This is a genomic window from Paenibacillus thiaminolyticus (genome assembly GCF_007066085.1).
In the GTDB taxonomy this organism is placed as follows: domain Bacteria; phylum Bacillota; class Bacilli; order Paenibacillales; family Paenibacillaceae; genus Paenibacillus_B; species Paenibacillus_B thiaminolyticus.
Genome location: NZ_CP041405.1, coordinates 4,619,386 through 4,850,071 on the forward strand (window position 1 = coordinate 4,619,386; position 230,686 = coordinate 4,850,071).

A 230,686-nucleotide genomic window follows, 5' to 3' on the forward strand; every position below is an offset into this window, starting at 1 on the left:
GCCAAAGCAGGCATCTGATCGCTAGAAAGAAAATTATCTTTTGCCCAAACTTGGCCGTTACGAGATTTACTAAAAAGCTCATTGCCATAATTCACAGTAAATGAATCCCTATTATAGGGTCCCCACCCTTGGTTCATAGCAGAAACAAACGGAACCGTCCATTCCACTTTTTTATTGGTATCGGTTCTTAAATTCGTCTTGTAGTCTGCTTGTTCATAAGAAACGGAGGTTGACCAATTGTTACTGCTGTTCGGGATACTGCCTATTGTACCGCCAATGGTATATCCAATGGTAGAGGATACCGTTTTTTTATCAATTGTATTCGTAGGAGATACCTTGAAAAAATCCCCGCTTCCGTTTAATTCCATTGCTATCCGATAAGAAGATGCCCAATGCAATGTCGCTCTATAATACCCTGGATACGTATCCTGCTCAGGAAAAGAGATTTTTCTGTCCGCATCAATGTTGCTTCCTTCTGTCGTAATGACTGCAATTTGCTTATTACTATGGGGATCGTCAATGAAGGAAACAGAAAGAGAGGTTTTTATTTTTTCATTGCCAAACCTTGTAGATAAGTTATTGTATACCTTGGCGCCTTGTCCAATATCGATTGGAGAATTTTTCGCTACTTGTGCAGAGACAGATGCTCCATTCAATGTTAGGGATCCTAGTAGAATAGCAACTGCGGTTATACTTTTCAAAAATACTTGCGGCCTTTTTTTCTTTTTTATCATATGTTCCACTCCATTCATTTACTTTGGGTTACGATTGATCGTAGCATAGCTGCTGTCACCTCATTGCATAAGGATTGTTATATTTTGTATCAATCATGTTAATGGTTCGGGGAATATTGCCAGATACCGAGTTTGAGCGGATCAACGTTCACGCCACTAGGCGCTTTTGGAACTATCGTCTGATGCGGGTGTGTCCCGTTTTGTACTGACAAGCACGACAGCACTTTACGGGGGCGCTGCCGCCCCGGAAGATTGGGCGGGATAGGTTGATGAGGAAATGGTCCCAAGTACAAGAACCATTTATCACCGGCCAAAGTTAGGCGCGGAAGAGGAAGTCGGGAAGGCGGCGCATGTGGGAGACTTTCGTCCACAGTGCTGCGCATGTCGCGTTGTTTTCCTGAGAGAGCATCATTGATGGGCGTATACAGGCTGCATCGAGGCATTGATGCCAGAGATGTGGCCAGCGCTCACGAACTGGCCCTCAATTTGAGCGAGCCTGGTTATCGCATTTGTCAGCTTCGTTGGTCGTATTCCCCCTATAACACGGTAAAAGGGGGTGTCTCAAAAGTAGTATTTAACTACAGTGAGACAGCCCCCCTGATTCTATATGCTCGACTCGCCGAAAAACTGCAAAAATGCACCTTTCCTTTAAGATGTGTACTCCGTTACAGGGAATCCTGCAAAACGGCATCAATTTCACCCGTTTCTCTTCGACTTAGCTCAAAAGGGCCTAAAATGATGTAGCTGTGCAGCAATTCCTCGAAATGTGGACTCATTGAGCCGAAATTCCTGTAAAATAGCAGTAATTCCCTCCACATGTGAAAACCCCAGGAGATTATGATGTCTCCAGAAGGCGATGACGCTCTGAATGCCAAGGATTCACTGCCTCGTCCATCCTCCAATGCCGTTCCAGCCACCGCTTTTGAAGCGGCTGCCGGTGCTTCCCTTTTTCATGTCTCGGAATCAGAGCTTCATGCGGCGGAACGATTCATGCGCTGCCTCCACGGTGCGCTCGATGTCTTCGCCGGTATGCGCCGTCGTCAGGAACCAGGCCTCATACTTCGAAGGCGCGAGGCAGATGCCCTGGTCGAGCATATGGCGGAAGAAGGCGGCGAAGGCCTCGCTGTCCGTGTCTTGCGCTTCGTCGTAGTTCGTCACCGGATGATCGCAGAAATGCGTCGAGAACGATCCGCGAATCCGGTTGATCGTGAGCGGAATGCCGTAACGATCGGCTCCTTCCTGAATGCCTTCCGTCAAGCGGACGGTCAGCTCCTCCATGCGCTCGTAGACGCCGGGCTCGGAGAGCACCTCCAGGCAAGCGATGCCTGCCGAGATCGAGGCAGGGTTGCCTGCCATCGTGCCTGCCTGATAGGCCGGACCGAGCGGAGCGACCTGCTCCATGACATGCTTCCGTCCGCCGTAGGCGCCGATCGGCAGCCCGCCGCCGATAATCTTGCCCATCGCGGTCAGATCCGGCTCGATGGCCGCATGATCCGGGAAGGCGGCGTACGTCTGCGTGGAGCCGTAATGGAAGCGGAACGCGCTGATGACCTCGTCGTAGATGACGAGGGAGCCGTTGGCGCGCGCGAGCCGGCAGAGCCCTTCCAGGAAGCCGGGCTTCGGCATGACCATGCCGAAGTTGCCCACGATGGGCTCGACCATGACGGCGGCCACCTCGTCGCCCCAGCGCTCAAGCGCCGCCTGCAAGCTGTCCAGGTCATTGAACGGCACGGTGATAACCTCTTGGGCGATGCTGGCCGGAATGCCGGCGCTGTCCGGCACGCCGAGCGTGGACGGGCCTGAGCCGGCGGCCACGAGCACGAGGTCGGAGTGGCCGTGGTAGCAGCCGGCGAACTTGATGACCTTCTCGCGCTTCGTGTAGGCGCGGGCGACCCGGATCGTCGTCATGACGGCCTCGGTGCCGGAGTTGACGAAGCGGACCTTGTCCATGGAAGGGACCGCTTCCTTCAGCATGAGGGCCAGCTTGATCTCCAGCTCGGTCGGCGTGCCGTAGAGCGTGCCGTTCTGGGCGGCCCGCACGATTGCTTCCGTCACGTGAGGGTGGGCATGCCCCGTAATAATCGGGCCGTAAGCGGCCAAATAATCGATGTACCGGTTCCCGTCCACATCCCAGAAATGAGCGCCCTGCGCGCGATCCATGAAGACGGGAGCGCCGCCGCCTACTGCCTTGAAGGAGCGGGACGGACTGTTCACGCCTCCGACGATATGCTGCAGCGCTTCTTCATACAATTGGGCGGAACGTTGTCGGTTCGTAGTCATGGGGATGTATCTCCTTTATTGTCGTTGTTTTCTCCCGATGCGGAGTCCTCGAGCTTATCGTTCAGAGCATCTTGAATGTACTGCTTCAGCCGGTCCTGGTCCAGGACTTGAAGCACGGCGGACTGATTGACCATCAGGTCCGCCACATTGTCCATCGGCGGAAGCTGATGGCTCTGGCCGATCGTACTGTCATATCCGAGCGCGGCCAGCTTGATGAGATCATCGGCGGTCAGATTGGTCTCCACATAAGGGGAGACCTTATTGATGAGCGCCGGAAGCTGAATGATCGACCAGGCGGACTTGAGCTTGTCGGCCACCGCCGTCAGCAGCTCGCGCTGGCGCTTCGTCCGGGCGAAGTCGGACATGGCATCATACCGGAATCGTACATACATGAGTGCAGTTTTGCCGTTCAACATCTGTTTTCCTTTTTTCAGATCAATATCGAATTCGTGGTTGTCCGCCTTGCTCGTATACTTCATATCCTTCTCGACATCGAATTCCACCCCGCCAATCGCATCGATTAACTGGATAAAGCCTTGAAAATCGGTATACACGTAATACTGGATGTCCAATCCGGTCAGATTGCCGACCGTCTTCATCGCCAGCTCCGGTCCGCCGTAGGCGAGAGCGGCATTGATGCGATCCTGGCCGAACCCGGGAATATCGACGTACGTATCCCGGAGAATGGAGAACAGATGCGCTTTGTCCGTGGCGGGATCGAATGAAGCGAGCAGCAGCGAATCCGAACGAGGGACCTCATTCGGATTCATCCCCCGCGAGTCGCCGCCCAGCAGCAAAATATTGACGCGCTCCGAGCCTTCCCATCTCGGCGGCTCGACCTCCTTCGGTTCGGGGAGGTTGTTCACGACTGGCGCGAAGCGGGACTGATCCGGCGGCTTCTGGAGGCTGTTCAGACTATTGTACATCGCCCAGATGTAGTAACCGACGCTGCCAATGAGCAGTACGAGCAATACAACGAGTGCGTGCTTCCAATACTTTTTGATCATCGATAGGTCCTTTCCGCATCCGGCGGAGCAGTAAAATGATGGAGTCGTCTCCGGCGCATTCATTCAAGTCGATATACATGCTATATTAAAAGGTATGGATGTTAGCCCCGCATCTTGTCTATTCATTATAAAATCTTTACGTTCCCAAAATCAATTCGGACCCCGGGCTTGTCCGTCCGGGGAGACTCGAGCATAGAGGCATGTTCCGCTCCGCGGCGGACAACCAACCGGACAACCAATTAGAAAGGGTGAGGCTGACAACGATGAATGCGATTGAAGTACGGGATCTGCGCAAGACCTTCCGCGTGCAGAAAAATCGGGAAGGACTGAGCGGCGCCTTACTCGACTTGTTCAAGCGCGAATATAATGAAGTGATGGCCGTGAAGGACATCTCCTTCACGATACCGCAGGGGGAAATATGCGGGTATATCGGCGAGAACGGCGCCGGCAAATCCACCACGATCAAAATGCTGACTGGCATCCTCGTGCCGACGGCCGGCGACATCCGGGTGAGCGGCTTCATCCCGCACGCCGAGCGGGAGCGGTTCGTCCAGGGCATCGGCGTCGTGTTCGGACAGCGGAGCCAGCTCTGGTGGGATATCGGGGTCATCGAATCGTTCCGTCTGCTGCGCAAGGTGTACCGGGTGCCGGAGGCAGACTTCAAGCGGCGGCTGGACGAGCTGATCGAGCGGCTGCAGCTTCAAGATCTGCTGAACCGGCCGGTAAGGAAGCTGAGCTTGGGCCAGCGCATGCGCTGCGAGCTGGTAGCGTCCCTGCTGCATCAGCCGTCGGTCCTGTTCCTCGACGAGCCGACCATCGGACTCGATATCGTCGTGAAGACGGAGATTCGCGACTTCCTCCTGACGCTGAACCGCGAGCATGGCACGACGATTCTGCTGACGACGCATGATCTGCAGGACATCGAAGCGCTCTGCACCCGCGTCATTATGCTGGATGACGGACGCATTATCTATGACGGAAGCCTGGACATGCTCAAGTCCACCTGGGGCCAAGGGCGAGAGGTCCGCTTCCAGTTCGCCAAGCCGATGCGCGCGGGCGATGCCGAGGCGCTTACTTCCGGTCTCGAAGGAACCTGGACGGTACACTCGCCATACGAAGCGAGCATTCATGTGCCGCTGGAGACGAATATTTCCGATGTCATCGGGCGCGTCGTCGGGGGAGCTTCTATCTCCGACCTGAAGATTGTAGAGACGAACACGGATGACATCGTCCGCGAGATTTACAAGACCGGCAATGCGGAGCTGCCGGAGCAATCCGGCGGGGCAGCCCCCGAAGGGAACGGCACGGCCGAAACCAACGGCACGGCTGGAACCGGCGCTGACGAAACCGATGCGGACGCCGAGCGGGAGAAGGATGCGGTGCTTCATGGCTAGCGCATATCTTGACTTAATCCGGATCCGGTTTTTGACGATGCTGGCTTACCGGGTCAATTATTATTCCGGTATTCTCATTTATACGCTCAGCATCGGCGTCTATTATTTCACTTGGCAGGCGATCTATGGGGGCCAAGGCTCCTTGGCGGGCTTCACCGCCGGGCAGATGACCACCTACATCGCGGTATCGTGGATGGCGCGCGCCTTCTATTTCAACAATATGGACCGCGAGATTGCGAACGAGATTCGGGACGGCAGCGTCGCGATCCAGTTCATCCGTCCTTATAACTATTTAATTGTGAAAATGATGCAGGCCTTCGGCGAAGGCATCTTCCGCCTGCTCTTGTTCATGACGCCGGGCATGATCATTGCCTGCCTGCTGTTCCCGGTAGAGCTGCCGACGGATCCGAAGCGCTGGCTCGTCTTCGCCTTGATGCTCTTTTTCAGCTTCCTGATCAATTCGCAGCTGAACATTCTTACGGGCCTGACTGCCTTTTTCGTCGAAAATAATGAGGGCATGATCCGGATGAAGCGGGTGGTCGTCGATCTGTTCTCTGGCGTGATCGTGCCGATCTCGTTCTTCCCGGGCTGGCTCATTACGCTGAACGAATGGCTGCCGTTCCAGGCGATTACGTTCTTGCCGAGCTCGGTGTTCACCGGCCGTATCGAGGACGCCCAGATTCTGTCGGTGATCGGGATACAGATCGTCTGGTTCGCCGTGCTGATCGTTCCTATTCTGTTGATGTGGCGGGCCGCCCGGCATCGCCTGTTCGTGCAAGGAGGGTAGGGCGCATGTACTATTTCGGTCTCGTAGGAGAATATTTGAAAAATTACTTGAAAACCCGCCTCACGTACCGTGCGGACTTCTGGGTCGAAATGCTGTCAGACCTGTTCTTCCAGGCGACGAACCTCATCTTCATCTTCGTCATCTTCATGCATACGCCGACGCTGGCGGGCTGGACGCGGGACGAGATGATTTTCGTCTACGGCTACTTCATGATTCCGTACGGCGTGTTCAGCTGCTTTTTCAATCTGTGGAACTTCAGCGAGCGCTATATTGTCAAAGGCGAGATGGACCGCATTCTGACCCGGCCAGCCCATAATCTGTTCCAGATTCTGCTGGAAAATGTCGACCCGCCGGCACTTATCGGTTCTGTCGTCGGGGCCGTCATGATGGGCGTCTGCTGGGCCCGGCTCGGACTCGGCTTCGGCTTAATCGAGCTGCTGATGCTGCTCGTCATGCTGGCTGGCTCGGTCATGGTCTACTTCGGCGTCTATGCGGCACTGACGTCGCTGTCGTTCTACACGGATGCCCCAACCGGCATCCTGCCGCTCGTCTTCAACATTCAGAGCTACGGGCGCTATCCGCTCACGATCTACAACCGCTTCCTTCAGGTGCTGTTGACCTGGGTGCTTCCGTTCGCCTTCGTCGGCATCGTCCCGGCCTCCTACTTCGTGGAGGGCAAGGGCATGGAGCAGATGGCCTTGCTGACGCCGCTGATGGGCATCGCCTTCTTCGCGCTCGGCCTGACGCTGTGGAACGTCGGCGTTAAGCGGTATCGCGGGGCGGGCTCGTAGCTTTCGGCCAGACACGTTCTATGGAGCGTAACAATGCCGTCGATTCTGGTTTCCATGCCGGGATCGACGGCATTGCTATTTTTTTGGGGGGGTGATATAGATGCTTAAAATAACCGAATTCAATGAAAAGAAGGACTCCATGTATATTGTTACCCCCTGGGGCATTCCCTGGGGGATTTATATTTCCAGTGAGATGCAGTTGGATTCAGAAAAGTCATTTATCAACAATGCAAAGAACATATCATCTAAAAGCTTGTACCAATTAAAGTTAAAAAAGTAAAATAATTAAGAATGAAATATTAATTGGAATATTGGCGTGGTGTTTTAAGTAATCATGTAATGGCTGGCCAGCCGCAAATGAAAGAGCACAGAGGAGGACGAAATGAAAAAAATTAAAGTCGTTACTCTCTTTTTATTTGCGTTCATTATGTTTTTTTCAACATTCCCAGTATACTCGTTTGCGGCGACGAATTATCCAGGGACGAGGGAAGCGGTTAAGGCCGGGGATGTTATTTTTTCGCCAAAAGGCAAGTCTACTTTTTTTGTGGGGCATGTCGCTATTGTAGGCACTGACGGATATATTTATCACGCCTATCCTAACAAAGATGGCAAGAGGCGGGATAGCGTAAAGAATTATTTTAATCTCTTTGATTCCGGAGATGAATTTAAAGTACTTCGTCCCAAAAAACCAAAATCATTAGATCCGGATAAAGCGGCCGAAATGGCAGAAGCCATCTACAAGGTAATCGAAAATTATAATGTAATGGATATCAATCTAAATAATTTCGCAGATAACTATTGCTCCAAATTGATTTGGCAAGCCTACTTTTTTACTTCCTGGACCGATATCACGGATCAAGATCTAGAGTATCTTTCACAAGCATGGATATATCCTAACGACATAAGGGATTCCGCCCATTTTAATACGGCAGTATCTTTTAAAAAGTAAATGATTCTCAGGCAGCCGGGAATGAACTCCCGGTTGCCTGGGCTAGGCTTTGGAATCGTCCCATCTGTCGGTGCATTGGGTATTCTCGTAAAAACTTTTGCAAAAACAGAAGAAAAATAGATATTGTTGGGGAATATATATAATGGTAACCATATCATGAAATAATGTACGAGAGAAAGGAGCCGCCCCCTTGAGAAAAGCAGCCAAGGTATATGGAATTTTCGCCACAGTGATTGTTCTTATCCCTATCCTGATGTTCGCCTACATTCAATATCAACTCGCTTCCCTCGAAAAAGCAACCTATGAGCATCTGATTGGCCGGCAAGGCTATGCCGAAAGCGATATTCTCCACCTTGATACGAAACTCAAATTCCTCTCCTTATATACAGCGGAGGTGGTCTTTACCGATGAGCCCGATATCACCTATGACTACAAAAGAAACGAAAAAGGAGATATCATTCAAGTAGGCATGTCCGATCCGGAAGGAGCGGATTGGAAGAATTATAAGTATAAGCATGAAGAAGCATCGCCATAGAAAAAGCGACTGCATTCGCTACTGGGGAGGGACGATATGTTAACGAAGGCGAAGGAATTATTGCCTCTGATGAAGCGGATTATCGAGTATAGCGGCAGCATCCATAGGCAGGAGGACGGCTCCGAGGGGAAGCCGGAGGAGATGGCGCGGTTGAAGCAGGAATATGCGGCGCTGCTGGAAGGAATGAGCCGGGAAGATCTTTTGCTCATCCGAACGGTGGCTAATATCGGAGATTCAGAGAGAGGCCATCGTTTTTCTAGAGAAAAGGGGAAGGGAGAAATACAGGAAACGATTTTCGAAATAGAAATACGTTCCACGCCGGAGGAACTGCTGGCGACCTACCATCAATATTTGGTGTATCATACGAAGGAGCAAGAGATTCAAAATTTTAGGTACCGTGTGGATGTACCTTGTAATTTGACCGAAGGGATTCAAATTCTCGGACTGTAACGCTGCCCGATGATGTCCCTGAGTAAACCAAGGCAGGCTAAGGAGTGGAGTGCTATCATTATCGAAATTATCGTGTACCATGATCAATTCACTTATATCGATTGCCCGGACGAGGTCGGAGCCAATATCCGAGCCCTTCAAGGCGAATTTGATGAATTCTTGCGTAATCTGGAGGGCAACCATCCGTTCCGGCAGTACCACGAATTTATCGAGAACGGCCAAGTGGTCTTACAAGGATATGTCAACGTGTTTGGGGCGGAAGAGTTCATCGACTGGCTGAACGTGGTGAGGTTCAAGCGGGAAGTCGCGAAGGTGATTCCGAAGCCGTACGAGCCGCCTGCTGCTACGATTTACTTTTAATAGATGCCTTTGGGCGGGGTCCGCGTTATCGGGGATTGGTTGTTTTTTGAAAAAGACAGCGTTCAATGGTAAGCTAGAGGCATCATGCAACGGCAGTCTTGACTGCCGGGAAGGAGTGCTGCAAATGGCATCATCCGATCAAGTCCAGCTCGGACAAGCCGTGCCGGACTTTACGCTTCCGTCCTCAACGGGCGACAATATATCGCTGCGCGATTATGCGGGCAAGAAGGTCGTGCTCTATTTCTATCCGAAAGATATGACACCAGGCTGCACACAGGAGGCATGCGACTTCCGCGATTACCACGGCGACTTCGAGAAATACAATGCGGTCGTCTTGGGCATTAGCCCCGACACCTTGAAGTCCCACGAGAAGTTCATTGAGAAGCACGGCCTGCCTTTCCCGCTGCTTGCCGACACGGAGCATGCAGTGGCCGACCTGTTCGGCGTCTGGCAGCTGAAGAAGATGTACGGCAAGGAGTATTACGGCATCGTTCGTTCGACCTTTCTGATTGACGGGGAGGGCAAGCTGGCGAAGGAATGGCGCAAGGTGAAGGTGAAAGGGCACACGGAAGAGGTGCTTGAGGCCGTGCGCGAGCTGGGTTAAATGAATGTTATGCACAAAAGGCGGCCCAAGGTCCGGGAGGACATGACATGGAGCCGCTTTTTGCATGGGAGCCGGTGCAGGCTTCGAATACAGAGCACCCCTTGGCCATTATTGAATGCGTTGCGGCATATCGGTGATGAAACCAAGGGGTGCGTTAGGTTATTCTTTTTTAGCCGATCCTAAGGCTTGGGTTACCGCATCAATAACACCTTGGCTCGATTTGGAGGCGCCGGCCAACACGTCAACGCCTTCTGTTGTTTGCTTCTCGATAATTTCAGGAATCGTATTTTCAATAACGCCATCAAGCAAGCTTTGCGTCTCGGATTGCTTCGTAATGTCGATTTTATCGATTTTGCCGCCCTTGACGAGGACAGATACAACGATTTCGCCCTCGTTCCCTTGCGCGCTGCCTTCATATTCGCCATCCTTATATTGCCCGGAAGAGGAGCATCCGGCGACGAGCAGCAGTGCAAGCACTAATGCGGTGATGGATGCCAATGTTTTTTTCATATCGGGTACCGCCTTTCTTACTTGTTGTTGATTTCTGTGACCGCTTCATCCGCACCAATGCGGCCGAATGTCGTAATATCCGCCAGCGCGTTGCCGCCGAGACGGTTGGCGCCATGGACGCCCCCGGTCACTTCGCCAGCAGCGAACAGGTTCGGAATCACGTTGCCGTCTTTGTCCAGCACTTGGGATTTCGTATTGATCACAATGCCGCCCATGGTATGGTGAATGCCCGGCGTAACTTCAATGGCATAGTATTTTCCTTGCTCGAAAGACAGCTTCATGCTTTCACGGCCGAATTGATCGTCTTTGTTGTTCTTGACATATCCGTTGTACTGCTTCACGGTCTCGGCCAGATTCGCCGGATCGACATTGATTTGGCCTGCCAGTTCTTCGATGGTGCTGCCTTCCTTCACCAGATTCTGCTTGAAATAAGCTTCGGTCGCATGGTTGTTCTCCACGAGCTTATCCGTAAAAATCAAGTACGCATGCTTGCCGTTTTGCGCCAAAATATTTTGGGATACGACATCGCGAGTCAGCAATTCATTGGTGAAGCGCTGACCGTCTTCATTGACGAGGATCGCCCCGTCGCCGCGCACGCCTTCCGTAATCAAGACGCCTTGACCAGGAATGGTCGTCGGGTGAATCTGAATGTACTCCATATCAACCAGGGCCGCGCCGGCTTGTTCAGCCATGACAATCCCTTCGCCTAACGCGCCAGGCGCATTGGTCGTTTTGAAGTCCGCGAGCTTCGGATCATACTGCTTGATCATGTCGAAGTTGGCGCCGAAGCCGCCGGACGTAATCATGACTTTTTTCGCGTCGATGGTGAATTCCTTGCCTTCTTTGTCCATGGCTTTGACGCCGGTCACTTCGCCCTTGTCATTCTTGATGATTTCCGTAGCGGAAGTATTCAGGCGAAGATCGATGCCCAGGTCGGTAATGCGCTTCTTCAACGCGACGACCATGAAGTTGCCTGCCGCCTCACCGCCTTGCGGGCGGTGAATGCGGTCAACGCTGGCTCCGCCGGCGCGTCCGACTTCAGACAATTCCGCTCCGTTCTCTTTCAGGAAGGTGATGGAGTCTTTCGCCTTTTCCGTTAATGTTTTGACGAGCTCCGGATTGTTCTTTTCTTTGCCGCCTTTCATTGTATCTTCGAAGAAGAGCTCAGCGCTGTCTTCAATGCCGGCTGCCTGTTGGTATTCGGTTCCCGCAGCGTTCAAGCCGCCTTCCGCACGAGCGGTATTGCCTCCGACGAAAGCCAGTTTCTCAAGCAGAACGACTTTGGCTCCTTGATTGTGGGCTTCAATGGCAGCCGTCATACCCGCGCCGCCCGCACCGATAATGACGATGTCAGCCGCCTCTTTTTTCTCGCCGCACGCGGCAAGTGACAGGACCAGAATCAATGCCATGCAAGATAGCAACCATTTCTTCATCAGTCTACCCCCTACTCATCTGTAACGAAGTTATGTATTACATCACACTCATAAGAGTAATGGAAATCTAAGGATATTTATGTGAATAAAATCACAAAGTTAGAGAAAGGAACTGCCGCGAGGATGGCGGAATGCGCCGCCGCAGCAGGGTTTACACATGCGATACATATAAGCTTTCGATATCCTCCGTCGGATTGCCGGCGTACACAATGCGCCCTTTCCGTAAAATAGCGACTTGGTGCGCGATTTTCTCTGCCAGGCCGATGATATGAGTCGATAGCAGAATCAAGGCGCCCTTGGCGCAGTACGTCTGCAACGTATCCCGCACCGTAATGACTTGATCCGGGTCCAGACCGTTGGTAGGCTCGTCCAGGAGGAGAATATCCGGTTCGTGAAGCAGCGTTGACGCCAGCGCCACTCTTTTGGCCGTGCCCTGAGATAGGGAGCCTATCGGATAACCGCTGTACGATTGCAGCCCGAATTGCTTGAGCCAGTGCTGCATCCGCTCTTCTAGCAAATCTTTGGGGACATTGCGCAGTCGGCCGCTTAATCTCATCATTTCAAGGACGGTCAAAAACGGGTACTGGAAAGGAAACTCCATCATATATCCGACGCGCTGTTTGTAGCGCTGATCCTGCCAGTTCAGAACCTGGCCATTCAGCGTAATGCTGCCTTGCTGCGGTTGGTTCATTCCAGCAATGAGATGCAGCAGCGTCGTCTTGCCCGCACCGTTCGGGCCGAGTAGTACCGTTATTTCTCCCGATTGCAGGGTCCAATCTATCTCTTGCAGGATGGGGGTGTTACCGTAGGCATAGCCGATGCGATGTAAGTGCAGCGAGAGAGGCTCTGTCTTGCCCATCGCTTGCATCCCTCCTTAACCATTTGCAGGAATTTTGTCAGGAATGGTGCGGTATAACCGGATAAAACCAATCTGAATGACTGCGGTGAATAAAATAAAGAGAACAAAATGCAATTGATGCAAATACAGGAGCAGAATCATGCTTGGGGTAATCCATAGCTGTCCAACCAAAGTGACGCGGCCGGAAGACGTAAAGCGGTACCCTGCCAACAGACCAAAAGAGGCAAGTGTAGAAGCAAGAAAGGCGCTCTTGAGGAAGAGTATCATTGAATTGGTCCAGGACCGCTCTATTCCGAACTGCCATCCAAGGTAATGAATCGCGGCGATGCTTGCGCCCATTGTCCAATAAAAAAGCCATTTCGCAGACAACATCGTACGCCATGCATCCAAGGTAACCGTATATAAGGACAGCCCTCTGCCTTCATTCGCGAAGCCTCTCACCGTCCAAATCTCATTAGCCAGCCAGATGAGCAGGCCAGCGCCTATTGGGATGACCGCGTGACTGTCAGCGGCAGCATAGAAGCAGAACAGCTCCAAAGCGAAGATGCAGAAGAGAAAGGGAACAACGTCTTTGAAGCGGGTCACCAAGTAAAGCTCCTTGCGGAACAGCGGATAATGGGACAGCATGCGTGTCTTGGCGCCAGTCTCTGCAGGAAGCGTCGAGCGCATCACTTGCGGCCAGGCGTATTCCGCCGCCCGGAACGCGCACAGGAATTGGAGCGCTATGATGATTGCCGCGCCAAGCATCCGTGCCGCAAGAGCAAGGGGAAGAACTGCCCCCGCCAGGTTAACGGCCAGCCACATCACAGCCAGCCATTGGAAGGCAAGGCGTCCCGACCTATAGGAATACCCGCTCACTTCCGCGTAAGAGAATCCAAGCAGCATCAGCATGAGCCAGAGCCACATGTCGGCATGTGACGGGGTCCACATGAGCTGGCCGATAATGATCCACGCGAGGAGGAGCAGGAAGGGCGTTTTTTTCCAAAGGGAATAGGCGGTTAAAAAGGAACCTCCCCGTCCCGATGACCATAGAAAGCGAGCCTCCGCCACATGGGAACTGGCGGCAAACAAGCTGATGCCCGCGATGAAACCGATCAGCCAGCTTCCCAGCCCGATATAGACGGAAGGGAACGGACTGGATGCCAGCATGGCCGTCAGTTGAGACGCCCCGCGGGGGAGCAAAGCCAGGATCACCACCAGCAGTACGATATCGCGCCGTGCCATCTGTTTTACGCGAGATAGATAGACGGTCTTGTATAGTTGAAAGCTTGAGATCATAACATCTGCTCCCGTTAAGAAACAGGCGAGAACACATGGTTCTCATCCTGCGAAGTATATAAATCGTAATATTTCCCCTGAAAGCTCATCAATTCCTGATGGCTCCCCATCTCGGTTATTTTCCCATCATCAAGTACGATGATGCGATCAGCATGCCGAACGGTACTCAACCGGTGCGCGATAATGATTTGCGAGCAGGAGATATGGCGCAAGGAATCGCAAATGAGTTGCTCCGACATCAAATCCAGTGAACTCGTCGCTTCATCCAGCAACAGGATGGTGGGACGATGGAACAAAGCGCGAGCGAGAAGGATCCGTTGCCGTTGTCCTCCGGAAAAATTAAAACCATTCTCAGATACCATCGTCTGATAGCCTAGCGGAAGCCGCATAATATCATCATGAATCGCGGCTTGTTTTGAAGCGTGCACAACCATATCCATTGTAACATTTTTATGGTACATTTGGATATTATCCATAATTGTCGCATTAAATAAACGCGATTCTTGCAGCACGGCGCCGATACGTTTTCGAAGTTCTTGTTTGTTCCATGTATTGATGCTCATGCCGTCAATTTTGATGATGCCCTTCGTTGGTTCGTACAGCCCAAGCAATAACTTAGTGACTGTGCTTTTACCCGATCCGGACGCGCCAACGATAGCGATTCGTTCACCCGGCCGCACAGCCACAGAGATGTTTTTGAGAATCTCACTGCCATATTTATTGTATTTAAAAGAGACGTCGCAAAATTCGATATGACCTTGAAACGACGGAGAGGGTATTTTTTCCCCCATAGGTTCAGGTGTGCTTCCGATTACATCCTGAAGTCTCTGAATATAAGTCCGTACATTCACTAAATCATGATAGGTTTGGCCCAAAGAAACGATTGGAACCATAAAGGAGGCGGCCAATGCTTGGAATCCCAGCAAGCTTCCAAGAGTCATCTTCCCTTCCAGCACATAATAAGCCCCGGCCCATAACAGGAGCAGGGGAAGCATCAATTGTATGCTGATTGAATTGGAGCCGATGATGGATGTCCAGACGCTTCGCTTTTCCGTCGCTTTTAATTGTTTCGTAAAGAACAGCTTCCATTTGGCAATGACATCCTGCTCCGCCCCCATTAATTTCAAATCAGTGATGTTTTGAATATTTTCAGATAAAAATCCGTATAGCTCAGTTTGCGCGGAAACTTCCTGACGGGATAAACGCTGAGAAACGTAAGAACTGAAAAAAATAAGCCCCAGCATAACAAGTCCAATCCCAATGACCATGACGCCAAGCTGTAGCATGCTTATCAGCATGAGTGCTGCGTATGTAATGAATGAGAGACAGTCAATAAAAATGGAGACCACTCGATTGGATAAAATATTTCGGATTATAATATTGGAGTTGGCCCGAAAGACCAGTTCTCCTCCTTTGCGATTATCAAGTGCTCAAACATCCAAGAATTGTGGCTGGGTCTCTCAGGAATCGGATATCAACTGCTTCGGTTGGCTTCGGGTGATACTTGCCCGTCATTTTTGTCACTCCAGGAGCCGCATGTTCACATCAAGGCATTCAGATGAATGGGTGGTTAATTAACAGGATTAGCCAGCAGAATCGTCAAGGTTCTACTGGCTAATCTCAGACTGGCAATCTAACTAATACACCCGATGGATAACATCCTCGAAATCCGGCTCCTCCATATGAACATCCTCCATTTCGCCGAACCGTTCGAGCAGGCGCAGCGCCTCCATCGCGCTTAGTTCCTCGCGGTTGCACTCCACCGTCAACGTGTTGCCGGCAAGCGAGCGGCAGCGCAGCGGGTGAGGAACCTCCTCGGATAAAGCCGCGCCCTGGCGGTATGTTACGCGAATGAGGGTCGGCAAGCCGATTCGCTTGCGCAATTGATCAAGCGAGCCATCGAAGCCGATCTGGCCATGGTTAATGACGATGACGCGCTCGCATAGCTGCTCGATATCATCCATGTCGTGCGTCGTGAGCAGAATCGTTTTGCCCAGCTCTTGGTTGATCGTCCGCAGGAATTGGCGAATGCTCCGCTTCGCGATGACATCGAGCCCGATCGTCGGCTCGTCCAGGAACAGAATATCCGGGTCATGCAGCAGGGCTGCCGCAATATCGGCCCGCATCCGCTGGCCGAGCGACAGCTGCCGGACCGGCGTCTTCAGGAATTCATCGAGCCCGAGCAGCTCGCGGAGCATGCCGAGCCTCCGCTGCGCCGCATCCGTCTCCATGCCATACATCGCGGCCAATATATCGAATGAATCCGCTGTAGGCAAGTCCCACCACAGCTGGGTTCGCTGTCCGAACAGGACGCCCAGCCTGCGGGTCACCCGCCTTCGTTCCCGGTGCGGATTGCGCCCGAATATGGTCACTTCTCCCGAGGTAGGATGGAGAATGCCGGAGAGCATCTTGATGGTCGTCGATTTGCCGGCGCCATTCGGGCCGATATAGCCGACGAACTCGCCGCTCTCAATTTGGAAGCTGATGCCGCGGACGGCTTCCTTCACGACGTAGTCGCGAGAGAGAAGCGTACGGAAGCCTTTGAACCGCCCTTCCTTCGGTGCGGACCGGCGGAATTGTTTGTGCAAATCAGTCACGGTAATCACGGTTGAACCCCCTTATCGTCCTTCAATGCTTGCCTCTGCCTGACGCTAACTTCCCGTGCTCTGGTACCGGGCCAGGCCGATTCTCCATACCCGCAGGGCGAGAACGAACAGGCCGGCCGCGATCAGCACCGACAGTCCGATCAGCCAGATGCCATAGCTGTTCCGCAAAATATACAAGGACGGAACATAGTTGGCGAAGCCGACAGGTATGATGCTAAGCAGCAGCCCCTGAAGCCATGACGGATAAATGCTCATCGGATATTGCGCCGCGGTGCGGGCCGCATCCTCGGTGATGTTTTGCAGCTCCTCAATGCGGGTAATCCAGAACCCGACGGACGCCGTCAGCAGGCCGATGGCAAAGAGCAGCACCGCGCCCGACAGGATGACGATCAGCGTAAGCGGCACCGCCGTCCATGTGATCTGCCCTTGCTGCATCAGCGTTCCGATGCATATAGCGAGGATGGCCGTGCCTTGAACCACTTCGCCCAAGCGGATTGAGAAGTTCTGAGACATTAGCGCCAGCAGGATCGGTATCGGGCGGAGCAGCAAGCCGTCGAGCGTGCCAGTGACCAAATATTTCTCCAGATGGTGCACGTCGGAGGCGAACATCCGGTAGATGGCTTTGGACAAAGAGAGGACGGCATACAAATAGCCGGCTTCCGCCAAAGTCCAGCCCTTGATATGGCCGAATCGGAGCAGAATGACCGCAAGCATAAGAAATTCGACTACACTGATAATGGCAGCCATGAGCGTTGAGAACCAGAAATTGAACTTGTACTGCATCCGGCTGCGGATGCTTGCGCGCACGAGCAGCGCGTACATGCGAATCCATGTCATCCGCCCTGCACCTCCACCTTCCGCCTCATGATCCCGGTAACGGCGAGACATAGAGCGGTAAATAGGGCGCACCAGATGATGGAGCCTGTCAAGGCGGCGGGCGCTTCCATTCCGAGGTAGATTCGCGTCGGCACATAGTGCAGGAACGGATAGAACGACGCTTCACTGATGGCGGCAAGCCAAGAAGGCAGCCATTCAATCGGGATGAGGAAGCCGGACAGCAGCATGCTGAAGGCATAGTTCACCCAATAGAGCCAACGCGATTCGGTCGTCCAGAGCGCCAGAGCTCCGATCAGGTAGTTCAGGCAAATGGAAATGTACGCGGCAAACGTCAAAGCAACAGCGGTCCACAAGTACGTAGTCACGGATGAGGGGACGTGAAGCGGTAATACGAAGAAATAAAGCGCGTAAATCGGAAGAAACTTATACACGAACTGATAGGCGATCTGCCCCCATTCTTTGCTCATCAGATGATAGAACAGATGAACGGGCTTGACGAGATCGAGGGCAATCTGCCCGGTTCGCACGGACTGCTCCATGCCGAGTCCGTTGTTGAGAAAAGCGGCGACCCACAAGCTCGCCTGATTGAACGCGACATAGCTGATGATGCCGTTCAATCCATATTCGCCCAGCGATCGGTCTTCTGCAATCCCGGTCCATACGGACACATAGATCAGACCGAACAGAGCGCTGGCGATGTTGTGCACAAGATGCGCACTCCGGTATTGCAAATTGCTAAGGTACATTTTACGTGCTAGCGTCCAAAAAAGCATTCAACACCTCCGGCATCTTCATGATTAGCGGCGTGCCTGCACAACGATGGGAGCGAAATGCGATTGGAGAGAGCGAGGAATATCATACCAGAGGTTGCGAAAGGTTTGCAAGCGGTTTTTATTTGCCGTTCCTTCCCCTGTCTGTGCAAAGGAATTCAATCTGCTTGTTGAACGTCCATCCTCAAGTGGGAAAAATAAGCATCGCAGCATGGCGATTGACACGAATGCGGGAACGGCATCACCATTCAAGCCGACGTGAGCAGGGCAGACCAGGTGGAAGCCTACGTGAAGCAAGCGATGGACCAATACGGCCGCATCGACGTCTTCTTGGAACAATGCGGGCGTCACCCAGAAGCCGTTCCTGTTCGCGCACATCTCCGGAGAAGGATTTGACCGCGTAGGGGCAGTCAATTTCAAGGGCGTCTTCCTCGGCATGAAAAATGTACTGAAAGTGATGGAGGAGCAGGGCTGGGGCACGATAAACAATACGGCGTCGACCTTAGGCTTGAAGCCGGAGCACAGCGTAGCGGCCTGACCCTGTAAGCCATAGGGATAACATCATGTCTTCGCCTGATGCAGGCGGGGATTTTTTTGAATCCATGCGGCAAAAAAAGAAAGACTCGCTAACGAGAAGAAAATATTGTATAATATAAGCAATTCAGGAATTGATATGAATACGTAGGACATGATGGGAAGAACCCGATGCTAATTCTATTGGCTGAGGGTTTTTTGTGTTTTTTAGGGCTTCAAGCGTCAAAGTTGAAAGATTGAGAAGGAGCGTCAAACATTACTTTATCGTGGGAGTGATCATTCATGAAGTTAACGAAAAGAGTAAGCCTGTTTCTAGTCATGGGGGCTGTTGCGATTACTGCATTGTTCGGTACTGCGCTAAGAGAGGCCAAGGCGATGAATTTCAAGGATGTATCGGCAACTCACTGGGCCAAGGACTCCATTCTTGCTGCCGTAAATGCAGGGTATTTCAAAGGTTATAGTAATGGAACATTCAATAATGGAACATTCAAACCGGACGCGACCATTACAAGGGCAGAATTCGCTTCCTTGCTGTCACGGATATCGAAAGCGGAACCTCCAACGGAAATAGAGAATGTCTTTAACGATTTGAACAATCACTGGAGCAAGAAGCAAGTCGAGAGGGCGGTTGCTTTCGGTTTTATTGATCCGAAGAACTATCCAAATGGCTTTAAACCCAATACGGCCTTAACCCGTGAAGAGATGGCCATCTGGTTAAGCTCAGGCTTGGCCGCCCTCGATGAAGCTTACAAGCAGGCCCTATTGGATACGAAGGAGACACTGATCCCAGTCAAAGAATACTTCAAACCGGGCATACCAGAGTCCAAAGCCGGACATATTGCGGTAGCCATGGGCACCAAACTGATGAGCGGCTACCCGGACGGCTCCTTCGGCATGAAAAACACCACGACCCGCGCCGAGACATCGGCTATTTTGTTACGGTTCGTGAAGGCAGCGGCTAAAAAGGCAGATACCTTCCCCGCTCTGAATGAGCTCCGGGCAGTCGGTACGGAGAAGAATAATTTGGAGGTGGTGACGCCGTTCAAACCGACTCGCAGCATGACAGAAGCAAGCGGAAAGACCAAAACGTTTAGAAATAATGCCGGTCAGCTAGTATTTCATCGAATGATTGCGGTGAATGTGGAGAATTGGAATGAGAAGAGTTTTTATGGCGACTTGTTTGTATCTGAAATAAATAAAGGCTTCTTAACTGAAGAAAAAGGTACATACCCAGTATTTATGGAAATCACGATCTATCCAAAATCAAAGGATTTTGATGTTGACCATTATTATAGCGGAATGCCTAATTTAATGGCAGGTGCTGCTATAAACAATGAGAATTACAAAAAGTATGGTTATAAAACCATGCCAAGAACGGAAACAAAGGAATTTTTTGCTGCACGTTCGTCTGGGGTAAAATTGTGGGTCGTAAGATATTTTGTAAAAGGACAAGGAGCGCTTGGTGAAGTTGAATTTGATGATGGCTCATTTTTGAAACTGGTACAGGCTAAATAGAGGGGATAACATGAAAAAAGCACTTGCAGCCATACTGAGCCTGTTGTTGATGTTATTTTCCTTTAATTTTGCTGCGAATCTTGTCTCTGCTTCTGATCCAGATCCGAAACCACCTAGACTCTGGGCATATGGGTATCCTACGGAAGGAATTGAAATGAAACCTCCGGGGCTAGCTCCCAAAGCTCAGACAGCTATTGTGGAGGTAACAGGTACTGCACTGCCAGAACCGAAAACCGTCTGGACCGAGGGAGATCGGGGACAATGGGTTGCCGTCACTCAAGACAATGAGCGAGTAGAGACAGTTACAATCATTAATCCTAACAATGGGCATAAATATCCTAGATTAGCTGCGGTTAAGGATAAAATAAACATGGCTAATTATGCTCCCGATCTTAGGGATACGAAAGATAACCCTTTCAAGAAGGAATACATCAAGGATCTCGGAATAGCAGATATTGATTATACAAAAGCGAGTACTTATAAACCGGCTGATAACAAACCGCAATTTACTAAAGGAAAAATTTTTGCAACACTTTACACTTATACCGGTTGGTCTCCTGAGTATAAGGACCAGTTTCCTTCACAATATAACAAATATGAAACAGGACATAATGGTCAACCTAAATACCAAGCCCATTATAACACACCTCTCACAATTGATTTCGAGGGCTATGTCATGGAGACGAAAGAACTGCGCATCTCGTCTAATGCGACTATGAAGAGCGGAGAGACGAAGAACTTAAAGGCAGAAGTGAGAACCCAGGAATATGACATGACGGGCTTCACGAATTGGTTGGATATCACCCGTCGGACGGAACAACTGGAATGGAATTCGGATCGATCGGCTGTGGTGACGGTAGGACCTGACGGAAAGGTAACGGCTGTCGGCAAGGGGACTGCTAAAATCACTGCCAAATGGAAGAGTTACCCCTATTATATATACGATTCCGTAACTATTTCTGTTGAGGATGGTCCTCCGGGTAAACCGGATCCCACGGATCCGCCAGAACCTACGGGATCATGCACCGCTCCCGTGCCGGGAACGAAAATCCCAAATCAAGTAATGGATCCAAAGGCGAGCGCAATGATTAAAGCGGATAATCGGGGAAGTGAGCAGTTCGATGTGCTGCTGGGCATTCCTACATCCGAATCCTTATACGCCAATGCCTTTGCCTATAATTACTTATTCAAGAGTTCGTTTGTGCAGATGAGCGGTAAATGTATGTTCGAGGTTCCCGTGGAAAAGACGTTTATGAAGAAATGGAAGGAGCCTGGGACAGACGCGGAGGGGAAACCTGCGCCAGAAGACATGGAGGAAGAGGAAACCGTCAGTGATGTCGTGACCGTTGAGCGTCCATATTCTTTTTGGGTAGTTGATAATTTGGAAATTTACAAACTTCAAGAAGCAAAAATGCAGAATGCAGCATTGCCAAACGGAGGGGTCACCTTGGAGCCCCAAAATTATACGCCGCCAGATTATGATTTCAAGCAGCAGGGCGGAATCGTGAAGGAACCGGACGCACAGGGGGTCGTTCTCCCTTCGCAGACCGTCGGCAAAGATGTACCTGACTATTCAGGCGAATTCGAAGCCGCTGCCGAGAAGGCGATTGGTAAAGTTCGTGTCCAAAATGATTCTCTTACCTTTCAGGGAAAGATCATTATGTCAGGGCAGGCGGGGGATGAGAACGGATCCTCTCCTGGAACCATTCCGCATCCAGCCACGATAGGTCAAAACACCTTATATAAAAATCGACTCTTAATACATAGCGATAAAGTGAACGCGAAAAATGTACCGAGCAGCGGTACGATTTATTATAAGATGCTTCCTAAACATATGAATAGCAGCACGGATCAGGAATATCCGATCCCGGGCATCAACCCGGTTACCATACATACTCCGGTTGTGACGTATGCTTCCGTATCGGATGACCGGGCGCATAACCAGAAGACGAAGCCGAGCCCGAACCGGGCGGCACTTATTCTGGAGCGGCCGTTCACGGTACGCCTGCCGACGAGCGGGCAGCATGTCTCCTATCCGGGATACGGGAACGGGGATTATGCGAAATATGTCCGCACGAAGCAGGTGTGGTTCCCGTTCGATGTGTACTCCGGGGATCGCAGCCGCTTTATTCCGAAGCGGACCTGGATCGACATTCCGGTGAACCAACTAGAAATGACATTCTTCCTGCCGGTATGGGTCGATGAAGGGAATTATTCTGTCCTGTTCCGCACCATTGCCGAGAACGCACCCGCGCAGCTCGACACGCAGCCGAATGCCAATACCGAGCTGAGGAATCATGTCTCCACTGATGTGGTCGAGGTGGAAGTCGTTGGCCGGCTTTATGATTTCCGGCTGACCGATATCGTGGATTATAATTGGGAGAAGGTGTTCCGCAAGCAGGCCGGCAGCCATGAGCCAACCGGCGCGTCTTACTGGGTCGGGGCGAATGGCATCGACGGTGAGCCGCGCGGGAACCGAGCGCCATATACGCTGCCGATTCGGCCTGGCAGTCATCCATTGCAGGGATACCGCAACGTGGCGGTGAAGACGGGGTATCATTTCAAATTCGATTTGAAGACGAAGGGGAATATGTTCAGCCCGAAGGATAGTATCCGGATTGCGCCAAGCTTCTACTACGCGAGCAAGGATGGCAAGACCCGTGTTCCGGCCGTTTTGTATTACCACAGCAATGACCGCTACTTCATCCGCATCGGATCGCAGGAGGATAAGGTCGGGCGCTATGTCATCCTGAATGAGCGGCTGCGCAACGTGCCGACGGAGCAACTGGCCGATACCGCCAGTTACAAGTACGACCGTGAGGGACAAGGATCGTCCTTGAGCCGCCAAGCATATATTGACCAGTACATTGAGAAATGGACGAAGCGGAAATCGCCGGTCGGCGGCTACGGCGGGCTGCTGCTGCCTGAAGCGGTGCGCACATTCATCGGGCCGATGTCGAATCTTCCGGATTCGGTCGATGCCCAGCGGGCGAACGCATCGATCCAGCAGTGGTATGGTGAGTACAGCTTGCCGGCAGGGGTCTATATCGTCAGGAAGGGAACGGATATCGCCGAGTATGGCCGCACGCATGGCGGAGTGCATGACAAGTCGCCGATCTTCCTGCGGGACGGCTACCTGATCGTGAACTTCAATATCGAGTCCATCCGGGATGGACGCACCGCAGCGCCGCATTTGCAATATATTCAGGCGCCGCTGATGAACCAGTGGCGGCTGGAAGGATTCGAGCGAACTATTCGGGATTCGTTCGGCCACGCCTTCGCGCTGCAGGACGGGGATGTGCTGTTCTACCACGCGAACCTGTCGAGCCGGGATGATTTCGGGGCGATGGTGCCGCATTAGCCGATATAGAATTGGATTACATTGGGGTGGAAGCTTTGCTTCCGCCTCTTTTTTATTGCGTCGGAGTCAAGTAGTTCGGGAAGAGTCGGGATGAGGCTCTCTCTCGAGTGGCAGCCCGTAGCCGGGAGCATAACATGTGGGTCTTTGCCTCTTATGAACGATATCCCCATCGTTCAGGGAGAACAAGTATCCTAGCCGCTTATTTTGAATATCCCCTTAGTTCAGGAATGCCGATTATCCCGGTTGCCAAGAGATGATGCGGGAATAAATTGAGATTTTTTGGTCCTGACTGGACGGGATATTCGGCAAAAGAAGCCGTAAGGGAGAGGGCGGAAGCAGGAAGGTGTAACGCGAGACGACAACGGAAAATAACGAACTGCAGAAAGTGCGGCATAAAGAAAGTGTTCCGCTTCTTTAATAATTGAGTAACTGCAATGGAAAAGATAGCAATCCTGCAACCCTGACTGATTGGGAGAGTGCTGATAAAGACAGCCAAGCATAGAAGCTAAGAAACGGCCATCCTGAGTGAGTGGGAGAGCGATCAAAAGGCTCCGAACATGATGCAACTGGAAAGAGAGAGATTGCATTTTCTAATACATAGATATACTATATATGTAGTAAATCTAGGTATATAGTTTTCCGTGGTTATTCACGTTCACTATTTTACGATTTCCGAAGGAGGAAGCGATGGGACCGAAGGTAAGCAAGGAAATGTTGAAGGGCTGCACCGCGCTGCTTGTATTGTCGATGCTGGAGAAGGAAGAACTGTACGGTTACGAGTTGACAAAGCGGCTCGAGACGGCCTCCTCCGGCTTGTTCGCCATGAAGGAAGGCACACTCTATCCGATTCTTCACGGGCTGGAGAGCGGCGGGCAGGTTGAGGCATATTGGAGCGAGGCGGCAGGCCGGGCACGCAAATATTACCGGATTACCGATGCTGGCCGTCGCCTCCTGCAAGAGAAGACGGAGGAATGGCGTTTGTTCAGCGGGACGATAAACCGGGTGTTGGGGGAGGTGTGAGTGAATGATCAATTCAGACAAGGACGGTACGTTCCGTATGCCGGAAGCGGCAGAGCAGTTCGTGCAGGATGTGCTGGGACGCATCAAAGCGAAGGAGATGAAGCCCGAGATCGAGGCGGAGCTGAGGGATCATCTCCTGTCCCGAATGGAAGAGCATACGGACCGTGGAAGGAATGAGGACGAAGCGGCGCATGAAGCCGTCCGCCAAATGGGAGCATCCTCCATTGTGGCGGAGCAAATGAACCGGATTCATCGCCCACGCATCCCGTGGCTGCTGTGGAGCAGCTTGGTGATATGGATCGGGTTCAGCCTCTTCGGCCTGTTCCTGCTGCAGAGCGAACCGGGCGGACAGAATTTGGCTGGACTAGGCACCAAATCTAGCATCTATCTCCTTCTTGGTATTGTCTGCTTCGCAGCAGGGATGTTCATCGACTACCGCCAACTGTGGCGCCTCGCTTCCTGGATGTATGGGGGGATGGCGGTACTGCTTGTTTGGACGGGGTGGACCGGGGTTCACATTAACGGGATGCGTTTTCTGATGATAGGCCCCGTGCCCATTGATATATATTTGCTAAGTCCTTTTCTGTTTCTGATTGCGATCTATGTGATGCTAAGCGATCGTTCGGCCCGAACCAAGAGGTATGCCAAATTCATGCCGTATGCGTTGATCATCCTGCCTGTTCTGCTGTATGTGATCGACGGCCGTTACAAGGAACTGTTCATTTATGGACTTGGCATGATTGTGGTGCTCATGCAGCTTCGCTGCCGCCCGGTTGTATGGTGGAAGCTGGCCGTTTGTGCCGCGGGAGGCGGAGTCCTGTTGTGGATGACATCCGATACGGTCCGCTTCGTGTTCGGGCGCCGCATGCAGGAATGGAGTGCATTTCTTGGAAGCACAGTCGAGCGTGATTCTGATGGCGGCTTTGTCATGCGGGAGATTCGCAGATCGGTGCAGCATGCGGGATGGTTCGGACAGGAGAATGGTCAGACGCTCACCCTGCCTTATCTTCACAGTGATTATTTGAGCGTCTACCTCGTCGATACGGCGGGGTGGTCCTCGGGCCTGCTGCTGTTGGGCTCCATGGGCGTTCTCCTGTACAGCGTGTACAGGGCGGCCGCCGTATTCGCCATACATTTGGCCGGGGGCTAGCTCGCCTCATCGCGGTGCTGGCAGGGGCGCATTTCCTGCTGGCCCTGGGAGGCCTCCTCGGGCTGGTGCCGATGAATGGCCTAGACCTGCCGCTGTTCGGCTACGGAGGCACCCGAATGCTGCTGTGGATGTCACTCTTCGGACTCTTCTCCGGCATCTACCGGCGCAAAGATATGCTTCCGCAAACCTCATAATTCGATACTACGGCTCTTCCGTTCGACGGGAGAGCTTTTTATATGGCAGATTTCTTATTTTTCCAAGGAAAACGTTGTCAACAAAGGCGAGGCGGCGTATGATGATAGACGCGGCGGGGCAAACAGAAGGCGGACGTTCGTATCCGAAGATTGGTCCAGAAGCACAATGGATGCATGAAGCGGGTAAGAAGCCGGTTTAGAAGCAGGGCTGACGGTCTATGGTGTCATTTTTTCTCGCAAGGCTCATATAATCTATCAGACGATGGTGAACGTATATGCTCTCGCGCCGGCAAACGAATCGGGGACAGGGTGGGGCATTCTGGCCAGACAGCAGCTGGATTCGGGGATGCTGCGGGGTAGAAGGGACAGGCTGTCATATCCCTGCTCAGCGCTTGCATGGGGGCTTTCAGGAATAGTAACGAAAAGAGGGGGACGTTCGGATGAAACAGGAAGCAACGGGATTGTGGAAGGAAACCAAAGGCTGGATAGGGCGGCTATCGACGGCCATATGCGCTTTGCTGATGATCGCCGCGCTGTGGACGGCTTGGGGAACGAAGGAAGCCCCGGAGCCGATCGCCTACTCTGCTTCGCCTGCTTCTCATCAAGCGGTACCGATGGCATATAACGCGGAGGAAGCACTGGCGCGTGCGGATTATGGCGAGGCCGTGTCCATACAGATGAACGGAGTGAAGGAAGAGGCGTTCGATGCTCTATCGGCTAGGGGCCATGGCTCCGAGACCAGCAAGGCCTCTTTGCAATTGGCTGCGGTGAAGAAGCCGGATACCGGGAAGCTGTCACCGGGCGTGGAAGAGAAGAAGCCGGATAAGGTCGTTTACTTGACGTTCGATGACGGCCCGAGCATACATACGAAGGATGTGCTTGATATTTTGGCCAAGGAGCAGGTGAAGGCAACCTTCTTCGTGTTGGGTCAACATGCGAAGCGCGATCAGGAGATGGTCCAAACGATTGCGGAAGCGGGACATGCCATCGGCAATCACAGCTATAATCATGAATATAAGGAGCTGTACGGCAGCTTTCGTGAATTTTGGCGCCAGATTCGCGAGACCGGCAAGGTGCTGGAGGACATTCTGGGCTATGAGCCCCGGCTGGTGCGGGCGCCAGGCGGAACGGCAATGAATTTCGATAAGCAGTATTTCGAGCTGATGCAGCAGGCAGGTTACTTGGTTTATGACTGGCATGTCGACAGCGGCGATTCCAAGCGGCGGGGCGTGCCTGCGAAGGAGATCGTGTCGTCGGTGAAGCATGGGGCGCTGCTGAAGGAGACGGTCGTGCTGATGCATGACGGATCCGGGCATGGGGAGACGGTGAAGGCGCTGCCGGAGATTATTCGCTTTTATAAGGACAAAGGCTATACGTTCGACGTGTTGTCGCCGGAGGTGAAGCCCGTTCAATTCCATGTTGCTTCCACGAAGCGCTGGGCTCGGTCCCCGGTGAGCAGCGCTTGGATTGAAGCGAATGTCCAGCCAGTCAACGTATCCGGGCCTGTGAAGCCCGAACCGAAAATGGTGATGGATGTGCACACCGATCAGGGCAGCCTCCATTTGGAGCCGGATCAGTTCCTGAGCCATGAGGACACGACGTATGTGCCGCTGCGGATGCTGGTGCATCAGTTGGGCGGAACGGTACGGTGGAACGCGGAGGCGAACCGGGTGGATGTCGATTGGAACGGGAAGGGCGCAGGCTTCGATCTGACTGGCGCGCAAATTGTATTTGCCGATGAGAACGAAGAGACCGTGCCGTTGAAGGCGGTAACGGAACGTTCGCTCACCTGGGTGCCGTTGCGGGATGTACTGAATGTGTTCGGCGTCAAGTTGACTGCATACGAAGTGACGCCTTTGCAGGAGGACGTGTGATTCTCTTCTATTATCTTGGCAAAGCAGCCTCTCACAGGTTTACAATCTATCAAGCTGGGCGATACTGATTCATAGAACGGCCCGGGACGGTTCATCGAACGTGCATGCACGCGAGGGACTCGTTCCGGGTTTTTGGTGTCTTGTTATCGTTTTGTAGGAAAAAGGATGCTGCTAGGTTAAGAGGGAGGGAATCTACGAATGGAAATGGGTGGACATCAAAACCGCACCGCGGAGCAGGATGTGTGGCTGGCGTCGTTCGCGGAGCGGGGCTGGCCGGCGTTCCTGGACCGGATGGGACAGGTCGTCGCCGGCAAAAGGGAGGTCATTCGCCTGGCCGGCTTGGCGATGTTGTCTGGCGGGCATATTTTGATGGAGGATGTGCCGGGCGTCGGTAAGACGCTGCTGGCCCGGGCGCTTGCGCGGACAGCAGGAGGAAGCTTCCGGCGCATCCAGATGACGCCGGATATGATGCCGGCCGATATTACAGGCAGCATGATATGGGAGCCGGCCTCAGGCGGTCTCCGGTACAGCGAGGGGGCGTTGTTCGGCAACGTCGTGCTGGCCGACGAGCTGAACCGCGCGCCGGCGCGGACTCAATCGGCGCTGCTGGAAGCAATGGAGGAAGGGACGGTGACGGTGGACGGAACGACGCGAGCCTTGCCGCAGCCCTTTTTCGTGATTGCGACGCAGAATCCGTTAGCCTTCGAAGGCACATATCGGATTCCGGAGGCGGAGATGGACCGCTTCGCGATGCGGCTGTCGCTTGGCTATCCAGGGGCGGAGCAGGAATCGGACATGCTCCTCCATCAGCAGGAGGAATCGCCGCTCGCGCGCGTGAAGCCGCTCTGGACGCCGGAGGAATGGCAATTGCTTGTCCGCCGGATTCGACAGGTGCATCTCGATGCGGCGCTTTGCAGGTACATGGCGGACATCGCGCATGCGACCCGGGCGCATCCGGCAGTGAAGCTGGGCATTAGTCCACGGGCGACGCTGTCGCTCATGCGGATGGCCCAGGCTCACGCCTGGACCGAGGGGCGCACCTATGCGCTCCCGGAAGATGTGAAGGCGGTGGCGCATCCGGTGCTGGGGCACCGCCTTCATCTGCAGCGCGAGGCGCTGCTCGCCGGCACGACCGAAGCGGACGCCGTCGCCGATGTGCTGCGCACGACGCCGGTTCCGGTCTTCCCGGCGGCCCTGACCGGGGGCGGCAGAGCCGCAGCGAAGTCTTCCCGCCGGGAAGAGCGGCGGATCCCGGCAGCGGGTGCCGCGCCGATGGTGCAGGTGCCTCTGGCCGGCGATGGATCGGCCCAGCCGGCCGCCGGGCGGTTCCGGCTCGGCGGGTGGTTCCGGTGAAGCGGCCCGCCATCCCGGTCGGCCGCTTCCTGCTCACCGCCGCCGGCTGCGCCGCGCTGGCCGCGGCGGGCTGGGAGCGGAACAGCCCGGCCGAGCTTTTTCTGGCGGCCGTGCTGGGCGCCATGCTGCTGAACGGCGTGCGGCTGCATATCATCGGCCGGCAGCTCGCAGGCGTCCGGCTTGTCCATGAGCTGCGGCAGGCGGAGCGCGTCGTTCCGGGAGCCGCTCCCGGCAGCCTTGCCTTCGGCGTGGCGATCAGCGGCGCGAAGCGCTGGCCCATGCGCTGGCTGACGGTGGAGGAGGCGTGGACGCGCACGGGCGGAGACGGCGGCGTCTGGGTATGCCGCCGTCTGCTGTTCCTGCGCCAGGGCGCGGAGACACGCTACACCGTCTCCTTCGCAGGCGCGCCGCGCGGCGTATACCGCCTCACGCGGACCGAACTCGCCTATGGCGACCTGTTCGGCTGGTTCGGCGGCCGGGTGCGGCTGGATCTCCCGTCGGCGGCGGAAGCGCCGCAGCCGGTGCTGGTCATTCCGCCGCCCCCGGTATGCTCCGCTGTGCTGCCGGACGCTGCCCCGGGAGCCGCGCACGAGGCCGGCCCGCCGCCGCTGGCCGGCGCCGCCGATGCGGCAGACGGAGGCGTACCTGCCCCGTCTGCCGGAGGAGTTCGCGGCGTCGAGCTGCAGGCGTACCAGCCGGGCACGCCCTTGCGCGCCGTCGACTGGCGGACGTACGCCAAGCGGCGCGTGCTGGCGGTTCGCGTGCCGGAAGCGGACGGCTGCGCCCCGGCCGACATCGCCATGGACGACGTTCCATGGCGGTCGGAGGCGCAGCCGGGCAGCACGCGCCTATGGAGGCGGTGCTGTCCGCCGCCGCCGCGGCCGTGCGCGCCGCCGCAGAGGCCGGGCGGCCCGTGCGCCTGCTGCGGCTGAGCGACGGGGCCGTCGCCGCCGGAGCCCGGCAGGCGCTGGCCGCCCTGGCGGCAGAGCGGCCCGGCCCGGTGGCGACGAACGGCTCGGAAGCGCTGCCGCCCGGCGCAGAGCCACACGGCGCGGCATACTGGTCCGCCGCTGACCCGTCGCCGCCGATTCGCGCCGCGGTGACGCTAATCAGCTACCGGGAGGATCCGGCGGCGCTTGATCGGCTGCAAGATGCGGCGGGAGAGGTGCGGATCGGCGCTTGGCTGACCGCCGCGCGCTGGCCGCAGTCAAGCGCCGCGGCAGCGCCGGCTTCATCGGGGGCCTTCCTCTGGAGGGAACATCCCGCCCCCGGCGCCAGAATAGGAAGGAGGGAGAGCGATGCGCTTCCATACTATCGGCCGATCCGCCAAGGGTGACGGCCAAGCGACGTTGCGGCGGCTGAACGGCGGCCACAGCAGCGAGCCGGCCAGAAGGCGGACCGCGGCCGAGTGGGCGAAGCAAGCCTTCTTTACCGGGCTGCTGTTCGCCTTGTTCGCTGAATGGTTCTATCCGTTGAAGCGGCTCGGCCCGCACATCGATATGCACGACATCCGTCCATTCTTGGGGGCGATCGCGATCTTCCTCGCCGTTGGGTTGCTCGTCCGGAGCAGAATTCTGTCAATCGCGCTGCGCAGCGTCACGGCGATCGCGGTAACCGCATGGATGTTCGGAGCGGTCTCCCGGCCCAATGCAGCCACAGCCAGTGGAGGCCTTCTGCACGATATACGCGAGTCGGTTACGGCAGGCCTTTCGATGATCGGCTCCGCCCTGGCCGCCGATGCGGAACGGTGGATGGAGGCCGAATGGCTTCAGACGAGCGGCGAAGTCCGCACCTTGCTGCTGCTGGCCGGTTGGGCAATGCTGACGGCCTCCATTCAGGCCCAAATGTTGACCCGGCGGACGGTGGTGTTTTTCAGCGTGGCTACAATCTGCTATCTATTCGGATTTCAATGGGGCTACGGCCTCGACGTGACCGATGCCATCATTCGCGCGGCAGGCTGGGGGCTGCTGTTGTCCGCCTGCCTCCAGCTTGACCGGCGGCTGGCCGAGGATACGGAACAGTCGAAGGCGTCAGGAATCCGGCCTGTACGATGGCTGGGACAAGCGGCGATCGTGACGCTCCTTATCGTAGGCAGCGGCTTCGGCCTGTCCCGGATGCCCGATTGGACGCCGCCGGAGAGCCTGCCTATGCTTCGTGAGTGGACGCAATCGCTGGCAGCCTCGGCGACCGAATGGGGCGCGGCTCGTTCGTCGGCGGAGAACGCGGCCATGCGGACGGCAAAGATAGGCACGACCGGATACAGCACGGACGATACGGAACTGGGCGGCTCGCTTCGCGACGATGCCCGTATCCAGTTCATGGCGGAATCGGCGGAGCCCACGTATTGGCGGGGAGAGAGCAAATCGCGCTATACCGGCCGGGGCTGGGCGTCAGCGGGCGCCGGACAAGAGGAAACGGTGGACGGATCCGGGCTGCTGCAGAGTCCCGATTCTCCGGTGCCGGGATGGTCCGAGCCGTTGACGCAGACGGTTCGCTGGCAGGCCTATGCGCCGCATCTGCCGTTGGTCCTCGGCGGCCGGCCGGAGCGGCTGACGTCATGGATGGCGGACGGGAAGACGGCGGTTCCGGCCCAAGCAGGGGTGGCCCTGCGCTACGAGCCGCCAGGCGAACGGTATGCCCCCGGCGCGAGTGCCCCTGCCGGATCCCGGCTCGCCTATCAATACGAGACCCGCGTGCTGCGGGCGGATCCGGCGATGCTGGGGGCCGTGCCGAAGCTATCGCCCGAAGAGACGGCGCGATGGAGCGAAGAGCTTCAGCTTCCGGACTCACTCCCGCAGCGGGTTCGGGAGCTCGGCGATCGGCTGGCTGAAGGAGCGGCGGGTCAATACGAGACCGTGCGGCGTGTACAGGCGTTCTTGCGCCAGGAATACGCCTACACCAAGCTTGATACCGAAGTGCCGCCGGCGGGCCGGGACTTCGTGGACTATTTTCTGTTCGAGGCGAGGCAGGGTTACTGCAATCACTTCTCGACCGCGATGGCGATTCTGCTGCGCACCCAGGGCATTCCCGCGCGCTGGGTGAAGGGCTTTGCGCCCGGCGAGTTGACCGGACCCGGACAGTATACGGTCCGGGCATACGATGCGCATGCCTGGGTGGAGGTGTATTTCCCAACGGTCGGCTGGGTGCCGTTCGAGGCAACTCCGCCCGCAGGCATGGCTGCAGCGGCAGAGGTTCCGGCGGACGCGGTGATAGCGTCTGTACCGGGCCAGACGGCCTTTGCGGCCGATGGCGCGGCTGCCCCGGAAGGCGATGCGGCATTCACTCCGTCAGCGCAGGTGCGCGAGCTGCTGGAGCAATCGCTGCAGTCTCCGGCTTCGGGCTGGGAACGGATGCGGCGCTGGGGAGAGACGGCGCTTCATGCCGGGAAGCAGGGGATGAACGCCATCGGGCAGCATCTCGCCGCAGAATGGGAGGCGCTGACCCGAATCGGGACACATCGCAGCGGTGAACAGGCGGAGGCGGGGCTGCCGGGGCTGCTTCGCTATGTGGCTGTCCGCCTGCCGGTCCTGGCGATCGGTGCGTTGTGGCTGGCCCTGCTGGCGGCGTGGCTCATGCGGAAGCAGTGGCAGCGCCTTGCTCCGGAGCGCAAGCTGCGGCGGCTTCTCTGTCTGCAGCAGCGCAGCTTCCAGAGCGAACGGCTGCAGGAGATGGGCCGGATCGCTTGGCAGCTGCTCGAGCGGAAATATGGGTTGCGCCCGATCGGCATGACCTGGAGCGAATATATTTCCGCGAAGCGCGACGATCCCGAGCTGCTGCCGTCGGCGGCCGAACCGGTGCTGCAGCAGTTCATTCGCGATTGCAATGCGCTGCTGTTCGCCGGCCGGCATGCGGAGAGAGCCGTACGGCAGCGGTTCCTGGAAGGCTGCGCATTCGTGCTGCGCCAGTGTACATGAGTCAGGGAGGCGCGGTTCACATAGAGATCGGCGGCAAGAGAGACGGAAGGGGCGGCGAGCAGGATTCGGCCGCCCTGTTCGTCTTCGGGCGTCTTTGTGGACATCTCGGACCATGGCCGCTGCGTTCCCGCCTAGCGAGAGCAGGGGGATGTATGACCAGATCCCTTTTCAACCGCCGAGACGGGCAGTATAATTTACCATATGATCCTATGGCAGTGAACTCGAATTGAGATAGACATGGGGAGGCGGAGCATGGCTACATTAAAAGATATTGCTGAACGGGTCGGCGTCTCCATCTCCACCGTATCACGGGTGGTGAACGGGGATGACAGCCGCCGGATAAGCGACGAGACGAAGCAGAAAATATGGCAGGCTGCCAAGCAGCTGAATTACCGGGCCAAGCCTGCCCAGAAATCAGCCGCCGGGGCGAAGCGGTCGCCGAAGCATTCCGCGCCATTGACGATCGGCTGCATTTTATCCTTGCCGGACAATAAATATAATCATCCTTATTTTTCCCCCATCATCCAGGGAATCGAAGCGAAGCTGATGGAGGAAGGGATCAAGCTGGCGTTCCTTCATACCCAGGCGGAGCTAAAGAGCGGCGCAGTGCGGGAAGCGCTAATGCACGATCGGGCGTTGAGCGGCGTCATCTGCATCGAAGGGATGGAGCCGGACATGTACCGCTGGCTCAAGGAGCGGGTGCCAGTCATTATTGGCATCGATGTGGCGGATCCGGACATTCCGATCATTTCCTATGATCGGTTGGATGCGGCCCGCATCGCCGTGCGCCATCTGCTGGAGCTCGGGCATACCGACATCGGCTTCATCGGGGGCGCGGGCCTGCTCGGGCGCATGGAGCGGGAGAAGCGGTACCGGGGCTACAAAATGGCATTGAATGAAGCGAATTGCCCCTTCCGTTCCGACTGGATCATCGATGCCCAATGGGATGCCGACCGGAGCTATCAGGGCATGAAGCGCCTGCTGGAGCGGCAAGAGCGGCCGACGGCGATGTTCTGCGCCAGCGACATGATGGCGATTGCGGCCATGCGCGCCGCCACGGAGCTTGGGCTGTCGATTCCCCGCGATATCGCCTTCATCGGCATCGACGACATCGAATTTTCGAAATACAGCTCGCCGCCGCTGTCCTCGGTTCACATCCCGAAATACGAGATGGGCTACACGGCCGCCAAAACATTGCTGGACAGTCTGCATCAGCCTTATCCATATCCGTTCCGGATGCTGCTGCCATTCCATCTGCAAATCCGGGAGTCGAGCAAGGCGCCGGAACGAAGAGCGCCTGTGGACGGGTAGACGGGAATGACGTCCTCATCCCCCGTCCAATCGCATTTCCAATCCGAGAACCTTCAATAAAGCCTTCTTTATTCAGGCCGTTGGAAAACCCCTGTTTTTACGAAGGGGTGGAGATGTCCATGTAGACAATCAAAACTTGGCACTCAGAATTTTTTCTGCTGAGAGACGAGCTCCACTCTATAAAAAATGAAGTGGAGAAAATTCCCATGGGCTTTTCAACGGCCTGATTTTACGGGATCCAAGAGACCGCGTCGGATTCTGGGGGCATCATTGCCTTCTGGAAGCATCATCGCCTTCTGGAAGCATCATCGCCTTCTGGAGGCATCATCGCCTTCTGGAGGCATCATCGCCTTCTGGAGGCAGCCTTGCCTCCTGGGGCTTGAACGTGTGGAGGGAATTGCTGCTATTTTACAGGAATTTCGGCTCAATCAGTCCACATCCCGAGGAATTGCTGCAAATCTACATCATTTTAGGCCCTTTTGCTTCAAGCCGAAGCGAAACGGGTGAAATTCCTGCAGTTTTGCAGGATTCCCTTTCTGGGAAAGTCGTCCATATCGAATTGCTGTATTTGCGCAGGATTTCGCTTACCGAATAGGTGTAGAAATCATGCAGTTTTGCAGAGTTCGCTTACCGAATAGGCGTGTCTGGAGCGTGCAGTTTTGCAGATTTCGCCTACCGGACAGACGTGTCTAGGGAAATGGTGCAGTTTTCAGGGCGTTGGAAAACCCCTGTTTTTTACAAAGGGGTGGAGATTGTGCATTTTCCTACTCAAAACTTGGCACCCACAGCGTTTTAAATCGATTTTTTTCTACGGAGAGACGAGATCCACCACACAAAAAATGGAGTGCCACAAAATCCTTCGGACTTTCTCAACAGCCTGTTATTGGAGGTCTTTTTGATGCGTACGATAATGCGGGCTCTTACCTTCCTTTTGACAGGCAGCCTTACAGGCAGTGTACCGAAGACCGCGTCTTCCTTGGTGAGCGCAGCGAATAATGCAGATAATGCAGATAATGCAGATAATGCGGGTGACCTGACCGGACGGGATAATACAGGCCAGGGAGCGCCATGAACCAAGCGAGAGACAGCAGACAGCCGGGAGCTCCCTGACCCAATGGGATATTGCATGAAAGGAAGGGAGAAGGCAGAGGTGTGTGGAAATACCGTTACCAATCAGATGACCAAAAAGATGCGGGGTGATAGCATGGCTGAGTTGCCTGGCAAGCCGAAGGTGATTATTTTAGGGGCGTTCCATAATGAAGGCCAAGGCAGGCCTGTTTATCGCAGAAAGAAGCCTCAAGATCGAGCCCGTCCACAGCTATCTGTCTTGACGCTGAACCGCAGGCAACGCCACGAAGGCGCTCCGGTCACGGGAGCGCCTTCTCTATTGCTCGGAGTACGGACAGTAAGTTCCGTTCCTGGCTATCGTTATCTGTTCGCGGACGGGTAGTGCAGCAGGGTCATGTAGCGTATGGTGCGGTCGGTGCGGTTCGTGTACGTATGAACCTGGTCGGCGGTGAAGCGCATCGTCGTCTTCGGCTCCAGCACGTATTCGTCGCCGCCTAGCGAGACGTGAAGCACGCCGTCGATCACCATGATGAACTCTTCGACGCCGTCGTAGTGGGCTTCCGACACATGGGAGCACCCCGGGTCCACCTCCACGCTGTACACCTCGAACCCCTTGTCCTGTTCAAATGGAAAGATAGGAAACGTACGGTATGCCCCATCTTCCTCCACGAGCGGGGTAATATCCTCCACCTTAACGATCGACACACTCGGCGTGGATTCTTCCATCAGGGTTGCGAAGGAGATGCGCAGGCCATTCACAATTTTCCATAATACTGAAATGGTCGGATTCGATTCCCCTCGCTCGATTTGCCCGAGCATGCCTTTGCTGACGCCGGACATGTCCGACACCTGGTCCAGGCTCAGTCCCCGCGATTTGCGGATCTCTTGCAGGTTTTTCCCGATTTTTTTGTGGATCGGTTCTTGCATGGCGGTTCTCCTCTCCCACTCTATACCGGATATCTCAAAACAATACAAAAGACCATGTACAATATAACGTACATTTGTGTAGTATATTATACAACAGCATGAAGTCTTGGTATCCGTTTTCTTTCTATTGTATGTAAAAAATATGGGAGGAGCAATCCGTAAATGACAGCGACGATGATCGGTTTGGTCAAGGCAGAACGGAAGCCTGGTGCCGTCTTGAAGGAAGTGCCGGTTCCGGCGTACGGCCCGGATGAAGTGTTGGTTCGCGTCAAGGCGTCCTCCATCTGCGGAACGGACGTTCATATTTATAAATGGGATGATTGGGCGGCCCGTACGGTCGTCACTCCGAATGTGTTCGGGCATGAATTTGCCGGCATCGTGGAGGCTGTCGGCGACCGGGTGACGAATGTGAAGGCGGGCGATCATGTATCGGGGGAAGGCCATGTCGTCTGCGGCGTATGCAAAGCGTGCCGCACCGGCAATGCCCATGTCTGCCCGCATACGCGCAGCTTCGGGATTACGCTGCCCGGCTGCTTCGGCGAATATGCCGTGTTGCGGGCCAGTAATGTCATCCGGAACGATCCTAAGCTTCCGTTTGAAATCGCTTGCTTGCAGGATCCGCTCGGCAATGCCGTGCAGACGGTGCTGGCCGGAGACATCGTCGGCAAGAGCGTCGCCGTCGTCGGCGTCGGCCCGATCGGGCTGATGGCGATTGCGGTCGCGAAGGCTTGCGGCAGCGGAACGATTATTGCGGTGGATATCAATCCGTACCGGCTGGAGATGGCGAAGACGATGGGGGCGGATGTCATCGTCAACAGCAAGGAAGTGAATTCGGTGCAGGCGATACGAGCGGCGACGAACGGAGAAGGTGCGGAAGTGGTGCTGGAGATGTCCGGCCATCCCGATGCGATCCGCGACGCGTTGAAGGCGGCGGCTCAAGCCGGCCGCGTCTCGCTTCTGGGCATTCCGAGCAAGGAGGTCTCCTTCGATCTCGCGGAGGATGTCATTTTCAAAGGATTGCAGCTGGCAGGCATTACCGGACGCCGCATGTACGATACATGGTATCAGCTCAAGGGCCTGCTCGAACGGGGACGGATCGATTTGACCCCGCTCATTACGCATCGGCTGACATTGGACCGGTATGAGGAAGCATTCGACTTGATGTCTTCGGGCAATTGCGGCAAAATTGTATTTATACACCAGTAATAACAAATGTAGAGACGGAGGTGCGGCAGCATGGCCGGATTTGATGTGATTGAGCAGCAATTGAAGGAATTGAAGGATTCGGGTCGCTACCGTCCGCTTACCGTATGGGAAGGCGGATCGGATTCTTGGATGACGTTGCAGGGAGGCAAGCGCGTCCTGCAGATGTCGTCGAACAACTATTTGGGGCTGACGCAGCATCCCGCATTGAAGCAGGCGGCAGCGGACGCGATTGCGAAGTACGGCGTCGGCGCCGGTTCCGTGCGGACGATTACGGGCACGCTCGACATCCATGACGAGTTGGAGCGCCGGCTGGCCGAATTCAAGGGCACAGAGGCGACGCTGGTCTTCCAGTCGGGCTTCACGACGAACCAGGGGGTGCTGGCCTCGCTGCTTGGTCCGGACGATGTCGTCATCAGCGATGAATTGAACCATGCCAGCATTATCGACGGGATTCGCCTGACGAAGACGAACAAGCGCATTTATGCGCATAAGGACATGGATCAGCTCGAAGCGGCGCTCAAGGAGAGCGGCGGGTTCCGACAGCGGGTCGTCGTCACCGACGGCGTCTTCAGCATGGACGGCGATATCGCTCCGCTGCCGCATATCGTTGAGCTGGCGGAACGGTATGACGCGATCGTATATGTTGACGATGCTCATGCCAGCGGTGTGCTCGGGAAGCATGGCAAAGGCTCCACCGATCACTTCGGCCTGCATGGCCGGGTGCATATACAGGTTGGCACGCTGTCGAAGGCGATTGGCGCCGTTGGCGGTTATGTGGCCAGCTCGCATTCATTGAAGGACTACTTGACCAATGTGGCGCGCTCGTTCCTGTTCAGCACATCGCTGCCGCCATCGGTAGCGGCCACCTGCCTCGCCGCGATCGAGGTGCTCAAGACGGAGCCCGAATTGACCGAGCGGCTGTGGCGCAACGCGGACTCGTTCCGCAGCATGATGCAGGCGGAAGGCTTCGATACGGGCGTGAGCGAGACGCCGATCATTCCGATTATCGTCGGCGATCCGGCCCGCACGAATCAATTCTCCCGCCGCCTGATGGAGGAAGGGATCTGCGCGCAGGGCATCGTCTATCCGACGGTCGCCATGGACAAAGGCCGCGTCCGCCTCATCGTGACGGCGCAGCATACCGAGCAGGACCTCGCGTTCGCCCGGGAAGTGCTGACGAAGGTCGGCAAAGAGTTCGGACTGATTTAATTTTTCTTTTTTCTTTTATACAAGCGGAGATACTCCATGTCCGCCACTCGCTTTCTATTTTGGAAGCAGAGTGGCTTTTTTTTATGTTGGATGAGAAATAGATTGGATTTGCTCCTTGACAGCACCTCAATCTCTCTTATAATCATTAATATCACTTGTTATCACTTAATAAAACTTAACAATACTTAATATTGCTTAATTTGGCTTAAATGATGGGAGAGAAAAGCATGTTTCAAGAGGAACGGCTTGCCGCTATTATGGAACATCTGCGGCTCAATAAGCGCATCGAAGTCGAGGAAATATGCGATTTGCTGAATGTGTCGCGCGATACGGCCAGGCGAGACATCATCAAGCTGGAAGAGCGGGGCTCGATTATCCGTACGCGCGGCGGCGCCATTCTGCCCACGTTATCGAAGGAGATGCCCACTTACGAACAGCGTCTGCAGAAGGCAACGGCGTCCAAGCAAGGGATCGGACGCTTGGCCGCCTCGCTGCTGCGCGACGAGGATTACTTGTATGTCGACTCTTCCACGACCGTGCGTTATATGGGGGAATATATGACCACGAAGCGGAACGTCGTCGTCACCAACTCCATTGACATGGCCGGCATGCTGGCGGCGAAGGATGAAGCGCGGATTCATCTGCTCGGCGGCCTGTTATACAACGGACAGCGTATGATATACGGCCCGCGCGCCATTGAGATGATGGGGGATTATCATCTTGATAAAGCCTTTATCGGCACCTGCGGTTTATCGCTGGAAGGCTTGACGACCGATTTCGAGGAAGAGAGCTATCTCATCCGTCAAGTTCTGCGCAGGGCCGATCAAGTGATTGTGCTGGCCGATCATTCCAAGTTCGACAAGCAGATGTTCCACCGTGTAGCGGGTCTGGAGGACATCGACATCATCATTACCGATCGGGAGCTGGGGGAAGCGTGGTCACAGCAGCTGCGCGAGGCAGGCGTGGAACTGATCGTGGCGGACGGGGGAGTACAGCGTGATTAACAGGCTCATCTGGATGGGATGTCTCTCGTATGTCGTGACCGGCGTGACGCTGGTCATTATGGGGGCGGTGCTCCCCGAGCTGCTGACTAACTACGGCCTGAACTATACCGATGGCGGACTGCTCATTTTCGTGCAATTTCTTGGTATGCTTACCGGCGTGCTCAGCATGCCGGCGATTTCGCGCCGGTTAAGCCGCAAGCGGGGCGTCATTCTTGGACTGTTATTCATCAGCTCCGAGCTGCTTCTGTTCTTCCTTCCGCCGTGGCCTGTTGTCATCGCGTTGGCCGGGTTGGCCGGCGCTGGCGCAGGGCTGCTGGAATCATGCATAGGCACCATCATCCTTGTTGCCGTCAAGGAGAAGCAGGCGATCGCCATGAGCAAGCTGGAAGTCACCTTCGGCATTGGGGCTCTGGCGATTCCGTTCGCAGCCAGCTTCCTGATCGCGCGCGGCATATGGATGTATTCGTTCTTGCTGCTGGGGATAAGCGCGCTGATCACGGCCCTGGCCTGGCACAAATTATCGTTCGGCAGCACCGATGCGATGCTGACCCGCACAGTGAAGCGGGACGGCCGGACAGCGCCATCGGCTGCTTATTCCGGCAAGGCTCTGCCGTTCCTCGTGCTGTGCGCGTTTTTCTTCATGCTGTACGGGGGCAGCGAAGTATCGGTAGTGCACTTTTTCCCATCGATGTTCATGGAAAAATGGGGCATCACCAGCTCCCAGGCGACCTTGACCGTAACCACCTACTGGACGGCGATGGTGATCGGACGGGCGCTCTGCGGCGTGCTCGCGGAGAAGCTGACCTACTATCGCTTCTTGTGGCTGACCACCTCAGGAAGCGTAATCGTGCTGCTGCTGTTGCCATTCAGTCCGCAGGCATGGGCGGGCTTCGTGATCAGCTTCCTGCTCGGGCTCGGGATGGCGGGCATGTTCGCGATTATGCTCATCTACGCGAATCAGGCGCTGCCCGGCATGACGGAGCGCACGACAAGCATTTTGCTGGCGGCCAACGGACTTGGCGGCTCGCTGATGCCGATTGCTGTGGGCAGGATGATGGACATCTTCCCGGTTCAGGCGGTCATGTGGCTGTTCTTCGGGGTCATGCTGACGATGCTGCTGCTCGTATTCGCATCCCGGTACCGGAAGGGCCTGATGATATCGGAAACCCTGCATACTACAGGCGTTGTTTGTGAGGATTAAGTCTTTTTGCGGATTTCTTGCCGGAGCGAAGGGGATATTCATCGCAAGGGATGAAGGAGATGGGTGGAGAGCATTAAGCTATTGCAGGCGCGACACTGATTAAAAACGAGTCTCGGCATGTCCGATGGCTCGTTTTTTGGATGCAACATTTGCCCCAAATCATACAAGAAATTTTACGTTTTTTTGAACAATACAGGTTGACGTTGGCGAATCACACGATATATAATGTCCACAAGCATAAATGAAAGCCTTTACAATGGACGGGTGCCGGACGATGGCGACCTGTTTGTCCACAATTATTTGCGCAAATTTGCGCACGCTGATTATTGCGCAAACGCAATGAGAACACTGCCTCGAGTTATTGGCCTGTCATCATCAGCTTCATTGCGCTTATGCGCGTAATCGTATGTTCCAGAGGTTGAATACTCCAAGGTGAAAAGGGGACAGAATCATGCAGCAAGTACGCATAGGAATGATCGGAGCCCGCGGGCGGGGCGGGATTGCGAAGTATTGGCATAAGCCGGACGGCCGTTCCGTCGTCGTCGGCGCAGCGGATATTTATCCGGAGAAGCTGGAGGAATTCCAGAAGGAGATTAACCCGGATGCCTTCGTGACGACCGATTACCGCGAGCTGATCACGCGGGAGGATATTGATGCGATTGCGGTTACTTCGCCCGATTATTGCCATGAAGAGCATGCGGTGGCTGCGCTGAAGGCCGGCAAGCATGTCTTTTGCGAGAAGCCGCTCGCGATCACCGTCGACGGCTGCGACAACATCCTCAAGGCGTGGCAGGAATCCGGCAAGAAGCTGATGGTCGGCTTCAATATGCGGTATATGAATATGTACCGGACGATGAAGGAGATTGTCGATTCCGGCGTCATCGGCGAGATTAAGGCCGTATGGGTGCGCCATTTCGTAGGCTGGGGAGGCTACTTCTATTTCCACGACTGGCATGCGAATTCCGCCAATTCGACCGGGCTGCTCCTGCAAAAGGGCTCTCATGATATCGACATCATTCATTGGATTACTGGACGCTACGCGACGAAGGTGTCGGCGTTCGGCGGGCTCGATTTCTACGGCGGCGACAAGCCGAACGACCTGACTTGTCCGGCATGCGATGAGCGGGAGTCGTGCACCGAGGTCAGCCCGGGCAGTCTGATCGAATGCGCCTTCCGCGAGGAAGTGAATGTGGAAGACAATAATATGGTCATTATGGAGCTGGAAGGCGGTATTAAGGCATCGTATTTGCAATGTCATTTCACGCCGGATTATCAGCGCAATTATACATTCATCGGAACCGAAGGACGGATGGAGAACAACGAGCTGGAGAACAAGGTCTATGTATGGACCCGCCGCTCGAACAATCCGCGCGAGCTGTCCAACCGGGTGTACGAGATTAAGGAAGCGAAGGGCTCCCATGGCGGTGCCGATCCGAATATTTGCAAGGACTTCGTAGACATGATTCTCGACGGCAAGATGCCGGTAGCGACGCCGCTGGCGGGCCGCATGAGCGTGGCTGTAGGCTGTGCAGCGACGGAATCGCTGCGCGGCGGCGGCGGTGTGGTGCAGGTCTCCCCGGCGCCGGATGCGGCCGTGCTCCAGGGCAGCGGCAACGGATAGAAGGATGAAGCAGGTTCTCGCGGCTCGTGCAGCGAATTTTCCGCGGCAGAGAAGCGGGAACCAATACCCAATCTTTGATCTTGTTAAAAAATTACAAAAAGTAATGTATTTTAATTGAAAAAACCCGGGTATCGAGCAGAGCTATTTTGTTTTGTCAATGGAGAGAGGAAGGAGAGTGAATGAAGAGTTGAGCAAAGCAGGGGTTACAACCGAGAGTCTCCCGGCGGTCCCGGCGCGCAGATCCTCCTGGGTCTGGCGCTCGATCAAGCGCAACTGGCAGCTGTATGCGCTCATTACGCCGGTCGTTATTTACTATATCATTTTTCATTATTTGCCGATGTACGGCGTGCAGATCGCGTTCAAGGACTTCATCGCTTCCAAAGGAATCTGGGACAGTCCTTGGGTGGGCTTCAAGCATTTCGAACGGTTTTTCAGCAGCTATTTCTTTGAACGGCTTATTGTGAATACGCTTACAATCAGTCTGTACACGCTGCTGGTCAGCTTTCCGATCCCGATATTGCTGGCCTTGATGCTGAATGAAGCGAAGGCGGAATGGTTCAAGAAGACCGTCCAGACGATTACGTACGCGCCGCATTTTCTGTCTGTCGTCGTTGTGGTCGGCATGCTTTTTATTTTCCTGAACCCGAGCACGGGCATCGTTAACCACCTGATTGTCGCCTTCGGCGGGGAGCCGATTGCCTTCATGACGGATGCGAAATGGTTCAAGACGCTGTATGTGCTGTCGGATGTGTGGCAGACGATGGGCTGGAGCTCGATCATTTATTTGGCGGCCTTGTCCGGTGTCGATCATCAGCTGCATGAAGCAGCGACGATTGATGGGGCGAGCAAGCTGCAGCGCATCTGGCATATCAATATTCCGACGATTGCCCCGACGATTATTATTTTGCTGATCCTCAATCTCGGGACGGTCATGGCGGTGGGCTTCGAGAAAATCTTCCTGATGCAGAACAATCTGAATCTCGCCAGCTCGGATGTCATCTCCACCTATGTGTACCGCAGCGGGATACTGGATGCGCAGTACAGCTTCTCCGCCGCGGTAGGATTATTCAATTCGGTTGTGAACTTCGCGCTCTTGATTATCGTGAACTCGATCGCCAGACGCGTAAGCACGACGAGTCTATGGTAAGGAGGGGGTTGCCATGATCGATCGCTCCATCGGAGACCGAATCTTCGATGTCGTCAATTACGTCCTGTTAACGCTGGTCATGCTCATTGTGCTCTATCCGCTTCTCTTCGTCCTGAGCGCCTCTGTCAGCAACCCGGAGACGGTGCTGCGCGGCGAGATGTGGCTGATTCCGAAGCAAATCAACTTCGACGCATACGCCAAAATTTTTCAGAATAAAGACATTCTCCTTGGTTACGGCAACACGATTCTATACACCCTTCTCGGCACGGCCATCAATCTCATCATGACGATATGTGCGGCGTATCCGCTCGCCCGCAAAGACTTCCTCGGCCGAGGGCTGATTACCGGCATGATCGTATTCACCATGTTCTTCGGCGGCGGGCTCATTCCTACGTACTTGCTCATCAAAAACTTGAATATGCTCGACACGCTGTGGGTGATGGTGATTCCGAACGCCGTCGCGGTCTGGAACATCATCATTATGCGCACGTTCTTCCAGCAATCGATACCGGGCGAGATTCAGGAGGCAGCCATGATTGACGGATGCAGCCATATGCAGACGCTGCTGCGCATCGTCCTGCCCCTGTCGATGCCGATTATCGCCGTCATGGTGCTGTTCTATGCGGTAGGCCACTGGAATTCCTATTTCAACGCGCTGATTTACTTGTCCAGCAAGGACAAATTCCCGCTGCAGCTCATTCTGCGCGAGATTCTGATTCAGAGCGATTCGGGCGACATGATCAAGCTGACGTCGGAATCGGCCGTGAAGATGAAGATGAGTGTAGAGGGATTGAAATATGCGGTGCTGGTCGTGGCGAATTTGCCGATGCTCGTCTTGTATCCGTTCCTGCAGCGCTATTTTGTCAAAGGCATCATGATTGGAGCTCTGAAGGGGTAACCGACCACAAGCAAAAGGGGGAAATGTTGTGAGAACAAAAAAATGGCTGATGACGACGATGAGTGTGCTGCTGAGCTTCTCGCTGCTGATTACGGCATGCGGAGGCAGCGGAGGAGGGGGAGGAGCCGCTGCCGGCAGCAGCGAGGAGCGGCTCGCCAAGATGAACAAGGAAGGGATGCCGATCGCCAAGGAAAAGATAACGATATCCGGCTTCGCCGCGAAGTTCTATGCTTCGGCGGACTGGAGCAAGCTGATGCTCTGGGAAGAATACGAGAAGATGACCAATATTCATATCGATTGGGAGACGGTTCAGGTCGACAGCTTGAAGGAGAAGCGCAACATCAAGCTGGCCGGCGGCGACTATCCCGAGATTTTCTTCGCCTCCGCCTTCGCCAAGAGCGATCTGATCAAGTACGGGAGCCAGGGCACCTTCCTGCGGCTGAATGAGCTGATCGACGAGCATGCTCCGAATTTCAAGGCGTTGATGGAGAAATACCCAATCGTGAAGCAGGGCATTACGATGCCGGACGGCAGCATTTACGGCCTGCCGACCGTGTTCGACCCAGACTTCAAATCGCTGTTCTACGGGACGCCGTGGATGAAGAAGGAATGGCTCGACAAGCTGGGGCTGCAGCCGCCGACCAATCTGGAGGAGCTGCATACGGTGCTGAAGGCGATCAAGGACGGCGACCCGAACGGCAACGGGAAGAAGGATGAGATCCCGTGGGGTTCCCGGGGCGTCTGGATCATGATCAACTTCCTGAAGGGCTCGTTCGGGCTGAACAAGAACGGGACGGCCAATCCGAACGTCGACCTCGATCCGGATACCGGCAAGCTCCGGTTCGTGCCAGCGACGAAGCAGTACAAGGAGCTGCTGCAATATGTCGCGAAGCTGCACGCGGACGGGCTGTTCGATCCGGAGACGTTCACGATGAAGGATACCGACATTACGTCCAAGGCGACGGACGGCGTGTACGGCTTCCTGGACGGCGTGAATCCGAAGGCCGTCTACAATCAGGAGGGCTATGTCGGCATGCCGGTGCTCGAAGGACCGTACGGCGACAAGACCGCGACCAACATCGGCTCGCCGCTCGGCAATATCGGCATGTTCGTGCTGACGGACAAGGCGAAGAACCCGGAAGCGGCCATTCGCTGGATGGATCATTTCTACAGCGATGAAGGGGTCAAAATGTTCTTCATGGGCTTCGAAGGCGTGACGTACAAAGTGAATGAGAAGGGCGAATACGAGTATCTGGATACGATCACGAACAATCCGGACGGCTTGAACCTGGATCAGGCGGTCAGCCAATATCTTACCTGGCCGGGCGGATATTATCCGGGCATGGTGATGCAGAAGTACTTCAAGGGGGCGGAAGGGCTGCCTTCGTCGGTCAAGAACGCCGAGGAGGCGGAGCCGCATTCGATCCCGATGAGCGAGGTCTGGCCGGCCTTCAACTTCACCCCGGAGGAGCAGGATGAGTTGACGACGCTTCAGACGGATATTCATACGTATGTCGATGAGATGCGCGACAAGTTCGCTTCGGGCGCGGCCGAATTCGATCAATGGGACAATTATGTGCAGCAGCTGGAAAAGATGAATCTGAAGCGTTACCTGGAGATTTACCAAGCGGCGTATGAGCGCTATCTGAAATCGAAATAATGGCCTCGATTCTAAAATCGAAGCCCCGTGCCGAGCAGTCCGGCACGGGGCTTGCTGTTGCAGGAAGGGAATTATGAAGGCGGCCGCGATTACAGCAACGGCAGAACCTCGTCCCAGACCGCATCGAGGATACTCTGCATATCTCCCTCGTTGCTGTTGATAGCGATCGCCGCATCATGGCCGGGGATTACGATACAGAACTGCCCGTGCGCCCCGTCGGCACGATAGGCGTCATGCGTGCACATCCAGAACTGGCAGCCATAGCCCTGACTCCAGTCGATGCTGCCCTCGTTGCCGATATGCTTGCGTGTGGCGAATGCAATCCACTCCGCTGGAATGAGCTGCTCGCCTTCCCAAGCGCCCTGCTGCAGCAGCAGCTGTCCGAAGCGGCTCAGCTCCTCGTTGCTGATGCGCAGCCCCGCGCATCCGAGCGTGACGCCGAGCGGGGATGTGTCCCACTCGACGCGTTCCATCCCAAGCGGCTCGAACAAGCGCGGCGTCAGATATTGATGGACCGTCTCGCCGACAGCGGCCTGCACCATCGCCGAAATCATGAAGGTGTCGCCGCTGCTGTAGGTGAACTGCTCGCCGGGAGGGCGGTCCAGAGGCAGCGACATATAGTATTTGGCCCAGTCCTTCTCCTGCAGCGACTTTCTCTCGTCGGCCCACAGCGGCGGAGCGTCATGGCCGGAGGACATCCGCAGCAGATCGTACAAGCGGATGCGGCCGGGCTCAAGGGCGGGATCGTCCGCCATTCCTTCCCGCACATGCTGGGGAAACACATCACCGAGCGTCGTATCCAATGCCAGCTTCCCTTCCTCGATCGCCAGTCCGGCCGCCATGCAGGTGAACGATTTGCTAACCGAGTGCTGTACGCGACGGATATCTTCGCTTGCATCCCACTGTCCCGCCAGACGGCCGCCTTGCCGTACACGCGCGGAGAGAACGTTTAGTTTTTTCCCGGTTATCCGCTGAACAAAACCGGTTAATACATTAGACATCATCCAGTCCTTCTTTCCTTATTGGATTTCGAAATGATGCAGAGAGGTACGTAGGCAGGAAGAGCAGCCTCCCCCTTATGTAAATCGCAATAGAAACGTTTCCGTAATAAAGCGCTAAGCTGATATTTATCATATTACAATCGCTTTCATAGCATGTCAACGAACAGGAAGTAAGCGCTTTTCCCGGTCCTATTAAATCAATATAAGGATATTTATAGATAAAATGGGACGATGGAGTTTTTGCTTCAATATTTTTTGCGCTTATTTTCGAAAAAATCATTGACAGGCTCAGGGGGCGAGATCTATGATTTAGTCGAAACGATTCGATAAAACGCTTTCACAGAAAAAACACCGCAAGGGAGCTTACCTTCCCAGGCGCGAACTCGTTGCAAAAGAGATGCAGTCTATGCTTTTCAACTTTTGAAAATGAAAGGGATTACATATGGCGCATGTAACGATAGATACTGGCCCGACGACACTGCGAATGACAACGAACATCCATGTCGTCTATCCCCTGGAGTCTCCGCTTCCGTCAGGCAGCACGCTGTACCTGCTTCACGAGGCGGGGAACAATGCGAGCACATGGCAGCGGCTGACGACGATCGGGCTGTATGCGGCCAAGTACGGCTGCACGGTCATCATGCCGGAGGCGAACCGCAGCTACTGCACAGATATGGAGTACGGGAGAGCGAAGGAGAAGGCAACGCTTCCGTCTCTCCTGTGCTGTTGCGGAACCGGCGACCGGTTCATCGCAATGAACCGCGACTTAGCGGCTTACATGCAGGGCACTCCATGTGACTTCCGGTACGTGGAAGGACCGGGAACGCATGATTGGCTCTTCTGGGAAGAGCATTTGCAGACGGCATTTGACTTCCTGTGTGAGGACAAGAACGAGGGAGAGAGAGGAGATGCAATTTGAAAGCCACTGCTTTAGATCCAGACGTACATGGGAAAGGACATTCGAAATTCGGAAGCCTGCTTGCGCAGCTATGGAAGAACAGAATGGTATATACGCTGCTTCTTCCCGGATTGATATGGCTGCTGCTGTTCGCCTACTTGCCGATGGGCGGCCTCTCGCTCGCCTTCAAGGATTACAAGGCGAATCTCGGAATCTGGGGCAGCCCGTGGGTCGGGTTCGAGAATTTCAAGTACGTGTTCCGCGATCCGGCATTCATCGATGCCTTATGGCGAACGCTGTACATCAATATTATTAAGCTCGTCATCCAGTTCCCGTTCCCGATTCTGCTCGCGTTGATGCTGAACGAGCTGCGGATGCGGCGGACGAAAAAAATCTTCCAGACGGTCTTTACGTTTCCTCATTTCCTGTCCTGGATTATCGTATCCGGCGTCGTCATCAATGTGCTGGCGTATGACGGGCTCGTGAACAGCGCCTTGGCGCTGCTCGGCTTGCCGACGATCAACTTCCTCGGCTCGGAGGAGATGTTCGTTCCGATGCTGCTGCTCACGGATATTTGGAAGTCGACTGGATGGGGCGCGATTATCTATCTGGCCGCGATATCCGGGATCGACCAGGATCAGTACGAGTCGGCTCAGATCGACGGCGCGTCGCGGATGCAGCAGATGTTCCGGATTACGCTGCCGAACATTTTGCCTACCGTCACCATCATGTTCATTTTGTCGGTGGGCGGCCTGATGTCGTCGGGCTTCGACCAGATTTTCAACTTGGCCAATGCGGCGACGAAGAACGTGTCGGAAGTATTGGATGTGTATATTTACCGCATTACGTTCCAGTCTTCGACGGACTTCTCGTTTTCCACGGCGGTCAGCCTGTTCCGTTCTCTCATTAATATGATTCTGCTGCTTCTGGCGGACAGGGTGGCCAAAATGCTGGGCGGAGACGGTCTGTTCCGATAAGAGAGGGGTGCAAGGGATGAGCAAGACAGCTGCCAAGCAGCGTAAGTTCCGCATCGGAAAAATGACGGCGCTCGATTACGTTATTTTCTTCCTGCTGCTTCTATTCGCCTTATTGATTCTGATTCCGTTTTGGAATGTCATCATGATTTCCTTCTCGACGCCGAAGGAATATGCGGATAATCCGCTGATGATGTTCCCGAGAAATCCGACCTTGGCTTCCTATAAAGCGCTGTTCGAGGACGGAAGTATTTTGACGGGCTACTGGAATACGTTCAAGCTGCTGATCGTAGGCTTGCCGCTCAGCCTGTTCTTGACGAGCAGCATGGCTTACGCGCTCAGCAGAAGCAAGTTCCCGGGCAAGAAGATCATCTTCTTCCTCGTACTGTTCACGATGATCTTCAACGGCGGCATCGTGCCGCTCTACCTGATTATGAAATCGCTCCATCTGACAGGCTCGCTGTGGTCCGTCATCCTGGCCGGCAGCTTCAGCGCATTCAACATGATATTGATGATGAACTACTTCCAGAGCCTGCCTGAATCGCTGATGGAATCCGCAAGGCTGGACGGAGCGGGCGAATGGAGAATTCTCTTCTCCGTTGTCCTGCCGCTGGCGGCGCCAATCATGGCTACCATTACACTCTTCTATGGCGTCGCATACTGGAACAGTTGGTACGACGCGATGATTTTCCTGCGCAAGGCGGATCAGCTGCCGCTGCAGAACGTACTGCGAACGATCATTGTCGAGTCGCAGACCAACGTCTCGAACGCCTCCAGCGTCGATGCGGTCGGCAAGCAAGCTTTTTCAACGGGGATGAAAATGGCTGCAGTCTTCGTGACGATGGTGCCGATTATGTGCTTCTTCCCGATGTTGCAAAAGCATTTCGCTAAAGGGGTGTTAACAGGGGCTATTAAGACCTGATAACTACTAGAGGCAGTTCAAAAAGCTCGCTTTTGATCACGAAGTGGTACAGGAAGTGACTACCGAACTTTTTGAACACTCACAAAATTAGATTTTTGCACCAAAAATCTAAAATCACGGGGGAGACATCCAAATGGAAACGAACAAAAGGCTGTCGGTAAAATCGGTTCTGGCTATCGCCTTATGTGTGGTCATGCTGATGGTGACTGCTTGCTCGAAGCAGGAAGCGCAAGGCGGCAATGAGAAGGACGGCGACGGAAGCTACACAGACAAGCTGACCATTTCCGTGGCGAGCACGATTCAGCTCAAAGACGGCCAACTCGACAATGAATTCCACAAGTTCTGGATGGACAAGTTCAACATCGATTGGGACTACAACTTCATCGAATGGGATTCCTGGGGCGAGAAGCTGCGGCTGTGGATCAACTCCGGCGACCTGCCTGACGTTGCGGCCTGGAACTACATTCACGGCGATGCGATGAATTATATCGACCAAGGGCTTCTCTACCAATTCCCGGATGACTGGAAGGAGCGTTGGCCGAACGTGGCGGCGGCTTACAAGCTGACGGGCCTGGGCGAGAAGCTGGAAGAGCTGACGGGCGGCACCTATGTGCTGCCGCGGCCGGTCTACTACGAGAATAAGCCAGCCGATCCGCTGGTGAACCAGATCGGCGTCATCGCGCTGCGCAAAGACTGGGCGGAAGCGGCCGGCTTCGAATTGAAGGACGTCTATACGACAAGCGAGTTGATGGAATACGCCAAGCTGGTGAAGGAGAAGGATCCGGGCAAGGTCGGATCGAACCTGGTGCCGATCTCTTATAACGCCGGCGATGCGCTGACGAATATCATCATGCCGAACAGCGAGCACTCCCGCGTCGAGTCCGCGTTCTACCAAGGCGAGGACGGCAAATATCACTGGGGGCCTGCCGATCCGGCAACCCTGACCGGTCTGAAGCTGATGCAGAAGGCATATAAAGAAGGGCTGCTCCATCCGGAGTTCTATACCTGGAAGAACAGCGAAGGCAGCGACAATTTCCGGGTGAAGGGCACCGCCGCGATTACGAGCCTTGGCGGTCTGGCGTCGTACAGACAAGACGTGGATAAGGCGATGAAGAAAAATATCGGCGTAGAGAGCGATGAAGCCGTTCATACCGCGATCGTGCTTGGCGACGACGGCAAGTACCGCAACCTGGAGCAGGTCAACTTCTGGTCCGCGATTATCTTCTCGCCGGACATTAGCGAGGAGAAATTCGAACGCATCATGGATCTGCTGGATTATTCGACGGCGCAAGAGGGACAAATGCTGCTCAATATGGGCTTCGAGGGCAAGGATTGGAAGTACGGCGACAACCAAGAACTCGTCAGCCTGCTGCCGGAAGGCACGTCCCTGGAAGACAAGTATCCAAGCCGCTTCGAAGGGCTGTACCTCCTGGGCGATGACTTCAGCATGATCAACCCGGCGATTAAAAAGGAATATCGCGACAGAGCGATCCTTCACTATCAGAACAAAGCCAAGCTCGGCAAAGAAGGCGGCAAGCTGGCCGAGTACGATTGGACGGTTCAACTGTACGATTCCAAAGCCAAAAATCAGGCGACCTTCAACTATGAGTCGGAATATACGAACCTGATTCTGCAAAACGGCGATCTGGAAGCCAACTGGAAGAAATGGGTGGACAGTAAAATGCCGCTTGTCCAACCGGTTCTGGATGAACTGAACCAACAATAAGAGAGAAGCATGCAGCTGTAAGTGAAGTTGGCCTGAGGCGTTCGCCAGTGGTCCGAGTCAATGGAACCCGGGATGCAGGATAGTACGGTGCAGCCGGGTTCTTCCCTTCATCGTCCAGCTCTTCTGATTGAGGAATGTGCATAACTGCAGCAGCGGAGGACTCCCTTCGCTGGTGTATGACCTGAGGGTGCCAGGCTCCGATGATTGTGCTTCTGTCATTCCGGTTATGCATGCTCCTGAGAAAGGAGAAGGAATCTGGCAGTGATTCAATTTTGAAAATCGATCTTTTATCCTGCAAAAAACAATGAACACGTCCTAATAAATGAAGCAATGGAGGATCGAAATATGGACAATCCGCAATTAACCGCCCTGTTGCAGCAAATGACGTTGGAAGAGAAAGTCGCGCAATTGCTGCAGCTTACGGCCTATTTTCATGAAGGCGCAGAGAGCGAAGGACAAGTAACCGGTCCAATGGAAGAAATGGGGATCACCGAATTGATGGTGACCGCCAGCGGATCCGTGCTCGGACTGTCGGGCGCGCAGGCTGTCATTGACGTCCAGAGATCCTATGTAAGCAAAAGCCGGCTCGGCATTCCGCTGCTGTTCATGGCGGATGTCGTGCACGGGTTTAAGACAATATTTCCGATTCCGCTCGCAATCGGCTGCTCCTGGGATGTGGATCTTGCCGAGAAAAGCGCCGCCGTGGCCGCCAAGGAATCTGCGGTGTCAGGCATCCATGTTACCTTCGCGCCGATGGTGGATCTGGCTCGCGACCCGCGCTGGGGACGAGTAATGGAGACGACCGGGGAAGATCCGTATCTGAATAGCCTCTTCGCGCGCGCGTTCGTCCGCGGTTATCAGGGCGGCAATCTGAAGGAGGATTCCGAGCGCCTCGCGGCCTGTGTCAAGCATTTCGCCGCCTATGGCGCGCCGGAGGGCGGACGCGACTACAACACGGTCGACATGTCGGAGCGCCAGCTGCGCGAATATTATTTGCCGGCCTACCAAGCGGCGCTGGACGAGGGCTGCGCCATGGTGATGACCTCCTTCAATACCGTTGACGGTATTCCGGCCACCGGCAATGAGAAGCTGACGCGCGGCATCCTGCGCGAGGAATGGGGCTTCGACGGCGTCGTCATCTCGGACTGGGCGTCGATTCGGGAAATGATCGCCCACGGCGCGGCCGAGGATGATCGCGAAGCGGCATACCGGGCGATTCGCGCGGGCGTCGATATCGAGATGATGACCCCGTGCTATGTCGGGCATCTGCCGGAGCTCGTTCAGAGCGGTCTGGTCGACGAAGCGTTCATTGATGAAGCTGTGCTGCGCATTTTGCGGTTGAAGGAGAAGCTGGGTCTGTTCGACAATCCGCTGCGCGGGGCGGATCCGGAGCGTGAACGCGAGGTGCTCTTCTGCGAGGAGCATCGCCAAGTCTCCTATGAGTTGGCAGCCAAATCATGCGTCCTGCTCAAGAACGACGGCGTGCTTCCGCTCCAGCCGGGAGCCAAGGTGGCGCTCATCGGGCCGTTCGCGGACAGCGAAGACATCCTCGGCTGGTGGTCCTGCGCCGGCGTGAAGGAAGACGCCGTCAAGCTGGGGGCCGCGCTGGCCGAGCGAATGCAGGACGGGCTGCTGGAGATCGTTCCCGGCTGTAGCATCGACAGGATTGCGCCGGAGGACTGCGAAGCGGCGCTGGCCGCGGCCCAGGGCGCCGATATCGTCGTGCTCGCTCTCGGCGAGGAAGCGGCGATGAGCGGAGAAGGCGGCTCCCGGACGGACATCCGCCTGCCGGAGGCGCAGCTTGAGCTGGTGAAGCGGGTGAAATCATTGGGCAAGCCGATGGCTGCGGTGCTGTTCAATGGCCGTCCGCTCGATCTGCATGGCATATACGAGGAAGCCGATGCGGTGCTGGAGGCCTGGTTCCCGGGCAGCGAGGGCGGCGCGGCGATTGCCGATATTTTGCTTGGCCGCGTCAATCCGTCCGGCAGGCTGACGATGTCGTTCCCGCAATCGGCAGGGCAGGTGCCTGTCTACTACAACCATTTCAATACCGGCCGGCCTCTCGACCCGGCCAAGACGGAAGAACGCTACGTATCGAAATATATCGACAGCCCGAACGAGCCGCTGCTTCCGTTCGGCTTCGGCTTGTCCTATACGACGTTCGAATACGGCGAGGTAACGCTCTCCAGCAGCGTGATGACGCCGGAGCAGCCGCTCCGTGTCAGCGTCCGGGTGACGAACACGGGCACAAGATCCGGGGTGGAGACGGTGCAGCTCTATATCCGCGATGTCGCCGGCGATGTCGTTCGTCCGGTTCGCGAGCTGAAGGGCTATGCTCAGGTGGAGCTGGCGCCGGGAGAGAGCGAGAGCGTGACGTTTACCGTGACCGAGGAGCAACTGCGGTACCATCATGCCGATCTCCGCTGCGCAAGCGACCCGGGAACGTTCCGCGTCTATGTCGGGCCGAACAGCCGGGATACGGCGGAGCATTCGTTCAAGCTGATCCGGTCCAAGTAACGGAAGCTGCCTCCTTTTTTCTTATTAATATAGGAATTTGACATTCTCTAACATAGATGAATTGATGTTCGATGCTGATGAAAGAGCTGGGAGGAATGACACACACATGACAATCATAGAGACATCCAAGACGTCCAAGCTTGGCGTTCTAGCCGGCGATCTGCGCTTTACCTTTTGGGAGAGCGGGGATTTGTATCAGGCCGTAAGCGGCCGGACGATGATCAATCAACTGATGACCAGCCCGCTTGACGGGTCCTTGAATAATCTGTATCTCCGGATTCATGGAGAATCCGGCATCCGGTTCTATCCGCTGCTCGGCGTTCACTCCGGCAGCACGGTTCGCGCCGGCGAAGGCCGTCTCGTCTGGGAGGGCGCGGCCGAAGGCGTCGCATATCGGGTGACGTTCGCGCCGATGAAGCAGGGCGTCTGGTTCTGGGACGTCGAGGCGCGCGGTGACGGCGTGAAGATCGACGTCGTCTACGGCCAGGATATCGGCGTCGCCGATCCCGGTGCCGTGCGCAGCAATGAAGCGTATCTGTCGCAGTATATCGACCACGCCGTATTCGAGGACGAGACGAAGGGCTATGTCGTCTGCTCGCGCCAGAACCAGCCGCAGGGCGGAGCGTTCCCGTACGTTCAGCAGGGCGCGCTGACTGGCGCGGCCGGTTTTTCGACCGACGGATTCCAATTTTTCGGCCGCTCCTACAAGGAGACGAATGTTCCGGCGGCCTTAAGCGAAGCCAGGCTGGCCAATGAAATCTATCAGTACGAATTCGCTTATACGGCGCTTCAATCACAGCCGGTAGCGCTTAGTGGTGAAGCCCGCTTCGTCTTCTACGGCCTCTTCAAGCCGGATCATGCAGCCGCCGTGACGGAGCTGGAATACGCGGATGAGGTGCAAGCGGCCTGGGAGGCGTATCTGTCCTCAGACGGGGCTGAGCCGCTGCGCGAGCTGCCTCCGGTTCGCCTGAAGCCGGCGATTGGCGAGCCGCTTCGCACCCTTTCCATGAAGGAGGAGGAAGTGAAGGCGCGGTTCTCTCGCATTCATCAGGAGGAGCGCGACGGGCAAGGGCGGCTGCTGGCCTTCTTCACGGATACGTATGAGCATGTCGTACTGAAGGAGAAGGAACTGCTGGTCGAACGCCCGCACGGGCATATTCTGATGAGCGGCCGCAGCGTGAAGCTGGGCGCCGACGTCCTGACGACCACTTCCTATATGTACGGTCTGTTCAATTCTCATGTGGTGGCCGGGAACACGAATTTCAACAAAATGATGAGCAATGCCCGCAACCCGCTCAACGTGCCGAAAACGGCCGGGCAGCGCATTTACGTGGAACGGGAAGGCAAGTACCGCCTGCTCGCGATGCCTTCGCTGTTCGAGATCGGATTTAACTATGTACGGTGGTATTACAAAACGGAAGACGACATGCTGATCATTACGAACTTCACGGCGGCGGATGCGCCGGAGGTACGCTTGCATGTGCGTACGGAGAGCGGCAAGTCTTATCGCTATCTGGTCACGAATCAGGTCACGATGCATGTCAATGAGTATGAACTGCCGGTACAGATGAGCAATGACCAGGGCGCGCTAATCTTCTCCGCGGATCCCGTATCGCTTAGCGCGGGCGTCTACCCGAAGCTGCAGTACCGCATGCGGGTGGAAGGCGCAGACGCCGCTGTTGGCGACGAGACGGCGCTGGCCGACGGCATCCGTTCTGGCGACGCTTCCCTCGTGACGCTGCAGCTGGAAGCGAGCCCGGAGTGGACGCTGACGATGCAAGGGCGGCTTGACGGAGAGGAGTCTGCCCGGCCCTCGCGCAGCATGGAGGAAGAGATTGCGGACTATCGCGAATTTTTCAGAGAGACGATGAACGGATTCCGGCTGTCGAGCGGCGGAGAGAGCGCGGAAGAGCTTTTCAAGGTGAACGCCATCGCTTGGTGGTACACGCATAACATGCTTGTCCACTATTCGGTTCCGCATGGGCTGGAGCAGTATGGCGGCGCAGCGTGGGGAACCCGGGACGTCTGCCAGGGGCCGGTCGAATATTTCATGGCGACGCAGAAATACGAGCAGGTGCGGGATATTTTGAAGATGGTCTATTCCCACCAATATGAAGACGATGGCAACTGGCCGCAATGGTTCATGTTCGACAAGTATTACGCCATCCAGCAGGAGGAGAGCCACGGCGACATTATTGTGTGGCCGCTGAAAGTTTTGGGGGATTATTTGACGGCTACCCGAGATTACAGTATTTTGGAGGAAAAGGTTCCTTATACCATCAAGCACCGGTATGATTTCACGAAGCGCACGGCGACGATACGGGAGCATGCGGCCAAGGAAATCGATTATATCCGCACTCATTTCTTGCATGATACGCACCTGTCCTCGTACGGAGACGGAGACTGGGACGACACGCTCCAGCCGGCGAATGCACAGCTGAAGAAGTATATGGTCAGCAGTTGGACCGTCGCGCTGACGTATCAGGCGTTGAACCAGCTCTCCCGCGCGCTGCTTCCGGCGGATCAAGCGCTTGCGGCCGAGCTGCTGGAGATGGCGTCCGGCATCGCGCGGGACTACAAGCGCTACATGCTGGACACGAAGATCATTCCGGGCTTCCTCTATATGGAGGAGCCGGAGCATGTGAAGCGGATGCTGCATCCGACGGATACGGATACCGGCATCCAATTCCGGCTGCTGCCGATGACGCGGAGCATTATCGCGGAACTGGTCGATCCAGAGCAGGCCGAGGCCAATTACCGCCTCATTAAGGATAAGCTGTTCTTCCCGGACGGCGTCCGGCTGATGGACCGTCCGGCCCAGTACGCCGGCGGCGTCAGCACGCATTTCAAGCGGGCGGAACAGGCGGCTAACTTCGGCCGCGAGGTCGGGCTTCAATATGTGCATGCGCATATCCGCTATGTGGAAGCGATGGCGAAGCTGGGACATGCGGATGACGTATGGAACGGCTTGGAGGTTATTAATCCGGTCGGCATTTACGAGGTTGTGCCGAACGCGGAGCTACGTCAGAGCAATGCCTACTTCAGCAGCTCCGACGGCACATTCAATACCAGATACGAGGCTCAGACTCATATCGACGCGCTGCGCGGCGGGCAGGTCCCGGTGAAGGGAGGCTGGAGAATCTACTCCAGCGGACCGGGGATCTACATGAATCAGCTTATCTCCAACGCGCTTGGCATCCGGCAAGACGGCGGCGATCTCGTGATCGATCCGGTCCTTCCGGCCCGGTTGGACGGGATGCAGTTCGACTTCCGGTTCGCCGGGGCAAAGGTGACCTTCATCTATCGCATTACGGATGGAGCGGTCAGCCGCATCGTGATGAACGGGAAGCCGCTGAATACTGAACTTGTATCCAATCCGTATCGCCATGGCGGCCTGCGCGTGTCGAAGAATATCTTGGAACGCGAGATGAAGCCGGAGGATCGGAACATAGTCGAGATTTTTATGTAGTGGCGCTGCCGGATGTTACAATAGGGTTAACATTACCATTCATAATTAATGTATTGAAGGACTGGTGAACCAACGGAGGAGCGAGGACAAGTGGTTAGTATCAAGGATATCGCTAAAAAAGCCGGAGTTTCGATTTCGACGGTATCTTATGCTCTTAACGGCAGCAGCAAAGTGACGGACGAGACAAGCGCTAAAATTTTGGCGATTGCCAGGGAACTGAACTATGTGCCCAATGCTGCCGCAAGAACATTGAAGAAGAGGGAGTCCAAGATTGTAGGCGTGTTCCTGACGGATTTCAAAGGGGATGTATACGGAGAGCTTCTCGACGGAATGAAGGAAGTCTGCAACGCGCAAGGCTATGATCTGATTGTGTGCAGCGGCAAGCAGTCCCATCGCATGCTCCCCGAGCGGATGATTGATGGCGCCATTATTTTGGACCAGACATTTTCAAGCGAAGAACTGATTCAATTCGCGGACCGCAATCATCGCATCGTCGTGCTGGACCGGGAGCTGGAACATCCGAATATTAATCAGGTGCTGCTGGACAACAAGGCGGGAGCGACGCTGGCGACGGAATATTTGGTCGACCGGGGCCATAAGAAGATTTATGTCGTAACGGGTCCCGAAGGATCGTACGATTCCAATCAGCGGATGAAGGCCGTGAAGCTGGTCGCGAACCGGTCCGAGGATGTGGAATGGATCGAGATTCCGGGCAATTTCAAAAAGAGCGGCGGAGAGCGTGCCGCAGACCGGATTATACAGGAGTATACAGAGCCTGCGGCCGTCTTCTGCCTCAATGACGACATGGCGATCGGACTGTGCGACCGTCTGGCCGACACCGAGTACCGGATCGGCGAGCATATCCATGTGATCGGCTTCGACAACATCGAGATTACCCGTTACATGCAGCCTCGTCTCGCCACGATCGATTATTCCAAGCATAAATGGGGCGCCCTGGCCTCGGAGCAGCTCATCAAAATTATTTCCGGGGAAAAGGTGGAGCATGAACGGATTTACGTGACACTCGTGGAAGGGGAGTCCGTCGGCAGGGGATGATGGGGCTCTGTGAGTGTCAAGTGTTGAACCAATTCAAGTAGGGAGTAACGAGGAAGCACCTCACGATAAGCTCTTGGCTTATCATGGGTGCTTCTTTATGTAGCCACTTTTCATTAGATAAAAGTATTGCCCCGGCGGGGTACATCGGAGGTCTGGCATTCGTGCTAGATCTTTTTCGTATGGGGAAATTAAAAAATGGAATTGGATATTCTACATCCCTCTATATTCTTCATTTTGGTATAATTGTAAATGAGTGCTGCAATTGTCCGGTGAACAGTTCAAATCAGGAGGGGGAGAGGATCTTGCCTGCTGCGCGGACTAGATATGTCATTGCCAAATATCTGACTATGTTCGGGGTTATTCTCTGTGGAGCGGCAGCGATTTTTAGCACAGAGCACAAATCGATGTATATGGGAATCATGCTGCTCTGCATGTCTTTCGGTGTCTTCAATGAGGCCATCGCGTTGCGCATTAAGAAAGAAAATAAAGCAATGGAAGTGACTTCATATATCATTGGTGCACTGGTTTTTGTTGTGGCATGGCTTATATTGCTCGGCCTCTTACACGGGCTTTGACTGTGCCCCAGAGGCAGGCTGCGATTCCGTTCGCGGCCTGCTTTTTTCTTTTTCCCTCCCCCAGATCCGAAAAACCAGCCCCCCAATACGAAATATAAGCCTAATGGACGAAAGTGATTGATGGAGTGTCGTATCCAATATGATTGGCACCGATAGTGATAAGGAATTGCGCGGCCTGCTATATGATCTGTTCAATCAGGATAAGCTGATCGGGTACGGCATCGCCTATCTGGTGGAACTGCGCGGCCTGATTAACGAGCGGGTCATCGACGACGCGTTCGCGTGCACGGGGCTGCCCCGGCGGAATTGCTGGCCAACTGGCGCGATGTCTGCGACATGTTCCGGTTCAGCGACGCGCAGACTTACGTGAATGTCTCGCTCAGCTGCGCGTATTTCAGCGAGGCGCTCAAGCAATATACTGATGACAGCTTCGTGAACGTTGTCAAAAAGGTGCGGCTGGAGGAAGCGGATGCTTGCTGGACAACAAAATTGCGGACAGCAGCCGCCAGGGTTACGAGCATATCAAGCAATTTAACCGCGTTATTTAGGAGTTGGAAGGAATTACTCCGATCGAATATCGCGGGAAACAAAAAAGTGAGCGCTTTCGCGGAAGCATTGCGGATTGACTCGGCTTTTGTCGGTTCGTTATAATTATGAGCAATATGGTTTGGGAGGCTCGGCAATGACACAGCCACATGAAATGATCGTCGTCCTTGATTTCGGAGGACAGTATAACCAGCTTATCGCGCGCCGTATTCGGGACTTGGGGGTATACAGCGAGCTCATTCCTTACAATACCCCCGTGGAGAAGATCAAGGAACTGAACCCGAAAGGGATCGTGTTCTCCGGCGGCCCGGCCAGCGTATATGAGGAGAACTCGCCGTTGGTCGATGAGGGCGTCTATGAATTGGGCGTTCCGATTCTGGGCATTTGCTACGGCATGCAGATGATGTCCCATCAATTGAAAGGCAAGGTCGAACGCGCAGGCAAGCGCGAATACGGGAAGGCCGAAGTCGTCTTCCAGCCGGGATGCGGTCTTGTCGGCAACCTGGATCCGAACCAGACGGTATGGATGAGCCATACGGATCTGGTCGTCGACCTGCCGGAAGGCTTCCGCATCGACGCCGGCACGGAGCATGCGCCGATTGCGGCCATGAGCCACCCGGAGAAGCGCTTCTATGCGGTCCAGTTCCATCCGGAAGTGCGCCATTCCGTACACGGCAACGAGATGATCAAAAACTTCCTGTATGAGGTGTGCGGCTGTCACGGCGACTGGACGATGGAATCGTTCATCGAGGATAAGATTCGCGAGATTCGCGAGATGGTCGGCGACAAGAAGGTGCTGTGCGCCTTGAGCGGCGGGGTCGATTCCTCTGTCGTCGCAGCACTGATTCACCGTGCCATCGGCGATCAACTGACGTGCATGTTCATCGATCACGGCCTGCTCCGCAAGGATGAAGCCGAAGGCGTCATGGAGACGTTCGTCGGCAAGTTCGACATGCATGTGGTCAAGATCGACGCGCGCGAGCGCTTCTTGGGCAAGCTGGCCGGCGTGTCCGATCCGGAACGGAAGCGGAAGATTATCGGCAATGAGTTCATCTATTGCTTCGATGAAGAGTCAGCGAAGCTGGGCGAGTTCGATTTCCTGGCGCAAGGCACACTGTACACCGATATCGTAGAGAGCGGAACCGCAACCGCGCAGACGATCAAGTCTCACCACAACGTGGGCGGCTTGCCGGAAGATATGAAGTTCAAGCTGATTGAGCCATTGAACGCGCTGTTCAAGGACGAAGTGCGCAAGGTCGGCGAAGAGCTGGGCCTGCCGCGCGCTATCGTATGGCGCCAGCCGTTCCCGGGACCAGGGCTCGCGATTCGCGTGCTTGGCGAAGTGACGGAGGATAAGCTGAAGATCGTTCGCGAATCGGATGCGATTCTGCGTGACGAGATTGCCAAGGCGGGACTTGATAACGAGATTTGGCAATATTTCACCGCGCTGCCGGACATGAAGAGCGTTGGCGTCATGGGTGATGCCCGCACATATTCGTACACGGTCGGCATTCGTGCAGTTACATCCATTGACGGGATGACTGCCGATTGGGCGCGTATTCCGTGGGATATTCTTGAGAAGATCTCGGTTCGGATCGTGAACGAGGTCGACAACGTCAACCGGATCGTCTACGACATTACGTCGAAGCCGCCGGCGACGATTGAATGGGAGTAAGAGCTCGGCAAGTCACTGCTGTAAGCCTTCGTTCCATGTGGAACGAAGGCTTTTTTGCCATCTTTGGCGGGAATGAAATATACTTTAGTTCGAGGAAAATGATTCATAGGTCTAATTCATGGATATCTATCACGGATTTTTTGCTCATCTTAATAAGACTTTAGAACTAGATTATTAGCTAAGGATTGAAGGAAATTGCGACCAACGATATACTGTGAAAGGTACATATAGTTATGAAGTTGGGATTAGGAAGAGAATGGACAGAGGAGGCTTCGTGTCATGAAGAAGAAGGCAGTAGTTACGATTACAGCAGCTGCAATGGCATTCGGCATTGTCGCCGGCGCCAGTGCGGCACCGGTATTGGAGAAGATCAGCGCGCAGCTGAACTGGTCCATCAAGTTCCAGGTGAACGGGAAGGAATGGAAGGCGCAGGACAGCGCCGGCAACAAGTTGGCGCCGATTATCTATGGCGGAACGACGTATTTGCCGGTGCGGGCGGTAGCCGATGCGCTTGGCACGGCCGTAGAGTATGATTCCAAGAACGATACGATTTATTTGGGAGAAAAATCAAGCACGACACCGATTACTTCCGAAAAAATCAAGCTTAGCTACTCCTCAATGTCGACGAAAGACAAGCAATATACGGTGCAGGGCGGAGTCGATTATGGCTCTGGCATCGTGTTCGATGAACTGAACTCGGCGGCGAAGTCGTTCGAACTTCAGCCGGAAAACAAATATCAGAAGCTGGACTTGAAAGTATTCGTGCTTGATATCGAAGGCGAGATCGAGGTCAAAGTATATGATGACAGCGATACGGTGCTCAAGCATGTCACGTTGTCGAGCCAGGACAAAATCCAGGATATTTCCGTGGACATTGGCGGAAGCAAGAGCATCCGGATCGAAGGCAAGACCCCTGTATTCGACAAAGGCAAAATTTTTGTAACCGGAAATTATCGGTAAGTTATTTATCGGACAGCGCCCCGCGTCTAATGGCCCAGGGCGGCACCCTAGCGGAAGTAAACGCTCTTGTCGCAGCGGCGGCAAGGGCGTTTTTATTTACAGTCGCTAACATAAAACACGAACGAATCGTAACTTTGGTATATTAATGTTCGGATTTATCGTTGACAAAATTCGAGTGCAAGCTATACAATGGGTACGTAACCTCATACGTGCTCTTTTTCGTATAATCCCGGGAATTGGCCCGGGAGTTTCTACGAGATCACCGTAAATGATCTGGCTACGAAGGATTTTGGCACCGGACTGCGCATACGTCTGTCCGAACGCTTTGCCCTGCCTGCTGCAGCGCGCTTTCCCATTGACAAGGGATGGGGCGCAGCGTTCAGGTGAATGACGGGTGCAGCTTGCCGACCTTATTAGCCGGAACTCGGGAGAATCTCCTGAGTTCTTTTTTTGTCCCTTGTAAGGGAAGGTGCTGCGGAAGCGGGAAGTGCGGCATTAGGTTACTCGGAACAGAGAGATGATTATTGAGTTCATAGGGAGGATGTAAACGCATGGATCGCTTCTTCAAAATTAAGGAGCAAGGGTCGACTGTAAGAACGGAAATAATGGCAGGGATTACGACCTTCATGACGATGGCATATATTTTGGCCGTCAATCCGAACATTTTGACCGCTTTCGGCAAGACGGGCATGGAATGGTATCCAGTCTTTCTCGCGACTGCGATTGCCGCTGGGATTTTCACGATTGCGATGGGGATTTTCGTCAACTTCCCGGTCGCGCTGGCGCCGGGGATGGGACTTAACGCATATTTCGCTACGGTCATCGTATCGACAGCCGGCTCGGATCACCCGATTACATGGCAGATGGCATTGACCGCCGTCTTCATTTCCGGGATTGTGTTCTTCCTGCTGACCATCACGCATATTCGGCAGAAGCTGCTGGAAGCTGTGCCTGACGCGTTGAAGCATGCGATTACCGTCGGTATCGGATTGTTCATTACGATTGTCGGCTTGAAGAACAGCGGCCTGCTGTCGGTATCCGTCGAAGCGGTGAACGACGTGCCGAGTGGCGTATTTACGCCGCTGCAAGGCTTCGAGACCGTATTCGGACTCGGAAGCTTCACCGACCCGAATGTGCTGCTTACCATTATCGGATTGGCGCTCATATCGGTACTGATGATTTTGAACGTGCCGGGTGCGATTTTGTTCGGCATCATCGGAACGGCTCTGATTGCCATTCCGATGGGATTGATTGATTTCAGCTCGCTGCAGGGCGCTCAATGGGTGCCTGACTTGACGCAAATGACGGTGTTCGAATTCGACTTCGCCGGCATTATGGGCGTCGGCATTGTATCGATTATTTTGACCTTCACCTTCGTTGAATTGTTCGATACCTTCGGAACGCTGGTCGGCACGGCGAACCGCGCCGGCTTCATGAAGAACCGCGAAGAAGGCAACAAGCGCGTCGGCAAAGCCATGTTCGTCGATTCTATCGCGGTCGGCGGCGGCGCCGTGCTCGGTACAAGCACCGTGACGGCCTTCGTCGAGAGCTCGGCCGGGGTAGCGGCCGGCGGACGCACCGGCTTGACCTCGGTCACGACGGGCATCTGCTTCCTGCTCGCCTTGTTCCTGGCGCCGGCCATTGCCCTTATTCCGGGACCGGCTACGGCGGCGGCGCTGATTGTCGTCGGGGTCCTGATGATGCAAGCCGTGCGCGAGATCAACTTCAATGACCTGGTCATTGGCATTCCGGCGTTCATGACGATTACGTTCATGCCGTTCACGTACAGCATCGCGAACGGAATTTCCTTCGGTATTCTCGGCTACGTGCTGCTGGCCTTCGTCGCGAACGTATTCGGCAAGGGAGAGCAGAAATATAAAATTCATTGGCTGATGTGGATTTTGTTCGTCCTCGTCATTCTCCGCTACGTGTTTATGGGCGGCCATTAATAGATTCAGCGCACCGGCGGCATGCATGAGGCATCGTCGGTGCAGAATCCGTGCAGAAGAAGTTATATTAGCCGTACATTGACTTCATCCAAGACTTGCATCCAGGAGGAACTGACTTCATGAAAAAACTCGCAACGACTCTCGCTATGATACTTGCCCTGGGCACGCTGCTCGCAGCCTGCTCCGGCAGCAACAATGCCGAAGGAGGCAAGGACAAGCCGACGGAATTGGTCATCTCGACATGGGGATTTGCCGAAGATGCAATGAAGAAGAACCTGTATGAGCCGTTCGAGAAGCAATACAATGTCAAGATCGTCACCGAGATTGGCAACAACACCGACCGCCTCAACAAGATTCGCCAGGGCAGCTCGAAGGTTGACCTGGTCTACTTGTCCGACTATTACGCGCTGCAGGGCATCGAGGAAGGGCTGTTCGAGAAAATCGACCGCAATAACATCCCGAATATCGACAACCTGTACGATATCGCCAAGGCCCCGCTTGGCCAAGACTATGGCCCGGCGCATACAGTCGCGCAGCTCGGCCTCGTCTACAACGCGGATGAGGTGAAGGAGCAGGTGGAATCCTGGGAGGATCTGTGGAAGCCGGCCTTCCAGAACAAGCTCGCGCTGCCGAACATTACGATTACGACCGGCCCGATGCTGATCGACATGGCGGCCAAGCATGGAGGCAGCATGGATATGGCCACCGACGCGGCCTTCAAGGCGCTGAAAGAGATCAATCCGGGCGTCGTCAAATATTACTCCAAGTCGGCCGATCTCGTGAACATGTTCGCGCAGGGTGAGGTTGTCATCGCGCCGATGCAGGACACGTTCTATGGCAGTGTGTCGGAGGCGGTGCCGTCGGCCAAGTTCGTAACGCCGAAGGAAGGCGCGTATGCGCTGCTGAACACGGTCAACGTCGTCAAAGGATCGAAGAACAAGGAATTGGCTGAGAAATTCATCAACTGGCATCTGAGCCAGGAGGTGCAGCAAGCCAATGCGCTCGATCGGGTCGATTCTCCGACCAACAAGCTCGTCACCTTGACGGAAGAGCAAGCCACAGGCATGACCTACGGTGCAGACGTCGTCGAGAACCTGAAGACATTGGATTTGCGCAAGGTGAATCAAGAGATGGCAGACTGGATCGACCGCTGGAACCGGGAGATCGAGTAGGCCGGGATGTATAGAAGGTAGGGAGGGCTGCTGGAATACGCACCCTCTTTTTTATTCCACCCTAGCGGATTACAAGCCAAGACAACAGGAGAACACAACCTATGAAAAAACGATTTTTGTGGCTGCTGCTGCTGCCGGGACTTCTGTTCCTTACCGTTTTTATGATTATCCCGATCTTTTTGACGATCGGGTCCACCTTTTTCAATGAAGGGCAGTTCACGATTCAAGGCTATGTCAAGCTGCTCGGTGATCCGTATATTTTGAAAATTTTGCTGACGACCCTGGAAGTCAGCCTTGTAACGACTGCCGTCTGCATCCTTATCGGCTTCCCGACGGCCTATTACATTTCCAAAAAGAAGGCCCGGGTCAAAGGCATTCTGCTGGCCCTGGCGCTGTTCCCGATGCTGACGAGCGCGATTGTCCGTTCGTTCAGCTGGATGGTCATTCTCGGCAAAAACGGGATTGTCAACAACCTGCTTACCGGCATCGGCCTTGTTGACGAGCCCTTGAAAATATTGTACACCCCGACGGCCATGATGATTGGCCTAATCCATCTATTCCTGCCGCTCATGATCATCTCGCTCGTCGGGGTGATGGAGAACATCGACGGCGATCTGCTGCGCGCCTCCGAGAGTCTGGGCGCCTCGCGCCTCAAAGGCTTCATGAGCATCATCGTGCCGCTGTGCGTGCCCGGGCTCATCGTCGGCAGCATCCTCGTCTTCGTCGGCAGCCTGACGGCCTACACGACGCCGCAGCTGCTCGGCGGGAAGCAGCGCGTTATCGCCACGTTCCTGTATCAGAACGCGATGACGCTCAATGATTGGACGATGGCATCCATTATCGCCACAGTGATGATTGTCGTCACGTTCATCATCATCGGATTGATGAACCAGCTGGCGCGCAAATTGAATCCGAAGGGGTAACGAACATGAAGGACACACATCGCGGACTCGCCCTGTTTACGGCTCTCGTCTTTCTCTTTTTGCTGGGGCCGCTGTTTATCATAATGGCTACGTCGTTCGGAGACAGCTCCGTGCTCAAATTTCCGCCGGAAGGCTTCTCCCTCCGCTGGTACCGCAATATTTTCGACGTCGAGATGTTCATGACGACATTCAAGGTGACGATTGTCGTCGCGCTGGCGGGGAACCTGATCGCGCTTCTTATCGGCGTCCCCGCCGCTTATGCCCTCAGCCGCTTCCATTTCCGGGGCAAAGGGCTGCTCAATTCGATTTTCATCTCGCCCATCCTGATACCGGGTGTCGTGCTCGGCTTCACGATGCTGAAATACTTGGTCGTTCAGTTCCAGCTGCCGATTTACACCAGCCTGTTAATCGGCCATATCGTACTGATGCTGCCGTTCATCATTCGCGTCATCGCATCGAGCTTGTCGAACTTCGACTATGCGGTCGAGGAAGCGTCCATGAGTCTGGGCGCCAGCCGCTTCAAGACCTTCTTCACGGTCGTGCTGCCGAATATCCGCTCGGGACTGATTGCGGGCGTGCTGCTCGCCTTCCTCGAATCGTTCAACAACGTCGACATCTCGGTGTTCATGACCGGACCGGGGGTCAGCACGCTGCCGATTCAGATGCTGACCTATGTCGAGAACTATTTCGACCCGACCATTGCCGCCATCTCGGTGCTGCTGATGGTCGTGACGGCCCTGCTGATGTTCTTGATCGAGCGCCTGATGGGACTCTCCTACTTCACGAAAAATAACTAGCATAAACGGAGGCCTGACGACCATGGAATACCTATCCTTGCAAAATATAGCGGTAGCCTATGAAAAAAATACGATTTTAAAAGATTTCTCGCTCAATATTCAGGAAGGGGAGCTTATCTCCCTGCTTGGCCCTTCGGGCTGCGGCAAGACGACGACGCTCCGCCTCATCGCGGGCTTCCTTGAGGCGAAGGACGGCAAGTTCATGTTCAAGGGCAAGGATTACACGAAGATGCCGGTGAACAAGCGGAACTTCGGCTTCGTCTTCCAGAGCTATGCGCTGTTCCCGCATATGACCGTGTTCGACAATGTCGCTTACGGCCTTCGCCTGCGGAAGGTGGACAAGGCGGAGATCGGGAAGCGCGTCCTGGCTATGCTGGAGATCGTCAATCTGAAGGGCTTCGAGAAGCGCTTCCCGGGCGAGCTCTCCGGCGGTCAGCGCCAGCGCGTCGCGATTGCCCGCGCGCTCGTCATCGAGCCGGATCTGCTGCTGTTCGATGAACCGCTCAGCAACCTGGACGCCAATCTGCGCGTCAACATGCGCGTCGAGATCCGCCGCATTCAGAAGCAGCTCGGCATTACGACCGTCTATGTATCGCATGATCAGGAGGAGTGCTTCTCGATCTCGGACAAGGTGGCCATTATGAACAAAGGTATCATCGAACAATTGGACGCGCCGGCGAACATCTACAAATACCCGGCTACCGAATTCGTTGCCCGCTTCATCGGGTTCAACAACTTCATCGACATCGGAAGCATGAAGCAGGACGGCAACGTCATCACCCTCGAAGGCGAAGGGGATGTGCGGCTGCAGGTCATCCACCGCTCCGGACATCCGATTACCGATGCGATGAAAGGCGCCATCCGGCCGGATGATCTGATCGTGCTAGCCGAAGGCGAACTGAGAGGCTTCGCGGACAGCAGTCCTGGCGGGCTGAACGGGTTCTCCGACAGCGGCGCTGACGAACTGAACAGCTCCTTCGAGAACAGCGCTGGCGGGCTGAGTGGAGCCGCTGGCAAGGCTGCTCGACCTATAGGAGGCCTGACCTCCGAGGAGCTGGCGGCAGGCTGGAACACAGTTCCTGGCCGGATTAAAATCAGCACCTTCCTCGGACGGAGCTATCAATACGTCGTAGAGACGGCCCTTGGCGACTTCACCGTTAACCGGGAAATGGAGCAGCCGTTCGAACGCGGCACGGCGGTCAAGCTGGTGCTGCCGAAGGAAAAAGTCGTTCTGGTTCGCGCCGAAGCGTAAACGTGCGAGAGAACATATATCCCTGCCAATTAACCGTTACTGCCGTCCGTCTGACTGGCGATTACGAGAGAACGAGGACAACAAGGAGAGTGCAGCCATGAAGATCGATTTGTTGATAAAAGAAGTGCAAGTGTTCAACGTATACTTGAAGCGGTTCGTGCCGGGCAATATCGCCGTACTCGACGGGCGCTGTCTGTATGTCGGCCAGCGCGGAGAAGAGACATTCGAGGCCGCGCAGACGGTGGAAGGCCGCGGGCGCTATCTGATTCCGGGCCTGGTCGATATTCATCTGCATATCGAGAGCACAATGGTGACGCCGCATACGTTTTCTCACGGAATTATTCGCAACGGCGTGACGACTATCGTATCCGAGCCGCATGAGATGGCTAATGTGTTCGGTCTGGAGGGCGTTCAGGAAATGATCCGGGCCAGCGAAGGCTGCGCCGCCGATATTTTGTACGCCATTCCGAGCTCGGTTCCGTCCACGCCGTTGGAGACGGCGGGCGGCGAGATCGATATCGAGCATATCGATGCCCTGCTGCAGGAAGAATGCGTCGTCTGCCTCGGGGAGATCATGAACTCGGTCGACGTGCTCCGTAATCCAGACTGCAAGACGAACCGCATCCTCAATCATGTCCGCTCGCACTATCCGAAGCTGGTCATCGAGGGGCATACGCCGAAGAAGCTGGTCGATCTGGAACTGGCCCGCTTCATGTTCGCGGGCGTCGATTCCGACCATACGGAACAGGCGCCGGCCAGCATGCGCGACCGGTTGGCGAACGGCATGTTCCTGGAGATTCAGGAGAAGTCGATGACGCCGGACATTATGAAGATTTTGATAGAGGAAGATGTGGCAGAGCTGTTCTGCTTCGTCACGGATGACGTCATGGCCGATTCCTTCGTTCAGGACGGACATCTGAACCATATCGTGCGCAAGGCGATCAAGATGGGGATGGCTCCGGAACGAGCAATCTACGCGACGACCTACACGCCGGCCCAGCGCATGCAGCTTCATGACCGCGGCGCCATTGCTCCGAACAAGGCAGCGGACTTCGTCCTGCTGAGCAACCTGGAGGAGTTCACGATCGACGCCGTATATAAGAACGGACAGCTGGCGTATGAAGCCGGAACGCCGTATGAGCAGGGGGAAGCCGCTCGCCGCTTCCCGCCCCATTTCTACCGCAGCGTGCAGCTTGCCGAGATGGCCGCGGCCGACTACGAGGTCCGGATCGAGGCGGAGGACGGAGACCATTCTTGCCGCGTGATGGAAGTCGTGAACGGCACGACGAATACGAACGAGCTGCACAAGCCTGTCGAGGTAAAAGACGGCCGCCTTCAATGGGAAGCCAGCCCATATGGGCTCATCGCGACATTCGAACGCTATGGCAAAAACGGCAACCGCGCATACGGCCTGATTACCGGCAATACAATTAAGCGCGGCGCCATCGCGACGACGTATTCGCATGACAACCACAACCTGCTCGTCGTCGGCCACTCCGCCGAGGATATGGCGCTTGCCGCCAACACGGTCATTGCCGATCAAGGCGGCTTCTGCGTCGTGGAGGGCGGCGAGGTTATCGCCCATGTGCCGCTTCCGGTTGGCGGCATTCTATCGGAGCAGCCGCTCGACAAATTCGGCCCGGCGGTGAAGCGGCTGCGCGAAGCGATGGAGTCCCTCGGCTACGAGCACTATAACCCGATTATGTCTCTCAGCACGCATTCGCTTCCGGTCAGTCCTTCGCTCAAGATTACCGACCTCGGACTGATTGACGTCGAAGCGGGCGCCGTCGTACCGCTGCTGGTCGAGAAGTAAGCTGAACGCTCTCAATGGCCTATCCCTTTTTTCAGACAGCGAACAACGGAACGGACAGACAATACGTCTGCGGCAGAGCACTCTAGCAGGCCGTTAATGTTAATGCTCCGGCTGCTGGATTAGGAACGAAGTACATGCCGGCTGACATTTATGTCGGCCGGCATATTTGTTCGGGTTGGCCCTAAGAGCCGGCTGAAGCTTGCTGACCCTTTTATATCGTTGACGCTGGTGCGCTAACCGCTGCTTCATCCACCGATGCAATATACTCTAGTATCTTATCTAAATACCGCTTTTCGCTTTTGATGATTTGGCCTCCTTCAAAGAGTCCCCCTGTTCGTCCCGGCCTTATGACCAGAATCCCACTCGCTCAGGATTCCCTCTATCCTTACACAAATTTACACAATGCGTCTCCATGCTTTTCCATGCCCCTCCATACTTCTTCCATACTCTTATGCTGATTATCCCAGCCACTCAGGCAGGCAGAGCGAAAGCTCATCCCGGCCAATCTCCCGCCGTTCAAGAATCACGTACAACCTTCCAAATGAATGCCTCAACAGTCCATGTACTCCCTTGGCCCTTATGATGGTTGTCCCAACAGCTCAGGCATCCCTGCAACTTTACGATGGTCTTCCCAACAGCTTAGGTCCTTCCTACGACCATGCGATGACTTTCCCAAAGGTTCAGGTTTTTCCAAATGACTACGATGAATCACCCAATATAGGTACTCCTTAAGGCCTTATGATGAATCTCCCGATCCCTCAGGGAATTCAAGAATCAAGATATAATATTTCATTCGTTCAGCGGGCAAAAGCTGCAAATCTCTTGTTTTCTAGTGACATTACGCCAAAAAGATAAGTATTATTCCATTAATACACTTGACATGGAAACATATGTTTGGTATCTTAAATATAAGAACGTATGTTTGTTTTTTTGTTCGAATACTAAGGGGGGGGCTTTGATGAAAGGCAGGTTGGGCGTTGGCACTTTGGAGGATGTGATGAAGCGTTTTCCGACAGAAGCATCTTGTGTTCCTGTTCTGTTTTCGTACAAATGGCCTCATGGTTTCCGCTGCCCGAACTGCCGGCATCCCCATGCTTACGTTATCCGTACACGTCGGCTTCCTCTGTATGAATGCGGCTCTTGCCGCCATCAGACATCCTTGACTGCAGGCACGATCTTCGAGGGAAGCAGAACCTCTTTGCGGAAGTGGATCGCCGCAATTTGGCTCGTCGCTAATCCAAAGGAAGGCATTAATGCGGTCAGACTCCGCTCGATTATTGATGTCACTTACAAGACGGCATGGGCGATGCTGCATAAAATTCGTACCGCGATTAGTTGTGCTGATGAAGGGGAGCGGCTTGAAGAGCATGTGCATGGCTTTATTGCCTTCAATGGCCCTAAATTATATCCCAGTGTCGATCTTGCGCCGCGAGAGCAACCGATTATTGTGGCGGCTTCGCTGGCTCCGAATGGGGATGGACGGCACTATAAAATGAAACAAGTGAACCGGCGGCACATGTCCGGGAAGCTGCTGCTTCCTTGCGGCCGTGAGCGTTTTATCGAAGAACATATCTCTGCTCCGGAGTCGAACGTTTCTATTATCCGCCAGCGCTTTCGGGTCAAGCATAACAGCCCATTGTATGCTGTATTTCCTCAGCGTTGGTTATGCGATACGTTCCGCGGGATTGGCGGCAAATATCTGCAGTTTTATCTGGATGAATTTTGTTACCGGGAAAATAGCACGGCCCGCGATAAGGCAGGATGGGAACCTTTGGCTGCGATATGCTGTGCAGATAGCGGGGCAAGACAGCGGTACTTATGGCGGACAACCTCCTCGCGGAACTGTTGCCGCTTCCTTGCGGCTGCCTGAGTATATTTGGGGGTGTTCTAGCTCCATATTAGCTACTTCAGTGGCTATCGGGTAAGTACAGCTTATTTCGTGCTACCGATTTTTTATTTTTATTGTTCTAATTTTTATCTGGAATGCGGTGTGGAATTTTCCTAGAGAGTATATTGACTTGCCATTCCTGAGTTATGGGGATATCGGCTATAAGAGCCCAAAGGGGGATGCGGAGGTAGCCAATAGCAGCCAGGCAACCACAAAGTAACAGCCAATAATAGGACAATACCTAAGTAATAGCTTTCCTTGCTACGTACATTAATCCTGAAGGACATGATTCTTTCTTCCAGGGTAGCGGGCGATGCATCCTGAGTCTTAGGGAGACTGGTTAAAAGAGGTATAACACACCTATTCACAATGGCTAAGGACTACGTGGGGGAGAAGGGATACGGGGAGAGCCGGACGTTGCTCCGGCCCTGCCTGTGTTTTTATTGCTCCACCACCGCGGTAGTGGAGTTACCCTCGACGAGCTGGGGCTGGAACATGATTTTTTGCTTCGGCATATCTGGGGTGTCGGATTGGCGCAGCAGCAGTTGAATCGTCTCCTTGGCCATCTCTGGAATCGGCTGCAGTATTGTCGTTAGCCGAGGGACGACGATTCGGGAGAGAATCGTGTCGTCGAAGCCGATGATCGATAGGTCGTCCGGAACGCGCAGCCCCAGCTGTTGTGCGGATTGCATGGACCCGACGGCAAGCAGATCGTTGCAGGTGAACAATGCCGTGGGCCGGGACTCCGTTCCCAGCACGCGGGCAGCACCCGCCAAGCCGTCCTCTAAAGAGGAGTTCACTGTCACAATCCAATCCTCATTGACGGCAATGCTGGCGTCGCGCATCGCTTGCTTCGCGCCTCGCGCCCGGTACTCGCCGCTGGGGCTGTCCTCCGTGACGATGCCGATGTGGCGGTGCCCCAAGGCAATCAGGTGTTGGATCGCCACATAGCCTCCTTTATAATCATCCACGGTAATGGTATGCATGGATAAGGAAGGAATATCTTTGGAGAAGAGAACAACAGGGAAGCCCTCGGGAATGCTCTCCTGGAGCAGCGGCCAACGCGAAAATTCGCAGGCGACGATAAGGCCGTCGATCTGCTTGCGCTGCAGCAGGGAAATATAGTTAAGGCCTTTGTCGTCCTTATTATCGGTGCTGCACATAACGATGCTGTAGCCTTCGGCCTGGGCTTGATCCTCCAAATTGCGGGCGACCTCGGCGAAGAAGGGGTTGGCCAGATCGGAGATGAGCAGGCCGAAGGTGGACGTCTTTTTGCCCGTGAGCGCCGACGCGACGACGCTCGGCTGGTACTGCAGTTCTTTCATAATATGGATGACTCGCTCCCGCGTCTTTCCGCTGATGTTGCCCGTTTGATTGACCACCTTGGACACGGTGGCGATAGAGACGCCGGCAGCTTTTGCGACATCATAAATGGTTGCTTTCATAAACAAACCTCTCTAACTGGCTTACCACGTAAACCTATCATGCATGTTCTTAGCTATCTCAATTATAGACAACAAATGGGGAATGGACTACATGTACAGACAACAAATGGAGAATGGACTACATCTCTAGATAAGAAAAGGAGAATGGACTACCTCCATTCTCCTCGACCTTGCCGAATCGTGTTGATGTGGAACAACGAAAGAAATCTACTTGGCGAACAGCCATTCGTGAGCCGGATCGTTATGGAATTTCCAGGTCCGCTTCGGGCCCGCCATGACGTTCAAATAATAGGAGTCGTAGCCCGGAGGCGCCGAGACGGGATGATACCCTTCCGGAACCAGTACGACATGCCGATGCGGGACTGCCATGTTTTCATCGAGCGTGCGATCGTCGTTGTAGACCCGCTGCATGACGAAGCCCTGTGCGGGATTGACTTCGTGGTAGTAGGTCTCCTCCAAATACGACTGCCGTGGCAAATCGTCCCGATCATGCTTGTGCGGCGGATAGCTCGACCAATGTCCCGCGGGCGTAAAGACCTCCACGACGAGCAAGCTGTCCGCCTCCTTCTGCTCCGGCAAAATGTTATGGATATGCCGCTCCATGCTGCCTGAACCTCGCGTCTCTACGCCGACATCTTCAGGCGCGATGACGCGGGCGGGGTATGTTCCCTTGCCCGGCGCCGAGCAGACGGCCAATTCCAGCGCCGTCTCTGCCTGAACGGTGTAGCGGTCATCGTTCGGCACATAGACGGAGAAGGGAGGGATGCGATCGAAGACGCTCATTCGATGGCCAAGCGTACCGAACGATTGCTTGGCGGTCTCGATCTTTGCCTTGCCGCTCAACAGGACGAGGCAGACCTCCCGGTCGTTCGTTGCCCGTTCCAAAACCTCGCCCGGGCGCAAGGAATATACTTCGAAGCCGACATACTCCCAGCCTGCGGTATGCGGCGTGACGGATAATATTTGGCCGCGTTCGTCTCTCGGTCCAGGTGCAACCATTAATTTCGACATGAAAGAATCTCCTCCCGAGCAATAGTAGAATTCCACAGGCGGCCTGCTGGGACAGCGAACTATTTGGCCGGATGAGCATTCCGCATCTGCAGATCTCAGCCGGAAGTTCCTGTCCAGGCCTGCTGTTACCGCCCGTGCACAGATACGGATTCATGCTCCAGCTTGACAGAACGTCCGCTGTGCAGCGACTCTTTCGCCGCGCGGGCGATTCGCTCCGCCTGCAGACCGTCGTTCGCGTCGCACGCGACAGGCCGATCCTCAAGCACGGCGCGAACGAATTCTTCGACCTCGTGAATATAGGCTTGTGTATACCGCTCCAAAAAGAAATATAACGGCTTGTCCATATGCACCCCGTCCGCCGTAGAGACTAGCGCGGTGGATGCGCGGTCATTGTCCGTCGTGACGCTGCCCGCTGAACCGAACGCTTCCAGACGCTGATCGTAGCCGTAAACGGCCTTGCGGCTGTTCTCAATAATGCCCAGGGCGCCATTCGCGAAGCGGAGATTGACGATGGCTGTATCGATATCGCCCAATTCGCCGATGCGCGGATCGATCAGATTGGCCCCTTGGGCAAACACCTCGATCACTTCGCTCTGCATGACATAGCGCGCCATGTCGAAGTCGTGAATCGTCATGTCCATGAACAAGCCGCCTGATGTGGCAATATATTCGGCCGATGGCGGCTCCGGATCGCGGGACGTGATGCGCAGCAGATGCGGAGTCCCGATTTTGCCTGCTTGCACGATGTCGCGTGCCTTTTGGAAATTATGGTCAAAACGGCGGTTGAACCCAACCTGCATCTTCACGCCTGCTGCTCTCACCGCAGCCACGGCCTGTTCCGTAGTGTTCACGGAGAAGCTGACTGGCTTCTCGCAGAAAATATGCTTGCCTGCTTGGGCTGCCTCCTCAATGATTGCGGCGTGCGTGCTCGTTGGCGAGCAGATGAACACGGCCTGAATGTCCGGATCATTCAGTAAGTCGCGGTAATCGCTTGTCACCACCGGAATTCCAAGCCCGGAAGCCCAAACATCCAACCCTTCGATACATACGTCCGATATGGCGCGAACTTGCGCATCGCGCATCTGTTGAATATGGCCGGCGTGCAGCTTGCCGATGCGTCCGGCACCGATGATTCCCACTTGAAGCATGAATATCCCCGCTTTCTCGGTAGCTTAAAATCTAGGTAAAGCAAGGGAAAGCGCTTAACTCATAATCAACTATACGCGATAAATAAAGCGTTATCAAGGTGAAAATCTGTAGGAGTTCAATAAACCCGCGTCAATCCTCAATCTAACGCGCTATATTTTCAATATGATAAAAGGAGACATTGTGAAAAAAAGAACTTAAAATTTGCAGAAAAAAGCGTTTACATCGCCGAAAAGGTGTGCCTATAATTAGCCGTAAGGTAAGCGCTTAACTCAAATGCATGGATGCAGTAATTACATCATCGCGTTGCTTCAGCCTGCCTGCCATGGCTTGAAGCAGAACGCACGGAGGTGCTGACAGGGCATGGGTGCATTGGTATTTCCAGAGAATCGCCCGTTTGATCTGATTGCGATCGGGAGATTGTGCATTGATTTGAATGCGAACGAGATTCATCGGCCGATGGAGGAGACGAGGACGTTCACGAAATACGTCGGGGGCTCTCCGGCCAATATTGCGATTGGCGCAGCCCGCCTAGGGATGAAGAGCGGCTTCATCGGCAAGCTGGCCGATGACCAAATGGGTCGTTACATCGAGCAGTATTTAAAAGATAAATCGATAGATACCTCACAACTGTCCGTGGATAAGACGGGCGCCGTGACCGGGCTGGCTTTTACCGAAATCAAAAGTCCAACCGACTGCAGCATTCTTATGTATCGGGACAATGCGGCCGACCTGCTGCTGAAGCCGGAGGAAGTGTCGGAGTCGTATATTAAGCAGACGAAGGCGTTGCTTGTGTCGGGCACGGCGCTGGCCGCGAGCCCGTCGCGCGAGGCGGTGTTTGTCGCTTTGGACTATGCGCGCAAGCACGGGGTATTCGTGTTCTTTGATTTGGATTACCGTCCTTACACGTGGAAAAACATAGCCGAGACGTCAATCTACTATCAGCTTGCGGCAGAGAAGTGCGATTTTATTATCGGCACCCGCGAAGAGTTCGACATGATGGAGAAGTTCGCCGGTCATCAGACGGATGATCGGCTGACGGCAGAGAAATGGTTCGGGCATCATGCCCAAGTGGTGCTCATCAAGCATGGGGGAGACGGCTCCATCGCTTACACGAAGGAAGGCGGAGCCTATAAAGGCGGCATTTTCAAGACGAAGGTGCTGAAAACGTTCGGTGCCGGCGATTCCTACGCGTCCGCCATGATTTACGGCTTGATGCAAGGATGGGAGCTGCCGCGGGCAATGGAATACGGCAGCGCGTCGGCTGCCATTGTCATATCCCGCCACAGCTGCTCCGAGGCGATGCCGACGGTGGAAGAGCTGGACGCGTTCATCGACAGTGCGGAGCGAGGAGAATAATGATCGGGCACGGGGAGGCGCACCTGAAGGCGGTGCGGCCGCACCGGCCCGAAATTCGAGTGGAAACCGGACGAATAGGAGCCGGATAAGTATGGTGTGCGATTCAACAACAGACATGACAGGAGGAGAATGAAGCATGGCAGAAGCAAAAACCATTCGCAACTATGTCGGAGGGGAATGGAAGGCGTCGAGATCAGGGAAGACGGAGCCGGTCTATAATCCGGCGACAGGTGAAATGATTGCGCACGTGCCGCTATCAAGCCGGGAAGAGCTGAATGAGGCGGCCGAGGCGGCCGCTGAGGCGTTCAAGACGTGGTCCCGCACTGCTGTGCCGCGCCGGGCACGCATTATGTTCAAATACCAGCAGCTTTTGATCGAGCATTGGGACGAGCTGGCGAAGCTGATAACATTGGAGAATGGAAAAAACTATAAGGAAGCGTATGGCGAGGTGCAGCGCGGCATCGAGTGCGTCGAATTCGCCGCCGGCGCGCCGACGCTCATGATGGGCAAGCAGCTGCCTGACATCGCGACAAACATCGAATCCGGGATGTACCGATACCCGATCGGCGTCGTCGGAGGCATTACCCCGTTCAACTTCCCGATGATGGTGCCGTGCTGGATGTTCCCGCTCGCGATCGCTTGCGGCAACACGTTCGTGCTGAAGCCGTCCGAGCGCACGCCGCTGCTCGCTTGCCGTCTGGCGGAGCTGATGGAGGAAGCGGGCTTGCCTCACGGCGTCCTCAACATCGTGCATGGCGCGCATGACGTCGTGAACGGCTTGCTTGATCATCCGTTGGTCAAGGCGATTTCCTTCGTTGGCTCCCAGCCTGTTGGCGAATACGTCTACAAGCGCGGAACGGCGAACCTGAAGCGCGTGCAAGCATTGACCGGAGCCAAAAACCACTCGATTGTCATGGAGGATGCGGATTTGGAGCAGGCCGCAACGCAAATCATCAATGCGGCCTTCGGTTCCGCCGGAGAGCGCTGCATGGCTTGCGCGGTCGTGCTCGTGCAGGAATCGGTCGCGGATGAGCTGGTATCGCGCCTGGCCACAGCCTCCGACGAGCTCATTATCGGCAATGGAGCACGGGAGGACGTCTTCCTCGGGCCGGTTATCCGCGAAGCGCATAAGGAACGCGCGCTTGGTTATATCGACTCCGGCGTCCAGGAAGGGGCGCGGCTTGTCCGCGACGGCCGCCAAGATGCGGAAGCGAACGGCGAGGGCTACTTTATGGGGCCGACGATTTTTGATAACGTGACGCAGGAAATGAAAATTTGGCAGGATGAGATTTTCGCGCCGGTGCTGTCGGTTGTGCGCGTGAACGATTTGGATGAAGCGATCGCGTGGGCGAATGCATCCCGATTCGCGAATGGCGCCTGCCTGTTTACGGGAAGCGGCGCTTATATGCGGCAGTTCCGGGAGCATATCGATGCGGGCATGCTCGGCGTGAACGTGGGGGTTCCGGCGCCAATGGCATTCTTCCCGTTCTCGGGCTGGAAAGATTCCTTTTATGGCGACTTGCATGCGAACGGAACGGATGGAGTGGAATTTTATACGCGCAAAAAGATGGTTACTACGCGCTGGTAAGGACGGTGTTCGGAATGGAAACGATTCGCTTGACTACGGCCCAGGCGCTCGTCAAATTTCTCGATCAGCAGTATATCGAGTTTGACGGAGAGGAGCGGCGCTTTGTCAAAGGGATTTTTACGATATTCGGCCATGGCAATGTGCTTGGATTAGGCCAGGCGCTGGAGGAAGACAGCGGCAGCCTGGAAGTATACCAAGGGCGCAATGAGCAAGGAATGGCCCATGCCGCGGTGGCGTTCGCGAAGCAGATGCGGCGCAGACAGATCTGCGCATGCACGTCGTCGGTCGGGCCTGGCGCAGCCAATATGGTGACGGCCGCGGCTACGGCAACGGCCAATCAGATTCCGGTATTGCTGCTGCCGGGGGACACGTTCGCCTCGCGCCAGCCCGATCCGGTGCTGCAGCAGATCGAACAGCCGCATGACCTGACGGTATCGACAAATGACGCGTTCCGTGCGGTGAGCAAATATTGGGACCGCATCATGCGGCCGGAGCAGTTGATGACCGCGCTCCTGCATGCGATGCGCGTGCTGACGAATCCGGCCGATACGGGAGCGGTCACGATCGCGCTGCCGCAGGATGTGCAGGGGGAAGCGTATGATTACCCTGCATCGTTTTTCGCGAAGCGCGTGCATCGGTTAGAGCGCCGCCCGGCGGCGGAAGCGGCGCTCGAGGACGCGGTCCGGCTCATGATGAGCAGGCGCAAGCCGCTAATCATCTGCGGGGGCGGCGTGCGTTATTCCGGGGCCGGAGCGGAGCTGCAAGCCTTTGCGGAGGCTCTGCACATTCCGCTGGCGGAGACGCAGGCGGGCAAGAGCGCGGTGCCGGGTTCGCATCCGCTCAATCTCGGCGGCATCGGAGTGACGGGCAACGGAGCGGCGAACGCGATCGCCAAGGAGGCCGATCTCATTATCGGCGTCGGCACGCGCTTCACCGACTTCACGACCGGCTCGAAGGAGCTGTTCAGCGATCCCGGAACGGAGATCCTGACGGTGAACGTGTCCGAGTTCCATGCGCTGAAGCTGGAGGCGACGCCGGTCGTGGCCGATGCGAAGGCCGCGCTGATTGCGCTGCGGCAGCGGCTGGAGGCGGCCGGGTACCGATCGGGCTATACGACCGAGATTGAAGCGGCGCGGGCCGCCTGGGGCGAGGAGTGGAAGCGGTTGGCCGGCATCCAGTACGCGCCCGGCTCGTTCACGCCCGAAGTCGCGGGGCATTTGGACGAGGCGCTGCCGGAATATGCCGAAGCGCTCGGCGGCTGCCTGACGCAGACCCGGGTGCTGGCAGCTTTGAACCGGCTGCTCGAAGACGACGCGGTCGTCGTAGGCGCCTCGGGGAGCTTGCCTGGCGACCTGCAGCGGATGTGGGTAGCCGAAGCGCCGGATTCGTACCATATGGAATACGGATATTCCTGTATGGGCTACGAAATTTCCGGGGCGCTCGGCGTGAAGATGGCGGAGCCGGATCGCGAAGTGTACGCGTTCGCGGGGGACGGGAGCTACCTGATGCTTCACTCCGAGCTCGTCACGAGCATTCAGGAAGGACAGAAGATTAACGTGCTGCTGTTCGACAACAATGGGTTCGGCTGCATTAACAACTTGCAAATGGGCCACGGCATGGGCAGCTTCGGGACGGAATTCCGTGCCCGCAATGCATCCACTGGCAAGCTGGACGGCCCGCTTGTCGGAATTGATTTCGCCCGCAGCGCCGCAGGCTACGGCGTGATAACCTATACGGCGCGCACGTTGGAGGAGCTGGAGCAGGCCGTCGCAGACGCGAAGCGGCAGACGGTCTCCACGCTTATCGATATCAAAGTGCTGCCGAAAACGATGACGAACGGTTACGGCGCTTGGTGGAACGTCGGCGTCGCAGAAGTGTCCGGCAAGCCGGACATTGCGCGCGCGAGTGAGGAGCGGCGGCGACTTTTGCAGCAAGCAAGACCTTATTAATACGTAGACTACAATGAAATATCGCGCCTTGGCGGAGCGGGGAGGCAGACGGCAGAATGCCGCAATAGCAGGGGAATAGGCTGCATAATACGGTCGAGCTCCAATAGCTGGACGATAGACGGCATTCTGCCGAGGCGCGATGACATCAGGGAGGAATGGACATGTTTGCAGCAGGCAGCGTAAAAATAGGGATTGCGCCCATCGGCTGGACGAATGACGATATGCCGGAGCTGGGCGGAGAGAATACGTTCGAGCAATGTGTAAGCGAGATGGCGCTCGCTGGATTTGCGGGCACGGAGGTGGGCAACAAATACCCGCGGGATATCGGCGCGCTGCAGAAGGCGCTCCGTCTGCGCAAGCTGGAGGTGGCCAGCGCCTGGTTCAGCGCGTTCCTTACGGTAAAACCGCTGGAAGAGACGGCAGCGGCATTTGTTCAACACCGAGACTTCCTGCACGCGATGGGGGCGAAGGTGATTGTTGTATCCGAACAGGGGCATAGCGTCCAAGGCATGATGGATACCCCGCTGTTCGAGCGTAAGCCGGTGTTCGGCGAGCAGGATTGGAAGCGCTTAACCGATGGTCTGCATGTGCTTGGCGAGTTGGCTAAGGAAAAAGATATGGACGTTGTGTACCATCATCATATGGGCACAGGCGTGCAGACAACCGAGGAGATAGCCCGACTCATGGAGGGAACGAATCCGGAATTGGTGTCTTTGCTCTATGATACCGGACATCTTGTGTTCTCGGGCGAAGACCCGCTAGGCATATTGAACCGCTATATGCACCGGATTAAGCATGTTCATTTGAAGGACGTCCGTGCCGACGTGGCGCGCCGCGTGCGCGAAGAGGGGCTCAGCTTCCTGCAGGCGGTGAAGGAAGGCGTCTTTACCGTTCCTGGCGACGGCTGCATCGACTTCGCGCCGCTGTTCCGGGCCTTGTCCGCGGCCGGATACCGCGGCTGGATGCTCGTGGAAGCGGAGCAGGATCCCGCCACAGCGAATCCGTTCGAATACGCGTTGTTAGCGAGAGACTATATTTTGCGCCAAGCTGGCGTATAAGTGCGAGTTCAGTCAGACGAAGGGGAGAGGTGGACCTATGGGAGACAACAGATTCGTATCGGTAGGACTCGTCGGCTTGGGGCGGCTCGGACGGCAGCATGCCGAGAATTTGGCGCATCGCATTCCGAACTGCCGGCTAACGGCGGTATGCAGCATCAAGGCGGAGGAGGTCGAAGAAGCCCAGGCGCAGCTTGGCGTTCCGTACGGTTATACCGATTATGAGGAGATGCTGCGGAATAAGGAGCTGGACGCGATTTTCATCGCATCGCCGTCCTCCTATCATTGCGATCAGATTGAAAAAGCATTAGCCGCTGGCTTTCATGTTTTCAGCGAAAAACCGCTCGGGCTTTATATGGAAGAAGCGCTGCGCGTGCAAGAGGCGGTGCGGAGCCATCCGCATCAGGTATTTATGATCGGCTTTATGCGGAGGTATGACCGCTCCTACTTATATGCGAAGCAGAAAATCGAAGCGGGAGCGATCGGAGAACCTGTGCTCATCCGCTGCTATGGGCTCGATCCGGCTCAAGCGATGCCCGGTTTTTTGCAGTTCGCCAAGAGCAACTACAGCGGCGGCTTATTCCTCGATATGGCCATACACGACTTGGATTTGGCTCGCTGGTATTTGGGCGTGGAAGCGGAGCGGGTATGGGCCATCGGCGGCTCTCACCGCTATACGGAGCTGGCGCAGCTGCAAGACGCCGAGACAGGGGCGGCTCTGGTTCAATTTGCCGGCAATAAGATGGGGGTCTTTGTAGCGGGCCGCAATTGCGCGCATGGCTATCATATCGAGACGGAGATTATCGGGACGCTCGGATCGCTGCGGATCGGTACCGTTCCTGAGAAGAACCAGGTGGCGATCATGGATGACCGCGGCGTGGTGCGCGAATGCGCGCAAGGCTTCCTGGAGCGGTTCGAGCAGGCTTATTTGGATGAGGCGATTGAATTTGTGCAGGCCATTCTTGAGGGAAGACAACCCGGAGTCAGGGTGGAAGACGGTGTACTGTCGACCGCGCTTGGATATGCATGCAAGGAATCGTATGACAGCGGCCGCTTGGTTGAGGTGGCTGCGCCCGCAGCCTTAACCGGCTCGCACGATACCAGGTAGCTTTACAGATCTCTCTTCGCGTGGAAAAGGAGGGCACTCATGACCTACATTACCGTCATCACCTTTTTATTGTACACCGGCATTGTCGCCTGGTACTCCTGGTACAAAACGCGCAGCATCAACCTCAACAGCTCGGATGGATATTTCCTTGGCGGGCGCAGCTTGACTGGTGTTGTAATCGCTTTCTCGCTTCTGTTGACCAATTTGTCGACGGAGCAAATGGTCGGCTTGAACGGACAAAGCTATGCGACGTCCATGGTCGTGATGGCCTGGGAAGTCACGTCCCCGATTGCTTTGATTTTTATGGCGTTTGTGTTTCTGCCCCGTTATTTGAAGACAGGGATTACAACCATCCCGGATTTTCTGGAGCAGCGCTACGATTTGCGGACGCGCCAGATTATCTCCGTTCTCTTCTTGCTTGGTTACGCGATGGCTTACTTGCCGACGGTTCTGTATTCCGGAGCATTGGTGCTGGATACAATTTTCAATATATCGGACCTGTTCGGCTTAAGTGACTTCAATATCATTTTGATCGTCTCGCTTGCGATTGGAATTACGGGGATCGCTTATGTCGTGCTCGGAGGACTGCGCGCCTGCGCGCTTTCAGATACGCTGAACGGCGTCGGGCTTATTGTCGGCGGCCTGCTGATTACGGTTCTTGGCCTGTTCGCGCTTGGTGGGGGCAGCCTGGTCGAAGGCGTGAACACCTTGCTGCACAAAGAGCCTGAAAAATTAAACTCGATAGGAGACAGTTCCTCTCCTGTGCCATGGGTAACGATCTTCGCCGGGCTGCTGTTCAACAATCTGTTCTATTGGTGTACGAACCAAGCCATCGTCCAGCGTACGCTGGGGGCGAAGAACTTGAAGGAAGGGCAGAAGGGCGTGCTGTACGCCGGGATGTTCAAAATCTTCGGCGCCTTCTATCTGGTGCTCCCGGGCATCATCGCGTATCATCTGTTCAACAATTCGTTAAGCAATGCCGATATGGCTTATCCGTCGCTTGTCATTGAAGTGCTGCCGACGCTGCTGTCCGGATTTTTTGCCGCCGTGTTGTTCGGTGCGATCTTAAGCTCCTTTAACGGGGCTTTGAACAGCTCGTTGACCTTGTTTACGCTCGATATTTATAAGCCGATATTCAAGCCGGATGCGACAGAGCAACAATTGGTGAAGGCTGGCAGAAGATTTGCCATCGCGCTGGGCCTCGTTGCCGTTATCGTAGCGCCATTCATTCTGTATGCGCCTTCAGGATTGTATTACTACTTGCAGGAGATGTTCGGGTTTTACAATATCCCGATCATTGCCGCGGTCGTCGTCGGTTTTTTCAGCAAAAAAGTGCCGGCCATCGCGCCGAAGATTGCATTGGTTGTACACATCGTGCTATATACCTTATCTAAGTTTTTTATGGGCTCGATCAATTTCTTATACATTTTAAGCGTATTATTCCCGGTCTGTGTTCTGGTCATGCTTCTTGTCGGAAAATGGAAGCCGCGCGAGAAGGATTTCGAGCTGTTCGAATCGGGCAAAGTCGATTTGACGCCTTGGAAACATGCGAAAGTCTTTACGATCGTCATGGTGCTGTTAATGGTGGCCGTGTATATCTTATTCTCACCTTTGGGCATCGCGGCATAGTTACGGAGCAGGTTTTTAGAACTCGGACGAATTCATCAGCATCAGCAGAGGGGCTGCCGAACGCATCGGCAGCTTTTTTTCTTGGGCTTCCGCATGATTCTTCTTTCGAAGTATGATATAGTGAAATGTAGAGGTAAGCGATTACATCTTCAGGTTTGTGTTACCGATATCACAAATTGGTTGTGTCCAAGGACAGTATCATTTTAATGAAGAGGTGGATGCGATGAAAGCAGGTCTCAGCACGTACAGTCTGCTGCAAGCGATCAGAGCGGGCGAGATGACGGTATTGGACGTTATCGACTGGATTGCCGACAACGGCGGGGAACATATGGAAATCGTTCCTTACGGCTTCACTTTGGTCGACAATCCGGAGTTGGCGGATGCCGTTCGCGACAAGGCGAAGGAGCGCGGCATTGAGCTGTCGAACTATTCGATGCCGGCTAACTTCGTTCAGGAGACAGAGGAGGCATTCGAGGCGGAAGTCGAACGCGTTAAGCAGCATGTCGATCTGCTGCATCGGATGGGGATCAAGCATATGCGCCATGATGTCACGGCGTTCACCCTGCCGAAGGAACAGATGACGATCGAATGGTTCGAGGCGAATTTCCATCTGATGGTAGAAGGAAGCCGCAGGATTGCGGATTATGCGGCACAGTTCGGCATTACGACGACCTTGGAAAACCACGGCTTCTCTGCGCAAGCGAGCGACCGTGTGCAGCGTGTGTTGTTATCGGTAAACCGTCCGAACTTCAAGACGACGCTCGATGTCGGGAACTTCCTGTGCGTCGATGAGAACCCGCTTGTCGGCGTGAAGAAAAACTTGCCGTATGCTTCGCTCGTCCATGTGAAGGATTTCTATGTGCGTCCGTTCTATGAGCACCCGGGTGAGGGAGACTGGTTCCTGACGGCCAACGACAACTTTTTGCGGGGAGCGATTCTGGGCCAGGGCGACTTGCCGATGCGGGAGATCATCAAGCTTATCAAGCAATCGGGCTATGACGGCTGTATTACGCTTGAGTTCGAAGGCATGGAAGACTGCCGGGTCGGCTCTTCGATCGGGTTGCAAAATTTGAAGCGCTTCTGGGATGAAGCCTAAGTGTTGACACAAAGCATTTATTTTATATCATTGCACACAAGGAAAGGCCGTTCTCGCTTATTAGCGGGCAATGGTCTTTTCTTCATTGTATGGGGGAGTCAATGCTTCTTTCGCTTCTTTCAGCCGGTATCCCATTAGCTCAGATGAATCGGTCCTTCTGCTCTGTTGATGTTTTTGGTTGATGGCTTAAGTGGGTTGCCAGTAGACGGAATTTTTTCGGAATGCCGCTTTTTATAGGATGGAAATGCAACCCTGCAGCCGCTTGATCGCATCTATCTATATAGAGAGCCACTGGGGGGAGAAGATGAACGCCGAAGAGGAATGGGTGACAAGGTTGCGAAGCGGTGACCGCGAGGCGCTGCGGTCGCTCATGGATGCGTACGGTAACGATGTCATGCGGACGGCTGTCTTGCTGCTTGGTGATCGGCATGGCGCCGAGGACATAAGCCAGGAAGTGTTCTGGACTGTGTTCCGCCGAATTCATCAGAAGTCGGAGAACGGCAGCCTGCGGGCATGGATAATGAAGATTACGGTGAACCTGTGCCGGGCCCAGATGCGGAAGGCGTCATGGAAGCGGCTGTTCTTCAGGGAGCAGCCGTGGCGGAACGAGATCTCTTCCATCGGAACCACGGAATCGGTGGCGCTGCGTCTCACGTTGGGGGATTGCATCCGGAAGCTGTCTTATCCAGACCGGGAGATGATCGTGCTTCATTACTTTCAAGATTGGCCCATTGCCGACATCAGCGTCGTACTGGGACAGCCCGAAGGCACGGTGAAGAGCAGACTGTCGCGTGCACGCCGTAAGCTTGAGAGAATATTGAAGGAAAGCGGGTGGGAGTATGAATGATCGTCATTGGCGCGAGGCGCTGCAGGAAGAGATGATGCCGGTGGCATTTACGGAGAAGATGAAGCAAGAGGTGATCGCGGACGCGAAGCCTTCCCTGTGGGAGCGTGAAATCCGGATTCCGCTGCGCTTGGCGATTCCGGGCTTGTTCCTGCTGCTGGTCCTCGCACTCTCCCCGCTGCTTCTGCCCAGGGGGACAGGCGAGTCGGATCGGATGGCTATGGATGAGACGGCCGCATTGGAGGACAGCTTCGTCTACATGGGCGGCATCTATATCAGAGCTTCACTGCTCGAGAAGGAGGGGAGGGAATGATACGGTTAAAAGTGCGGCATCTCGCAATCCTATTGGCCGTGCTGGCCGCTTTGTCGGGAGTGTCCTGGATTTTGCCCAAGATAGCGGCACAGCCCCATGAATTTTGGTTATCATTGCTTGGTTGCGTGGACGATACGGCCAATGAAAGGTATTTTGCGCTTATGGGAAGGCATCTTCCGGCAACCGAGAACATGCTGTATATCGGCAAGAATAGTTCCTCTTTTTCGACGGAAGGATCGGAAGACACGGAGCTTTCAGTGGGGGAGATGAAACAGCAGGCCGATCAATTCCTTCGCGACTACCCCGATCATGCGAATGCTTCGCTCGTCCGGAGCCGGCTGGGCAAGATCTATATGCTCGAGAAACGATGGGAGGAAGCGGAGCAGCTCTACAGGGAATTGATGCGAAGCGATACGCTGCATAATTTTGAATACCGCGATCAAGTGAAGCTCCTGGAATCTAGGGTGCCCAAGCAAGGGGAGAAGCCCATGCTAAGCGGCACCGTCATGCGGGGACAGCAGCCGCTGGAAGGGGCTGTCGTCGTGCTGCGGAAGACCGACGCGAACTCATGGCACTCTCCTCCCCGTCCGGACAATTATCCAATGGTGATGACGGATAAGAACGGGGAATTCCGTTTTTATCAGGTGCCGGAACAGACCTATGATATCGAAATCGGAGCTCCGCTTAGGGAACTGGAGTCCTATACGTACGCCGAAACTTCGCCCGAGAGACTCGTTTTGAAGCACGGGCAAGCGGTGGAAGGGATCGTCGTGCAGTTGAATCCGAATCTGAGCATCCTCGAGCCGCAAGGTCCTGCCACCGTGGATGGCGATGCGATTACGATGCGGTGGGAAGCTTATCCGGGCGCAGCCTATTATGTGGTGCAATGGATGGAGCCGCATCAGTCTCGAACCGGCCAATCCCGGGGGGCTGCCACTCATGTGCTTCCAGGAAAGCATGCAGGGACGGAAGCTACGTACCGTCTTTCGGAGCTGAGAGAGAATGGTGCCGCCGGCGGCGGAATGAATTGGTCGCCCGATGAGGGCGTCTGGATTTATCCTTCCTATTTGCTCGGTATCGGATACCCTGGCGCACAGTATATGTGGAGCGTCGATGCCTATGACAATCAGGACAGGAAAATTAGCAGTTCCCGGCCTTACACGATCGTCAACCAAAGGGAACTGCCGCTTATTCGCATTCCGGATGGGCTGCTGTCCGACGGAGATCAATACGTTCTGCAAGCGGATTATGAGTCGGCCAAGCGAGCTTACTTGGAGGAAGCGGGTAATCGGCATGCCTTGCGGGTCCTTGCCCGCATGGAAATGTTCGGAACGACGAAGGATGCTTCGGGAGATGAGAAGAAGGCACTTTATTATTTGAAGAAAATCGATCAGCCGGTGCTCTCCGATCTGAAGATGATGGAGCTGTGCTATTCCCGTTTGAACATGGAGGACGAAGCGGAACGGATACGGCGGGAAGTGGAGCGTCTGGAGAGGCAGTCAGGCATCTAACAGCAATGATTAGGGATCATGCCGCCGGGCCATGGCACGGTTCGGCGGCGTGTACACCGGCGCATACTTGATTTCTGATAAGGTAAATGTCGCCCGATAAGTTGGTAAGAACAGTGAGTAGAAAAAGTTAATTTAGGGGTTGCATTTGTTACTGGGGCATGTTATATTTAGATTCCTGTCTTCGAAAGAGCGGCATTAGCCGCCTGAAGCGAAAAAGATTTTTAAAAAAAGTGCTTGACGCTGAAACGAAGACATGATATATTATAAAAGTCGCCGCTGAACGGCGGTGAAAAAAAGAAAGCAACTTACTGATGAGGTTGGTTGCCGGATTGTTCTTTGAAAACTGAACAACGAGTGATGTTTGTGCAAGAGGTCATTTTGACCTCGTCAGCAATAGAATGAGCAAGTCAAACTACTTTTATGGAGAGTTTGATCCTGGCTCAGGACGAACGCTGGCGGCGTGCCTAATACATGCAAGTCGAGCGGAGCGACGGTTTCCTTCGGGAAACCATTAGCTTAGCGGCGGACGGGTGAGTAATACGTAGGTAACCTGCCCTTAAGACTGGGATAACTCACGGAAACGTGGGCTAATACCGGATAGTCGATTTCCTCGCATGAGGGAATCGGGAAAGGCGGAGCAATCTGCCACTTATGGATGGACCTACGGCGCATTAGCTAGTTGGTGGGGTAACGGCTCACCAAGGCGACGATGCGTAGCCGACCTGAGAGGGTGATCGGCCACACTGGGACTGAGACACGGCCCAGACTCCTACGGGAGGCAGCAGTAGGGAATCTTCCGCAATGGACGCAAGTCTGACGGAGCAACGCCGCGTGAGTGATGAAGGTTTTCGGATCGTAAAGCTCTGTTGCCAGGGAAGAACGCTATGGAGAGTAACTGTTCCATAGGTGACGGTACCTGAGAAGAAAGCCCCGGCTAACTACGTGCCAGCAGCCGCGGTAATACGTAGGGGGCAAGCGTTGTCCGGAATTATTGGGCGTAAAGCGCGCGCAGGCGGTCGTGTAAGTCTGGTGTTTAAACCCGGGGCTCAACTCCGGGTCGCATCGGAAACTGTGTGACTTGAGTGCAGAAGAGGAAAGTGGAATTCCACGTAGCGGTGAAATGCGTAGAGATGTGGAGGAACACCAGTGGCGAAGGCGACTTTCTGGGCTGTAACTGACGCTGAGGCGCGAAAGCGTGGGGAGCAAACAGGATTAGATACCCTGGTAGTCCACGCCGTAAACGATGAATGCTAGGTGTTAGGGGTTTCGATACCCTTGGTGCCGAAGTTAACACATTAAGCATTCCGCCTGGGGAGTACGGTCGCAAGACTGAAACTCAAAGGAATTGACGGGGACCCGCACAAGCAGTGGAGTATGTGGTTTAATTCGAAGCAACGCGAAGAACCTTACCAGGTCTTGACATCCCTCTGACCGTCCTAGAGATAGGGCTTCCCTTCGGGGCAGAGGTGACAGGTGGTGCATGGTTGTCGTCAGCTCGTGTCGTGAGATGTTGGGTTAAGTCCCGCAACGAGCGCAACCCTTAACTTTAGTTGCCAGCATTAAGTTGGGCACTCTAGAGTGACTGCCGGTGACAAACCGGAGGAAGGTGGGGATGACGTCAAATCATCATGCCCCTTATGACCTGGGCTACACACGTACTACAATGGCTGGTACAACGGGAAGCGAAGCCGCGAGGTGGAGCGAATCCTAAAAAGCCAGTCTCAGTTCGGATTGCAGGCTGCAACTCGCCTGCATGAAGTCGGAATTGCTAGTAATCGCGGATCAGCATGCCGCGGTGAATACGTTCCCGGGTCTTGTACACACCGCCCGTCACACCACGAGAGTTTACAACACCCGAAGTCGGTGGGGTAACCGCAAGGAGCCAGCCGCCGAAGGTGGGGTAGATGATTGGGGTGAAGTCGTAACAAGGTAGCCGTATCGGAAGGTGCGGCTGGATCACCTCCTTTCTAAGGATTACGTCTCCTGCGACGGAGACATACAGGGAGCATAAGCTTCCACACACAAACATCACTCGTTTTCAGTTTTGAAAGGATAATCCCTTTCACTTGTACCTTGAAAACTGAATCGCGAAAGTAAAGCTTAGAATCATCCTTATAAATAATGATGGTTTAAAAAGGCCACTTTGGGGACTTTTTAAACTACCTTGCTAGGTTAAGCTAGTAAGAGCACACGGAGGATGCCTAGGCGCCAGGAGCCGACGAAGGACGTGGCGAACGACGAAATTGCCTCGGGGAGCTGTAAGCAAGCATCGATCCGGGGATGTCCGAATGGGGAAACCCGGCTGCTGTAATAGGCAGTCACTCACACCTGAATACATAGGGTGTGAAGAGGCATACGAGGGGAACTGAAACATCTAAGTACCCTCAGGAAGAGAAAACAATAGTGATTCCGTCAGTAGCGGCGAGCGAACGCGGAAGAGCCTAAACCGGAGAGCTTGCTCTCCGGGGTTGTGGGACGTCTCACATGGAGTCAGAAAGGTGTTTATTAGACGAAGAGGTCTGGAAAGGCCCGCCAAAGAAGGTAATAGCCCTGTACTCGAAAGTAAATGCCCTCCGAGACGGATCCCGAGTACCGCGGGACACGTGAAACCCCGTGGGAATCCGGCAGGACCATCTGCTAAGGCTAAATACTCCTGGCGACCGATAGTGAAGCAGTACCGTGAGGGAAAGGTGAAAAGCACCCCGGAAGGGGAGTGAAATAGAACCTGAAACCGTGTGCTTACAAGAAGTCAGAGCCCTTTTTTATGGGTGATGGCGTGCCTTTTGTAGAATGAACCGGCGAGTTACGTTTACGTGCAAGGTTAAGGTGAAAAGCCGTAGCCGCAGCGAAAGCGAGTCTGAATAGGGCGAATGAGTACGTAGGCGTAGACCCGAAACCGTGTGATCTACCCCTGTCCAGGGTGAAGGTGCGGTAACACGCACTGGAGGCCCGAACCCACGAATGTTGAAAAATTCGGGGATGAGGTGGGGGTAGCGGAGAAATTCCAATCGAACTCGGAGATAGCTGGTTCTCCCCGAAATAGCTTTAGGGCTAGCCTCGGAGGAAGAGTCATGGAGGTAGAGCACTGATTGGGTGCGGGGCCCGCCAAGGGTTACCAAGCTCAGTCAAACTCCGAATGCCATGGACTTATTATCCGGGAGTCAGACAATGGGTGCTAAGGTCCGTTGTCAAGAGGGAAACAGCCCAGACCATCAGCTAAGGCCCCTAAGTGTACGTTAAGTGGGAAAGGATGTGGAGTTGCCCAGACAACCAGGATGTTGGCTTAGAAGCAGCCATCATTTAAAGAGTGCGTAATAGCTCACTGGTCGAGTGACTCTGCGCCGAAAATGTAACGGGGCTAAACGTACCGCCGAAGCTATGGATTGATGCTTTGCATCAGTGGTAGGGGGGGGAGCGTTGTGTACCGGGTTGAAGGCAGACCGGAAGGACTGCTGGACTGTACACAAGTGAGAATGCCGGTATGAGTAACGAAAAGACATGTGAGAATCATGTCCGCCGAAAGCCTAAGGGTTCCTGGGGAAGGCTCGTCCGCCCAGGGTAAGTCGGGACCTAAGGCGAGGCCGAAAGGCGTAGTCGAAGGACAACAGGTTGAAATTCCTGTACCACCGTAGCCGTTATGAGCAATGGGGGGGGGGACGCAGAAGGATAGGGACGCGAGCTGATGGATGCTCGTCCAAGCAGTGAGGCTGGTCAGTAGGCAAATCCGCTGACCGTAAGGCTGGGCTGTGACGGGGAGGGAAAATTACAGTACCGAAGGTCTTGATTTCATGCTGCCAAGAAAAGCCTCTAGCCAGGTAAAGGTGCCCGTACCGCAAACCGACACAGGTAGGCGAGAAGAGAATTCTAAGGCGCGCGGAAGAACTCTCGTTAAGGAACTCGGCAAAATGACCCCGTAACTTTGGGAGAAGGGGTGCCCCGGTAGGGTTTATAGCCCGAGGGGGCCGCAGTGAATAGGCCCGAGCGACTGTTTAGCAAAAACACAGGTCTGTGCGAAGCCGTAAGGCGAAGTATACGGGCTGACGCCTGCCCGGTGCTGGAAGGTTAAGGGGAGTGGTTAGCCGCAAGGCGAAGCTATGAACCGAAGCCCCAGTAAACGGCGGCCGTAACTATAACGGTCCTAAGGTAGCGAAATTCCTTGTCAGGTAAATTCTGACCCGCACGAATGGCGTAACGACTTGGGCGCTGTCTCAACGAGAGATCCGGTGAAATTTTAATACCTGTGAAGATGCAGGTTACCCGCGACAAGACGGAAAGACCCCATGGAGCTTTACTGCAGCTTGATATTGGACTTTGGTACGGTCTGTACAGGATAGGTGGGAGCCTGAGAAGCCGGAGCGCCAGCTTCGGTGGAGGCGCCGTTGGGATACCACCCTGATCGTATCGGAGTTCTAACCTGGGACCGTGGAACCGGTTCGGGGACAGTGTCAGGCGGGCAGTTTGACTGGGGCGGTCGCCTCCTAAAGAGTAACGGAGGCGCCCCAAGGTTCCCTCAGAATGGTTGGAAATCATTCGAAGAGTGCAAAGGCAGAAGGGAGCTTGACTGCGAGACCTACAAGTCGAGCAGGGACGAAAGTCGGGCTTAGTGATCCGGTGGTACCGCATGGAAGGGCCATCGCTCAACGGATAAAAGCTACCCTGGGGATAACAGGCTTATCTCCCCCAAGAGTCCACATCGACGGGGAGGTTTGGCACCTCGATGTCGGCTCATCGCATCCTGGGGCTGAAGTAGGTCCCAAGGGTTGGGCTGTTCGCCCATTAAAGCGGTACGCGAGCTGGGTTCAGAACGTCGTGAGACAGTTCGGTCCCTATCTGTCGCGGGCGTAGGAAATTTGAGAGGAGCTGTCCTTAGTACGAGAGGACCGGGATGGACGTACCGCTGGTGTACCAGTTGTCTCGCCAGAGGCATAGCTGGGTAGCCAAGTACGGAAGGGATAAGCGCTGAAAGCATCTAAGCGTGAAGCCCCCCTCAAGATGAGATTTCCCACATTGGTAAGACCCCTTGAAGACGACGAGGTAGATAGGTTGGAGGTGGAAGTGCAGCAATGCATGGAGCTGACCAATACTAATCGGTCGAGGGCTTATCCTAAGTAAGATGATTCGCAAGACGAACTTTCGCATTCAGTTTTCAGGGTGCAACATCTGTTAGGCAGACAAGAGCTGCCGACGTAGATACGCATCAGCACTTGGCGGTGCTGACCTGAACATGTTGGTTTCATCCAACACCTGTTTGGTGGCGATAGCGGAGGGGTTCCACGCGTACCCATCCCGAACACGACCGTTAAGCCCTCCAGCGCCGATGGTACTTGGACCGCAGGGTCCTGGGAGAGTAGGACGCTGCCAAGCAGACAAAGACCACTGACTTTCTGTCAGTGGTTTTTTCTATAGGCTGTTTTCGTATAGATTGTGGCTTTCTTGAACATACTTTTCTTAAACATACTATTAAAGGGTTGATATAATAGGGTTTAAGGAGGTGTTTTTGGATGTGGAAAGATGTATATGAAGATTTCAGCGAACTTACAAAGCCAGAGCAATTAGCATTGTTTGAAGCCGTGAAACAAGATTTATTTCCAGATAAACCAGATAAAATTACGAAATTACTTAAAAGCATTCGTGAATCACGATTTGCATCTGGTTTGGGTTGTCTTCATTGCGGGAGTACATCTGTAAAGCGGAACGGTAAGTATCGTTCAAGACAACGCTATCTATGTAATGATTGTGGGAAGTCGTTCAATGATATGACCAATACGCCATTTTTTGGGTCTCGTTATCCTGAAAAATGGGTGAAATACATTGAATTGATGGTCGAAGGTTATACTCTACCGAAAATTGCTGAAAAACTACAAATACACATCTCTACCACCTTCTACTGGAGGCATAAAATTTTGAACGCATTAGGCAGTCTTGGTTTTAGTCAACTGCAAGGCATCGTTGAAAGTGACGAAACCTTCTTCCGTGAGTCTTTAAAGGGTAAGCGTAAAATTACCCATAGAAAAGCCAAGAAACGTGGAGAAAAAGACGAAAAAAGAGGGATTTCTAATCTTAAAATTGCCGTTGTCGTGGCACAAGACCGTAATGGAAATATTATTGCTCGAAAGGCTGGAACAGGGCGTGTTAAAGCCGAAGAAATTGACGCTGTAATAGGTGACTATATTCAGCCGTCTTCTCTGTTATGTACAGATACAGCGACTAACTATAAGAAGTTTGCAAAAATTAAGGGATTACAACATGAAACTGTCAATGAGCGACAAAAACAACGTGTGAAAAAGGGAATCTACCACATTCAACATGTTAATAACTTTCATAATCGCCTAAAAGGTTGGATGGAACGTTTTCAAGGTGTAGGAACTCGTTATTTAGACAATTACCTTTATTGGTTTCGTTGGTTGGAATTAGGAAAAAATTTAGCATTTGATAAACGTGTAGAACGAATGCTTGTTTCAGCATGTCAAAAATCTAATTATAAAACTGTTGAAATGCTAAGAAGTGCATAAAAAAGAGCCACAAGTTAGTGACTCACTCTAATTTATGCTTATGCTTTAAAAGCATCTACAAATTTTTTTGCCTCTATCAATGACATACCTGTTTCTTCTCTCAAAAACTTCACCGTTTTAACCTCACCAATTGAATTCAATTTCTCTTTTACTGAGGCAATCAGTTTCTCATTATATATTTCAGTATAGTCCATTTTGTAACACCTCCTTCCAATCTATAAACTTTTATAGGAATACTTAACCCATTAGATTCAAAAATACCACAACTTAAAGTGAAAAATGCCGTCAAATGACGACACCTGCTTGTAAATATCACATTACTTTTCTACTTATACAAAATCAACGCACTATGAAAAAATATTTGAAGAATATTGTACTTCTATTATCTCTAATGAGGCATCGGATAGAAAATCATTCAGCTTTTTATCAAATGCTTTTTCAGAATAACCTAATATTGTTTTGGCTTTCAAAATAACGCCCCCTTCTATCTGTAATATTTTATACGAATATTTAACCCTTTAGTTTCAATTATACGTTTTTAATAGTTTGAAATTCATTTTATAAAAAGCAACAATATCTTAGAAAACAGCCTTTCTATATCTACGGAAGAATGCAGGGAATGCGGCGAACCGGAGGACGGTGAACCGGACGAACATGTCATCGCATCCTGAGGCATTGTTGCACTCTAGGGCGTCATCTTATCCTGGAGGCATCGTTGCATTCAGGGCGTCATCTTATGCTAGAGGCATCATCGCATTCTGGAGGCGTAGTTGCTTCCTGTGGGGCAGACCTTCTGGGGCTGAGCGTGGGAGGGAATTGCTGCGTTTTTACAGGAATTTCGGCCCAATGAGTCCACATCCTGAGGAATTCCTGCGAAACTACATCATTTTAGTCCCTTTTGCTCCAAGTCGAAGCGACTCGGGGGAAATTCCTGCAGTTTTGCAGGATTCCCTTTTTGGTGAAGTCGTGCCTATCGAATTGATGCAATTTTGCAGGATTTGTCGGGGCCATGCGGCGTTACAACGCTCTGAGCATGATCATCATTGATGTTCCCGGCTGACGGTGGGGAAATTGTCCAAGCTCAGGAATTCTTCAATTTAAAATATTGTCTCGACTAGTGAAAGTACCCATTAGCACCCAATGTGGGTGCTTTTTTTGTATATTGTGACCCGGAATGAGTAAAGGGCAAGCATCTGATTGTCTTAATACTTTCTTAGAGTTGTTAAGGTTTTCTTAAAAAGCATTATCAGTAGCAAGCAATTTGTTGAAAAAACGGCAGCCGCAGAAAATGAACATTCCCGATTTAATTAAGTTGGTTAATGTATCTGGATGCCAAAGACGGTGACGCTCTGTTCAATATAGTGTACCCAATGGTCAAAAGTAACTGATATATTCTGTTAGTTAGTATTAACGTTTTCTTAATTAATATTAATAGAATGTTTTGTGGTTTTTTTCCAACTCCTTCGCTAGGATAGTATAGGTGAACATATATTCAGGTGGTTACATAGGAGGATTCCCCATGAACTTGAAAAAGGCTATCGTCGCAACACTGGTCGTATCCGGCATGCTGGCCGCATTGGCCGGACCGACTCCTGCCGGCGCGGAGGCAGCGCAAGAGAAGCAGCAAGAGCAGCAGCAAGCGAAGAGCAAAGAAGTGAAAACCGACAAGAAGCTGGCTGCCAAGCTGCAAAAGGCGGTAAAACAATTTGCGGGGAAAGAGGTAAAGCTGCAGGATGCGGGCGAGTCTACATCTGCTGAATTTGCAAAGGTTACATCGATAGATGGAAAGTACGTCGTCCATTTTGATTATAAAAAAGGTGAAGTATGGTCGATAGACGGAACGATTCCACTCGATAAAGTCAGCAAAGAGATTCAGGAGCAGGTCCTGAAAGCGCTGAAAAGGGCATACGCAGAGGCATACCCAAAGAAAACATACGTCCTTGATAAAGAAGTTGTTCTGACTAAGCCTTATGATGGGAAAAAAGAAAAACTAAAAGATTATTTTTCGTATACGTTGACAGGGAAAGATTTTGAGGCAGTATGGAGCGGGACAGGTTTTGTCAGTGCAGTTACATTAAAGCTTGCCAAGGAGGAGCTCGATTCGAAATGGCTGGAAACGGCAGCAAAAGCGGTGAAAACGGCTTTCGATCATGATTTGAATGTAACAGCGGCGTATCTTTATCCTGCCGGGGAAAATTTTAATATGTTGTCACTTGGGGATAACGATGTATCACTTGATATGGAAGCAAAAGAGGGAACGGTCTCGAGCGTATATCATAAAACAAGGAAAGCGGTAACGACCAACCAAGAGGTTACGGAAAAAGATGCAAAGGAAGTGCTCGCTCCGCTTGCCAAGGATTTGTTTAATATCGATATCTCGGGATTGGAAGCGAAGTGGGACAACGAATTTAAAAATTATTATTTCGATAAAGGCAAAGAAAGGGTATTGAGAGCTGCATTGGATGCCGATAAGAACGCGGTGTACATTATATCGGGCCGCTTTATAAATTGAACAATCTACCTTCCATAACAGGATGTTTTTACCAACCACTTCGGCGGACGTAGTGAATAACGTCTTCTACCACACTGTAGCGGAGATACGGAAGAATGTCTGCTCTTTCATGAATGCAGTGTTGAAAGAACCTAAGCAATCATTAACCGTCTCTGTGTGCGAATGGAGTCTGATAGAGTGGTGGATCTTCTTTAGTTCAACTTATATAGCATGCACAATGAACCAGGAGGATTACTATGAATGTAAAAAAAGCAATTCTAGCATCTATGATCGTATCCAGTATGTTGGTTACCTTGGCAGGACCGATTCCTGCCGGAGCGGAGGCAGCGCAAGAGCACCAGCAAGAACAGCAGCAATCCGATAGTAAGAAGGTTCCCATCGACAAGAAGCTGGTTCCCAAGCTGCAAAAAGCGGTAAAACAGTTCGCGGGAAAAGAGATGAAGCTGCAGGATGTTGGCGAGTTTGATAATGAAGCAAGAACGGTGGTAGAAGTCAAATCTGAAGACGGAAACTATCGAGCTTACTTCGAACATAAATCTGGAAGAATATGGGGTGTGAGCGGAGATACGACAATCGATAAAATCGGCAAAAAGGATAAAGATGAGATCCTGGAAATTTTGAAAGGGATGTATTCAAAGAAGACATACAAATTTGATAAAGAAGTGGTCATGTACACGAACTATGATGATAAAAATGAAAAGCTTACAGATCATGTCACATATCAGTTGAGAGGGAAAGACTTTACGGTAAGTCTGGATACGTGGCCGCAAGATAAACGTCTGTACGGGGTCAATATCAGATTTGACAAGAAGGAGCTTGATTCGAAATTATTGAAAACGGCGGCTGAAGCGGTGAAGACGGCTTTAGATCATGAATTCGACGTGACGGAGGCTGCTCTCGTATATACCGGGGATAGAGGGAATTCATGGGTCCTTGAGGACGACAATGCTATGGTTTATGTAGAAGCAAAGACCGGGAAGGCAACCAACTTTTATCATCATGCGCGCAAACAAGTCACGACAAATAAAGTGATTACGGAAAAAGAGGCCAAAGAAAAGGTCGCTCCGATTGCCAAGGAATTATTCAATATCGACATTTCCAAGTCTGAAGTGAAATGGGACAGCTTATATAAAGATTACTGCTTCTTCATCCAAAATAAAGGCACCGTGGTGAGAGCGGCATTGGATGCCGACAAAAACGTGGTGTATCTTAAATCCGGGGACAATGCGTCCCACGGGGGAGACGGCGTTTGATTGGGGTCAATTTCTAATTTGATGTAGGAACATGTATATAGGAGGATTTATCATGAATTTGAAGAAAGCTATCGTCGTAACCTTGGTCGTATCTGGCATGCTAGCCGCATTGGGAGGACCGATTCCTGCCGGAGCCGAGGCAGCGCAAGAGCAGCAGCAAGAACAGCAGCAATCGAAGAGCAAAGAAGTGAAAATCGACAAAAAGCTGGCTCCCAAGCTGCAAAAAGCGGTAAATGAACTTGCGGGGAAAGAGATTAAGCTTAAGGATACCGGCGAACTTAACAATGGGCAGGTTACGCTTCTATCGGCAGACGAAAAATATGGTGTTGACTTTGATTCTAAAGGCGGAAAAATATGGAGTGTTTTCGTTGAGACGACAATCGACAAAGTCGACAAAAAAATTCAAAACCAAGCCTTAGAACAGTTAAAGAGTACCTATTCAAAGAAGAAATATGTATTTAACAAAAACGTTACACTGTACCAATCCTACGACAATAGTAAGGGGAAACTTGCCGATAATAGATATTATCATTTAGAAGGGAAAGATTTTCGCATTATTGTGCATCATAATATTTCAGAAGACAATGGCCACGTCGCCGGAACGACGATCGATATTGACAAAAAAGAACTTGATCCGAAATTGCTGAAATCGGCAAAGGAAGCGATCAAAACGGCGTTCGATCATCAATTTGACGTGACGAAGGCCGAGATCGAGAGTCAGTGGACGCATCATACGTGGGTGCTTGAGGACGACAAAGTGACGGTTTATATGGAGAACGGGAAAGCAATCAGCCTGATCAATGAACAAGGCAATAAGGTCACGACGAATAAAGAGATGACAGAAAAAGAAGCCAAAGAAGCGGTCGCCCCGCTCGCGAAGAAATTATTCAATATCGACATTACGGGATATGAAGTAAAATGGGACAGCTTATTTAAAGATTACCGCTTCATCGAAAAAGATGACATTACGGCCGTGAGAGCGGCATTGGATGCCGAGAAAAATGTCGTGTACATAAAGTCGGGGAGCAGAGCGGCCGCAGGGAATTAAAGAACAGAAGCAGATGCATAGGAGGATTATCATGAATATGAAAAAAGCTATCGTTGCAACACTGGTCGTATCCGGCATGCTGGCGGCATTGGCCGGCCCGATTCCTGCCGGAGCCGAGGCAGCGCAAGAGAAGCAGCAAGAACAGCAGCAAGCGAAGAGCAAAGAAGTGAAAATCGACAAGAAGCTGGCTGCCGAGCTGCAAAAGGCCGTAAAACAATTCGCGGGGAAAGAGATTAAGTTGCAGGATGTTGGCGAGCTTGATGAAATGTTAGGGTGGGTGTGGATTCGTTCTGAAGATGAAACTTATAGTGTAGCCTATATACAAGAGAACAAAAAAATATGGAATATCAGAGGCAAGCAAAGCATCGATAGAATCAGCAAAAAGGATCAGGATGAAATCCTGAAAGTGCTGAAAGGGATGCATGCCAAGAAAAAATACACATTTGATAAAGAAGTTAACGTGTCCGAGTACTATGAAAATCCAAAGGAACCTTTTACCCAGTATTCTTTGAGCGGGAAGGATTTCTCCGCCTTTCTGATGAAAAATCTGCCAGGGTCGACAGAGAAAACTCGTATTGGGGCCGCGATCGAATTTAGCAAGAACGAGCTTGAACCGAAATTACTGAAAACGGCGGCGGAAGCAGTGAAAACGGCTGTAGATCTCGACTTGGACGTGACGAAAGCAGTTCTAGAGGGTAACGTTGAGAATAAGAAGTGGAAGCTTACAGGCGGCAAGGTTACGCTTGCTTTGGATGCCAAGACGGGGAAGGTAGGCTACGTTCATGACGGCGGGCGAAAACAGGTGTTGAAGAAAGATATTACCGAAAAAGAAGCGAAAGAAGCGGTCGCCCCGATTGCGAAGAAATTGTTCAATATGGACATCCAGGGACTTGAAGTGAAATGGGACAACTCGGCTAAAGATTTTAGCTTTATCCAAAATAAGGAGACCAAGCTGGTAGCGGCGCTGGATGCCGACAAAAACGTAGTTTACTTGATGCACGGAGAAAGAGTATATATTGAAGAATTGTATAATCAAGAATAAAGCATAGATAGTAAATAGGAAGATAGAAAAAGCAGATGTGCGCTGCCGTGTACACGAATAGCAGCAGCCCGTTGGCAACCCGCCGACGGGCTGTTCGGCATTCCGCGACCCGGAAAAACACCCAATTCCGAGGTACGCTTGCAAAGTAATGCAGGCGGTTGCGAGCCATGGCTGGCCTTGCGGCTGATTTATTCAATCTCGCCTGTGCTGTCCAAGGTGACACGGGCTTTGACGTTGAATTTGACACGGGGATATAGCGTCTTCCAGTTGTCCCAATCTTGATGTCCTCCATGCCGCGTCGCAATATAGCGCAATCCGAATCCAACCGGATCCAGCTGCATGTTTTTCAATCTGTTCAATAGATCAAGATAAGATTTTTCTATCGTTCGTTCGGCCACCCGTTCGATGTCTGCCCGGTTGGACTCGAGTATCGTAGCGGATGATTCTTCCGCGATCCCTCTCAGCTTCACAAAGAAATCTATTGTCGGCTGGTTGTGATTAGAGGTGTTGATCTTGTAACGGTATTTATATTTATGGACGGCCAAGGAGGCTTTCAGATTCTGTTCCTTAATGTTTACTTCAAAGCCAGGATGCATGTACATCAACTGATTGAGGATGAGGGTTTGATCCGGTTCGAGCACCATTTTGATTTTACTTTTATCGAACAGGGCAACCTGGTTAATCTCATAGGTGTGATTTCTGATTTTAATGACCGGCAAGTAAGGGTCTCTCCCTTTCTCTAAGAGCCGTTCATAAAAATCGTACAGGTATTCGGTAAGAATATACGACGATTCGGTTCCTTCCCGGCCAAAGCTCAGAATCAGGGAATTGCCGGGCAAACGCTCGGATTTCTGACTGAGCTCTAGAATCTCCTTGGCGGAGTGTTCCGCGACGGCTACATATTCGATCCGCTGGACTCCGCGGCGGCGTACGAACCAGTCGATATGCTTCTTCATATCCCCTTGGGCAATCTTGTTGCCGAAAACCGTAACTTTGGCATGGCTCAGATCCAATTCTTTGTCTACGTCGGATCTCATCAGTTCCAATGCTTCGGGGATACTGTCCGCCTCTTTGCTAACGATTTGGAAGTTCGATTTGCCGGGTTCCGTCAAGGTCGTGGGGATAATGAGTTTTACGGTCACCTCGTATTTTTTCTCCGATCCTTGATCGATACCCAGCGCCACAATCAGAAAACGCTTGTCAATATCCTTGAAGCCGCACCCCGTGAGCAAGAGGATTGCGCTCAGGAGGATAGCCAATAATCTGTTAGGCATGCCGTTCCCTCCTTCCGATTCCAACCATGACGGCGACCAGTACCAGCTCGGCGGCGAAGCGAAGCGAGAACCAGTAATGAGAGAGTGTGATGATTTGCTTCTCATTCACATAATAACCGGCGGCCAATACGGCAATCGCGGCAAGTCCTACCAGTATGCGCTTGATATGCACCGGGCGGGACTGGAAGCCTCCGCTCATCCATTCGGCGGCTGCATTCCAGCTTGTCGCCGCAAATATCAATGACATGATGATATAGCTGAATAAAAGCAGAAATACTCCGCGCTCAATCACGCCATATTTGAACTGGATCGAATCGGCCGTATTTACCCAAATATGGATATATTGATCGACCGCCTCAGTACCGTGGATGCCGATCGGAATGAAGACGACGGCTCCGAATACGATACTGCCGAGGACGGGAATCCACCATAACCTGATGCCGCCTCCCCGAAGAGTTGCTTGGTCCACGGACAAGGAGATATATCCAGAAAATAAAAAGCTGGCGACAGCGATCCCGTTCCAGGACGGAGCGTTCAATACGTAATCGTTCATGGTGAACACCGCGTCCCAAGAAAATGTAGATGTGCGGGCTGCTTTTATCCAAATAAGCCCAAGGATCGGGGTTATGATAAATATCCATAACTCCAGATTGTAGAGAATCGCGATGGAAGCTCTTAAGGATGCCCAGCAGACGGCGATCAGGAAACAGAAGAGCAGCACGTAAAAGTCCATATTCGGGTTAATGAACCCCTTAATGACATAACAAATCGTAAGCAAAACCGATGCGCCTGCCGCGAACCAGGTCAAGCCGAGAACCTGAAACATAATCATCGCAATGGAACGGGGGACGTGGCGCTCTATAATCTCCTTCAGAGATAAGTCGTGAAAGGGCTTCAGGCTTGCCTTGAACAGGCAGGACATCACCAAGCCCAGCACCATAGCGATCCCAGCCGAGGCAATAGCTCCGTCGTACCGGGCCTGGAGGAGCGCTCTTGGCAAGTAGAGAGCGGGGCTAATGATTCCACACAGGATGACAAGATAGAATTGATACCGGCTCATGACCATTTCCTTTGCTTATAGTTAGTGGCTGAATATTCTCCTCGATAGATGCGGAAATAAGGCTGGCCGAAGCTTGTCATGCTTGCCAAATAAAGCGTAAAGCAAACCAGGCCAAGCAATATACCGGTAATCCCGAATAGCATGGCGAGCAGGATGAAAGGGTACTTCATCACGCGCATCGCAGTACTCATCGCATTCAGGGGAATGACAAAGTTAACAATAGCGACGGCAGAAGCAACAATAATCATAATGCTGCTTACTAAGCCCGCTTCGTGTGCCGATCGGCCAAGGATAAGTCCGCCTACAGTCGTAGCGGCTTGGCCTATGTTTTTGGGAAGCCGGATACTCGCCTCGATTAACGTCTCGAGAACAAACAGCATAATGAAGACCTCGAAAAAGGATGGATACGGTACGGTGGATCGGCTTCCGCCAATAGATACAGCTAGCTGCACGCGGAAAATCTCCGGATTATAGGAGACGACCGCAATATAGCAAGCAGGCAGAATAACCGTAATGACCAGCGCCAAATACCGAAGGATGATCAACGAGTGAGTCACCCAGAAGGATTGATAAACATCATCGACCGAACACATAAAATCATGGAACACAACAGGGGCAAGCAAGGCGTAAGGCGTTCCTTGCATAAGGATAACGACCTTGCCCTGTGCCAGATTCAACGCGATCCGATCCGGCCGTTCCGTACTCAGCATGACGGGAAAGAGCCGATACTTCGTTGGCGTTATGAGCGCTTCAAGCTGCTCTACATCTTGAACAATATCGGCATCAACGGCTTGCAGCTTTTTTTGAATGTCTTGCAATACATCGGGATTGACGAGTGTGGAATCATATAGAATAGCTGCTTTGGTTCGGGAAATCCGGCCTGCATGCCATTCTTCCATCACGAGAGAGGAGGAAGGATAGCGGTTGCGAATCAAGTTGATATTTGTCTTGAGGTTCTCCGATAATGCGAAGTCCGGACCTTGAATCGTAGATTCGACAGCGGCTTCATCCGGCTGATTGATTTTGACATCCGCTGCAGACAACGCCCATAACCGGTCATTGAAAAAGACAATGGCGCGGCTTTCCAGCAGCTTCGCAGGGATTGCGCTTACCTCCTGAAGTTCCTCACATAATAGCTCAGACTGAAGCACTCCCGTGAAGGCTTCGATTGTAGCGCATGTGGCAAACGGGTCTGAAATCCGCTCTCTGATTACTTTCGTGTCGCAAAGCGTGTCGAAGAAATAAATAATCGCTTGCAGTTCTCCATTATGCAAACGCTGAACTATGAAATCGTTCGAACGCGATGCCTCTCTCACGCTATCGCAAATATCGCCGATGGTGATCAAGCTTATCCCCTCTTACCTTCAATATTCCGGTTGCTTAGGGAAAGTATGCCCCTTTTTGCCCGGTGTATGCGATTAGGGTGGTGGCTGGAGATATCTTGACATCGAGATAAATACGGATTATGATGTTACTCATAGGCGCTCAATAGGCAGGCGCGATGAATAGGTACCTCTTGCTTAGCGATCGCATTGTTGTTGTCATATATCTCGAATTAAAGATAATTATGCTGGCAAAGCCAGTCAAAATTCATGGCAAAGGGAGGATGGATATGAAGATTCAGCGGTATACGGCGAGCCAGATGGGAACGGGTGCGTTCGACGGCGGCCGGATTACGGAGATCAAGCCGATTGGCTTCCCGCATGAGGGCGGGGCCGTCACACGTGTCAGCACGTTGTTCTATTGGGCTTGGGCCAAGGCGAAGGAGGAGGGCTATATCCCGCCTCATCCGCACCAGGCGTTCGAGATTCTGTCTTATGTCATTCAAGGCAAGACCCATCATGGAGACTCGCTCGGAACGGACAGCGTCGTCGGTGCGGGAGGCGCGCAATTGATTCAAGCGGGGAGCGGCGTGGAGCACAGCGAACGCATCGTCGGCCCAGATGCCGATATGCTCCAGATCTGGTTCGAGCCGAATCTGCTGGAGGCGAGAAAGCGCCCGCCCCATTATGCTCAGTTCGAGCACGAGGCGTTCCCGGTTCATGAATCGGGCGGCGCCACCGTGAAGACGGTGCTCGGCGACGGGGCGCCGTTCCGCCTTGTAGCGGATGCGCGCATGTGGGACATTACGGTGCAAGCCGGCTATAGCTACGAGGCCGTCTTGCCGCCCGGCCGTACATGGACGGGGCTGATTATTGGCGGCAAGGGGAGCATCGGTTCCGTGGAAGCGGGAGAAGAACTGGTGCAGTATGCCGGCGAACAATTCATAATCTCGACCGGTAAAGAAGATGATAATGAAATCCTGCGCATTCAGGCGGAGGAAGCGACACGCCTGATTGCCATTGAAGTGCCGACGAATGTCGATTATCCATTGTACCGCAAATAACGTACCAAAGACTGAAAGACAGATTGACTCTATACACCGAAAATGAAAATAAAGGAGCGGTTTATGATGGCAAATGTGAAATTGGCAGTAATCTATTACAGCTCGACAGGCACGAACTATCAACTGGCGCAATGGGCCAAGGAAGGAGCGGAAGCGGCAGGAGCCGAAGTCAAGGTGCTCAAGGTGCCTGAGCTGGCGCCGCCCGCGGCGATCGAGAGCAATCCGGCTTGGAAAGCGCATGTCGACGCGACGCAGCATGTGCCGACGGTACAGCCTGCGGACCTGGAGTGGGCGGATGCCATCATCTTCAGCGTGCCGACCCGGTTCGGCAATATGCCATCCCAGATGAAGCAGTTCCTGGACACGACCGGAGGGCTATGGGCGCAAGGCAAGCTGACGAACAAAGTGGTCAGCGCGATGTCCAGCGCCGGCAATTCGCATGGCGGACAGGAAGCGACGATCCTGAGCCTGTATACGTCGATGTATCATTGGGGCGCCATCGTGGTCGCTCCCGGCTATACCGATCCAGCGGCGTATGCGGCAGGAGGCAACCCGTACGGCACCAGCGTAACCGTGGGCCAGGACGGCAAGATGGTCGAAAATGTAGAGGCTGCGGTGAAGCACCAAGCGAAGCGCACCGTAACGACAGCCGGCTGGGTCAAAGCAGGAATGGCGCAAAGCTAAGCAATGCCGCAAGAAAAGGGTGTCCGGGCCGATATGGCCTGGGCACCCTTTGGTTCAATATGCCAAATTAGATAGACTGTGATTGAGGGGCAGCTTAATCGTCCAACTCGATGTTGAGAATGGTTCCGTCCTGATCGACATCCCATTCGATCTCGGTGCCCGCCTTGAAGCCTTGGCCTGTCTCATCATCGGCGATCATATGATTCCCAACCTCGATCGTTTTTTCTCCGCCATGCTCCAATTGAACCGTCACGCTGCTGCCATCTACGGCACTGATCATGCCTTCATATTCGACCTTACGGACCGTCGCCTTCCCGTTCGGGTCGGTGATGGTGACCCGCTTGCCGCCGTCCTTCAGCAGCTCTATCTTCTTGTGGCAGCCGTTCCCGGTATCGATTGATTGGAGTACCCGTTCCACCTCCGCATCGTCCGCCGCAGATTGTCCTGCCGACGAATTGCCGCCAGCCGTCGTGTCGGAATTCGATGCCGCATCTTGTCCGGCCGCAGCCGAGTCTGCGGGAGCTTCTCCTGGCGTCCCGGCGCCCGTCGGGCTCGACTGAGTTTGTGCCGGGGACAGGGAAGCATCGGGTGCGGCCTGGTTGTCTGCGCAGCCCGATATCAATCCGCTGGCAATAAGAAGCGCCGAGCAGGCGGCGAGCCACGGCATTCTCTGTCTGTTCATGATGTTCGATCCCTCCTTATGACAGTATACCGTGTACGGCAGCGAATGAAAAAGGAACGAAGGAAGGAGGCAGCGTTCTATTTCAATTCCTTCATTTCCTTGACGATGGCTGCATATTCCTCCTCCATCTCCCGCAAGTAAGTCGCCGTATCCTTGTCGGGGGTCGTGACGAAGGTACGCGCCTTCTGAGTGATGTAATCATCGTAGAAGAACGTGACTAACGGCCCATAAGGGGAAAAATTTGAAATGCTCGCCATACGCTGCTCAAAAATCGGGCGAATGTTATATGTTTTGTCGGTCGCTTCCATGTCCGCCGCCGAATATTGCTCGAACGCTTCCTCGTTCTTGATCGTCGGCGGGCTGCCGACACGGGACAGCACAAGCTGGCCTTCCTGCGAAGCCAGATACGCGATGACGGCCCAAGCCGCCTCTTTATGCTGGCTATGCTTGTTCATACTGATGGAGATCGCCGGAACAGATGGTCCGACACCGGGGTGCTCCGGCCATTCCGGCACGGATACGATATCGAAGTCCAGTCCCTGGACAGCGTTATACAGCGGAAGCGTAGGGAGGGAGACGATCGTCATCGCCACATTTTGATCATTGTTGAAGGTGTAGGAATAATCGCTTGAGTCTACCATTCCGGGGATGCTGCGGTATTTATCCAGCATATCAAAAAATTGCTGAAACGCAGGTTCCTTCGTAAACAATACTTCTCCGGTCTCAGGATCGGTTCCGTTGACGCCGAATTGAGTGAGCGGGACGGAGTAGTGGCCGAAGGACAGGCCTCTGTATTTCACGCCATCCCGTTCAGCCGTTACCTGCTTCGCCAGGTCCAGGATTTCATCCCAGGTCATGCCGTCCCGCGGATAGTCGACGCCGAATTTTTCGAAGACAGCTTTGTTGTAATAGAGAGCTCTCTGGGTGCCTTCGATCGGCATGCCGTAGAGCAGGCCGGTGCCGTCCGGATCGAGCGCGCGCTGGATCTCGACGATGCCGTCGTTGATGACCCCGAGATCGAAGCCGCTTTGCTCAATGTACGGATCGAGCGGCTCCAGCATATCCAGCTCCTTCAACATGTCATAGCCCTGATGCATAACATATAAATCAGGAATATCTCCGCACGCATTCAATTCCTGGAGTCCTTCCGGAGTGAGCGAAGCGTTAGCCTGCTCCAGCGTGATGTTCGGGAATTTCGCTTCGATTTGTTCTTTGTAGCGGATGCGGAATGTCTCTTCATCGACTTCGATAATGAACTTCACGGTTACCGGGGCGCCGTCATAGGTGACGTCATTCGTACGCGAGGCTTCGTTCGGCTGCGTGGTATCCGAGCCATCTGTCTGTGCAGGGATGGATTGAGGCGATCCGTCCTGCCTCTGATCCGGAGGTTGAGGGGGCGGTTCCGCGGCCGTTCCGCCGCAGCCTGACACCAGCAGCATCATGAGGATGGCAATGGATAGCAGGGAAAGGTTTCTTTTCATAGTTAGCGAGCTCCCTTCTTTTCGAACAAATAATATGAACTTCTTCAGACCCGCCCGGTTCCGCCTCGCATGCGTAAGCGGAGACCTGGAACGGTTCCGAATCGTTCCCACGTCCATGATCGAAAAATACAAGCAAGTTCTCGCTGGTTCCATTTCCGCGAAGAGATTGAAGTTAATAAAAGAATAATGCCGGGCCATGTTGAGTTGCGATGATGATTAGTAAACATTTTCAAAACAAATGAGTGAATCCGTAAGTGAATCTGTAGTGCATCTGTAAGTGAATCCGCTCTGATCCGGCTAGAGAAATCGTACTAAATATGATGTTAATATGGTGTTAAGAAATGTAAAAACGCTAAAACTGTATCCACTTCCGGATTCATAGCGATCGGGGCCACAGATGCCGTCCAATATCAGGGGAGCGGGATGGCGTAGCTTGCGCACTTGTAAGCTTCATGCAACCGAATTCGATGGGAAGAGCGGTCTCAATTTTGTACACTAGACCTATCGAAAGGAGGTCGATTCCGATGAAAATCATCAGATGGGAGCATCCGGCGAAGGGCTCGCTCGCGCTGCGTTCGCCGATTCAAGCGATGCGCGCGCATGAAGGGGAATGGACGGGCTCTCCGGGCGGAAACGGCGCGTTGGCTTCGGAAGAACGGCCTGGCAAGCAAGAGCAAGTGCAGATAGATAAGGAATCTAGATCCGCGTCCATCGTCCGGAGTATCGCGCATGTCTGGAGACGATGGGTCATATATGGGCTGATTGCGGCGATATTGGCGCCGGTTATCGGATGGTTCATGATGGCCGGGCTCGCTCCGGCCTGGATGAACGAAGCGACGCTGGGGGCGCTGCGGGAAGAGATACGTGAGGGGGTTGCGGCAGACGGGAGACATATCGTTCGTCTGAAGGACATGCCGGCTTATGTTACGGAGGCGCTGCTGGCCATCGAGGACCATCGTTACCGTTACCATCCAGGCATCGATCCGATTGGACTCGCCCGCTCGGTATGGATCAACGTCACGAAGCAGCAAAAAGCGCAGGGCGGAAGTACGATTACGATGCAGCTGGCCCGCAACCTGTTCCTGACCCAGGATAAGCTCTACTCCCGCAAGCTGAAGGAAATGGCCATCGCCGCCAATCTGGAATGGAGATATACGAAGGACGAGATTTTGGAGATGTATTTCAATAAGGTCTATTTTGGACACGGAAAATACGGGATTGAAGATGCCGCCCGCTTCTACTTCGGGAAGACCGCCGGGGCATCTGATACGCTGGAGACGATTAATGAGGCGGAAGCGGCGATGCTGGCCGGGCTGCTGAAGGCGCCCGAACGGCTGTCTCCGCGAAAACATCCCGCAGAGGCCGAACGCCGCCAGAACATCGTGCTGCGCCGGATGGTCGAGCTGGGCTGGATGACCGAAGGGGAGCGCCAGCATCTGAAGAAGGCGGAAGTCGTCCATCCTTCATGATGGAGCGGAGAGGGCTGTCTCATAAGCAGTATGGAGCTGCAGCGATACAGCCGCCTGATGTTGGCAAGCTCGGCTTGACGGGAGATGCATGCCGGGAAAGGTGTGGAAATACGCGGGACTTGGGGGAAAGGGAAATGCGGGGAAATACGTGGGAATGCGGGGTAGGCGGGTTAGTGCGGGGTAGTGCGGAAAAATTGCAAACTGCAAAACTGCAAAACTGCAAAACTGCAGTATTCCCTTACGGCGTTTACTCCGTTGCAGGAGTTCCTGCAAAACTACATCAATTTCAGCCTAAACGATAGATCAAAAGCAAAATTCGGCGAAAAAGATGCTCTTTTGCAGGAATTTAACAAAATACGGGCGGAAATAGCGTAAAATGCTGCATTAGTGCAGGATTTTTCTGCCCCGTCCATCTCCGCCGCTTTTCTCGCCGCCGTATTTTCCTCCTCTTTATTCCCGCTCTCTACTCCTGCCGCTGTGCTCCTGCCGCTGTGCTCCTGCCGCTGTGCTCCCTGCCACTGCATTCTTTTTGCCACGTCTTGCCCCGCATTCTTGTGCACTGCTTATGGGACAGCTTCTTCGGATTAGGTCAACCAAGGATTCTTTCTGCGCAGTAGCCGCCTGCAGCGTCAAGTTGTATAATATTTGTAGGGAAAGGGGGATTCTTCATCTATGGACGGGACGCTGCTTGTATTTGTGTATTTGCTGGCCGTCAATATCGCAGGCTACCAGATGATGGCGGTGGACAAGCGCCGGGCGATTCGGCACCGGCGGCGCATTCCCGAGCGGAGGCTGTTCCTGGCCGCCTGGCTGGGAGGCGCCCTGGGCGTGCTGACCGGGATGTACAACCAGCGGCACAAGACGCAGCATGTGACATTCACGGCAGGAATCCCATTCATCCTTATCGTGAATATTGTGGTGTTCGGTTATCTTTTTGTCAAAATCGGGTAATAGAGGAGTATCGGTTCCGCAGGTCTGTGTCAAGATGGGCGATGTGGAACGTTCTTGGCTGTGCGATACTGTTATTACATAGCGTTGACTATGAAGAAAGCGTGGTGGAATGTATGGTATTCAATCGGATTCTTGTCGCTTATGACGGATCGGAGCCATCGAAGAAGGCTTTGCGCCATGCCATCAGCCTGGCGGAGAACAATGCGGAAGCGAAGCTTCGCGTTGTGCATGTATTCCAGTTCCCGCAATATTTTATCGGAACCGCGTATGCGACGGCGACCGTCGAGACGAATGAAGAGCTGTACCAGTATGCCGAGCAGACGCAGGACGATGCGGAGCAGCAGGTGGCGCTGCTTGGCGATCGGGCGGAGGTGAAGCTGCTGCAGGGTCCTCCGGGACAATCGATCGTCGCAGAAGCCGAGGAGTTCGGCTGCGATCTGGTCGTGATCGGCAGCCGCGGGCTGAGCGGATTCAAGGAATTCGTGCTCGGCAGCGTCAGCCACCATGTCGTGCAGCATGCGAAGGGGCCTGTTCTCGTCATGAAATAACTTGATACCTTGGGAAGAACCGGAAGATGCGTATGCAGACACCGGTTCTTTTTTATTAGATAGGCATAATGAACTAAATCCGAACAATATTATATATTTTATGGATTATATTCGTATTTTAATCCTTGACATGGCTGGTACCCCTTGTTACACTGGAGTTGCTTGAACCATTGACGAATAATTTTGAATTTTGAACTACGATTGATATAATTTCATCTTTCTGAACTCGTATAATTCCGGGAATATGGCCGGAAGTTTCTACCCAAGGACCGTAAATCTTTGGACTACGAGAATGACGACCAGACGGATACGCCGCAGGTCTGTTTGCTGCTGCCTGTCATCAGGAGGCGGAAGGACGGACTTGGCTTCTTAGGCAGCCGGGGCTTCTCATTCTTGCGTTCGGAGATTGCGATCAGGGGGTAGCCATCCGCTGATTTTTTTATGCGCGTGACAGGGATTATTCGGAAGCCGGGCAAAAAATAGGGTGAAAGCAGGTGCACGACGATGGACAAGGACAAGGTGCGGGTAGGCGTCATTATGGGGAGCACGTCCGACTGGGAGACCATGCGGCTCGCATGCGAGGTGCTGCAGGAATTCAATGTTCCGTTCGAGAGCAAGGTCGTCTCGGCCCACCGGACGCCGGACGAGATGTTCCGCTATGCGGAGACGGCGGAGGAGCGCGGGCTTCGCGTTATTATCGCGGGCGCGGGCGGTGCTGCCCATCTGCCGGGCATGGTCGCCGCGAAGACGGTGCTGCCGGTCATCGGCGTGCCGGTGCGGTCCTCGCAGTTGAACGGGGTGGACTCGCTCCTGTCCATCGTGCAGATGCCGGCCGGCGTACCCGTGGCGACGGTGGCGATCGGACCGGCGGGCGCGACGAACGCTGGGCTCCTGGCCGTGCAGATGCTTGGCATGCACGATGAGAAGCTGCGCGCGCAGGTGGCAGCGCGCAGGGAAGCGGTGCGGCAGCAGGTGCAGGCCGCGGGGGACCTCGCATGAGGGCCCCTGCGGACGGCGGCATGCGGCCGCAGGCGAAGGCGCCGGTGCTGGCGCCTGGCGCGACGGTAGGCGTCCTCGGCGGCGGCCAGCTTGGCCGCATGCTGGCGCTGGACGGCGTGCGCCTCGGCTACCGCTTCGTCGCGCTTGACCCGGCGGCGGATGCGCCCTGCGCCGCGGTGGCCGACCTCATCTGCGCCGATTACGGCGATGAGGAGGGGCTGGCGGAGCTGGCGGCGCGCGCGGACATCATCACGTACGAGTTCGAGAACGTGGACGCCGCCGCCGTCGAGCGGCTCGAGCGGGCCGCTCCCGTGCCGCAGGGCAGCCGCCTGCTACGTCTGGCGCAGCATCGCCTGCGCGAGAAGGAAGCGCTGCAGGCCGCCGGCATTCCCGTCGCGCCGTTCGCGGCGGTCGCTTCGGCCGACGAGGTGCGCCGCGCGCTGCAGGCGTTCGGCGGCGCCGGCGTGCTGAAGACGGCCACCGGCGGCTATGACGGCAAGGGCCAGCGCACGCTTCGCCAGGAGGGCGAAGCGGAGGCCGCCTTTGCCGAGCTGTCGGCGCTGGCCCCGGAGCTGGTGCTCGAGGCGTTCGTGCCGTTCGAGCACGAGCTGTCCGTCATCGCCGCCCGCAGCCCGCGCGGCGAGATCGCCGTCTTCCCGGCGGCGGAGAACATTCACCGGGAGCATATCCTTCACCTGTCCATCGTCCCGGCGCGCATTCCGGCCGGCGTGCAGGCGGAAGCCGGGCAACTGGCCCGCCGCATTGCGGAGGCGCTCGACGTCGTCGGCCTGATCGCAGTCGAGATGTTCCTGACCGCGGACGGCCAATTGCTCGTGAACGAGCTCGCCCCGCGCCCGCATAATTCCGGGCATTACACGATGGATGCGTGCCGCACCTCCCAGTTCGAGCAGCATCTGCGGGCCATCTGCAACCTTCCGCTCGGACCGGCCGAGCTCGTCTCTCCGGTCGTCATGGCCAACCTGCTCGGCGAAGATGCGGCTGACATGGTACAATGGTTCCGTGCGGACGACCCGGCTGCCGGGCGCCTTGGCGTGACGCCGAAGCTGCACTGGTACGGGAAGTCGGAAGCGAAGCCGAAGCGGAAGATGGGGCATGTTAATATCGTGGCCCCGAACACGGAAGCGGCGCTCGCTTGGATGAGAGAATCGAACATGTGGAGGAATACGAGACGATGATTGAACGTTATTCGCGCCCGGAGATGCGGGCCATATGGACGGAAGAGAACAAATTCAAGGCTTGGCTCGAAGTGGAGCTGTGCGCGTGCGAGGCATGGGCCGAACTGGGCGTCATTCCGAAGGAGGACGCCGAGGCGCTGCGCGCCAAGGCGGGCTTCGATGCCGACCGGATCTATGAGATAGAAGCAGAGACGCGCCACGATGTCATCGCCTTCACGCGCGCCGTGTCGGAGACGCTCGGGCCCGAGCGCAAATGGGTCCATTACGGGCTTACCTCCACCGACGTCGTGGACACGGCTTTGGGCTACCTGATGAAGCAGGCCAACGAGATTTTGGAGCAGGATCTGCTCCGGTTCATTGATATATTGAAGGACAAGGCATTGGAATACAAGGATACGCCGATGATGGGCCGTACCCATGGCGTCCATGCGGAGCCGACGACGTTCGGCTTGAAGATGGCGCTCTGGTATGCGGAAATGCAGCGCAACCTGGAGCGGTTCCGCGATGCGGCGGATGGCGTGCAGTACGGGAAAATCTCCGGGGCGGTCGGCACCTATGCCAATATCGACCCGTTCGTGGAGAAGTTCGTCTGCGAGAAGCTCGGCACGAAGCCTGCGCCGATCTCGACCCAGACGCTGCAGCGCGACCGCCACGCGGAGTATATGGCGACGCTGGCCTTGATCGCGACGTCGCTCGACAAGTTCGCGACCGAGATTCGCGCGCTGCAGAAGAGCGAGTTCCGCGAGGTGGAGGAAGCGTTCGCCAAAGGGCAGAAGGGCTCGTCCGCGATGCCGCACAAGCGCAACCCGATCGGCTGCGAGAACATTTCCGGCCTGTCGCGCGTCCTCCGCGGCTATATGCTGTCGGCATACGAGAATGTGCCGCTCTGGCATGAGCGCGACATCTCGCACAGCTCCGTTGAGCGCATTATTTTGCCTGATGGCACGATGCTGCTGAACTATATGCTGAACCGCTTCATGAACATCGTGAAGAACTTGACGGTCTTCCCGGAAAATATGAAGCGCAACATGCAGCGCACGTATGGCGTGCCGTTCTCCGGCCGCGTCATGACGAAGCTGATCGACCGGGGCTGGAGCCGCGAGCAGGCATACGACACAGTGCAGCCGCGTGCGATGCAGGCGTGGGAAGAGCAGCGCAGCTTCCGCGACATCATCGAGAGCACGCCGGAGATTACGGCGGTGCTGAGCGCGGAGGACATCGAGGACGCCTTCAACCCGTCCTGGCACTTGAAGCATGTCGATACGATTTTCCGTCAGCTTGGTTTGCTGGAAGGATAGGTTGATTTTTGATTCCAATTCCTGAGGATGGTTCATCATAGAGGCAAGTCTATCAAGTGGAAGTCTATTCAAAGCAAGTTAGCAAGGCATGAGTGCAGGTTCTAGTGCAGGTTCAATTCATTCAAGATCAATAAACGCAAATTCCATCAATGTAAACCATCAAGGTAAATTTCAAATTGCAAATTTCATAACGAAAGTTCATGCTTGTTCGCCGCCCCCCTGTTTGCGGCGGATAAGCTGCTCGCGCAGGCCCTATCCCCAACGGGCCGAATGCGGCCGACGGCTCCCTGCCCTCCTGTCTTCCGGGAACCGTCCGCCGCAGCGGGAGCAACCAACGGGAGGGTAAGCAAGACGGCTTCAGCTTAGGAGAAACCGAGAGGAGCACAGGCATGTCTACCAACTCTATCGTATCAACGCTGGCGGATGCGATTCCGTTCCCGCTGCTTCACCGCGGCAAGGTGAGGGAGCTGTATGAATGGGACGCCGATACACTCTTGATTGTTGTATCGGACCGCATTTCGGCCTTCGACTGCGTCCTTGAACCGGCCGTGCCGGACAAAGGGACGGTGCTGAACCGGCTGAGCCGCTACTGGTTCGACCGGACGAAGCATATTATCGGCAATCATGTCATTCCTTGTGACGAGGAATGCCTGCGGACCGCATTGTCCGCCCGGGTCGGCAACGAACCGGAACCTCATCAACGCATTTCATCTCTAGTATCCCTGTTATCTGAACGAATGACGCTCGCCAAGCGGGCGCAGCGCGTGGACTTCGAATGCGTCGTCCGCGGCTATGTCACCGGCGGAGGCTGGCGGCAATATACAGCGAGCGGCGAAGTGAACGGCATCAAGCTGCCGGAAGGCCTGCGCATGAACGAGCGCCTGCCTGAACCGATATTTACGCCGGCGCGCAAGCATGATGAAGGCCATGACGAGGATGTCTCCTATAAAGTCATGGAGTCGCAGCTTGGGCCTGAGCTGGCCGGGCGGCTGCGTGAGGCGAGTCTCCGGCTGTATCAATTCGCGGCGGAGGAATGCGCGGGCCAAGGATTGCTGCTCGCCGACTGCAAATTCGAGTTCGGGCTCATTGACGGCGAACTGGTGCTGATCGACGAATTGTTCACACCGGACAGCTCCCGCTTCTGGGACGTCGGCAGCTATGCGCTGGATACGGATATCGACAGCTTGGACAAAGAGCCTGTCCGCCGCTATTTGGCCGCTTCCGACTGGGATCGGAGCAGCACGCCGCCGCCGCTGCCGGCGGAGGTCGTCGAGGCTACACGAGGACGTTATATCGCTTTATATGAACGAATAACCGCACAGAGATGGGCGTAACGGGAGGAATTCACAGTGAAGGTAAAAGTGATTGTAACGACGAAGGCGAACGTGCTTGACCCTCAAGGCGCCGCGGTGGAGCGGGCGATGCATTCGATGGGGTACGAAGGAGTGGAGCATATGCGCATCGGCAAGTATATGGAATTCGAGCTGGCGGCGGCGAATGAGGCTGAAGCGAAGGAACAGGTCGAGCGGATGTGCAAGGTGCTGCTGTCCAATCCGGTCGTGGAAGATTACCGATACGAATTGGAGGCGTAGAGCGATGAAGGTGGCTGTGCTTGTTTTTCCGGGATCGAACTGTGATATGGATTGCGTGCATGCGGTCCAGGATACGATAGGGGTCGAGGCGGACCGCGTCTGGCATACGGCGACGGATCTGGCCGGCTACGACCTGATCATCGTGCCGGGCGGCTTCTCGTACGGAGATTATTTGCGCTGCGGCGCCATCGCCCGCTTCGCGCCGGTGATGAAGGCGGTGGAGCAAGCCGCGAGGGAGGGGGCCTATGTGCTCGGCATTTGCAACGGCTTCCAGATTCTTACGGAGGCGGGGCTGCTGCCAGGCACGCTGCGGCGCAATGTGGGCCTCCGGTTCCGCTGTCATGCGGCTCCGATTCGGGTCGCCCGCCGCGATACGCCGTTCACGGCGGAATACGGCGAGGGCGAAGTGGTCAATATCCCGATTGCCCATGGGGAAGGCAATTATTATTGTGACGAAGAGACCTTGCGCCGCTTGAAGGAGCGGGGGCAGATCGTGTTCACCTATGAAGACAATCCGAACGGCTCGGTTGAGGATATTGCGGGCATCTGCAATGAAGCGGGCAATGTGCTCGGCATGATGCCCCATCCGGAGCGCGCGGTCAGCGCCTGGCTCGGTTCCGAGGCCGGCAGCCGGATGTTCACGTCGATTTTGAACGCTTGGAGGGAGAAGCATGCAGTCAACGCGTAACAATACGACCGCCGTATCGGCGGAACGGGCAGAACAGGAAGCGCGCCGGAAGCGGCAGTCGATGGAGAGCGCCCGCGACAATATGCGCCGGGAGCCGTCTCCGGATCAGATTGCGGCCGAGCGGCTGTATGCGGGCATGGGCGTCACGGATGACGAGTATACGCTTATCTGCGGACTGCTTGGACGCCGTCCGAACTATACCGAGATCGGCGTGTTCAGTGTGATGTGGTCGGAGCACTGCGCGTACAAAAATTCGAAGCCGCTCCTGAAGCGCTTCCCGACGACAGGCGAGCGGGTGCTCGTCGGTCCGGGCGAAGGCGCGGGCATCGTCGATATCGGCGACGGCCAGGCGGTCGTGTTCAAAATCGAAAGCCACAACCATCCGTCCGCCATTGAGCCGTACCAGGGCGCGGCGACGGGCGTGGGCGGCATTATCCGCGACATTTTCTCGATGGGGGCCCGGCCGGTGGCCTTGCTCAATTCACTGCGCTTCGGCAGCTTGAAGGAGGAGCGGGTCAAATATTTGTTCGAGCATGTCGTCGCGGGCATCGCCGGATACGGCAACTGCATCGGCATTCCGACGGTCGGCGGGGAGGTCGTGTTCGACGACAGCTATGCCGGCAATCCGCTCGTCAATGCGATGTGCGTCGGCTTGATCAATCATGAGGATATACAAAAGGGCGTCGCCAGCGGCGTCGGCAACCCTGTATATTATGTCGGTCCTCCAACGGGACGCGACGGCATTCATGGCGCGACGTTCGCTTCAGAGGAGTTGACGGCCGAGTCGGAAGCGAAGCGTCCGGCGGTCCAGGTCGGTGATCCGTTCATGGAAAAGCTGGTGATGGAATCATGTCTGGAGCTGATTCAGTCCGGCATCGTGATCGGGATTCAGGATATGGGCGCGGCGGGATTGACGTGCTCGAGCGCCGAGATGGCGAGCAAGGCGGGCAACGGGCTGGAGCTCGTGCTCGACGAGGTGCCGCAGCGGGAGACAGGCATGACTCCGTACGAGATGATGCTATCCGAATCGCAAGAGCGGATGCTGTTCGTCATCGAGGAGCATAACGAGCCGATCGCGATGGAAATATTCGAGCGCTGGGGCGTCATCTGCCGCAAGGTCGGGCGCGTGACGGACGACGGCCGCCTGCGCTTGCTGTTCGACGGCGAGGTGATCGCCGATATGCCGGTGCGGGGCCTGGTCGATGAATGCCCGGTCTATCACAAGCCGTCGCAGGAGCCGGCGAGCTATGCGGACAATCAGGCGCTGGATACGCCCGGATATCCGGAGGTGACGGACGTCAATGCGGCGCTGCTGCAAGTGCTGGCCTCTCCGTCTGTCGCCAGCAAAGAATGGGTGTACCGCCAATATGACAGTATGGTGCGGGCCAGCACGGCGGTGACGCCGGGCTCGGACGCGGCAGTCGTGCTCGTGCGCGGAACGCGCAAGGCGCTCGCGATGACGACGGACTGCAACGGCCGCTATGTGATGCTCGATCCGCTCATGGGCGGACGCATCGCGGTGTGCGAGGCGGCGCGCAATATCGTATGCTCGGGCGCCGAGCCGCTCGCCATTACCGACAACCTGAATTTCGGCAATCCGGAGAAGCCGGAGAACTTCTGGCAGATGGAGCAGGCGGTCGAAGGCATGGCGGAAGCGTGCCGTGTGCTGGATACGCCGGTCATCGGCGGCAATGTCAGTCTCTATAACGAAAATGCGCACGGATCGATCTACCCGACGCCGGTCGTCGGCATGGTTGGACTCGTGCATGATGCGGATCATATTACGACGCAAGGGTTCAAGCGCGAAGGCGATGCCGTCCTGCTGTTGGGCCGGACGAAGGCAGAGCTGGGCGGCAGCGAGTTCCAAGCGGTCGTCCATGGGGTGGCGGAAGGCCGTCCGCCGGAGGCCGATCTTGAGACCGAGCTGCGCCTGCAGCGGACAGTGCTGGCGCTCATTCAGGACGGACTCGTGCAATCGGCGCATGATGTATCGGACGGCGGGCTGGCTGCGGCCTTCGCGGAATGCTGCATCAGCGGCGGCATCGGGGCGGCACTGGAGCTGGAAGCGGCTGGTCTGCGGAGCGACATCGCGCTGTTCAGCGAGAGCCAATCGCGCATCCTGCTCTCGGTTCATCCTGAGCGGGCCGAGGAAGTGAAGGCGCGCTGCGAGGCAGCGGGTGTCCCGGTCGAAGGGCTGGGCCGGGTCGGCGGCGAGCAGATCGTCATTCGGGTGAACGGCCGTCCGGCTATCGAACTCCCGGTCCGGCAAGCGGAGCGGGTATGGAAGGATGCGATCCCATGTCTTATGCAATGAGCGGGGGTTATTATAACGAGGGCAGCGGCCGGGAAGGCCCGTTCGACCGATTGAAAGAGGAATGCGGCATTTTCGGCGTCTTCGGCTACAAGGACGCGTCTACGCTGACGTACTACGGGCTGCACACGCTGCAGCACCGGGGCGAGGAGAGCGCCGGCATCTGCGTATCCGGCGGCGATTCGTTCCGGTACCATCGCGGGATGGGACTCGTGAAGGAAGTGTTCGACACCGAACGGCTTGGGGAACTGGAAGGCGATCGGGCCATCGGCCATGTCCGCTACTCGACGTCCGGCGACAGCCGGCTGGCGAACGCCCAGCCGCTGGTCTTCAAGACGCGGGACGGCGAGCTGGCGGTCGCGACGAACGGCAATATCGTCAACGCGCCGCAGATCCGCCACGGGCTGGAGCAGAAGGGCTCCATCTTCCAGACAACGAGCGATACCGAGGTTATCGCGCATCTGATTGCCCGCTCGGAGCATGACTTCGTGCAGGCCGCGAAGGAAGCGCTGAAGGATCTGGTCGGGGGCTTCGCCTTCCTGCTGATGACCAATGACCGGCTGCTGGCGGCATCCGATCCGCACGGGCTGCGTCCGATTGTGATGGGCCGCCTGGGCGACGCTTATGTGTTCGCCTCCGAGACATGCGCCCTGGAGGCAATCGGAGCGGAGCTGGTCCGCCCCTTGGAGCCGGGCGAGCTGGTCGTCGTCGATGCGTGGGGCCATCGCTCGGAACGGTTCGCTCCGGGGGCGAAGCGCTCGTTGTGCGCGATGGAATTCATTTATTTCTCGCGTCCGGACAGTCAACTCCATGATGTGAATCTGCATACGGCCCGCAAGCATATGGGGATGCAGCTGGCGGAGGAGGCGTTCGTCGAGGCGGATATCGTGACGGGCGTGCCCGATTCCAGCATATCGGCGGCGATCGGCTATGCCGAGAAGACGGGAATTCCATATGAAATGGGACTTATCAAAAGCAAATACACCGGCAGAACGTTCATTCAGCCGAGCCAGGAGCTGCGCGAGCAGGGCGTCAAGATGAAGCTGAGCGCCGTTCGGAGTGTTGTCGAAGGGAAGCGGGTCGTCCTCATTGACGACTCGATCGTACGCGGCACAACGTCGCGCCGCATCGTCAAGATGCTGCGCGAAGCCGGGGCGCGGGAGGTCCATCTGCGCATCGCATCCCCGCCGTTCCGCCATCCGTGCTTCTATGGCATCGACACGCCGACGAGCGAGGATTTGCTCGCTTATCGGCATACGGAAGAGGAGATGCGGAAGCTGATCGGCGCCGACTCGCTCGCTTTCCTGTCGAAGGACGGGATGATTGAGGCGATAGGCGGCAGCCATGCGGAGAAGCCGAGCGGCGGCTTGTGCCTGGCCTGCTTCGATGATGATTATCCGACCGAGCTGTACGGCGCGCGCGCCGCGGCAGGCGCGGAGGCGGCATCCGTCCGCCGGTAAGGTCTTGAGGCGCAAGCGGCTCATAGAGAAATCGACAGAGACAAGAACACCAAGGTAGAAAAGGAAAAGGGTAAAAGAAAGAAAAAGGATGACGAAGTGCCAGCGGCCGATCGTGCGGGAATGCTGATCCGGTGACGGCTGCGGCATGCATGTTTTGTTCGGTAATGGATCGATGTCAAACGGTACAATGGGATGCTGTTGCAGGGGCATCAGAGGCATCCGAGCATCTGAAGCGGTCAGAAAATGAGTAGGGAAGCATGCAAGCCAAGCATCGATGGAGTCACTCAAGGCTGCGGAATTTGCAGGAGGAAGACGTCCCGCAGTGGGGCGGGGCGAATCGGAGAGGGGAGACGCATACGTTATGTCTGAAGCTTATAAGCAAGCCGGGGTCGACATCGCGGCAGGCAACGAAGCTGTGGAGCGGATGAAAAAGCATGTGCAGCGCACATTCCGGCCGGAGGTGCTGTCGGGTCTGGGAGGATTCGGGGCGCTGTTCGGATTGGATGCGAAAAAGTATGAGGAGCCAGTGCTCGTCTCGGGAACCGATGGCGTAGGGACGAAGCTGATGCTGGCCTTCGCCGCGGATCGTCATGACACGATTGGCATCGATGCGGTGGCGATGTGCGTCAATGATATTGTCGTGCAGGGGGCCGAGCCGCTGTTTTTCCTCGATTACTTGGCTTGCGGCCAAGTGGTGCCCGAGCGCATCGAAGCGATCGTCAGCGGCATCGCCGAAGGCTGCCGGACGGCCGGATGTGCCCTCATCGGCGGCGAGACGGCGGAGATGCCGGGGATGTATGCCCCGGGCGAGTATGATATCGCCGGCTTCAGCGTCGGCATCGTCGAGAAGAGCCGCCTCATCACGGGCGAGACGATCCGCCCGGGCGATGTGCTGCTCGGCCTCGCCTCCAGCGGCTTCCATAGCAACGGCTATTCGCTCGTCCGGAAGCTGTTCCTGGAGCAGGCCGGTTATAACCTGGAGGCACGCGTAACGGCGGACGGACGCGCGCTGGTCGATGTGCTGCTCGAGCCGACGCGCATTTATGTGCGCCCGCTGCTCGAGCTGATGAACCGGGTTACGGTCAAGGGAGCGGCCCATATTACAGGCGGCGGCTTCCTCGAAAATATTCCGCGCATGCTGCCGGAAGGCACGGCGGCGCAGATCGATTACGGCACATGGCCGGTGCCGGAAGTATTCCGCCTGAGCCGCGAGATCGGAAGCCTGACCTGGACGGAGCTGTTCACGACGTTCAATATGGGCATCGGCATGGTCATCGCGGTAAGCGCGGACGAAGCGGCAGCGGCGGAGGCCTGTCTGATGGAACAGGGCGAGGCGGTATACCGCATTGGCACGGTGACGGAAGGCGAGCGCCAGGTTCGGATTCCGGAGGTGGGTTGCTGATGCGCACAGGAAATGAAGGGCAGGCGGAGGAGTACGCCGGCACGGGGGCGCTGCAAAGTGCGCCGTCCGTCTGCACCTCCTCCCTCCCGCGCATCGCGGTGTTCGCTTCCGGCTCGGGCTCGAACTTCCAGGCGCTGGCCGAGGCGTCGCGGGCGGGGCAGCTCGGCGGAGAGGTCGCGCTGCTCGTGTGCGACAAGCCCGGAGCCCGCGTATTGGAGCGGGCGCGCGAAGCCGGCGTGCCGGCCGCGGTGTTCGAGCCGAAGCGCTATGAGAGCCGCGGTCATTACGAACGCGACATCCTGCGAACGCTGAGCCGGCATGGCGTACAATGGATCGTGCTCGCCGGATATATGCGGCTGGTCACGCCGGTGCTGCTGGAAGCTTATGAATGCCGCATCCTCAATATCCATCCCTCCTTGCTCCCGAGCTTTCCGGGCCTGCACGCGGTACGCCAGGCACTGGATTACGGCGTGAAGGTAACGGGAGTGACCGTGCATCTGGTTGATGCCGGGATGGATACCGGACCGATCGTGGCGCAGGAGGCGGTCGCGATTGGCGAAGACGATACGCTTGGATCGCTGCTCGCCAAGATTCAGGAGGTGGAGCACCGCATCTACCCGCAGGTGGTGCGAAGTCTGCTAGCCGGGTCCCACGCCAGCCGATGGGCCGGTCAAGAGGACAAAGCATGATCCAATTGACTGATGGACCATGTCATTGAGGACAGATGCCTTGCGAAGTGACGGCTTCTGTTTTCGGGGAAATGATTTTTTGATGGACAGGAGGATGTTCTCAAGGGGATAGGATGGATTGCAGGGTGCCGCATCTGGACGAGAATTCTTTAACGCATTACAATAATAGCAGGAGAAAGTGTTTTTTTGGATATAAAAGAGAATTGCCTGAGGAATAGCAGCCGGTCTACGACAGGCAAACTGCGACAACGTGCAATATCTTGTGAGAACTACAATAGATTGAGAGCATCACAATAGATTGTAAGAACCGCAATAGATTGAGAGCACCGCAATAGATTGAGACCACCACAATAGATTGTAAGAACCGCAATAGATTGTGACAACACGATCGACGGAATATAAGTGATGGCTTGGAAATGGCGACTTGAATTAAGGGAGAGAGCATAATGACGATTCGTAGAGCGCTAATCAGCGTATCCGATAAGACGGGGATTGTGGAATTCGCCCGCGCCCTGGCGGAAGCCGGCGTGGAGCTTGTGTCGACGGGCGGCACCAAGTCGCTGCTGGAGCGCGAAGGCGTTCCGGTTATCGGCATTTCGGAGGTGACCGGCTTCCCGGAAATTATGGACGGGCGCGTGAAGACGCTGCACCCGGCTGTGCACAGCGGCCTTTTGGCCGTGCGTGGCAACGTGGAGCATACGCGGCAGATGGAAGAGCTCGGTTTGTCCTATATCGATCTGGTGGCGGTCAACCTGTATCCGTTCCAGGAGACGATTGCGAAGCCTGGCGTAAGCTATGAGGAGGCAATCGAGAATATCGATATCGGCGGGCCGACCATGCTGCGCTCGGCCGCGAAGAACCATGCCGATGTGACGGTGGTTGTCGATGCGGCAGATTATGCGGGCGTGCTGGACGAACTCCGCCAGCAAGGGGATACGACGTTGGCGACGCGGAAGCGTCTGGCGGCGAAGGTATTTCGCCATACGGCGGCTTATGATGCGCTCATTGCCGATTACTTGACGAAGCAGACCGGCGAGGCATGGCCGGAGCGGTTCACCGTCACCTATGAGATGGCGCAACCGCTTCGCTATGGCGAGAACCCGCATCAGGGGGCGGCATTTTACCGCCAGCCGCTGGCAGGCGCGGGCAGCGTCGCGACGGCCGAGCAGCTTCACGGTAAGGAACTGTCCTACAACAATATCAACGATGCCAATGCGGCGCTCTCGATCGTGGGTGAATTCGCGGACCCGGCTGTCGTGGCGGTGAAGCATATGAACCCGTGCGGCGTTGGTATTGGCCGTACAGCGGGGGAAGCCTACCGCAAGGCGTATGAATCGGACCCGACCTCGATCTTCGGCGGCATCGTAGCGGCAAACCGGCCGATCGATCGCGAGACGGCGGAACTGCTGCATGAGATTTTCCTGGAGATCGTCATCGCTCCCGATTTCAGTCCGGAGGCGCTCGACATTCTCAAGCAGAAGAAAAATATCCGCTTGCTCCGTACCGGCACGGAGCCTGCGCCGTCGGAACGCAAGGCGGCCCGGCAGTTGACTTCGGTGGAGGGCGGATTGCTGGTGCAAGATACCGATGTGCATACGCTTGATGCCTCTTCCTTGAAAACGGCGACGGAACGGGAACCTTCGGCGGAGGAATTAGAGCAGCTGTTGTTCGGCTGGAACGTGGTCAAGCATGTGAAGTCGAATGCGATTGTGCTTGTCAAGGATGGCATGACGGTCGGCATCGGCGCCGGTCAGATGAACCGCGTCGGCGCGGCGCGCATCGCGATCGAGCAAGCCGGAGAGAAGGCGCGCGGTGCGGTGCTGGCATCGGATGCGTTTTTCCCGATGGGCGATACGCTGGAGCTGGCCGCGGCGGCGGGAATTACGGCAGTCATTCAGCCTGGCGGTTCGGTGCGTGACGAAGAGTCTATTGAGGTGGCGAACCGGAATGGCCTGGCGATGGTGATGACGGGCGTGCGTCATTTCAAGCACTAACAGGAAAAGGCGACAGGGCGGTAACGAACCGGCTGAAGCGGAGATAAGAGGAACGGGGGACTTCATCACATGAAAGTATTGATCATCGGCTCAGGCGGGCGCGAGCATGCGCTGGCATGGGCGCTGAAGCAGAGCCCGAAGGTCAGCAAGGTGCTGGTCGCTCCGGGCAACGCAGGGATGGAGGATGTCGCGGAGACAGCTCCATTTCGGGTGACGGATTATGAAGGCATTGCCAAATATGCCCGCCACCATGACATCGATCTTGTCGTCGTCGGCCCGGATGATCCGCTGGCAGATGGTATCGTCGATGTGCTGCAGGCACACGGGGTGCGGGTATTCGGTCCGGATCGGAAGGCAGCCGAGATCGAGGGCAGCAAGGTGTTCATGAAGGATCTGCTGCGCACCTACGGCATTCCGACCGCTGCTTATGCCGCATTCGAGGATGTGGAGGCAGCGAAGCAATATGTTTGCGGGCAGGCGATGCCGATCGTTATCAAGGCGGATGGTCTCGCCGCCGGTAAAGGCGTCACGATCGTGCAGACCGTCGAAGAAGCGGAGCAGGTCTTGAATGAGGTAATGATTGAAGGCAAGTTCGGCGCCTCGGGCAGCCGGGTCGTCGTCGAGGAATTCATGCAGGGGCAGGAAATGTCGGTGCTGGCGTTCGTGGACGGCGAGACGGTGCTGCCCTGCGTGCCTGCCCAGGATCATAAGCCCGCATATGACGGCGACACCGGTCCGAATACAGGCGGAATGGGCACGTACAGCCCGCTGCCGCAGTTCCCGGAAGAGGTGTTCACGCGGGCGGTGGAGCAGGTGATCAAGCCGACGGTGCGCGCGATGGCGGCGGAAGGCCGCCCGTTCCGCGGCCTGCTCTTCGCAGGGTTGATGATAACGCCGGAAGGGGAGCCGAAGGTGGTCGAATTCAATGCCCGCTTCGGCGACCCGGAGACGCAGGTGGTGCTGCCCCGCTTGAAGACCGACCTGTTCGACGTGCTGTGGGCCTGTACCGACGGCTCACTCGATCAGATCGAGCTCGAATGGCACGAAGAAGCCGCCGTATGCGTCATCGTCGCCTCGGAAGGCTATCCGGGCAGCTATCGCAAAGGCGATGTCATTACCGGACTGGAGGAAGCGTCGAAGCAGGCGCTCCTCTTCCACGCGGGCACGGTTCGCGAGCAGGACGGGACATGGCGGACGATCGGCGGGAGGGTGCTCGGCGTTGTGGGACGCGGCCCGGATCTGACAGCGGCGAAGGCCAATGCGTATGAGGCGGTGCGCCAGATTCACTTCGCAGGAATGCACTATCGGACCGACATCGCCGATAAGGCGAACCGCCAGTTAGCCGCCGGTTCCGCAGGCAACCTGTAATCTATCGTGGTTCCGAAATAGAATAACCGAGCCCGGCAGCGTACTTGCATTTTTTCCGGGGATGCACTAGAGATATCGTGACTCTTGACCACTTAACTGAGGGTGTGGAGTCACGATTTTTTTATATTTCGAGGGCTGCTAATTTCTCTTATATTCGCTGGCGGTCAGGCATGCAAATAGGTGTGTTTCGGGCTCTTATAGGCAATCTCCCCATTACTCAGGAGCTGGCTTTTCTTGGTCGGTGACACCTTATAGGTATGAAATCATTCTAAGCTCGTATTGGAGTTAAACCGCTATCGAGGAGAACAGGTTATAGAGCTGGTGAAATTGAGGCTGCTTGAAAAGGATGTGGACAAGGACAGGGGAAGGGAGTAATGCCATGTCTTGTACCTGACTAGAGGGGATACTGAGCAAAGGCAACTGGAGGGGAACGAGCCTGAACGGATGGAAGAACGGAGCAAAGAATATTGGGAGGGTCGCCTGATTAGATGGGATACTGAAATAAAGGGCGGAGAGCGGTCGTAGTTCTTTACATGAGGGTTGGGGAGTCGCACTTTTTCGATACGGCCTTTCAGATACTGTCACTGTTGTGACAGGCGAAGAACCTATCTTTGGTTTGTCCAAGTAGTGAAAACCTAAAAGTGAACAGAAAGGGGATGAGCTTAATATGAAAAGAAATCGGTATACCGATTTTTGGGTTTGTGTTTTTCATTGTAGGTGGACGAATATCGTTGTTTCTCTGCTCTGCGCCAAAATAGTTATGTTAGCATGTAGCCGGCATTGCGAATACATATGATATGGTTTTCGCCATCAAGTTTTTGCGAATTCGGCTTATGTAAACATATCATTCATGTTGGGCGACCGTGTGTGCTATTTTCCATGCGTAATTCGACTCGCGACAGCGATATAATAACTCCACGTGTCAAGAGAACCTCATGTTCAATGTCTAGGCACATGTTATCACTAAGTTGAATGTGCATGATTTTGCGCTTCATAAGTTCACCCCTATGGCGGATGATCGGGTTATTGGTGATATCAGCGATATGTCGGTACTGAGAAGCGGGTCCTTTGCCTATATTAGACATTCTTTCAGGAATCACTCAATCGTTATGGCGTATATGCTTTTTATATTGGGTCTAGGAATGTCTCCGTATATGTAAGTTGAGCCCCCCAATATACCCAGATGATGCAGGCACACTGGAGGACTCCTACTCTATTCGTTAACGTTTTTTTAGGATATACTTTAATGCCAACCCGATAATGAATAAGAAGGCGAATATTGAACCCAATGGCATATAGTAGTAGTCAATTGTATTTTTTGTGATTAGGATAGTGAAAAATTTAGAACCAAAGATAACAACACCTGGGATTCCGGCGCAAATCAAAATAGTTCCAAGTGTTTTCAGCAGTTTGATTTTCATTTTTCTAATCAATCACATGCGCAAATTGTCGCAACAATAAAGTTTTAAACACGGAATTATGGATCATTGTAATAATACCTCCTTCAATTTTACATTGTTGCTTACTCATCATCGGCCTTCTGGTTCAAATATGGATATGTTTTATTAGTCCTCCTCTCAGCTATGATTGCGTTATTGGCCTTTCAGCCCATGATCCAACTCAGGCTGGATTGGTTGCAACCCACTAACATTTTACAATATTATCCTAACATAATTATTTAAGGTTGAATCTTTAAAGTTATTGATAAAATCGACAAAAATCTACATGCGTGTTTTCACAGGTCAATGCCGATCAGCGAGAGGGAAAAACTGCGGCGGTTCTCGAACAGGAGCAGGTAGCGCATGAACGATGCAGCGGCCTTTTTCAATAAAAGACGGGTCGAGCGGGAGGGGAATCTTGAAATTGGTTAACCGATCATGAAAACGGTATATTGTCTGCTTGTTCGCTCATTTCCTATGCTGAGGGAGGAAGGGGGTTCCATTCACTGGAAGGGAATGATGAGTTGATGAACATGGCTCTGACAAGATGGGCGAAGGCTCGGCGCGTGACGGCGGGCTGGCTTGCTCTGCTGCTCGTGGTCGGCTGTCTTCCGGCATGGCCGGGGCAGGCGGAAGCGGGAACGTTGGAAGCGGAAACGGTGGACGCGGCAGCGGGAACGTTCGAAGCGGTGGATGCGGCGGAGTTCGATAAGCTGCGCAGGCGTTGGGTGGAGTTTTTGACCGGGGGGACGGCTTATGATCCGGCGGATCCGGATATTGCACCCGCGATCGAGTCGCTGAGCTCGAATGTTTCCAATGAAGAGGGAAGTGGGCTATGGGATCGGATGAACAAGGATGCGGGCCGCGCCTATTTGTGGAGTGATCTGCAGGGTAGCGCCTCGGATCAGATGTCTGCTGGGTATGTGCGGCTGAAGCAGATGGCGCTCGCTTATTCGACGTATGGCTCGGCGCTCTACCGGAACGAGGAGATGAAGCGGGATATCGTCGGCGGGCTGGACTGGATGTATGCCAACCGCTATAACGAGAGCAAAGGCGAGACCGGCAATTGGTGGGACTGGGAGATCGGCACCCCGCAAAATCTGAATGATACTGTCGTGCTTATGTATGATGCGTTGACGCCGCAGCAGATTGGGAATTACATGAAGGCGGTGGACCGCTTCGTGCCGGACCCGACGCGGCGGACGAATCTGCCAAGTCTTGTAGAGACCGGGGCGAACCGGCTTGATAAGGCGCTCGTCGTGATTATTCGGGGCGTGCTTGAGAAGCGGAGCGGGAAGATCGAGCAGGGCCGCGACGCGATCAGCCAGGTGTTCGATTATGTGACCCGGGGGGACGGATTTTATAGGGACGGATCGTTCATTCAGCATGTCAATATCGCGTATACGGGGAGCTATGGCGGCGTGCTGTTGAACGATATGGGCAAGCTGCTGACCGTGCTGGCCGATTCCCCTTGGGCGATCACTGACCCGAAGCTGGAGCATGCCTACCACTGGGTGACGGATTCCTATGAGCCCCTCGTCTATCGGGGCAAAATGATGGACATGGTGTTCGGGAGGGCGCGGTTCCGCAGCTTCGAGAAGAAGAATCCGCCGTTCACCGGCATCCTGCGCATGGCGCGGTATGCGCCGAAGGAGATCGCAGATGATTTCAACGGGATGGTCAAACATTGGATTCTGTCCGATACGACGCGGACTCGGCCTTATGACGGGTTGGGGGTGGCTGACATTGTGCTGCTGCGGTCGGTCATTAACAATCCGGACATTCCTTCACATCCCCAGCGGATCGGGCATACAACCTTCGCAGGGATGGATCGGATATCCCATCTGCGAGAGGATTATGCCTTCGGCATTGAGATGTCTTCCTCGCGCATCGCCAATTATGAGAACAGCATCAGTGACAGTATCACGAGCTGGCATATCGGGGAAGGGATGACGTTCCTGTACAATGCCGATGCGCTGCAGTTCAACGATGGCTTCTGGCCGACGGTGGATCCGTTCCGGCTGCCGGGCACCACATCGGACGGCGCCCCGCGCCGGTCTCCGAAGACGACGTCGAAGTCGTGGGTCGGCGGCACGTCCATCGATGGGCGGTATGGCGCTGCGGGGATGGATCTGAATCCGGACAACAGCATGCTCGCCGGCAAAAAATCATGGTTCCTGTTCGATGACGAGATCGTCGCCTTGGGCGCCGGAATTCGCAGTACCGATAACCGGAAGATCGAGACGATCGTAGAGAACCGCAAAATTAACGCCAACGGAGAGAACGCACTGACGATGAATGGACAGACGCAGCCGGCGCAGCTTGGCTGGTCGGATACGGTGGAAGGCGTCCGGTGGGCGCATCTGGAAGGCAACGGCCCGGGAGCCGATATCGGCTATTATTTCCCGGAGCCGGCTGCCGTCACCGGGCTGCGGGAAGCGCGGACCGGCGCGTGGAGCAACATTAATCAGGGTGATTCCGGGGAGCCGATTACCCGGAATTATGTCAGTCTGGCGCTGGAGCATGGAGTGCAGCCGTCTGACGCTGCCTACTCCTACGTGCTCCTTCCGAATAAGGATGCGGCCGCGACGGAGGCGTACAGCGACCGGCCTGATGTCGAGGTTCTCCGGAACTCGGCGGATATTCAAGCGGTGAAGGAGACGCGGCTTGGCTTGACTGCGGTCAATTTTTGGCAAGCGGGAACGGTCGATCTCGTGCGCAGCGAACAGCCGGCGTCGGTGATTGTGAAGGAAGAAGGGAACGAGCTGGCGGTGTCCGTGTCGGATCCGACGAAAAACCAAGGCAGCCTCATCCTCGAGATCGGCAAGCCGGGGTTCGAGGTGCTGTCGAAATCGGACGCCGTGACCGTCCTGCGGACGACGCCAACGATTCAGCTGAAGGTGAACGCCGCCGGGTCGCTGGGGACGGCGCATCAGGTGAAGCTGACGTATGATGCGGAGGCGCCGGTTTATTTTCCGCCGATTCAGGATGAGCAGTTCGCTCCTATTGCCGACGCCTTCGTATGGGATGGGGCCAATGCCAATACGAACTTCGGCAGCTCTACTTACCTGGTAGCGCGGAACGGGGGCAGCGGCTTCAAGCGCCAGACGTTCTTCAAGTTCGATCTGGGCGGCTGCACGGGCGAGGTGAATGCCGCTAAATTGTGGGTGTACGGGAGTATGGATCAGCCCGGAGACGTCACGGCTTTTGCGATAGCGGATGACAGCTGGGTGGAAGCGGAGGTGACCTGGAACCGGAAGCCAGCGTTCGGCCAGAAGCTGGATACGGCCTCCTTCGATACGGCAGCGGGGTGGAAGGCGTTCGTTGTCACTTCCTTCGTTCAATCGGAGCTGTCCGGTGACGGAATTATCAGCATCGGCATCGATACGGTCGATAACCGCTATGCGAGCATGAACAGCCGGGAGGCGGTCGAACACAGGCCGTATCTGCAGGTTCTGTCCAGCGGGAATGATGCGACGCCGCCGGTCACGTCCGATGATGCCGATGAGGAGTGGCACTGAACGGCCCGGCCGGTGAAGCTGTAGGCAGCCGATGAAGGGAGCGGAGTATGGAAGAAGGTGGTGAAGCCATAGCCTGCCGTGTGGACGCATCTGCTTGATGCCACATGACGCCGTAAGCTGTAGGTTGAAGGGAATAGAAATAAGAACTTGAAGGATAAGCATGCAGAATCTCGAGCCGCGGGGTCTGCATGCTTTTCTCGTGTCTGGGGGAGAAGTAATGAGGATGAAAGAGGGTTAGCGAGATTGGGTATATACTTTCTGTGTTTTTGGGGTATAAATCGGGTTTGTGAATTCTGGTTCTCGGGCATATATTGTACTTGTAATTTGATATGAGTATAAATGGAGCGTGATGAGATGGATGTCGTTCATTTCGCTGATTTGACGAAAAGATACGGGCAACAGCGCGGGATTGAACAGCTTCATTTGACAGTGAAGCAGGGAGAGATGTTCGGATTTATTGGACCGAATGGATCCGGAAAGTCTACAACGCTTCGCACCTTGATGCAGTTGATTCATCCGACCTCCGGCACGATCGAGCTGTTCGGGCAGCGGGTGGATCGGGATCGGCCTGATCTGCGCCGACGGATTGGCTACTTGCCTTCGGAGGTGCATTTTCACGATGATCTGACCGGATTGGAGGTGCTGGATTTCTCGGCGCGCGTGCATGGCAAGCGGCTGAAGGAGACGCCGGCGCTGGCCGATGCCGAACGGCTCGGGCTGGATGTGCGCAAGCGGGTGAAGTCGTATTCGCTGGGCAATCGCAAGAAGCTGGGCATCGTGCAATGTCTGCTTCACCGGCCGGAGCTGATTGTCATGGATGAGCCGACATCAGGCCTTGATCCGCTGATGCAGCATACGTTTTTCGATATGCTGCGGGAGCATAATGAGCGCGGGGCGACGGTGTTTTTCTCGACACATGTGCTGAGTGAGGTGGAGAAGCTGTGCTCCCGCGTCGCCTTCATCCGCGACGGCCGCCTTTTGCGCGTGAGTGAGGTGGACCGGATTCCGGGCAAGGATGAGCGCATCGCTCATATCCGGTTCCGGCAGCCGGGCAATCAGATCGGAGCGTATGATCTGACCGTGATCGATCCCGGAGTCTCTTTCGACGGAAGCGAGCACCGCCTTACGCTGCGGCGGCCGCTGCAGGCCGCTTTGCGGCAATTGTCGGCTTACGATATCGATGATATCCGCATCGATCAGCCGACGCTGGAGCAGTTGTTCATGGCGGAATACGAAGCGTCGCCGCCCGCACCGGAACGAAAGCGCGCCGCCGACGATAAGGAGGGAGAATAATCATGCGCGAGCTGTTCCGATATGAATGGCGGACGAACCGGAGAAGCTTCGTCATCTGGACGCTCATTATCGTGCTGTTCCAGATGATGTTCGCCGGGTTCGGCGATCTGTATATGAGCAATGAGGATATGCTGAAGCTGCTGGAGCAGTTCCCGCCGGCGGTGCTGGAAGGATTTGGCCTGCATGCTGAATTAATGACCAGCTTCGAAGGCTGGATGGCGAGCGAGCCGCTCGTTTTTTATATGCTCCTGCTGGGAGCGTTCGCCGCGATCTGGGCCGCTTCGGCCGGAGTGCGGGAGCGGGATGCGGGGACAGCCGATTTCATGTACACGCTGCCGTTGTCCCGCTGCCGCATCTTCCTAGGCAAGGCGGCGGCTCATGTCTCGGGGTTGCTGCTGATCGCGGCGCTGAGCTATGGGGCGACGCTATTGTTCGGCAGCCTGTTCAGCACGGTAAGGGATCCGGGAATCCTGTTCCTATATACGGCGGCCAGCGTACTGACGGCGTTGGCTTTTGCGGGTATCGGCTACGCCTTGTCGGTCGCCGTCTCTTCCGAACGGGCGGGAATGGCGGTCAGCATCGGCATTGTGATTTTGTCCTTTCTTTTCCATATGCTTGCCGGCATGCATGAATCGCTGTCCTGGCTGTCCCGGCTCAGCCTGTTCACCGCCTTCAGCGGCATAGACCTGTTCCTGGACGGAAGCTTGCCATGGCCTGCGGTATTCATTACGATAGTGCTATACGCAGGGGGCTTGGCAGGCGGCCGATGGTGGCTGTCCCGGCGGGATCTGTAGCCGGATGTCCCCTCGAAGCCGAGTATTGGAGGCGGCAGCGAAGGGGGAGACTTGATCGATGGTGAAGGGGAAAGCAGAAGCAATTCTGGAGACCGGGGAGCGCTTGTTTTTTGAAAGAGGCATTCAAGAGACGAGCATGGAACAGATCGCGGAAGCCGTGCCGGTGGCGAAGATGACGATCTATAAATATTTTCAAAGCAAGGAAGGACTGCTGGAGGCGATCCTCGATCGCTTAATGGATGAATCGTTCCAGCTCATGCAGACGGTGATGTCCGAGGCTAAGGATATCCGCGCTCTGTTCGAGCGGCTGATGAATTACCGGGATTTCGATCAGATCTCGCCCTTGTTCATCTCCGATCTGGTCCAGTATTATCCGGCCATCTTCGCGAAATTGATGTCCTATCAGGAGAACCGGGTCATTCCCGTGTTCGAGGAAGCCTTGTTCCGCGCCCAGCAGGCCGGGCAGGTTCGCAAAGATCTGTCGCCTCACCTGATGGTGCTGTATATAATGTCGATGAAGGAATTCATGTCCCAGCCCGGGAGGCTGGAGGGCGGCTTCGGCCTGCGCACGCTGGCGGAGCAGCTGATGACGATGCTGTGCCATGGCATATTGACCGATCGGGACGTGAAGCAAGGAGAATAATTTATGGCTGGTTCCTCATACTAATGTCGTAATCTTCGTACGGTGGGAGGAACGACTGATGAAGGATCCATATCCGCCGGGTCACGCGCTGACCCAGTTGTACTTGTCCCAGGAGCATAGCCGGGGGCAGGAGGAAGCCTCTGCCATGGAAGCGATGCATCGAGCGGAGGAAGCCGATTCTTCATTCGAGGGTGATCCCGATGCCATCAGTGACCATCTGCATGCAGGCATGTCAGACGGTGCGTTGGAGACGCATCAGATGGTGCAGCGTTCTTACGGGCTGTACGAGTGATGAATAGGCAGCTCTGCTTGGCAGGGCAGCCGGGCAAGGCCGCAGTGCCGCGCAAGCGGAGACTGCGGCTTTCTTGCGTTGGCAGATGGCTTGGAGGACATAAATCTTAACCTTTACAGGGTTGACACTGGGGCGATCCAGGAGTACACTTATTTTAATAACTAAGTAAATTAATCGGAATTATAGGATATGTATTGTGCATTGGGTTGGACATTCGGGATGTCTAGGAAATATCTGGGGGTATCTGTGGAATATCCGGGAGATGTCTGGGGATACCTGGGAGATGCCTGTAAGATGACTGGAGATGACCGGAGTCGAGCGGTGCGCGGATGCCGGAGAACAAGAACAATTGCGGCGGGAAAGGTGAGGAGAAGCGATGGAACGACATGTCGATATCCGGTGGCGGGACGAACGGTTGGCCGCTACGATACATTATCCGGGGGCGCGGGCGCCTTATGAGTTGGGCGAGGAGAGACGCGTGCCGGTTACGATCATTTGTCACGGCTTCGTCGGGAGCCGAATCGGCGTCGACCGCTTGTTCGTCAATGCGGCGCGGCGGCTGGCGGAGATCGGCCATATCGTCATGCGCTTCGACTTCGCCGGCTGCGGGGAGAGCACTGGGGAATATGGGCGGATCGGTCTGGATGATATGATCGAGCAGACCGGGGCGGTGCTTGATTACGCACTCGGGTGCGGCAACGTTGACCCGCAGCGGGTGACGATTATCGGACATAGTCTCGGCGGCGCGGTCGCGCTGCTGACGGCCGTCCGGGATGTGCGGGTGAAGCGGCTCATTCTCTGGTCGCCCGTCGCTTATCCGTTCAACGATATTGTCCGCATTGTCGGCCGGGAGCGGTATGATGAAGCGGTGACGCGCGGTCAGTCCGATTATTTGGGCTATTCCTTCACCCAGACGTATTTCGATGCGCTCGGCAGGCATCAGCCGTTCCAGGAGGCCCCGAAGTTCAACGGCGATGTGCTGCTTGTTCACGGGACGAGCGACGATGTCATTCCGGCCGATTACAGCTTTCTTTATCAGAAAATATTTTGGATGCGGGGCGACGGGCAGTGCGATAAGGAGATCGTCTTCCAGGCGGATCATACGTATTCGAGCGGAGAACACCGGGAGAAGCTGTTCGACTGCACGCTGGATTGGCTGAAGCAGTGGGAGAAGCGCCAGGAGGAATGGGCGAATTGGAGCATTTAGAATAGGAGTTCGAACGACGGAGCTAGCGCGGGGCGCTGCTCCGTTTTTTTGTTGCAGATTGCTCTGCCCGGCCATTTGGCGTGAGTCATTTCGCAATGTGAAGCATAATCTATAAACAAATCTTGAGCAGGTGACACTATCGGCCCCAGAGCGCGGCAATAATGGTTCGGTGGAACGGGAAGCGGCTCAGACCGGGCCGGAGCAGTCGGGTATAGCGGTCTTGGGGACAGCAAGCCTGAGGAAGCCGGGGGAGCGCAACGGATACCTCTATGAAGCGGCTAGAAAACCGGTCCTTGATGCAATCGAATACGGAGCGGTATGACGATGAGGAAAAGAGCGGAAACTATACCCGATGGGTGAATGGGGAGATGTATCTCGATAGTGACGGGAACAGCGCTGAGCACGGACAACTTGCGGATTGGAGCGGCCTCCCTCCGGGTATTGGAAAATAGCGGGAGACTGAAGGTGAAGCGGGAAGGAGTCCAAGTGGCTCGAGCGGTATGGCCCAGGAGGGGAGATGGCGGCCGGGCGCCGAGATCTGGTGGGGGTGATAGGACATCATTCCAGCTTGAAAAAAATTGCAATGAACACGCTTCTTTCAAGCGTTTTTCGAAAAGTCATGAAACTTGTCGAAAAAGTATGATTTCTAGGTCTGGTTGCGGCTACAAGATTCGACAAATGCTCACTTTCCATTTACGTTTTCTTTACAAAACCACCGGGTCATGTGATAAGATATGTAAGGCTTGAAAAGTTTGCAGTACCAGACATACGCAATATTGATTGCAAAGGAGATCGCGGAATGTTCAAGAAAAGGGACGTGTTTTTCGAAACGCTGCAAAATATGGCGGATACGCTCGTCCAGGCAGCGGAAACGTTCGCACAAGGGGTAGAAAATCTGCAGGACGTCTTAGCGTTCACGAAGGAAATGAAGGAACTGGAAAGCAAATGCGACGTTTATACCCACACCATTTTGACGGAGCTCAATAAGGTGTTCATTACGCCGATTGAGCGGGAAGACATCATGGCTCTGACAACGGCTCTGGATGATGTTCTGGACGGCATGGAGGCTAGCGCCTCGCGTTTCGACATGTACCAATTGCTTGAACGGGACGAGATCGTCGTATTATTTGCCGATGTCATCAAGCGCAGCACCTACGAGATTCAAAAGGCAATCCGCTTGTTGTCTGAAAAGAAACTTCTGGCTATTCGCGAGCACAATATTCGAGTTAACGAGCTGGAGAATGCGGCTGACGATATTTACCGCCGCGGCATTCGGGCTCTGTTCGCAGATGTGACCGATCCAATAGAACTAATCAAGCGCAAAGACATTTATGAGCGGTTGGAGCAGACGACCGACAGCTGCGAGGATGTGGCGAATCAGCTGGAATCGATCGTCATGCGGAATTCCTGATAACTGTCGTAGCATAGGCAAGCTAAGGTACGAAGGAGGTTGGGGATTGCGCGGACGCATCCGGCTACCGGCTCTGTGCAATCGTGATTAAATGGGAATGGATGTAAATTTTTGGGTCATCGGAATCGTTATCTTCCTGGCCCTGGCGTTCGACTTCATCAATGGCTTCCACGATACGGCGAACGCCATCGCCACGTCGGTCTCGACGCGGGCCTTGCCTCCGCGCGTGGCCATTCTAATGGCGGCGGTGATGAACTTCGCCGGCGCGTTGACCTTCACCGGCGTCGCGAAGACGATCGGGGGAAGCATCGCCGATCCGGCGCAGCTCGACAACGGGCTTGAGATTGTTACTGCCACGCTTATCGCGGCGATTATCTGGAACTTGGTCACCTGGTGGTTCGGAATTCCGTCTTCGTCCTCACACGCGCTCATCGGCGCGCTGGCTGGAGCGGTATTCGCGGGAGCCGGTGCCGGCAAGCTCAATATGAGCGGCTTCAACAGCATTGTCATCGGACTTATCATTTCGCCGATTATCGCATTCGTCGTCGGTTATATCGTCATGACGATATTGAAATGGATTTTCGGCAGGCGCAGTCCGCATACCGTGAACAAAGGCTTCCGCACCTGCCAGATTATTACGGCCGCGTTCCAATCGTTCACGCACGGCACGAACGATGCCCAGAAGGCGATGGGGATTATTACGTTCGCGCTGGTTGCTGCCGGTCTGCAGCAGGATATGGAGGTTCAGACGTGGGTCAAGCTCGCGGCTGCCACCGCGATGGCGCTCGGGACCTCGATCGGGGGCTGGAAGATTATTAAGACGATGGGCACCAAGATATTCAAGATTGAGCCTATCAACGGCTTTGCCGCCGATTTGTCGGCTGCTTCCGTTATCATGACCGCTACGCTTACGCATCTGCCAATCAGCACTACGCATGCGATTACCTCCGCTATTCTGGGGGTAGGCTCTGCAAAGCGGTTCTCGGCGGTGAAGTGGGGCATGGCTGGACGCATCGTGGTGACCTGGTTCATTACGATTCCGATCTGTGCGGGATTATCGATGTTGATCCTCAAAGTCATTGATTTTCTGTTTTATTAAAAAGGGGAAAAGCCGGCTCGGTGGAGTCGGCTTTTTGATATGCCTGGGAGCTATGCTTCCTGTCTGTGTGGACGAGTGCCGTTCGCGGTGCGGGGGCTACTTTTTACGCCGTGGGGCGCTGCCTGTACGGCTGGCCGTCGATTTCCGGCGGTTGCCGCTTCCCGAGCGCGGGCTGCCGCTCGAATATCTCCGTCGTCTGCGCGGTGCGTCGTCACCGCCATCCGCAGTGCTCAGCTTTTTTCCACCTCCTTTGCCGGGCAAAAGGGTTCCCATGAACATTTTGGCCACCGGCATGATTTGTTGGACGCTGCTCATAATCTTCTGTACTTTGCCCATCGTATCGACGATGCCCTCGATGCCTCCGAGCTTGTCGATCATCGATTTGAGATCGCCCATGGAGAAGTTGCCCAGCAGCTTCTTCTCCGGCTGAGCGGCCACCTCAATCGGCGTCTCGGCGACGGCATTGAACGGGACGATAGGCGCTTCCTGGTAAGGCGTATACCCGGACAACTCAGGATATCCAGCAGGCAATCCGGGAGGCGGGCCGTTGAAGCTCCGGGTGTTCATGCGGATGCCGGCGGGGCGGGCCCGGGCCTGATTCCGGGCCGCCCGCTCCCTGGCCAGCGGAGATGCGGAATGCATCGCATGGGGTCCGCGCATGCGAGGCACCGACATCAGCTCCACCGGATCCGGAATGCCAGGCCGCCCATTGCGGTGAGGTACTTTCATCTCATCACGACCTTTTTCATTAAAATCATCATGCGTGTGCGTGTTCAAAAAGACGGCGGGAAATTGCCGTATGACTTTTGCACAATCGTCATATTTTGGATTGTATTTGTGGATAGGTTACTATACAGTATGTGGTAGGCGAACAACACGTGTGGACGATCGCCCGTGGGTGGACGCCCAATCCTTCGTGAAAGCGCTATTATGAATGCCTTTATTCATTAAAGCACGAACACGGTAACGCTTGAAAAGGCGCTGTAAAGGCAGTACAATGAAATTACATGCGAAGAAGTAGGAGTGGATAAGGTTGCAATTGAAGAAATTGAATGATAAATCGATCGACCAGCTGTTTGAAGCGATTTTGACGCTGGAGTCGCTCGAAGAGTGCTATATTTTCTTTGATGATCTGTGCACGGTGAATGAAATCCAATCCTTATCCCAGCGGCTGGAGGTAGCCCGCATGTTGGGCAAGGGCTGCACTTATAATCAGATTGAAGCGGAGACGGGCGCGAGTACGGCGACGATCTCCCGCGTGAAGCGTTGCTTGAATTACGGCAATGACGGTTATAAAATGACGCTGGAACGTCTGGGGCGCTAAGCGATGCGCCCGGGCCTGTTGGTGATTAGCCACGGTTCTCCCGACGGTTCCTGGGTTACACTGGTAGATGAAGCGATGGCGCAGGCGGCGTGGCCGGAAGGGGTGCCGATCGCTTCTTCTTTTTTGGACTGCGTGCCGGGACGTACGATTCAGGACGGCATCGATGAGCTGGAGGCACAAGGGGTGGATGCCATTGGCGTCATCCCTTTGTTCATATCGGGCGGAAGCACGCATGTCGATGAGATAGCTTATGCGCTCGGCGTCACTTCGGCGCCGCTCGCCGACACGAAGCTGCCGCCGTTCCGCCTGCGGGCGCAGGTGCGCTACGGCCGCCCGCTGGACGGGGCGGCCTTGTTCGCCGCGGCTTGCGGCGGGGACGGGCCGGGCGGTGATGGCCCGGCAGGCGAGCCCGAGGCGGGCACGGTCCTCCTCCACATGGTGGAGGACCGCTTGCGCGGCCTCGGCGCCGGCGCGGGCGATGCGGCGCTGCTCGTGGCGCACGGCAGCCGCCACGAGCCTTTCGCGGGCCGCTGGCACGCGAGCCTGCGCCGCCTGGCGCGGCAGCTCGTGCAGCGCAGCGCCTGCGCGGCGGCGTCCCACGCGCTGCTCTGCTGCGAGGACATCGCCGCGGCGGCGCGCAAGCTGCAGCAGGCGCTGGCGGTGATGCCCGCCGATGCGGGCCCGGCCTGCTGGCGGGCGACCGCACGCTGGCGGCACGCGCGGCGCTTGCCGAGGCCGCGGCCCGGCGGGACTCGGCCGCCGGGAGCGGCGCGTGGCGGTGGTGCCGGTGTTCCTGAGCACCGGCTATTTTACGGCGCGGGTTATTCCCGAGCGGCTGGGCGATGTGCCGGCGCTCTATGACGGGCGCCCGCTGCTGCCGCATCCGGCCTTGGTGGAGTGGCTCTCCCGCGAGGGAGAGCGGCTGCTGGCCGGGATGAAGGCCGAGGACGGCTGAATGCGGTGGCCGGGCGCTGGCGGCTGGGTTCGGACAAGCTCAGGCAGCTCGGGCAGGATCGGGAATGATGCTCGACGGCGCATTTCACAGTGATATGTTGGATTTTCCATAGTATAATCAAGTAAGTAATCAATCTGTGAAGGTGCCCGGCATCAGGGAGATGCGGAGCAGGCATGGCGCCGGAATGGGAATAGAATGCAAACGGGTGACTTAAGGAATGATAAAAAAAGCAAGATTAATCTATAACCCGACTTCCGGGCGGGAGGAAGGGAAGAAGCGGCTGGCGGACATTCTGCATATGCTGGATGCCGCCGGGATCGAGGCGACGGCGCATGCGACGGATGGCGCGGGCGATGCGACAGCCAGCGCGGCGGATGCGATCGACCGGGGCTATGACATGATCATCGCCGCCGGCGGGGACGGCACGCTTAACGAGGTTATCAACGGCATGGCCGGCAAGCCGTCACGGCCGCCGCTTGGCATTATTCCGCTCGGCACGACGAATGATTTCGCCCGTGCGCTGGGCATCCCCCGCCATTGGGAGGACGCCTGCTCGATTATTACCCGGCAGAAGACGCGCGTCATCGATCTGGGGCAGGCGAATGACACGTATTTCATCAATATCGCGGGCGGCGGGTCGCTGACTGAGCTCACGTATGAGGTGCCGAGCAAGCTGAAGACGATGATCGGACAGCTGGCTTATTACATGAAGGGCCTGGAAAAGATGACGAGCCTGCGGCCGACGGAGCTGCGCATCGAGGTGGACGGCCACGGCGTGTTCCATGAGGAGTTCATGCTGTTCCTGATTGCGAATACGAACTCGGTCGGCGGCTTCGAGAAGCTGGCGCCGGGGGCGCGCATCGATGACGGCCTGTTCGATGTCATCATGCTGAAGAAATGCAATCTGGCGGAGTTCATCCGCGTGGCGGGGATGGCGCTGCGGGGCGATCATATTCTCGATCCGCTCATTATCCACGTCCAGTCGAAGCGGGTGACGGTGACGTCGCCGGATACGGTGCAGTTGAATCTGGACGGCGAATACGGCGGGCTGCTGCCGGGAACATTCCAGGTGCTGCCGTCGCATTTGCGGATTTTTGCCGACGTTCCGGAGGCGCAGCCAGAGCAAGGATAGGCATGGCATCCCGCTCGTCTGCGGTGGGCGCGGCGGTGGGGGGAAGCAGCCAATGTTGAGAGTGCCAACGCAGCCTTGCTTATGGCGATGCTGCTGCCTCGGATCCGGGTATGGCTATGGCGCCCTGCCCTGGCTCGGGCGAATGGTGTTGCGCCCTCTGTTGTGCCCCGGCTCGGGCCGATGGCGCTGCGGTCGTGTTATGGACTCGGCTGCGTGGTGTACGGCGTTGCGGCCTGTTAGGGCCTCGGCCGGGGCGTGCGTATGCGTTGCGGAAGCTGGAGGGCTTGGCCTGCTGCCGGTGAGGCGGGGCCAGGTCTTTTTTTGATAAGATGGATGTGCTGGGGAAGGTTGCGGTTTTTTGATACCTGGTGCGATTACGGTTGGCTGCTGCACCTGTCTGAAGGAAAGTAGTCCAGTTAATTGCGGGAATCCTGCAAATATACAGTAATTTTTTGCTTGTGCGTATCTATTTTGTAGAATTGCTGCTAGGATGCAGTATTTTGAACGAAAAGTCCGAATATAGGCGGTTATGAGGCGAAATTGATGTATATTTGCAGGCTTCCTTTTTCCAAAAAGAGAGCTTGGTGGAAATACTGCACTTTTGCAGTTTTTTTGCAGCTGTTGAAGGGAAAGTAAAGGGAAATTGAAGGGGAATTGACTGGGATTGGTGTATCGTTTGCGCGAGAGCTCTGGTTGTCTTTTGAAGCATGGCTCCTGAAGCGGCGGTACGCACGAACTTTGGGGAAGAAGCGCATGTCTCGGAAAGTACCTGAATACATGATGTGGCCATAGAGGATTCCGGCATAGGATGTGTATTGTATATATAGAAGGCAGGCTCATAGCAGGCTTATCATACTTACATACTCTTAATCAAGTTAGCAAGATTCGGTCTTGGATGTCGAACGGGTTTGGTGGAAGGCAACTAGAGCATCATATTGACATGTAGGAACAGCAAGCGATAGAGCGGAGGATGTTGTTGTGACAGGGAAAAAGCTAGGCAACGGGGCGGAGCGCCGGAAACGCCGGGGAACGGCGGCAGCGGTCAGGGCTAGAGCGGTCGGGGCGAAATCCGCCGAGGCGAATTCGGCCGAGGCGCGAACGGCGGAGGGCTCCACGGCAAAGAAGCGCGGCCAGGCGGGACAGAAGTCCGCTTCGGCTCCGGTAAGCAAGAATGACGAGGTCGTGCTGGATATTATTGGGCTAACCCATGACGGGGAAGGCGTCGGCCGGGCGGACGGCTTCACGCTGTTCGTCAGCGGCGCGCTGCCGGGGGAGCAGGTGCGGGCGCTCGTGCTGAAGGTGAAGAAGCAGTACGGCTATGCCAAAGTATTGGAGCGGCTCATCGACAGCGCGCATCGGGTGGAACTGGAGCATCCAGTGAATGCGTACGGCGGCTGCCAGCTGCAGCATCTGGAATATGGCGAGCAGCTTCGCTGGAAGCGGCAGCATGTCGTCGATGTGCTGGAGCGGATAGGCAAGTTCCAGGTGGAGCATGGAGCCGAGACTGGAGACGCAGACGGGCAGCCGCCGATTAAGGTGCTGCCGGTCATTGGAATGGAGCATCCTTGGCGCTACCGTAACAAGAGCCAGATGCCTATCGGGGCCGATCCGCGGACGGGCGAGCTGATTGGGGGGTATTTCGCCAAGGCGAGCCACCGGATTATCGATACGGATGTAAGCCTGCTCCAGCATGAGCGGAACGATGAGGCAATGCGCGCCGTGAAGCGGATTGCCCGCAAGTACGGCATCGCGCCGTACAACGAAGAGACGCACACGGGCCTTCTTCGTCATGCGATTATGCGTGTCGGCTTCCGTACGGACGAGCAGATGATTACGCTCGTGACGAATGGGGAGAAGTTGCCGCATGAGGCGGAAATTGTCGCCGATCTGGTTGAAGCGTTGCCGCAGTTGACAAGCATCTGCCAGAACATCAACACGAAGCGCACGAATGTCATCATGGGAGAGAAGACCCGCGTATTGTGGGGCTCGGAATATATTACGGATTATATCGGGGACATCGCGTTCAAAATATCCGCACGCTCGTTCTATCAGGTTAATCCGGTGCAAACGGAAGTGCTGTATGACAAGGCGGTGGAGTATGCTGGCCTGACAGGGAACGAGACGGTCATTGACGCGTACTGCGGCATCGGGACGATCTCGCTGTTCCTGGCGCAGCGCGCGAAGCGAGTGCTTGGCGTCGAGATCGTCGAGGAAGCGATCGCCGATGCACGCCGCAATGCCGAACTGAACGGCGTGACGAATGCGGAGTTCGCCGTTGGCGCGGCTGAGGACGTAATCCCGCGCTGGAAGGAGCAGGGCGTAACGCCTGACGTCATCGTCGTCGACCCGCCGCGTAAGGGCTGCGATACGGCGCTGCTCGACACGATGCTGGCCATGCGCCCTGAGCGCATTGTGTACGTGTCCTGCAATCCGTCTACGTTGGCAAGGGATGTGCGGGTGCTGGCGGATGGCGGTTACCGTGTTCTTGAAGTACAGCCAGTGGATATGTTCCCGCAGACGACACATGTGGAGTGTTGCTCACTGTTGGTCAGGAACGACTAATAGTTGAGGTGTATTGGCGGAAATAGTAAAGAGGGGCTTTCGCCCTCTCTTTTTTTCTAGCCGATGGACTATCGTTTTCCGTAACAACAAGTGCTTGATCTGCTAATAGTCGTTCTATATAAGAGGAGAAAATATCCTTCTCACCTTTTCATAATCAGTTGGATTTTAAAACTGGACTTCGCTCGAGCGAACCATTGTAGCAAATTGGGCAAGAATGCTATTATGATGGTTTATGATTTGTTCTGCCGTTAATCCATCTGAATCGTAAGTGCTGTGGCAATCCTCTGCCAATTCTACTTTGTAGCCGCGCGAATAACCACTCTTCACCGTTGTGTCCACGCAATATTCGGTTTGTACGCCGCATATCACTAGAGTATCAATACCTTGATCCCGTAACCGGGGATGGAGCTCGGAATCTAGAAACGAATCCGCGTAATGTTTAATAATGATATGATCATGTGCAAGGGGAACGATCTGTTCATGCACTTGCCATAGCGGTTGATTCTCCGATCTTAGAGAACCATGCGGCTCAGTAAACATGATATAGAATACGGGTGAATTTCCCTTTCGAGCTTTATCAATTAATCGCCTTGTATTTTCTAGCAGGTTCTCTTCCTGATAAAGAGATTTTCCACCATAATCTTTCCATACAAAGGGCATAACCTGCATGTCAATAATTAGTAGCGCCTTTCTCATTTCAGGTGACCCTCCTTGATCCCAATTTCTTTTTCTCATATTTCCATAATCCATGTCGGTTGCAATACGTATACAACGTTCCGCCGTACATTTTGGGGAAGCGTACTTCTGCGAGTTGTTCCGGGTACAATTTGATGAGCATCACCCTGTCATACGAAATATAGGCTACAAAAGATATGTAATGGTCTCTGCTCATCTCGTGCTTAATGGTAACAAAGTAATCCTCTTCAATTTCGTGAACGGTTATTTCGTGCTCATCGTTCTCCGCTTTGGAAAGCAGCGGCTCCAGTAACCTGCCGCAACATGAAATGCTTGTTGCCCCCGTACTGGTCATAATATTGCCACAGCTTTGACACGCGTAAAATTTTACGTTCTTCATATTTCCTCCGTCCTGTTCATTCGGATTTAAATCTCCGGATAAAATCTTCTCGATATTTACTCCTAATATGTTGGATAGCTCCCCAAGCAAGGATACATCCGGACACCCCAATCCGCGTTCCCATTTTGAAATCGTCTTATCACTAATATTCATAAGAAGGGCTAATTCTTTTTGAGTCATTCTTTTCTCTTTACGAAGACTCTGAATTAGCCTTCCCACCTTGATGCAATCGATATTGTCCGCCTCCTGTAATTTTAGAGTATCAAGTATATTTTCCCCTTTCAATAAACGCTCCGTAGAGTTTACTAACCTCCCGATTGCTAGATGATCTTGGAAGGGTTGTACGTACAATGTCTATTCGGAAAAATTTGGTCCGAGGCAGACCGTTACTCAAGTCATGTGGAGTCGGTGGCTTTGTTGGTGAAGAAGGACAATTAAATCGAAGAAGTATTGACGGAACTTAGTAGGAAGAAGCAGGGAAACCTGCTTCTTTTCTGTATATACTCAAGAGGGATAGATCTATCCGAAAATACTTATATGCATAAATGATCGCGTATAATAGCTCGATTGCAAAAGAGGAGGAATCAGAAAATTGAAATTCTATCGCTATGTGTTAAGTATCCCACCTTTGGATTGGGAGTGTTGCTTTCTTAGCATTGAGGAGTATAAGCAGAACTTTGCGAACAAGTATAATCAAAATATAGAGTATTACATGCAAGTTATTGGGGATTGTCAACAGCATCTCGTTGATGTCGACAACCTTGCTGTTGTAACATATAAAGATCTGTGTGCAAGCGTTCATTCTGCTGAGCTGCGCTGTCCAGCCATGATTTTCTCTATACCGAGTGGCGATCAGCGAGGTTCAGCTTTGTTTTGTATCATGTATAAGCTTGAAAACGACGGGGATACGTTTATTTACTCTCCTATTCCACTTGTTCATCTAGAGCAAGATCAAGCAGGTGAAATAGAGCTTTAATTGTTTGAATTCAGAGGTGGCTTGAATGCTAATCAACTGTGTGCCGATAATTGTTTTGACCATCGTCGTTTTCGCGGAGAAGGAATAGGAGATACAGGGTTACACAATAATATGTGTTCGAGGACACATCTCAAATAAAGAGGCCTGCCTTTGGGCGGGCTTTTGACGTTTTTAAACAGGGCCAATCCCCTTTTTGGTAGGATTTAACTCGATTAATGTCGAAGTATGGTGAAAGATGAACAGGATGGTAACACTCGAAATGTAAATAGAGAAGGGAGATTACAATGAAAGATTTAAAAATTCTCAAAGAACGAAAAGAGTGCATCTTTTTCAAACGAGTGAAAATGATAGCCGTAATGGATGGATCGGAGGGAATGCACCGGCTTCCTTTTGATGATAATGAGAGGATCTCCATTTTTGCTCCTAAACATTTTGAAGATCGTCTTTCTAAAGATAGATATCCAGATTGTTCGATATTAACAATGAAACACCTAAAACAGAAGAGAGTAAATTTGATGCCTTTACCGATCATGATTTAGTAAAATGGAAAATCATTCCTTAAAATACGGAGTGTTTAATAAGCTATAAAGAAATAGACTGAGAGGTATAAATATGAAAAAATTCTTAAAAATTTTCTCTATTACTATTCTTGTTATTGTAATCGTGTCTATAGTAGCTTTGCTATTATTTGGACGTAACAACCATAGTAATTTATCTGGAAGCGTTTCTGATAAAATCGATCAATATTTGACAAATGAAAAATTTCAGGGAACCGTCCTAATTGCAAAGGAAGGTGAAGTTTTATTTACAAAAGGTTATGGATTGGCAGCCACTGATTTACCTAATAGCCCAAGCACGCTCTATCAGATTGCTTCATTATCTAAAACATTCACTGCAGTAGCAGTCATGCAACTAGTAGAAAAGGAACTTCTAAACTTAGATAATCCAATTTCGCAATACTTTCCAGACTTTCCGAATGGAGAGTCTATTACAATAGGTCATCTACTAAGTCATAGCTCGGGAATTCCGGATTATCTAAAGGCGAATTTCGAATTTGACTACAGCAAAGAATGGAATCCAAATGATATTGTAAAAACCGTTAGCGATTCTGAATTAGAGTTTACCCCAGGTAAAAGCTTTAGTTATAGTAATACTGGTTATGTGATGTTAGGACTTATTGTTGAAAAAGTCAGCGGACAGTCATATGCAAATTATATAGAAGAGCATATTTTTGAGCCAAGTAACATGTTTAATTCTATGTTTACGGTTTCGGCCGGTATACCAAAAGCGGAAGGACATGTAGGGGGGAAAGCCGGACCCTTAATGCATAATTCTGCAGCGTATGCAGCTGGGGATATCATTTCTACAGTTGAAGATTTAGAACGGTTTGACAGAGCCCTGCGTAATAATTTATTGATAAGCAAAGAAACATCAGAACTGATGAGTATGACCCATGCTAAAAAGTTTCCGTATCAATATGGATATGGATGGTATACTCAAGATGTCATGGGGAAAAAAGCAGTTGGGCATTCAGGAGGATATCCAAGTGGTTTCCGTCATTATGTTACACGGCTACATGACGAGGAATTAACAGTGATCGTTCTTAGCAACGAGATGACGGTGAATTCAAAAAGAATCAACCGTAATCTTACATCCATCGTTCTTCAGGAGCCAATTTGGATATGGGAAGAGAAACTTTAATTATAAAAGACTTTTCTCAAGTTTGATAAAAGATAATTTAGTAAACTTATTGCAAAGAGGGGCCGATGCCCCTCTTTCATCTATCTACATTTGATTCTCTTCCATCGCTCGAATCGACTCGGCAACCTTCGCCATCATGGAACATTCAATTCGTTTACGGAAAACATCACAACTAAATTCGTAGGTTCCGTTGATGGAGCCCGTCGCATGCAGGGCATTGGCAGGACAGCCCCCGCTGCAGTAGAGCTTAGCCCAGCAATCCTTGCACTCCGGCTTCGTGTAGCAGTTGCTCTCTGTAAATTGGCACTGCAGCTCCGGCTGCGTGATGCCATCCCAGATGTTCCCCATGCTGTACGCTTCATCCCCTACGAACTGGTGGCAAGGGAACAGCTCGCCCCATGGCGTGACAGCGAGGTATTCCGTGCCTGATCCGCAGCCCGTGATTCGCTTCTGGATGCAAGGACCTTCCGAGAGATCTAGCATGTAATGATAGAATGTGAACCCTCTGCCTTGTTCACTGCGCGCAATCATTTCTTTGGCGAGAATTTCGTACTGATTGTAAATCTCCGGGAGATCCTTCTCGGTAAGCGCATAGGGTTCCCGTGGATCACAGATGACAGGTTCCATCGAGATTTTGTCAAAACCAAGATCTGCGATATGGAAGATATCATTGGTGAAGTCGACATTGTTCCGTGTATATGTTCCCCGTACATAGTATTCCTGGTCTCCACGCTTTTGGATGAATTCCTGGAACTTCGGCACGATAGAATCATAACTGCCTTTGCCGGTAACGGTTGTGCGCAGCCGATCATGAACCTCTTTTCTTCCATCCAGGCTTAAGACGACATTATACATTTCCTGATTTAAAAACTCGGTGATCTCATCGTTCAGCAGCATGCCGTTCGTTGTGAAGGTGAAGCGGAATTTTTTCTTCCATTCCTTTTCCTTGCTTCGTGCATACGCTACAATCTGTTTGACGACTTTCCAAGCCATAAGCGGTTCTCCGCCGAAAAAGTCAATGTCAAGGTTGCGGTGATGGCCCGAATGCTCCAGCAAATAATCGATAGCTCTTTGTCCAACTTCTAAGCTCATAATTGCTCGATCGCCATTGTACTTTCCTTGGCTGGCGAAGCAATATTCGCATGACAGATTGCAGGTATGCGCGACATTGAGACAGAGCGCCTTCACATACGTTTTTCGTTTTTGTAAATCAATAGACAGTTCCTCATACGCATCCTCTGTAAAGAGCTGTCCATTGCTTATGAGTTCCTCGACCTCTGAGATCGTCTCTCGGATGCTTTCCTCTGAATAATGTTTTTCCTTCATTCTCATTAGGATTTGTTCGGGTGCTGCATGCTCATACAGCGCAATGATCTCATACGCCAGGTCATCAACAACATGCACTGAGCCACTATAGGTATCGATCACGATGTTGTATCCGTTCAGTTGATAATGATGAATCATACTGCCAATCAAGCTCCTTTTTGACTACAAATTGCAGGCGGCTATCCAGTATAAACAACTTCGCCGTCCTTGTAAGGACGGCGGTGAGTTTCAATTCCTATTTGTTCATTGCGTTTTCACAACGCTGGTTGGCAACGCCACAGGAAGTCTTGCAAGCAGACTGGCAAGATGTCTGGCAAGCGCCGCATCCGCCGTGTTTTGCAGTGTCCATCAGTTTGCGTGTACTCAGTGTTACAATTCTTTTCATGATGAATAACTCCTCTACCATTTCATTAGTTATTAACTTGCTGCGTTGAACTATCGTAGCAGCAACTTTGGCTGCACATCAATCAAAAAGGTCACACATAAACATACCGTCAGCATTTCATTTCACATATGTGGAGTGCTGTGCGTTGATAGTGAGAAATAAAGTTGCTGTTCCCTATGTTCATAACAAACCTGGCAAATTACCGAATGGGTTTTCAGAGACAAGTCCTTGTTCACAGATGGATTTTATTTTTTTATTTTTTTTGTTTACTTTTCCAAAAAAATGATGATAAAATAAAGTCAGTTGGGAAAAAGAGTAATTTATTTACCGAAAATCCCAATTAATTAATGGCGTTAAGAAGGGGGGGATCCAGGAAATCAGGGAGAAAGAACCGAAAAAAGGAGGTTGGTAAATCTAAAACTTGAATGCGCTTTCTCAGCATCGTGACGAACTCTATTTCATCATGCTGAACACTGGAAAGCAGCACAAATTATTTATTCCGTGAAGGAGGGTTAATAATGAAGAAGTTTCTAAGCTCTGTTTTAGCCGCCATTTTGTTAATGGCAACTTTAGTAACAGGGGTGGCGTTTGGCAGCCCCGATCAGGGTTACTCGGGTGATTATATTGAAGGTCAACTCGTGGTGTCGGTCGAGGAACCGTTCATGGATTCGATCCAAAGCGTGGATGAATTATTGATGGAAGCGGAATCGCTCACGGAGAGCGGTTTTACGATTGCCGATTCACTGTTCGGGCAGGATGCCGGCAGCTTCTCGGTGCAATCGCTGGATAGCGATGTAAGGGCTACGGCGATAGAAAAAATGGGTTTGGTCTATTTGGTCGAGTACTCTGTAGAGGACTACAATTCAATCGATTCCGCCAAAATAACGTTGGAGGAAACATTAGACAACCTCGGCTTCAATGTTCGGTACGTCACGGAAAACCGCAAAATGTACGCGCTTGAAACTGCAACCGTGCAGGATGTTTCACCTCAAGATATTCACAATAACCAACGTTGGCATTATGACATGATTAAGGTTCCGCAAGCCTGGGAGATTACGACCGGGTCAAGCTCAGTGCGGATCGGCGTGCTTGACACGGGAATTGACAGCAACCATCCGAACCTGAAAAATCTGGTGAACACTAGCTTGGGCAGCAGCTTTGTGGGCGGAACCACAAACGATGGCAATGGGCACGGCACTCATGTCGCTGGAACGATCGCCAGTTATGGATCGGTGTCAGGCGTCATGCAGAACGCGACCCTGATTCCTATTAAAGTGCTTAACGACAGCGGTTCAGGTTCGCTGTATGGCGTTCAACAAGGTATTGTTTACGCCGCTAATGTTAGAGCCGATGTCATCAATATGTCGCTGGGTGGCGGCGGTTACGATCAAGGGATGGATGAGGCCATTCAAACGGCTGTCGGCTTGGGCACCATCGTGGTGGCTGCCGCTGGCAATGACGGACTCCCCAAAATTTCTTATCCGGCGGCTTACAGCGGTTCGATCGCGGTTGGCTCCGTGACCTCGAGCAGAACGCGTTCAAGCTTCTCCAATTATGGACCGGGTCTTGATGTGATGGCTCCTGGGTCGAACATATACAGCACATATAAGAACGGTCAATATGCAACCCTGTCAGGCACCTCGATGTCAACCCCTCATGTAACGGGCGTACTAGGACTGATGAGATCGGTCAATCCGAATCTTACCTCTGCTGAAGCCGAAGAGATTCTCAAAAATACAGCGCAGCCTGCCGGAAGTTCTGATCAGTATGGGCATGGCATTGTTGATGCGCACGCTGCTGTGTTAGCGGCAAGTCAGCGGTGACGATACGCAAGCCCCGAGCGAACCTGGCATAATATCCACAGGCATAACCAACACAAGCGTATCGCTATACTGGAGTGCTTCTACTGACAACGCGGGCGTAAGTCGTCCGCAACAAGCAAATGCCGTAACGGTAACGACGGATTCCGGTTCGTCACAGCCGTCTCCGACTACGCCTTGAGCTCCAGGTATATCGTATAAGATCGGGGACGAAGCGACTTACGGCGGAGCGACATACCAGTGTCTTCAAGAACATATTTCGATGGCGGGCTGGGAACCGCTTAACGTACCGGCATTATGGTTAGAGAAATAATTGATCCGGGGTAACCGCTCCCCGAACAAAGCGCCTTCGCAGACTGTCTGCAAGGCGCTTTTTTTGTGGTTTTAAGTCTGAACGACATCTGATGTGATCGGATACGGCATGACCACGTGCATAATGAACATATTCTGTCATGCACCCTGCCGTTTGATGCTCCGGATGCAATGCTGAATTTATAATTTGTGATAATGATGTAAGCGGCGCTCTACCCTATCTTGGATAATTTGTTTTAAGGAATCAGGCTTCACGGATACCACATAATCACCGTATTTCATAAAATAAGAGCTATCGATTTCAATGACCTCGAAGAGGCGGAGAGGCTGTTTGATATCCTTGAAAACCAAGCCGAACCTGACCTGCAAACCTTATATCATAGAGCAAAAAAATTGAAGAAATATGAAAAGGCCATTTTTTATAAACAGAAGGAAGTCGAGTCGGCTGCGGACGCTCGGGATAAGGCATCAACCATCTTAGATATAACTGCTTTGCATATTTTGAATAATGGCTATATCCAAGCTTTTGAATCCGCACAATCGTGGGAACGGCTTCTGACGCAGTTTGATAGTTGGCAATACACCGGACTTGGCAGAATGATGAGTGAATGCTGGTTTGATTTTATAAAAAATTAGTTCATCGTTGGAGTAGGCGATAATCCGGGTCACTCCTGTTCCTGTACTCATACCCTAAATGAAGACAGGGGAGGAAAAGAAGTATGCCCAATAGCGGTTCGCTTTGTGCGAAGTTCTCAAGGATTATCGGGGGCCAGCCCGGCTTTGCCGGCGGAAAATGCGTCTCGACCATAAATCGAAAGCGAATAAGAGCAACGATTTTGGGGAAAAGATTTAGCGTAACGTCTTCTTTTTCGTTCGAATCATTAGATGAAAGAACGGGCAAAGCGCTTTGTGTAGGCAGGGCGGCCTTCTTAGAGAAAGAAGTCAATCCATTCATTACGGCGATTCGTAAACAAGGAATCAAAGTGACGTCTGTCCGTAACGAATGGCTATTCGAGCGGCCCCTCTTGATGTATGTCAATATTGAAGCCGTGGAAAAACCGCTTGTTTTCGCCAGAAAGGTCAGGCGAGCGTTAGATGCGATTCATGAAGGTTTCAAGCTTTAATGCTTGAAGCCTTTTTGTCTGGAAATGGATGACTGGAGCGTCTGCACTTGTCTGGACAATAAAAAAAGGCTCACGTAAACTGAACTAAGCCTAAGGTTTTTCAAGAAATGCTGGCACCAAATGCTGTCATCGTCCATCAAGCCTAAACCAAGCCAAGGAGGCGTTCACCATGCCGAATGCAGCAACGAACAACAACTATGAGATCAGCATGGAAAATATTCGATCGATGCCGCCAACGAGTTATTTTGGAACGAAGATTCTGTTCGTGATCAGCGGGAGCCTGACCGTGAACTGTACGGCTCGCGATTATAAGCTGCAGGCTCATGATATCTTGATCCTGAACCGCAATGACAGGCATGAGATCGCAAGCCAGGAGGATAATATCGTCATTGTGTTGAGCCTGACGGCACAGTTCTTTGCCCAGCATGATAAATCGTACTTCTCCTATCACTTCGACTGCTTCTCGCGGGAGATGGACCCCGGGCGCGAGCAGATGGTCGCCCTTCTGCGGCGTTATGTTGCCGAGATTATGATTGCCTACTCGCGAACAGGCGCGCTTCCGAACCTGGAGCTGCAGAGCAGCTTATTCCAAATGATGCTGCTGCTGACTCGTTTCTTCAAGACTGAGGCTCCTGTGCGTGAAGGGAGTTCTCACGATGATGAACGGATTATGCGCATCATCCAGGAGATTGAGCAGCGCTACGACGAGCCGATTACCTTAAATGAGATCGCACAGAAGGAGTATTTATCGGTTTCTTACCTCTCTCGATATTTCAAGAAAATGACCGGGTTTGGATTCGTGCAGTACGTCAATCTGGTTCGGCTGAAGCATAGTCTGGATGATCTGCTGCATTCCACAGATTCGTTATCTCATATTGCGTTGAAGCATGGATTTGCCAGCTCGAAACACTTCAATGCCGTCTTTAAAGCGGCATACGGGATGTCCCCCGCTCAATACCGGAAGGAGCATTCGGAGCACCAGGATGATGTACAGCCAGCGGCTAACCATGCTTCCGAGCCCAGAACGGTGCTGCAATCCCCGGATATTCTGGCGAAGCTTGCCCAGTACATTGAGACAGGGGAGCAGATCTCGGATATTAGCGAGGCTGTATTCGAGAACCGGCAGATCGAGCTTGACCCAACCCGGCAGGAAGAAGTAGCGGCTTCCACGCATGTTCTTTTCATCGGCCAGCTGAAGGAACTCCTTAATGAGAATGTCAAAGAGCAGGTTCTCATGGCTCAGCAGGAGCTGCGCATCCGTTATATCGGAATTCGCAACCTGATCTTTGGCAAGACGCTGCTTCCCGAAGTGGAAACGGACGAGCTGGTGGCTACCTCTACGCCGTTCATGAATTCCGATCTGGCCCTCCAGTTCCTGCAAGATCATCATCTCCACCTCCTGATCCGCATCGAATACCAGGAGATTTCCTCGGACGAGAACAAGTATTTCGAGCTGCTGGACAAGTTTATCCGTCACTCGATTCAGATTTTTGGACGCGATACCGTAGCGAAGTGGCGCTTCCTGTATTATGAGCCTCATGCCACGATTGCCTCCCCCGAAGAGCTGCGGCGAATATATCTTCGCCTTCAGGCTTTAGTGAAGAGCAGGGAAGAGCGAGTGCAAGTGGGGACCTATCTTCCTTTTTCCGAACGAACAGGGACAACGACGACACAGCATGACTGGCAATTAAGCCACGGCGACGTGATTGACTTCATTGCATACGAAGCGAATCCGAACGAAGTCGTTGATTTCGATAAATCGGCTGACGATGATTTCACCGAGACCCAGGACTATATCCTCTCCGCGACCTCCAAGCTGAAAGCTTATTTAAGGAAGCATCGCATGGAAAAATCGCTGTTTCTCATGTCTTGGAATACGTTGACGGGGAATACGAGGTATACGAACGGAACGTTTTTCCGCGGTGCCTTAGTGATGAGGGCGGTGCTGGATATAAGCCGCGAGGCCGATGCGATCGGCTTCTGGATCAATACGGAGCAGCATGAGGGGGAGCGCCGCGCGCGGAATATAAGCATTGACGGGCTGGAGCTGTTTCACTTTTTCAATGGGAAGAGACCTGCTTATTACGCTGTCATGTTCAAGGAACGATTAAGAGGACGAATTGTGGCGCAAGGGAAAGATTATGTGATGACGGAACACGCCGATGGATACCAGCTCGCGCTATTGAACTGCAATAACTTCAATCCTCGCTTCTCGGTGGAAGAGCTGTTCCTAAGACAGCGGAAGAAGGAGATGCATATTCGCCTGCTCGGCATGAAGCCAGGTGCGTATCAGATTCGCAAATTCCAATTCGACCGCGATCACGGGGCATTGTATTCGGAGTGGGGGAAGTTCAACAGCAAGCATGGCGTCGATCAGGAGATTATGAATTATGTCATCAACAGATCAACCCCTTCCTTGAAAGTCATAGACGAGCAGATGAGCGCTGATTGGTCCTTTTATGTGTACTTGGACATGAACGCGATTCACTTTTATGAGTTCCGTAGAATGTTCGATGATATGAACTAAATCACATTTGACGAAAGTGGGTGAAAATCTCCCCTCCTGTTTTGTCCAAGCTTGAAGCTCTAACAAGAAGACGGCAAAAACGAAGGACATGGGAGTGCAAAAACAGGGCCGAATGTAACCGCTTACCCTCCTATAATAAAGGCATGAAAACATGTTTCTTCACTGGCCGGTGATAAGCATCATGTTATAGGAGGGCAGAGGTCATGAAGACGGAACTATTTAGACGACTGGACGAGAAAAAAGAACGCATCATCGAGATTAGACGCTATCTGCATGCGCATCCGGAGCTTTCCTTCCAGGAGGAGAACACCGCGAAGTATATCGCTGAATTCTATACAGATAAGCCCTGTGTCGTTCGCGAGCATGTCGGCGGCAACGGGGTTGTTGTCACGATTGATAGCGGCAAGCCGGGCAAGACCTTGGCGATCCGCGCGGATTTCGACGCGCTTCCGATCACGGAGCAGACGGGACTTCCCTTTGCCTCGCAGAATCCGGGCGTCATGCACGCTTGCGGACATGATGGACATACGGCTTATATGCTTGTCCTTGCCGAGACGTTAATGGAGATGAAGGATCAGTTAGAGGGCAAGGTCGTTATTTTGCATCAACATGCGGAAGAAACACCGCCTGGCGGAGCGATTCATATGATCCAGGACGGCTGCCTGGATGGGGTAGACCATGTGCTCGGCATCCACGTCATGTCTACTATGGAGACGGGAAGAATCTTTTACCGTGAAGGACCGATCCAGACGGGACGCGCCTACTTCAAGGTGAAGATTCTTGGCAAAGGCGGCCATGGATCCTCCCCGCATATGGCTAATGACGCCATTGTTGCCGCAAGCGAATTCGTATGCGCCGTGCAAACGATCGTAAGCCGCCGCTTGAATCCGTTTGATGTCGGCTCCATTACGATTGGCTCTTTTGACGGTAAAGGAAGCTTCAATGTCATTAAAGACGCGGTCGAGCTGGAAGGCGATGTTCGAGCGATGACGGAAGAGACCCGCAGCTTGATTGAACAGGAAATTCGCCGCATCTTATCCGGACTTCAAGAAATGTTCGGGATCACGTATGAGCTTGACTATAACAATGACTATCCTGTTCTCGTCAATGATCCGGCATTCACGGAATTCGTGGTGAAGTCGCTGACTCAGAGCGGCATTCCCGAGGTCACCTCGATCGAGCGCTGCGAACCGCAGCCGCCTTCCGAGGACTTCGCTTATTACGCGCAACAGCGTCCAAGCGTATTCTTCTATGTAGGCGCGATGCCTGACCATGGAGCGTATTACCCTCATCATCACCCTAAATTCGATATCAATGAAGACTCCTTGCAGATTGCTGCGAAAGCTATGGGTGCACTCGTTATAGACTACATGAAAGAGGGCGGAAGAGATGAAGACACCAACAGTTCCGTATAAAGGCAGCGATAAACTTATCGTAGGGATCGTGTTCGGGGTCATCACCTTCTGGCTCTTCGCGCAATCCATGGTCAATATTGTTCCTGACGTTCAGGCTGATCTCGGAATATCTCTCGATACGCTGAACATCGCCATCAGCTTGACGGCATTATTCTCGGGGATTTTTATCGTCGTTGCCGGCGGCATGGCGGACAGGTTCGGACGAATGAAGCTGACGTACATTGGGCTTATTCTTAGTATTATTGGTTCCTTATTGCTCATTCTTGCGCATGGTTCCGGGATGCTGATCGCAGGCCGGATTATCCAAGGTCTGTCTGCAGCCTGCATCATGCCGGCAACGCTGGCTCTGATGAAGACGTACTTCGAGGGACCAGAGAGACAGCGGGCGTTAAGCTTCTGGTCCATCGGATCTTGGGGCGGTTCCGGGGTATGCTCCTTCGCCGGCGGCGCCATCGCCACGTACATGGGCTGGCGCTGGATCTTCGTCTTCTCCATCGTGTTCGCTGTGCTCGCGATGCTGCTTATCAAGGGTACGCCGGAGAGCAAGGTCGAACAATCGGGCAGCAAGGCACGCTTCGACTTCGGCGGCTTGGTTATGTTCGTGATTACGCTCGTTACCTTGAACCTGATCATTACCCGAGGCTCCTCCTTCGGCTGGACAAGCCCGATTACCTTGTCTTTGGCTGCCGTGTTCCTTGTGTCGATGGTCATTTTCTTCAAAATTGAGTTCCGTCATGCGAATGGATTCATTGACTTTTCTCTGTTCAAAAATAAAGCTTATACCGGGGCAACCGTGTCGAACTTCTTATTGAATGCCGCAGCAGGCACCTTGGTGGTCGCGAATACGTACGTTCAGATTGGGCGCGGCTTTACCGCTTTCGAATCCGGGCTCTTGTCCCTCGGCTACTTGGTGTGTGTTCTCGTCATGATTCGTGTCGGCGAGAAGCTGCTGCAGAAGCACGGCTCGCGCAAGCCAATGATTACGGGCTCACTCATTACGGCGATTGGAATTGCCTTGATGTCATTCACCTTTGTCCCAGGCTTTCTCTATACGCTGCTTGTGTTTGTCGGCTTCATGCTCTTCGGCATCGGACTTGGCATGTACGCGACGCCATCGACGGATACGGCGGTCTCCAATGCGCCGGAGAGCAAGGTCGGTATTGCGTCCGGGATCTATAAAATGGCGAGCTCGCTTGGCGGTTCGTTCGGTGTCGCCATCTCCGCAAGTGTGTATGGGGTTATCGCTGCCGCCGGAAGTATCGAACTGGCCGCCATGGTCGGACTGTTAACGAATGTTGCATTCTGTGTCGTATCCTTACTGTCAGTCGTTATCACGGCACCAAAGGGCAGCAAACAAGAGAATGCAGTTCTCGCTCCGGCTGCAAAATAAGAATGCCGATTAGAGCGCTTGGAAGCTTGGAGGTTTGGGATTAGATTAGAGTTATATAGAGATTCACAGGAGGATATGAACATGCGTGACCAATTATTAGCGATGCTCGATGCACGTAAGGATGAGATCATTGCGATTCGCAGGCATCTGCATGCCCATCCGGAGCTATCTTTCCAAGAGGAACAGACCGCGAAGTATATTCAAGACTTCTATCAAGGCAAAGAGGTGAAGCTGGATACGGAAGTCGGAAACGGGCACGGCCTTATCGTCACGATTCAGGGCGGCAAGCCGGGCAAGACGATCGCGCTGCGGGCGGATTTCGATGCGCTTCCGATTCAGGAAGAGACGGGTCTTCCCTTTGCTTCTGAAAATCCCGGCGTTATGCACGCTTGCGGCCATGACGGGCATACCGCTTACTTGCTCGTGCTGGCGGACTGCTTGATTCAGCTCAAGGATGAGCTTCCTGGCACGATCAAGATCATTCATCAGCATGCGGAGGAAACGCCTCCCGGGGGGGCCAAGAGCATCGTGGAGTCCGGCCTTCTGGATGACGTGGAGCATATCTTCGGCGTTCACGTCTTCCCTACGGGGAATGTCGGCGAAGTGATGTACCGGAGCGGCTTTGCGATGGCAGGCCGAAGCTACTTCAAGCTCGGCATTCAGGGCAAAGGCGGCCACGGCTCCTCGCCGCATATGGCCAATGACGCGATCGTCGCCGCCGCGCACTTCGTCACGACGGCGCAGACGATTATTAGCCGCCGCCTGAATCCATTCGATACCGGCGTCGTGACGATCGGCTCCTTCGACGGCAAAGGCAGCTTTAACGTCATCAAGGACTATGTCGAGCTTGAAGGCGACGTGCGTTACATGACGACAGAGACCCAAGCGTTGATCGATAAAGAAATTCATCGCATCGTCAAAGGGATTGAAGAGACGTTCGGCGTCCAAGCGACCCTAACCTATACGGCCGATTATCCGCCGCTCTACAATCATCCGGAAGTGACCGCGAACGTCGTTCGGTATCTGGAGCAGGGAGTAGGCGATTATTTGACAGCTATCCATGAAGGCGATATGCTATCCGGGTCTGAGGACTTTGCGTACTATTTGGAAAAAATCCCGGGCTGCTTCTTCTACATTGGCTGCAAGCCGAAGAACGCCGATGAAGTCTACTTCAATCACCATCCGAAGTTCGATATCGACGAGGACGGACTGCTCGTGGCCGCGAAGTCGGTTGCCGAAGTGGTGTGCGGGTATTATGGGTTGAAGTGATGGGCGCAGTTGATGGATGGAAGGTTATAGGAAGCATTTGAGAGTGGATTAGGGTACTGAACGTTGAAAGTAAGCTGAGTTTTGTAAAAATCGAATCGTGTTGAAGGTATCCCCTTGTGGTTAACATCTTGAGATTGTTGGTAATGATGATCTCGGATGTTGAGCGGAGGGGATTTTTGTTTAATTAAAACGTGTCCTTTATATTTGGCTTCAAAGTAACGCTTAGAAATGTCCATGACAGCCAAGTCTTTGAAGATGTTCTACTTGTACTGAATGTATGAGTACTTTGCCACAATTTTTAACAAAAAATGTTGCGAACTGTTGCTAGATCTTCACCTTGGATCTTCTATATATTTAAATGTATATGGAGATGAAAAATATGATTGGTATGAATATTCGTGTTTTGCGTAAAAAGCATAAAATGAGTCAGGAACAATTAGCTGAGAAGGTAAACGTATCACGACAGACCGTAGCCAAGTGGGAAAACGGGGATGCCTTGCCCGATATTTTTAAATGCAAGCTACTCGCTGATATTTTTCAAGTAACCCTGGATCAATTATCCCGTAATATGAGTGAAGAAGAGGCGAATCGGCTCGGTCCCAAGGGGAAGCAGTTCTTTGGTGTTGTGAAGGTAGGAGAGCGGGGACAGATTGTGATTCCCAAACAGGCACGCGACATGTATCAGATTCAAGCGGGTGATAAGCTGATTGTCTTGGGAGAAGATGCGACAAAAGGAATTGCTCTCTTAAAAAGTAATGAATTCATGGAATTTGTGGAGATGATTCAAAAAGCTGAGCGGGAGGTAGATGAATCAGAATGAGCAAAATTGTATTTTTTTCGATACCCGCACATGGCCACACCAATCCGACCATTCCGGTGGTAACCGAGTTAGTCAATAGAGGACATCAGGTTTGGTACTATTCCTTTCTCGAATTTCAGGGGAAAATAGAAGGTGCCGGTGCTGCATTTATTGCTTGTGATGAATTCTTGCCCCAGCTATCCCAAAAAGAATTGAATCGTAAGGTTGGCAAAGATTTTGCAGCATTGATTGAAATGGTTGCCGATACAACCATTGCTTTGGATGAAAAGGTATGTAAGGAATTAAGGGAAATTCAGCCGGATTGTATTGTATCCGACTCTGTATGCTTTTGGGGAAAGTTATTTGCAAAAAAACTAGGAATTCCATATATTTGTTCGACTACTACCTTTGCTTTTAATCAGCATACAGCGAAACTGATGAAGCGGGGTTTCATAGAATTATGGAGAATGATCGTGGGGTTGCCCCGAATTAACAAAAAAATTCAGTTGTTAAAGGATCATGGGTATGAAGTAGAGAATTTTGTATCGATTATTCAAAATAATAATGAAACGGACACGATTGTCTATACTGCGAAAGAATTCCAGCCGATGGCAAGTACCTTTTCTGAGCGATATGCTTTTGTCGGACCATCCATCAGGCAGTCTCCGCCGGTACAGAATAATAAAAAAGATAGAAAAATAATCTACATTTCCCTGGGGACTGTACTTAATCAAAATCAAGATTTTTACCAAAATCTTATCCGGGCATTTGCAGATACGGACTATGATGTTGTGATGTCAGTTGGTGAAAAAACGGAGATTTCCTCTCTTGGCAACATACCCGGAAATTTCGCGGTGAAAAACTTCGTAGATCAGATATCGGTATTACAGACAGCAGATGTATTTATTACCCATTGCGGCATGAATAGTGCGAATGAAAGCCTGTATTTTGGAGTTCCCATGGTTTTATTTCCGCAACATAGCGAACAAAGACTAGTCGCTGATCGGGTTGCTGAACTGGGCGCAGGCTTAAAATTGCAAGGAAAGAAGCCCAAATATTTGGCAGAAGCGGTATCTGAGGTGTTGGCGAATCGGACATATCAGGAAAATGCGCAGAAACTATCTGAAACTTTTCAGAATGCTGGCGGTGCAGTAGAAGCAGCTAATGTGATTTTAAGTAAAATTCGAGAGAAAATTACAAATACAGGCTCTCCACAAATGAAGTGACCCCATATAGCTAGACAGGTTCTGGAGATGCAGTTCATAGATACCCTGCCGCAATGGGCTAACAGCTTCGAACGTCATCTTTTTTGTATCAGCAACACATGTGGAGTGTCGCCTAAAAAAATCCCGGGCTGCTTCTTCTACATTGGCTGCAAGCTGAAGAACGCGGAGGAAGTCTACTTCAATCACCATCCAAAATTCGATATCGACGAAGACGGGCTGCTCGTAGCCGCGAATTAGGTGGCGGAAGCAGTGTGCAGGTATTATGGGTTGAAGTAGTGGGTATAGCTTATGGGTGGAAGGCCAAGGAATGGCTTGAGAGTGGAGCAGGGTTCTGATCGTTCAAAGTAAAGTTTAGTTTGTAAAAAACGAATCGTGTTAAAAATATAAAACATCCCCTCGTGGTTGACATCGAGAGATAGTTGGTGATGATCTCGGATGTTGAGCGGAGGGGATTTCATAAACCGTTCTTTTTATTTAAAATGTACGAAACACTTTCCATTGACCATCCACTTTTACAAAAATGTATTTTCCAGTCGACAAAGATTCCTCTAAGTTCAGATTTAAAGCTTTTGTTGTAATCTCTACAATAGCTACGTCACTCGAAAAGCTAAGGAGATTATGTTCATCAATCATTCCTTTAAGCTCCGTATTGTCCAACGCTATTTTGGTGAACTCGAGTATGTAGGGTTCTTCTAGAGCGTCGAAGGTGATCCAATTCGAATCATAATGAAGCTTCAATTTTCCCTCATTGTCTTGATTCTTCACGGCTTCCAGCAAAGCCATAACCCCTTTTCGCAGACTTCCCTCTACGCCTACATTTTCTAGGTTATCCATTTTAATTTCGCCTTTTCTTCTCCGTTTCTCATCCAACTCAGCTTGTTCTCTTTCCCGGTCAGCCAGAGTGGGCGGTGGAGTTGCGATTACATTGGGGATGTCTGCTGTTGCCGGAGGAGTCGTTCCTTCAGTTGGCATCGTTGGAGGAACTGTTTCTTTTTTGTTTGCTTCTTCACGTGTGCATGCAACGAGAAAAATACTCAATAGTAAAAGGATAATGCCTATTTTTTTCATAACTTCCCCCCCTCTTTACTGTCATACGAAAAATATTGTGTATTTGTTTCCCTAAACTAGTGTGCAAGCGATGGAAAGGAGTTTGAAGAGCGAAGCGACGTGAGTGGATATTTAGGAAACCTAAGGTGGCGCGGTTATAGGCATTAGTATACATCTGGATGGAATTGATCAGAAACCAAACATACGATGTTTTCTGTCCGATTCATAACCGAGACGCTTTAAGCGTTAAGGTCATGTGTATCAAGCTAATTATGTACGTATCCGTTAACATTGGTAAGAGGTGCTTGCTGATCAAAGATAAGGATACCTTTCTACCTACTTTATTAGGTCATTGGGAGGGAGGATTTTGTCCTATTATGGAGAAATATAGTAGTAATTAAGTCGCGTGATTTTCTAAACCGGGGGTTTATAGATGTCTACGGAATTAAAAGATATTTTGCAATATTTCATTCGTTATGAGGATTATTCGAAGTTCATGAATTCCTCTCTTAGTTCAATAGATGGAGATCACCTTCCTGAAGAAAGTTTGACCAACTTACAAGACATTCAAGAAACGTTGGAGAGAAAGCAAAAAGACGCTGTCTTGCGGAAATTAGAAAGTTATCCTGATATTGTTAAAAGAAAATCGAATAAGGAAATACGAGGTAAATGGATTCAATCCATTAGAAGTGTTCTGTCGAAACAAAGGGAAATTGAGGATTTTATCGCTGATCTTCCTTTCCAGTATCCAGATAATCGTGACAATTTCAAATTGTATATGAATCAGCTAATCACTCAGGAAGAGTTTACGCTTTGCTATCCATTAATGATTAAAGACTTACCTACAGGTAAGAAAAAAAGGATCGTCAGACCTGTTATTACTTTTAAATGTAGATTGACAGAGGAAGGACTACAAGTTAGTTCGTTTGTCATGAATCGAGCTAGTTTGGAAATTATTTTAGCTGAAGCATTTGGGTGCCCAGTTGAAGACGTTCTCCTTATAGCAGCACAAGCCTATAATGACCTTTGCACAAAAATTGATAGTATCGAATCGACTCAACTTATGCACATTATTATTTTAATTGACCAATGTCTAAGTGAAGTCATATCGAATTGGAGTTATAGAAGTTTACTTGATTTTAAAAATTACAGCGGTTGGTTAATGTCCAGACGATTGTTCGTTACAAAAGAAAGCCTTAATGATATGAAAGAGTCCATATTTCGAAGTGAGCTTGAGCGCCTAATATCTCGGCAAACCAGTGGCACTTCCGTGGTGTTAGAGAAATATATAGTCGGGAACAAACTCGCTGTTGATTACGCTTTAGATCCTGGACAAACTGGATATCATCTGGGGAGCTATACGGCTGATTATCCTGTAAACAATAAGCAATGGAGAATAGTTCAATCTCTGCACAATTCCCAATTACTTGCAGTAAATGGCCCCCCTGGGACAGGTAAAACGACCTTGATTAAGGAGATGATAGCAGATGCTATAGTTAAAAAAGCACTACTCTTGATAGAAATATGGGATCATCCTTGGCAGCTCATTGATGAGGGACAAATCAGGGCCTATTACCAATCACCGCTCGCGGGAAAAAATCCGTTCTCAATGGTTATTACGAGTACAAATAATAAAGCAGTTGATAATATCGGAATCGAGTTAATGAACGAGGTAGATTTCCTGACTGGCTTATTATCGCTTTACGATGTGGATACTGATCACGACAATGAGCGTGTAAGGTGCGGCGAAGAATTCGACGGTGAGGATGAGGGTATGAATCCAAGTGGGTTTATGAGTTCTTATCAGACTGCCATTGAACAAAACAAACAAGGGGTGTTCTGTGCTCGTTTAGGAAATATGGCCAACATGACCGAATTTCGAAATAAGAAGTTCGAAGGAATTATAAAGGGGCTGAAGCACCCTCACATCGATTCTTTGCAAAATCGGGATGTTCAGAATATTTTCAAGTCATCTATAACCGATTTGAAAGAAATTCATAAAAAAATCAATCAATTCTGGGCCTTGCTTCAACTATGCCTTGAGAGAGGAGAGCTTGATGACAAGAAAGATATTCTTAAAAGCATAGAGAGCAAAAAAAATGAGATTGAGATTGCAAATGAAAAAATCCAAGTTCAAAGACGTAAGCAAGGAGAATTGATTCAAAGCAAGCTTGCAAAAGAAGATGAAATTTCAAAGTTGGAGAATCTCGTTCAACAACTGGAGTCAGAAATAAAGATAGGCGAGGAGAACCGTCGTCAAGCATATGCAGATAAGGAGGTTTTGCTTAAGTGCAAGAAATTCCCCATAAATTTGCTTAATTTCTTGCCAAAACGCAAGTTATTTTTATGTGCAAATCCGACTGTAGAGTTCATACAAGATACTCGCATCGAGCCGCTAAGCCAAGAAATTAAGAATAATATGGAACGATTAAAGGAATCAAAATTACTGATTCCAATTTATAGGTCCGACTTAATGGCTGTAAGCGAGCAAATAAACAATATAAGTCATGAACTCCAGGTGCTTGAAGAAAGTAAAGCTGGAATACAAATGAGTTTGCGTAATCTAGAGGAGTTACTTGAACAAGAGTTAAGTTTGAAAAGAGAGTTACAAATAGAGGGAATGTTATCTACATATTCATATTATGAGTTAGCTAATGTTCCTATAATTGTACAGATGAGGAAACGATTATTTGAGGAAGCTTTAGCTGTTAACGAGCAGTACGTTATTAAGCATCATAATGAGATCGTACATAATTTGGAGAAAATGGGAGAGGAACAAAGGTGGTTTAAATCATTTTATAGTGAGAACGGAAAAAGGCTAGATCAATATCAGAAAGGTATTCGGGCAATATGGGAATCGTTCTTTCTTTGTTTTCCTGTCGCCACAACAACCTTACATTCATTTTCTGAACAGTTATTTCAGCCCCTCATCGGCCTAATCGATACCTTGTTCGTTGATGAGGCAGGACAAATTATGCCTCATTATTTGTGCGCTCCATTATATCGGTCGCAAAAGGCAGTTATTGTAGGCGATCCAGAACAACTCGAACCCGTGCGTCCGTTTACTTTAAATCTGATTGAAGAAAGTGATGTAAAGAAAGAACTACATGATAACATTTGTATTTTGCAAAACAGTGCTCAAAACTATGCTGATCGTGGCAGTGAGTTTTTTGAGTTCATGGGGACGAAGAAAAAAGGAATTATTCTTAATGAACATAGACGTTGTGAAGCCAGTATTATGCGTTTTTCAAATTTTCATGTTTATAATGACATGCTTTTATTAACTAAAGAAGATAAATCAGATAAACCTTTTGGAGCCAATTTAGTGGCTTTCGATATTCGAGGCCTGAAGGAAGCCTACTCACATCATAATTATTCGGAAATATCTGCATGCAAAAAAATTGTAAATATATTAGTTAACAGGTATGGAACTGAGATATTAAAGGATATCGGAATCATTACCCCTTTCTCTTCACAAGCCAAGCAACTAGCTTCTGTCATTAATGGCGTAGAGGTGGGAACGGTGCACACGTTCCAAGGAAAAGAGAAAAGAATTATTCTTTTTAGTTCTGTTGTTGACGGTATTCATACGAAAAACGCGGGCCTTTCCTTTGTAATAGGCAGTAAGCCTAATATGCTCAACGTTGCTTTCTCCAGAGCTAAGGAGCAGTTTATTTTGATTGGAAATATAGAGATAGGATTAGCGAGCGGGAATTACCTTGCAAAGGCAATTAAAGTCATTCAACAACATGGGGTCATATACAGCTTGTATAATGAGGAATATGAAAATCAAAAATACGCTTTAAGACGAAACGAAGCTTATGCGGTCTATCAAGACGATCAGGAGTTGGATGGTGTTGATTTAAGATTTATCGAGCATATGAACAGTCTCCTGCATGCAAATGTATTGCTGAGCCCTGAACGGCATTACGATCTGATGATGAAAGCCTTTGCGTATTGCCGGAGTACGCTTGGCATAGTTTCTCCTTGGACGAGCAGTGATGTGCTAAACGAAAAATTCTTTTCATTATTACAAGCTGTGAAGGAACGACGAGTAGATATTAGAATAAGATTCGGTTATTATAGCACAAACTATACTCTGAATGACATTGATAAAATTGTAGAGAAGGATAATTTTAATTACAAAAACAAGGAGACACTAAAAGTTGCTTTAAAAGAACTGTACAGTCGGTTGGGACAAAACCTTGTGTATATGCCGCCTCTTCATTCAAAAGTGTTATTAATAGACAATAAAATTCTTTTTATTGGCTCACATAATTGGTTATCGAATCAAGGCAAGAGTACTCGGGAGGAAATTAGCTATCTCATTACTGACAAACAAGCTATTGCCTATGTGAAAATGAGATTTAACTTGTAAATCGATTTTGAAAGCGCAAAATGATATTTGGATTTTTTGAGACTGCTGGGTGAGAGATTGAAAATAGGGACACAGATTTGGAAGGATGAATAATTGTAATGGCTAAAACTTATTATGCAGAAGGAAGAAAGCTTGCTTATTTATTGAGGGGCTTATTCATTATTGGTGGACTTGCTATTTATTTCTGCATTCCAGGATTGCACTGGGGTTTCTTCTTCGGCATACTTATTGGTTCAATCATAGTAGCAGATATACTTGGGGCCATCTGGACACGGAAGAGACGTAACAAGAAGAAGCAGAAACCAAAACCAACGAAGAAAACTGCTCAGACAGCCTCAAGGCGGTCAACTAAGGGTTGTAGAGACGATGAGGTCATCTTAACAAGCAGATTAGACGATTTATCTGGAGCAGAATTCGAGCGGTTACTTGCTCTTTACTTCAGAGATCAGGGATACACGGTGAAAGAAGTAGGAGTTGGCGGCAATGATGGCGGAGTGGATCTTGTGATTATCGATGGCCGTGGTGAGAAGACCGCTGTACAGGCCAAGTGCTACGCTGAACATAATCTTGTTCCTGTTATGACTGTCCGTGAACTGGTTGGGGCAAAACGAAATCATGACTGTATTCTGTCGTTACTTATCACGACATCTGATCTTACTTCTCCTGCAAAAAAGGAAGCGGAGCAGTTCAAAGTTGACTACTGGCATGGAGCTCTTGTTGAGCAGAAGCTGAGGTCATGGGGGAAGTGGCATCCAAATAAAAAGCGTCGTCCTGTTAAAAAGAGCAGTGCGGTAGCAAACCCGGAGAGCGCAAAGGCAAAGAAGGAAGTTGCAGCATCACGTATAGTGACATGCAAGTGTGGTGCTCCTATGACACGAAGAAAGAACAAACAAGGAGTTGAATTTTGGGGTTGCAGTAACTTCCCAAGATGCCGACATACGAAAGCCATATAGGAAAAATCTTGATGATTCGGAGGGTGCGCAATATGGCAATTCCCGACTTTCAATCTATCATGCTACCATTTTTGATACAGGTAAGGGATGAACAAGAACATAGGCATCGCGACACAAGAGAAATCCTCGCCAAGCATTTCAGATTAACTGATGAAGAACTGGATGAAAAATTGCCTAGTGGCCGGCAGACTATATTTGATAATCGAGTAGGTTGGGCACGAACTTATTTAATGAAGGCTGGACTACTTGAGTATCCACGACGAGGCTATTGCAAGATTACGACGAAGGGCAGAGATGTCTTAAAGTCAAATCCCAGCATAATCAATATCTCCTTTCTTCGTCAGTTCCCTGAATTTCTGGAGTTTCATACCGCCAAGAATAATGATGATCAAAAATCAGATGAACAGCCGTTGCATTCGGAACAACGTACTCCTGGAGAGAATCTTGAGTACAGCTATTTAGTTCTTCGCGAAGAGCTTGCCTTTGAGCTTTTACAGCGGCTAAAAGCGGGTAGTCCACAGTTTTTTGAGAAGGCGGTCGTGGAACTTCTAGTTAAGATGGGATATGGAGGATCAATCTCAGATGCTGGGAAGGCCGTAGGGAAAAGTAGGGACGGCGGCATAGATGGAATTATTAAAGAAGACCGGTTGGGTTTGGATATGATATACATACAGGCAAAACGCTGGGAAGGCGTGGTAGGCCGTCCTGAGATTCAGAAGTTCGTGGGCGCATTACAGGGACAAAAAGCCCGAAAAGGGGTCTTCATTACGACATCCGGTTTTACAAAGGAAGCAGTAGAATACGTAACTTTCATCGATAATAAAGTTGTGTTGATCGATGGTGAGCAGCTTACCCAGTTGATGATTGATTACAATCTTGGGGTTTCCACCGTTGCGGTATACGAAGAAAAGAGAATAGATCTCGACTTTTTCTCGGAAGATTAACCTCAGTTAATAATCCTGAATGGAAGCGTTCCCGGCCCGCCCTCTCCCCAGAGAGGGCTTTTTCCTTATCTTGAAAGCCTGAGTAAGATGAGTCTTAGGCACCCGAGACTTTCTTAAGCGGTTTCCCAGCTCATCATCCCCCCCACTTTTTGGACTCTAATATTTTTTCATTAAGTATATATTTTTCAGAGAAATTTTAGTATTATTTTTAATGGAATCCGAATAATAATTGTTCATTTAATATTTTTGTTCGGTTTTACAACGTCTAATACATTAATACAAAGCTTACATTTACTGCAAATGACGTGTTGATGTATGGGAATGGGAATGGAGATAAGATGAAGAAGAACATTTATTTTAACCATGATGGCGGCGTTGATGATTTAATTTCGTTATTTTTGTTACTGCATATGGATAATGTGGAGCTGACGGGCGTGTCGGTCATTCCGGCGGATTGTTACTTGGAACCGGCGATGTTTGCCAGCCGTAAAATCATCGATCGGTTCGGCAACGGCGGTGTAGATGTAGCCCCATCGAATTCCCGCGGGAAGAATCCGTTCCCGAAGGACTGGCGCATGCATGCGTTCTATGTTGACGCCCTGCCGCTTCTCAACGAATCCGGTAAAGTGGTGACTCCTGTAGCGGACAAGCCGGCACATCTTCATATTATAGACACGCTGCGCGCAACGGAAGGCAAGACGACCCTGCTGTTCACAGGTCCGCTTACTGACCTTGCTCGCGCATTAGATATCGATCCGACGATTGAAGAAAAGGTAGAACGCCTGGTATGGATGGGCGGCACCTTCCGTGAAGCAGGCAACGTGCATGAGCCTGAGCATGACGGAACGGCGGAGTGGAACGTATTCTGGGATCCGGAAGCGGCTGCGCGCGTATGGGCCAGCGGGATGGAGATTGATCTGGTGGCATTGGAAAGCACGAATCAAGTACCGTTGACACTCGATGTTCGTGAGCGCTGGGCTGCGGAACGCAAGCATGTCGGCGTGGATTTCCTGGGCCAATGCTATGCGATGGTGCCGCCTCTTGTTCACTTCTCGACGAACTCGACTTACTATCTGTGGGATGTCTTAACGACTGCGTTCGTTGGCAAGAGCGATCTGGTGAAGGTGCAGACGATTAACAGCATCGTGATTACCGAGGGCGCAAGCCAAGGCCGTACGGTTGAGACGGCGGACGGACGCCCGGTGCATGTCGTCTATGACGTAAATCGTGACGCATTCTTTGATTACATTACCGAATTAGCGAAAAAAGCAATGGAGAGGGTTTTGTAATGTCCGAGAAAAAGCGAGTCATTATTGATACCGATACGGCCGGCGACGATACGTTTGCCATTTTAACCGCGCTTCACTATTTTCAAGTCGAAGGCATTATGATTACCGGCGGCAATGTCCAGTTCGATCAGCAGGTGGAAAATGCGCTCTACACCGTGCAAGTCGCGGGAAAAAGCGGGCAAGTTCCTGTCTACAAAGGGCATGAGCGCCCAATCATGGGGCTTGGCCACAAAGAGCATCGTACGGTCGAGGACGTGCACGGCAAGGATGGAATGGGGGATTCGTTTTTCGAAAAAGCGGTTCAGTCTCCCGAAAAAGGGCATGCTGTCGATTTCCTGATTGATGCCATTCACAACAATCCAGGAGAAATCCATCTTCTCGCGATTGCGCCGTTAACGAATATTGCGATGGCGATTAAGAAGGACCCGGCCATTGTGCCGAAAATTCCGCATCTTTATATTATGGGCGGAACGAACAATGCGCTTGGAAATATTACGCCGAGTGCGGAGTACAATTTCTACGTTGATCCGGAAGCGGCCAAAATCGTGCTTCATTCGGGAATTCCCATCACGATGGTCGGTTGGGAAATGTGCACGCAATACTCCATTATGGACGATAACGACCATGAAGAGATTGAAGCGCTGGGAACGAAGGGCGCGAAGTTTTTCAAGGACGTCAATAAGGTCGTGATGAGATTCAATAAAACGGTTCATCGACTGAACGGCACGACGCATCCGGATACGCTGCTCGCAGCCGTAGCGGCAGACGAGAAGATCATGACGAAGTCCAATCTGTATCACGTCGATGTGGAAACCGTCGGTGAGCTGACAAGAGGCTACAGCCTTGTCGATATTAACAATCGTCTGGAACGCACGCGCAATGTCCGCGTCTGTGAAGCGATTGATCGAGATGCTTTTAAAGACATGCTGTTGGACGTGTTGAAGTCTATTAACTAATGCTAGTAACTGCAAATGGCCGCATTTGTATTTAAGGAAGCACTAATATGAAGAGCGGCCGTTTGCCCCTTTCGCTTTTACATTCTTGGTCATTGACACGATGAAGAAAGGATAGATATATGCAATACATTTGGGGACTTCTAGGAATCTTAGGCATTTTTTTGATAGCATTTGCGTTTTCGAAAAATCGCAAAGCGATTCATCCGAGAACGGTGATTGGCGCGTTTGCGATTCAATTCATTTTTGCATTGATCGTATTGAAGTGGGAATTCGGCAAAAAGATGCTCAACTACTTGGCTGCGGTCGTGCAGAGCATCATCGATTCGACGAATGCGGGCATTCAGTTCTTGTTCGGCGGGATACTGGGTGCGGAAAAGGCGGGCTTTACGTTCGCCTTGCAGGTATTGCCGATTATCATCTTCTTCTGTTCCTTGATCGCGGTTCTGTACTATCTCGGCATTATGCAGTGGGCAACGAAAATCATTGGCGGATTTCTGGCGAAGGTGCTCAAAACGAGCGAAACGGAATCGATGTCGGCGGCTGCTAATATTTTCCTGGGACCGACCGAAGCGCCGCTTGTGGTGAAGCCTTATATTGAGAAAATGACCAAGTCGGAGTTGTTCGCGATTATGGTCGGCGGACTGGCGTGCGTCTCCGGTTCTGTTCTAGGCGGATACGCGATGCTTGGCGTTCCGATTGAATATTTGCTTGCAGCGGCATTCATGGGAGCGCCGGGCGGCTTGCTGCTGGCCAAAATTATTATGCCGGAAACCGATCATCAGCTCAGAGCGGAACGCGTCGAGATGGTGAAGGATACAGAGTCCCGAAATGTCATCGATGCCGCGGCTCGCGGAGCTTCGGACGGGCTCAAGATCGCTGCCGGCGTAGGCGCGATGCTGCTGGCATTCATATCGCTTATTTTCTTGGTGAACATGATTATTGGCTGGGTTGGCGGCGTGTTCGGAATCGAAGCGCTGACGCTCGAGCAAATTCTAGGCTACCTGTTCGCGCCGATTGCCTTCCTGATCGGTGTTCCATGGGGTGAAGCGCTGCAGGCAGGTTCCTTCATCGGTCAAAAATTCGTGCTGAACGAATTTGTAGCATACACTTCGTTTGCGCCTGAGATTGCTCAGTTGTCGCCCAAAAGCGTCGTCATCATCAGCTTCGCGCTGTGCGGCTTCGCCAATCTGGCTGCGATTGCGCTCCTTATTGGCGGCCTGGGCGGGATTGCGCCTTCTCGAAGACAGGATCTTGCCGAGATGGGCTTCCGTGCGGTCATTGCCGCAACCTTGGCTAATCTGATGAGCGCGGCGATTGCCGGGATGCTCGTGTAGAAGCGATGATACCATACAAGTAACAACTAGGGAAATAAAACAAACGCTTGGGCTATGATGGCCCAAGCGTTCGTTGTTAGCTGAGAGAAAATGGAAGCTGTTATCTTATTGTGCTTGTACGAATTCAGCCGATTTAATGCCGGCTTGGCGGCCGAAGATGATGATCTCGGAAACGGAGTTGCCGCCGATACGGTTTTGACCGTGGAGGCCGCCTGTAAGCTCGCCTGCTGCGAACAAGCCAGGAATAGGCTGGCCGTCTTTATTTAACACTTCGGTATTCGTATTGATTTTCACGCCGCCCATGGTGTAGTGAATTCCAGGGGCGATTTTGATTGCATAGTATGGCGCGCCGGACAAGTCGTTGTCCATCGCCGTTGTTCTGCCGAATTCGGCATCCTCTTTATTTTTCACTGCGTTGTTCCATGTATCCAGCGTAGCTGTTAGCTGATCTGCCGGAACACCAATTTCTTGAGCTAAAGCCTCGAGTGTATCGCCTTGAATGACAAAGCCCATTTTTTCATACTGCTCAATCGCTTTAGCGCGGGATTTCACGCCGGAATCCAATACAAGATAAGCCGATTTCTCAGGCAGCTTATTGATTGCCGCCGTGACATTGTCACGCGTGTCCAGTTCGTTGGTGAACCGCTTGCCCTCGCTAGACACCAGGATCGCGCCTTCACCGCGGACCGCTTCCCCGATGAGATAGGAGTTGTCCTGCTGTACCGTAGGGTGAACCTGGATTTGATCCATATCTACCGTTACACCGCCGAGTTTTTCAATCATCTTAATGCCGTCGCCGGTGCTGCCTTCTTGGTTGGTTGTCACAAGACCTTTCAGATCGGAGCGAACCTCGGCAATCATATCCATGTTAGCGCCATAACCGCCGCTTGTCACAACGACAGCATCTGCGGCAACTGTTTTCTCATCGTTGTTGTTGAAGAGGACCTTAACGCCGTTTACTTTGCCGTCCTTCTCCGTAATTTCCGTTACATTCGCATTGACGAAAAGAGGAATTTCTTTCTCTTGAACATTTTTCACCAAGCCGTTGACGAGATATTGACCCACTGCGGAGCCGTCTTCAGGACGGTGGGTGCGCTTCTCGTTCATACCGCCCGTAATCGTGATATTGTTCAAGCGAATTCCGATGGAATCAAGCCATTCGATGGCACTTGCGGAATTGTCAACGAAGAAACGAAGCATCTCTTTGTCGTTCGTGCCATGACCGCCTTTTAATGTCTCTTCGTAAAATAGATCATTGTTATCCTCAATGCCTTGCTCTTTTTGGAACTTGGTCTGGGAAGCATTCATGCCGGAGGATGATTTCATCGTATTGCCGCCGGCAATCGGCATTTTTTCGAAAATAACCGGGTTCATGCCTTTTTCTTTGGCTTCAAGCGCGGCAGACATTCCGGCGCCGCCTGCACCGACAATGATGATGTCATATTTATCTTGTAATTGATCGATAGGTGTATAGTTGGCTTGAGAAGCACCCGACACGGCTTCCGTTTCTTGGGACTCCGCCGGTTTTTCATTGCCCTGACTCTCGTTTTGATTCTGGTTCCCGCCGCTACCGCATCCCGCGATCACGAGCATGAAAGAGAGAACGAGAATCAGCGTTGCTGCTGCTTTCTTTTTCATGATAACAACCCCCGTTTTTCTATGATGTTAAGTACACTTCATTTTAATATAATATCGTCCCCATGCATAGTGATTCTTTTCACAATGTTTTGAATTTTCTGTGATCATGCATCGGGTTTCTAGGATGAGGCGAGTCTCGCATCTTCCAAGTCCAGGAACTATATGCTATCATAATCATTTGCAAAGAATCGGAGGGGCCGTACGCCTGCCATTCCACATGGATTTCCCGAGCCGGAAGCTGCCAATGACTGAACACCCACATTGTCTTATAAGGAGGATATTGTTCATGAAAAATGTATATGTTGTGCGGCATTGCCAGGCGGAAGGGCAAGCTCCGGGCGCGCAGTTAACCGCAGTCGGTGTAGAGCAAGCGGACAAGCTTGCGGAATTTTTGACGGACAAACATATCGAACATATCATTTCAAGTCCTTATGAGAGAGCCTATCGGACCATAGCGCCCTTCGCCGATCAACTTGGCATGGCCATCGCTCTGGATGACAGATTGACGGAGAGGGTGCTGTCAGGCAGCAATCATCCCGATTGGCGCGATATGCTTCGGAAGACATACGATGATTTAGATTTATGTTATGAGGGCGGGGAGTCGAGCAATACGGCGATGAAGCGTGCCAGCAGCGTAATCGCGGAAGCGCTGGAGAGCGGATACAACAACGTCGTCATCGTATCGCACGGCAACCTGATATCACTGCTGCTGAAGCATTTCGACGATCGGTTCGGCTTCAAGGAGTGGGAATCCTTGTCCAATCCGGATGTATATCATCTAATCTTCGAACAGGATGCGCCCATCATCCATCGAATATGGACATAATGATGGTAAATGACCTGGCTTATGGCGTGTTATAATGGATTTATGAGGGAAAAGCGGTGCTCTCTGTGGGCGTAAATCGTAAAGAATTAAAGCGATTGATTGATCATATCACCGAGCAAGATGCAGCACTGACCTCCAGTAACCATGCCGTTGGAAAACCCCTGTTTTTTACGAAGGGGTGGAGATGTCCATTTACACAATTAGAACTTGGCACTCAGAATTTTTTCTACTGAGAGACGAGCTCCACTATATAAAAAATGAAGTGGCGAAAATTCATATATACTTCTCAACGGCTGTTTTTACGGGATCCAAGAGACCGCGTCGGATCCTGGGGGCATCCTCGCCTTCAGGGGGGCATAATTGCCTTCAGGAAGCACCATTGCCTTCTGGAGGCATCGTTGCCTCCTGGGGCTTGCACATGTAGAGGGAATTGCTGCTATTTTACAGGAATTTCGGCTCACTGAGTCCACATCCCGAGGAATTGCTGCAAATCTACATCATTTAAGGCCCTTTTGCTTCAAGCCGAAGCGAAACGGGTGAAATTCCTGCAGTTTTGCAGGATTCCCTTTCTGGTAAAGCCGTCCATATCGAATTGCTGTATTTACGCAGGATTTCGCTTACCGAATAGGCGTGTCTGGAGAAATCGTGCAGTTTTGCGGATTTCGCCTGCCGGATAGACGTGTCTAGGGAAATGGTGCAGTTTGTAAAGGAGTTTTTTTCAATGGGCGTGTTTTAAAAAGAAGGGAGCCAGAATCATGATGATTCCATTGGGCCAATTTGAGATTACATCCGGTAAAGTGGTTGTGTCCGATCCTTGCTACGAATTGAATGAGAATACGATAATCATGGGTGTGCTGGACAATGTACGCAACGGTACGTGGGCCGCTCAGGTATATAAAACAGAGGTTCGGGATTGGGGCGAAGCTTGTGCTAAGCTCATAGCGCTCCACAGTTCGGTTGCCGATAAGCCAGATGAACCCGAATGGGTAAGATGTAATTTCATTGTCGGCGTGGACAGCGGTCAAGCGGGCATCTTTGATGTCAGCAAGTATCGAATTCCGGATTCCGAAGCGCAAGGGACGGATTCCGATACGGATAGCGCCTGGTATTTAACCTGCTGCGACATTACGGAAAGCGATGAGGAAGCCGGTGTCATGGAAGGTGGCGCAGTCTCGCATTCTGGCTTCGGGGATGGGGGTTATGCGGCGTATTATGCTGCCAATGAACAGAATCAAATTATTGGAGTCAAGATTATTTTCATCAAAGATGCAGATCTGTAAGAGGCGGCAATGCATATGACGGGAGTACCGTCCAATGATTGCTGCAGATGTTCAAGTTATCCGGTCAAAGCCCAAGCATAATGATGTCCTAAAGGTAAATGGACGTTATTATGCTTTTTTGTCATGTCTCAAGTTTAGTTTATAAGTTTCCATTCTGGAACATAGAATCGAAGTGTACCTGGGTCCTACATTATACATGGGAGGAAATGAACATGACGAATGTGATGAAAGCCCGTCCGAAGCTGTATGTCATGGATAACGGCCGCATGAACATGGACAAAAACTGGTTGATCGGCATGCATAATCCGGCTACGATTCTGAATCCGAATGCGGCGGCGGAGTTCGTGGAAGTTCCGGTCTATACCGTATTGATCGATCACCCGGAAGGGAAGATTTTGTTCGATACGGCCTGCAATCCGAACGGGATGGGCAAGGAAGGGCGATGGCCCGAAATGATGCAGCTTGCGTTCCCTTGGGCAGCAAGTGAGGAATGTTATCTGCATAACCGGCTGGAGCAGTTGAATGTCTCGCCTCGGGACATCAAGTATGTCGTTGCCTCCCATTTGCATCTCGATCATGCCGGATGCTTGGAACTGTTCACGAACGCGACGATTATCGTTCACGAGGATGAGCTGAATGGCGCGCTGCAATCTTATGCCCGTAACAAAAAATTAGGATCCTACATATGGGCGGACATCGATGCCTGGATCAAAAATCATTTGCAATGGAAAACGATTAAGCGCACCGAGGATGAGTTGGAGCTGGCCGAAGGCATTACCCTGCTGAACTTCGGAAGCGGCCATGCTTGGGGCATGCTGGGCTTGCGTATCGAAATGCCGGAAACGGGCGGGATCATCCTCGCTTCCGATACCATCTATACGGCGGAGAGCTACGGCCCTCCGGTCAGGCCCCCGGGCATTATATACGATTCGATCGGGTACCGGAATACGGTGGAAAGGATCCGCACTCTTGCCGCCCGAACGAAATCCCAAGTGTGGTTCGGACACGATGCGAATCAATTCAAGGAGCTCCGCAAATCAACGGAAGGATACTATGAATAAGAAGGCAAAGGAAGGCATGATCATACTGTGAGCAGGTTTTAGCAGACGATCTTCCACTCTGATGACAACTGAGGACCTCCCCCATACGGTAACAGTGAAAAGGAGTTCATATTGTGATGAATTCCAAACTGCAGACCGGAGGGGGTTTTTGTGTATTCCAGGGGGCTGACCCGTTCTCTTACTACAGTACGGGCATCCTGCTTTACAAAATTGAACAACTTGGTTCATAGGGTGGATATTCTGACAAGTGCTGCATATTATATAATCCCTTTATGCGACATTCATTCAATGTTACAGAGAAGAAATCCGAACCGATCGGAGAAGTTGAGGTAGGATCATATGAGTTGTTTGAGAAAATTGTTTTTTGGCATGTTAGCAATCGTTTTAAGTATCGGAATCGGTCTCCCCAATGTGAGTGCTTCCCCGATCCGAGTCACCGTGGACGGGCATGATGTGGCGTTCCCGGATGAACCTCCGTATGTGGATAAGAAATCCAACCGCTCGATGGTTCCTGCCAAATTCGTATCCGAAAAGCTGGGCGCAAACGTAAAGTGGAACGAGGCATTGAAGCAAATCACTTTTTCGTATAAAAATGACACCGTCACTTTGGGGATTGGAGACAATCATGCGCAGGTGAATGGTAACACGGTAACCTTCGGCGGGGGAGCGACGGTCCAAAACGGCCGCACGATGGTTCCGCTTCGCTTCATCAGCGAAGTCTTTCATGCGGATGTAGATTGGAATTCGGAGCGCAATCAGGTCATCATCACCACTTCTGTACATAATGTTCCGAAGGGCACGTGGATCTGGGATAGCCGCATCATCGAGAGGGATCCGGACAAGCTGATCAACTTTGCAAGCGATAATCATGTGACCTCCGTGTATCTTCAGATTGATGCCGATATCGCTCCGACGATATATCAAGACTTCATTCGCAGCGCCACAGAGAAGCGTATTAACGTGGAAGCCCTGGCGGGTCGTCCCGATTGGGCCTCCAAGTCAGAGCAGGATCAAATCAAGAAGTTTATTGCATGGGTCCAAAACTATAATGCCACCGTTAAACCCGAAGAGAGGTTTGACGGTCTGCACTTTGATATTGAACCTTATCTGCTGCCGGAATGGAAGACCGACAATAAGGCGATCCTGGCAAGCTGGATGGACAATATGCGGCTGATTGAGCAGGAAGCCAAAGGGAGCGGCATGAAAATTACGTTGGATGTTCCTTTTTGGCTGAATACCGTAAAGGTTCCCGGCACGGAATACAGCTTCAGCGCATGGTTATTGGAGAAGTTCGATTGCCTGGTGATTATGGATTACCGCAATTTTGCCTTAGGCAAGAATGGGATTGTGGAAAACGCAAACGCGATGATGAGAGAAGCAGCGACGTTGAACAAGCAAGTCATCGTTGCCGTGGAGACCGCTAAAAACATGGAGAGCGATCGGACATCATTCTATGCCAAGAGTATCGAAGCGATGGAAAAAGAGCTGCAAGCCGCTCATCAAAAGCTGACTCGACATTCAAGCTATGCCGGCTTTGCGATTCATGAATACAAGAGCTGGGCCGCGATGAAATAAAGCAAATTCGCGTAGTAGAAAAACACCTCTTCATTACCTAAAGCGGAAGCGTCAAGCACTAGCCGCCTGGCAGGAAGAGGTGTTCTCTGCATGAGTTGCGATGTTACGCGTTCTTATCTCTGAAATATTCTTGATACTGGCTTGGCGTGACGTGGGCGTACTTTTTGAAAATGCTGATAAAGTACTTGTAATCGCTAAATCCGATATCCTGCGCGATCGTATAGACTTTGTTATCGCCAGATTTCAATAACTCCATCGACTTGTGGATACGATAGCGGTTGAGGAACTCATTGAACGTGTAGCTTGTCTCTGCCTTGAATTTCTGATTCAAGTAATAGGCGCTTAAGTCAAGCTGGTCCACGAGGTCATGAATGCTGATTTTTTTCGCATAGTTCTCCTGTACATAGGCGATCATTTGGGATACATACTTCGATGTCTTCGTTTCTTTCTCCAAAAATTTGCTGTGCAGAATCTCTTCGGTTTCTTGCGGATGATTGGAAATGACTTCGTATTTGCGCAGAAGATCGACTTTTGCTTTGGCAGATTCCAGCGCTGCAATCAATTGGTCATCCTCTAATGGCTTCACGAGGAACTCGGTCACGCCTAATTGTAAGGCTTGCTTGGCGAGATGAAATTCATTATAGCCGGAAATGATAATGCTGCTAAAGGTATGCTTCTGCAGTCCTTCCCGAATCATGGCAATGCCATCCATAATCGGCATGTTGATATCCGTAATGACAATATCCGGCTCAAGCTCACAGATCTTGTCATAGCCGTCCTGTCCGTTAAGCGCTTCTTCAATCACGATACAATCGTATTCCAGCCAATCAATGCTGAAGCGTATTCCCCTGCGGATCATATCTTCATCTTCAACCAGCAGAACTTTAAACATCATTGTCCCTCCATTCGTAAGGAATTGTCAGCGTCACACAGGTGCCTTTTCCTTGCCTGCTGTCGATGTGGATGCCGGAGTCATCGCCATAGAGAAGCACCAGACGGCGATGAACGTTATACAGCCCGATATGCTGCGTCGTGTTATTTTGGCTTTGCAGGAGTTGATTTACCTTCTGCAGGGTCTCTTCATCCATGCCTTGACCGTTGTCGCAGACCTCCAGCATCAGCTTGCCGGCAGAAGGGTAGATCCGAATGTCAATGAGCACATTGGTTTGGTTCCGATAGCCATATTTGATAGCGTTTTCAATGATGGGCTGAAGCACAAGCTTGGGGACATATACATCCTGGGCTTCCTCCGCTACGGAGATTCGGTACTCCAGCCGTTCATTGAACCGAATCTGCTGCAGCTTCAAATAATCCCGCACATAATTCATATCATCCTTCAGCTGGACGCTGCGATCAGGTCCGATGCTGTATCGAAGCAATCTGGATAGCAGCATAACGATTTCCTGCGCTTGCTTGGCGTCAATCTTAATCGCATAGCGCAACGTCTCCAGGACGTTGAATATAAAATGCGGATGGAATTGGGATTGCAGCTGCTTCACTTCAATAATGGTGCGGAGCTCGGACAGCTCTTTATTTTTCTCCATCAAATCCTTTAACCGATCCAGCATCGCGTTATACTCATCGCCGAGAATTTCGAACTCGTCATTCGTCTGGATATCGACATAGCCATTGAAGTTCCCCTCGCGCAGCTGCGCCAAAGCCAGAATTAATTTCTCGATCGACTCGGAATTGCGGGCAGACATTTTGTTCGACAAGAAATGAATGATCACCCATAACAGCAGGCTGGCCGCAAGGACAAAGACAGACACCGTATAGTAGGTGTAATGCTCGGATTTGTAGGAGTTGAGCGTGAGCACTTGAATGGGCGTGTCTGGTATCCGTTTGGAATACATATAGTACTTGCCGCCGTGCAGCAGAACATGTCCTTGATTGTCGAGCTTAGGACTGAATTTGTTCAGGACGCCTTTGGTGACATTGCTGGTTGTGGCAATGATCGTGTTATGCTCGTCGGTGATCATCGCAATTTCATTATTTTGTTCAAAAATAAGCTTCTGCATGTCGGACTCATACAGTTGATAGACGATATAGCCTATCGTTTGCTCGTCCTTGACGATGGCTTTGCCGAACGTATAGCTCGTATCGCGATCATGCGAGTAACGGAAGCTGTTCATCTCGGTCAGCGTGTCATCCGGTCTCTGATGAATCCGGTTAATGAGATTGCCGAAGGCAAAGCTGGCGTACAGTGCATCCGGCGACTCGGTGCTGGCCCGGAAGATGCCATTCGTATCGACGATATGGAAAATACTCTTCACCTTCTGGTGACTGTTGAATTCATAAAATTCGGAGTACACATGTTCACTGCCCAAATGGGTGGTCATATAGTTCATCACAGCAGGCGAGGCGGCCATCCGGTTGATTTCTTCGTAGTACTGTTGAAATACCTCTGCCATGGACTGGCTGATGGATTGGGCAGCCTCCGTTGTTTTTTGCGTCAAGTTCATTCTTCCATTAATGATGGTGAAAATGAAAAACAAGACGATTAAAATGACAAACGGAATAATCGTATAGAGTCGAAATAAGTGACGGGTTGACTCTTTGAAGTTACGAATCTTTTTCTGTTCCATGTCATCCCCCTCCACCTATGATAAGCCCTTCACTTCTTATTATAAGGACTCGCCGTTCATAGCTGATCATCCAAATACAACCAAGCCGGCCCTTAATGCAGGTACCGACTTGGATGTACATATTCAGATTCGATGCCGAGTTACTTTCGGTATCACCTCGTGATCAAAAGCGGACTTTTTGAACTAACCTCTCTTAGAGCGAGAGTTCTTTTTGTCCTGAGAGCCTCAGGAAGATAAGCAGCGATACGACCGTAATGATGGTAAGGATCGTGGACAGCGCTGCGGCCACGCCATAGTTCCCGCGTATGACCTCGGTATAGATAGCCACCGTAACGGTCTTCGTCTTGCCTGTATATAAGATGATAGAGGTGCTTAATTCGGTAATGATCGTAATCCAGCTCAATATCGCTCCGGACACGACGCCTGCCAGCATCATCGGCAGCGTAATCTTGAAGAACGTTTTCATCTTGGAAGCGCCCAAGCTGATCGCGGCTTCTTCAATCCCGTCGCTAATCTGATGCAGAATGGCTGCACTCGATCGAATCGTATAAGGCAGGCGCCGAATGACGAATGAGATAATCATGATTAGTGCGGTTCCGCTTAATATCAGCGGCTTATTGTTGAATGTAATCAACAAGGCAATCCCGAGAATCGAGCCAGGTACGATATAAGGGAACATCGTGAAAATATCAAGTGTGTTCGTCAACGCATTCTTCCGGCGAACAGTTACATAAGCGATGAGAATCGCCAGCAGGATAATGACGACCAGCGATATGATGGCCAGGAAGAACGTGTTCGTAATGACGCTGCCAATATTATTGAAGGCATCCCGATAGCTTTGCAGCGAGTATCCGTCAACGAAGATTCGGCCGTTCGATTTCTGGAAAGAAGTATAGATGACGTACAGCTGCGGCAACAGCGCGATAAACGTATACAGATAGATGACGGCATGTGCCGCAATATTGCCGATTCCTTTTTTCTTCTTGGCTTCAATCGGATGCAACGCACTCATCGTGAACGAGTTCCGATGGGAGATATATTTTTGCATCAGGAAGATAGCGGTTGCGAACAATACGACAATGACGCTGATTGCGGCTGCAAAGCCGTCGTCGCCGCCGACCTCACTGATGAATTCATTAAAGATTAAGACAGGAACGGTCTTGTAGCCTTCTCCAATCAGCATCGGCGTACCGAAATCGGCAAGCGCCCGCATGAACACGAGCAGACCGCCGGCGAGCAAGGTTGGCGTAATGAGCGGAAGCAGCACCTTGCGCATTTTGCTGAAGCCATTATATCCCATGCTCTCGGCAGCTTCCATCAGCGATTGGTCGACATTTTTCAGCGCCCCGGATACATACATGAAGATGAGAGGCACCATTTGCAAAGTCAACACTACTAAAATCCCCGTAAATCCATATATGTCAGGCATCGTAATCCCAAATGTGTTGCTGACGAAGCGGGTAATGACGCCGTTTCTCCCAAGCAGCAAGATCCAGGAGTAAGCTCCAATGAATGGGGCCGACATCGACGAGATCAGAATTAAAATCCGTATGGTTGAATTCCCTTTAATCTTAACGGTGGCCATGATATAGGCCAGCGGTGTTGCAATAATGGCCGCAAGGGCGGTTACACAGACGGTTACTTTTATACTGTTGAATAGTGCATTTAGATAGTAAGGCTTACTGAAAAACTTCACAAAATAAGCGAATGAAAAGTCGCCTGTCGTGCCGTTGTACACGCTCTTGATCAGCATCGTAAATAATGGCAGGGCCAGAAAAAGAATATAGAACAGAAAGATCAGGAACGAGATGTTAGTCCAGACGTCAAATCGTTTGTGCGTCCCCTTCATAGCTGACCGCCCCTTGTATAATTCAATTCGCCAGTAGCATCGTACACATTGATTTTATCCGTCTTCACTTTCAAATAAATGATTTGGCCAGGCTCCAGGATTTGTGAAGTTTTCGATTCCTGCGTAATCTCTACGCGCTGACCGGATTCCAGATCGACGAAGTAATGCGTGTTCTGTCCGAGGAATACGCTGTGCACAATGGTCGCCTTCAAGCCGGATTGATCCTCGGTCATGATGAATTCTTCCGGCCGAACCGAGATTTGGACGTTAAGCTCGGCTTGCTTATTCGATGCCGGCACTTGAATGTTAGAGAGCTCTTCCGCATAACTTGAACCGATATGCAGTTGATAGCTGCCTGCTTCTCGCGACAAGCTTCCTTGGATAATATTCGTGCGTCCGATGAAGGTAGCAACGAATACGTTCGCAGGACGTTGATAGATTTCTTGAGGCGTGCCCAGGTGCTGAATGATGCCTGATTTCATTACCGCAATGCGATCGGATACGGCCATCGCTTCTTCCTGATCATGCGTAACGTAGACGGTGGTAATGCCGACTTCCCGTTGAATGTCTTTGATCGCGTTCCGCATATCGACCCGCAGCTTCGCATCCAGATTGGACAGCGGCTCATCCATCAGCAGCACATCCGGCCGGATAACGATCGCTCTGGCGAGCGCAACGCGCTGCTGCTGGCCGCCGGACAGGTTCTTCGGCATGCGGTCCTTGTATTGTTCGATTTGCACGACCTTCAAGATTTCATCCACTTTGGAGCTAATCTCCGCTTTGGATAACTTTCGATTCTCCAGCCCGAATGCGATATTTCCTTTGACCGTGAGGTGAGGGAAGATGGCATAGTTCTGGAAGACCATCCCGATATTCCGCTTGCCCGGTTCGACCTGATTAATGACCCGCTCGTTAAAGTTAATCGTTCCGCCTTCAATGCTGTTGAAGCCGGCAATCATGCGCAGCAGTGTAGTCTTGCCGCATCCCGAAGGACCAAGAAGGGTGAAGAATTCACCCTTCTTAATCTCCAGGGACAACTCAGGAATGACGGTGGTATCGCCATATTTTTTTATTAGGTCTTTGATTGTTATTGTCACGCTCATTGTTGTCACCTAACCTTTTAGTCGCTTTTGATCACGAAGTAATACTGAAAGTAGTTCGGCATCGAATCTTGCATTCACTCTCGAAGAGCGTATGCTTTCGAAGCATGTTTCCTGCGGAAACATTTGAGCTGCTCATGTAGTCTTGCCTACATTCCGCTGCTCCTTACAAGTTTTGCTGAGCAAAACTCGCTTCGAAAGCATAGGCTTCGAGTTCTTGCAACCTTCTCGGTGCTGAAAACCGCCTCTTTAAACATGTTCTTTCGTTTATCTGATGCTTGTGAACAGATTGATATACTGCTCGATGATTTCGGATTTATGCTCGCTTACATAGTCCGTATCTTCATCGATCATGTGGATGTCGGCAAGCGGCGTCATGTAGTCTCCAAGCTGCGTGTCGATACGAAGCGGCCGGTTCGTCAGCTGCGTGCCGAATGCGTCTTGCGCTTCTTTGGACAGAATGAAGTCGATGAACTTCTTGGCATTGTCCATGTGCGGCGCGTCTTTAATAATAGCGGATGCCGCATCCAGGAATACGGCGCCTTCCTTTGGATACACGACTTCTACAGGTGCACCGTTGCGGACATAGGTGCTGGACGGATCTTCATATGTTAAGCCGACAACATATTCACCGTCAGCCACGCTCTTATGAACGGCGCCGGAACCGCTTGCAACTTTACCATCCAGGTTCATGATCAATTTGGCAACATAGTCCCAGCCTTCTTGACTCTCATAATCGCCGCCCATCGCTTTCAGCATATTGGTGAGTTGGGCGAAGGCGGAGCTGGAGCTTGCCGGGTCGGCAGATGCAATTTTCCCTTTCAGCTGCGGATTCAGCAAATCTTCATAGCTTTCGATTTTGATATCGCCGATGAGGTTCTTATTTACGAGCAGCACGCTTCCGTCTGAAATGTAAGGCGTGGCGAAGCCTGTCGTATTACGGTGGCCTTCAATTAAATACTGATCTTCCGGCGATACGTAAGGCTCGTAGAGGTCGGCATTTTCGCGGTAACCTGCCATCGAGCCGCCGAACATCACGTCTGCGTACGGGTTATTCTTTTCCGATTGTAAGCGCTTAATAATTTCGCCTGTTCCAGCCGTTACAAGCTCAACCGTAATCCCCGTTTTCTTTTCGAACATCGGAATGATGGTTTTGATGATCTCTTCGCTATTCGGACTGTAGATGACGAGTTTATTGGATGATGCTGCATCCGACTCGCTATTTCCACAACCACTAAGCGCCCCGACAACCAGTATGCAAGCTAACAGCAACATAGAAAACCTTTTCATATTTATTCCCCCCGAACGAAAATCGTTTAGTTGCAACTTCATTGTAGCAAGACTGGTACCGCTTACAGAATCCCACGATTCGAAAACATTGTCTAAAATTCGCAAGTGAATTTGGAGAAAGGATGATAGGGTTGTTTGGTAGCGGGAATTATTGGAGGATAGCACATATCTTTTTGCAAAGATTAATAAATAAGTGGAAAATAATCTTTTATGATATAAATCGCTTTATATTCGCTTAATTCTCGTTTCTTCCTGATGAGGAGTAATTGGCGCATTTGAAACATGGTGGAGGAACAAAGAAGGATGCTAATTAATTGTCCATACAAGTGACATTCTAGTCGTTCTAATTTTACAGAATTACAGTGATGAATACGAAAAAATGATTTCCATGTTTTAAAGATAAGTTCAATTTGCCATCGTAAGGAGTAAAAATCGTATACTTGTTCTTTTGGCAGATATTCCAAAGGAATATTTGTAATGTAAAAGTTAATTGCACTAAGCCGCTTACTGCGTTCTTTATAGGTAATTTGCTTCTTATGTTCTTTAGATGCTAAATCCTTTTGTCTACGTTTCATTTGTGTCAATAAATTGCTCCATATCTAATTGGATGTACTCAGAGTGCTTTTTTATGGTTCCATTTTGAAAGTATTCAGGATCTTTATTCTTCTGATATATACGTGTATTAAGCTTTAATCGTGAAATAAAATAAGCACCACACTCGCTTATAGTATGTAAATCTTTTAAATCGAAATATCCTAAATCACGTATGCATACATCGTTCGGTTTAAGGGATGTTAAACAAGTAGAAGCATAAGTTTTATCATTATGCTTTCCTGATCCTTGATCCTACATGAACATGTAGAAACTGACCACTTAGTAAATCATACTCTAGTTGAATTTTTACGCCAGCATTTTGACCGCTACCACCTGAACCTTGGTATATAGATGTGAATTTATCAGGAATCTGAAAATGTGTAGAATCCAATATGCGGATACGTCGAAAATAGTTTGTATACAAAGTTGGAATTTTGCTAGAAGAACAAAATTATTGGTGAAGTAAATGTGCTAAGAGTTGTTGTAAAAACTGAACAGCCTGAGAATTAAAGCGTTGATTGAGTCCTTCTGGACTCAATGCCTGTGTTAGCTTCTAATCGACTGCATAAATGTGTCAATGAAGTGTGAGCTATATTTTGACTTAATCAAATACATAAAGCCACTAAATCTTGTGCGCGGTATTTACTTTTTCGTTTCACAAATCCTACATTTTTAGCTAATTGCTCTAAAGCATTAGGTGACATATATCGTTGCAACTCTTTAGAAAACAATTCTAGTTCATCAAAAATCGATAAGTTCATATCAAAAACGCCATCCTTTCCTATGATTCTACAGAAAGAATAGCGTATTTTTTCATTTTAAGGAAATTTAGTTTTGTTAGCTTGATAGCGATGCCGAGATACGTGTAATTTTGAGTCGTAATTTTACTTTTATTTCCAAACATAATCAAATTGACGTTTTCTTTATTATTTTTGAACCTATTATCAGACATCCTAATCATACAATCGAAACGAAGTGTTTTTAGAAACTAACTAATGAATGATTAGGGTGTACCCATAATAGACAAATTCCTTAATAAAAATAGATGAAATGATATTTATAAGTTCAATAAATTTCATCAATCATTCCCTTGACTCTCCATTTGTAGTACTGTATAGTACTAATATGAAAAAAAATACACTTAGTAATAAAGATATTGCTCTGCAATCCGCTTTTACATTGTTTCTTACTAAAGGTTTTCTGGCAACAAGCATGGACGACATAGTCGCACGTAGCAAAGTTTCAAAAACGAACATTTATTATTATTTTAAGAGCAAGGAGGAGCTGCTGCTCGCTATTGTTAATCAGTTGATAGCACATTACGAGCAGCGAATTAATTATATTGTGTCTCAAACTGAGCTCACCGTTCAGGAGAAATTAGAAGCGGTACTCCACATTTTAAGCGATACTATTGAACAAAATAACTACCTTGGCGGTTGTCCTTTCCTGACTCTGTATACACAGACGCCTGTTGACGCGGTTGAAATTAGAGATAGAATCAAGAGTTTTTTTGAAAAACAGCTGCATGGTGTTGAATTGATTTTAGCCCAAGGGATTGCACGACAAGAACTAAAGGAAGAGCTGCCCGTTAAACAAACAGCTATGTTGATTGTCTCCTCTATTGAGGGTGCTCTCTTCTTGGCTCAAGCTTCTAACAACCAAAATATGATCAAAAATTTATTTCCTGCTTTAGCTTCCATGCTAAAGTAATATTTTTAGATATATTAGTACTGGTTAGTACTATAAAATAATAAAGGAGTGTTTTTATTATGAATATCTTCATGACCGGCGGAACTGGTTATATTGGACGTCATTTAATCGCTGAGTTAGCTTCTCAGCATCAGATTTATGCACTTGTACGTCAAAAAAATCGTCTTCTTACCATCATCAATCAACTGGCACCCGATCAACAGAACAACATTGTTCCTGTTATCGGTGATCTAACGCAGCCTCGATTAGGTTTAAGTGATGACAGCTACAAGCAATTACTTGCAACTGATCTAATTATTCATGCAGGAGGTCCAATGAATATTGAGTTGAACCTCAGTGAAGCTGAGCAGTCTTTCCTCGCCCCTGCAAAATCCCTTGCTCGGCTAGCACAGGATATCCACACTGCAAAAGAATTAAAGCATTTTATCCATGTCGTAGGCTTTATGAGTCCCTATCATGAACAAAATGCATTGTTGGATCTAGATCATTTGCTGGACAATCAACCGCCTTATGAAAAAATGAAGTTTTTAGCCGACTCTTATATACGAAAATCTCTTCATAACATGAGCATTCCCTTATCTACTGTTAATCCTAGTGTAATCGTCGGAGACTCCTTCTCAGGGAAAACAGAACAGATTGGAGGCCTTAGTATCTTAGTCGATGCCGTAAGGCGAAATCTTATGTTGCTTGTTCCAGGCGGCGACGATTATTGGTTACCAATGGTTCATATTGATCATGTGGCTTCGTTTATTTCAAAACTTGCTAATACAGAAGGGTTATCAAGCAATACCTACTATCTTTTAGATTCTAAGCAAGGGAGTCCGTCGATCCGAACTTTCATCAAACTCATGGCACACGAATTGCAGACAACAAAGCCGTTAGGAACTATACCGCTTCCGTTATTGAAAACTGTGCTTAGAATGGGTGCTGGTAAGATGCTTGGTATTCCTAAAGAATCCATGAGTTTTCTTGTTAAGTCGGAATTCCCTGTTTACAGTAAATTAGAAATAGAACAAAGGAACGGCAGAAATTCATTCGTAGTTCCGTCCACGCTCCCTTTTATCATTAGTGATTTGGATTATCGGTTAAATCATTTAGGCCTGAATCAAAATGAGCAGAAAGATTTTAGTCAACGAAGAAGGGCTAACTTAGTTTCGCTAGAGAAAGATAGGAATGAAACGCCTATTATTTTTCTTCATGGGACGTTCAGCAATGCCGATGCCCTTTTGCCCCTCTCACAATTTTTAAGCAGTTTAAATACTTGGTTCGTAGATTTACCTGGATTTGGGCGTACCCCTTATCACCATAATCCTTCTGTGCTAGAAGGCTATGTAGAGAGCATTTCCACTATGATCACTGAGTTGAACAGACCCGTTATATTAGTGGGGCATTCATTTGGCGGATTGATTGCGGCTCAAGTGATGGAACGGCTGCCCTCACTGATCAAACAACTCATTTTATTGCAGCCAGTACTGCATCCTATCCAACCTAAATATAGATTTCGACGTATTACAAGTTTCGTTCTAAAATATATGGAGCCCGCCCGTTTGGAAAAAGAGCTACTTCAAGCCAATAGCTTCAGAACATCCAGTCAGTTATTGAGTAATTACGCTCATTCTGTGGTCCGTGATTTAAAATCCCCCCGTATACGCAAAACTAACGCTACGGTCATGTCTTGCTTAACTATATCAAAATCCATTCAGTTAAATCCCGAGACATGGGATAAGAGGAAAATTAAGATATTATGGGGAGCTTTGGACAAAGATCATCATGTCCCAAAGCAGTTTGAACACTTGGATATTACACGTATTCAGTACGGTCATCAGTTTCCTGTTGAATCTCCTGAACTAACTGCTCAATGGATTTCTCAAGCTGTAACAGTATAAAGGTTCTTTTGATAGTATTGATGGAGGTGTGGATTGTCAACACAAATTCAGACTGCTTTTTTAAGGGCTCGTTTTCTGAACTCAACTGGACTTAAATAACCTAAAGTTCCATGAACATGATGATGGTTAAACTGGTTCTGTTGCAAAGTTTGAAAAAAGCATAAAACAGGTTGGTAAATGAAGAACAATGTTTAGGAAGTAGCTAGTAATTGTTGAAGTTCATTGTACACGTTGAAAAGGCGGAGTCTCTTTGAAGACTTCACCTTTGTTTATATAGGGCATGAATGGTTTCATAAGCGTGCAGATTTATTTTTTATTTTCCAAATTTGATAGATGGGATTGCCATATTCATGAATCCATCGCATGATGGTTGTTGGCTGAACTGAAATACCACGTTCTTTCAGGATTTCAGATACATCACGATACCTAAAGAAAAACGGCAGTAGTAGCCGACAGCTACTAAAATAATATCTTTCTTGAATTGTTTTCCTTTAAAATATCTCATGTCTGATTCTCCTAGATCCTGTTTTCTAGAGTGTAGCTTCATGTAGAAAATTTTGCAACAGAACCAGTGCTCTGATACTTATTTTATTATACAAAAAAATGGATATTTTGGTGTAATTATCATACAGTAATAATTTAAGAGGAGCTTTATGCCAATCATTACATCATTATTATCGTTGATTTTACAAGGTTTCTTTTCAAACTCTATATTTTTTATTATGAAAAAAAATAGAAAACTTTTCTAAACATACATAAGTTTCCTGAAGATAAGGTTGTTTATGGTGTTATTACGGTAAGTATCATTTATTATTTGTTTGGATTATTGCTGGTTTTCGCCGAGAAAGGGAAGAAACAATTTTAAGAAAAAGTGGCTTACTTTATGCTGAAATTTGCTTAGTGTATATTTTCGTTAAAATGTTGAGCGGTACCCCATGCCCATCAACCTAACAGAACAGGTTGCCCCCAAAACGAAAATTTCATCTTTTCATAGGTGTCCATGGGAATTTAGTTCATTTTTTTCGTTTTGGGGAACAATTAATTTCTTAAGTTGATGGGTATGGGGCAGCCCCCTCTTTTCGAACTCCTTAATCTATGGATTGGCCCTTATTCGGCCGTCTTCATGCCTCCGCATCTGCAAACTTCTCGAATAGATTGTTCAGCAGAACAAAGGTCTGTTCGTAGGTAAGCACGCCGTCCGGATTGAATTTCTGTCCGTCCGCTCCCGACATCAGCGCTAAGCTGACCGCTTTGTACACATTCTCCTTCGCCCAGGACGCGATTAGGGCATCATCGGCAAACGCTGGCTTCGCGGCCTCCAGGGCGGAGGCGCTCTGTCCCGTCCGCTCCGACAACAGCGCATGTGCATTCATAAGCAGCGTTGCGGCCTGCTGGCGCGTAATGCTGCCGGATGGCGTGAACTTCGTCTTAGAGGTCCCGTTCATGAGCCCATTGGTGTACGCCTTGGCGATGTCTGCGTTCTTCGTATCCTGGAAGGGCGCTGTCCCTTGAGCAAGCGGCGTGCCCAACACATTTTCGCAGAGCTTCACCGTTAACTTGGCAAAATCGCTCCTTGTAATAGGCAACTGGTAAGCATGATCAAGGTTCAGCGGAATGATGCCGTTGCTCTTCGCTTGTTGATAGCCAGGCAAGGCCCATGAACTGACGGCATCGCCCTTGGCGGACTCCCGGACCTCCACCTCGATCCAACTGCCTTCCTGGAAGTAATTGCGGATGGCAAGCTGCGTTGTTCCCGGGTTCTTGCCTGTAATGTATCCTTCCTCATCGATCGACGCTATCTTCGGATCGTCAACTGCAAATTGAACATTCGCCATCTTCGGGTCACCCGATGAACGGCGATAATTCAGTTTGGCTTTCTCCCCTGGCTGGAGAAGAAGCGAGGTGGCTCGCAGCGACACTTCCGGCACCATATCGAAAAAGATCGTATCGTATTCAATGACGGCGGCCTGCCCCGACTTGTCATAGATCCCGTTAATTTTCACATGAAACCGATCATCGTCCTGGAACCGTTCAATTCCGTCCGGTCTGAACGTGATATTGTAGGGAATACCGTAATAATTGGTATCCACGTGAAAATATTTTCCTTCCTTATCCGTATCCCGTTGATCAAAAACCCAGCGCTTGCCGTCCCGCTCTCGAATCAGCGTGACTTCAATCTCGTTCGTGCGCGAGTTATCATATTGCTCCACGTTAAGGGAGATCGACCACGGATCGTTCGGCGCGAATATTTCCTCGGGAAAATACCCCGATGCGGGCCAACTGATGTATTCATATTTCACCTGTTGCGTGCGGCCTTTATCCAACGCATACATCGCCGAATAGGGATATCCTTCTGAAGTGTAGGCGATGCCGAACATCGTTTTACTCATGGCGGGATTCAGGATCCAGCGGCGGTGCCCCACCCGATCAATATTGCTCGTGCCGCTATCCGACATATATCCTTCGATCACGCTTTCATAGAAGGTAGAGCGCCCCGCCGATATATTGCTTGCGCGGGTTCCTTTTTCGCCAAGCTTGTACAGCGTCTCCTCCATGCCCGGAGGCTGAACCGGATAATGCGACAGCATGTTATTCGCCGCATTGACCAGCGCAGCGGCCTGTTGCTGCGGCTGCAGTTCCCAATCCGGCTGGATATCGTCAGGCAGCCCGGCCAGATACCGGGCGACATTCGTCGCGTTCACGCCGTCCGCGATATATTCCGGCTTCAGCTTGCCCGGAGCATAAGGAACGCTTGCCTTCGGCATCACCTCGTAGATGTCCTTCTGCTTCATATACTCATTATAGACACCCATTGGTTTATACTGCAGCCATCTGCTGCTTATCTCCTGCTTCGTGCGATTGGCCAGCGCTGCCTGCACATCATGCGAGGCGGCATACGCGTTGCCGCTGCTCATCCATACCCACGATGTCAATGCAGCCAACGCGGCCAGCATCGTTTTCCCAAGCCATTTCATCTCCATGTCCCCCGTCTGTTCATAATAGGATTAGGATACAGGTACAAGAATTCGCTTGAATCCTGCATTTTCCTTTATTTTTCGACAAAGAATTTACGGCTTCCAACTCCCAGATGGCAGAGACGCTATATTACGACAGGGAATATAGAATGGCGGAAGAACAATACCAGGTATGGATTCAGGAACAAGCTGTATCGTTATCGATGTACATGTTCGCGGTGGAGGGAGTGAGACTGGGATGATGTTCACTCATCGGGAAGAGCCCATTTTTGTAAAAAGTGGTGGAGCAGTTTTTTGCGGGCTCTCGCCAAACGTTGGGTGAGGACGGGTTCGGTTAATTGCAGCTCATGGCAAATTTGCCGATAGGATTTGTTTTGGATATAGAACAGAATCAGTATGGTGCGGTAATCATCTTTGAGTTCGGCTAGCGCTTGGTGAAGCAGCTCGTCTCTTACTTTGGTTTCTACGGCGCTTGCCACGCTTACCTCATGTGAAGCCTTGGCATCCATATACGCATGCGCTAACTTTATAATTTGGCGGTTTTTGTTTTTTTTTCGCAGCCAATCCAGTGCGGTAGTCCGTGCGACTTGCTTCACCCACCCCGGAATATTGATGTCGGATTGCAGGTGCGGACCTTGCATGGATGCCTTAAGGAAAGTCTCTTGAATAATATCTTCGGTAAGGGAACGATCATGTGTCTTGAAATATACGTCCTTGTACACGAACTGATAGAAGGAACGATATACCCATTGTTGCGTGGCAGGATCTAGGCTGGCAAATGGGCTTCGCAACAGATAATACCACTGTTCCATAAAAACCCCCCCTTATTGCCAATTCTCCTTATTTTTCGAATTTTAGCTGCGGATAGACGCAGACAATCTAATCGCAGTATACAACAAAAAACGAAAAAAATCATAATATTTACATAGTTTCTTTATTGTAGTCGATATTTATGTTTGATAAAAATAGTAGAAAATTTTGGAGATTCAGCGTTAGTTTTTGCTAAATTCCAACGTTATATAAGTAAGTTGTTGAACAATGGCTGGTCTGCGAGTGTACTGACGAGATAGGTCATTGATCGCAACACGCGTGCAAGGAAAGGGGGGGAAGCTCGATCCGAGTAGATTGGCCGAATCAAAATAGGAAAACAAAAGGAGGAATTTGTAATGAAGAAGAAGCTTGCTATTCTATTTGCGTCGCTCTTGCTCCTTGTGTCAGCCAGTCCGATGTATGCTGCAGGTCATAGCGGTCATGATCACGATAGAGCAGCAGTCAACAATAGCTTAGAAGTTAAGCTGAAGATACCTGGACAGGCTGCGCCTTATGTCGGGGAGGCCATTTTTGAATATGATAGACCGGCTTTCAGAATGGCGAATATTACTGTCAATGTCACCTCTCCTGTCGATCAGAAATGGCGCTCTACGTACCAAAACTATGCATATGAAGCCAATCGGGTGGTTGCTCGTGCCGGCACGGCCTTGAAGGAGCAATTCGGAATCAACTTCTTGTCCGTGGCTCAACCTCTATGGCAATCTTCTTCAACCACCAGTTCCGGATTATTGAACGATGCGCGGAACAAACACGGTTTGACTTACAACGGCAATCAAAAGGCGGATATTATGATTGCGTTCTCGGGCCTCAAACCTAGCGATAATTCCAATATTGCGGGGATCGCAACGCTTAGCAGTCCTTACTCCACTATTTTTGACAACGGGTATAGTACCAATGCGGAGACGACACAGCATGAAGCTGGGCATATGTATGGTCTGCGCCACGATGAAGAAGAGAGAGGCTCGGATTATGACGGAAAAAATTGCGTGATGACGGCCGTTGGCTTTGGGTTTATCGATCGGTTCTGCAAAGGGCATCATGCCGATTGGTATGCTGCTAGGAACATGTATTAATAGGAGGCGGTAACGATTCTTCCTTCTCAATTCATAGAATTGGGAAGGAAGTTCTTATCATTAAGGGGGTGTCCTGATGCGATTCACAGGAAAAAAGATCGTTTTTTGTATTTTTCTGTTTCTGTTCGGCTTTATGATCATCAGTTGTTCGGCCAAGTCTGACTTTTCGCTGATTCAGGTGAATGGCGAGATCATTTCCCATGAGGAGATTCAACATGTGTTACAGCGCTATGAAGATAAAGGGGAATTCATCAAGGTCTCCGAAGAAGACGTCGTGAAAAGCGCAATTGAAGAGGTTCTTGTGCTCCAGCAAGCCGGCAAATTGGGAATTACGGTGGATGAAGCCGAGTTAGATCATAAAATGGATGCTTTAAAAAACATGAATCAAAGCTTGTTCTACGATCTGGCCATCAAGCAATACGGGGATATCGGCAACTATAGAGAGGCATTAAAGCTGCGAATGCTGTATCAAGGGACGAGAGACAAAATCATGTCTGATTATGTAAAGGACAATCCTATTGATGTTGAGCTTGTTAAAGCGGAAATGGTATCCGAAGGGGTAATTCAAGATAAAAGCGAGTATGATAAAGAGGAAAATAGCGATTTAGTCAGTCAGTTTACTCACAGCTATGTCCTGAAGAAAGGAAAAGAGTACTTTGATGAATGGGTTCATTCCTTAGTGGAAAATGCGAATATTGAATATGTATATCGATGATCCCCGTTTATTGCGGGGTATTTTTACGATGACAGGGGGATGTGAATGGGGAAATTATGGGGTGCTTTCATGACGGGCATCGTCATTCTCAACGGATGCTCCTATTCGCCATCGAATCATGATCTGCCAGGTCAGACGGGAACCGCTTCACGTCATGACACCGTTGGTGAGACAAAACAAGCGTCGAGCGAACCGGAAGCTCACGAGGATGAGATTTTCTGGAGCCATAACGAAATTCGCAACCTGCAGCGGTTAGATAAGTTCGTGGAGAACGTGAACCACAAAATAAAGGATGAAATCAAGGTTCTAGCGAGCACCAAAGAAGGCGGAGTCATCCACATGAATCTCGCATTCGATGGCAATGCCATTCAAGTCACCGTGAACGGCACGCAAGAACCTTATGATCGGATATCGGTTGAGGAACGGTTCAGTGCACATTATAACGGGACTTTCATTGAATACTGGGTTAGCCGAAAAGACGATGAGAGCAAGAAAAAGCTCATTCTCCAAAATCATCCCGACCTGCAGCGCCGCCCATAGTCCCCTTTACATCGCCGGCATTTTCCAACATACTGAGAATAGAAGGAAGCGAGATGTGCTTGCTTCTCATCCAGACAAGCTATTTAGGGAGTGATCCGATGTTAAGCGACAAGCTGCTTGCGAAGTTGAACGATCAGATGAATTATGAATTTTATTCTTCCCAGGTGTACCTGGCGATGGCGGCTTATTGTTCGTCGGAGAGCTTTGACGGGTTCGCGAACTTTTTCATCGTGCAGTCGGAGGAAGAGAAATTCCACGGGATGAAAATTTACCACTTTATCAATGCATTGGGCAAACGGGCCATTGTCAGCGGCATGGACCATCCGCAGAATGAGTACGGCTCCTTGCTGGACGCCTTCGAGCATTCCTATGAGCATGAGCAGACGGTAACCAAGCGAATCTATGAATTGTCGGATATCGCGTGGGATGAGCGGGAGCATGCGACGATCAACTTCCTCAAGTGGTTCATTGACGAGCAGGTAGAGGAAGAAGCGACCTTCGACAGCATCATTCAGAAGCTACGCCGCATTGATAATGACAGCAATGCCTTCTATATGCTCGATGCCGAGCTCGCCAAGCGCACCTTTACGCCGCCGGCCGGCGAAGCGTAAGTTGCATCCGCCAACAAGAAGCTGCTTTCCCTGAACAAGTTCGTGGGAAAGCGGCTTTATTGCTGTGTCCGCCTGTTATTTTCTTGGCAGCGCAATTCGGAATCTCGTGCCATGCCCGCCGGCTGCGCGCTCCAGTCCGCCATCCAACACATCTAAGTGAATCCGGCCCCGGTGCTTCTCGACGATATGCTTGGCAATCGTCAAGCCGAGCCCGCTCCCGCCATCGCTTCTCCGGGCTTGATCGCCGCGGACGAAGGCATCGAATATCTTGTCCCGCAGCTCCTCCGCGATACCGCTCCCGTTATCGGCGATGATAATGTCGATCTCTTCCTTCCTCTCCGCCAATTCAAGGGATACACGGGTACCTGCCGGATTATATTTCAGCGCATTGTGCAGCAGATTGGAGATGGCCCGGTTTACCAATTTTGCGTTGAACGGGATGTTCACTTCATGCGCGGGAATGGCATATTCGAAGATGAACCGCTTATCCTCGAACGGACCGTACCATTCGGCGGCGATCTCGCGCAGACATTCGGCTATGTCCGACACTTCGGTCGTAAGCGGATAGTCCGGGAGCTCCAGCTTGGACAGCTCGAACACATCCTCGATCAAGGCCGCCACGAGCTGTGTTTTATCTTGAATCAGGTCCAACGTTTTTTGCTTCTTGTCTTCATCATGAATCAGCCCCAACTGTAAAGCCTCAACGTAGCCTTGAATCGTGGTAATCGGCGTTTTCAGATCATGGGAAATATCGACAAGCATCCGCTGCTTGTTGGCCTCGAGCCTTTTCTTCTCCTGCTCGGCCTTCTCCAGCCGCTCAGCCATGACGTTAAAATGATCCTGAATTTGCGCGATCTCGTGGTTCGCTTTCATATTCAGTCTTTTATAGTAACGGCCGTTCGCCACGTTTTTGATGGCCTCTGCGACAGCACTTAGCGGATTCGTAATTTTGCGCGCGGTCCATCGGCTGTAGAAATACGTGTTAAGGCTGAATAATACGATAAATAACGCCAATGTTTGCAGCATGATTTTGATAAATATCTTATTTTGAGCGTCGTTCAATTCCTTAAGCTCATATTTTTGGGACACATATTGCGCGGGAATTTTGACAAGAACATAGCCGGTCTGTCCATCCTGCGCAGTAAAGGGAGCAAGCGAGACCATGTACGGTTTGTCCTTTTGATCGGATAGCAGGGTGTTGAGATCCTTTTCCGTATAGGCTGTCATCGGATCCTGCTTTGTACCTTTGACGTGCACGACCTGCAGCTGATCATTCAAGATTTCCACCCAGCCGTCGAACGACTGGATCGCCTGGGATGGAATCTCCTCGTAGTTCGGCCGGACAATCTCGCTTGCCGCCAGATTCGCGAGCCGCGCGCCGTACATGTCGCGCTCCAATTGATAAGCCAGCCAGCCAAGCAACCCGAACATAATCAGCCCCAACGTCAACGAGAAGAAAATATAATTTTTGATCAAAAGATTAAATAGCTTATTTCGGTTGCTCACGGCACTCTTCCTCTTTCGCAAACCGGTAACCAAGTCCCCGGATCGTTTTGAGATAGACTGGATTTCTCGGCAGGTCCTCGATTTTTTCCCGCAACCGGCTGATTTGCACCATGATGGTGTTGTCATCGGCGATATACGGCTCGGACCATACCTTCTCGAAAATTTGCTTTTTCGTGAAAATGCGTCCAGGTGAACCCATCAGCAGCTTCATCAGCTTATATTCGTTCGCGCTAAGCGCAATAGGCTCGCCGTGTTTGTAGAGAGCGCAGGCGTGGTGATCCAGCACGAAGGCGCCGACGCGCGTGTGCGGGCTGTCCAGAACAGCCGGATGATCGTTGAATTCATACGTGCGGCGCAGTTGAGCCTGAACGCGCGCGACCACCTCCAGGGGACTGAACGGCTTCGTAATAAAATCATCCGCCCCCAGGCCCAGGCCGATAATTTTATCCGCGTCCCGATTTTTGGCGGAAATAATGATGATCGGCAGCTTATAGTCCTTCCGGACACTCTTGATCAATTGGTACCCGTCCAGTTCCGGCATCATAATATCAACGATCGCCAGATCAATAGGCTCTTGGCGCAGCATATCCATAGCCGCCGCGCCATCCCCCGCTTCCAGGACGGACAAGCCTTCCGCTTCCAAATAGAGCTTGAGCAGACTTACGATGTCCGGCTCGTCATCGGCAATCAATACCGTGGAATGCATTAGTCATCTCCCCTGTCTGCCTGATGTTAGGGATCATTCGCTCCCGGCGTGCGAACTCCTTCTCTCTGAACCCGCCGTAAGGTTATTGTAAGAATAGCCACAGTCCGGGGAAAAAACAGCTGCATTTTTTTGGGAAAGAATGCGAGGGAGGCTTTTCAATTCCCCTTACAAGTCATTCAACTCCGCCACATCCCCGTTAGCGGCCTTCACGCCATAGTGGCAATCCAGCTTGCCGCACAGCAGATACTTCTTCCGCCCCGCCTCATACACATAGACAGGCGTTAATTCGAGCCGTCCCTTGAGCTTGTCATAGGCCTCCTCGTGGCTGACGGCAACCTTTTCTTCGTGCTGGAATTCATCGAACATGGAGAGCAGCGGCGCGTTATCCATATAATTGATGATCTTGCAGCGATGAGGATCGATGAACAGGAGCAGCTTCCGCTGAAAGACCCGCTTGCTTGGCGCGCTCTGTCTCAAGATGGCTTGGATGTATCCTCTTTCCCGCTGCAAGCTCTTGAGCACCCACTGTCCAGAATCCTGCGGATAGAGCTGGCGCAATCCGGCTTCGGCAGCGTCAATGCACTTGGCTTGTTCCGCCTCCGTAATTGGCAAGGAATCGGGATGCGGCTCACGGGATTCCGCTTGGTCCAGCGTGACGGTCTCGTGCAGAACGATCTCGCTTCTTTTCAAAGGATCCGGTTCCGTCGTCGGCTGCTCCCAAGTCATAAGCTTCTCGATATTCACGCTCATTCCTGCACCTCTGTTGATCTCGAACGGGATGGCGGTTACGCCGTCATTGGCAATATAGATTTCCTCCAGACCGTACACCGGAATGATCCGCTGCTCCTCCAGCAAGGGAAGCTCCAGCAGCTTCAATTGCTTCCTTGCCAGCGGCTCCACCGCTTCCAGCGTAAGCGTATAGTCCGCTTCTTGCAGAAGGGAACGGTCCGGGAATGTTCCGTACACACTGTAAAAGGTGAGCTTGCCCTCCGTGTCGAACTGAAGCTCGGCCCGCCCGCCGGGAGAGAGGGGCATGCCGTCGATGCATTCGGCAAAGTGATATTCCCCTTCCTGTTCCTTATCCAGGCAGAACTGCTTGCCATACGCGATCCCGGCTTCCGCTTCAATCCACTGGATGACCTCATTCAAGCCGGCCTGGTGGAACGGCTTCCCCGTTGCAAATGACTTCCCGCCCACAAAAATAACGCTTGTATATTGGCGGGTATGCCAATTTACCGTAATGACTGCCGTCCCTTCCGGATTGCAATCTTCCTCCCATTCCGTGATATGAGAAGGGAACCATTCCATGCTGAGAAAATAGTTGGTCTCGTTCAGCAGCGTGACCTCGCGGTACAATTGATGGGAGTGCAAGTCATAGTTGTCCAATCCGAATGTCAATTGCGCGGCATCTATCCATTCCTTGATTCGCTTATCCATTGCGGGGCCCTCCGATAATCTGTGTTGCTTTCATCATACCATTCCGAATCGGTGAACATGAAGCAGCGGCAGACGAGGGAGCCCGCTTGTTATGACGGAGTTCCTATTTTCCGGGAAATGATGGCTTCGTGTTAGACGGAATACAGGGCACGGTTTATACTAAATTCGAAAGCCAAGAACCCATTCGCGGAGGAGAAACGAGGCCGATATGGACAAGCCTAAAATATTGATCGTCGAAGATGAAGAGAAAATTGCCCGCGTGCTGGAGCTGGAGCTGACGTATGAAGGGTATGAGGTAGGCAAGGCACTGGACGGCCTGGAGGGATTCCGGCTGTTCCAGGAGCAGTCCTGGGACCTGATACTGCTGGATGTGATGCTGCCCGGCATAAGCGGAATCGAGCTGCTGCGCCGCATCCGTTCTCATGATCCGCATACGATGGTCGTGATGCTGACCGCGAAGGACTCCGTTGAAGATAAAGTATCAGGCCTTGATCTCGGGGCCAATGACTATGTGACGAAGCCGTTTCAGATGGAGGAGCTGCTGGCGCGCATTCGCGCCTCGCTGCGAATGAGACGGCTGTCCCCGGCCGCCGAGGTCCAGCCCGAATGGATGACGGTCGCCGATCTGAGCTTGAGCGAGCTGACGCATGAAGTGAAGCGCGGGAAGGACCGCATTGAACTGACGCCCCGCGAATTCGACCTGCTCGCGTATCTGATGAAGCATGGCCGGCAGGTCCTGAGCAGGGAGCAGCTCTTGGATGGAGTGTGGGGATACGACTATTACGGGGATACGAATATCGTGGATGTCTATATTCGCTACCTGCGTCACAAGGTAGACAAGCCGTATGAGACGGCGCTGATTCATACCGTGCGCGGAGTAGGCTATGTGCTGAGGGATACGAGATGAAGCTTCGAAATAAAATCAATCTGTACACATCAGTCTTGTTCATCGCGCTCATCCTGATAGTCAACGCGGCCATTTATTATATTTTCAGCAGCATGATCCTGGACCGCGAAGCGGACAGAGTGGCCGCCGAAGCGCAGCAGGCGCTGGCGGGGATCAATCAGGCCGGCACGTCGATACCACCCGATGAGCTGCTGCGGGCCTATGCGCCGCTCCATGGCATTCTCCAGATCGTCAATGCGGACGGAAGCCGGGGCGCGGCGGTTGCGCCGCCGGAGCTGAAGGAGCTTCGCGATCTCCCCGTTGCTTATTATCGGCAGGAAGAGCGTAACATTGTCACCTACGAGGGCATCCCGCATGTCTTCGTGACGATTCCGATCGTATGGCATGGCGGCGAGGTAGCCAATCTGCAAGTAACGGAAAGCCTGAAGCCTACCGCCGACATGCTCAGTATGTTGCGGGTTGTCCTGATTCTGGTGTCGGGACTCGCCATCCTCCCAGTCCTGATCTCGGCCAAGCTGCTGAGCAACTTCATCACCCGGCCGATCTCATCGATGATTGCGACGATGCGCGATATCCAGCGAAGCGGGCAATTCAAGCGGATTCCGCTGCCGAAGAAGTCCAAGGATGAGCTCTACCAGATGGGCGACACGTTCAATCATATGATGGATCTGCTCGAAGTCAACTACGAGAAGCAGGGCCAATTCATTTCCAATGCATCCCATGAGCTGAAGACGCCGCTTACGATTATCGAATCCTATGCATCCCTGTTGAAAAGAAGAGGGAGGGAGCAGCCCGAGCTCTTCGACGAGTCGGTCGAGGCGATACATTCGGAAGCGATTCGGATGAAAGATCTGACCCAGCAGTTACTGCTGCTGGCGAAGCATGATGAGATGTGGAAGGTCGCGATGGAGCCTGTGGATCTGGGGCAAATGGTTGAAGACTGGGTCCGCGCCTTTCAGAAGGCGTACCACCGTGACATTACGCTCCAGCAAGATGCAGATGTGATCATCGACACGGATGTTCAAAAGTGCAAACAATTGTTTTATATCGTGATGGATAATGCGCGCAAATATAGCGAGGAAGCGATTGGGGTCCGCATCAAAAAAGAAGGCCCAACGGCGGTGGTGGAGGTTAGCGACAGGGGTATCGGCATCCCGGCGGATTCATTGGACAAAGTTTTCGACCGGTTCTACCGGGTCGATAAGGCCAGGACAAGAGCGAAGGGCGGCTTCGGCCTGGGCCTGGCGCTTGCCAAGGAGATTGCCGGGGTGCTGGAAGCTGATATTCGCATGGAGAGTATTGAAGGCCATGGCACTATGGTTCGAATCACCTTTAAAAAGACTCGTTCACGCAATCTTCTCGATGCTTAAGGCCGATTTGTTTGAACTCGCCCATATCGAGCACCGCAAGCTCATCGATTTCTCATGTTGCTCATGTATACTGAAGTACGGAAGCAAAGCCGGTGAGGGAGTCTGGAAATAGGGAGGCGCAAACATGAAAAAAGCATGGCTAGGCGCAGCCGTAATCGCGTTCTTCGCCATTGTGGTCTGGCAGCTTGTTCGCCTGATCACCTTTGCCGAGCCTTTGTCCGCGGCCGAAGCGGCCAGCAAAGTGAAGGAAATGTACAGGGGCGAAGTCGTGGAAGTCAGCGAGCTTCCGCACGCCTACCGGGTTACGATGGAGCTGGCTACGGGAACGTATGAAGTTGATATTGAGAAGGATAAAGGAAACATCGGCGGGATGATCCGAACACAGGGGGCCGCACCAGAGCCGGAAGCGCAGCCGCCAGCGATACAGCCGGATAAACAGAAGCCGCCCGCGGCATCGAAGCCCCGGCAGCAACGGATTACGGAAGAGGAAGCAGCGGCTATTGCGCTCAAGACCGTGAGCGGAGAAGTGGATGACATCGACCTGATCCAGTCGGACGGCGTCGCTTATTACCTGGTCGAAATCGATCGGGAAGACGGCGAGGATGGAACGGTTCAGATCAATGCGATAACCGGAGAAGTCAAGTCGGTAACCTGGGATGACTGAGGCTGCTCGGCAAGGTCGGCTGTTTCTCAGCAAATTCTCATTTTTCTATCCGCGTATCCTCATTTTCGTTGTCTATAGTAAGGGTAACACCTTACATGAAGGAGGCAGCAGGATATGAAGCGTACATTTATTGCTGGTATCGCAGGCTTATTATTGCTTGGAGGGGCCGTAGGGGGAGTCGCGGCTGCAGACAAGGCGAACGGGGCCGTCAAGAGCTCATCGTACGGGAGCGAACTGCTAACATCGAAGCAGGCAGAAGAGATAGCTCTTCGGGAAGTGAACGGCGATATCCGAAGCGTCGAGTTGAAAAAGGAAAACGGCCGCATGGTCTTCGAGGTCGAAATTAGAACGGCAGACGGCCGTGACGACAATGAAGTGACATTGGATGCCGTGTCCGGCAAGGTGCTCCAGGTTGAATGGGACGATGACGATGATGCGGATGAGCGTCACCGTGAGCGCCGCCAGGGCCAAGCGCAGGATCGCACAGCGGCCATTTCGAAGAAGCAAGCGATCGCCATCGCACTTCAGGATACGCCGGGAAGAGTGATTGAGGCCGATTCCGGCAAACACGTCTACGAAATCGAAATTCGCAACGGAAATCGCGAAGTTGAATACAAAATTGACAAGTTTACGGGCAAAATTGTGGAGAAAGATGTAGATGACGACGACGATGATGAGTGGGACAATGATTAAGAAGGCAGCATAGGAAGCGCAGGCAGCATATGCAGCATAGGCAGCTTAGTAAGCACTAGGCAGAATAGGCGGCAGAGGGGACAGGCTCCCCTCTTTTTGCATGGCCGGACCTGCATCAATCCAACTTCCGGGAAGTTCGGGTCATCGATATGCTGGATTCCCTCACGATAAGGCGCGGCTCGAATTGAACCCGCTCATACACGCCCTGCTTCTGCTCGATAATCCGGTTCAGCAGCAGCTCCGCGGCCACTCTTGCGACCTCAGCGCCCATGATCGAGACGGAGGTCAGCTTCGGCGTCGTGATTGTGCCCCAGAAAATATTATCGATTCCGACGATGGCGATATCTTCAGGCACGCGGACGCCTAATTCCTTGAACCGGTTCAGCAGTCCGATCGCAATCATGTCGTTGCCGGCATACACGGCGTCCGGCATATGCGCCAGTCCGGCGAAGTAATCCGCGGCTTTCATTCCGGTCTGCAGCGAGAAGTCGTCGCCGAAATAGACGAGGGAGATATCGACTTGATGCAAAGCGTCTTCATAAGCGAAGAAGCGCTCCTCGATAATATCCTTGGGCGCGCCCGCGTACGCGATTCGTGTGCGGCCGATGTTGAGGAGATGCTCCATCGCAAGCCGGCCCTCCTGGGCGGACATGCTCACGATGTCGGCTTTGATATCGGCATCCAATTTTTTGCCATAGTTCATGATTGCAATCGGAAGTCCGGATTTATTGATCCAGTCCTTCAATGTTTTCGGATAGGCGAGCGGCAGCAGAATCAGGCCATCGACATGAAGCTTTTTGGCCTCTTTCAATAGTTCCAGCTCCGCGCGCGCGTTGCCCAGCGTATTGATTTGAACGACGCGGTAATCGTAATGCTTGGCCGCCTGCTCGACCGCATAGGCGATTTCCGGAACGAACGCATTCCGAATATCCGGCACGGCGAGCGCGATTTGCTTCGTCTGGCGCACCTTCAAGCTTTGGGCAGAAGTGTTGGGAATGAATCCAAGCTCCTCGACGGCGGCCATCACCTTCGCCTTCGTCTTCGCGCTAATGCCTTCCGCATCGTTAATCGCCCGCGAGACGGTCGCGATTCCGACCCCCGCCTTTGCGGCTACGTCCTCTATCGTTACTTTGTTGCGGCCCATTCCACTATCCTCCTGCCTTCTCTGGAATTGCTTCCATCTTCATCATGTGAACAAATCAAGAACATCATACCATAGAATCGGTATTCTTCATTATTATTTCACAAAAACAAGGAATAGATTTGACATTAGCGTGACGGTGTGACATATTTAATATCGGAAACGTTTCCGAAATGACTATTCATTTTCCAAACATTTAATCAATCGAACCACTCATTATCTACACGTCCAGGGAGATGATCGCAGTGAAAGCTTTGAGATGGCATGGCGTGAAGGATTTGCGCCTGGAGAACATCGAGGAACCGAAGGCTCTCAAAGGCAAAGTGAAAATAAAAGTCGAATGGTGCGGAATCTGCGGCAGCGACTTACATGAATATACTGCAGGACCTATTTTCATTCCGGAAGCCGCTCCTCATCCCATCACGGGAGAGAAGGCGCCTATCGTTATGGGCCATGAATTCTCGGGACAGGTCGTCGAAGTCGGGGAAGGCGTGACCAAGGTGCAAGCGGGAGACCGCGTCGTCGTCGAGCCGATCTACGCTTGCGGCGAATGCGAAGCCTGCAGACAAGGAAAATACAATCTGTGCAGCACGATGGGCTTCCTTGGCCTTGCCGGAGGCGGCGGAGGCTTCTCGGAATACGTGGCGGCGGAAGAGTATATGGTCCACAAGATTCCGGACAGCGTATCTTATGAGCAAGGCGCGCTGGTCGAGCCATCGGCGGTGGCCCTGCATGCCGTCCGCCAGAGCAAGCTGAAGGTCGGGGATCGGGCCGCCGTATTCGGAACCGGGCCGATCGGATTGCTCGTCATCGAGGCGTTGAAAGCATCGGGAGCGGCGGAAATCTATGCCGTGGAGCTGTCCGAGCAGCGCCGCAACAAAGCCGAGGAATTGGGCGCCATCGGAATCGATCCATCCCAAGTGGATGTCGTCAAAGAGCTTCACAAGCGGACCAATGGCGGCGTAGACGTCGCGTATGAGGTGACCGGCGTTCCCCCTGTATTGACGAACGCGATTCATTCCACCTGTCTCGGCGGCGAAGTCATGATAGTAAGCATCTTCGAGCGCGAAGCTCCGGTGATGCCGAACGATATCGTCATGAAGGAGCGGACGATGAAGGGAATTATCGGGTACCGCGACGTCTTCCCGGCCGTCATCAGCTTGATGGAAAAAGGCTATTTCCCTGCCGACAAGCTCGTGACGAAGCGAATCAAGCTGGACGAAGTCGTAACCGAGGGCTTCGATACCCTCCTGGCCGAGAAGAACCAGGTCAAAATTTTGGTCAAAGCGGAATAATAAATATAGACCGGATACAGGCTGGATAATGGCCGGATATAGGTCGATATAGGCTAGATATAGGTCGGATACAGACCGGATGCAGGTCCGATATAGGTTGGATATAGTCGGATATAGACCGGATATAGTCGGATATCGACCGGATATAGGCTGGATCTCTGCGTGAGCGGGGATCCGGTTTTTTTGCGCGCACTCAGCTTGAACGATATATACGAGCCTATGTTCAGTGTTATAGGAAAGATAAGCGTGTGGAATGCCAGGGCGGCTGGTGCCAGAGCCGGGCGAAGCGGAGGAAGATGGAGCTGGCAGCGAAATCCTGCGATAATTCATCAATTTATACCATTTTAACCGATATTTGATGAAATTCCTGCAAAAGTACATTATTTTCGCTAATTTTTACTTTCTTTCTGCTGCACAGGCTGAAATTGATGCAGTTTTGCAGGAATCCATACAACGGAGTAAACGCCGTAATGAAAAGCTGCATTTTAGCAGTTTCTCGGCAAGTCGAGCATTGACCCATTGAGAAGCAGAGGGCTATCTCACTGCAGCAGGCTAGAAACTGCTGTGAGCGAGCCCCTTCATATGGGTGGATATCACAGGCACAACATAGACAGAGGGGCGACAATGCCCCTCTTTTTCATAGCAATGGCCGGAGACCTTACTGCGGATTCGTCGTCCAGATGCCGGCGGTCTTGACGAAGACGCGCTGCGGAAGCTTCAAGGCGGCGAGCGCGAGCTCGGCGACATCCTCCGGCTGCATCATCCGGTCTTCTTCGCCGATTTTGAGCCCGGCGTTGACGGCCAATTCCGTATTGACGGTGCTCGGCGTGAGCGCCGTCACGCGAATGTTGTGCTTGCGCACCTCCTGCATCAGCGCCTCGGTCAAGCCCATGACCGCGAACTTGGACGCGTTATAGGCGGAGCCGGTCGCGAAGCCGCGCTCGCCCGCCGTCGAAGAAATATTGATAATGCTGCCTTCGTTCTGGGCGATGAGGCCCGGCAGCACGGCGCGCGTAACATAGTAGGTGCCCATCAGGTTCACCTGAATGATGCGCTCCCATTCCTGCACAGGCATGTCGGCGAGCGTGCCGAACGACGCGATGCCCGCGTTGTTGATGACGATATGAATCGGGCCGAGCTGCTCTTGAATAGAAGCGACTGCATGGTCCACTTCGGCTTGCAAGCCGACATCGGCTGCGGCGATCGCAACCTTAACATCATATTGCCCGTCCAACTCGGCCTTGAGCGACTCCAGATCAGACTGGGTGCGGGCAATGAGCCCGAGGTGCGTGCCTTCCTTGGCAAGCGCGACGGCTAATGCTTTGCCGATTCCTTTTCCGGCGCCGGTAATGAGGGCTGTCTTGTTCGCGAGATTGTTCAGTTCCATAGGTACGTCTCTCCTTTTTGGGTTCATCATTTGCGCCAATAGCGCATGGTACATGCCAATTCACTCCGATCCTGCAGATCCCGCGTTAGCGCTGCGCATGCAGGGTCCGCCGTCTTCGGATGATGTAGGTTCACAAGGAGTGTGCTCTCTTTATTATAGGTGACCTAGCGGACAAGATCATATCCATCGTTCAGCCTAATGCATCTTATCGGTAATACGGCATCATATGTGGCGGCATCATGCGGCGCGGCAGGGTGCAAGGGCTGGTTCCACTCTTGGGGCAGGGTTCGTTTAAATCTCCGAATTTGTATGGTAGTATATTGCTAGCTGCACTTTCGTTCATTTTTGACAGGCAAGAAGCCAGGATGAGAGAATAATTCCACAGAAGCGGGTTGTCATGATGGATCAGGATAAACGTCGGCTAAGCATCGAAGCCGCAAGAATGTACTACATGTCAGATTATAGTCAAATCGAGATCGCATCCATGCTCGGCGTCTCCCGTCCGACGGTATCGAGGCTGCTGCAATATGCCAAAGACCAGGGCTATGTCCGCATCAACATCGTCGATCCGCTCGAGGATCTGGATGAATTGGGAGATCGCGTCAAGCAGAAGTATGAACTGGATACGGCGCTCGTATGCTATTCCCCTGTGAATGAGTACCACGAAATTCAGAAAAATATTAGCCAAAAAGCGGCCGATTATTTAGTGGAGACGGTCCAGGACACGGACATTATCGGCGTTACCTGGGGGAGAACGATGCATGCCGTGGCGGTTCGGCTGCAGGAGAAGCAGGTGCGGGGCGTCGAGGTTGTTCAACTCAAAGGCGGCATCAGCTACTCCCATGTCAATACCTATGCGGCGGAGACGGTCAATTTATTCGCATCGGCATTCCAGACGATTGCCCGCTATTTGCCGCTGCCCGTTATATTCGACAGCATTGCCCTGAAGCAGATGGTGGAGGAGGATCGGCATATCCACCGGATTATTCAATTGGGGAAGCAAGCGAACATCGCGGTCTTTACCGTAGGCACCGTGAATGATGATGCGCTGCTGTTCCAGTTGGGATATTTGAGCAAGGAAGAGAAGAAGCTGCTGCAGCGTACCGGTGTCGGCGACATTTGTTCGCGCTTTTTCGACAAGGATGGGAATATATGCAGCGAAGATATTAACAACCGGACCGTCGGAATCGATTTGCCGGATCTGCGGAAGAAGGAGAAATCGATTCTCATCGCCGGCGGCCAGCATAAGATCGAAGCGATTCGGGCCGCGCTTATTGGCAAATACGCCAATATTATCGTAACGGACCAATTCACGGCGCAAGCGCTGCTGCAATAATGCATGATTCGGTAAACCTATGCCCCTTGTAAAGGTGCGGGAGAACAAGACTCCACGCCTTCTCCGAGGGGCTTTTTTGTATGTCCACGGCCCCAATATAACAAACTACTGTTTGTCGGCATGGCAAGTTCACGAAGTTGGCATGAACATAATTTCTGTGAAGTGTTTACATTGGTTCAAGAGGCGTGTTATGATACCTGTGAAATCAATATGGTTAATCTATAACTATAATGCCTAAAAGTATGATGACTAAATTTTCAAGGGGTGTACCGCATGAGCATTGCGCAAATGATTGACCACACGCTGCTGCGGGCAGACGCAGTGAAAGACGAGATTACGAAGCTGACAGAAGAAGCGATACGATACCAATTTGCCTCGGTATGCGTCAATCCTGCCTGGGTGGCGTACTGTGCAGAGCAGCTTGCCGGCACCCCGGTCAAGGTGTGCACGGTCATCGGCTTCCCGCTTGGCGCTTCGACCACGGCCGTCAAAGCTTACGAGACGGCGGACGCGATTGCGAACGGAGCCGATGAGATCGATATGGTTATCAATGTCGGACAATTGAAGGCAGGGAACGATGACGAGGTCGAGCGGGACATCGCGGCCGTCGTGACAGCCGCTGCCGGGAAAGCGCTTGTCAAGGTCATTATTGAGACATGCCTGCTTACGGAGGATGAGAAGGTTCGCGCATGCGAGCTGGCGGTGAAGGCCGGCGCCGACTTCGTGAAGACATCGACCGGCTTCTCTACGGGCGGAGCTACGCGGGAAGACGTGGCGCTTATGCGCAGAACGGTTGGAGAGCGCGCAGGCGTGAAAGCATCCGGCGGAGTACGAAGCCTCGAAGATGTCAACACTATGATAGAAGCGGGGGCAACTCGAATCGGAGCGAGCTCCGGCGTAAGCATTATGAATGGCATGGAGTCGTCATCTTCATACTAGATTGCTGTGGAAGAAAGCATGTTGGCGGAGAAGCGCCGATGAAGGAGGAGCAGATCATGAAGGAGCAATTGATTCAAGAGGCACTTGAAGCGCGCAAGCAGGCTTATGCGCCGTATTCCCGGTTCCAGGTCGGGGCCGCCGTGCTCGCCGGGGGAAAAATATTTCGCGGGTGCAACGTGGAAAATGCGTCGTATGGCTTAACGAACTGCGCGGAGCGCACTGCTGTATTCAAGGCGGTGTCCGAGGGCCAGACGAAGATCGAAGCCATTGCCGTCGTTGCGGATACCGAGGGTGCGGTTGCGCCATGCGGCGCGTGCCGTCAGGTGCTGGCTGAATTTTGCGATAGCGACACGAGAATCTTTTTGTCGAATCTGCATGGGAATACCGAGGAATGGACGATTTCCCGTTTGCTGCCGGGCGCTTTTTCCGCCGAAGACATGGAACAGGACAGCCAATAGGCTTTCTTGTCCTGGACCCTTTGTAAGCGGTAACAGGAATCCGGATCTGTTTTGCATGCTTGAGCTTGGGAGGAACTTGAGATGAAATATGTGATTGCTATTATCGGATTGCTGGCCGTTTTCGGACTGACCTACATGGCGAGCAAGGATCGTAGCCGCATCCGCTATCGGCCGCTGGCGCAAATGATTGTGCTTCAGATCATCCTTGCGTTTGTATTATTGAACACGACGGTGGGCGAGACGCTGATTCGGGGATTTGCCTCCGTGTTCGAAGCGCTGTTGGCCTATGCGGCGGAAGGCGTTAATTTTGTGTTCGGCGGCATCGTGAACGAAGGACAGGGCACGCAATTTTTCCTGATGGTTCTGCTGCCGATTGTATTCATATCCGCGCTGATAGGCATTTTGCAATATACCAAGATTTTGCCGTTCATTATTAAATATATCGGCCTTGCACTCAGCAAGGTGAACGGAATGGGCAAGCTGGAATCTTATAATGCGGTTGCTTCCGCCATACTGGGGCAATCAGAAGTGTTTATTTCAGTCAAGAAGCAGATCGGCATGCTGCCGGAGCGCCGTCTGTATACGCTCTGTGCTTCCGCCATGTCGACGGTCTCCATGTCCATTGTCGGGGCGTACATGACGATGATCGAGCCGAAATATGTCGTCACGGCGCTCGTGCTGAACCTGTTCGGCGGCTTCATTATCGCATCGATTCTGAATCCGTATACGGTGTCGAAGGAAGAGGACATTCTTGAGGTTCAGGAAGAGCACAAGCAATCCTTTTTTGAAATGCTGGGCGAATACATTATGGACGGGTTCAAGGTGGCGATTACCGTCGCTGCGATGCTGATCGGCTTCGTCGCCTTGATTGCGTTGATTAACGGCCTGTTCGGAACCCTCTTCGGCATTACGTTCCAGCAAATTTTGGGTTATATTTTTGCGCCGATCGCGTTCCTTATGGGCGTGCCTTGGAAGGAGACGGTCGATGCAGGCAGCATCATGGCGACGAAAATGGTCGCCAATGAATTCGTGGCGATGCTCGATCTGTCCGCCATGACGAAGGATAGCGTAATGTCTTCACGGACGATTGGCATCGTATCCGTTTTCCTGGTCTCGTTCGCGAATTTTTCGTCTATCGGCATTATTTCCGGGGCCGTGAAGGGGCTGCATGAGAAGCAGGGCAACACGGTCGCCCGCTTCGGCCTGCGCTTGCTGTACGGCGCCACGATGGTCAGTGTGCTGTCGGCCACGGTTGCCGGTCTGTTCCTGTAAGGAATCGCAACCAACATATATAGTCGCGATGCCGAGGTTCCCTTGCGGAACGCGGCTCGCTGGCTGACGGAGGAGGATGAACGGGTTGAGCGTTCACATTGGAGCGAAGCAAGGCGAGATTGCAGAGTCGATACTGCTTCCGGGCGATCCGCTGCGAGCGAAGCATATTGCGGAGACATATATGGAGGATATCGTGTGCTATAACGAGGTGAGGGGCATGCTGGGCTTCACCGGCACCTATCGCGGGAAGCGGATATCGGTTCAAGGCACGGGCATGGGCATCCCGACGACGAGCATATATGTCAATGAACTGATTTCGGATTACGGCGTCAAAAATTTGATCCGGGTCGGCACCTGCGGCGCGATGCAGGTGCATGTGCATGTGCGCGACGTTGTTCTGGCCCAGGCATCCTGCACCGATTCCAGCATGAACCGCCATGAATTCAGCGGGTACGATTACTCGCCGATTGCCAGCTTCCCCTTGCTGCAATTGGCCCATGAACGGGGAATGGCCAAGGGATTGAAGCTGCATGTCGGCAACGTATTCAGCTCGGATATGTTCTATCGCGGCGACAAATCCGTCGTGAAGAAGCTGATGGATTACGGCGTGCTTGGAGTCGAAATGGAAACGACGGCGCTGTACACGCTCGCGGCGAAGTACGGCGTCAAGGCGTTGACGATCTTGACGGTAAGCGATCATTTGCTGACCGGGGAGGAGACGTCGGCCGCCGAGCGCCAGACGACCTTCCATGACATGATGGAGGTTGCGCTGGATACGGCGATCTCGATCTAGCGGTTCGAGAGCGGTTAGGCAAGCAGTCCGCCTCAGACGGGGCAGCGCATCAATCAACGGGAGACAGGGAGGAGCATCAACGATGAGAATGGTGGATTTGATTGCGAAGAAGCGGGATGGCAAGGAGCTGACGACGGAGGAGATCAACTTCGTCATCGAAGGATACACGAAGGGGGACATTCCCGATTATCAGGTGAGCGCCTGGGCCATGGCCATTTATTTTCAGGATATGTCGGAGCGGGAACGGGCCGATCTGACGATGGCGATGGTGAACTCCGGGGACACGATCGATCTGTCGGCCATTGAAGGCATCAAGGTGGATAAGCATTCGACCGGGGGCGTCGGGGATACGACGACGCTCGTGCTGGCGCCGCTCGTCGCGGCATTGGATATTCCGGTGGCGAAGATGTCAGGGCGCGGGCTCGGCCATACGGGCGGCACGATCGACAAGCTGGAATCGATCGAAGGGTTCCATGTCGAGATTAGCAAGGACGAGTTCGTGAATCTCGTCAATACGCATAAGATTGCCGTCATCGGACAGACGGGCAACCTGACGCCGGCGGACAAGAAGCTGTATGCGCTGCGCGATGTGACCGGCACGGTGAATTCGATTCCGCTTATCGCGAGCTCGATCATGAGCAAGAAGATCGCGGCAGGATCCGATGCGATCGTGCTTGACGTGAAGACAGGTGCCGGCGCCTTCATGAAGACGGCAGAGGATGCCAAAGAGCTGGCGCACGCGATGGTCAGCATCGGTAACAACATCGGCCGCAAGACGATGGCCGTCATCTCGGACATGAGCCAGCCGCTTGGGCGCGCGATCGGCAACTCCCTAGAGGTCCAGGAAGCGATCGATACGCTGCGCGGGCACGGGCCGGCCGATCTGGAAGAGCTGTGCCTGGCGCTGGGCCGGCAGATGGTCTATCTTGCGGGCAAGGCCGCAACCTTGGAAGAAGCGGAGCAGCAATTGAAGGAAGTTATCCGCAACGGCAAGGCCTTGGAGAAGTTCAAGGAATTCATCGCGAATCAGGGCGGCAATCCAGCTGTGGCCGACGATCCGAGTCTGCTTCCGCAAGCGTCCTGCCTGATCGAAGTCCCGGCACGCCAGGACGGCGTCGTCGCCGAGATCGTCGCGGACGAGATTGGAACGGCAGCCATGCTGCTCGGCGCGGGACGCGCGACGAAGGATTCCGAGATTGATCTGGCGGTCGGCCTGATGCTGAACAAGAAGATCGGGGACCGGGTTCAGGCAGGAGAGTCCCTCGTAACGATTTATGCGAATCGCGAGAACGTCGACGATGTCATCGAGAAGATTTACGCGAACATCCGCATCGGCGACCATGCGGAAGCACCGGTGCTCGTACATGATATTGTAATGGAATAAGCCAGCCATTGTGCAGCCCCCGTCTTGCTATAAGACGGGGGCTGTTGTCCATAATGATATATGCGAACCATAGCAGCGGGACAGACCATCGCGACGTTCAAATATATCGCAAGAGGGGCAATGAAGCCCCTCTACTGGAATAACGCCTCTATTTTTTCCCGGTCATAGTCCAATATCCAATCGTTGAACTCTTCATAGAGCGGCCGCAGCGGATCTACGTCAGCGCAGATGACGTCGCACCCCCGATCATCATAGAGATGGTAAATCATTTTTTTCGTCTTGTTGATGAAATAAATGTCGATGCCGCTGCGGGGGAAGCGTTTTAAGATTTGCATAGGATGCCGGAAATCCTCGTGGCTGATTGCCGTCAGAAGCGGGATGTAGCGCAGGTCGCTTTTGCGGCAGAGCAGCACAAAGCGGTGGGTGACCTCATTATTCTCCTCTTGCCCCTCGCCATCCTCTCCAAAAAGGTTGGGCAGCACTTGATGCCGCAGCGTTCGTATCCGCTTTTTGTTCTTTACATATTTGGGATAGACTCTGGCCGGCCGGCGCTGCAGCCGGGTGTCGCTCGCATCGCAATGAATGTCGGTGACGAAGAAAATATCGTCGGAATCATCAAATACAAACTCAAAAATTCCAATGCTTCTGTCTCGGATCTGGCGTAGATTGCAGGGCTCTTCATGATCTGCCCACGGGATCGCGATTTCGAAGCGAATGCCGCAGTTCCAGCGGTACGGTACTAACGTCATGCTCCCGAAATGCTCTTCCATAAATTGATTTAACAAATCGCTCACGTTTGTCCTCCCTAGACGGGTATTTGATCAGCCTTTCCTCCATTAATTATAAAAGATAACGGAGAAATCCGCGAAGCAGTAGCAAGTAAGGAGAACCGGCATACGATATAACAGGATATCCGCCTATTAATTGCCGGGAAGGTGTTGTGATTGAGACAAAATGAGATGTGGCAGCCTGTATTAACTGAATTATACAACAGTCTATATGGCCAACAGATGGTCTGTTCCATGAGCACGGAGTTGTTTCATATACCTGAAACGCAAAATTTACAAGGGAATTCAGAAATGCATGCCAGTCTTGTCCCTGCGTCTTATCATCGGGTGACGGCGGCCGGTTCAGCCCAACGATTGGTGAACGGAGAGAGTGCCCCGACCATTATTGCCACACTGGTCGCCTGCATACAGAATGCCGAGCGGCTGGATCGCGGCGTACATTCCGGTTTATTGGTCATGAGAGATGCCGCTCCAGCGGCCTACAAGCCCGTAATCGAAATCATCATCCGCTGGCAGGAGCACGCTGAATCGCATCTGCAAAAGGCAAAGGAATTGACGAATCAAAATATTGGCGCAGCCCCTCGGTTTGGATATTATACCGGCCTTCGACACGGAAAAAGCTGCTCATGTCAGCGAAATAGGGCTGTTTACTATTGAAATAGATGCTTGGGTGATTTGACCGCGTAATTCTCCATATGAATGTGTGTGACGAACCTGCAGATATGGGAACTGCTCCCGCTGCAGGTTTTTTTGATGAAAATATGATATAGGGGAGTCAACAATGCTACAATATTCGACAGACATACTGCCGCATGCGAATGGGGGATACAGCAGGATGAACAACACCGAGAAGACCATTATTGACAAATTGAATCTCCGCCAATATTCGACGAAGCTGATATTGGGCAAGCCGGATGATATCTCCGATTTCGATGAACTGGAGTACGACACGTCGGCGGTCAAAGCAAAATACAGCCTCATTTTTACGTTCATCTTCAACTTGGAGGAGTTCGTTAGCCAGTTGAATGAGGTGATTGAACGGCACCTGCTCGAAGAGGGCGGATATCTGTTCTTCGCCTATCCGAAGAAAAATAATCCGAAGTACGCGGAATATATTGAGCGGGACAGCTTCTTCGCCCAAGTCCCTATGGATGAGGATGGATATGTGCAGGGCAGCGCGATTAAGTTCGCCCGCATGGTGAGCCTGAACGACGTATTTACCGTCATCGGGCTGAAATCCCAGGCGAAGAAGGCGGCAAGCTCAGCCACAGCGAAATCGAGCCAATGCGTGGATGATTATATCGGACGTGTGGAAGATATCAAGGCCTATTTGCAGCATGACGAGGAAATCGGGAAACGCTATAATCAACTGACCCCCGGCTACCAGAAAGACTGGGCGCGGTATGTATACAGCGCGAAGAAAAAGGAAACGCAGGACAAGAGACTGGCGGAAATGAAAACCGTGCTGGCCGAAGGCTGCAAATCCATGGATCTATATAGAAGAAACAAGAAATAAGAATGCGAAGGCGGCCAACCCGCCGCCTCCGATGAACCAAAGCGATGTCAAGCCGTTTGCCTAGGAGTTCAATCCCCGCTATTCCAAACAATATCCTTGCAGTTCAGCACGTTTTTCCACGGTTAAGCCGAATTCGCGCTCCAGAAACGATTCGGCGCCTCCGTAATTCTCGTCAATCGACGAGAACACGGCCTCCATGAACTCCCTGCGCAGCGTAAGCTTGGCGATAGCATCGGCAGCTTCCTCCGGAGGCAGGACCTGAGCAAGCTGTTCTTTGATTTGTTCATTCATTGGAAGGAGCGTCTGATTCGAGAGCAGATAGTCCTCGATAATCGTGTCTCTGGGAACGCCAAGAGCCAGCAGGATGAACGCAGCCCCGATCCCGGTCCGGTCCCGGCCCGCCGCGCAATGATGGAGAATCCCCAGATTGTCCGGATTCATGATAAGGCTCATGAGCCGCTGGAAGGACGGATTGTTGATGGCCATCTGCACGTACATCGCCGCGAACGACTCAACGGTCAACTTTTTGAAGAAATTTCCTCGAACGAGCTCCCGCATGTCAGCAGGAACTTCTTGCCGCATGGCAGGGACGCGAATGTTATTGACTCCCGGAATTACAGGGTCCGGCTTCTGCTCGGCTTCTCTATCGTCACGATAGTCAAAAATCGTTCGAATTCCTAACGAATGCAGCAAGTTCAGATCCCGTTCCGTCATTCCTGCCAGCTCGGCGGAGCGGAACAAGATACCGTATTTCACCTTGCGCCCGTCTGCGGCCTCATAGCCGCCCATATCGCGGAAATTGAACACCCCTTCAAAAGGAAGTACGCGAGTCTGAAGATGTTCGGTAAGTTGCATTGTCATAGGGAACGACACCTCTTTTTCTATGTGTTTTTAAGCTACATGGCTTCTTGGGTTTGATGGAACATTTCATGCTCTTTGCCTTCGTAAATCAACGAAGTATGATAATCGGTCAATGCTTGCGGAGGGCCGTCAAATACAATCTTGCCGCCCTTAATGCCGACAATTCGGCTGGCATACTGCTTGGCCGTCTCCACCTGATGGAGATTAACGAGGCAGGCGATGCCTTGCTCGGTACAGTTGCGGTGAATCGCGTCCATGACGACAGCCGACGAGCGCGGGTCCAGGGAAGCAATCGGTTCATCCGCCAGGATCAGCTTCGGCTTCTGAGCAAGCGCGCGGCAGACGCCAACACGCTGCTTTTGACCGCCAGACAGTTCATCTGCACGCTTGTACACTTCCTTGTCCAGGCCGACCTTCTGCAGCAGAGCAATCGCGTCCTGCTTATCCGCTTCGCTATACCGGTTGAATACCCCGGCCAGGGAGCTCATATAGCCAAGTCTTCCATGCAGGACATTCTCCAGCACGCTGAGCCGGTTCACCAGATTATAATGCTGAAATATCATCCCGATGCGGGAACGCGCCTGCCGCAGTTCCTTGGCCTTCATCTGATCAATGCGCTGCCCTTGAAAGGAAATGCTTCCTTCCGATGGTTCGATGAGCCGGTTAATACAGCGCAGCAGGGTCGATTTCCCGGCTCCGCTCGGGCCAATGACGGCGATGAATTCGGCAGTCTTGACTTCCAGATTGATGCCATCGAGCGCAATGGTTCCGCCGTTATACCGTTTTTTTAAATTTTGTATCGTTAAGAGTGTCGTCATATGCGTGCGGCCTCCTTCACGTTCATCGTCCACGCCCGACAAGGCGGATACGTATTTGATTGGTAAGCATCTCCAACAGGAACAGTGTCGTGAATACGACCAGAACGCCCAGCATAAGCGGTGCAAATTCATAGTAGCTGATGTACTCCTGGAGCAGCACGCCAATTCCTCCTGCGCCGACCATTCCCAAAATGACGGTCTCCGCGACGGTCATCTCAAACTTAAAGGCGATCAAAGCCAAGAAAGCAGTAAGCAGATTGGGAAGAACTCCATTGAACACGACATGCCACCAAGTGCCGCCCGTTGCCCGAATCGCCTCCACCGTATCTTTGCCAGCTTCGTCTATTTTGTCGGCGAACACTTTGATCAGGAAGGACACGGTAGGGAAAAGCAGCCCGAGCACGCCGGCCATCGGTCCGAATCCCATGCTGGCGACGGCTAGCAGCACCCAAATCGTCGTAGGAATCGTACGGATGACGACGACGCAAGCACGCAATAGTTGCGCAAATAGCTGATTCGGAGCGGTGTTGTCCGCCATAAAAAAGGCAAGAAATAAAGCAAAGACGACGCTAATGCTGACGCAAAGAAAAGCGACGACCACCGAGGTCAGCAATTCGGCAAGCAGTGCCGGCAGCTCGGCGAAGGAAAACTGCAGGAACTGACGGGCAATATCCGGTACTCGGCTGACTCCGTCCATCAATTGCGGCCAGCTAAGCTTCAAATAAAGCAGGCATGGGATAAAGAATACGAGCATGCCCAGGAAGAACAACTGTTGTTTGCGTTGCGTAGGTTTATGGGCGATTGGAATTTTCATGTTAAATTAAACGCTCCCTTATCCGCTTCGTCAGAAATTCAACCGCCAAAATCATCAAAATTAATATCGTGATGACGGTAGCCGTTTTGCTGTATTGGAACAAATCCATGGTCAGCTTGATCTGGCTCCCGATTCCGCCTGCGCCCACAAGTCCGAGCACGGCAGATGCACGTATCGTAATCTCGAACATGAACAATGTCCAGGAAATATAGCCAGGCATGAACTGGGGAATGACCGCTTGCCTCAGCCTTTGGAAATAGGTCGCGCCGCATGCGTCAACGGCTTCCACGGCATGGCGGTCGATCTCTTCAATCGCCTCCGCGTACACGCGGGCAAGAAATCCGAACCCGAACAGAATGAGTGAGAATACGCCTGGCATCGTGCCGACTCCGAACAGAACGACGAGTATGGACGCCCACACCAGAAACGGAACGTTGCGCAGAAAGGAGACCACGCCGCGCAGCGCCATTCGTACAGCGGGATGAGGCGACGTATTGTGCGCCATAAGAAAAGCCGCGGCCAACCCGAGAAAGGATGAAATGAAGGTTGCCACGATCCCGAAAGCAAGCGTATCCAGTACCGGTTTCAAATATCGGGAGATATCCGACACATTCGGCGGCATGAAGTCCACGAACAGAAAGCGAAGAAAAATCGGAATGCCGGTGACAAACGTCAATATATCAAACTTGATATACCATATGGAAAAGACCAGGGCGGCAGCAAGGAGGAGAAGCGAGAGACGCCGCTTGATCTTCCTTTGCCTTATCCCTATTTCAGCGCGCATGCGGGCACTTCTCCTTTTGCGTTCATATTTTTGCGTATTAGTTGGCAAGCAAATCCTCCGGGCTCAGATTGAGCATTTTGGCCGTTTCGCGCAGTTTGTCATAGTTTTTGTCGTTGGCCTCAATAAACTTGGCATCCGGCGATCCGCCGATGTTTTGAAAGAACTCCGGATCGTTGTAGCTTAGCAAAAATTCCTTCACCTTGTCTTTGATCTCCTGCGGAAGATCGCTGCGGATGCCAATTGCGGTGCCCGGTAAGGACTCGGATGCCGCGATCACACGATAGGAGTCTTTCTCGATAACTCCCTTGCCTTCCAGCATGGCAGGCATGATGGAAGCCGTTCCGGCCGCATCATATTGCCCTCGAAGAACCCCCAGGACAGCCTTGTCATGACCGCCCGCGAACTGAATATCTTTAAAAAATCCGTTCTCCAGCTCCTCCGGCGTAATGCCCAATTCCTTCACCATCGTCGCTTTTGGCAGCAGATGCCCTGTTGTGGACACCGGATCGACAAATCCGAATGTTTTCCCTTTCAGATCGGCGACGCTCTGGATCGGGGAGTCTTTTGGCACAATAATAATCGACGCCGGCTTGTCGGCCATGCTCGGCAGGGTCATTTCGGCGATCGGCTCGACTTTGGCCCGTTCCGCGGCAACAATATAAGAGAACGGACCGAACAGCGCGTAATCGGCTTTGCCGTTCTTCATGGCTTCAATGGCTGCGTTATAGCTTGTAGCCTTATAGGATTCGACCGGGATACCCAGCTTCTCGGACAGCTTTGTCTCAAAATCTTTATTGATCTTCTGCCCTTTCTCATCATGCTCTTGCGGCAAATAGGCGATGACAAATTTGGTCGGTGCGCTGCCGCCGGCGCTGCAGCCTGCCAGTAAGGAAATGGAGAATACGGTAGCAGCAATGACTGAAAAGATCTTTTTCATTCGAGCCCTCCTATGAGTTCATGCAAGTTGTATGCAAGTTGCATTCTACGATACAAATGTCGCCGGAATGTTTTCGCAATATGAATGTTTTGCAAATCGCTCTCTTGTTGCGTGGACGCAGCCATTTGTCATAAGATACATGGTAGAATGGCCGGATAGCGAACGATTACAGAGTGAGAGGATTATGGAATTTATGGCTTCTACTTCGTTAATACAGACCGCTTACGACTATATCCGGGGACAAATTATGTTGGGGGAGTTTATGCCCGGCACCTTGTTGTCCGAGAATGAGCTTGCGGAGACGTTGAATATGAGCCGGACGCCGGTCCGGGCAGCGGTCGCTCAGCTTGAATATGAGGGCTTGGCCGTGTCACTGAAAAATCGGGGCATCCTTGTTAAGGAACTGTCGATGAAGGAAGCGCTGGACATGATCGAGATTATGTATACGTTCCAGCTCTATGCGCTGAACCATATCGAGTCGCAAGGGGATCGGCCGGACTTGAAGAAATTGAAGGAATATCTGGACTTGCAGCTGGAGGCGACCCGACAAGGGGCTTATCACCTCTATGTGGACAATACATTGCGGTTCACCCAGTGCTTTATATCGGTTACGAATAATAATACAATGTTAAAAATTATGGAAGCTCATACAAGCAAGCTGGTGCTTTATTCAACCATCAATTATAAAATTACGCCGCATGAACCGCACTATTCCGGGAACAAGGTCAATCAATCCGTCTATGATGCCCTGCTTGCGGAGGACTACGATCGAATCCGGGCGATTTTTACAGAAGCGCATAGCTATAACAGGGAGCGTATGCTCCGTTCGGGCAGAATATAGAATGGAAATTCATAAAACCTGATGACTGCTTTCCTTGATGCCGAAGGAGGGCAGTTTTTTGTTCTAGAAGCTCCGGCAACGGCGAGGAGGAATGAGCCTTCCGACTTCCCGCCGGAGGGTGAAAGACCCTCCAACCTTTTCCTTCTTGTTGTCCGGAGCGTTGTTTTCTGTCCGATTACGAGACGGTGGCGTTTTTTATCCATTTTGCGTTGCGTCCCCGGGAGAGGAGTTTTATGGCGTTTTCTTTCTGGAGACATTCAAACACTTTGTTAATCGTACTTTGCGACACATCGGCAAATACGGTTCGTATATCTTCTTTTGTAAAAGGGGCTTCCTGCTTCATAATATAAACTTTAATTTTATCACTTTTATTTTTTTTCATTTGATAGTCGGCATCCAGCAATGTATAGGCTTCTAAAATGATACTCAACAGACAATGTAAGATGAAGGTTATATTGTACTCTTGAAAATCCCAGTTGGCAGAGGATTTTTTAAGCGATTCAAAGTAATCGGTTTCGTATTTTTTTATTAATTTATCTAATGAAATGTATTTCACCAAGGAATGTTTACTTTTCAAGAGCAAAAAATAAAGAAGCAGGCGTGCAATTCTTTCATTTCCATATTCAAAGGGGGAGATACAAATAAAATGGAAAATAAAATGAGCACTTAATATTAAGGGATCAATCACTCCCTCCTCTATTAACTCATTATATTCCCGGCAAAGCTGTTCCATGTATGCTGGTATTTGTGCAGACGCTACGGGCGGATGACAACAAAAAATAGGTAATTTTAGTTCCAGATTATCGGGATTTACTTTTTCGTTCTTTCTCCATGTTCCGCTATCCGATGAAGCATATTTGAAGAGTTGAAAGTGAGTTTCCAGAATAAAACTTGGGTCAATAGTACTGTATTTACACTTATTATGGATAAAGGTTAATGTATCATAGCAACACGATATTTCATTTTCTATCGTACTTTTTGGCGCTTTGTTATAAATTAATAGTTCTTTTAACCGTTTGCTGGTTACTTTCAGGTCTTTGTGCATCGAAAAAAAGTCCTGCGCCTGTTGAACTTTCATTGCTTTATGCAGATTTCCCAAAATGCATGGAAATTCTTTTTCATAAACTTCCAGCCATCCTTTGTAATAGTTAATTTTTCCTATTAAGCTTACCGTTTCTAGATCGAGTGATAATTTTTTGAACTTTTCATCAAAAAAAGACATTATTCCGCCTTTATTTTCCATTGAATTATACAATAACTCCGTTGTTTGTACCATTTTTTTACCTCCAGACTAATTCAAGCAAAGATTTATATACGTGATATTCAAGAAAAAAAGTGTAATTTTACGTTTTTTTGGCTTATTTTCTGCGATTGTGTATGATAACGGTAGAAAGTGATTAGAAGAAGTTTCCAAGACATATATGAAGGAGAAGTTATCGGGTTATTAGGACCGAATGGAGCAGGAAAAATAACCCTTATATCTATATTATCGACACTGCTGCTCCCTGATGAAGGGGAAGGAGTAATTTGCGGGCGCAATTTGGTCAAAGAGCGGCACGAAATAAAAAAGTTGTCGGCCTATGACAATCTATCCTTCTACGATCAAGGCTATCACGCGAGAGCTAGTTCTCTTGTTGGGTTATGGGGAAACCTGCTTAGATAGCGGTTTTTTAACCATAAATAATAATTAATAAGGAGAGAGAGAAATGAAGAAAAAGTTTTATTGCAGTCTTGTTTTAAGTTTGGCTTTAGCATCAGCAGCAATTGGTGGCAATGCAGCGTATGCGATTGGCGGTGCGGGATCAAGCAACTACTATCGTTATGAAGTGATAGATTCCCGTTCAGCCAAAGATTTTAATGAAGACAGAAAAGCAGCAGAAAAGTGGGGGAATAAAGAATACAAAGCCTGGAACAAAAAACTGAACGCAAGCGAAAAGGAACTCGTTAAAGAGTATACGGGGAATGCCAAGCCCTTTAATACTTATCTGCGGGCTAATGAAGGCAAATTAGGTTTTAAACCGGACATCGATAAAAAGATTGTGAAATTAGATGAAGCATTAAAGAAATCAACTGTAAGTGAAACGGTACTGGTATACAGAGGCGATGACACTTCTATTTTCGGTAAAGAGTTTCAAAATTCTCTATATCAGGGAAATAAAGTGGATAGAGAGTTGTTTAGAAAGTTAAGGGATCAATACCAGGGAAAAACAAAAACAGAGTACGGATACTTGAGTACATCCCTTGTTTCTAATCAGCAGTTTGCAATGAGACCTATTTTAACCACATTAAAAGTACCCAAGGGAGCCCATGCCGGTTATGTGGATAACATTAGCCTCTATAAGGGGCAATATGAGCTCTTGTTGCCGAGAAATACAAAGATCAGAATAGATAAAATGTATATTATAGTAAATAAAGGCAGCGAAACTATAAAAATTGAGGCTACTGTACTGCCCTAAGGGCAACTTTTGAAAAAAGTAAAGTTTTATCTATGCAGTTGGCGCTAGATAGCTCCGTTTTCTAGGATTCCTCCCGGCGTGCCTAGCTGCAATACAAAGCGCATGGCCCGCTGTCGAGCCATGCGCGATTTCTGCTTCACGATCCGAGAGCGATGTATCCGTCCCCCGAATCATGCGCTTCGTTCGCTTCCTCTTTCCGCCTTTATCCATCCGAGGTCAGCGCCTGAACGCGCCCATTCCTCCGGCATCGGCGCGCTGCAGATGACGGCGTTGACTTGCTCCATTCCACAAATGCGATATAGCTGCGTCACTCCCAACTTCGTATGATCGCCAAGCACGTACACATCGTCTGACTGCTGGATCATGGTCGTCGAGCAAATGGATTCTTCCATATCGTAGTCGGTGATGGCTGTGCGCGTCATCCCGCCGCAGGAGATGAACGCTTTATCGAAATGGAACCGCGTCAGCAGCTCGCAGGTTAAAGCGCCGGTGATCGATTTTTGTTCCGGGTGGGTGACGCCTCCGAGGAGGATGACCTTGCCGGCAAATAATCCGGATTCGAGCCGCTCCATCAGCACCTCTGCCGCAGGCAGCGAATTCGTCACGATCGTAATGCCGATGACGCCCCGAATGGCTCGGGCCAGCTCGGCCGTGGTCGTACCGACGTCGATGGCGATCGTGTCCCCGTCCTGAATGAGCGCGGCTGCCGCTTCTCCGATCGCTTGCTTCGCCGCATGCTCCATGCTTCTCTTGCTGTCGAAATGGGGCTCCCGCTTCTCATGAGAGTAGGCGACGGCTCCACCGTACACCCGCTTGAGCATATGCTTCGCCTCCAATTCGTCCAGGTCGCGGCGAATCGTCTCCGGCGTGACCGCCAACGCGGCGGCGAGGGCGGTCACCTGGATTTTGCCATGCCGATGCATTTGCTCCAAAATATACTGTCTTCGTTCCTCAGGCAGTAGCATCATGAAGCGGAATCACGTCCTTCGGATCCAGATATACCGTCGTCGTGGCGCCGGTGTTCAACCATGCCGAATCCCGGTGGATATGATCCGCGACGATAAGCTGGCCCTGCACGTCCAATTCCAGGCGCATCATGCTGCCAAGCATCGTCATGCGGCTGACGGTGCCGGTCAGCGCGATGCCGCCGGCAAGCGGATCGGCGCAGAGCGTCTCTGGCCGAATGGCATACAGCCTATTATCCGGCCGGAGGCATTCCGGTGCCAGGCAGCGGAGCGTATCGGCGCTCCAGACGTTATAGCTGCCGATGAAGCGGGCCACGAACTCGCTGCGCGGCCGGGTATAGATCTCTTGCGGCGTGCCGTGCTGGACGATACGGCCGGCATTCATGATGTAAATATGGTCGCTGACCGTCATCGCCTCCTCCTGATCATGCGTCACGAGCACGGTCGTCATATTTAATTCCTGCTGTATGGTGCGCAGCTGGCGCTGGAGGTTTTTGCGAATCTGGGCATCAAGAGCGCTGAGCGGCTCATCCAGCAGCAGCACCTTCGGCTTCGTCACGAGCGAGCGGGCGAGGGCGACACGCTGCTGCTGTCCGCCGGACAGCTCGCGCGGGAATGACTTCTCCTTGCCCTGCAGGCCGGTAAGCTCAATCATCTCGTCGACGGCGCGGCGGATGGCGTCACGGGGCAGCTTCTTCATGGCCAACCCGAAGCCGATATTGTCGGCTACCGTCAAGTTCGGGAACAGGGCATACGACTGGAATACCATGCCTATCTCCCGATGCTTGGGCTCCACTGCGGTCACCTCCTTGCCGTCGATATGAATCGTCCCGCTGTCGAGCGCGGTCAAGCCCGACAAGATGCGGAGCAAGGTGCTTTTACCGCAGCCGCTTGGGCCGAGCAAGGTGACCAATTCTCCTTTTTTCATATGCAATTCGATGCCGTCCAGCACCTTCTGCTTGGCAAACGTCTTAGTCACTTGGTGGATTTGTACAAAACTCATTACGAAGCCTCCTTGCTCATTATGGCTTTCGCCGTTGGAACGGCTGCAGTTGTCGTCTCGACATCGCGCGGCTCCGCCATGGGCTTGGATGCGCGCGCGGTCAGCTTCACAATCCATGCGCTAAGCATTCCCATCAGGATGAAGTACGTGACCGAAATGGCGCTTGCGATATGCCCGCTTGTGTTCAGTTGGGCGTACAAGTATAGCTGCATTGTCTCGAACCGGCCTCCGACGAGTATATTGATGAGTACGAACTCCCCGAACAGTAGTGAGAAGGAGAGCAGCGCCGAGACGAGAATGCCGGGCATGATGTTCGGCACGATAACGCGCAGGAAGGCGGTCATGCGGCTAGCGCCAAGCAACTCGGCCGCTTCCATGAGCGAACCGGCCTGCACCGCGCGCAGGCTGTTCCGTGTGCCTTGATACATGAAGGGGAGCATGCCGATGACATAGGCCCCGAACACAATGATAATCATCGAGAGGCCCTTGCCCGAATAGGCCCGAATCAATCCAACGGCCATGATGACTCCAGGAACGGCATACGTCAGCATGACGAGCGATTGCATCCAGCGCTCCAGCCTTGGCGCATAGAGCGCAATGGCGAACGTAGCCGGTACAATGACGAGAACAGCGGTGAAGGTGGCGGCCCCGCTAAGCAGCAGAGAACGTCCGAATGCCTGCACGAAGCGTGTATCCTGGAACAATTGGCCGAACCAGTGCAGCGTCAACCCTTCGGGCAAAATCGTCTTGTTCCATGAGGTGGCCATCGAGTAGAGCAGGGTTGCGCATACCGGAACGAACAAATAGAGAAGCACCGCGGCGAAGGCGATGAACGGCAGTGAATGGGCCCATCGCTTCATGGCAGATCCCTCCGAACCTGGCGTGTCAGCCATTCATTGACGAGCATCGCGCCAAGCAGCGTCAGGCCGAGCAGTACGCCGAGGGCGCTTCCCAGTTCCGGGCGGGCGAAGATATCCCCGGAGACGAGCGCGCCGATGCGCACCGGGACGAGATTGTAATTGCTGCCGGTTAGCGCATAAGCCGAAGCATACGCGCCCATCGCATTGGCGAATAGGATGCTGAATGTCCCGGCGAGGCCCGGAAGCAGCACCGGCAGACCGACGCGTCTCCAGAATTGGAACGGGATAGCCCCGAGCAGCGCCGCAGCTTCCTTCCAGCTGTCCTGAATCGCGTGGAACAGAGGATATAGCAGCATAATGGCCAGCGGAAGCTGGAAGTACACGTAGATGACCGTCAGGCCCGACCATGAATACAAATTAAAGGCTCCTGCCATATCGATGCCGAATTGGCGGAACAACAAGGTGAACAGGCCGCTGTTGCCGAGCAGCACGATGAAGGCGAACGCGAGCGGAATACCGGCGAAGTTCGACGTCAGGTTCGTGATGACCAGCATGCGCTCCTGAATAGGCTTCGGGAAGCGGGTGATCGCATAAGCGGCGAACACGGCGGCCGCAATGCCAGCCAAGCTTGACAACAAGGAGATGAGAATACTGTTCTCGAAGGCTTTCCCATAATACGGGTTCGTAAATATTTCTTTGTATTGATCGAACGTGAATCCGCCGCCGCCGTCTGCTTGGAGGCTGCCCGATATCATCGTGAAGAGCGGGACGATGAGGAACAGCGCCACAAAAATGAGCAGCGGGATGACGGTGATGCATACCATGCTGTTGAACCGTTTCATCGGCATACTCCTTTCGGATATGATCTATCCAGGGAACTCCAAAGCGTCCCCTCACGGAGACGCCGGTTCCCGTTCCAGCAAGGCAAGCAGCCGCATCGTCACTAGCGGAAGCGCGATGTCGGGCAGCAGACGGAGCGTGAACTCGCCCCTATTGGACATGGATAAGCACCTGCTCCTGCCATAATTGAGGGAGCTTCTTCGTCGTGTCTTCCCATGCGTTCAGATCTTTGACCGGCAAGGCGTTCCGGTACATGTCGTCCGGCAGCAGCATCGCCTTCGCATCGTCGGCCAGCTTCGCGTTCGTCCGGATAGGGCGGGCGTAGCCGCGGGCCAGATTCGACTGCCCTTCATCGGACAGAATATATTCGCGGGCCAGCATGGCGGCATGCGGATGCTTGGCGTACTTATTGATAACCGTTGCATATCCGCTGATGACGGAAGCTTCCTGCGGAATAACGACATCGAAGCGGTTCTTGTCGATTTTGTCACGATAGCCAAGCGCATTGAAATCCCAGAGGAAGCCAACCTCTACCTCCCCTTTTTCCAAGTTCGCCAATCCGGCGTCATTGGAAGCGAGGCGCTTGTTCTTCGCCAGCTCTGCGAAGAAATCGATGCCGGGCTGAATATTCTTCTCGTCGCCGCCGAAGGCGTACGCAGCTGCGAGCACCGCGAATTGCGCCTGGTTGGCCTTCATCACGTCGCCGACGGAGACCTTGAAGTCGCCGTTCTTGATGTCTGCCCATGTCTTGGGCGGATTCTTCACCTTGTTCTTGTCCGTGATGATGGCCAGCGTGCCGGTATAGCCGAGCATCCAGTGGCCCTCCTTATCCTTGGCCCAGTCCGGAATATCGCCCCAATAGGACGTCTTGTAGGGAAGAGTCAATCCCTTTTGCTTCGCCAGTGGTCCGAATGCAATGCCGACGTCGCCGATGTCGGCTGTGGCATCTTCTTTTTCCGCTTCGAACTTCGCAAGCTCTTCGGCACTCGACATGTCGGTATCCGTATGCTTCAAGTTATATTTCGTTCCTAAATCGTTCCATGTCTGCACCCAGTTGGCCCAGGTGTCCGGCATGCCGACCGAATTGACTTCTCCTTCTTGCTTGGCCTTGTCCACAATTTGCTCCAGCGTTAGCTTGGAGGCATCAACGGCCTCGGTACCGCCTTGTCCCGAAGAGCAGCCTGCCAGCATGAATACGGATGCGAGCGCGGCGGCTGTCCATTTCATGAAACGATGAGTACGCATAGTCATGACTCCTTTTTTCATTTAGTTTTCAGTTTGTTTTTCACCTGTTTACGCGTCTAATCATAAACAAATAAAGTTAAACCAACATCAAGCGGAAGATAAGCTTTTGTAAAGCAATGGCCGCTTAATGCAAACATTACGCGAAAAGGCTGGATTCCATCGGATAAAAAGCCGGTTGTTTTCTGGTACGGCGGGTCTATTGTGTTGCGGCCGGCGGGTGTCATATACTTTTTCTGTATATACGGTCGGCAACCGTTCGGAAGGAGGGAGGCCAGCAATGGAACGTTTCCGGGATGAACCGGGATACAAATACGCCTTCGGCGCCGTGCTATATCGCGGAGAGCAAGCGGCAGTGAAATGTCCGCAATGCGGTAGGCTCGCCTTCATCTATCAGGGAGATGAGCGGATAGAGGCAAGATGCACGGCATGCTTCTACCATGAGAAGGAGTCTGAAGCATACCGGTGGGGCCAGCGGAGTATGCGAAGCGTGCGCGAGATGGTTCAACGAGGACATGAAGGACAGGAAGCAGCATGCCCAGCGCATGATACATATCCGATGTCCTCACTGCTTTGCCATGAATCAGGTGCCGCTGCGCAGGACGCTGACTCGCAGAGGTTATTATTTCGATATCCGGCAGGGGCGCGATCCGGTATTCCATTTGGAGCTGTATTATCTCGACATGTTCCGCGGCAAGCCGGTATGGGCGCTGAACCGGGACCACCTCAACTATCTGATCGCCTACATATCGGCGGATCTGCGCGAGAAGCCGGACAACGGCATGATGCGGACGGCTTCGCATACGCTGCCTGCCTATATGAAGGAGGCCAAAAACAGAGCGGCGATGGTCAAGACGCTGCGCGGACTGCTGCATAAGGAAACTTGACAGACAGCGATGGAGGAATCGATATGAAAAAGAGCGCCAAACTGGGGATTGTGCTGGGTATCATCGCGGTGCTGCTTCTTCCCGCTTATTTCATTGGACGTACCTTCGGCCTGTTCCAGGGGGAGGTTGTGTTGACCCGTTATGCGCTTGCGATAGAAGTTGATGGGCGGAAATACGATGTCTGGCCTCTTATCAGCAGCTTCTCCGCCATGGATAAGCAGGGAGAGGACCGGCAGCTCTATTATCAGGCGGAGAGAAGCGACATCAACTATTTGTTCCAGCTTGCCTTTCGGGAGTTCGAGCCGAAGCCCTCCGATGACAATCCGTATCTAGCTGGAAGGATTGAATACGGAGAGGAACGGGACAAGTATGCAACGGCGGTCCGTCAGTACGAAAATGCGAGAGATTCGAAGCAGATCTATCAATTCTATGACGAGAAGGGCCGTCTTATCTATACCTATGATCCGGAAGCCCCCATCGATCGCGGTTATATGAAGGAGATTATTGCCGCAGGCATGACCCGGCATACGGGAGGCGGCCAAAGCGAGGTCATAGATCCGTATCTCAATATTACGAAGCTGTTCAAGGATAAGCTGGACATCCGCGTGAAGCTGGATGTGGATGCGGAAGCCAAGCTGGTCACGATATCCATGGACTAAGGAGAGGAGGTGCTCCCATGACGATTCAGCATCAACACAGATCGGGACCGGCCTATCTCGAAGGAGTTACCGTACCGGTGAACCCGGAAGCATGGAGGGAGGAGGAATGGACGGGCAAGCTTCAGACTCCGGAAGGCCATACGAGATTTTATTTGTTCTACTATGGGGAACTAATGGATGAGCTGATTGCGGCAACCGAGTTCGCACCTCAGCTGATCGTCGCCGAAGATGCCGTAACCGGCCAACGGTACGTCCTGTTCGACGGCTGCAAGCACGGGTATGACGCAATGCTGTGCGACATGTATTCGGACGAGCAGCGGAATGGCCGAACGCCGCTCCTCCCGTATATCGATCCCGATGGGGAGGATACGTTCGAGATTCGCATCACCGTCTTTTATAATGTAGATTGGAACGAGGAATTTTCGGAAGATGTGAATGAGGAAGGGCAACTGGAGCTGATCAGCGGAGAACTGTGCAGCTTCGCGGAAGCGAAGCGCAACGGATTCGATGCGCTTAGCATCTCTGTCGTGAACACCTCGGGACTGGAGACGGAGGCCGCTCAGGAAGAACTGGCTTGACGAACGCGTTGTGAACGCCTGCGGGGCCGGAGACAGCCGCCTGAAGCGTCCGCCTATGAGCCGCAGCATAGCGAG

196 protein-coding genes, 3 rRNA genes, 4 pseudogenes and 2 riboswitches (1 of these 205 cut by a window edge) are annotated in these 230,686 nt (G+C 52.4%); of the genes and pseudogenes, 144 read left to right on the plus strand and 59 right to left on the minus strand.

Annotated elements, in window-relative coordinates; translation table 11 throughout:
• The 3 genes from FLT43_RS20540 to FLT43_RS20550 all read right to left on the minus strand — a co-directional run.
• Nucleotides 1-734, minus strand: partial view of a beta-channel forming cytolysin gene (locus FLT43_RS20540; RefSeq protein WP_087442788.1) — the 5' portion only. 238 nt of this gene lie to the left of the window's left edge; only the first 734 of its 972 coding nucleotides appear in the window; the start codon lies at nucleotides 732-734; its stop codon lies off the left edge, out of view.
• 963 nt (nucleotides 735-1,697) lie between these two features.
• A complete protein-coding gene (locus tag FLT43_RS20545) occupies nucleotides 1,698-3,014 on the minus strand; it encodes a glutamate-1-semialdehyde 2,1-aminomutase (protein WP_087442787.1) in 1,317 nt (438 codons plus the stop codon).
• The gene (locus tag FLT43_RS20550) at nucleotides 3,011-4,021 is read right to left on the minus strand and encodes an LCP family protein (RefSeq protein WP_087442786.1); all 1,011 of its coding nucleotides are present in this window, start codon (nucleotides 4,019-4,021) and stop codon (nucleotides 3,011-3,013) included. Before FLT43_RS20550 ends, FLT43_RS20545 begins: the two co-directional genes overlap by 4 nt.
• Nucleotides 4,022-4,284: 263 nt before the next feature.
• Here FLT43_RS20550 and FLT43_RS20555 point away from each other — a divergent pair, with 263 nt between their 5' ends.
• From FLT43_RS20555 to bcp, 8 genes are all read left to right on the plus strand, one after another.
• On the plus strand, nucleotides 4,285-5,415 hold the full coding sequence (locus tag FLT43_RS20555; RefSeq protein WP_087442822.1) for an ABC transporter ATP-binding protein: 1,131 nt from the start codon (nucleotides 4,285-4,287) through the stop codon (nucleotides 5,413-5,415).
• Nucleotides 5,408-6,202, plus strand: coding sequence for an ABC transporter permease (locus tag FLT43_RS20560; RefSeq protein WP_087442785.1), 795 nt, complete (start codon nucleotides 5,408-5,410; stop codon nucleotides 6,200-6,202). Before FLT43_RS20555 ends, FLT43_RS20560 begins: the two co-directional genes overlap by 8 nt.
• 5 nt (nucleotides 6,203-6,207) lie before the next feature.
• Nucleotides 6,208-6,993, plus strand: a complete 786-nt coding sequence (locus FLT43_RS20565; protein ID WP_087442784.1) for an ABC transporter permease — start codon at nucleotides 6,208-6,210, stop codon at nucleotides 6,991-6,993.
• Nucleotides 6,994-7,375: 382 nt separating this feature from the next.
• Nucleotides 7,376-7,942 carry a hypothetical protein gene (locus FLT43_RS20570; protein ID WP_087442782.1) on the plus strand — a complete coding sequence of 189 codons (567 nt, stop codon included), beginning with the start codon at nucleotides 7,376-7,378 and terminating at the stop codon, nucleotides 7,940-7,942.
• 190 nt (nucleotides 7,943-8,132) lie between these two features.
• Complete coding sequence (locus tag FLT43_RS20575; protein WP_087442781.1) at nucleotides 8,133-8,477, plus strand: DUF3139 domain-containing protein; 345 nt, start codon at nucleotides 8,133-8,135, stop codon at nucleotides 8,475-8,477.
• 36 nt (nucleotides 8,478-8,513) lie between these two features.
• Entirely contained in the window at nucleotides 8,514-8,927 is a 414-nt protein-coding gene (locus FLT43_RS20580; protein ID WP_087442780.1) for a hypothetical protein, read from the plus strand.
• 9 nt (nucleotides 8,928-8,936) lie between these two features.
• A complete protein-coding gene (locus FLT43_RS20585; protein ID WP_127510968.1) occupies nucleotides 8,937-9,287 on the plus strand; it encodes a hypothetical protein in 351 nt (116 codons plus the stop codon).
• Between the two features lie 124 nt (nucleotides 9,288-9,411).
• A complete protein-coding gene (gene bcp, locus FLT43_RS20590) occupies nucleotides 9,412-9,891 on the plus strand; it encodes a thioredoxin-dependent thiol peroxidase (protein ID WP_087442778.1) in 480 nt (159 codons plus the stop codon).
• Nucleotides 9,892-10,050: 159 nt separating this feature from the next.
• On the opposite strand, the gene FLT43_RS20595 is transcribed toward bcp, so the two are convergent.
• The 10 genes and pseudogenes from FLT43_RS20595 to FLT43_RS20635 form a co-directional block, all read right to left on the minus strand.
• The gene (locus FLT43_RS20595) at nucleotides 10,051-10,401 is read right to left on the minus strand and encodes an FMN-binding protein (protein WP_087442777.1); all 351 of its coding nucleotides are present in this window, start codon (nucleotides 10,399-10,401) and stop codon (nucleotides 10,051-10,053) included.
• Between the two features lie 17 nt (nucleotides 10,402-10,418).
• Entirely contained in the window at nucleotides 10,419-11,834 is a 1,416-nt protein-coding gene (locus FLT43_RS20600; RefSeq protein ID WP_087442776.1) for a flavocytochrome c, read from the minus strand.
• Nucleotides 11,835-11,985: 151 nt separating this feature from the next.
• A complete protein-coding gene (locus FLT43_RS20605; protein WP_087442775.1) occupies nucleotides 11,986-12,693 on the minus strand; it encodes an ABC transporter ATP-binding protein in 708 nt (235 codons plus the stop codon).
• Between the two features lie 15 nt (nucleotides 12,694-12,708).
• A complete protein-coding gene (locus FLT43_RS20610; protein ID WP_087442774.1) occupies nucleotides 12,709-13,971 on the minus strand; it encodes a hypothetical protein in 1,263 nt (420 codons plus the stop codon).
• Nucleotides 13,972-13,985: 14 nt separating this feature from the next.
• On the minus strand, nucleotides 13,986-14,864 hold the full coding sequence (locus FLT43_RS30575; protein ID WP_307719729.1) for a peptidase domain-containing ABC transporter: 879 nt from the start codon (nucleotides 14,862-14,864) through the stop codon (nucleotides 13,986-13,988).
• Between the two features lie 3 nt (nucleotides 14,865-14,867).
• Nucleotides 14,868-15,386: pseudogene (locus FLT43_RS30580) on the minus strand (ABC transporter transmembrane domain-containing protein); the annotation flags it as partial.
• A gap of 222 nt (nucleotides 15,387-15,608) precedes the next feature.
• A complete protein-coding gene (locus FLT43_RS20620; RefSeq protein ID WP_087442772.1) occupies nucleotides 15,609-16,577 on the minus strand; it encodes an ABC transporter ATP-binding protein in 969 nt (322 codons plus the stop codon).
• 45 nt (nucleotides 16,578-16,622) lie between these two features.
• Complete coding sequence (locus FLT43_RS20625) at nucleotides 16,623-17,414, minus strand: ABC transporter permease (RefSeq protein WP_087442771.1); 792 nt, start codon at nucleotides 17,412-17,414, stop codon at nucleotides 16,623-16,625.
• The gene (locus tag FLT43_RS20630) at nucleotides 17,411-18,187 is read right to left on the minus strand and encodes an ABC transporter permease (protein ID WP_087442770.1); all 777 of its coding nucleotides are present in this window, start codon (nucleotides 18,185-18,187) and stop codon (nucleotides 17,411-17,413) included. Before FLT43_RS20630 ends, FLT43_RS20625 begins: the two co-directional genes overlap by 4 nt.
• 24 nt (nucleotides 18,188-18,211) lie before the next feature.
• On the minus strand, nucleotides 18,212-18,604 hold the full coding sequence (locus FLT43_RS20635) for a hypothetical protein (protein WP_127510970.1): 393 nt from the start codon (nucleotides 18,602-18,604) through the stop codon (nucleotides 18,212-18,214).
• Between FLT43_RS20635 and FLT43_RS20640 the strand changes: the two genes are divergently transcribed.
• The 12 genes from FLT43_RS20640 (at nucleotide 18,561) to FLT43_RS20695 (ending at nucleotide 34,410) form a co-directional block, all read left to right on the plus strand.
• Nucleotides 18,561-18,722: an SDR family NAD(P)-dependent oxidoreductase gene (locus FLT43_RS20640; RefSeq protein WP_244194207.1), complete on the plus strand. Its 162-nt coding sequence runs from the start codon at nucleotides 18,561-18,563 to the stop codon at nucleotides 18,720-18,722. The two genes, FLT43_RS20635 and FLT43_RS20640, sit on opposite strands and share 44 nt — an antisense overlap.
• Before the next feature lie 278 nt (nucleotides 18,723-19,000).
• Entirely contained in the window at nucleotides 19,001-20,233 is a 1,233-nt protein-coding gene (locus FLT43_RS20645) for an S-layer homology domain-containing protein (protein ID WP_087442768.1), read from the plus strand.
• A gap of 676 nt (nucleotides 20,234-20,909) precedes the next feature.
• Entirely contained in the window at nucleotides 20,910-23,594 is a 2,685-nt protein-coding gene (locus tag FLT43_RS20650) for a DUF5704 domain-containing protein (protein WP_244194204.1), read from the plus strand.
• 687 nt (nucleotides 23,595-24,281) lie between these two features.
• The gene (locus FLT43_RS20655) at nucleotides 24,282-24,614 is read left to right on the plus strand and encodes a PadR family transcriptional regulator (RefSeq protein ID WP_087442767.1); all 333 of its coding nucleotides are present in this window, start codon (nucleotides 24,282-24,284) and stop codon (nucleotides 24,612-24,614) included.
• A gap of 4 nt (nucleotides 24,615-24,618) precedes the next feature.
• Nucleotides 24,619-25,764 carry a permease prefix domain 1-containing protein gene (locus FLT43_RS20660; RefSeq protein WP_087442766.1) on the plus strand — a complete coding sequence of 382 codons (1,146 nt, stop codon included), beginning with the start codon at nucleotides 24,619-24,621 and terminating at the stop codon, nucleotides 25,762-25,764.
• 14 nt (nucleotides 25,765-25,778) lie between these two features.
• A complete protein-coding gene (locus FLT43_RS30270; RefSeq protein ID WP_244194203.1) occupies nucleotides 25,779-25,958 on the plus strand; it encodes an FtsW/RodA/SpoVE family cell cycle protein in 180 nt (59 codons plus the stop codon).
• 440 nt (nucleotides 25,959-26,398) lie between these two features.
• Nucleotides 26,399-27,832: a polysaccharide deacetylase family protein gene (locus FLT43_RS20670; RefSeq protein WP_087442764.1), complete on the plus strand. Its 1,434-nt coding sequence runs from the start codon at nucleotides 26,399-26,401 to the stop codon at nucleotides 27,830-27,832.
• A gap of 198 nt (nucleotides 27,833-28,030) precedes the next feature.
• Nucleotides 28,031-29,185, plus strand: a complete 1,155-nt coding sequence (locus FLT43_RS20675; protein ID WP_087442763.1) for an AAA family ATPase — start codon at nucleotides 28,031-28,033, stop codon at nucleotides 29,183-29,185.
• A complete protein-coding gene (locus FLT43_RS20680; RefSeq protein ID WP_143797159.1) occupies nucleotides 29,182-30,117 on the plus strand; it encodes a DUF58 domain-containing protein in 936 nt (311 codons plus the stop codon). Before FLT43_RS20675 ends, FLT43_RS20680 begins: the two co-directional genes overlap by 4 nt.
• A 68-nt stretch (nucleotides 30,118-30,185) precedes the next feature.
• Complete coding sequence (locus FLT43_RS20685) at nucleotides 30,186-30,521, plus strand: hypothetical protein (RefSeq protein ID WP_143797160.1); 336 nt, start codon at nucleotides 30,186-30,188, stop codon at nucleotides 30,519-30,521.
• Nucleotides 30,484-33,099: a transglutaminase-like domain-containing protein gene (locus FLT43_RS20690; protein WP_087442761.1), complete on the plus strand. Its 2,616-nt coding sequence runs from the start codon at nucleotides 30,484-30,486 to the stop codon at nucleotides 33,097-33,099. Before FLT43_RS20685 ends, FLT43_RS20690 begins: the two co-directional genes overlap by 38 nt.
• 252 nt (nucleotides 33,100-33,351) lie before the next feature.
• Nucleotides 33,352-34,410: a LacI family DNA-binding transcriptional regulator gene (locus FLT43_RS20695; protein ID WP_087442760.1), complete on the plus strand. Its 1,059-nt coding sequence runs from the start codon at nucleotides 33,352-33,354 to the stop codon at nucleotides 34,408-34,410.
• Nucleotides 34,411-35,838: 1,428 nt separating this feature from the next.
• On the opposite strand, the gene FLT43_RS20700 is transcribed toward FLT43_RS20695, so the two are convergent.
• Complete coding sequence (locus tag FLT43_RS20700) at nucleotides 35,839-36,405, minus strand: helix-turn-helix domain-containing protein (RefSeq protein ID WP_087442758.1); 567 nt, start codon at nucleotides 36,403-36,405, stop codon at nucleotides 35,839-35,841.
• 162 nt (nucleotides 36,406-36,567) lie between these two features.
• Between FLT43_RS20700 and tdh the strand changes: the two genes are divergently transcribed.
• From tdh to FLT43_RS20740, 8 genes are all read left to right on the plus strand, one after another.
• Complete coding sequence (tdh, locus tag FLT43_RS20705; RefSeq protein ID WP_087442757.1) at nucleotides 36,568-37,611, plus strand: L-threonine 3-dehydrogenase; 1,044 nt, start codon at nucleotides 36,568-36,570, stop codon at nucleotides 37,609-37,611.
• Nucleotides 37,612-37,641: 30 nt separating this feature from the next.
• Nucleotides 37,642-38,820 carry a glycine C-acetyltransferase gene (locus FLT43_RS20710; protein WP_087442756.1) on the plus strand — a complete coding sequence of 393 codons (1,179 nt, stop codon included), beginning with the start codon at nucleotides 37,642-37,644 and terminating at the stop codon, nucleotides 38,818-38,820.
• A 227-nt stretch (nucleotides 38,821-39,047) separates the two neighbouring features.
• Nucleotides 39,048-39,824 (plus strand): DeoR/GlpR family DNA-binding transcription regulator, encoded by a 777-nt coding sequence (locus FLT43_RS20715; RefSeq protein WP_087442755.1) that lies wholly within the window; start codon nucleotides 39,048-39,050, stop codon nucleotides 39,822-39,824.
• Nucleotides 39,817-41,025 (plus strand): MFS transporter, encoded by a 1,209-nt coding sequence (locus FLT43_RS20720; RefSeq protein WP_087442754.1) that lies wholly within the window; start codon nucleotides 39,817-39,819, stop codon nucleotides 41,023-41,025. Before FLT43_RS20715 ends, FLT43_RS20720 begins: the two co-directional genes overlap by 8 nt.
• 451 nt (nucleotides 41,026-41,476) lie before the next feature.
• The gene (locus tag FLT43_RS20725; protein WP_087442753.1) at nucleotides 41,477-42,646 is read left to right on the plus strand and encodes a Gfo/Idh/MocA family protein; all 1,170 of its coding nucleotides are present in this window, start codon (nucleotides 41,477-41,479) and stop codon (nucleotides 42,644-42,646) included.
• Between the two features lie 157 nt (nucleotides 42,647-42,803).
• A complete protein-coding gene (locus FLT43_RS20730) occupies nucleotides 42,804-43,793 on the plus strand; it encodes an ABC transporter permease (RefSeq protein ID WP_244194206.1) in 990 nt (329 codons plus the stop codon).
• Between the two features lie 13 nt (nucleotides 43,794-43,806).
• Entirely contained in the window at nucleotides 43,807-44,691 is an 885-nt protein-coding gene (locus tag FLT43_RS20735) for a carbohydrate ABC transporter permease (protein WP_087442752.1), read from the plus strand.
• Nucleotides 44,692-44,719: 28 nt separating this feature from the next.
• A complete protein-coding gene (locus FLT43_RS20740; protein ID WP_087442751.1) occupies nucleotides 44,720-46,351 on the plus strand; it encodes an extracellular solute-binding protein in 1,632 nt (543 codons plus the stop codon).
• A gap of 89 nt (nucleotides 46,352-46,440) precedes the next feature.
• Here FLT43_RS20740 and FLT43_RS20745 read toward each other — a convergent pair whose 3' ends face one another.
• Nucleotides 46,441-47,355: a serine hydrolase domain-containing protein gene (locus FLT43_RS20745; RefSeq protein WP_244194202.1), complete on the minus strand. Its 915-nt coding sequence runs from the start codon at nucleotides 47,353-47,355 to the stop codon at nucleotides 46,441-46,443.
• A 439-nt stretch (nucleotides 47,356-47,794) separates the two neighbouring features.
• Here FLT43_RS20745 and FLT43_RS20750 point away from each other — a divergent pair, with 439 nt between their 5' ends.
• The 18 genes from FLT43_RS20750 (at nucleotide 47,795) to FLT43_RS20835 (ending at nucleotide 72,446) form a co-directional block, all read left to right on the plus strand.
• Nucleotides 47,795-48,271, plus strand: coding sequence for an alpha/beta hydrolase (locus FLT43_RS20750; RefSeq protein ID WP_087442750.1), 477 nt, complete (start codon nucleotides 47,795-47,797; stop codon nucleotides 48,269-48,271).
• Nucleotides 48,268-49,227: an ABC transporter permease gene (locus tag FLT43_RS20755; protein ID WP_115057736.1), complete on the plus strand. Its 960-nt coding sequence runs from the start codon at nucleotides 48,268-48,270 to the stop codon at nucleotides 49,225-49,227. Before FLT43_RS20750 ends, FLT43_RS20755 begins: the two co-directional genes overlap by 4 nt.
• Nucleotides 49,228-49,243: 16 nt before the next feature.
• Nucleotides 49,244-50,146: a carbohydrate ABC transporter permease gene (locus FLT43_RS20760; RefSeq protein ID WP_087442749.1), complete on the plus strand. Its 903-nt coding sequence runs from the start codon at nucleotides 49,244-49,246 to the stop codon at nucleotides 50,144-50,146.
• A 133-nt stretch (nucleotides 50,147-50,279) separates the two neighbouring features.
• On the plus strand, nucleotides 50,280-51,872 hold the full coding sequence (locus tag FLT43_RS20765; protein ID WP_087442748.1) for a type 2 periplasmic-binding domain-containing protein: 1,593 nt from the start codon (nucleotides 50,280-50,282) through the stop codon (nucleotides 51,870-51,872).
• Between the two features lie 345 nt (nucleotides 51,873-52,217).
• The gene (locus tag FLT43_RS20770) at nucleotides 52,218-54,389 is read left to right on the plus strand and encodes a glycoside hydrolase family 3 N-terminal domain-containing protein (protein ID WP_087442747.1); all 2,172 of its coding nucleotides are present in this window, start codon (nucleotides 52,218-52,220) and stop codon (nucleotides 54,387-54,389) included.
• Between the two features lie 106 nt (nucleotides 54,390-54,495).
• Nucleotides 54,496-57,858 carry a GH36-type glycosyl hydrolase domain-containing protein gene (locus FLT43_RS20775; protein WP_087442746.1) on the plus strand — a complete coding sequence of 1,121 codons (3,363 nt, stop codon included), beginning with the start codon at nucleotides 54,496-54,498 and terminating at the stop codon, nucleotides 57,856-57,858.
• Nucleotides 57,859-57,948: 90 nt separating this feature from the next.
• Nucleotides 57,949-58,914 carry a LacI family DNA-binding transcriptional regulator gene (locus FLT43_RS20780; protein ID WP_087442745.1) on the plus strand — a complete coding sequence of 322 codons (966 nt, stop codon included), beginning with the start codon at nucleotides 57,949-57,951 and terminating at the stop codon, nucleotides 58,912-58,914.
• A 161-nt stretch (nucleotides 58,915-59,075) separates the two neighbouring features.
• Nucleotides 59,076-59,489, plus strand: a complete 414-nt coding sequence (locus FLT43_RS20785) for a hypothetical protein (protein WP_127510927.1) — start codon at nucleotides 59,076-59,078, stop codon at nucleotides 59,487-59,489.
• Between the two features lie 139 nt (nucleotides 59,490-59,628).
• On the plus strand, nucleotides 59,629-59,859 hold the full coding sequence (locus FLT43_RS20790; RefSeq protein WP_087442743.1) for a hypothetical protein: 231 nt from the start codon (nucleotides 59,629-59,631) through the stop codon (nucleotides 59,857-59,859).
• 312 nt (nucleotides 59,860-60,171) lie between these two features.
• On the plus strand, nucleotides 60,172-61,710 hold the full coding sequence (gene guaA / locus FLT43_RS20795; protein ID WP_087442741.1) for a glutamine-hydrolyzing GMP synthase: 1,539 nt from the start codon (nucleotides 60,172-60,174) through the stop codon (nucleotides 61,708-61,710).
• 279 nt (nucleotides 61,711-61,989) lie between these two features.
• On the plus strand, nucleotides 61,990-62,670 hold the full coding sequence (locus FLT43_RS20800; RefSeq protein ID WP_087442740.1) for a stalk domain-containing protein: 681 nt from the start codon (nucleotides 61,990-61,992) through the stop codon (nucleotides 62,668-62,670).
• Between the two features lie 199 nt (nucleotides 62,671-62,869).
• A riboswitch (purine riboswitch) is annotated at nucleotides 62,870-62,970 on the plus strand.
• 251 nt (nucleotides 62,971-63,221) lie between these two features.
• Nucleotides 63,222-64,619: an NCS2 family permease gene (locus FLT43_RS20805; RefSeq protein ID WP_087442739.1), complete on the plus strand. Its 1,398-nt coding sequence runs from the start codon at nucleotides 63,222-63,224 to the stop codon at nucleotides 64,617-64,619.
• A 119-nt stretch (nucleotides 64,620-64,738) separates the two neighbouring features.
• Nucleotides 64,739-65,791, plus strand: a complete 1,053-nt coding sequence (locus FLT43_RS20810) for an ABC transporter substrate-binding protein (RefSeq protein ID WP_087442738.1) — start codon at nucleotides 64,739-64,741, stop codon at nucleotides 65,789-65,791.
• A gap of 101 nt (nucleotides 65,792-65,892) precedes the next feature.
• The gene (locus tag FLT43_RS20815; protein WP_006679111.1) at nucleotides 65,893-66,714 is read left to right on the plus strand and encodes an ABC transporter permease; all 822 of its coding nucleotides are present in this window, start codon (nucleotides 65,893-65,895) and stop codon (nucleotides 66,712-66,714) included.
• A gap of 5 nt (nucleotides 66,715-66,719) precedes the next feature.
• Nucleotides 66,720-67,511, plus strand: a complete 792-nt coding sequence (locus tag FLT43_RS20820) for an ABC transporter permease (protein ID WP_087442737.1) — start codon at nucleotides 66,720-66,722, stop codon at nucleotides 67,509-67,511.
• 22 nt (nucleotides 67,512-67,533) lie between these two features.
• Entirely contained in the window at nucleotides 67,534-68,763 is a 1,230-nt protein-coding gene (locus FLT43_RS20825; RefSeq protein WP_087442736.1) for an ABC transporter ATP-binding protein, read from the plus strand.
• 97 nt (nucleotides 68,764-68,860) lie between these two features.
• The gene (locus FLT43_RS20830) at nucleotides 68,861-70,576 is read left to right on the plus strand and encodes an adenine deaminase C-terminal domain-containing protein (RefSeq protein WP_087442735.1); all 1,716 of its coding nucleotides are present in this window, start codon (nucleotides 68,861-68,863) and stop codon (nucleotides 70,574-70,576) included.
• A gap of 958 nt (nucleotides 70,577-71,534) precedes the next feature.
• Entirely contained in the window at nucleotides 71,535-72,446 is a 912-nt protein-coding gene (locus FLT43_RS20835) for a transposase (protein WP_087442734.1), read from the plus strand.
• A gap of 458 nt (nucleotides 72,447-72,904) precedes the next feature.
• On the opposite strand, the gene FLT43_RS20840 is transcribed toward FLT43_RS20835, so the two are convergent.
• From FLT43_RS20840 to iolG, 3 genes are all read right to left on the minus strand, one after another.
• Nucleotides 72,905-73,909, minus strand: coding sequence for a LacI family DNA-binding transcriptional regulator (locus tag FLT43_RS20840; RefSeq protein ID WP_087442733.1), 1,005 nt, complete (start codon nucleotides 73,907-73,909; stop codon nucleotides 72,905-72,907).
• 207 nt (nucleotides 73,910-74,116) lie between these two features.
• The gene (gene iolB, locus FLT43_RS20845; protein WP_087442732.1) at nucleotides 74,117-74,920 is read right to left on the minus strand and encodes a 5-deoxy-glucuronate isomerase; all 804 of its coding nucleotides are present in this window, start codon (nucleotides 74,918-74,920) and stop codon (nucleotides 74,117-74,119) included.
• Nucleotides 74,921-75,045: 125 nt separating this feature from the next.
• A complete protein-coding gene (iolG, locus tag FLT43_RS20850) occupies nucleotides 75,046-76,068 on the minus strand; it encodes an inositol 2-dehydrogenase (protein ID WP_087442731.1) in 1,023 nt (340 codons plus the stop codon).
• Between the two features lie 361 nt (nucleotides 76,069-76,429).
• Here iolG and iolC point away from each other — a divergent pair, with 361 nt between their 5' ends.
• From iolC to FLT43_RS20920, 14 genes are all read left to right on the plus strand, one after another.
• Nucleotides 76,430-77,425 (plus strand): 5-dehydro-2-deoxygluconokinase, encoded by a 996-nt coding sequence (iolC, locus tag FLT43_RS20855; protein WP_087442730.1) that lies wholly within the window; start codon nucleotides 76,430-76,432, stop codon nucleotides 77,423-77,425.
• 136 nt (nucleotides 77,426-77,561) lie between these two features.
• Nucleotides 77,562-79,013 carry a CoA-acylating methylmalonate-semialdehyde dehydrogenase gene (locus FLT43_RS20860; RefSeq protein WP_087442729.1) on the plus strand — a complete coding sequence of 484 codons (1,452 nt, stop codon included), beginning with the start codon at nucleotides 77,562-77,564 and terminating at the stop codon, nucleotides 79,011-79,013.
• A 14-nt stretch (nucleotides 79,014-79,027) separates the two neighbouring features.
• A complete protein-coding gene (gene iolD / locus FLT43_RS20865) occupies nucleotides 79,028-80,962 on the plus strand; it encodes a 3D-(3,5/4)-trihydroxycyclohexane-1,2-dione acylhydrolase (decyclizing) (protein ID WP_087442728.1) in 1,935 nt (644 codons plus the stop codon).
• A 161-nt stretch (nucleotides 80,963-81,123) separates the two neighbouring features.
• Nucleotides 81,124-82,020 (plus strand): myo-inosose-2 dehydratase, encoded by an 897-nt coding sequence (gene iolE, locus FLT43_RS20870; protein ID WP_087442727.1) that lies wholly within the window; start codon nucleotides 81,124-81,126, stop codon nucleotides 82,018-82,020.
• A gap of 37 nt (nucleotides 82,021-82,057) precedes the next feature.
• The gene (locus tag FLT43_RS20875) at nucleotides 82,058-83,125 is read left to right on the plus strand and encodes a Gfo/Idh/MocA family oxidoreductase (protein ID WP_087442726.1); all 1,068 of its coding nucleotides are present in this window, start codon (nucleotides 82,058-82,060) and stop codon (nucleotides 83,123-83,125) included.
• A 39-nt stretch (nucleotides 83,126-83,164) separates the two neighbouring features.
• Entirely contained in the window at nucleotides 83,165-84,754 is a 1,590-nt protein-coding gene (locus FLT43_RS20880; protein ID WP_087442725.1) for a solute:sodium symporter family transporter, read from the plus strand.
• Between the two features lie 223 nt (nucleotides 84,755-84,977).
• A complete protein-coding gene (locus tag FLT43_RS20885) occupies nucleotides 84,978-85,850 on the plus strand; it encodes a sugar phosphate isomerase/epimerase family protein (protein WP_087442724.1) in 873 nt (290 codons plus the stop codon).
• Nucleotides 85,851-86,154: 304 nt separating this feature from the next.
• Nucleotides 86,155-86,697, plus strand: coding sequence for an RNA polymerase sigma factor (locus FLT43_RS20890; protein WP_164776439.1), 543 nt, complete (start codon nucleotides 86,155-86,157; stop codon nucleotides 86,695-86,697).
• On the plus strand, nucleotides 86,690-87,007 hold the full coding sequence (locus FLT43_RS20895) for a hypothetical protein (RefSeq protein WP_087442722.1): 318 nt from the start codon (nucleotides 86,690-86,692) through the stop codon (nucleotides 87,005-87,007). The genes FLT43_RS20890 and FLT43_RS20895 overlap by 8 nt, the downstream gene beginning before the upstream one ends.
• A complete protein-coding gene (locus FLT43_RS20900; protein ID WP_087442721.1) occupies nucleotides 87,004-88,518 on the plus strand; it encodes a carboxypeptidase-like regulatory domain-containing protein in 1,515 nt (504 codons plus the stop codon). The genes FLT43_RS20895 and FLT43_RS20900 overlap by 4 nt, the downstream gene beginning before the upstream one ends.
• 417 nt (nucleotides 88,519-88,935) lie before the next feature.
• A 16S ribosomal RNA gene (locus tag FLT43_RS20905) occupies nucleotides 88,936-90,485 on the plus strand.
• Nucleotides 90,486-90,688: 203 nt separating this feature from the next.
• Nucleotides 90,689-93,625 (plus strand): 23S ribosomal RNA (locus FLT43_RS20910).
• Between the two features lie 140 nt (nucleotides 93,626-93,765).
• Nucleotides 93,766-93,882 (plus strand): 5S ribosomal RNA (gene rrf / locus FLT43_RS20915).
• Together the 16S, 23S and 5S rRNA genes form the textbook arrangement of a ribosomal RNA operon.
• A 137-nt stretch (nucleotides 93,883-94,019) precedes the next feature.
• Nucleotides 94,020-95,030 (plus strand): IS1595 family transposase, encoded by a 1,011-nt coding sequence (locus FLT43_RS20920; RefSeq protein WP_087443039.1) that lies wholly within the window; start codon nucleotides 94,020-94,022, stop codon nucleotides 95,028-95,030.
• A 38-nt stretch (nucleotides 95,031-95,068) separates the two neighbouring features.
• Here the strand turns inward: FLT43_RS20920 and FLT43_RS20925 are convergent, their stop codons facing one another.
• Together FLT43_RS20925 and FLT43_RS30585 are read right to left on the minus strand one after the other, a co-directional pair.
• Nucleotides 95,069-95,224 carry a hypothetical protein gene (locus FLT43_RS20925; protein WP_115057733.1) on the minus strand — a complete coding sequence of 52 codons (156 nt, stop codon included), beginning with the start codon at nucleotides 95,222-95,224 and terminating at the stop codon, nucleotides 95,069-95,071.
• Between the two features lie 153 nt (nucleotides 95,225-95,377).
• Complete coding sequence (locus FLT43_RS30585; RefSeq protein WP_255321597.1) at nucleotides 95,378-95,500, minus strand: hypothetical protein; 123 nt, start codon at nucleotides 95,498-95,500, stop codon at nucleotides 95,378-95,380.
• Between the two features lie 1,049 nt (nucleotides 95,501-96,549).
• Between FLT43_RS30585 and FLT43_RS20930 the strand changes: the two genes are divergently transcribed.
• The 4 genes from FLT43_RS20930 to FLT43_RS20945 all read left to right on the plus strand — a co-directional run bounded on the left by FLT43_RS20930 (nucleotide 96,550) and on the right by FLT43_RS20945 (nucleotide 100,885).
• Complete coding sequence (locus tag FLT43_RS20930; RefSeq protein WP_087443040.1) at nucleotides 96,550-97,542, plus strand: hypothetical protein; 993 nt, start codon at nucleotides 96,550-96,552, stop codon at nucleotides 97,540-97,542.
• Nucleotides 97,543-97,778: 236 nt separating this feature from the next.
• Nucleotides 97,779-98,795: a hypothetical protein gene (locus FLT43_RS20935; RefSeq protein ID WP_087443041.1), complete on the plus strand. Its 1,017-nt coding sequence runs from the start codon at nucleotides 97,779-97,781 to the stop codon at nucleotides 98,793-98,795.
• A 52-nt stretch (nucleotides 98,796-98,847) separates the two neighbouring features.
• Nucleotides 98,848-99,843, plus strand: a complete 996-nt coding sequence (locus FLT43_RS20940; RefSeq protein ID WP_087443042.1) for a hypothetical protein — start codon at nucleotides 98,848-98,850, stop codon at nucleotides 99,841-99,843.
• A 31-nt stretch (nucleotides 99,844-99,874) separates the two neighbouring features.
• Nucleotides 99,875-100,885 (plus strand): hypothetical protein, encoded by a 1,011-nt coding sequence (locus tag FLT43_RS20945; RefSeq protein WP_087443043.1) that lies wholly within the window; start codon nucleotides 99,875-99,877, stop codon nucleotides 100,883-100,885.
• Between the two features lie 188 nt (nucleotides 100,886-101,073).
• Here FLT43_RS20945 and FLT43_RS20950 read toward each other — a convergent pair whose 3' ends face one another.
• The 3 genes from FLT43_RS20950 to FLT43_RS20960 are packed head-to-tail and all read right to left on the minus strand — an operon-like array spanning nucleotide 101,074 to nucleotide 104,565.
• Nucleotides 101,074-102,159: a Ger(x)C family spore germination protein gene (locus FLT43_RS20950; RefSeq protein WP_087443044.1), complete on the minus strand. Its 1,086-nt coding sequence runs from the start codon at nucleotides 102,157-102,159 to the stop codon at nucleotides 101,074-101,076.
• Nucleotides 102,152-103,219 carry a hypothetical protein gene (locus FLT43_RS20955; RefSeq protein ID WP_087443045.1) on the minus strand — a complete coding sequence of 356 codons (1,068 nt, stop codon included), beginning with the start codon at nucleotides 103,217-103,219 and terminating at the stop codon, nucleotides 102,152-102,154. Before FLT43_RS20955 ends, FLT43_RS20950 begins: the two co-directional genes overlap by 8 nt.
• Nucleotides 103,216-104,565, minus strand: a complete 1,350-nt coding sequence (locus tag FLT43_RS20960; RefSeq protein WP_087443046.1) for a spore germination protein — start codon at nucleotides 104,563-104,565, stop codon at nucleotides 103,216-103,218. Before FLT43_RS20960 ends, FLT43_RS20955 begins: the two co-directional genes overlap by 4 nt.
• A gap of 266 nt (nucleotides 104,566-104,831) precedes the next feature.
• On the opposite strand from FLT43_RS20960, the gene FLT43_RS20965 reads away from it, so the two are divergent.
• A complete protein-coding gene (locus FLT43_RS20965; RefSeq protein WP_087443047.1) occupies nucleotides 104,832-105,605 on the plus strand; it encodes a pirin family protein in 774 nt (257 codons plus the stop codon).
• Between the two features lie 66 nt (nucleotides 105,606-105,671).
• Nucleotides 105,672-106,289, plus strand: a complete 618-nt coding sequence (wrbA, locus tag FLT43_RS20970; protein ID WP_087443048.1) for an NAD(P)H:quinone oxidoreductase — start codon at nucleotides 105,672-105,674, stop codon at nucleotides 106,287-106,289.
• Between the two features lie 94 nt (nucleotides 106,290-106,383).
• Here wrbA and FLT43_RS20975 read toward each other — a convergent pair whose 3' ends face one another.
• Nucleotides 106,384-106,971, minus strand: a complete 588-nt coding sequence (locus FLT43_RS20975) for a hypothetical protein (protein ID WP_087443049.1) — start codon at nucleotides 106,969-106,971, stop codon at nucleotides 106,384-106,386.
• A 77-nt stretch (nucleotides 106,972-107,048) separates the two neighbouring features.
• A complete protein-coding gene (locus tag FLT43_RS20980; RefSeq protein ID WP_087443050.1) occupies nucleotides 107,049-108,452 on the minus strand; it encodes an ABC transporter substrate-binding protein in 1,404 nt (467 codons plus the stop codon).
• Nucleotides 108,453-108,976: 524 nt separating this feature from the next.
• Between FLT43_RS20980 and FLT43_RS20985 the strand changes: the two genes are divergently transcribed.
• Complete coding sequence (locus FLT43_RS20985; RefSeq protein WP_087443051.1) at nucleotides 108,977-109,921, plus strand: transglycosylase domain-containing protein; 945 nt, start codon at nucleotides 108,977-108,979, stop codon at nucleotides 109,919-109,921.
• Between the two features lie 275 nt (nucleotides 109,922-110,196).
• Here the strand turns inward: FLT43_RS20985 and FLT43_RS20990 are convergent, their stop codons facing one another.
• Nucleotides 110,197-110,457 (minus strand): hypothetical protein, encoded by a 261-nt coding sequence (locus FLT43_RS20990; RefSeq protein WP_127510940.1) that lies wholly within the window; start codon nucleotides 110,455-110,457, stop codon nucleotides 110,197-110,199.
• Between the two features lie 136 nt (nucleotides 110,458-110,593).
• Here FLT43_RS20990 and FLT43_RS20995 point away from each other — a divergent pair, with 136 nt between their 5' ends.
• The 23 genes from FLT43_RS20995 (at nucleotide 110,594) to FLT43_RS21100 (ending at nucleotide 138,116) form a co-directional block, all read left to right on the plus strand.
• Nucleotides 110,594-110,872, plus strand: coding sequence for a DUF1294 domain-containing protein (locus FLT43_RS20995; protein ID WP_087443053.1), 279 nt, complete (start codon nucleotides 110,594-110,596; stop codon nucleotides 110,870-110,872).
• Nucleotides 110,873-110,985: 113 nt separating this feature from the next.
• Nucleotides 110,986-111,420 (plus strand): universal stress protein, encoded by a 435-nt coding sequence (locus FLT43_RS21000; protein WP_087443226.1) that lies wholly within the window; start codon nucleotides 110,986-110,988, stop codon nucleotides 111,418-111,420.
• A 206-nt stretch (nucleotides 111,421-111,626) separates the two neighbouring features.
• Nucleotides 111,627-111,727, plus strand: a riboswitch (purine riboswitch).
• On the plus strand, nucleotides 111,700-111,843 hold the full coding sequence (locus FLT43_RS29420) for a hypothetical protein (protein ID WP_181823463.1): 144 nt from the start codon (nucleotides 111,700-111,702) through the stop codon (nucleotides 111,841-111,843). It overlaps the preceding riboswitch by 28 nt.
• Before the next feature lie 81 nt (nucleotides 111,844-111,924).
• A complete protein-coding gene (gene purE, locus FLT43_RS21005) occupies nucleotides 111,925-112,419 on the plus strand; it encodes a 5-(carboxyamino)imidazole ribonucleotide mutase (RefSeq protein ID WP_087443054.1) in 495 nt (164 codons plus the stop codon).
• Nucleotides 112,416-113,615: a 5-(carboxyamino)imidazole ribonucleotide synthase gene (purK, locus tag FLT43_RS21010; RefSeq protein ID WP_164776489.1), complete on the plus strand. Its 1,200-nt coding sequence runs from the start codon at nucleotides 112,416-112,418 to the stop codon at nucleotides 113,613-113,615. The genes purE and purK overlap by 4 nt, the downstream gene beginning before the upstream one ends.
• On the plus strand, nucleotides 113,612-114,913 hold the full coding sequence (gene purB, locus FLT43_RS21015; protein ID WP_087443055.1) for an adenylosuccinate lyase: 1,302 nt from the start codon (nucleotides 113,612-113,614) through the stop codon (nucleotides 114,911-114,913). Before purK ends, purB begins: the two co-directional genes overlap by 4 nt.
• A gap of 389 nt (nucleotides 114,914-115,302) precedes the next feature.
• On the plus strand, nucleotides 115,303-116,247 hold the full coding sequence (locus FLT43_RS21020) for a phosphoribosylaminoimidazolesuccinocarboxamide synthase (protein ID WP_087443056.1): 945 nt from the start codon (nucleotides 115,303-115,305) through the stop codon (nucleotides 116,245-116,247).
• 15 nt (nucleotides 116,248-116,262) lie between these two features.
• On the plus strand, nucleotides 116,263-116,505 hold the full coding sequence (gene purS / locus FLT43_RS21025) for a phosphoribosylformylglycinamidine synthase subunit PurS (protein WP_087443057.1): 243 nt from the start codon (nucleotides 116,263-116,265) through the stop codon (nucleotides 116,503-116,505).
• 4 nt (nucleotides 116,506-116,509) lie between these two features.
• Nucleotides 116,510-117,193, plus strand: a complete 684-nt coding sequence (purQ, locus tag FLT43_RS21030) for a phosphoribosylformylglycinamidine synthase subunit PurQ (protein WP_087443058.1) — start codon at nucleotides 116,510-116,512, stop codon at nucleotides 117,191-117,193.
• Between the two features lie 82 nt (nucleotides 117,194-117,275).
• Nucleotides 117,276-119,507 (plus strand): phosphoribosylformylglycinamidine synthase subunit PurL, encoded by a 2,232-nt coding sequence (purL, locus tag FLT43_RS21035; RefSeq protein ID WP_087443228.1) that lies wholly within the window; start codon nucleotides 117,276-117,278, stop codon nucleotides 119,505-119,507.
• The gene (purF, locus tag FLT43_RS21040) at nucleotides 119,492-120,964 is read left to right on the plus strand and encodes an amidophosphoribosyltransferase (protein WP_174818197.1); all 1,473 of its coding nucleotides are present in this window, start codon (nucleotides 119,492-119,494) and stop codon (nucleotides 120,962-120,964) included. Before purL ends, purF begins: the two co-directional genes overlap by 16 nt.
• Before the next feature lie 361 nt (nucleotides 120,965-121,325).
• Nucleotides 121,326-122,366 (plus strand): phosphoribosylformylglycinamidine cyclo-ligase, encoded by a 1,041-nt coding sequence (purM, locus tag FLT43_RS21045; protein WP_087443060.1) that lies wholly within the window; start codon nucleotides 121,326-121,328, stop codon nucleotides 122,364-122,366.
• Nucleotides 122,366-123,055: a phosphoribosylglycinamide formyltransferase gene (gene purN, locus FLT43_RS21050; RefSeq protein WP_174818198.1), complete on the plus strand. Its 690-nt coding sequence runs from the start codon at nucleotides 122,366-122,368 to the stop codon at nucleotides 123,053-123,055. Before purM ends, purN begins: the two co-directional genes overlap by 1 nt.
• Before the next feature lie 446 nt (nucleotides 123,056-123,501).
• Complete coding sequence (gene purH / locus FLT43_RS21055) at nucleotides 123,502-125,049, plus strand: bifunctional phosphoribosylaminoimidazolecarboxamide formyltransferase/IMP cyclohydrolase (RefSeq protein ID WP_087443061.1); 1,548 nt, start codon at nucleotides 123,502-123,504, stop codon at nucleotides 125,047-125,049.
• 69 nt (nucleotides 125,050-125,118) lie between these two features.
• Complete coding sequence (purD, locus tag FLT43_RS21060) at nucleotides 125,119-126,417, plus strand: phosphoribosylamine--glycine ligase (protein WP_087443062.1); 1,299 nt, start codon at nucleotides 125,119-125,121, stop codon at nucleotides 126,415-126,417.
• A gap of 1,972 nt (nucleotides 126,418-128,389) precedes the next feature.
• A complete protein-coding gene (locus FLT43_RS21065) occupies nucleotides 128,390-131,377 on the plus strand; it encodes a polysaccharide lyase family 8 super-sandwich domain-containing protein (RefSeq protein WP_127510941.1) in 2,988 nt (995 codons plus the stop codon).
• Between the two features lie 354 nt (nucleotides 131,378-131,731).
• Nucleotides 131,732-132,670, plus strand: a complete 939-nt coding sequence (locus FLT43_RS21070) for an ABC transporter ATP-binding protein (RefSeq protein WP_087443064.1) — start codon at nucleotides 131,732-131,734, stop codon at nucleotides 132,668-132,670.
• Between the two features lie 2 nt (nucleotides 132,671-132,672).
• Nucleotides 132,673-133,464, plus strand: a complete 792-nt coding sequence (locus FLT43_RS21075; protein ID WP_087443065.1) for an ABC transporter permease — start codon at nucleotides 132,673-132,675, stop codon at nucleotides 133,462-133,464.
• A 58-nt stretch (nucleotides 133,465-133,522) separates the two neighbouring features.
• Nucleotides 133,523-134,107, plus strand: a complete 585-nt coding sequence (locus tag FLT43_RS21080; RefSeq protein WP_087443066.1) for a TetR/AcrR family transcriptional regulator — start codon at nucleotides 133,523-133,525, stop codon at nucleotides 134,105-134,107.
• A gap of 58 nt (nucleotides 134,108-134,165) precedes the next feature.
• Nucleotides 134,166-134,399, plus strand: a complete 234-nt coding sequence (locus FLT43_RS21085; protein ID WP_087443067.1) for a hypothetical protein — start codon at nucleotides 134,166-134,168, stop codon at nucleotides 134,397-134,399.
• A 376-nt stretch (nucleotides 134,400-134,775) separates the two neighbouring features.
• Entirely contained in the window at nucleotides 134,776-135,606 is an 831-nt protein-coding gene (locus FLT43_RS21090; protein WP_087443068.1) for an alpha/beta hydrolase, read from the plus strand.
• A 799-nt stretch (nucleotides 135,607-136,405) separates the two neighbouring features.
• Nucleotides 136,406-137,017, plus strand: a complete 612-nt coding sequence (locus tag FLT43_RS21095) for a DUF47 domain-containing protein (RefSeq protein ID WP_087443070.1) — start codon at nucleotides 136,406-136,408, stop codon at nucleotides 137,015-137,017.
• Between the two features lie 97 nt (nucleotides 137,018-137,114).
• Nucleotides 137,115-138,116, plus strand: coding sequence for an inorganic phosphate transporter (locus FLT43_RS21100; RefSeq protein WP_087443071.1), 1,002 nt, complete (start codon nucleotides 137,115-137,117; stop codon nucleotides 138,114-138,116).
• A gap of 96 nt (nucleotides 138,117-138,212) precedes the next feature.
• Here the strand turns inward: FLT43_RS21100 and FLT43_RS21105 are convergent, their stop codons facing one another.
• Nucleotides 138,213-138,845, minus strand: a complete 633-nt coding sequence (locus FLT43_RS21105; protein ID WP_087443072.1) for an oligopeptidase — start codon at nucleotides 138,843-138,845, stop codon at nucleotides 138,213-138,215.
• Between the two features lie 304 nt (nucleotides 138,846-139,149).
• Between FLT43_RS21105 and FLT43_RS21110 the strand changes: the two genes are divergently transcribed.
• The 5 genes from FLT43_RS21110 to rlmD all read left to right on the plus strand — a co-directional run bounded on the left by FLT43_RS21110 (nucleotide 139,150) and on the right by rlmD (nucleotide 144,089).
• On the plus strand, nucleotides 139,150-139,440 hold the full coding sequence (locus FLT43_RS21110; protein ID WP_006678246.1) for a YerC/YecD family TrpR-related protein: 291 nt from the start codon (nucleotides 139,150-139,152) through the stop codon (nucleotides 139,438-139,440).
• Between the two features lie 75 nt (nucleotides 139,441-139,515).
• Nucleotides 139,516-140,301 carry a CbiX/SirB N-terminal domain-containing protein gene (locus FLT43_RS21115; protein WP_244951362.1) on the plus strand — a complete coding sequence of 262 codons (786 nt, stop codon included), beginning with the start codon at nucleotides 139,516-139,518 and terminating at the stop codon, nucleotides 140,299-140,301.
• Entirely contained in the window at nucleotides 140,228-140,395 is a 168-nt protein-coding gene (locus tag FLT43_RS30275) for a CbiX/SirB N-terminal domain-containing protein (RefSeq protein ID WP_244951363.1), read from the plus strand. The genes FLT43_RS21115 and FLT43_RS30275 overlap by 74 nt, the downstream gene beginning before the upstream one ends.
• 217 nt (nucleotides 140,396-140,612) lie before the next feature.
• Entirely contained in the window at nucleotides 140,613-141,527 is a 915-nt protein-coding gene (locus tag FLT43_RS21125; protein WP_174818228.1) for a diacylglycerol kinase, read from the plus strand.
• 978 nt (nucleotides 141,528-142,505) lie between these two features.
• Nucleotides 142,506-144,089: a 23S rRNA (uracil(1939)-C(5))-methyltransferase RlmD gene (rlmD, locus tag FLT43_RS21130; RefSeq protein ID WP_087443074.1), complete on the plus strand. Its 1,584-nt coding sequence runs from the start codon at nucleotides 142,506-142,508 to the stop codon at nucleotides 144,087-144,089.
• 165 nt (nucleotides 144,090-144,254) lie between these two features.
• On the opposite strand, the gene FLT43_RS21135 is transcribed toward rlmD, so the two are convergent.
• Both FLT43_RS21135 and FLT43_RS21140 read right to left on the minus strand, forming a co-directional pair.
• Nucleotides 144,255-144,785, minus strand: a complete 531-nt coding sequence (locus tag FLT43_RS21135; protein WP_087443075.1) for a cysteine hydrolase family protein — start codon at nucleotides 144,783-144,785, stop codon at nucleotides 144,255-144,257.
• A gap of 1 nt (nucleotide 144,786) precedes the next feature.
• A complete protein-coding gene (locus tag FLT43_RS21140) occupies nucleotides 144,787-145,449 on the minus strand; it encodes a helix-turn-helix domain-containing protein (protein WP_244194237.1) in 663 nt (220 codons plus the stop codon).
• Between the two features lie 307 nt (nucleotides 145,450-145,756).
• Between FLT43_RS21140 and FLT43_RS21145 the strand changes: the two genes are divergently transcribed.
• The 3 genes from FLT43_RS21145 (at nucleotide 145,757) to FLT43_RS21155 (ending at nucleotide 147,841) form a co-directional block, all read left to right on the plus strand.
• Nucleotides 145,757-146,140, plus strand: coding sequence for a hypothetical protein (locus tag FLT43_RS21145; protein WP_087443076.1), 384 nt, complete (start codon nucleotides 145,757-145,759; stop codon nucleotides 146,138-146,140).
• A 284-nt stretch (nucleotides 146,141-146,424) separates the two neighbouring features.
• Nucleotides 146,425-146,679 (plus strand): hypothetical protein, encoded by a 255-nt coding sequence (locus tag FLT43_RS21150; protein WP_087443077.1) that lies wholly within the window; start codon nucleotides 146,425-146,427, stop codon nucleotides 146,677-146,679.
• A gap of 73 nt (nucleotides 146,680-146,752) precedes the next feature.
• Nucleotides 146,753-147,841: a serine hydrolase domain-containing protein gene (locus tag FLT43_RS21155; RefSeq protein WP_087443078.1), complete on the plus strand. Its 1,089-nt coding sequence runs from the start codon at nucleotides 146,753-146,755 to the stop codon at nucleotides 147,839-147,841.
• Nucleotides 147,842-147,925: 84 nt separating this feature from the next.
• On the opposite strand, the gene scfB is transcribed toward FLT43_RS21155, so the two are convergent.
• Both scfB and scfA read right to left on the minus strand, forming a co-directional pair.
• Nucleotides 147,926-149,305: a thioether cross-link-forming SCIFF peptide maturase gene (gene scfB, locus FLT43_RS21160; protein ID WP_087443079.1), complete on the minus strand. Its 1,380-nt coding sequence runs from the start codon at nucleotides 149,303-149,305 to the stop codon at nucleotides 147,926-147,928.
• Nucleotides 149,306-149,402: 97 nt separating this feature from the next.
• Complete coding sequence (gene scfA / locus FLT43_RS21165) at nucleotides 149,403-149,552, minus strand: six-cysteine ranthipeptide SCIFF (RefSeq protein WP_076321126.1); 150 nt, start codon at nucleotides 149,550-149,552, stop codon at nucleotides 149,403-149,405.
• Nucleotides 149,553-150,070: 518 nt separating this feature from the next.
• On the opposite strand from scfA, the gene FLT43_RS21170 reads away from it, so the two are divergent.
• The 11 genes and pseudogenes from FLT43_RS21170 to FLT43_RS21220 all read left to right on the plus strand — a co-directional run.
• On the plus strand, nucleotides 150,071-151,375 hold the full coding sequence (locus tag FLT43_RS21170; RefSeq protein ID WP_087443080.1) for a S8 family serine peptidase: 1,305 nt from the start codon (nucleotides 150,071-150,073) through the stop codon (nucleotides 151,373-151,375).
• A 199-nt stretch (nucleotides 151,376-151,574) separates the two neighbouring features.
• Entirely contained in the window at nucleotides 151,575-151,685 is a 111-nt protein-coding gene (locus tag FLT43_RS30670; RefSeq protein ID WP_340162473.1) for a carbohydrate-binding protein, read from the plus strand.
• A gap of 392 nt (nucleotides 151,686-152,077) precedes the next feature.
• The gene (locus FLT43_RS21180; protein ID WP_087443081.1) at nucleotides 152,078-152,320 is read left to right on the plus strand and encodes a hypothetical protein; all 243 of its coding nucleotides are present in this window, start codon (nucleotides 152,078-152,080) and stop codon (nucleotides 152,318-152,320) included.
• Nucleotides 152,321-152,403: 83 nt separating this feature from the next.
• On the plus strand, nucleotides 152,404-152,808 hold the full coding sequence (locus FLT43_RS21185; RefSeq protein WP_087443082.1) for a DUF1259 domain-containing protein: 405 nt from the start codon (nucleotides 152,404-152,406) through the stop codon (nucleotides 152,806-152,808).
• A gap of 169 nt (nucleotides 152,809-152,977) precedes the next feature.
• Nucleotides 152,978-155,335, plus strand: coding sequence for a helix-turn-helix domain-containing protein (locus FLT43_RS21190; protein WP_087443083.1), 2,358 nt, complete (start codon nucleotides 152,978-152,980; stop codon nucleotides 155,333-155,335).
• Between the two features lie 203 nt (nucleotides 155,336-155,538).
• Nucleotides 155,539-156,750: a M20 family metallopeptidase gene (locus FLT43_RS21195; protein ID WP_087443084.1), complete on the plus strand. Its 1,212-nt coding sequence runs from the start codon at nucleotides 155,539-155,541 to the stop codon at nucleotides 156,748-156,750.
• Nucleotides 156,725-158,140, plus strand: a complete 1,416-nt coding sequence (locus tag FLT43_RS21200; protein ID WP_087443085.1) for an MFS transporter — start codon at nucleotides 156,725-156,727, stop codon at nucleotides 158,138-158,140. Before FLT43_RS21195 ends, FLT43_RS21200 begins: the two co-directional genes overlap by 26 nt.
• A gap of 81 nt (nucleotides 158,141-158,221) precedes the next feature.
• A complete protein-coding gene (locus tag FLT43_RS21205) occupies nucleotides 158,222-159,409 on the plus strand; it encodes an amidohydrolase (protein WP_087443086.1) in 1,188 nt (395 codons plus the stop codon).
• A gap of 379 nt (nucleotides 159,410-159,788) precedes the next feature.
• Nucleotides 159,789-160,229: a helix-turn-helix domain-containing protein gene (locus FLT43_RS21210; protein WP_087443087.1), complete on the plus strand. Its 441-nt coding sequence runs from the start codon at nucleotides 159,789-159,791 to the stop codon at nucleotides 160,227-160,229.
• Nucleotides 160,226-161,434, plus strand: coding sequence for a macrolide family glycosyltransferase (locus FLT43_RS21215; RefSeq protein WP_087443088.1), 1,209 nt, complete (start codon nucleotides 160,226-160,228; stop codon nucleotides 161,432-161,434). Before FLT43_RS21210 ends, FLT43_RS21215 begins: the two co-directional genes overlap by 4 nt.
• A 114-nt stretch (nucleotides 161,435-161,548) precedes the next feature.
• A pseudogene (locus FLT43_RS21220) lies at nucleotides 161,549-161,671 on the plus strand (M20/M25/M40 family metallo-hydrolase); the annotation flags it as partial.
• Between the two features lie 237 nt (nucleotides 161,672-161,908).
• On the opposite strand, the gene FLT43_RS21225 reads toward FLT43_RS21220, so the two are convergent.
• Nucleotides 161,909-162,502 carry a hypothetical protein gene (locus FLT43_RS21225; RefSeq protein WP_087443089.1) on the minus strand — a complete coding sequence of 198 codons (594 nt, stop codon included), beginning with the start codon at nucleotides 162,500-162,502 and terminating at the stop codon, nucleotides 161,909-161,911.
• A 412-nt stretch (nucleotides 162,503-162,914) separates the two neighbouring features.
• Between FLT43_RS21225 and FLT43_RS21230 the strand changes: the two genes are divergently transcribed.
• The 6 genes from FLT43_RS21230 to FLT43_RS21255 all read left to right on the plus strand — a co-directional run bounded on the left by FLT43_RS21230 (nucleotide 162,915) and on the right by FLT43_RS21255 (nucleotide 172,335).
• On the plus strand, nucleotides 162,915-166,859 hold the full coding sequence (locus tag FLT43_RS21230) for an AAA domain-containing protein (protein WP_087443091.1): 3,945 nt from the start codon (nucleotides 162,915-162,917) through the stop codon (nucleotides 166,857-166,859).
• Between the two features lie 98 nt (nucleotides 166,860-166,957).
• Entirely contained in the window at nucleotides 166,958-167,812 is an 855-nt protein-coding gene (locus FLT43_RS21235; RefSeq protein ID WP_087443092.1) for a restriction endonuclease, read from the plus strand.
• Nucleotides 167,813-167,844: 32 nt separating this feature from the next.
• Nucleotides 167,845-168,756 (plus strand): restriction endonuclease, encoded by a 912-nt coding sequence (locus FLT43_RS21240; protein WP_087443232.1) that lies wholly within the window; start codon nucleotides 167,845-167,847, stop codon nucleotides 168,754-168,756.
• Between the two features lie 338 nt (nucleotides 168,757-169,094).
• Nucleotides 169,095-170,045 (plus strand): nucleoside hydrolase, encoded by a 951-nt coding sequence (locus FLT43_RS21245; RefSeq protein WP_087443093.1) that lies wholly within the window; start codon nucleotides 169,095-169,097, stop codon nucleotides 170,043-170,045.
• On the plus strand, nucleotides 170,045-171,001 hold the full coding sequence (locus FLT43_RS21250; RefSeq protein ID WP_087443094.1) for a nucleoside hydrolase: 957 nt from the start codon (nucleotides 170,045-170,047) through the stop codon (nucleotides 170,999-171,001). The genes FLT43_RS21245 and FLT43_RS21250 overlap by 1 nt, the downstream gene beginning before the upstream one ends.
• Nucleotides 171,002-171,120: 119 nt before the next feature.
• Complete coding sequence (locus FLT43_RS21255) at nucleotides 171,121-172,335, plus strand: NupC/NupG family nucleoside CNT transporter (RefSeq protein WP_087443095.1); 1,215 nt, start codon at nucleotides 171,121-171,123, stop codon at nucleotides 172,333-172,335.
• Nucleotides 172,336-172,440: 105 nt separating this feature from the next.
• On the opposite strand, the gene FLT43_RS21260 is transcribed toward FLT43_RS21255, so the two are convergent.
• Nucleotides 172,441-173,973 carry a flavocytochrome c gene (locus FLT43_RS21260; RefSeq protein WP_087443096.1) on the minus strand — a complete coding sequence of 511 codons (1,533 nt, stop codon included), beginning with the start codon at nucleotides 173,971-173,973 and terminating at the stop codon, nucleotides 172,441-172,443.
• A gap of 286 nt (nucleotides 173,974-174,259) precedes the next feature.
• Here FLT43_RS21260 and FLT43_RS21265 point away from each other — a divergent pair, with 286 nt between their 5' ends.
• The 4 genes from FLT43_RS21265 (at nucleotide 174,260) to FLT43_RS21285 (ending at nucleotide 178,715) form a co-directional block, all read left to right on the plus strand.
• Nucleotides 174,260-174,799, plus strand: coding sequence for a histidine phosphatase family protein (locus tag FLT43_RS21265; protein ID WP_087443097.1), 540 nt, complete (start codon nucleotides 174,260-174,262; stop codon nucleotides 174,797-174,799).
• Nucleotides 174,800-175,554: 755 nt separating this feature from the next.
• Nucleotides 175,555-176,079, plus strand: a complete 525-nt coding sequence (locus FLT43_RS21275; protein WP_087443098.1) for a DUF4241 domain-containing protein — start codon at nucleotides 175,555-175,557, stop codon at nucleotides 176,077-176,079.
• A gap of 212 nt (nucleotides 176,080-176,291) precedes the next feature.
• The gene (gene ahlS / locus FLT43_RS21280; RefSeq protein ID WP_087443099.1) at nucleotides 176,292-177,140 is read left to right on the plus strand and encodes an AhlS family quorum-quenching N-acyl homoserine lactonase; all 849 of its coding nucleotides are present in this window, start codon (nucleotides 176,292-176,294) and stop codon (nucleotides 177,138-177,140) included.
• A 369-nt stretch (nucleotides 177,141-177,509) separates the two neighbouring features.
• Entirely contained in the window at nucleotides 177,510-178,715 is a 1,206-nt protein-coding gene (locus FLT43_RS21285) for a copper amine oxidase N-terminal domain-containing protein (protein WP_244194238.1), read from the plus strand.
• A 103-nt stretch (nucleotides 178,716-178,818) separates the two neighbouring features.
• Here FLT43_RS21285 and FLT43_RS21290 read toward each other — a convergent pair whose 3' ends face one another.
• From FLT43_RS21290 to FLT43_RS21315, 6 genes and pseudogenes are all read right to left on the minus strand, one after another.
• Nucleotides 178,819-179,607: a response regulator transcription factor gene (locus FLT43_RS21290; protein ID WP_087443101.1), complete on the minus strand. Its 789-nt coding sequence runs from the start codon at nucleotides 179,605-179,607 to the stop codon at nucleotides 178,819-178,821.
• Nucleotides 179,600-181,300: a sensor histidine kinase gene (locus FLT43_RS21295; RefSeq protein WP_087443102.1), complete on the minus strand. Its 1,701-nt coding sequence runs from the start codon at nucleotides 181,298-181,300 to the stop codon at nucleotides 179,600-179,602. Before FLT43_RS21295 ends, FLT43_RS21290 begins: the two co-directional genes overlap by 8 nt.
• A gap of 193 nt (nucleotides 181,301-181,493) precedes the next feature.
• Nucleotides 181,494-183,149 carry an ABC transporter permease gene (locus FLT43_RS21300; RefSeq protein ID WP_087443103.1) on the minus strand — a complete coding sequence of 552 codons (1,656 nt, stop codon included), beginning with the start codon at nucleotides 183,147-183,149 and terminating at the stop codon, nucleotides 181,494-181,496.
• Nucleotides 183,146-184,252, minus strand: a complete 1,107-nt coding sequence (locus tag FLT43_RS21305) for an ABC transporter ATP-binding protein (RefSeq protein WP_087443104.1) — start codon at nucleotides 184,250-184,252, stop codon at nucleotides 183,146-183,148. Before FLT43_RS21305 ends, FLT43_RS21300 begins: the two co-directional genes overlap by 4 nt.
• A 264-nt stretch (nucleotides 184,253-184,516) precedes the next feature.
• Entirely contained in the window at nucleotides 184,517-185,539 is a 1,023-nt protein-coding gene (locus tag FLT43_RS21310) for an ABC transporter substrate-binding protein (protein ID WP_087443105.1), read from the minus strand.
• Between the two features lie 185 nt (nucleotides 185,540-185,724).
• Nucleotides 185,725-186,894 (minus strand): annotated as a pseudogene (locus tag FLT43_RS21315) (IS4 family transposase); the annotation flags it as partial.
• A 364-nt stretch (nucleotides 186,895-187,258) separates the two neighbouring features.
• Between FLT43_RS21315 and FLT43_RS21320 the strand changes: the two are divergent.
• Both FLT43_RS21320 and FLT43_RS21325 read left to right on the plus strand, forming a co-directional pair.
• A complete protein-coding gene (locus FLT43_RS21320) occupies nucleotides 187,259-187,843 on the plus strand; it encodes a TetR/AcrR family transcriptional regulator (RefSeq protein ID WP_164776231.1) in 585 nt (194 codons plus the stop codon).
• Between the two features lie 59 nt (nucleotides 187,844-187,902).
• Nucleotides 187,903-189,729: an alpha/beta fold hydrolase gene (locus tag FLT43_RS21325; RefSeq protein ID WP_087443106.1), complete on the plus strand. Its 1,827-nt coding sequence runs from the start codon at nucleotides 187,903-187,905 to the stop codon at nucleotides 189,727-189,729.
• Between the two features lie 299 nt (nucleotides 189,730-190,028).
• On the opposite strand, the pseudogene FLT43_RS21330 reads toward FLT43_RS21325, so the two are convergent.
• The 3 genes and pseudogenes from FLT43_RS21330 to FLT43_RS21340 all read right to left on the minus strand — a co-directional run.
• Nucleotides 190,029-190,234: pseudogene (locus FLT43_RS21330) on the minus strand (IS6 family transposase); the annotation flags it as partial.
• A gap of 616 nt (nucleotides 190,235-190,850) precedes the next feature.
• Entirely contained in the window at nucleotides 190,851-192,704 is a 1,854-nt protein-coding gene (locus tag FLT43_RS21335; RefSeq protein WP_087443107.1) for an S-layer homology domain-containing protein, read from the minus strand.
• Between the two features lie 245 nt (nucleotides 192,705-192,949).
• Nucleotides 192,950-193,516 carry an RNA polymerase sigma factor gene (locus FLT43_RS21340; RefSeq protein ID WP_087443108.1) on the minus strand — a complete coding sequence of 189 codons (567 nt, stop codon included), beginning with the start codon at nucleotides 193,514-193,516 and terminating at the stop codon, nucleotides 192,950-192,952.
• Nucleotides 193,517-193,870: 354 nt separating this feature from the next.
• Here FLT43_RS21340 and FLT43_RS21345 point away from each other — a divergent pair, with 354 nt between their 5' ends.
• The 4 genes from FLT43_RS21345 (at nucleotide 193,871) to FLT43_RS21360 (ending at nucleotide 196,474) form a co-directional block, all read left to right on the plus strand.
• Nucleotides 193,871-194,608 carry a M12 family metallo-peptidase gene (locus tag FLT43_RS21345; protein ID WP_087443109.1) on the plus strand — a complete coding sequence of 246 codons (738 nt, stop codon included), beginning with the start codon at nucleotides 193,871-193,873 and terminating at the stop codon, nucleotides 194,606-194,608.
• A 76-nt stretch (nucleotides 194,609-194,684) separates the two neighbouring features.
• Nucleotides 194,685-195,323: a SurA N-terminal domain-containing protein gene (locus FLT43_RS21350; protein WP_087443110.1), complete on the plus strand. Its 639-nt coding sequence runs from the start codon at nucleotides 194,685-194,687 to the stop codon at nucleotides 195,321-195,323.
• A 45-nt stretch (nucleotides 195,324-195,368) separates the two neighbouring features.
• Complete coding sequence (locus FLT43_RS21355) at nucleotides 195,369-195,863, plus strand: DUF4362 domain-containing protein (RefSeq protein WP_087443111.1); 495 nt, start codon at nucleotides 195,369-195,371, stop codon at nucleotides 195,861-195,863.
• A 98-nt stretch (nucleotides 195,864-195,961) separates the two neighbouring features.
• Nucleotides 195,962-196,474 (plus strand): ferritin, encoded by a 513-nt coding sequence (locus FLT43_RS21360; RefSeq protein WP_087443112.1) that lies wholly within the window; start codon nucleotides 195,962-195,964, stop codon nucleotides 196,472-196,474.
• Nucleotides 196,475-196,549: 75 nt separating this feature from the next.
• Here FLT43_RS21360 and FLT43_RS21365 read toward each other — a convergent pair whose 3' ends face one another.
• From FLT43_RS21365 to FLT43_RS21375, 3 genes are all read right to left on the minus strand, one after another.
• Nucleotides 196,550-197,980 (minus strand): sensor histidine kinase, encoded by a 1,431-nt coding sequence (locus FLT43_RS21365; RefSeq protein WP_087443113.1) that lies wholly within the window; start codon nucleotides 197,978-197,980, stop codon nucleotides 196,550-196,552.
• Nucleotides 197,964-198,686: a response regulator transcription factor gene (locus FLT43_RS21370; RefSeq protein ID WP_087443114.1), complete on the minus strand. Its 723-nt coding sequence runs from the start codon at nucleotides 198,684-198,686 to the stop codon at nucleotides 197,964-197,966. Before FLT43_RS21370 ends, FLT43_RS21365 begins: the two co-directional genes overlap by 17 nt.
• Nucleotides 198,687-198,851: 165 nt before the next feature.
• Nucleotides 198,852-200,123 (minus strand): hypothetical protein, encoded by a 1,272-nt coding sequence (locus FLT43_RS21375; RefSeq protein WP_087443115.1) that lies wholly within the window; start codon nucleotides 200,121-200,123, stop codon nucleotides 198,852-198,854.
• A 208-nt stretch (nucleotides 200,124-200,331) separates the two neighbouring features.
• Here FLT43_RS21375 and FLT43_RS21380 point away from each other — a divergent pair, with 208 nt between their 5' ends.
• From FLT43_RS21380 to FLT43_RS21395, 4 genes are all read left to right on the plus strand, one after another.
• Complete coding sequence (locus tag FLT43_RS21380; RefSeq protein ID WP_087443116.1) at nucleotides 200,332-201,030, plus strand: response regulator transcription factor; 699 nt, start codon at nucleotides 200,332-200,334, stop codon at nucleotides 201,028-201,030.
• The gene (locus FLT43_RS21385) at nucleotides 201,027-202,400 is read left to right on the plus strand and encodes a sensor histidine kinase (protein ID WP_087443117.1); all 1,374 of its coding nucleotides are present in this window, start codon (nucleotides 201,027-201,029) and stop codon (nucleotides 202,398-202,400) included. Before FLT43_RS21380 ends, FLT43_RS21385 begins: the two co-directional genes overlap by 4 nt.
• Nucleotides 202,401-202,524: 124 nt before the next feature.
• Nucleotides 202,525-203,064, plus strand: a complete 540-nt coding sequence (locus tag FLT43_RS21390) for a PepSY domain-containing protein (RefSeq protein WP_087443118.1) — start codon at nucleotides 202,525-202,527, stop codon at nucleotides 203,062-203,064.
• Between the two features lie 114 nt (nucleotides 203,065-203,178).
• Nucleotides 203,179-203,757 (plus strand): PepSY domain-containing protein, encoded by a 579-nt coding sequence (locus FLT43_RS21395; protein ID WP_087443119.1) that lies wholly within the window; start codon nucleotides 203,179-203,181, stop codon nucleotides 203,755-203,757.
• Nucleotides 203,758-203,872: 115 nt separating this feature from the next.
• Here the strand turns inward: FLT43_RS21395 and FLT43_RS21400 are convergent, their stop codons facing one another.
• Nucleotides 203,873-204,901 carry a LacI family DNA-binding transcriptional regulator gene (locus tag FLT43_RS21400; protein WP_087443120.1) on the minus strand — a complete coding sequence of 343 codons (1,029 nt, stop codon included), beginning with the start codon at nucleotides 204,899-204,901 and terminating at the stop codon, nucleotides 203,873-203,875.
• Between the two features lie 242 nt (nucleotides 204,902-205,143).
• On the opposite strand from FLT43_RS21400, the gene FLT43_RS21405 reads away from it, so the two are divergent.
• Complete coding sequence (locus FLT43_RS21405) at nucleotides 205,144-206,193, plus strand: 2,3-butanediol dehydrogenase (protein ID WP_087443121.1); 1,050 nt, start codon at nucleotides 205,144-205,146, stop codon at nucleotides 206,191-206,193.
• 658 nt (nucleotides 206,194-206,851) lie between these two features.
• On the opposite strand, the gene FLT43_RS21410 is transcribed toward FLT43_RS21405, so the two are convergent.
• Nucleotides 206,852-207,580 carry a 3-ketoacyl-ACP reductase gene (locus FLT43_RS21410; RefSeq protein ID WP_087443122.1) on the minus strand — a complete coding sequence of 243 codons (729 nt, stop codon included), beginning with the start codon at nucleotides 207,578-207,580 and terminating at the stop codon, nucleotides 206,852-206,854.
• 400 nt (nucleotides 207,581-207,980) lie between these two features.
• Here FLT43_RS21410 and FLT43_RS21415 point away from each other — a divergent pair, with 400 nt between their 5' ends.
• The 6 genes from FLT43_RS21415 (at nucleotide 207,981) to FLT43_RS21440 (ending at nucleotide 213,762) form a co-directional block, all read left to right on the plus strand.
• Nucleotides 207,981-208,916 (plus strand): DNA-binding transcriptional repressor DeoR, encoded by a 936-nt coding sequence (locus FLT43_RS21415; protein ID WP_087443234.1) that lies wholly within the window; start codon nucleotides 207,981-207,983, stop codon nucleotides 208,914-208,916.
• 273 nt (nucleotides 208,917-209,189) lie between these two features.
• Nucleotides 209,190-209,855, plus strand: coding sequence for a deoxyribose-phosphate aldolase (gene deoC, locus FLT43_RS21420; RefSeq protein WP_087443123.1), 666 nt, complete (start codon nucleotides 209,190-209,192; stop codon nucleotides 209,853-209,855).
• A gap of 53 nt (nucleotides 209,856-209,908) precedes the next feature.
• Nucleotides 209,909-210,313 (plus strand): cytidine deaminase, encoded by a 405-nt coding sequence (locus FLT43_RS21425; protein ID WP_279627762.1) that lies wholly within the window; start codon nucleotides 209,909-209,911, stop codon nucleotides 210,311-210,313.
• Nucleotides 210,314-210,394: 81 nt separating this feature from the next.
• Nucleotides 210,395-211,585, plus strand: a complete 1,191-nt coding sequence (locus FLT43_RS21430) for a NupC/NupG family nucleoside CNT transporter (RefSeq protein WP_087443124.1) — start codon at nucleotides 210,395-210,397, stop codon at nucleotides 211,583-211,585.
• An 85-nt stretch (nucleotides 211,586-211,670) separates the two neighbouring features.
• The gene (deoD, locus tag FLT43_RS21435) at nucleotides 211,671-212,378 is read left to right on the plus strand and encodes a purine-nucleoside phosphorylase (RefSeq protein WP_087443125.1); all 708 of its coding nucleotides are present in this window, start codon (nucleotides 211,671-211,673) and stop codon (nucleotides 212,376-212,378) included.
• 82 nt (nucleotides 212,379-212,460) lie between these two features.
• A complete protein-coding gene (locus FLT43_RS21440; RefSeq protein ID WP_087443126.1) occupies nucleotides 212,461-213,762 on the plus strand; it encodes a pyrimidine-nucleoside phosphorylase in 1,302 nt (433 codons plus the stop codon).
• Nucleotides 213,763-213,893: 131 nt separating this feature from the next.
• On the opposite strand, the gene FLT43_RS21445 is transcribed toward FLT43_RS21440, so the two are convergent.
• Complete coding sequence (locus FLT43_RS21445) at nucleotides 213,894-214,556, minus strand: DUF3885 domain-containing protein (RefSeq protein WP_087443127.1); 663 nt, start codon at nucleotides 214,554-214,556, stop codon at nucleotides 213,894-213,896.
• Between the two features lie 228 nt (nucleotides 214,557-214,784).
• Between FLT43_RS21445 and FLT43_RS21450 the strand changes: the two genes are divergently transcribed.
• A complete protein-coding gene (locus tag FLT43_RS21450) occupies nucleotides 214,785-215,207 on the plus strand; it encodes a hypothetical protein (protein WP_244194239.1) in 423 nt (140 codons plus the stop codon).
• A gap of 124 nt (nucleotides 215,208-215,331) precedes the next feature.
• Nucleotides 215,332-216,066 carry a YdeI/OmpD-associated family protein gene (locus tag FLT43_RS21455; protein WP_307719680.1) on the plus strand — a complete coding sequence of 245 codons (735 nt, stop codon included), beginning with the start codon at nucleotides 215,332-215,334 and terminating at the stop codon, nucleotides 216,064-216,066.
• A 78-nt stretch (nucleotides 216,067-216,144) separates the two neighbouring features.
• Here the strand turns inward: FLT43_RS21455 and FLT43_RS21460 are convergent, their stop codons facing one another.
• The 5 genes from FLT43_RS21460 to FLT43_RS21480 are packed head-to-tail and all read right to left on the minus strand — an operon-like array spanning nucleotide 216,145 to nucleotide 220,280.
• The gene (locus FLT43_RS21460; RefSeq protein WP_087443130.1) at nucleotides 216,145-216,927 is read right to left on the minus strand and encodes a tyrosine-protein phosphatase; all 783 of its coding nucleotides are present in this window, start codon (nucleotides 216,925-216,927) and stop codon (nucleotides 216,145-216,147) included.
• Nucleotides 216,928-216,962: 35 nt separating this feature from the next.
• Complete coding sequence (gene phnC / locus FLT43_RS21465; protein WP_087443131.1) at nucleotides 216,963-217,745, minus strand: phosphonate ABC transporter ATP-binding protein; 783 nt, start codon at nucleotides 217,743-217,745, stop codon at nucleotides 216,963-216,965.
• 22 nt (nucleotides 217,746-217,767) lie between these two features.
• Nucleotides 217,768-218,559 (minus strand): PhnE/PtxC family ABC transporter permease, encoded by a 792-nt coding sequence (locus FLT43_RS21470; protein WP_087443132.1) that lies wholly within the window; start codon nucleotides 218,557-218,559, stop codon nucleotides 217,768-217,770.
• A 1-nt stretch (nucleotide 218,560) separates the two neighbouring features.
• Nucleotides 218,561-219,343 carry a phosphonate ABC transporter, permease protein PhnE gene (gene phnE / locus FLT43_RS21475; RefSeq protein WP_087443133.1) on the minus strand — a complete coding sequence of 261 codons (783 nt, stop codon included), beginning with the start codon at nucleotides 219,341-219,343 and terminating at the stop codon, nucleotides 218,561-218,563.
• A gap of 37 nt (nucleotides 219,344-219,380) precedes the next feature.
• Nucleotides 219,381-220,280, minus strand: coding sequence for a phosphate/phosphite/phosphonate ABC transporter substrate-binding protein (locus FLT43_RS21480; protein ID WP_087443134.1), 900 nt, complete (start codon nucleotides 220,278-220,280; stop codon nucleotides 219,381-219,383).
• 193 nt (nucleotides 220,281-220,473) lie between these two features.
• Between FLT43_RS21480 and FLT43_RS21485 the strand changes: the two genes are divergently transcribed.
• Nucleotides 220,474-221,121, plus strand: a complete 648-nt coding sequence (locus FLT43_RS21485) for a GntR family transcriptional regulator (RefSeq protein WP_164776229.1) — start codon at nucleotides 220,474-220,476, stop codon at nucleotides 221,119-221,121.
• Between the two features lie 175 nt (nucleotides 221,122-221,296).
• Here FLT43_RS21485 and FLT43_RS21490 read toward each other — a convergent pair whose 3' ends face one another.
• A complete protein-coding gene (locus tag FLT43_RS21490) occupies nucleotides 221,297-222,397 on the minus strand; it encodes a Fic family protein (RefSeq protein ID WP_244194240.1) in 1,101 nt (366 codons plus the stop codon).
• Nucleotides 222,398-222,514: 117 nt separating this feature from the next.
• Here FLT43_RS21490 and FLT43_RS21495 point away from each other — a divergent pair, with 117 nt between their 5' ends.
• A complete protein-coding gene (locus tag FLT43_RS21495; RefSeq protein WP_087443136.1) occupies nucleotides 222,515-222,784 on the plus strand; it encodes an ATP-binding cassette domain-containing protein in 270 nt (89 codons plus the stop codon).
• Nucleotides 222,785-222,827: 43 nt separating this feature from the next.
• Entirely contained in the window at nucleotides 222,828-223,577 is a 750-nt protein-coding gene (locus FLT43_RS21500) for an ADP-ribosyltransferase (protein ID WP_087443137.1), read from the plus strand.
• Between the two features lie 170 nt (nucleotides 223,578-223,747).
• Here the strand turns inward: FLT43_RS21500 and FLT43_RS21505 are convergent, their stop codons facing one another.
• The 5 genes from FLT43_RS21505 to FLT43_RS21525 all read right to left on the minus strand — a co-directional run bounded on the left by FLT43_RS21505 (nucleotide 223,748) and on the right by FLT43_RS21525 (nucleotide 228,490).
• On the minus strand, nucleotides 223,748-224,545 hold the full coding sequence (locus tag FLT43_RS21505; RefSeq protein WP_087443138.1) for a DeoR/GlpR family DNA-binding transcription regulator: 798 nt from the start codon (nucleotides 224,543-224,545) through the stop codon (nucleotides 223,748-223,750).
• Nucleotides 224,529-225,545, minus strand: a complete 1,017-nt coding sequence (locus FLT43_RS21510; protein ID WP_087443139.1) for an ABC transporter ATP-binding protein — start codon at nucleotides 225,543-225,545, stop codon at nucleotides 224,529-224,531. The genes FLT43_RS21505 and FLT43_RS21510 overlap by 17 nt, the downstream gene beginning before the upstream one ends.
• Nucleotides 225,545-226,405 carry an ABC transporter permease gene (locus FLT43_RS21515; protein ID WP_087443140.1) on the minus strand — a complete coding sequence of 287 codons (861 nt, stop codon included), beginning with the start codon at nucleotides 226,403-226,405 and terminating at the stop codon, nucleotides 225,545-225,547. The genes FLT43_RS21510 and FLT43_RS21515 overlap by 1 nt, the downstream gene beginning before the upstream one ends.
• Nucleotides 226,402-227,247, minus strand: a complete 846-nt coding sequence (locus tag FLT43_RS21520) for an ABC transporter permease (RefSeq protein ID WP_087443141.1) — start codon at nucleotides 227,245-227,247, stop codon at nucleotides 226,402-226,404. Before FLT43_RS21520 ends, FLT43_RS21515 begins: the two co-directional genes overlap by 4 nt.
• Before the next feature lie 148 nt (nucleotides 227,248-227,395).
• Nucleotides 227,396-228,490: an ABC transporter substrate-binding protein gene (locus tag FLT43_RS21525; RefSeq protein WP_115057730.1), complete on the minus strand. Its 1,095-nt coding sequence runs from the start codon at nucleotides 228,488-228,490 to the stop codon at nucleotides 227,396-227,398.
• A 437-nt stretch (nucleotides 228,491-228,927) separates the two neighbouring features.
• Here FLT43_RS21525 and FLT43_RS21530 point away from each other — a divergent pair, with 437 nt between their 5' ends.
• From FLT43_RS21530 to FLT43_RS21540, 3 genes are read left to right on the plus strand one after another with little or no spacing between them, the layout of a single operon-like run.
• Entirely contained in the window at nucleotides 228,928-229,374 is a 447-nt protein-coding gene (locus FLT43_RS21530; RefSeq protein WP_373994912.1) for a hypothetical protein, read from the plus strand.
• 23 nt (nucleotides 229,375-229,397) lie between these two features.
• The gene (locus tag FLT43_RS21535; RefSeq protein WP_087443142.1) at nucleotides 229,398-230,033 is read left to right on the plus strand and encodes a hypothetical protein; all 636 of its coding nucleotides are present in this window, start codon (nucleotides 229,398-229,400) and stop codon (nucleotides 230,031-230,033) included.
• Nucleotides 230,034-230,050: 17 nt separating this feature from the next.
• Nucleotides 230,051-230,611, plus strand: coding sequence for a hypothetical protein (locus tag FLT43_RS21540; protein WP_087443143.1), 561 nt, complete (start codon nucleotides 230,051-230,053; stop codon nucleotides 230,609-230,611).
• The last annotated feature ends 75 nt before the right edge of the window (nucleotides 230,612-230,686 follow it).

Bases quoted from the DNA above. Each gene is read 5' to 3' on its own strand.
- FLT43_RS20545 (WP_087442787.1), bottom strand. From the start codon at position 3,014: ATGACTACGAACCGACAACGTTCCGCCCAATTGTATGAAGAAGCGCTG.
- FLT43_RS20550 (WP_087442786.1), bottom strand. From the start codon at position 4,021: ATGATCAAAAAGTATTGGAAGCACGCACTCGTTGTATTGCTCGTACTG.
- FLT43_RS20555 (WP_087442822.1), top strand. From the start codon at position 4,285: ATGAATGCGATTGAAGTACGGGATCTGCGCAAGACCTTCCGCGTGCAG.
- FLT43_RS20560 (WP_087442785.1), top strand. From the start codon at position 5,408: ATGGCTAGCGCATATCTTGACTTAATCCGGATCCGGTTTTTGACGATG.
- FLT43_RS20565 (WP_087442784.1), top strand. From the start codon at position 6,208: ATGTACTATTTCGGTCTCGTAGGAGAATATTTGAAAAATTACTTGAAA.
- FLT43_RS20570 (WP_087442782.1), top strand. From the start codon at position 7,376: ATGAAAAAAATTAAAGTCGTTACTCTCTTTTTATTTGCGTTCATTATG.
- FLT43_RS20580 (WP_087442780.1), top strand. From the start codon at position 8,514: ATGTTAACGAAGGCGAAGGAATTATTGCCTCTGATGAAGCGGATTATC.
- FLT43_RS20585 (WP_127510968.1), top strand. From the start codon at position 8,937: ATGATGTCCCTGAGTAAACCAAGGCAGGCTAAGGAGTGGAGTGCTATC.
- bcp (WP_087442778.1), top strand. From the start codon at position 9,412: ATGGCATCATCCGATCAAGTCCAGCTCGGACAAGCCGTGCCGGACTTT.
- FLT43_RS20595 (WP_087442777.1), bottom strand. From the start codon at position 10,401: ATGAAAAAAACATTGGCATCCATCACCGCATTAGTGCTTGCACTGCTG.
- FLT43_RS20600 (WP_087442776.1), bottom strand. From the start codon at position 11,834: ATGAAGAAATGGTTGCTATCTTGCATGGCATTGATTCTGGTCCTGTCA.
- FLT43_RS20605 (WP_087442775.1), bottom strand. From the start codon at position 12,693: ATGGGCAAGACAGAGCCTCTCTCGCTGCACTTACATCGCATCGGCTAT.
- FLT43_RS20610 (WP_087442774.1), bottom strand. From the start codon at position 13,971: ATGATCTCAAGCTTTCAACTATACAAGACCGTCTATCTATCTCGCGTA.
- FLT43_RS30575 (WP_307719729.1), bottom strand. From the start codon at position 14,864: ATGGTTCCAATCGTTTCTTTGGGCCAAACCTATCATGATTTAGTGAAT.
- FLT43_RS20625 (WP_087442771.1), bottom strand. From the start codon at position 17,414: ATGACATGGATTCGCATGTACGCGCTGCTCGTGCGCGCAAGCATCCGC.
- FLT43_RS20630 (WP_087442770.1), bottom strand. From the start codon at position 18,187: ATGCTTTTTTGGACGCTAGCACGTAAAATGTACCTTAGCAATTTGCAA.
- FLT43_RS20645 (WP_087442768.1), top strand. From the start codon at position 19,001: ATGAAGTTAACGAAAAGAGTAAGCCTGTTTCTAGTCATGGGGGCTGTT.
- FLT43_RS20650 (WP_244194204.1), top strand. From the start codon at position 20,910: ATGGAGACGAAAGAACTGCGCATCTCGTCTAATGCGACTATGAAGAGC.
- FLT43_RS20655 (WP_087442767.1), top strand. From the start codon at position 24,282: ATGGGACCGAAGGTAAGCAAGGAAATGTTGAAGGGCTGCACCGCGCTG.
- FLT43_RS20660 (WP_087442766.1), top strand. From the start codon at position 24,619: ATGATCAATTCAGACAAGGACGGTACGTTCCGTATGCCGGAAGCGGCA.
- FLT43_RS20670 (WP_087442764.1), top strand. From the start codon at position 26,399: ATGAAACAGGAAGCAACGGGATTGTGGAAGGAAACCAAAGGCTGGATA.
- FLT43_RS20675 (WP_087442763.1), top strand. From the start codon at position 28,031: ATGGAAATGGGTGGACATCAAAACCGCACCGCGGAGCAGGATGTGTGG.
- FLT43_RS20690 (WP_087442761.1), top strand. From the start codon at position 30,484: ATGCGCTTCCATACTATCGGCCGATCCGCCAAGGGTGACGGCCAAGCG.
- FLT43_RS20695 (WP_087442760.1), top strand. From the start codon at position 33,352: ATGGCTACATTAAAAGATATTGCTGAACGGGTCGGCGTCTCCATCTCC.
- FLT43_RS20700 (WP_087442758.1), bottom strand. From the start codon at position 36,405: ATGCAAGAACCGATCCACAAAAAAATCGGGAAAAACCTGCAAGAGATC.
- tdh (WP_087442757.1), top strand. From the start codon at position 36,568: ATGACAGCGACGATGATCGGTTTGGTCAAGGCAGAACGGAAGCCTGGT.
- FLT43_RS20710 (WP_087442756.1), top strand. From the start codon at position 37,642: ATGGCCGGATTTGATGTGATTGAGCAGCAATTGAAGGAATTGAAGGAT.
- FLT43_RS20715 (WP_087442755.1), top strand. From the start codon at position 39,048: ATGTTTCAAGAGGAACGGCTTGCCGCTATTATGGAACATCTGCGGCTC.
- FLT43_RS20725 (WP_087442753.1), top strand. From the start codon at position 41,477: ATGCAGCAAGTACGCATAGGAATGATCGGAGCCCGCGGGCGGGGCGGG.
- FLT43_RS20730 (WP_244194206.1), top strand. From the start codon at position 42,804: ATGGAGAGAGGAAGGAGAGTGAATGAAGAGTTGAGCAAAGCAGGGGTT.
- FLT43_RS20735 (WP_087442752.1), top strand. From the start codon at position 43,807: ATGATCGATCGCTCCATCGGAGACCGAATCTTCGATGTCGTCAATTAC.
- FLT43_RS20745 (WP_244194202.1), bottom strand. From the start codon at position 47,355: ATGATGTCTAATGTATTAACCGGTTTTGTTCAGCGGATAACCGGGAAA.
- FLT43_RS20750 (WP_087442750.1), top strand. From the start codon at position 47,795: ATGGCGCATGTAACGATAGATACTGGCCCGACGACACTGCGAATGACA.
- FLT43_RS20760 (WP_087442749.1), top strand. From the start codon at position 49,244: ATGAGCAAGACAGCTGCCAAGCAGCGTAAGTTCCGCATCGGAAAAATG.
- FLT43_RS20765 (WP_087442748.1), top strand. From the start codon at position 50,280: ATGGAAACGAACAAAAGGCTGTCGGTAAAATCGGTTCTGGCTATCGCC.
- FLT43_RS20770 (WP_087442747.1), top strand. From the start codon at position 52,218: ATGGACAATCCGCAATTAACCGCCCTGTTGCAGCAAATGACGTTGGAA.
- FLT43_RS20775 (WP_087442746.1), top strand. From the start codon at position 54,496: ATGACAATCATAGAGACATCCAAGACGTCCAAGCTTGGCGTTCTAGCC.
- FLT43_RS20790 (WP_087442743.1), top strand. From the start codon at position 59,629: ATGATTGGCACCGATAGTGATAAGGAATTGCGCGGCCTGCTATATGAT.
- guaA (WP_087442741.1), top strand. From the start codon at position 60,172: ATGACACAGCCACATGAAATGATCGTCGTCCTTGATTTCGGAGGACAG.
- FLT43_RS20800 (WP_087442740.1), top strand. From the start codon at position 61,990: ATGAAGAAGAAGGCAGTAGTTACGATTACAGCAGCTGCAATGGCATTC.
- FLT43_RS20805 (WP_087442739.1), top strand. From the start codon at position 63,222: ATGGATCGCTTCTTCAAAATTAAGGAGCAAGGGTCGACTGTAAGAACG.
- FLT43_RS20810 (WP_087442738.1), top strand. From the start codon at position 64,739: ATGAAAAAACTCGCAACGACTCTCGCTATGATACTTGCCCTGGGCACG.
- FLT43_RS20815 (WP_006679111.1), top strand. From the start codon at position 65,893: ATGAAAAAACGATTTTTGTGGCTGCTGCTGCTGCCGGGACTTCTGTTC.
- FLT43_RS20820 (WP_087442737.1), top strand. From the start codon at position 66,720: ATGAAGGACACACATCGCGGACTCGCCCTGTTTACGGCTCTCGTCTTT.
- FLT43_RS20825 (WP_087442736.1), top strand. From the start codon at position 67,534: ATGGAATACCTATCCTTGCAAAATATAGCGGTAGCCTATGAAAAAAAT.
- FLT43_RS20830 (WP_087442735.1), top strand. From the start codon at position 68,861: ATGAAGATCGATTTGTTGATAAAAGAAGTGCAAGTGTTCAACGTATAC.
- FLT43_RS20835 (WP_087442734.1), top strand. From the start codon at position 71,535: ATGAAAGGCAGGTTGGGCGTTGGCACTTTGGAGGATGTGATGAAGCGT.
- FLT43_RS20840 (WP_087442733.1), bottom strand. From the start codon at position 73,909: ATGAAAGCAACCATTTATGATGTCGCAAAAGCTGCCGGCGTCTCTATC.
- iolB (WP_087442732.1), bottom strand. From the start codon at position 74,920: ATGTCGAAATTAATGGTTGCACCTGGACCGAGAGACGAACGCGGCCAA.
- iolG (WP_087442731.1), bottom strand. From the start codon at position 76,068: ATGCTTCAAGTGGGAATCATCGGTGCCGGACGCATCGGCAAGCTGCAC.
- iolC (WP_087442730.1), top strand. From the start codon at position 76,430: ATGGGTGCATTGGTATTTCCAGAGAATCGCCCGTTTGATCTGATTGCG.
- FLT43_RS20860 (WP_087442729.1), top strand. From the start codon at position 77,562: ATGGCAGAAGCAAAAACCATTCGCAACTATGTCGGAGGGGAATGGAAG.
- iolD (WP_087442728.1), top strand. From the start codon at position 79,028: ATGGAAACGATTCGCTTGACTACGGCCCAGGCGCTCGTCAAATTTCTC.
- iolE (WP_087442727.1), top strand. From the start codon at position 81,124: ATGTTTGCAGCAGGCAGCGTAAAAATAGGGATTGCGCCCATCGGCTGG.
- FLT43_RS20875 (WP_087442726.1), top strand. From the start codon at position 82,058: ATGGGAGACAACAGATTCGTATCGGTAGGACTCGTCGGCTTGGGGCGG.
- FLT43_RS20880 (WP_087442725.1), top strand. From the start codon at position 83,165: ATGACCTACATTACCGTCATCACCTTTTTATTGTACACCGGCATTGTC.
- FLT43_RS20885 (WP_087442724.1), top strand. From the start codon at position 84,978: ATGAAAGCAGGTCTCAGCACGTACAGTCTGCTGCAAGCGATCAGAGCG.
- FLT43_RS20890 (WP_164776439.1), top strand. From the start codon at position 86,155: ATGAACGCCGAAGAGGAATGGGTGACAAGGTTGCGAAGCGGTGACCGC.
- FLT43_RS20895 (WP_087442722.1), top strand. From the start codon at position 86,690: ATGAATGATCGTCATTGGCGCGAGGCGCTGCAGGAAGAGATGATGCCG.
- FLT43_RS20900 (WP_087442721.1), top strand. From the start codon at position 87,004: ATGATACGGTTAAAAGTGCGGCATCTCGCAATCCTATTGGCCGTGCTG.
- FLT43_RS20920 (WP_087443039.1), top strand. From the start codon at position 94,020: ATGTGGAAAGATGTATATGAAGATTTCAGCGAACTTACAAAGCCAGAG.
- FLT43_RS20925 (WP_115057733.1), bottom strand. From the start codon at position 95,224: ATGGACTATACTGAAATATATAATGAGAAACTGATTGCCTCAGTAAAA.
- FLT43_RS20930 (WP_087443040.1), top strand. From the start codon at position 96,550: ATGAACTTGAAAAAGGCTATCGTCGCAACACTGGTCGTATCCGGCATG.
- FLT43_RS20935 (WP_087443041.1), top strand. From the start codon at position 97,779: ATGAATGTAAAAAAAGCAATTCTAGCATCTATGATCGTATCCAGTATG.
- FLT43_RS20940 (WP_087443042.1), top strand. From the start codon at position 98,848: ATGAATTTGAAGAAAGCTATCGTCGTAACCTTGGTCGTATCTGGCATG.
- FLT43_RS20945 (WP_087443043.1), top strand. From the start codon at position 99,875: ATGAATATGAAAAAAGCTATCGTTGCAACACTGGTCGTATCCGGCATG.
- FLT43_RS20950 (WP_087443044.1), bottom strand. From the start codon at position 102,159: ATGCCTAACAGATTATTGGCTATCCTCCTGAGCGCAATCCTCTTGCTC.
- FLT43_RS20955 (WP_087443045.1), bottom strand. From the start codon at position 103,219: ATGAGCCGGTATCAATTCTATCTTGTCATCCTGTGTGGAATCATTAGC.
- FLT43_RS20965 (WP_087443047.1), top strand. From the start codon at position 104,832: ATGAAGATTCAGCGGTATACGGCGAGCCAGATGGGAACGGGTGCGTTC.
- wrbA (WP_087443048.1), top strand. From the start codon at position 105,672: ATGGCAAATGTGAAATTGGCAGTAATCTATTACAGCTCGACAGGCACG.
- FLT43_RS20975 (WP_087443049.1), bottom strand. From the start codon at position 106,971: ATGAACAGACAGAGAATGCCGTGGCTCGCCGCCTGCTCGGCGCTTCTT.
- FLT43_RS20980 (WP_087443050.1), bottom strand. From the start codon at position 108,452: ATGAAAAGAAACCTTTCCCTGCTATCCATTGCCATCCTCATGATGCTG.
- FLT43_RS20985 (WP_087443051.1), top strand. From the start codon at position 108,977: ATGAAAATCATCAGATGGGAGCATCCGGCGAAGGGCTCGCTCGCGCTG.
- FLT43_RS20995 (WP_087443053.1), top strand. From the start codon at position 110,594: ATGGACGGGACGCTGCTTGTATTTGTGTATTTGCTGGCCGTCAATATC.
- FLT43_RS21000 (WP_087443226.1), top strand. From the start codon at position 110,986: ATGGTATTCAATCGGATTCTTGTCGCTTATGACGGATCGGAGCCATCG.
- purE (WP_087443054.1), top strand. From the start codon at position 111,925: ATGGACAAGGACAAGGTGCGGGTAGGCGTCATTATGGGGAGCACGTCC.
- purK (WP_164776489.1), top strand. From the start codon at position 112,416: ATGAGGGCCCCTGCGGACGGCGGCATGCGGCCGCAGGCGAAGGCGCCG.
- purB (WP_087443055.1), top strand. From the start codon at position 113,612: ATGATTGAACGTTATTCGCGCCCGGAGATGCGGGCCATATGGACGGAA.
- FLT43_RS21020 (WP_087443056.1), top strand. From the start codon at position 115,303: ATGTCTACCAACTCTATCGTATCAACGCTGGCGGATGCGATTCCGTTC.
- purQ (WP_087443058.1), top strand. From the start codon at position 116,510: ATGAAGGTGGCTGTGCTTGTTTTTCCGGGATCGAACTGTGATATGGAT.
- purL (WP_087443228.1), top strand. From the start codon at position 117,276: ATGCGCCGGGAGCCGTCTCCGGATCAGATTGCGGCCGAGCGGCTGTAT.
- purF (WP_174818197.1), top strand. From the start codon at position 119,492: ATGTCTTATGCAATGAGCGGGGGTTATTATAACGAGGGCAGCGGCCGG.
- purM (WP_087443060.1), top strand. From the start codon at position 121,326: ATGTCTGAAGCTTATAAGCAAGCCGGGGTCGACATCGCGGCAGGCAAC.
- purN (WP_174818198.1), top strand. From the start codon at position 122,366: ATGCGCACAGGAAATGAAGGGCAGGCGGAGGAGTACGCCGGCACGGGG.
- purH (WP_087443061.1), top strand. From the start codon at position 123,502: ATGACGATTCGTAGAGCGCTAATCAGCGTATCCGATAAGACGGGGATT.
- purD (WP_087443062.1), top strand. From the start codon at position 125,119: ATGAAAGTATTGATCATCGGCTCAGGCGGGCGCGAGCATGCGCTGGCA.
- FLT43_RS21065 (WP_127510941.1), top strand. From the start codon at position 128,390: ATGGCTCTGACAAGATGGGCGAAGGCTCGGCGCGTGACGGCGGGCTGG.
- FLT43_RS21070 (WP_087443064.1), top strand. From the start codon at position 131,732: ATGGATGTCGTTCATTTCGCTGATTTGACGAAAAGATACGGGCAACAG.
- FLT43_RS21075 (WP_087443065.1), top strand. From the start codon at position 132,673: ATGCGCGAGCTGTTCCGATATGAATGGCGGACGAACCGGAGAAGCTTC.
- FLT43_RS21080 (WP_087443066.1), top strand. From the start codon at position 133,523: ATGGTGAAGGGGAAAGCAGAAGCAATTCTGGAGACCGGGGAGCGCTTG.
- FLT43_RS21085 (WP_087443067.1), top strand. From the start codon at position 134,166: ATGAAGGATCCATATCCGCCGGGTCACGCGCTGACCCAGTTGTACTTG.
- FLT43_RS21090 (WP_087443068.1), top strand. From the start codon at position 134,776: ATGGAACGACATGTCGATATCCGGTGGCGGGACGAACGGTTGGCCGCT.
- FLT43_RS21095 (WP_087443070.1), top strand. From the start codon at position 136,406: ATGTTCAAGAAAAGGGACGTGTTTTTCGAAACGCTGCAAAATATGGCG.
- FLT43_RS21100 (WP_087443071.1), top strand. From the start codon at position 137,115: ATGGATGTAAATTTTTGGGTCATCGGAATCGTTATCTTCCTGGCCCTG.
- FLT43_RS21105 (WP_087443072.1), bottom strand. From the start codon at position 138,845: ATGAAAGTACCTCACCGCAATGGGCGGCCTGGCATTCCGGATCCGGTG.
- FLT43_RS21115 (WP_244951362.1), top strand. From the start codon at position 139,516: ATGGCGCAGGCGGCGTGGCCGGAAGGGGTGCCGATCGCTTCTTCTTTT.
- FLT43_RS21125 (WP_174818228.1), top strand. From the start codon at position 140,613: ATGATAAAAAAAGCAAGATTAATCTATAACCCGACTTCCGGGCGGGAG.
- FLT43_RS21135 (WP_087443075.1), bottom strand. From the start codon at position 144,785: ATGAGAAAGGCGCTACTAATTATTGACATGCAGGTTATGCCCTTTGTA.
- FLT43_RS21150 (WP_087443077.1), top strand. From the start codon at position 146,425: ATGAAAGATTTAAAAATTCTCAAAGAACGAAAAGAGTGCATCTTTTTC.
- FLT43_RS21155 (WP_087443078.1), top strand. From the start codon at position 146,753: ATGAAAAAATTCTTAAAAATTTTCTCTATTACTATTCTTGTTATTGTA.
- scfB (WP_087443079.1), bottom strand. From the start codon at position 149,305: ATGATTCATCATTATCAACTGAACGGATACAACATCGTGATCGATACC.
- scfA (WP_076321126.1), bottom strand. From the start codon at position 149,552: ATGAAAAGAATTGTAACACTGAGTACACGCAAACTGATGGACACTGCA.
- FLT43_RS21170 (WP_087443080.1), top strand. From the start codon at position 150,071: ATGAAGAAGTTTCTAAGCTCTGTTTTAGCCGCCATTTTGTTAATGGCA.
- FLT43_RS21185 (WP_087443082.1), top strand. From the start codon at position 152,404: ATGCCCAATAGCGGTTCGCTTTGTGCGAAGTTCTCAAGGATTATCGGG.
- FLT43_RS21190 (WP_087443083.1), top strand. From the start codon at position 152,978: ATGCCGAATGCAGCAACGAACAACAACTATGAGATCAGCATGGAAAAT.
- FLT43_RS21195 (WP_087443084.1), top strand. From the start codon at position 155,539: ATGAAGACGGAACTATTTAGACGACTGGACGAGAAAAAAGAACGCATC.
- FLT43_RS21200 (WP_087443085.1), top strand. From the start codon at position 156,725: ATGAAGACACCAACAGTTCCGTATAAAGGCAGCGATAAACTTATCGTA.
- FLT43_RS21205 (WP_087443086.1), top strand. From the start codon at position 158,222: ATGCGTGACCAATTATTAGCGATGCTCGATGCACGTAAGGATGAGATC.
- FLT43_RS21210 (WP_087443087.1), top strand. From the start codon at position 159,789: ATGATTGGTATGAATATTCGTGTTTTGCGTAAAAAGCATAAAATGAGT.
- FLT43_RS21215 (WP_087443088.1), top strand. From the start codon at position 160,226: ATGAGCAAAATTGTATTTTTTTCGATACCCGCACATGGCCACACCAAT.
- FLT43_RS21225 (WP_087443089.1), bottom strand. From the start codon at position 162,502: ATGAAAAAAATAGGCATTATCCTTTTACTATTGAGTATTTTTCTCGTT.
- FLT43_RS21230 (WP_087443091.1), top strand. From the start codon at position 162,915: ATGTCTACGGAATTAAAAGATATTTTGCAATATTTCATTCGTTATGAG.
- FLT43_RS21235 (WP_087443092.1), top strand. From the start codon at position 166,958: ATGGCTAAAACTTATTATGCAGAAGGAAGAAAGCTTGCTTATTTATTG.
- FLT43_RS21240 (WP_087443232.1), top strand. From the start codon at position 167,845: ATGGCAATTCCCGACTTTCAATCTATCATGCTACCATTTTTGATACAG.
- FLT43_RS21245 (WP_087443093.1), top strand. From the start codon at position 169,095: ATGAAGAAGAACATTTATTTTAACCATGATGGCGGCGTTGATGATTTA.
- FLT43_RS21250 (WP_087443094.1), top strand. From the start codon at position 170,045: ATGTCCGAGAAAAAGCGAGTCATTATTGATACCGATACGGCCGGCGAC.
- FLT43_RS21255 (WP_087443095.1), top strand. From the start codon at position 171,121: ATGCAATACATTTGGGGACTTCTAGGAATCTTAGGCATTTTTTTGATA.
- FLT43_RS21260 (WP_087443096.1), bottom strand. From the start codon at position 173,973: ATGAAAAAGAAAGCAGCAGCAACGCTGATTCTCGTTCTCTCTTTCATG.
- FLT43_RS21265 (WP_087443097.1), top strand. From the start codon at position 174,260: ATGAAAAATGTATATGTTGTGCGGCATTGCCAGGCGGAAGGGCAAGCT.
- FLT43_RS21275 (WP_087443098.1), top strand. From the start codon at position 175,555: ATGATGATTCCATTGGGCCAATTTGAGATTACATCCGGTAAAGTGGTT.
- ahlS (WP_087443099.1), top strand. From the start codon at position 176,292: ATGACGAATGTGATGAAAGCCCGTCCGAAGCTGTATGTCATGGATAAC.
- FLT43_RS21285 (WP_244194238.1), top strand. From the start codon at position 177,510: ATGTTAGCAATCGTTTTAAGTATCGGAATCGGTCTCCCCAATGTGAGT.
- FLT43_RS21290 (WP_087443101.1), bottom strand. From the start codon at position 179,607: ATGTTTAAAGTTCTGCTGGTTGAAGATGAAGATATGATCCGCAGGGGA.
- FLT43_RS21295 (WP_087443102.1), bottom strand. From the start codon at position 181,300: ATGGAACAGAAAAAGATTCGTAACTTCAAAGAGTCAACCCGTCACTTA.
- FLT43_RS21300 (WP_087443103.1), bottom strand. From the start codon at position 183,149: ATGAAGGGGACGCACAAACGATTTGACGTCTGGACTAACATCTCGTTC.
- FLT43_RS21305 (WP_087443104.1), bottom strand. From the start codon at position 184,252: ATGAGCGTGACAATAACAATCAAAGACCTAATAAAAAAATATGGCGAT.
- FLT43_RS21310 (WP_087443105.1), bottom strand. From the start codon at position 185,539: ATGAAAAGGTTTTCTATGTTGCTGTTAGCTTGCATACTGGTTGTCGGG.
- FLT43_RS21320 (WP_164776231.1), top strand. From the start codon at position 187,259: ATGAAAAAAAATACACTTAGTAATAAAGATATTGCTCTGCAATCCGCT.
- FLT43_RS21325 (WP_087443106.1), top strand. From the start codon at position 187,903: ATGAATATCTTCATGACCGGCGGAACTGGTTATATTGGACGTCATTTA.
- FLT43_RS21335 (WP_087443107.1), bottom strand. From the start codon at position 192,704: ATGAAATGGCTTGGGAAAACGATGCTGGCCGCGTTGGCTGCATTGACA.
- FLT43_RS21340 (WP_087443108.1), bottom strand. From the start codon at position 193,516: ATGGAACAGTGGTATTATCTGTTGCGAAGCCCATTTGCCAGCCTAGAT.
- FLT43_RS21345 (WP_087443109.1), top strand. From the start codon at position 193,871: ATGAAGAAGAAGCTTGCTATTCTATTTGCGTCGCTCTTGCTCCTTGTG.
- FLT43_RS21350 (WP_087443110.1), top strand. From the start codon at position 194,685: ATGCGATTCACAGGAAAAAAGATCGTTTTTTGTATTTTTCTGTTTCTG.
- FLT43_RS21355 (WP_087443111.1), top strand. From the start codon at position 195,369: ATGGGGAAATTATGGGGTGCTTTCATGACGGGCATCGTCATTCTCAAC.
- FLT43_RS21360 (WP_087443112.1), top strand. From the start codon at position 195,962: ATGTTAAGCGACAAGCTGCTTGCGAAGTTGAACGATCAGATGAATTAT.
- FLT43_RS21370 (WP_087443114.1), bottom strand. From the start codon at position 198,686: ATGCATTCCACGGTATTGATTGCCGATGACGAGCCGGACATCGTAAGT.
- FLT43_RS21375 (WP_087443115.1), bottom strand. From the start codon at position 200,123: ATGGATAAGCGAATCAAGGAATGGATAGATGCCGCGCAATTGACATTC.
- FLT43_RS21380 (WP_087443116.1), top strand. From the start codon at position 200,332: ATGGACAAGCCTAAAATATTGATCGTCGAAGATGAAGAGAAAATTGCC.
- FLT43_RS21385 (WP_087443117.1), top strand. From the start codon at position 201,027: ATGAAGCTTCGAAATAAAATCAATCTGTACACATCAGTCTTGTTCATC.
- FLT43_RS21390 (WP_087443118.1), top strand. From the start codon at position 202,525: ATGAAAAAAGCATGGCTAGGCGCAGCCGTAATCGCGTTCTTCGCCATT.
- FLT43_RS21395 (WP_087443119.1), top strand. From the start codon at position 203,179: ATGAAGCGTACATTTATTGCTGGTATCGCAGGCTTATTATTGCTTGGA.
- FLT43_RS21400 (WP_087443120.1), bottom strand. From the start codon at position 204,901: ATGGGCCGCAACAAAGTAACGATAGAGGACGTAGCCGCAAAGGCGGGG.
- FLT43_RS21410 (WP_087443122.1), bottom strand. From the start codon at position 207,580: ATGGAACTGAACAATCTCGCGAACAAGACAGCCCTCATTACCGGCGCC.
- FLT43_RS21415 (WP_087443234.1), top strand. From the start codon at position 207,981: ATGGATCAGGATAAACGTCGGCTAAGCATCGAAGCCGCAAGAATGTAC.
- deoC (WP_087443123.1), top strand. From the start codon at position 209,190: ATGAGCATTGCGCAAATGATTGACCACACGCTGCTGCGGGCAGACGCA.
- FLT43_RS21430 (WP_087443124.1), top strand. From the start codon at position 210,395: ATGAAATATGTGATTGCTATTATCGGATTGCTGGCCGTTTTCGGACTG.
- FLT43_RS21440 (WP_087443126.1), top strand. From the start codon at position 212,461: ATGAGAATGGTGGATTTGATTGCGAAGAAGCGGGATGGCAAGGAGCTG.
- FLT43_RS21450 (WP_244194239.1), top strand. From the start codon at position 214,785: ATGAGCACGGAGTTGTTTCATATACCTGAAACGCAAAATTTACAAGGG.
- FLT43_RS21455 (WP_307719680.1), top strand. From the start codon at position 215,332: ATGCTACAATATTCGACAGACATACTGCCGCATGCGAATGGGGGATAC.
- FLT43_RS21460 (WP_087443130.1), bottom strand. From the start codon at position 216,927: ATGACAATGCAACTTACCGAACATCTTCAGACTCGCGTACTTCCTTTT.
- phnC (WP_087443131.1), bottom strand. From the start codon at position 217,745: ATGACGACACTCTTAACGATACAAAATTTAAAAAAACGGTATAACGGC.
- FLT43_RS21470 (WP_087443132.1), bottom strand. From the start codon at position 218,559: ATGAAAATTCCAATCGCCCATAAACCTACGCAACGCAAACAACAGTTG.
- phnE (WP_087443133.1), bottom strand. From the start codon at position 219,343: ATGCGCGCTGAAATAGGGATAAGGCAAAGGAAGATCAAGCGGCGTCTC.
- FLT43_RS21480 (WP_087443134.1), bottom strand. From the start codon at position 220,280: ATGAAAAAGATCTTTTCAGTCATTGCTGCTACCGTATTCTCCATTTCC.
- FLT43_RS21485 (WP_164776229.1), top strand. From the start codon at position 220,474: ATGGCTTCTACTTCGTTAATACAGACCGCTTACGACTATATCCGGGGA.
- FLT43_RS21490 (WP_244194240.1), bottom strand. From the start codon at position 222,397: ATGGTACAAACAACGGAGTTATTGTATAATTCAATGGAAAATAAAGGC.
- FLT43_RS21500 (WP_087443137.1), top strand. From the start codon at position 222,828: ATGAAGAAAAAGTTTTATTGCAGTCTTGTTTTAAGTTTGGCTTTAGCA.
- FLT43_RS21505 (WP_087443138.1), bottom strand. From the start codon at position 224,545: ATGATGCTACTGCCTGAGGAACGAAGACAGTATATTTTGGAGCAAATG.
- FLT43_RS21510 (WP_087443139.1), bottom strand. From the start codon at position 225,545: ATGAGTTTTGTACAAATCCACCAAGTGACTAAGACGTTTGCCAAGCAG.
- FLT43_RS21515 (WP_087443140.1), bottom strand. From the start codon at position 226,405: ATGAAGCGATGGGCCCATTCACTGCCGTTCATCGCCTTCGCCGCGGTG.
- FLT43_RS21520 (WP_087443141.1), bottom strand. From the start codon at position 227,247: ATGAAACGGTTCAACAGCATGGTATGCATCACCGTCATCCCGCTGCTC.
- FLT43_RS21525 (WP_115057730.1), bottom strand. From the start codon at position 228,490: ATGCGTACTCATCGTTTCATGAAATGGACAGCCGCCGCGCTCGCATCC.
- FLT43_RS21530 (WP_373994912.1), top strand. From the start codon at position 228,928: ATGAGAAGGAGTCTGAAGCATACCGGTGGGGCCAGCGGAGTATGCGAA.
- FLT43_RS21535 (WP_087443142.1), top strand. From the start codon at position 229,398: ATGAAAAAGAGCGCCAAACTGGGGATTGTGCTGGGTATCATCGCGGTG.
- FLT43_RS21540 (WP_087443143.1), top strand. From the start codon at position 230,051: ATGACGATTCAGCATCAACACAGATCGGGACCGGCCTATCTCGAAGGA.